This is a genomic window from Falsiroseomonas sp. CW058, assembly GCF_050563535.1.
Lineage (GTDB): Bacteria > Pseudomonadota > Alphaproteobacteria > Acetobacterales > Acetobacteraceae > Falsiroseomonas.
Genome location: NZ_JBNXUO010000003.1, coordinates 54380 through 276599, shown reverse-complemented (window position 1 = coordinate 276599; position 222220 = coordinate 54380). Strand labels below are relative to the sequence as shown.

Sequence of the window (222220 nt, the reverse complement as noted above, 5' to 3'; positions counted from 1 at the left end):
CTCCGCGTGGTGGCAGGGGCGGCGCGGCGGCGCGTCGTCGGATGATGCACCGCGGCCGCGCTTGGCGCGGCCGCCATGGCGGTGCATAGGGGCGCCAACCCTTCAGGAGTATCGCCGAATGAAGCCGCAAGAGATCGCCCGCGTGCAGGCCTATCTGCGCCGGCTGCTCGGGTCGGACCGCATCCAGGTCCTGGCGCCGGCACGGTCCGGCCTGACGGTCGAGGTGGCGGTGGAAGGCGAGGTGATCGGCACCGTGCATCGCGACGACGAGGAAGGGGAGGTGTCCTACGCCGTCACCCTGACGGTGCTGGAGGAGGACCTGCCGCCGATGGACGCCGCCCCGCCCGCCGCCGCGCGCCGCCCGGGGCGATAGGGAAGCCGCGGCGGTTCGCCGCTGCCGTTCCCTGCCGCGTCCCGCGCCTGGCCGGCGACGTCGCGGGCAGTCTGCTCCACCGCCTCGCGCACCTCGCGCGCCACCTGGCCCAGCGCCTCGGCACCGCGCTGGGGCGTCAGGCCGCTCTCGTCGATCTGGCCGCGCACCCGGCCATAGACCTCGCTCGCGGCTTCCTGCACATGCGCCAGCTGCTCGCCGGCGGCGGCCTTCGCCTGCTGGTAGCCCTGCTCCGCCAGGTCGGCGACGCGGCTGGCAACCTGGTCGCGAGTCTCGCCCATCAGGCGGTCCTCGGCCTCGCTGCCCGGCAGCACCGCGCCGAGCGCGGCGCCGATGATGAGGCCGATGCCCCCCGCCACCAGCGGCTGGCGCTGCATCAGTCCACCCAGGCCGCCACCGAGGCCGGAGACGCTCTCATACCCCGACTCCGCCCAGTACGAAGCCCGGCGCGAGACGTCGGACGCGGTGCTTCCCGCGGTCTCCGTCACGCTCTGCCAGGCCTCGGCCACGGCCGAGCCGGCGCGGCTTGCCGCATCCGCCACCGTGTTGCGCGCGGTGGAGAGGGCCTCGCCGGCCTGGCTGGCCGCCCCCGCCACGCTGTCGCGCAGCGCGCCCGCCGCATCGCCGGCGCCTTCCCGCAGCGACGCCGCGACCCCGGACGCGCGCTGGCCGAGCGACGGGCCCGAGGAGGAGGAGGAGTAGGAGCCATGCAGCCCGTTCCCCTCGCCGCCATGGCCCATCCCCATGTGGGAGGAGGACGTCCCCATGCCGGTGGAGGTGCGGCGCGGTGCGGGCGGCAGGCCTGCGGCGCGATAGCCGTCCTGCCGGCCGCCCGACATCATCAGCCAGCCGATGCCGGCACCGATCAGCAGGATCGGCAGCGGGTTGTCGCGCACGGTGCGGCCGAGATTGGCGACGAATTCCTGCCCGCCGGAGCCGCGGACATAATCCATCGCCTGTTCGAGCATCTGGCCGGGGGAGACCCGGTCCTTCAGCTCCTCGATCGTGCCGGTCAGCCGCGCGCGCGTGCCTTCCACTTCCCGCTCGATCTCCGCGGCGCTCTTGTAGCCCGGGTCGGTCGCGCTCATCGTACCTGCTCCTTCGCCACCTGGGCATCGCGCGACAGCTGGTGCGCGGTGCGTTCGGGCATGAGGTTGGACATCTTCAGCTTGGCCAGCGCGCCCTTCAGCAGCAGGTAGCCGCCGAGGGCCGCGATCAGGCCGGTGATCAGGTATCCCCAGCCCGGGGCCAGGTCGAACAGCCGGATCAGCAAGGCCGCCAGCGCATGCAGCAGCATGATGAGCGCGCCGAGCAGCAGCACGCCGCCGATCGCGAGCCCCGGCAGCGCCGCCGTCGTCTCGTTCACCTTCTCGCCCATCTCGGCGCGGGCGAGCTGGATTTCCTTGCGGAACAGCGTCGAGAGCTGGTTGACGAGGTCGCCGAACAGTTCGGGAAGGGAGCGTCCGTAATCGCTGGGCATCGTCCCGCTCCCTCAGCCCACGTCGCCGGGCCGGCCGCCCGAGCCGAAGGGGGCCTGGCTCGGCGACTGCATCGCGGCGGCACCGCCGAGCGAGGCGGAGGCGAGCGTCGCGGGGCGCGAGGTGCCGTTCTCGTCCTGCACCCAGCCCGGCGCCCCGGTGGCGGCGCCATGCGTCTGCGCGCCGCCCGAGGAGGAGCCGCCCATGCCCGAGCTGCCCATGCCCGAGCTGCCCATGCCGGTCCCGCCCATGCTGCCGCCCGCATAAGACGTGCCCTGGCTGCTGGCCGGCACCGCGTCGTAGTCGCCGTAGCCGCCATACTCATTGTAGTCGTGCCGCCCGCCGTACTCGTCATGGCGGTGCGGGTTGGACGCGCGGGCGAAGCGCGCCAGCGCGAAGCCGGCGAGCACGGCGGCGCCGAAGAAGGCCAGCGGCTGGCGACGCGCGAAATCCTGCACGCCCTGGATCAGGTCGCCCGGGCTGCTCTCACGCAGGCTGCGGGCCATGCCGTCGATCGTGCCGGCCGCGTCATGCACGATGCTGGCGAGCTGGGGCGTCGCGCCTTCCAGCTCCTCCGCGGCGCGGTGGACGGCGCGCGCGAGGCCCTCGGCCTGTTCGGCGGTGCTGCGCTTGCCCTGCTCGGCGATGCCTTCGGCGCGCGCCTGCACGGCCTGCACCACTTCCGCGCCCTGCTGCTTCAGGGTTTGCGCGGCGGCGGTGGCTTCCTGCGCGACGGTGCTGGCGGCCTGCGCGGCGGCGGCACGAGCCTCGGCGGCGGCGGCGCGGAGATCCTCGCCCGGGCTGCGCGTGGCGGACTGGCCGGTATCGGGCGGCTGGGTGGAATGGGAAGTCTGGAAGGGATCGCTCATGGCGCTGCTCCTGAAAGGGGGCGGGCGTGACGGCAATGACAACGACGCTTGCAGCCATGCGTTCCGGGGGCGTGCTTCCTGGCCTCTGATGCGTTAGGGGCAGGCCATGCCCTTCCCCGACCTTCCCGCGCCGCTTGCGGCGGCGCTTGCCGAACGCGGCTATGCCGAGCCGACGGCCGTGCAGTCCTCCGTGCTCGAACCCTCGACGAATGGCCGGGATCTGCTGGTCTCGGCGCAGACCGGGTCCGGAAAGACCGTGGCCTTCGGCCTAGCCATCGCGCCGGAGGTGCTGGCCGCGGGCCGCGGCAACCAGCCGCGCGCGCTGGTGGTGGCGCCGACGCGCGAACTCGCGCTCCAGGTGCGGGAGGAACTCGGCTGGCTCTATGCCGGCGCGCAATGTCGCGTGATCGCCTGCGTCGGCGGCACCGACATGCGGGCCGACCGGCGTGCGCTGGCGGCCGGTGCGGAGATCGTGGTCGGCACGCCCGGCCGCCTGCGGGACCACCTGGAACGCGGCGTGCTCGACCTCACCGCGCTGCGCGCCGCCGTGCTCGACGAGGCGGACGAGATGCTGGACATGGGCTTCCGGGACGACCTGGAAGCCATCCTGGAGGCCGCGCCCGAGGCGCGGCGCACGCTTCTGTTCTCGGCGACAGTCCCGCGCGAGATCGAGGCGCTGGCGAAGTCGTACCAGAAGGAGGCGCTGCGCATCGCCGCGACGGCGGAAGGCGGGCGGCATGCCGACATCACCTATCGCGCCATGGCCGTCGGCCCGCGGGAGGTGGAGGCCGCGGTCGTCAACGCGCTCCGCTGGTTCGAGGCGCGGGGCGCGCTGGTATTCTGCAACACCCGCGAACAGGTCGCGCGCCTGCATGGCAGCCTCGTCGAACGCGGCTTCGCCGCCGTCTCCCTGTCGGGCGAGCTGACGCAGGCCGAACGGAACCGCGCGTTGCAGGCGTTGCGCGACGGGCGGGCGCGGGTCTGCGTCGCGACGGATGTTGCGGCCCGCGGCATCGACCTGCCCGATCTCGGCCTGGTGCTGCATGCCGAGATCCCGCGCGACCGCGACACGCTGCTGCATCGCTCCGGCCGGACCGGGCGGGCGGGGAAGAAGGGCACTGCGGTGCTGATGGTGCCGCACAACCGCCGCCGCGTGGTGGAACGCCTGCTGCAGCAGATGCGCCTGGCGGTGGAATGGGGCACCGCCCCGACCGCCGACGAGATCCGCGCCCGCGACAACGAACGCCTGGCCGTGCAGGCGCGCGAGGCCGCCGATGTGGAAACCGACGAGGACGATGCGGCGCTGGCCCGCGCGTTGCTGGCGGACCGACCGGCCGAGGCGGTGGCCGCCGCCCTGGTCCGCGCCCTGCGCGCGCCGCTGCCGGCACCGGAGGAGATCGCCGACGAACCCGCGCCCCCGCCGCCCCGCCCGCGCGGCGGGGAGGGGGAGGGGGTGTGGTTCGTCCTCTCGGTCGGCCGCCATTCCGGCGCCGATCCGCGCTGGCTGCTGCCCTTCATCTGCCGCCGCGGCCACCTGACCCGGCGCGAGGTCGGCCGCATCGAGGTGGGCGACCGCGAGACGCGGGTGGAGATCGCCCCCTGGGCGGCCGAGCATTTCGCCCGGGTGTCGCAGAAGCCGCTGGAGGGGGAGGACGACCGGATTCGGATCGAGCCGCTGGGCCGCCCCGCCGGCTTCGCGCCGCGCCGCGGCCCGCCGCGTGGCCCCGGCGGCCCGCCTCGGGGGCCACGCCCACCGCGGCGCTGACCGGGCGGGCCGGTTCCGCCGCGCTTGTCGCGGGCCGGCGCGGTGTGGCACCTTCCACACCATGCCGAGGCTGAATGACGGCGCCCCGGACAAGACCCGGCGCCACCAGCGCATCCTTGCCGCGCTGGCCACCGACCCGACCGTCCGCATCTCCGCCCTTGCGGCGCAGTTCGGCGTCTCGGCGGAGACGGTGCGGCGCGACGTGGAGGAGTTGTCTCGCCTCGGCGCGGTGCGGCGGACCTATGGCGGGGCCAGCGTCGTGGCGGCCGGGCAGCAGCCCGAACTCTCCTCGCGCGAGAGGATGGCGGTGGCGGAACGCGCGCGCATCGGCGCCGCCGCGGCCGCGATGGTGCAGCCGGGCGATGTCGTGATGCTCGACGCCGGCAGCACCACCGGCCACATGGCCCGCGCCTTGGCCATGCGGGGCATCCGGGCGACGGTGCTGACCAACAGCCTGCCCGCCGCGCAGGCGCTGTCCGCCGCGCCGGGCGGCGCGATCCGCGTCATCCTGTGCCCGGGCGACGTCAGCGCGGCGGAACAGGGCGTCTACGGGCCGGAGACGGCGGCCTTCCTGGAACGCTTCCATGCCGACCTCGCCTTCGTCGGCGCCAGCGGCCTGACGCCCGAGGGCCCCTGCGACGTGGAGACGCGTGCCGTCTGGGTGAAGCGCGCCATGCTCGCCCGCGCCGGGCGCCGCCTGCTGCTGGTGGACCACGAGAAGTTCGGCCGCGCGGTGCTGGAACGGGTCTGCCCGCTGGAGGACCTGACCGGCCTGGTGACCGACTCCGCGCCGACGGGACGTCTGGCGGAGGTGCTGGCGAGGGCGGGGGTCGATCTCACCCTCGCGCAGGGCTGATGGACCGGGACGGGGTCGATGCGCTATGTGACATTCCACACCCGTCGCCCGACCTTCCACAACGGATCGCCATGACCGCGCCCCGCGCCGCCACCCCGAAGCCGCTCGCCGAGGCCGGCGCCGCCGCGCTCGGCGCCGTGGACTGGCTGCTGGCCGATATCGACGACACCATCACCACCCATGGCCGCCTGACCGCCGCCGCCTATGGGGCGATGGAGCGGCTGGACGCCGCCGGGGTGAAGGTGGTGCCCGTCACCGGCCGCCCGGCCGGCTGGTGCGACCTGATCGCGCGGCTCTGGCCGGTCGCGGCGGTGGTCGGGGAAAACGGCGCGCTCTGGTACGCCCACGACCCCGCCGCGCGCCGGATGCGCCGCCACTACGTCCAGCCGCCCGAGGTGCTGGCCGCGTCCCAGGCGCGCCTGAAGGCGCTGGCGGCCGAGGCGATGCGCGCCGCGCCGGGGGCCGCGCTGGCGGCCGACCAGCCCTTCCGCATCTTCGACGTGGCGGTGGATTTCCGCGAGGATGTCGGCCCGCTGGACGACGCCGCGCCGGAGGCGATCGCGCGCGTCTTCCGCGACGGCGGGGCGGAGGCCAAGGTGTCCTCCATCCACGTCAATGCCTGGATCGGCGAATGGGACAAGCGCGCGGGGGTGCAGCACCTGTTCGCGACGCTGTGGCAGCCGCTCGACCAGGTCCTGCCCCGCGTGGCCTTCATCGGCGACAGCCCGAACGACGCGCCGATGTTCGCGCGCGTGCCGCTTTCGGTCGGCGTTGCCAACATCCGCCCGTTCCTGTCCGCTATCGCCGCGCCGCCCGCCTTCGTCACCCGGGGCGAGGGCGGGGCGGGCTTCGTCGAATTCGCAGAAGCCGTGCTCCAGGCACGGCGTCAGAAGGAGGAACCACGCCGATGATCCGCAGGATGCTGCCCGCCGCAGGCTTCGCCGCCGCGCTGATGGCCGCCATGCCATGGTCGGGCGCCGCGGCGCAGGGCGCGCCTTGCGCCTTCCGCGGCTCGCTCGACGATGCCTATTGCGACGCCGACCGGGACATGACGGCGGATCCGCCCGCCGATGCCGCGCGGCAGCGCGACCCTTCCGTGCTCGTCTTCGCCTATACCCCGGTCGAGGACCCGGCGCTCTACGCGCAGCAGTTCCGCCCCCTGCTCGACCATCTCGGCCAGTGCACCGGCAAGCGGGTGGTCTATTTCCAGGTGACGTCGAACGCCGCGCAGGTGGAGGCGATGCGGTCGGGGCGGCTGCACATCGCCGGCTTCTCCACCGGCCCGACCGCCTTCGCGGTGAACCTCGCCGGCGCCGTGCCCTTCGCGGTGAAGGGCAACGCGGAGCAGTACGAGAGCTACCGCGTGGTGACGCTGGTGCGCGCCGACAGCCCCTTCCAGACGCTGGCCGACCTGAAGGGCCGCCGCGTGGCGCACACCTCCGCCACGTCGAACTCCGGCAACCTGGCGCCGCGCGCCTTCTTCCCCGCGCAGGGCCTGACGCCGGACACCGATTACCGCGTGATCTATTCCGGCGGGCACGACCGTAGCGTCATGGGCGTGAACGCGGGTGACTACGACGCCGCGCCCGTCGCCTCCGACGTCTACAACCGCATGGTCGCGCGCGGGCAGGTGCGGCGGGAGAACTTCCGCGTCATCTGGCAGTCCGACCCGTTCCCGACCAGCAGCTTCGCGCTGGCCCACGACCTGCGGCCGGAACTCGCCCAGCGCATCCGGCAGTGCTTCTACGACTTCCGCTTCCCCGAGGCGATGAGCCGCGACCTCGGCGGCAATGACCGCTTCTGGCCCGCCACTTACGCCCGGGACTGGGCGCCGGTGCGCGCGGTGGCGGATGCGGTGAACGCCCCCTACAACCGCGCCGCCTTCGACGCGGAGAGCCGGCGCGAGCTGGAAGCCGAACAGCGCCGCCGCCAGCAGCAGCAGGCTCCGGCGGCTGCGCCGGCGCCGGCGCCCGCCCAGCCCCGCCAGCCATGAGCGCCGCCGCGCAGCGCGGGCTCGCGATCCGCGGCCTGGTCAAGGAATACGTGCCCGGCAGGCCCGTGCTGCGCGGCATCGACCTCGACGTGGCGGCCACCGGCATCACCGCCGTGATTGGCCCGTCGGGAACCGGCAAGTCCACGCTGATCCGCTGCATCAACCGCCTGGTGGAGCCCACGGCCGGCGAGATCACGCTCGACGGCGCGAGGCTCACCGGCATCCGCGGCGCGCAGCTGCGCCTGGCGCGGCGCCGAATCGGCATGGTGTTCCAGGAATACAACCTGGTTGAGCGCCTGACGGTGATGGAGAACGTGCTCTCCGGCCGGCTGGGCTACGTCCCGCTCTGGCGCGCCTGGCTGCGGAAATACCCCGCCGGGGACGTGGCCGCGGCCTTCGACCTGCTCGACGCCGTCGGCCTGCCGGACCACGCGACGCGCCGCGCCGATGCGCTGTCCGGCGGGCAGCGGCAGCGCGTCGGCATCGCGCGCGCGCTGATGCAGCGCCCGGCGCTGCTGCTGGCGGACGAGCCGACCAGCTCGCTCGACCCCAAGACGGCGGTGGAGATCATGGAGCTGCTGGCCCGCCTGACCGGCGCGGCGGGGGTCCCCGTGATCGTCAACATCCACAATGTCGAGCTCGCGAAGCGCTTCGCGCAGCGGATCGTCGGGATGGAAGGCGGGCAGGTCATCTTCGACGGCCCGCCGGAGGCGCTGGAGCCCGCGCATCTGCGCCGCATCTACGGCGGCGAGGACTGGCTGTGACCGCGGCCGCCGCGCGCGACGCCTTCCGGCCGAACTGGGCGGCCCGGGGTGGCTTCGTCGCGCTCGCGCTCTACTCCGCCTATGCGGCGACGCAGCTCGACATCACCTGGGCGCGGCTCCTCGTCGGCTTCGGGGAGGCGGGCCGCTTCCTCGCGCGGATGGTCCCGCCCAACTTCGAGCGGTGGGAACTGCTGCTGGAAGGGATGCTGGAGAGCCTGCAGATCGCGGTGCTGTCCACGGTGCTGGGCATCCTCGTCTCCCTGCCGCTCGGGTTGCTGGCGGCGCGCAACCTGACGCCGCTCTGGGTCAACGCGCCGGTCCGCGGCCTGGTCGCGGTCTGCCGCAGCCTGCACTACGTGATCGTGGCCATCCTGTTCGTGAAGGCGATCGGCTTCGGCGCGCTGGCCGGCATCGCGGCGCTGACCATCGCGTCGATGGGTTTCGTCGCCAAGCTCTTCGCCGAGGCGGTGGAGGAGATCTCGATGAAGCAGGTGGAGGCGATCCGCGCGACCGGCGCCGGGCCGGGCGCCGTCCTGCTGTACGGCGTGCTGCCGCAGGTGGCGTCGCGCTTCGTCGGCTTCTCGCTCTACCAGCTCGACAGCAACCTGCGGAACTCCACCCTCGTCGGCATCGTGGGCGCGGGCGGGATCGGGGGCACGCTGTTCGCGGCCTTCAAGCGCTTCGACTACGATTTCGTCTGCGCCATCCTGCTGACCATCATCGCGCTGATCTTCGTGGCCGAGCTGGTGTCCGGCCGCATCCGGGCGGCGCTGCGATGAGCGCGGTGGTCCAGGGCCCGATGGCGCCCGTCGCCCGCGAATGGCGCCGCCGCACGCCGGGGGAGGCGATCGGCCGCTGGCTGGTCTGGCTCGCCACCGTCGCCGCCGTGGTCTGGGCGGTCCGCAGCATCGACATCATCCCCGAATTCCTGGCGGACGCGCCGGAACAGATGGCGGACCTGCTGGTGCGGATGTGGCCGCCCGACCTCGGCCACTACTACCCCTCGGTCCATGCGGCGCTGGTCGAGACGCTGCACATCGCAACCCTGGGCACGCTGATGTCGCTCATCCTCGCGGTGCCGGTGGCGCTGCTGGCGGCGCGCAACATCTGCCGCATCCCTGCGCTCAACCTCGCCGCTCAGCTCATCCTCGTTTCCTCGCGCAGCGTGAACTCGCTGGTCTGGGCGCTGATCTTCGTGGCGGTCTTCGGCCCCGGGCCGGCGGCGGGCACCTTCGCCATCGCCTTCCGGTCCATCGGCTTCGTCGGCAAGCTCCTGGCCGAGGCGCTGGAGGAGACGAATGCCGGCCCGCTGGAGGCGCTGCGCTCCGCCGGCGCGCCCTGGGGGCACGTCATGCTCAAGGGCGTCTGGCCGCAGGTGCAGCCGGCCTTCTGGGGCATCGCGCTGTTCCGCTGGGACATCAATGTCCGCGAATCCGCCGTGCTCGGCCTGGTCGGCGCGGGCGGCATCGGCGTGGTGCTGGATGACGCCATCAACTTCTTCCAATGGGACCGCGTGGCGACGGTGCTGCTCGCGATCCTCGCCGTCGTCGTGGTGGCGGAGATCGTGGTCACCCGCATCCGGGCGCGGCTGATCTGAGACATGCAGGAATTCGACATCCTCGTCGTCGGCGGCGGCATCAACGGGGCGGGCATCGCGCGCGACGCCGCGGGACGCGGCATGCGCGTGTGCCTGGCGGAACGCGGCGACCTCGCCGGCGCCACCTCCTCCTCCTCCTCCAAGCTCATCCATGGCGGGCTGCGCTACCTGGAGCAGTACGAGTTCCGCCTTGTGAGGGAGGCTCTGGCCGAGCGGGAGGTGATGCTGCGCATCGCCGCCCACATCGTCTGGCCGATGCGCTTCGTCCTGCCGCACCGGCCGGAGATGCGGCCGCGCTGGATGATCCGCGCCGGCCTGTTCCTCTACGACAACCTTGCCCGCCGCGTCAGCCTGCCGCCGACCGAGGCGCTGGACTTCCGCCGCCACGCCTATGGCGCGCCGCTGAAGGAAGGCATCACCGCGGGCTTCGCCTATTCGGATTGCTGGGTGGAGGATGCGCGCCTCGTCATCGGCAATGCACGGGACGCGGCGGCGCGCGGCGCCGAGATCCGCGTGCGGACCAGCTTCGCGGGCGCGGTCCGCGACGCGGGAGGCTGGACCTGCACGCTGCGCGACGCGGACGGCAACGACAGCACCATCCGCGCCCGCGCCCTGGTCAACGCCGCCGGCCCCTGGGTGACGGCGGCGCAGGGCGCGGCGCATGCGAAGGCCACCGGGTCGGTCCGGCTGGTGCGCGGCAGCCACATCGTCCTGCCGGCGCTCTACCAGGGCGACCAGGCCTACATCCTGCAGAACGACGACCGGCGCGTGGTGTTCGTCATCCCCTACCAGGGGCGCTTCTCCCTCGTCGGCACCACCGACGTCCCGCATGAGGGCGACGCCGCGACCGCGCATTGCACGGAGGCCGAGGCGGCGTATCTCTGCGCCGCCGTCTCCGCGCAGTTCCGGCGCCCCGTCACGCCCGCCGACATCGTCTGGTCCTATGCGGGCGTGCGGCCGCTCTACGATGACGGCGCGGACAACCCCTCGGCCATCACGCGCGACTACGTGCTGAAGCTGGACGCGGAAGGCGGCGCGCCGGTGCTGACGATCTACGGCGGCAAGATCACCACCTATCGACGCCTGGCGGAGGAGGCGGTGGGCAAGGTCGGCGCCGCGCTCGGCCGCGCCGGCACGCCCTGGACCGCGGCCGCGGCGCTGCCGGGCGGCGACCTCGGCGGCCGCAGCCTCGCCGCCTTCGAGGAGGAGATGGGCCGCGCCCATCCCTGGCTGCCCCCGGCCTGGCTGCCCCGCCTGGTGCGCACGCATGGCGCTGAACTGCCGGCGCTGCTGGACGGCGCGACGCGCCCCGAGGATCTCGGCCACCATTTCGGCGCGGGCCTGACGGAGCGCGAGGTGCAGCGCCTGGTGGATGCGGAATGGGCGCGCACGGCCGACGACATCCTCTGGCGCCGCACCAAGCTCGGCCTGCATATCGACGCCGCCGGCCAGGCGGCCCTGCGGGAGCGCATGGGCGCGGCCTGACCGCGGGCGGGCATCACGGGGCCCCTTCACGCGGCGCGGTGCGGCGTGCCACGCTGCCGCGCACGGACCCGCGCCCGAAGCGCGGGCCGAATCGTGGGAGGGTTCCGTCCATGTCCGTCCGCCCGACGCGCCGAGGCCTGCTGGCAGGCGGCGCCGCGCTCCTCGCCGCGCCGAACCTCGCCAGCGCCCAGGGGGCCGCGCGCACGCTGCGCTTCGGCCATGTCCACCCGCCGGAAGGCGAGGTGACGCGCGGCATCGCCCGCGCCGCGGAGGTGCTGCGCGAACGCACGGGCGGCCGGCTGCGGATGGACAACTTCCCTTCCTCCCAGCTCGGCGCGGAGCGCGAGATGCTGACCCAGGTGCAGCAGGGCACGCTCGACCTCTGCATCACCGGCCCGGGCGTGCTGGGCAGCTGGGTCCGCGCCATCTCCATCCTGGAAGCGCCCTTCCTGGCGAGCGACTTCGCCCAGGTGCTGCGGATGATGAACCACCCCGCCATCCAGGGCGCCTTCCGCCAGCTGGCCGACCAGCGCGGGATGCGCCCGCTGGAGCCCTGGTACTACGGCACCCGCCACATGACGACGCGCGACCGCCCGATCCGCGTGCCGGAGGACATGCGCGGCCTGAAGATGCGCGTGCCGCAGGCGCCGCTGTTCGTGGACATGATGCGCATCCTCGGCGCCGCGCCCACGCCGATGTCGCTGGGCGAGGTGTATCTCTCGCTCCAGACCGGCGTGATCGACGGGCAGGAAAACCCGCTTCCGACGATCGAGGCGAACAAGTTCACCGAGGTGCAGCGCTTCATCAACCTGACCGGCCACATCCTGGTCCCGCTGCTGCCGGTGCTGTCCACCGCCACCTTCAACGCGCTGGCCGAGGCCGACCGCGAACATGTCCGCGTCGCCCTGCGCGAGGGCGCGGCGGTGTCCGACCGGCTGGTGAGCGAGGGCGAGCAGAACCTGCGGACCACCATGGCCGCGCGCGGCACGCAGTTCGTGGAGAGCGACCGCGCGGCCTTCCGCCGCGCCCTCGCGCCGCTCTACGAGCGCTACGAGGAGGCCTGGGGCCGCGGCGTCTTCGCGCAGCTGCAGGCGATGTAGCGTGCGGCTCCCGCGGATCGAGGAGGGGCTGAGCATCCTCCTCGGCGTGCTGCTGTTCGCCACGGTGCTGTGGCAGGTCTTCACGCGTTACGTGCTGAACGACCCGTCGGGGATGAGCGAGGAGCTGGCGCGCTACCTCTATGTCGGCGTGGTGTTCTTCGGCGCCTCGGCCGCGGTGGCGGACCGCAGCCATGTCGGCATCCCCTTCCTGGTGGAGAAGCTGCCGCCGCTGCCGCGGCTGGCGGCGGCGCTGCTGGTGCAGGCGCTGGTGCTGGCCTTCTGCCTCGGCATGGTGTGGTGGGGCTGGCGCGCGGCGGGGATGGTGTGGGACCTGCCGAGCGAGGCGATGGAGATCCCGACCGGCCTCGTGCTCGGCATCGTGCCGGTGTCCTGCGCCTTCATGGCGCTGCGCGTCGTCGCCGCGATGGCGGAGGACATCGCCGCCTTCCGCCGGGGCGGGGCGGTGGAGATGGCGCAAGGGCGGGACTTCTGATGATCGGCTTCTTCGGCGCCTGGCTCGGCCTCGTCATCCTCGCAATGCCGGTCGCCTTCGCGCTCGGCGTCGTCGCGCTCGGCTTCCTGGTGATCGAGGGGGCGCCGGTGATCGGCGCGCCGCAGCGGCTGATGGCGGGGGTCGACAGCTTCACCCTGCTGGCCGTGCCCTTCTTCATCCTGGCCGGCAACCTGATGAACACGTCTGGCGTGACAGACCGCATCTACAACTTCGCCAACGCCTTCGTCGGCCATTTCCGCGGCGGGCTCGGCCATGTGAACGTCGTGGGCTCGGTCATCTTCTCCGGCATGTCGGGCAGCGCGGTGGCGGATGCGGGCGGGCTCGGCGCGCTCGAGATCAAGGCGATGACGAAGGAAGGCTACCCGCGCGACTTCGCCGGCGCCCTGACCGCGGCAAGCTGCGTGGTGGGCCCGATCATCCCGCCTTCCATCCCGCTGGTGCTCTATGCCGTCATCGCCAATGTCTCGGTCGGGCGGCTGTTCCTCGGCGGCATCCTGCCGGGCATCGTCATCGGGCTCTGCCTGATGGCGTGGGTGTGGTGGGTGGCGGGCCGGGCGGGATTCCCGCGCGGGCGGCGGCATTCCTGGGCGGAACGCGGACGCGCCGCGGCGCACGCCTTCCTGCCGCTGCTGACGCCCGCCATCATCCTGGGCGGCATGTTCGCCGGCATCTTCACCGCGACCGAGGCCGCGGCGGTGGCCGCGCTCTATGCGCTGATTCTCGGCACCGTGGTCTACCGCGAGCTCGGCTGGCGGGACCTGCTGAAGGTGTTCCGGGACAGCATGAACACGACCGCGGTGGTCGGCTTCATCGTCGCCGCGGCGACGCTGTTCAACTGGGTGCTGGCGCGGGAGAGGGTGCCGCAGCAGGTGGCGGAACTGCTTCTCGGCGTCACCGACGACCCGCTGCTGATGCTGCTGCTGATCAACCTGCTGCTTCTGTTCCTCGGCATGTTCATGGAGGCGCTGGCGATCATGGTGCTGACCGTGCCGGTGCTGATGCCGGTGATCGCCGCGCTGGGGATCGACCCGGTGCATTTCGGGCTGGTGCTGACGCTGAACCTGATGATCGGGCTGCTGACGCCGCCGATGGGCATCGGCCTGTTCGTGGTGGCGAAGGTCGGCGGCATCCCGCTCCAGCAGCTGATCCGCGCGGTGCTTCCCTTCTTCGTGCCGCTGGTCGGCGCGCTGGTGCTGATCACCGTATTCCCGCAGATCACGCTGTTCCTGCCCGACCTCGTCTTCGGGAAACGCTGACGCGGACCTCCCCCTCCCCGTTGCGGCGGGAAGGGGAGGGCGGCGTTCTAGGCCGACGGGTAGCGTTCGACGAAGCCTTCCCCGCCCGGCTCCATCTCGAGCCCGGCGGCGAAGGCCGGGCGCTTCCACCACGGCATGGCGTGTTCGCGCACCGCGGCGTTGATGCGGTGCATGTAGCCGACGCCGCCTTCCGCCAGCGCCGCCTCGAAGCGCGCCTGGTCGGGCCAGGCCTTGAACGCCTCCCACCAGATCGCGCGCCCGGCCAGGTAGCCGCTGGCGCCGGCGCGGAAGGCATAGGTCAGCACGCGGCGGAAGGGCTCCATCCCCGCGCCGGCCGACAGCATCACCCAGGGCCGGTCGAGCAGCGAGTCGATGCGGCCGAACCAGGCCTGGGTGTCGGCCACCGCGCTGCTCTCCTCCTCGGGCGCTGGCACGGTCGCGGCGGCGATCGGGGTTTCCAACTTGAAGATGTCGATGCCGTATTCCGGCTTCGCGAATTCGCGCACCGTCTCGATCACCAGTTCCGGCCGCTTCGCCGGGTCCTCCACATAGGCGCCCGCCCCGGCCGGGTCCTGGTCCAGCGGATAGACCAGCGGCTCCAGCAGGAAGGCGATCTCCTGCTCGCGGCAGGCGCGCCCGACCATGCGCACGAAGTCCTGCTGCGCGGCATTCACCTCGGCCGGCGCGTCGGGCCGGTAGAACAGCATCAGCTTCACGCCGTCGGCGCCGAGCCGCTTGATGTGCGCGGGCGTCCAGCCGGGATAGGTGGCGGTGATGCGCCCGCCGCCCGCCCGCGTCTCGAACTCGAAGCGTTCCAGCGTGACCAGCAGCCCCTTCGCCGGGTCCAGCAGCCGGTGGGCATGGGGCAGGGCATAGCCGGGGTCGAGCAGCATGGCGCTCGCATGCGGCTGCAGGTGCTTCAGCAGGGTGGCTTTCACCTGGCCGATCCGCTCCCACGTCACCGCCTCCTCTCCCATCACCTCGCGGATGCGGTTGCGGATCGGCGGGCGCTGGTCCACCGCCACCATGCGGAAGAAACCCTCCGCGTCGGAAAGGCGCGTCAGCGCCCGCAGCTTGCCCGGCGCGAGTGCCATGGCGGTTCTCCCTCGATTCGTCTCGTGATGCAGGAACTGCCCCGGATGCCGGGGCCTAGGCCTGCCAGGTGAGTTCCGCCAGCGCGATTCCGGCCTCGCCCTGCACGGCGTAGAGCAGCCAGGTCCGGCCATCCTCCTCGAACACCGCGGGGTCGCGGAGCTGCCGGACAGGCAGGTTGATGGAGCTGCGCCAGGACGGGGCATTCGGCAGCGCGCCGCCTTCCCATTCCTCCTCCGGCCGCAGCAGCACCGCCTCGCCCTCCGCGCGCCAGTCGCGCCAGTCGCCGTCCAGCCGCACGGTGCTGTGCAGGATGCTCTCCGGCGCGTCGGTCACCCGCGTCCAGAAGACATGCAGCACGCCGTCGCGCACCAGCAGGGCGGTGTGGCGCTGCAGCCCGTCGGGGAACAGCACGGGCCCGCGCTCGAACCCCGTCAGCCCGTCGGCGGAGCGGAACAGGATGCCCGGCATGGCGAGCGCGTAGCTGGCGCCGCCATGGCGGAAGACGCGGAAGTAGGAGGGACCGAGCAGTTCGGGCATCGCGCGGAAGCGCAGCCCGTCCGCGGACAGCGCGACGCGCGTGCGCTGCGTGTTCCAGGCGCAGAGGCCGTGGAAATACATCACGATGCGCCTCCCGGCATCGTCCACATGGACGTCCGGCGAGGCGATGTGCGGCGCCGAGGCGTCCTCCTCCGGGTCGGGCAGCCCGGGCGTGCCGGGGGGCGCGCGGCCGGGCAGCACATCGCCTTGCGCCGCCTCCGCCGGGCGGGGCGGCGGCGCCGTGAGGAACAGGCTGTCGCGCAGGTCGAGGCTGCCTGGCGGGTGCACGCGCCACGGCCCTTCCACCGCATCGGCATGGGCAAGCCGGATGTAGCTGCCCTTGTGGTCCGCGAAATACAGGTAGTAGCGTCCCAGCGGGTCCGGCACCCAGTCCGGCACGCGGATCAGCGAGGGGCCCTGGATGTTGTGGCCCATCCGCGCATCCATGCCCGGCGTGACGATCGGCCCGACCCGCCGCACCTTCCAGCCCGCACCCATCAGTCCTGCTCCAGCCCGATCGCCGCGACGAGGCGGCCGAGTTCCGCATGCTGCCGCCGCAGCGTGGCGCGCAGCTCCTCCGGCCCCGCCCGCAGCGGCTCCGCCCCGCCCGGCATCCGCGCCGCGAAGGCGGGGTCGCCCACCACCTCCGCCATGTCCTGCGCGCAGCGTGCGACGATCTCCGCCGGCAGCCCGCGCGGCCCGTAGAGGCCCTGCCAGGCATTCAGCAGTTCGAGCCCCGGCGCGGCTTCGGCCAGGGTCGGCACGTCGGGGATTGATGGGTTGCGGACCGGTCCGTTCCAGGCAAGCGCCCGCAGCGCGCCGCCCTGCACATGCGGCAGCGTCACGCTGGCCGCATCCATCGTCAGCTGCACGCGCCCGGCCAGCAGGTCCGCCACCCCCGCGCCGCTGGTGCGGTAGGGGACGTGCTGCGCCGGGAAGTCCAGCACGCGGCGCATCTGCTCCACCGCCAGGTGGGGCACCGTGCCGTTGCCGGCGGAGTAGTAGGCCAGCGGATCGCCCGCCGGGCGCGCCCGCGCATGGGCCACCAGCTCCGTCACGCTGCGCACCGGCAGCGCAGGATGGACCACGATGGCCGAACGCGAGACGCTCGCCCCCGCGATCGGCACGATGTCCTCCAGCGGTTCATAGGTCCGCGCGCGCATCATGTGCGGGATGATCGCGAGGGCCGCGACCGCGATGAAGCCCAGCACGGTGCCATCCGCCGGCGCGCGCGCGATCTGCGCGACGCCGAGTGCCCCGCCCGCGCCGGGCTGGTTGTCCACCACGACCCGCTGCCCCCAGCGGCGCGACAGCTCCTCCGCCACCAGGCGCGCCACCTGGTCGGCCACGTTGCCGGGCCCGTAGGGCGTGACCAGCCGCACCGGCCGCGCCGGCTGCCAGCCCTGCGCCCGGGCCCCGCCCGCCGCCAGTGCCGCCGCGCCGAGGCCGAGAACGCCACGCCGCGGCCAGCCCGAGGATGTCATCGCGCGTCCTCCCATGCCCCGCCGCGAAGCTTCCACCCGCCCCGCGCCGCCCGCAAGGCCGGCCGGGGCCTTCACGGTGGCAGGTCCGGGCGCTTCTCGATCGCGGCGGCGAGGGCGGCGGCCATCGCCGACGCCGCGCCCGGCAGGCGCCGCCCCCGCCGGGCCACCAGCACCAGCCTGCCGCTGTTGAGGTTCCGGTCGGCCAGCGGCACGAAGATGACCCGGCCCGTCGCCCGGTGCAGGGCGAGCACGCGCGGCGACATGATGCTGACCGCCCGCCCCCCCGCCACGATCGCGGCGATCAGGTGGGTCGAGTTGGTCTCCAGCACGGAATGCAGCTCCACGCGCGCGGCGCCGCAGGCCGCATCCACCAGCTGCCGCACGCGGCCCAGGCGTGTCGGCATGATGACCGGATAAGGCGCCACGTCCTTCAGCGACAGGTCGGCACGCCCCGCAAGCGGATGGGTCGGCGCCACCACCGCCATGATGGGCTCCACGGCCGAGGCGAGAACCTCGGCATCCGGGTCCGCGGCCGGGTTGAAGGCGACGCCGAGATGGCAGCGCCTCTCCCGCACGTCCAGCATCACCGATTCGCTGCCCTCGACCCCGATGTCGAGCGTCACGGCGGGATGCGCGGCCTGGAACTCCGCCACCACGCCCGGCAGTTCCGCCGCGCCGAAGCTCGCCACGCAGCGCAGCACCACATGGCCGCGGCGGATGCCGCGCAACGCGTCGAGCCCGGCGCGCAGCCGCTCGTCCTGCAGCAGCGCCTCCCGCCCGTGCTCCAGCAGGATCTCCCCGGCCGGGGTGAGCGCGACGCCGCGCGCCCCGCGCTCCAGCAGGGGAAGGCCCAGCTCCTCCTCCAGCAGCTGGATGCGGCGGCTGACGGCGGACTGGGCGAGGCGAAGCCGGTTCGCCGCTTCCCGCATCGAGCCGGACTGCGCGACCGCGAGGAAGCAGCGGAGGCCCGGTGGCAGCATGTCCGATCCTTCCGTTGCGGCGCCGGTGATGCCGGATCGGCATCGCCGCAAGCCAGATTTTCGACTTGTTGGATCGGCGTCAAGCGTGTCCAAGTGGCAACAATCAGGGTTGGGGAAGGCCATGATCATCGAGGGCGTGCCATTCCAGGTGGCCGACTGGAGCGGCTGGCCGGAGACGCGCCACGCCGGCGAGACGGGCTTCGCGCTGTGGCGCACGCTGGAAGCGGGGAACATCCGCGTACGCATGGTGACCTATTCGCCCGGCTACCAGGCCGACCACTGGTGTTCCCGCGGCCATGTCCTGCTGGTGCTGGAAGGCGAACTCGTCACCGAGCTGTCCGACGGCCGCGTCTTCCAAATGACGGCCGGCTGCTCCTACCAGGTCGCCGAGGGCGCCGAGCCGCATCGCAGCCGGACCACCAGCGGCGCGCGGCTGTTCATCGTCGACTGACCGGCCGATGCCCGACGCCCGCTGCCCAGCCCCGATCGTCCGGCAAGCCGCCGGCGCGCGCGCCTGACCATGGCGGGCGCGCTGGCGGGCATCCGCGTGGTCGATCTCTCGACCCATCTGTCGGGCCCCTACTGCACGATGCTGCTGGGCGACATGGGCGCCGATGTCGTGAAGGTCGAATGGCCGGGCGGGGACGAGGCGCGCGCCCTTCCGCCCTTCGTCGATGGCCGCAGCCTTCCCTTCGACCTGTGGAACCGCAACAAGCGGAGCATCGTGCTCGACGCGCAGGACGAGGCGGACCGCACGACCTTCCGGGCGCTGCTGGCGGGCGCCGATGTGGTGGTGGAGAACGGCCGCCCCGGCATGCTCGCCCGCATGGGCTTACCGTGGGAAGCGATGCACGCGGCGCATCCGCGGCTGATCCTCGCCTCCATCTCCGGCTACGGGCGGGCCGGCCCGCTGGCGGGGCAGGGCGCCTGCGACGTGGTGGCGCAGGGGCTGTCGGGCCTGATGGCGGCGGATGCCGATGGGCAGGGCGCGCCCCGGCCCTTGCCGGTGCCGGTCTGCGACCTGGTGGCGGGCATGCAATGCTGCATCGGCATCCTCGGCGCGCTCGCGGCCCGAGGGGCCGGCGCCGGGGGGCAGCGGGTCGAGGCGTCGCTCCTCTCGGCCGGGCTGTCGCTCGGCATCCGGGAAGCGGCGCATCTGCTCGCGCCCGGCGGCGCGGCGGAGGAGCCTGTCCGGGCAGGCCGCGGCGATGCGCCCGCCTTCTGCGTCCGCGCCGCCGACGGGTGGATGACGGTCTGCGCCGCGCGGCCGCAGGCCTGGGGCGCGCTCTGCGGCATCCTCGATTCGCTGGAGTTGCTGGAGGATGCCCGCTTCGCGACGGATGCCGACCGGACGGCGAACGGGGTGGCGCTGCTGGAATTGCTGGCACCGCGCTTCGCCCCGCGCCCGCGCGCGGAATGGCTGGCGCTGTTCGAGGCCGCGGGAATCCCCGCCGGCCCGGTGCTGTCGCAACGCGACGCCCTGGCGCAGGCGCAGGGCGCCGGGACCGGCATCGTGGCGGACCTGCCGGGCACCCCGGGCCCCCGACCGATGCTTGCGACCCCCTTCGGGCTTTCCGCCACCCCGCCGTCGATCCGCCGCCCCGCCCCGGCGCTGGGCGAGCATGGGGCGGAGATCCGGGCGGAGCTGATGGACGGCCGCGCGGGCCGGGCCTAGCCTTCACCGCCGCGCCGGAAGGCCGGCCGCCGGTGGCGCAGCGGAGGGACAGGGGCCATGCAGGGGCGCAACGCCGGGATCGACGACGCCCTGGCCGAGGCACGCGACAGCTATGCGCGCCGCCGCCCGCTGAGCCTGGCCCGCCACCTGGAAGCGACCGAGGTGATGCCCGGCGGCAATACGCGCAGCGTGCTGTTCCACGGTCCCTTTCCCTTCACCGCGACCCGAGGCGAGGGCTGCCGCGTCTGGGACGCCGACGGCCATGCCTATGTCAGCATGGTCGGCGAATACACCGCCGGCCTGTTCGGCCATTCGCATCCCGCGATCCGCGCCGCCGTGCTGCGCGCTCTCGACACCGGGGTGAACCTGACGGCGCACAACGTCTTCGAAGCGTGCTTCGCCCGCCTGGTGCGCGACCGCTTCCCCTCGCTCGAGCTGCTGCGCTTCACCAATTCGGGGACGGAGGCGAACCTGCTCGCTCTCGCGGCCGCCACCATCGCGACGGGGCGCAGGACCATCCTCGGCTTCCAGGGCGGCTACCATGGCGGGCTGATGACCTTCGCGGGCGGCGGCAACCCGGTGAACGTGCCGCACCGCGTCGTCCTCGCCCCCTACAACGACGCCGGGGCGGCGGCACGGCTGGCGCGGGACCACGCGGGCGACCTCGCCGCCATCATCCTGGAGCCGATGCTGGGCGGCGGCGGCTGCATCCCGGCCGGGGACGCCTTCCTGCGCTCCCTCCGCGCCCTGGCCGACGAGACCGGGGCGGTGCTTGTCTTCGACGAGGTGATGACCAGCCGCCTCGCGCCCGGCGGGCTGCAGCAGGCCACCGGCGTGACGCCGGACCTGACGACGCTGGGCAAGTATGTCGGCGGCGGGATGTCCTTCGGCGCCTTCGGCGGCCGCGCCGACATCATGTCGATCTTCGACCCGCGACGCAGCGATGCGGTGCCGCATGCGGGCACCTTCAACAACAACACCCTCACCATGTCCGCCGGCATCGCGGCGCTGGGCGAGGTCTACACGCCGGAGGTCGCGGTGGCGCACAATGCCCGCGGCGATGCCTTGCGCGGGGCGCTGGCCGGCGCCGCGGCCGCGCGCGGCCTGCCCGTGCAGGTCACCGGGCGCGGCAGCATGATGGCCTTCCACTTCGCCGTGGCGCCGCCGCGGGACGCGGCGGAAGCGGCCGCGGGCAGCCAGAAGCTGAAGGAATTGCTGTTCCTCGACCTGCTGGAGCGCGGCTGGTACGTCGCGCGGCGCGGCATGGTCGCGCTGTCGCTGGCGGTGGGGGAGGAGGAATGCGCAGGCTTCCGCGCCGCGGTCGAGGAGTTCCTCGACCTCCGCGCGCCGCTGATCCGCGCGGAGGTCGGGGCCGGCTGACGCGGGCGCGCTACTTCTGCGCCTGGAGATAGGCGATGAGGTCGGCGAGCTGCTGCGGGTTGCGGATGCCCGCGAAGCTCATCGACCCGCCCGGCACCACCGACTTCGGATCGGCGAGGTAGGCGCGCAGGTTCTCCTCCGTCCAGGTCAGGCCGGCGGCCGCGCGTTCGCGCATCGGGTTGGAATAGCGGAAGCCCTGCACCGCGCCGGCCGCGCGATCCGCAACGCCGTGCAGGTTGGGGCCGACGCCGCTGCGCCCGCCCGCGTCGATGGTGTGGCAGGCGCGGCACTGGTTGAAGACGCGCTGCCCCGCGGCGGCATCCTGCGCCTGGGCGGCGAAGGGGGACAGGGCAAGGCCCAGCATGGCGGGCAGCAGGACGCGACGCAGCATGGTCGATGGGTCTCCCGGACAGGTCGTCGATACCCAACCGGCTTAGGGCCCTGCCGGCGGGACGGCAAGGCCCGCGCGCTCAGCCCGCCGCCGCGCCCCAGGCCGCGCCGTGCAGGAACTCCGCCTGGGCGCGGCGCGTGCGCGGCTGCACCTCGCGCGCCGCGAGCGCCTCGGGCAGGAGGGAGGCCGGGCCCGGATGGCCCACCGCGATGCAGCTGGCCGGCTCGTGGTCGGCGGGCACGCCGAGTTCGGCGCGCGCCCGTTCCACGTCGAAGCCGCGCATCTGGTGCGCCGCAAGCCCCATCGCCGTCGCCTGCAGGCACAGCTGCGTCGCCGCCGCCCCGAGGTCGTACATCGCCACCGCGTTCGGGTTGCCGTTGGCAAGGAAGCGCGTGCGGAAGACGCACACCACCAGCATCGCCGCGCGCTGCGCCCAGCCCTGGTTGTTCGGCGTCAGCAGCCCGAGCAGCCGCGCGAACCCGTCCGGGTCCGCGTCGCGCCGCGCCGCCAGGAAATGCCAGGGCTGGTCGTTGTTGCAGGACGCCGCCCAGCGCGCCGCCTCGAACAGGCTCGCGGCCTCGGCCGCGGTGATCGGCGCGCCGGTGAAGCTGCGCGGGCTCCAGCGGGCGCGCAGCAGGTCGTGGATCGGATGGTCCGCCGGGGCGGCGCGGTCGGTCATGTCGGTCACTGTCTCTCCATTCGCGTGCGTTCGATCACCTCGGCCCAGCGGCCGATCTCGGCATGGACCGTGGTGCGCGTCTCGGCCGGCGTCCCGGGCTCGCGCGGGCTGAGCCCGAGATCGGCGAGGCGGGCGCGCAGTTCCTGGTTGGCGACGAGCCCGCGCGCCACCTCCGTGATGCGCTCCACCACCGAAGGCGGCGTGCGCGCCGGGGCGCCGATGGCGTACCAGGTCTCGACGTCGAAGGGCACGCCGAGCGCCTCCGCCACCGTCGGCACGTCGGGCAGCAGCGCCGAGCGGCGGGGCGAGGTGATGGCCAGCGCCCGGACCTCGCCGGAGCGGAGCTGGCCGAGCACGGCGGACGCGGTTTCCGACACCACCTGCACCTCGCCGTTGCGGAGCGCGACGATCGCGGCCGGCGTGCCGCGGTAGGGGACGTGCATCAGGCGGAAGCCCCCCGCCGCCTGGACCGCTTCCGCCACGAAATGCTGCGTGGAGCCGACGCCCACGGTCGCGACGTTCAGCGCCTCCGGCCGCGCCTGCGCCTGGCGCACCAGATCGGCCATGTCGCGCGGCCCGTCCGGGCCCGCCAGCAGCACGAGCCCGATGGAGGCCAGCATGGCCACCGGCTCGATGTCGGCGCGGGGGTCGTAGGGCAGGCGCCGGTAGAGCGCGGCGGAGACGGCGAAGCCGTTGTTCAGCATCATCAGCGTGTGCCCGTCCGTCGCGCGGGCCAGCGCCTCGGCCGCCAACGTGCCGCCGGCGCCGGGGCGGTTCTCGACGATCACCGGCTGGCCGAAGGCGGCCGCCATCTGCGGCGCGACGAGCCGGGCCAGGATGTCCGTGGTGCCGCCCGCCGCGAAGCCCTGGAGGAAGCGCACCGGCCGGTCCGGCCAGGCCGGCCGCGCCTGGGCGAGCGCGGGCAGGGGCAGCAGCGCAGCCCCGGCGAGGCCGAGCGCGGTGCGGCGGCGCAGCAACTGGGTCATGGCGGACGTCTCCTGGCGCGGGGCTTCGCCCTGCAATCGTTTGCCCGGCGACCTCTACGTCACGCCGCGGCGGCGTCAAGCCGCCCTTGCCCGCGGCGGCGGCGCTTGTTACCCGCCGCGCAGCAACCGCCCGGAGCCCCCATGTCCGATACCGACCTCCTCCGCCGCCTCCAGGTCGCCGAACTCGTGCAGAACTGGGCGGTCTGGCGCGACGCCGGGGACTGGGACCGCTTCGCCACCTGCTGGCACGAGGAGGGGCGGATGATGGCCACCTGGTGCCAGGCGCCCTGGCGGGACTTCATCGCGGCGTCGAAGGCCGGCTGGGCGCGGGGCGTGTCCATCCTGCACTTCCTCGGCGGCTGGTCGGTGGACCTCGCCGGCCGCCGCGCCGTGGCGCAGACGAAGATGACCATCAGCCAGCGGGCGGAGGTGCATGGCGTGCTGGTCGACGTGGTCTGCACTGGCCGCTTCCACGACTTCATCGAGGAGCGGGACGGGCCCGCGGGACGGAAATGGGGAATCGTGCTGCGCCAGCCGATCTACGAGAAGGACCGCATGGACCCGGTGGACCCGGCGGCGAAGCTTGCGCTCGACCCCGCGCTGCTGGCGCGCTTCCCGGAAGGCTACCGCCACCTCGCCTATCTCCAGACGCAGATCGGCTACGCCGTGAAGACCGACATGCCCGGCCTGAAGGGCGAGAGGGTGGAGGCGCTCTACGCCGCCGGCCGGCGCTGGCTGGCCGGCGAGGCGCATGGGTGGGAGGAGTGACGCGGCGCGGCGGGTGCGTGTAGCGTCGCGCCGATGAACGCCCCGATCCTCGAAATCCGTGGCCTGACGCGTCGCTTCGGCGGCGTCGTCGCGCTCGACGGGCTCGACCTGTCGGTGCGGCGCGGCAGCGTCACGGCGCTGATCGGGCCGAACGGCGCGGGCAAGTCCACCGCCTTCCAGTGCATCTCCGGCGTCATCCGCCCCGATGCGGGCCGCGTCACCTTCGACGGGGCGGACATCACCGGCGCCAGGCCGGACCGCATCACGCGGGCGGGGCTGGTGCGCAGCTTCCAGATCGCGCGCGGCATCCCGCGGCTGACGGTGCTGGAGAACCTGCTGCTCTACGGCCCCGCCCAGCCGGGCGAATCGGTCGGGCTCGCGATGCTGAACGCCGCCGCCGCCCGCCGGCGGGAGGAGGAGTTGCGCGCCCGCGCGGTGGCCATCGCGGCGCGCCTCAACCTCTCCCGCGTGCTGGACAACCAGGCGGCCGCGCTCTCGGGCGGGCAGAAGAAGCTGATGGAGATCGGGCGCGCGCTGATGGCGGAGCCGAAGCTGCTGCTGCTCGACGAACCGGTGGCCGGGGTGAACCCGACCCTGTCGGCCGAGATCGCGGGCCACATCGCGCATTTGCGCGACGAAGGCATGGCGGTGCTGGTGGTGGAGCACCACATGGATTTCGTCGCCTCGCTCTGCGACCCGGTGGTGGTGATGGCGGAAGGCCGCTTCCTGACCCAGGGCAGCTTCGCCGAGGTGGCGGAAGACCCGCGCGTGCAGGAAGCCTATATGGGGCGCCGCGCCCATGCATGACGCCCCGCTGCTGCAGGTGGACGGCATCGTCGGCGGCTACGGCGCGGCGGACGAGATCCTGAAGGGCATCGACCTCGCCCTCGCGCCGCGGCGCATGGCGGCGATCGTCGGGCCGAATGGCGCGGGCAAGTCCACGCTGCTGAAGGCGATCGCCGGGCTGCTGAAGCCGAAATCGGGGCGCATCCTGCTCGACGGCGGCGTCATCACCGGCCTGCCGCCGCGCGGCATCGCGGCGCGCGGCATCGCCTTCGTCCCGCAGGAGGCGAACATCTTCCCCTCCCTCACCGTGCGGGAGAACCTGGAGATGGGCGGCTACCTCGAGCCGCGCGGGAAGGTGGCGGCGCGCGTCGATGCGCTGATGGCGCGCTTCCCCATCCTGGCGGAGAAGCGCCGCCGCGCCGCGCGCACCCTTTCCGGCGGGCAGCGCCAGATCCTGGCCATGGCGATGGCGCTGATGGTCGAGCCCCGGCTGCTGCTGCTGGACGAACCCTCCGCCGGCCTGTCGCCCAAGGCGGCCGAATCGCTGTTCGACGGCATCGCCGCCATCCACGCGGAGGGCACCGCCATCCTGATGGTCGAGCAGAACGCGCTGGAGGCTCTGGCCATCGCCGAGGAGGGGATCGTCCTGGTCGATGGCCGCGTCGCCCGCACCGGGCAGGCCGCGGCCCTTGCGGCCGACGCGGATGTGCGCCGCCTGTTCCTGGGCGGCTAGGCTCGGCTAGACTGACCGCCTCGGGAGACGGGAGACAGGACCATGCACCAGTTCAGCACCGGCCGCCGCGCGGCCCTGCTCGGCTCCGCCGGCGCGCTGGCCGGCTTCGCCATCGGCGGCCGTGCCTTCGCCCAGGGCGCGCCCGTCACCTTCGGCGCGCTGCCGCCGCTGACCGGCGCGGGCGGCCCCTACGGCCCCGCCATGCTGCGCGCGATCCAGCAGGTGGTTGAGGAGGCGAACGCCGCCGGCGGCATCCGCGGCCGCCAGGTCCGCGTGGTGGCGGAGGACGACCAGACCAACCCCGATGCCGGCGTGCGCGGCGCGCGCAAGCTGATCGACGTGGACCGCGTCTCCGCCCTCATGGGCACCTGGGCCAGCGCCGTGACCACCGCTGTCGCGCCGCTCTGCTGGGAGAACCGGATCCCGCTGTTCACCGTCTCCGGCGCGGATTCCATCACGCTGCTGCCGCACCAGGGCTACATCTTCCGCACCCAGCCCAACAGCCGCCTCCAGATCGAGACCGCCTGCCGCTGGCTGCTGTCCAAGGGCGCGCGCCGCGTCTTCCACCTGGCCGCCCAGAGCCCCTTCGCGCAGTCCAGCCAGGAGGTGATGGTGGACCGCCTGCGCGCCGGCGGCGGCGCCGTGACGGGCTTCATCATCTACGAACGCGACAAGACCGCCTTCCGGTCCGAGGTGGACCAGATCATGCGCTCGCGTTCCGACACCATCATGCTGAACGGCTACCTGCCGGACGTCACCATCCTGCTGCGAGAGCTGTTCCGCGCGGGCTTCGACGGCCGCAAGTTCACCTTCGCCTATGCCGCGAACCAGAACACCTTCCAGTCCCTGCCGAACGAGGTGACGAACGGTCTCATCACCTTCCAGCCGAGCCCGGACGTGGACAGCGGCGCCTTCAAGCGGCTGCAGACGCGCTTCGGCAATGTCGAGGTCGATCCCTATTCGGCGCAGACGCATGACCACGCCGCGCTCGCCATCCTCGCCGCCGCGGCGGCGGGCGACGCCGGCGGCACCGCCATCCGCGACAATGTCCGCCGCATCAGCCAGGGCGAGGGCGAGAAGGTGGACAACGTGACGGACGGGCTGCGCGCGCTCGCCGCGGGCCGCCCCATCAACTTCGAGGGCGCCTCCGGCCCCGTCGAGTTCGAGGAACGCGGCGACATCCGCGGCACCAAGTTCCGCTTCGAGGTAGCCGAGAACGGGCGCTTCCGCGTCCTTGAAATCGCGTGATCGAGGACTGGCGCGACCTCGCCCAGGTCCTGCTCAACGGCGTGATGGCGGGCAGCGTGCTGATGCTGCCCGCCATCGGCTTCAACTGCATCTTCGCCGTGCTGCGCTACCCGAACTTCGCCATCGCGGGCTACGCCACCATCGGCGCCTTCGCGGGCTGGGTGGCCAACACGCAATGGGGCATGCCTGCGGGCCTCGCCCTGCTGGCCGCCTTCCTGGTGGCCGGCGCGGCGGGGCTTCTGGCGGAGGAGACGGCGCTGAAGCCGCTGCGCCCCGCTGGGCCGCTGACGGTCGCCATCGCTTCCGTCGCGCTGACGCTGCTGGTGGAGAACATCGTCCGCTTCTTCTTCGGCAACGACCTGAAGGGCTACGACCTGCCGATCCTGCGCGACTGGCGCTTCGACGGCATCCGCGTGAACCCGCAGCAGCTGACCAACACCGGCTACGCCATCGCCGCCGCGGCGGCGCTGTTCCTGCTGCTGGCCTTCACGCGGCTGGGCCGCGCGATGCGCGCGGTGGCGGACAACCCGGTGCTGGCCGACATCAAGGGCGTGGACCCGGACCGCATCGCCCGCGTCGCGGTGTTCATCGGCGCGGGCCTCGCCGGCTTCGGGGGGATGCTGATCGGGCTCGACACCTCGATCGACCCGCTGACGGGCTTCCGCGTCGTGCTGTCGGTCTTCGCGGCGGCGGTGGTCGGCGGGCTCGGCTCCATCCCCGGCGCCGCGCTCGGCGCCATGGTGGTCGGGGTGGGGGAGGAGATGGCGGGCGTGGTGCTGGAGCCTGCCTACCGCACCGTCACCGCCTTCCTGGCAATCCTGGTCGTGCTGATGTTCCGCCCGCAGGGGCTGCTGGGGGGGAAGGGCTGAATGGACGCCTATCTCGTCTCCATGCTCGTCTTCGCGGGCGTCTACGCGCTGATGGCGCTGGGGCTGAACGTCATCTGGGGCCTGGCGGGGATGGTCAATCTCGGCCTGGTCGGGTTCTTCGGCGTCGGCGCCTATGCCTCCGCGCTGCTGACGACGAAGCTGTTCTGGCCCATGCCGCTCGGCTGGGCGGCGGCGGCCGTGGTGGCGGCGGCGGCGGGCGGCGCGATGGCGCTGATCGTCGCGCGGCTGCGGGGCGACTACCTGGCGATCGTCACGCTCGGCTTCGCCGAGGTGATGCGCCTGGTCGCGAGCAACGAGGTGTGGCTGACCAACGGCACGGACGGCATCAGCGGAATCCCCGGCCCCTGGCGCGGCCTGGTGACGCCGCAGCAGTTCAACCTCATCTTCCTCGGCATCGTCTGGGCGGCGGTGGTGGTCGGCTTCGCGCTGTTCGGCCGCCTGTCGCATTCCCCCTTCGGCCGCGTGCTGCGCGCCGTGCGGGAGGATGAGGATGTGGCCGCGGTGGCCGGCAAGCCGGTGCTGTGGTTCAAGATCCGCGCCTTCTGCCTCGGCGCCGCGATCATCGGCCTCTCGGGTGCGCTCTACGCGCACTACAACGCCTATTTCGCGCCCGACAACATGCTGCCGCTGATCACCATCTACATCGTCCTCGCGCTCACCGCGGGCGGCGTCGGTTCCATGCGCGGCGCCGTGCTCGGCGCGCTGCTGGTCCTGCTGCTGCTGGAAGGCACGCGCTTCCTGACCGGCGCGGTCCCCGGCGTGACGCCGGTGCAGAAGGCCGCCCTGCGCGAGGGCACGATCGCCCTCTCCCTCATCCTGCTGCTGCGCTTCCGGCCGCAGGGCCTCATCCCCGAACGCACCAGAACCAGGGCAACGCCATGACCCGTCCCGACCCCACGCCGCACATCGCCTCCGTCGTCGCCGCCGCGGCGGATGGCGGGCAGCCCGGCCCGCTGTTCTCCGCGCTCGACGCGGCGATGGGGCACGCGATCGGCCACCGGCTGTTCACCATCCTGGTCGTCCATCCCGGCGCGAACGAGAGCCAGCGCTACTATTCCAACATGCCGAAGGAATACCCGGTGGGCGGCCGCAAGCCGATCAACCAGACCCACTGGTTCCAGCGCGTGCTCGGCGCCGGGCAGTGCTACATCGGCCGCAGCTACGCCGACATCCAGGACGTCTTCTTCGACCACGAGCTGATCCGCAGCCTGGGCTGCGAGAGCGTGCTGAACGTCCCCGTCCGCTGGGACGGCCGCAGCCTCGGCACCATCAACCTGCTGCACCACGCGAACTACTACACCGAGTCCGATGTCGCGGTGGCCGAGACCTTCGCGGCGCTGGCCGCGCCGGGGCTGATGAAGGTGATCGCGGAGGGTTAGCCGGGCGATCCGCCGGGGAGGGACGGCGTCCCTCCCCGGCGGATCGCGCGTCTCACGCCGGCTCCTTCTCCCGCGCCTCCATCATGCGCCGGAAGGCCGGGCGGGCGTGGCAGGCGGCAAGCCAGGCCTTCACGCGCGGCGCGCCCTCGAACAGTTCCGGCGCGGGCATGGCGTAGCGGATCACCTCGGCGACATTCACGTCGGCCACGGTGAAGCGCCCGCCCACCAGCCAGCCCGTCGCCGCCAGCGCGCCGTCCAGCACCGCGAAGGGCGCGCGCAGCGCCGCCACGGCCGCATCCGCCTTCGCCGCGTCGCGTTCCGCCGGCGGCTTTCCGGCGCGGTTGAACAGGATCTCGATGGTGTGGGGCTCCGCCTCCGTCGCGGCCCAGAGCGTCCACATGCCCATCAGCCCGTCCTCGGCCACATCCGCAGGGCCGAAGGGGCCGCCGTATCGCTTCGCGATGTAGAGGTTGATCGCCAGCGACTCGTGCAGCACCAGCCCGTCATCCTCCATTGCGGGGATGTGGCCGTTCGGGTTCAGCGCCAGGAAGGCCGGCGAACGGGTGTGGACCGGCGCGTCCGGCGCGCCCGGATCCGCCAGGCGATAGGCCTGGATGACCGGGACGTGCCGGAACGGCATCCCGATCTCCTCCAGCAGCCAGATGTTGCGCGATGCGCGCGAACGGCAGCAGCCATGGATGGTCAGCACCTCGTCATTCCCTCCCGAACGGGTCGTCGATCGATGGCGCGGGCGGCGTCAGCCATTCCGCGCCGGTCTCGGTCACCACGATATGGTCTTCCAGCCGGATGCCGAACTCGCCGTAGATGGCGATGGTCGGCTCGATGCTGCCGGTGTTGCCGATGGCGAGCGGCGCGCGGTTGTTGCCCACGAAATAAGGCGCCTCGTGCACGTCCATCCCGATGCCGTGCCCGGTGCGGTGCGGCAGGCCCGGCACCTTGTAGCCCGGGCCGAAGCCTGTGCCGGTCACCACGCCGCGGCAGGCATCGTCGATGCCGCCGCAGGGCGCCCCCGGCCGCGCCGCCGCGAAGCCCGCTGCCTGGGCGCGCTTCGTCAGGTCCCAGATCTCCCGCTGGCGCGGACTCGGCTCGCCGAAGACGTAGCTGCGCGTGATGTCGGACATGTAGCCGTGCAGCGGCGCCCCCACATCCACCAGCACCACGTCGCCCTCCTTCAGCGTCTGGGGATAGGGCACGCCATGCGGATAGGCGGTTGGTTCGCCGAACAGCACGATGGAGAAGGCGGGGCCGGCATCGAAGCCCGCCCTGCGATGCGCGGCGGCGAGGAACTCCGTCACCTCCTCCGTCGTCACGCCGGGCCGCAGCGCCCGCGCCGCCGCGGCCTGGATGCCGAGCGTCATCGCCATCGCCTGGCGCAGGATCGCCACCTCATGCTCCGTCTTGCGCTCCCTCAGATGGGAGGTGACGGGGCCGGAGGCGACGAAACGGTGGTTCGGCAGCGCCGCGCGCATCCCCTCCGCCACGAAGACGCGGGCCATGTCGTCCAGCGCCACGGTGCCGCCGGGGATGTCGGCCTCGCGCAGCATCCCGGCGAACAGGGCGTAGGGGTCCTCGTCCTCCTCCCAGCCGCGCACCTCGCCGGGAAGGGCCAGCATGGTCTTCAGCTTCTCCACCTCGAAGGCGGGCGCAAGGTAGGAGAGGGGGCCGCGCACCGGCAGCACCGCGCCGACTGGGCGCTCGCTCTGGCCGTGCTTCAGGCCGCACAGCCAGGCCAGGTTGGTCGTGCCGTCCAGCCACAGCGCGGCGATGCCGAGTTCGGCCATCCGCGCCTGCGCGCGCGCCACCCGGCGGGCATGTTCCTCCGCGCCGATCGGCGGCACCGCATCCCGCCCGTTCGGGATGCGCGCAAGTTCCGTCGCGAAATCCGATCCGCCGACGCCGATGGTCATGCCGTCCCTCCTTCCGGTCCAGGCACCTGCATGCCACGTCGCGCGGCGGCCGTCAGCGCCGCCTCAGCCCTCCAGCTCCTCGCGCAGCATCTCGAGCCGCAGCCACTCGTCCTCCGCCGCGTCGCGTTCGGCCATCTTCTTGCCGAGCAGGCTGCTGCGCGCGGCGAAGCCCGCCGGGTCTCGCGCGTAGAGCGCGGGATCGCCGAGCTGCCCCTGCAGGGCCGCGATCTCCCGCCCCAGCTGGGCGATGCGGGCGGGCAGCGTCTCCAGCGCGTGCCTGTCCTTGAAGGACATCCTCGGCTTCGCGGCCGGCCGCGGCGCCTCGGCCCCGCCGCGCGTGGCTGCGGGGGCGGGCGCCGCCTGCGCCGGCGCGGCCTTCGCCTCCACCCCGCGGCCGCGCTGCGCGACCATGTCGGAATAGCCGCCGGCATAGTCCTGCCAGCGACCGTCGCCTTCCCAGGCGATCACGTTGGTGGCGACGCGGTCCAGGAAATCGCGGTCGTGGCTGACGACGATGACCGTGCCCGCATAGTCGCCGAGCAGTTCCTGCAACAGGTCAAGCGTCTCGAGGTCGAGGTCGTTGGTCGGCTCGTCCAGCACCAGCAGGTTGGACGGCGTGGCGAGGGCGCGCGCCAGCATCAGCCGCCCGCGTTCCCCGCCCGACAGCATGCCCACCGGCGTGCGCGCCTGTTCCGCCACGAACAGGAAGTCCTTCATGTAGCCGACGACATGCTTCTTCTCCCCGCCGACCTGCACGATGTCGCCCGACCCGCCGGTCAGCGCCGATTGCAGCGTCGCGTCCGGGTCCAGCTGTTCGCGCTTCTGGTCCAGCGTGACCATCTGGAGGTTGGCGCCCAGCCGCACCGTGCCGGAATCCGGCGCCAGCACTCCGGTCAGCAGGTTCAGCAGGGTGGTCTTGCCGGCGCCGTTCGGCCCGACGATGCCCACGCGGTCGCCGCGCAGGATGCGGGTGGAGAAGTCTCGCACCACCGGCGGCGCATCGCCATGGGCCTTGGCGATGCCTTCCGCCGCCACCACGAGCGTGCCGGAGGCATCGCCCTCGGCCGCCGCCATCCGCACGCTGCCCTGCGCGCCGACGCGTTCCTTCCGGCGCTTCCGCAGGTCCTGCAGCCCGGCCAGGCGCTTGACGTTGCGCTTGCGCCGCGCGGTGACGCCGTAGCGCAGCCAGTGTTCCTCCCGCACGATCTTCCGGGCCAGCTTGTGGGCCTCGGTCTCCTCCTCCTCCAGCACGCGGTCGCGCCATTCCTCGAAATGCGCGAAGCCCTGTTCCAGCCGCCGCGTCGTGCCGCGGTCCAGCCAGACCATCGCGCGCGACAGGCGCTGGAGGAAGCGGCGGTCGTGGCTGATCGTCACCAGCGCGCTGCGAAGCTGCGCCAGTTCCCCTTCCAGCCATTCGATCGCGGGCAGGTCCAGATGGTTGGTCGGCTCGTCCAGCAGCAGGATGTCGGGGCGCGGCGCCAGCGCGCGCGCCAGCGCCGCGCGCCGCGCCTCGCCCCCCGAAAGCCGGCCCGGCGCCTCGTCCCCGGTCAGGCCGAGGCCTTCCAGCAGCAGCCGCGCGCGGTGCGGGTCGTCGCCCGGGCCGAGCCCGGCCGCCACATAGTCGCCGGTCGTCGCATGGCCACCCAGGTCCGGCTCCTGCGGGAGGTAGCGGACCGTCGCCCCGGGCTGGAGGAAGCGGGTGCCTGCATCGGCGTCGAGCAGCCCCGCCGCGATCTTCAGCAGCGTCGACTTGCCCGACCCGTTGCGCCCGACCAGCGCCAGCCGCTCCCCCGGCCCGACCATGATCTCCGCCCCGTCCAGCAGTTGCGTGGAACCCAGGCGCAGGCGGATGTCGCGGAGATGCAGCAGCGGGGGAGGGGCCATGGGCGGGGGATGGGGGCAGGCCCGCCCCGCGTCAAGCAGGCGGGGTTGATCCCTGCGGCCCGCCGGTGTCCGATGCCGGCCCGCCCGCGCAAGGACCCCCGGATGCCGCGCCGACTGCCACCCGCATCGCCCGGCGTCGCGCCGTGAGCCAGGCCGCGGCCGCGCCCGATCCCGCCACCACCTATGGCGCGCATGCCAATCCGGACCTGCTGTCGCGCATCCCGCTCGATGCCCGCGCGGTGCTCGACGTGGGCTGCGGCGCCGGCGCGCTGGGCGGCGCCTTCCGCCGGCGCAACCCGGCGGCGCGGCTGATCGGGATCGAGCCGGACCCCGCACTCGCCGCCCATGCCCGCGGCCACTACGCCGAGGTCCACGGCACCGACATCGAGACGGTGCCGCCGCCGGTCGCGGAAGGCAGCCTCGACGCCATCGTCTTCGGCGACGTGCTGGAACACCTGCGCGACCCCTGGGCGGTGCTGGCGCGCGACATCCGCCTGCTGTCTGACCGGGGCGTGCTGCTGGTCTGCATCCCCAACCTCGAACACTGGTCCTTCGCCCACCGCCTGCTGTGCGGCGACTGGCGCTATGAACGCATGGGGCTGTTCGACCGCACGCATCTGCGCTGGTTCACGCGCGCGACGATGCACGATGCGCTGCGCGCCGCGGGCTATGTCCCGCTGGAAGTGGCGCCCCGGATCTTCGGGCGCGACAAGGCCGAGGCATTCGCGAAGGCGATGGCGCCGGGCTTCGCCGCGCTCGGCATCGACATGGCGGAATGGTCGCGCCGCGCGCTGCCGCTGCAATATGTGTGGCGCGCCGCGCGGGTCCGCCCGGACCCGCTGCTGCTGGTCGGCCGCACCCTGCCCGGGGAAGCCGAGGCCGCGCGCGCCCGCATCCTGGACCCGCTGGCCGCGCTCGCGACCCGTCCGGGGATCGGCACCGTGGCCGGGCCGCAGGCGGCGCCGCCGGCCGGGGCCGGGGACACGCCGCGCCTCGTCATCCTCCAGCGCCGGGGCCTCGACGGGGCGGAGGCGCTCTCGGAGCTTCGCGCGCTTCGACGCTCGGGCGCGGTGATCGTACAGGAGAGCGACATCGACCCCGCCCGCCTGCCGCCCGACGCCTTCCGCCGCGTCCATGCCGTGCAGGTCGCGACCGCGGCGCAGGCGGCCGCGGTGCGGGCGCTTAATCCGGAGGTCGCGGTCTTCGCCTATGCCCAGCTGGAAGGGCCGGACGGCCCTCTCCTGGCCGACCAGTTGGGCGCGCGGCTCGCCTGGTACCGCGGGCTCTGGGACCGCCGTGCGGAGCTCGATGCCGCGCTGCTGGCTCGGGCGCCGGACCTGGCGTGACGGTGGCGCACGCTCAGCGCCCCCACTCCCACTCCATCGACACGCCCACGCGTTCCCCCGCCTCGCGGTCGCCGGTCTCGGCCTCCAGCCGCAGCCGCGGCGTCAGGTCCACCCGGACGCCGACGCGGGAGGAGCCGGGCTCGGTGCCCTGGCGCACGCCGAGATAGACCCCGTCCGCCACGTAGCGCCCCGCTTCCAGCGTCGCGCCGCTCCGCTCCTCAGCGGAGGTGCGGCGATTGGCGCCCTCCCCGCCGCCGCCGACCGCCAGGCGGTCCAGCCCGATGGTCTGCCGCACGCGGTCGAGCAGCCCCGTCGCGCCGCCGCCCGGCAGGCCTGTCGCCCCGGCCACGGCCTGGGCGACCTGCGCAATCTCGAAGGGCGACAGGTCGCGCAGCGGGCGGTCGAACAGTAGCCGGGCCAGGATCTCGTCCTGCGGCAGTTCCGGGGTGGAGCTGAAGGTGATCTGCGGCGCGGTGGGCGAGCCCGTGACCTCCACCCGCACCGTCACCGCCCCAGCGCGGCTGGATGCGCGGAAATCAAGCTCCGGCAGCAGCCCGCCCTGGAAATCGAGCCGCCCGCGGTCGAAGGCGAGCCGCCGGCCGATCACCGCGAGGTCGCCGCGGCGCAGCTCCAGCTCCCCGTTGATCTCGGGTGCGTCCACGCGGCCGCCGATGGCCAGTTCGCCGCCCAGCTCGGCATCGAGCCCGCGGCCCCGCACGAAGACGTTGCGCGGTGCCTGCACCTGGATGGCCAGCGCGATGGGCGCGCTGCCGCCACCCCCGGCCGGGCGCTGGCGGAGCTGCGTCGGCCGCGGCGCGCGGCCGGGCGGTGCGCCGCGCTCGGTCACCTCGCCGAGCGTGCGGACCGAGGCGGGAAGCTGGTCCGGCACGCGGATCTCCGCCCGCCGGATGCGGATGGGCCCCGACAGCGTCGCGCCGGTCCCGAGCAGCCCGGCCAGCCGCAGCTCCGCATCCAGCGTGGCGCGCAGGATGTCGGAGGCGACCGGCTGCGCGCCCTGCGCCGTCAGCACCAGGTCGAGCGGGAGGTACTGCGTCATCGGCTCGATCGTGCCGCCGAGGCCGAGCCGCCCGCCGCCGGGGGTCCGCCCGGCGATGTCGGCGCGCAGCCGCGACCCGTCCGGCCGCAGCGTGCCCGCCAGCTCCGTCACCGCCACGCCGAGCAGCGGGTTGCGGTAGCTGCCGCCGGTCAGCCGCGCCTCGCCCCCCAGCACCGGCGCATCGGCGGGGCCGCTGGTCCGCAGGTTCAGCGCCAGCCGCCCGGTCACGCGGTCGCCCCCCGCGGCCAGCAGGGTCGAGGTCAGGGAGGCGAGGTCGATGGTGCCCTCCAGAGTGCCGTCCAGCGGCTGCGACGCGCCGGGCCCCTGCGGCATCCGCGCGGTCGCGTTCAGCCGCAGCGCGGCGCCGAGCCGCGCCTCGGCATTGCCCGCCACCGCGCCATCCCCGCTGCGGCGGATCTCGGCGCGCAGCTCGCCGGCAGGCAGGCCGCGCCCCCAGGGCGCGCCGGCGCGCAGCCCGGTGCCGCGCAGCGTGGCCGCGACCTCCGGCGCCGCGACGGGCCCGGTGATCCGCGCCTCCCCGCTCACCGTTCCGGCCGGCGCGATGTCCGGCAGCAGCGCGGCGATCCCCGCCAGGTTGAAGGGCGCGAGCTGCGCCCGGATATCCGCCCGGTCCGGCCCCCAGCGTCCTTCTGCGCGCAGGCTGCCGCCGCGGGGCAGGGCGAGCGTCGCCGCCCCGATCTCGACCCCGCCGCCGGCCGCCAGCGTGATGCGCGCCGGCGCCGAGAGCCGCACCGTCTCGCCCTGCGCCGTCGCGCGCAGCGCGGCGAGGTCGAGCCGCCTCCCGCCCGCAGCCTCGGCGAGGCGCCCGCGGGCCTCGGCCTCGACCCCCTGGGCGCGGCCGGCGAGGGTCCAGTCGAAGCCGGCCGGCGTGCCCTCTACCGTCGCGGCGATGCGCTCGGCCGTCACGCCGCCCGCGCGAAGCTCCGGCGCCTCCAGCCGCGCCTCGATCCCTTGCGCGCCGTCGCGGGGCGCAAGCCGGGCCTCCAGCCGCAGCCTGCCGCCAAGCGCCTGGCCGGCCAGCGGCGCGAAGGGGGCGAGGTCCGGGACGGCGAGGGTCGCCGTGCCGTCGAACAGCGGCGGGTCCGGCCGCAGCCTGCCCGCGGCTGTCAGGCGCGCGGGGCCGAAGCTGGCCTCCGCCGCCTCCAGCCGAAGCCAGCCATCCGCGTCGGGGCCGCCGCGCAGGTCGAGGCCGATCGGCAGGTCCTGGAAGCGACCCGCCGCACGGGCCTCCACCGCCGGGGCCGTCGCCGGCGCGGCGATGCGGGCCGACAGCGACAGCCCTTCCAGCACGCGCCCCGCCACCTCCAGCCGGTCGGAGGCGGCATCGAGCGTGACCGTCGGGTCCGCGGCGGCGCCGGCCGCCGTGCCGCGCAGCCGCAGCCCCCCCGACAGGCCCAGCGCAGCCCCCTCCACCGCCGCGACCGCGGCGCGGAAGGTGAGGTCGAGCGTCGCGCCCACCCGCCCCTGCGCCTCGGCCTCGATCGCCTGGCCGGTCAGGGTCAGCGCCTCGATCCGGTCCGGCGCCACGGCGCGCAGCCGCAGGCGCGGCGCCGGGCCGAGCAGGGCGGCGAGTGGCGCGACGGCGGATCGGAAGCCGGTGACGCCGAGATCGAGCGCGACGGCCGGTGCGGCGAGCGCGCCGGTGACCTCGGCCGCGGCCTCGAACGCCTCCCAGCCCAGCGCCTCGCCCGGCAGCAAGCCGGCGAAGACGGCGGAAGGCCGCAGCGTGGCGCGGAGCCGCAATGCCGTGGAACCGCCGCCGGGGTCGAGCCGCCCGGACGCCTCCACCACCCCCGCCGCACCGGCCAGGCGAAGCTCCCGCAGGTCGAAAGTGCCATCCGGCCGGCCATCGGCGTCGAGCCGCAGGTCGAACGGCCCTGCAAGCCGCCCGGCCGGCCCCGCCACGAGGCCGGAGGCATCGGCCCGCCCGTCCACCGTCAGCCCGACCCGGCGCGCATCCGGCGCGCGCAGCGTGCCGCGCAGGTCGAGCCCGAGGCCCTCTCCCGCCGCGGCGCGCAGCGTCAGCGCGGCCCCGCTGGCGGGGCCGTCCAGCACCAGGTCCAGTTCCGGCGCGCGGCCGGCCAGGCCGAGCAGCCGGGCAACCGGCCCGCCGGCCTCGCCACGCAGCGTCGCGCGGGCGGCCAGCCGCCCGGTGGCGGGGCGCAGGTTGGCCTCCACCCCCAGCACGCTGCCGCCATCCTGGGTCGCCGCATCGACCGCCAGCGTCAGCCCGCCCGCGTCCAGCGCCGCGCGCCCTTCGGCCCGCAGCACCGCGGCGGCGCCGGCCAGCGCCTCGCCGAGTTCGATCCGCGCAACCTCCAGCCGGTCGAGCCGCAGCGCGACGGGAAGCTGCGGCAGGTCCGGCAGCAGCGGCCCGGGTTCGGACGGGGCGGGCGGGTCCGCGCCCAGCGGGGCGCGATGGACCGCCACGCGGCGCGCCGTCAGCGCCTCCACCCGCAATTCCCGCCGCAGCAGGGCGCGGGGGTCCCAGGCGAGCCTCGCCCCCTCCACCTCCAGCCAGACCCCCGCCTCGTCGCGCAGCGTCAGCCGGGCGATGCCGAGCCGGCCGGGCAGGGGGCCTTCCAGCCCTTCCAGCGCCAGGCCAGGAACCTGCGCCGCCGCCAGCCGCGCCAGCGCCGCGCGCCCACCCTCGCTGTTCGCCCAGATCAGCCCCCCGCCGAGCGCGAGCAGCGGCAGCGCGACCAGCGCCAGCAGCGCGCCCAGCAGCCAGCGCCAGGCGCGGCGGCGGCGCGGGGGCTCAGAAGGCCTGTCCGAGCCCGACATAGATGCCATAGGCGGAATCGCCCGACTGCTTGTCGAGCGGGATGGCGACGTCGAGCCGCACCGGCCCGATCGCGGTGGCGTAGCGCAGCCCGACCCCGGCGCCGATGCGGACATCGGCGAAGCCCGGCGTCTCCGACCCGCCGACCGAGCCGGCATCGAGGAAGGCGACCATGCCGAAGGGCCCACTGACGCGCTGGCGCAGCTCGACCGAGCCCTCCACCAGCGACGAGCCGCCGAGCGGGCGGTTGCGCGCGTCCCGCGGGCCGATCTGCTGGTAGCCGTAGCCGCGCACCGACCCGCCGCCGCCGGCATAGAACCGCTTGTCGAGCGGCACGTCCCGCGTCGCGCCGACCAGGCTGCCCACGGTCCCGCGCAGCGCGATCACCGTCCCGCCTTCGCCGGTGATGTCGAAATAGGTCCGCAGGCTGCCCAGCGCGCGGACGAAGCCGCCGCCTTCCGCGATGTCGGCATAGGGCGTGACGGCGAGGTTGGCGCGGATGCCGCGCCGCGCGTCCAGCAGGTTGTCGGTGCTGTCGTAGCGGATCCCCGTGACGAAACCCGCCAGGGTGAAGGGGGAGAGGTTGCCGTCGCGCCCGATGCGTCCCGTCTCGAAGGTGGGGCCGCCCTGGACGATCCAGTTCTGGCCCACCGGATGCTCCAGCAGCACCGAGGCGACGACCGCGTCCCGGTCATAGGCCTCCAGCCTTTCGCGCAGCGCCGCGGCTTCCGCGACCAGGGTCGTACGGCCGTCGAACAATCCGGGCCGGCGCAGATTGGCGCCGAGGCGATAGTTCAGGTCCTCCGTCCCGCCGCCGGCGCCGAGGCGCGACACCTCCGCCTCCACCCGCAGCGTCTCGGCGTTGCCGAACAGGTTGCGCCGCTCGTAGTAGACGCGCCCGGTCGGGCCGTAATTCGTCTCGTAGGCCAGGTTGAAGCCCGCGGCGTTGCGCGGGCGGTCGGTCAGCGCGAAGGTCACGGGCAGGTGCCCCGCCTCGTCCAGCCGCCGCGCGGCGCGCACGCGCACCGCGTCGAAGGCGCCGAGCTGCTGCACCTCCCGCCGGGTGCGGTCCAACGCGGCGGGGCTGTAGGGCTGCCCGGCGAGGCGGCCGGTCACCCGTTCGATCAGCGCGCGGTTGACCTGCGTGTCCCCCTCGATCCCCGGCCGCGCGAAGCTCGCGACGGGGCCGGGAGCGAGGATCCAGGTGACGTCCATCGCCTGCGCCTCATGGTCGACCAGCACTTCGCGGTCCACCACGGCGGCCAGCGGGTGGCCGGCCTCGCGCAGGCGGTCCACCAGCGCGGCCTCGGCATCCAGCACCGGCGCGGCGCGGGCGGGCTCCCCGGCGCGGAGGCCGGGCGGGGGCGGCAGCGCGGCGACGGCCGGTGCCCCGGCCGGCGCCTCGGCCCGCAGCGCCACCCGCCGCAGGGCGTAGCGCGGGCCCGGGATGACGCGGACCTCGACCGGCACCTCGCCCGGCGGCAGCGCCTGCAGGCGCTCGGCCAGTCCCGGCGCCTCCACCGGCTCGCCGGCGATGCGCATCTCCACACGGCCGCCCCAGTAGCCCTCAGAGTGCAGCACCTCCTCCAGCAGCCGCGGCTCGGCGCGGGCGCGGGAGAGAAGGCCGAAGGCGTCCACCGGCGCCTCCCCGGCCAGCCGCCTGAGGCGCGAGGCCTCGGCCAGCGCCGAGTCGAGCGCCGCCTCGCCGGTCGGCACGAAGATCGTCGCATAGGGCAGCACCCGCTCCTCCTGCGCCTGGGCTGGCTGGAGGAGGAGGGTTGCGACCAGGAGGGGGAGGAGCGCGCGAATCTTTCCCACGACGGATGACAAGAGCCGGCGGCGGCAATGGTTGCCACGGCCAGGGATGGAGCCGAAGGCCCGGAGGGGCTAAGTGTTGTGGCATGGATCCGACCCTCGCCGCGACCCTCACCTCCTGGCGCCGCCACCTCCATGCCCATCCCGGCCTGACCCTGCGGGAAGGCGAGACCGCCGCCTTCGTCACGGCGCGGCTGCGGGAGATGGGGGTGACCGAGGTGGCGGAGGGTGTCGGCGGGCACGGCGTGGTGGCCACGCTGAAGCGCGGCGACAGCAACCGCAGCGTCGGCCTGCGCGGGGACATGGACGCGCTGCCCATCCAGGAAATGAATGAGGGCCTGCCCCACCGGTCCACCATCCCCGGCGTGATGCATGCCTGCGGGCATGACGGCCACACCACCGCGCTGCTCGGCGCGGCGCGGCTGCTGCTGGAGGACAAGGGCTGGACCGGCACCGTCCATCTCGTCTTCCAGCCGGCCGAGGAAGGTGGCGGCGGCGCGCGGTCCATGCTGGCCGACGGCCTGTTCCGCCGCTTCCCGATGGAACGCATCTTCGGCTGGCACAACTGGCCCGGCCTGCCCGCCGGCACCATCGGCGTGCATGACCGCGCGGTCATGGCTGCAGGCTGCCGGTTCGAGGTCGCCTTCGACGGCCACGCAGCCCATGCCGCGCTGCCGCATCTCGGACGCGACCCGATGGTGGCGGCGGGGCACTGCATCGTCGCGCTGCAGACCGTGGTGGCCCGCAACCTCGACCCGATGACGGGCGGCGTGGTCAGCCTCACGGTGATCGAGGGCGGGGAGGCGCAGAACCAGATCCCGGCCCGCGTCGTCATCAAGGGCAGCGCCCGCTGGATCGACGACGAGACCGGCCGCGCCATCCACGAGGGCATCCACCGCATCGCGCAGGGCATCGCCGCCACCTTCGGCGTGCAGGCGGCCGTCGGCTGGAAGCAGGGGGTCGAGGTCACCGCCAACAGCCCGGCCGAACGCGACCTGGCGGCCGCGGCGGCGAAGGCGGTGTCCGACACGCGCGAACACGTCACCCCCGCGATGACCGGGGAGGATTTCTCCTGGTTCCTGAAGGAGGTGCCCGGCGCCTTCGTCTGGATCGGCAACGGCCCGGCCGAGGCCGGGCGCGAGTTGCACAACCCCGGCTACGACTTCAACGACGACATCCTGCCGGTCGCGAGCGGCTGGCTGGCCGAGGTGGCGAAGCGGGCGCTCTCCGCCGGGTAGCGCGGGCGCGCCTCACGCCAGGACGCGGCCGAGCCACCCGCCCCCGCCCGCCGCCGCGCGCCGCGCCGCGGCGACATGGTTCAGCGACCGCAGGAAGCCATGCGCGGTGCCGGGGAAGACCTCCTGCTCGACCGTGACGCCCGCGGCGCGCAGCCTGTCGCCCATCGCCAGGTTCTCGGATGCCAGCACGTCGAGCTCGGCGATGTGCAGCAGCACCGGCGGCAGGCCGCGCAGGTCGGCCCGCAGCGGGCTGGCCAGCGGGTTCAGCCGGTCCGCGGCGCGCGGCAGGTAGCAGTCGAGGTAGAAGCGCATCTTCTCCCGCGTCAGGAAATAGCCCTCGGCGAATTCGCGGTAGCTCGGCGTATCGAGGTCGGCGTCGAAGACGCCGTAGTTCAGCAGCAGGCCGCGCAACCGCAGCGCGGGGTCGGTCTCCCGCAACAGCAGCGCGACGCCCATCGCCAGGTTGGCGCCGGCGCTGTCGCCGCCGACCACGATGCGCGCGGGGTCGAGGCCCCATTCCGCGCCGTGCCGCGCCACCCAGCGCACCACCGCCGCGCATTCCTCGAGCGCGACGGGGAAGGGGGCCTCCGGGCTCAGCGCGTAGTCCGGGCCGATCACCGCGCAGCGGCCGCCCGCGGCGTATTCGCGCATCAGGCGGTCATGCGTGTCGATGCTGTTCCAGACGAAGCCGCCGCCATGGATGTAGACCAGCACCGGCAGGCCGGGCGCCTCCGTCGGCCGATGCAGGCGGCACAGCAGGCGCCGCCCGCGGACCGGCAGCCAGCGATCCGCGCTGGCGGCCATGGCCGGCCCGCCGGCCGAGAGCGGGACGTTCAATCTTTCCGTGACCTCCCGCGCGGCATCGAGCGGCAGGGAGAGGCTGACGGGCGGCAGCTTCGCGCCTTCCGCCTCCATCAGCGACTGGAAGGCCAGCATCTCGGGGTCCCAGCGGGGGTCCTGGGCGGGCATCGGGCAGACTCCGGTGGTGCCCCCGTATCGGACGGCGCCCGGCCACGGCCGGCAACCCCCCGGCCCCGATCGGGTTGCAGAGGGCGACCCTCCCCCTCATGCTGCGGCGCACCATGCCCCCTGTGATGACCCTTGGCAGTCCCGGCCGCAAGCGCGAGGAGGCGCTGTACCGCCCGCGCCACGTCGTGCTGGTGGCCGACCCCGCCCTGCACATGTCGGGGCTGCTGGCCCGCAACCTCACTTCGGCGGGCTTCAAGGGGCGGCTTTCCATCGTCGGCATGGCGGCGGAGGGGATGGAACAGGCGGAGGGGCTGGATCGCCTGCCCGCGCCGCCCGACCTCGGCATCGTCGCGCTCGCACCGGAGCGGGTCGAGGCGGCGATGATGGCGCTCGGCGCCGCGGGGTGCCCGGCGGCGGTGGTCCCGGCGGCCTCGCCCGACCTCGGGGCGATCGCGCAGCGCAGCGGCGTGCGTGCCCTGGGGCAGGGCAGCTTCGGCATCTGCGTGCCGGCCATCGGGCTGAACGCATCGCTGTCGCATCTCGCGCCCCGGCGGGGGCGGCTGGCGCTGGTCAGCCAGTCCTCGGCGCTGGCGCGCGCGGTGCTGGACTGGGCAGAGAGCGAGGCCGTCGGGTTCAGCCATGTCATCGGCATCGGCGGCAATGCCGATCTCGGCTTCGCCCATGCGCTCGACTGGCTCTCGCGCGATCCGGGGACGGGGGCGATCCTGCTCGACATCCGGCGTATCAAGAACCGGCGGCTGTTCATCTCCGCCGCGCGGGCCGCCGCGCGGTCCCGACCCGTCGTCGCGATCCGGGCGGGGGGGCTGCTGCAGGACCCGTCGGGCATCGCGGACGCGGTGATGGACGCGGCGCTGCGGCGGGCGGGGGTGCTGCGGGTCAGTGGCCTCGACGACCTGCTCTCGGCCGCCGAGACGCTGGCGCGGGTGAAGCTGTCGCCGCGCGGCGGGGCGGGGGACCGCATCGCGGTGGTGGCGAATTCGACCGGGCTCGGCCACCTGGCGGCGGATGCGGTGCTGGCGGGCGGGGCGCGGCTGGCCGAGTTGCCGGCGGAGGCGCTGGCGAGCCTGGCGGTGGCGCTGCCCGCCAATTGGCGCGGGCGCAACCCCGTCATCCTCGGGCCCCTCGCCGGGACCGCGCTGGGCGAGGCCGCGGCCGCGCTGGCCGCGGTGCCGGAGGTGGACACCGTGGTGGCCGTGCATGCGCCGGTGGGCGGCGAGACGCCGGCGATGGTGGCGGCCGGGCTGGGTGCTGCGGCGAAGGCCACGCGGGCGGCGCCGGTGCTGGTCTGCTGGGCGGGCCAGGCCACCGCGGGCGTGCAGCGCCACGCGCTGGCGAATGCGAACCTGGCGGTCTTCCCGACGCCCGAGGCCGCGGTGCGGGGCGCGATGCATCTGTGGCACGACCGGCAGAACCGGGCCGCGGCGGCGGAACTGCCGGGGCGGGAGGTGGTGTCCGTCGCGCCCGATCGCGCCTCGGTCGCCGCGCTGTTCGCGCGCGTGCGCGCCGAGGGGCGGCTGACCCTGTCGGAGGACGAGGCGCTTGCGGTGCTGGCGGCCTATGGGATGCCGGTCGTCGAATGGCGCGCCGCCGCCGATGCCAGCGGGGCGGTGGCCGCGGCGGCGCGGCTGGGCTTCCCGGTGGTGCTGAAGCTGCGCAGCGCCGAGATCGCGCACAAGACGGAGGTCGGCGGCGTCGCGCTCGGCCTGCGCAGCACCATCGCGGTGCGGGAAGCGGCGGAGGCGATGGCGGCGCGGCTGCAGACGCTCCGCCCCGGGGCGCGGCTGTCGGGCTTCCTGGTGCAGCGCCAGGCGGCGCGGGCCGAGGAGCTGCGGCTGCAGCTGGGCGACGACGCGATGTTCGGCCCCTTCATCCGATTCGGCCTGGGCGGGACCGCGGCCGACCTGCTGGGCGATGCCGGCTTCGACCTGCCGCCGCTGAACCATGCGCTCGCGCACGGGCTGATCGCGCGGACGCGGGCGGCGAAGCTGCTGGCCGGCTTCCGGGACCATCCACCCGCCGACATGGACGCGGTGGCCGAGGCGCTGGTGCGGCTGTCGCAGATCGCGGTGGACTTCCCCGAGGTCGCGACGCTCGGCGTCAATCCGCTCTTCGCCTATGCCGATGGCGTGCTGGCCGCGGATGCGACGCTGACGCTGCGCCCGGCGGGGGAGCGCACGACGCTCGCCGTCCCGCCCTATCCCGAGGAATGGGTTGCGCCCTGGGTCGCGAAGTCCGGCGAGGCGCTAACCATCCGCCCGATCCGCCCCGAGGATGCCGCGGCGCATGGCGAGCTGTTCCGCCGCCTGACGCCGGAGGACATCCGGTGGCGCTTCTTCAGCCAGATCCGCGAACTCCCGCGCGAGCAGATCGCGCGGATGACGCAGATCGACTACGACCGGGAGATGGCCTTCGTCGCCGCGCGCCCCCGCCCCGACGGGGCGGAGGACCTGCTGGGCGTCGCGCGGCTGATCCGTGAGGGCGCGGGCGAGAGCGGCGAATTCGCCGTGGTGGTGGACCGCCAGATGAAGGGCCAGGGCCTCGGCAGCCACCTGATGCGGCGCCTGTTCGAATGGGCGAAGGCGGCCGGGATGGTGCGCATCGAAGGCCAGGTGCTTGCGGACAACGCGCCGATGCTGGCCTTCGTGAAGGCCCTCGGCTTCGAACTGCACCGAAGCCCGGAGGACGAGGAGGTGTACGAGGCCGTCCGCGCGGTGTAACCCGCCGAGGGGAGGGGAGAGGGGAGGGATGGGGGCGGACCCGGGCGAATGCGCCGGACAGGCCTTGACGGCAGCCCCCCCGCGCGGAAGGGATGCCGCCATGCTCGACAAGACCTTCGACCCCGCCGCCGTGGAGCCCCGTCTGTACGAGGGCTGGGAAAGCTCCGGCGCCTTCGCCTGCGACCCGGCCTCCCCGGCGCAGCCCTTCACCATCATGATCCCGCCGCCCAACGTCACGGGCAGCCTGCATATCGGCCACGCGCTGACCATGTCGGTCCAGGACATGCTGACGCGCTGGCGGCGGATGCAGGGGCGCGACGCGCTGTGGCAGCCGGGCACCGACCATGCCGGCATCGCCACCCAGATGGTGGTGGAACGCCTGCTGGCCGGCCAGGGGCAGGACCGCCGCGCGATGGGGCGGGACGCCTTCCTGAAGCATGTGTGGGAGTGGAAGGCGCAGTCCGGCGGGACGATCACCCGGCAGCTGCGCCGGCTCGGCGCCAGCCTCGACTGGCCGCGCGAACGCTTCACCATGGATGCCGGCCTGTCGAAGGCGGTGGCGGAGGTGTTCGTCACGCTCCATTCGCAGGGGCTGCTGTACCGCGACCGGCGGCTGGTGAACTGGGACCCGGTGTTCCAGACCGCCATCTCCGACCTGGAGGTGGAGAGCCGGGAGGTGAAGGGAAATCTCTGGCACCTGAAATACCCCGTGGAGGGCGAGCCGGGGCGCTTCCTGGTGGTGGCGACGACCCGGCCGGAGACGATGCTGGGCGACACCGCGGTCGCGGTCCACCCCGACGACGACCGCTACCGCGACCTGGTGGGCCGGCACGTCGTGCTGCCGCTGACGGGGCGCCGCATCCCCGTGGTGGCGGACGAGTATTCCGACCCGGAGAAGGGCACGGGCGCGGTGAAGATCACCCCCGCCCACGACTTCAACGACTTCGAGGTGGCGCGCCGGCACGGGCTGGCGATGCCGTCGGTGCTGGATGCCGATGCGAAGGTGACGCTGGCCGAGATCGGCGCGGCGCTGTCCGAGGATGGCGGCGACCCCGCCTTCGTCCGCGGTCTCGACGGGCAGGACCGCTTCGCGGCGCGCAAGGCGATCGTGGCGCGGCTGGAGGAGATGGGCCTGGTCGACAGGATCGAGCCGCACACCCACCAGGTCCCGCATGGCGACCGCAGCGGCGTGCCGATCGAGCCGCGGCTGACCTTGCAGTGGTACGTGGATGCGAAGACGCTGGCGCAGCCGGCGGTCAAGGCGGTGGAAACCGGCCAGACCGTCTTCGTGCCGCGCCAGTGGGAGAACACCTTCTTCGCCTGGATGCGCGACATCCAGCCCTGGTGCGTGTCCCGCCAGCTGTGGTGGGGCCACCAGATCCCGGCCTGGTACGCGCCGGACGGCGAGGTCTTCGTGGCCCGCACCGAGGAGGAGGCGCAGGCGGCCGCGCGGGCGAAGTTCGGCCGGGACGTGCCGCTGGCGCGCGACCCCGATGTGCTCGACACCTGGTTCAGCAGCGCGCTCTGGCCCTTCAGCACGCTCGGCTGGCCGGAGAGGACGCCGGAGCTTGCCAAATACTACCCCGGCAGCGTGCTGGTGACGGGCTTCGACATCATCTTCTTCTGGGTCGCCCGCATGATGATGATGGGCATCCACTTCATGGGCGAGGTGCCCTTCCGCCACGTCTACATCCACGGCCTGGTCCGCGACGAGAAGGGCCAGAAGATGTCGAAGTCCAAGGGGAACGTGATGGACCCCCTGGAACTGATCGAGGCCTATGGCGCGGATGCGCTGCGCTTCACCATCGCCTCCCTCACCGGGCCGGGGCGGGACGTGAAGCTCGGCCGCAAGAAGGTCGAGGACTACCGCAGCTTCGGCACCAAGATCTGGAACGCGGCCCGCTTTCTGGAGATGAACGGCATCGCCGCCGATGCCGGCTTCGATCCGGCGAAGGCGGCCTCGCCGCTCGCGCGCTGGGTGCTGGATGCCGCGAACCGCGCCGTGGCGGACTGCACGGCCGCCCTGGAAGCCTACCGCTTCGACGAATACGCTGCCGGTGCCTACCGCTTCGTCTGGGGCACCTACTGCGACTGGTTCATCGAATTCGCCAAGCCCGTGCTGAACGGCCCGGATGGCGCGGAGAAGGCCGAGGTGAAGGGCGCCGCGCAGCATGTCTTCGGCACCATCCTGAAGCTGCTGCACCCCGCCATGCCCTTCATGACGGAGGAGTTGTGGCACCGCTTCGGCTACGGCCCCGAATGCAGCCTGATCCGCGCCCCCTGGCCCGAGGCCGCGCCGGTGGCGGAGGCCGAGGCGGCGCGGGCGGAACTCGACTGGGTGGTGAAGCTGATCGGCGAGGTGCGGGGCGCGCGGGCCGAGATGAACGTGCCGCCCTCCGTCACCGTGCCGCTGCTCCTGCAGGGCGCCTCCGCCGCCACGATGGAGCGCGCGGCACGCTGGATCGAGGCGATCCGCCGCCTTGGCCGCGCAACGGAGGTGCGGGCGCTGGACGGTGCCGCGCCGAAGGGCGTAGCGCAGGTGGTGGTGGAGGAAGCGACCGTCATGCTGCCGCTGGCCGAGGTGATCGACCTCGGTGCGGAACGCGCGCGGCTCGCGAAGTCCCGCGGCGCGGCGGAAGGCGAGGCGAGGAAGCTCTCCGCCAAGCTCGGCAACGCCGATTTCGTCTCCCGCGCCGCCGAGGAGGTGGTGGAGGAGACGCGGGAGAGGCTGGCCGCGGCGCAGGCCGAGATGGCGCGGCTCGACGCCGCGCTGGCACGGATCGCGGGCTGAGCGGCCATGGATGGCGGCACGCTCCGGCTGCTGGTCGCCATCCTGCTGTTCTCGGCCCCGGTGGTGCTGGCGGCGGAGATGCTGCCGAGGCGCATCGTCGCCGGCCGCCGCCTGACCCGCCCGCAGGCACAGGCCGCGGGCGCCGTGGTGGGGCTGGTGCTGGGGGTGGGGTTCCTGCTGGCGGCGGGGTAGGGGCGCTACGCCGCGAACAGGTCCTCGACCCCGACCGTGATGCCGGGCGGGTCGAGGGTGAGCGAGCCGCCCGGCAGCATTCGCGTGGCGATGGCGCCGTCCTCGTCCCGCCGGTGATGGATGACCAGCCGCCGGGCGAGATGGACCACCAGATAGTGCCGCACCGAGGCGATGCGGAAGTAGTCGGCGAGCTTCGTCGTCAGGTCCACGCGGCTGTTCGAAGGCGAGGTGACCTCGACGAGGATCGTCGGATTGCTGACCACGACCTCGTTCGCGGCCGGCGGCGCACCGCAGATGACCGTCACATCCGGCTCATAAGCGGTGTCATCATCGACCCGCACCATCGCCCCGTCCGGCAACGCCTCGCAAGGGAGGCCGGCTGACCGGATAGCCTGGCGCAAGGCGGTGTAAGCGTTGCCCTTGGCGCGCAGGTGCTGGACGCGCTCCGGCGCCATCGCCACGACCTCGCCGGCCAGCAGTTCGAAGCGGCCGGAGGGCTGGGCCTCGGCCCAGGGGATGAATTCGACGACCGTCAACGGCAGCGTGGGGAAAATGATCCGTTCAGCCATGCGCCTTCCGATCTGGGCAGCCCCGCCAGCCTACGCCAGCCGCCCCCCTACCCCGCAAGGCCGTGATGTGGCAGGCAGGGGGCGAGCCTGGCCAGCCCCGCATGGGTCCGGGGCGCAGGGGCCGGGCAGGGGACGCGGGCGAACATGACCAAGTGGGACAAGTCGAAGCTGCCGAGCCGCCACACCACGGTGGGGCCGGAGCGCGCGCCGCATCGCAGCTACTACTACGCGATGGGCCTGACGAAGGAGGAGATCGAGCAGCCCTTCGTCGGCGTCGCCACCTGCTGGAACGAGGCCGCACCCTGCAACATCGCCCTCTCGCGCCAGGCGCAGTCGGTGAAGGTGGGCGTCAAGGAAGCCGGCGCCACGCCGCGCGAATTCACCACCATCACGGTGACCGACGGCATCGCCATGGGCCACCAGTCCATGAAGGCGTCGCTCGCCTCGCGCGATGTCATCGCGGACAGCGTCGAGCTGACGATGCGCGGCCACTGCTATGATGCGATGGTCGGCCTCGGCGGCTGCGACAAGACGCTGCCCGGCCTGATGATGGCGATGGTCCGGCTCAACGTGCCGTCGGTGTTCATGTATGGCGGCTCCATCATGCCGGGCCGGCACCGCGGGCGGGACGTGACGGTGCTCGACGTCTTCGAGGCGGTCGGCCAGCACGCCGCCGGCAACATGTCCGACGAGGAGCTGCAGGAGCTCGAGGAGCATGCCTGCCCCGGTGCCGGCGCCTGCGGCGGGCAGTTCACCGCCAACACCATGGCCTGCATCTCCGAGGTGATCGGCCTCGCGTTGCCCGGCTCCGCCGGTGCGCCGGCGCCGGACCAGAGCCGCGACTACTGGGCGGTGCAGTCGGGCAAGGCGGTGGTGGAGCTGATCCGCCGCCAGCTTCGCCCGCGCGACATCGTCACGAAGGATGCGCTGTTCAACGCCGCCGCCATCGTCGGCGCCACGGGCGGCTCCACCAATGCCGCGCTGCACCTGCCGGCCATCGCGCATGAGGCGGGGATCAGGTTCGACATCCACGACGTCGCGGAGATCATGCGCGCGACGCCGCACATCGCCGACCTGAAGCCGGGCGGAAAGTATGTCGCGCTCGATGTCTTCAACGTCGGGGGCGTGCCGGTCATCATCAAGGCGCTGCTCGAAGGCGGGTATCTCCGGGGCGACGCCATCACGGTCACCGGCCGGTCGCTGGCGGAGAACCACCGCGAGGTGATCGTGCCGAAGGACCAGGACGTGGTGCGCCCGACCTCCGACCCCGTCTCGCCCATCGGCGGCGTGGTGTCGCTGAAGGGCAGCCTCGCGCCCGAGGGCGCGATCGTGAAGATCGCGGGCATGAAGGCGCTGCGATTCGAGGGCACGGCGCTGTGCTTCGACTGCGAGGAGGACGCTTTCAAGGCGGTGGAGATGCGCGCCTACAAGCCGGGCGACGTCATCATCATCCGCTACGAGGGGCCGAAGGGCGGGCCGGGGATGCGGGAGATGCTGTCCACCACCTCGGCGATCTACGGGCAGGGGATGGGCGACAAGGTCGCGCTCATCACCGACGGGCGCTTCAGCGGCGCGACGCGCGGCTTCTGCATCGGCCATGTCGGGCCGGAAGCGGCGGTCGGCGGGCCCATCGCGCTGCTGCGGAACGGCGACCGCATCGTCATCGACGCGGAGGCGGGCACGATCGACGTGCTGGTCGAGGAGGCCGAGATGGCGAAGCGCCGCGCCGAATGGACGCCGCGGAAGACGCAATACACCTCCGGCGCGCTGTGGAAATACGCCCAGACCGTGGGCCCCGCCGCGCAGGGCGCGGTGACCCATCCCGGCGCCGCGGAGGAAAGCCACGTCTACGCCGACCAGTGACCCGACGGCCGAGGCGGAGGGGTGGCATGCGGCACTCGGGCCGGATGCCGCGCGCCCCTTCGCCGACTGGCCGGACATCGCCGTCCCGCTGTCCGGCCCGGGCGCCTACACCGTGTGGGACGGTGCGGCGCGGTTCCTCTATGCCGGGATCGCGGGCGCCGGGGAGGGTGCGGCCGGGCTGCGCAGCCGCCTCGGTTCCCATGCCGGCGGCCGGCGGTCCGGCGACCAGTTCTGCATCTACGTGGCCGACCGGCTGGTGATGCCGAACCTGTCCGCCGAGGCGCTGCAGGCGATCGGGCGCGGTGCCCTGTCCTTCGATGCGCTGCTGCGCGACGCGATCCGCGGGGGCATGCTCTACGCGGCCCTGCCCTGCGCGTCCGGCGAGGCCGCGCGCCGGATCGAGGCGGCGCTGAAGGCCGGCGACTGGCCGCATGGCCCGCCCCTGCTGAACCCGGCATCGCCTGCCGCGCCGCCGCAGGGGGGCGGGCGGCCGCCGGGTGCCTTGCCACGGCGGCGCCCCATACGCCTCTGACTTGCCCCGATCCCGCCCTTCCGGCGGCATCTGCGGGGTGTTTCCTGCCTCATAGCGGCGGCCAACATCCCCGCCGCGCGGGAGACCCCGCCATGCGACGCCTTCGAAGCCTTCTCCTGCTGCTGCCGCTCGCGCTCGGCTCCGGCGCCGCGCTGGCCGGCGACATCACCCCGGTGCGCGACCACCGCGGCGGTTACGGGTATGGCTACGGCTACGGATACGGCCATGGCGGCCGCCACTACGCGCCGCCCCCCCGGCACTGGGGACCGTCGCCGGTCTACCGCCCCTACTACCCGCCGCCCCGCCACCACTGGCGCGACCATCGCGGCTGGGGCCCGCCCCGCCACCATTGGCACGACCGCCGCTGGTGACGTGGTGGTGAGCGGAGGGCGCCCGGCGCCTTCCGGCCACGCCGCCCGGGCTGCGGGCGCGTTCACCCCGAAGCTGTCCGGCGGCAATCCAGCCGCCGGGTCCTGGAGGCATCCCGCGATGCGTGTCCGGCCGATCCTGCTGCTGCTGGCGGCGCTGCCGCTCGGCGGCTGCGTGGTGGCGGCGGATGTCGGCCCGCCGGTCTATGGCGGCGTCTACGTGGCCCCGCCTGCCTATTACAGCCCGCCCCCGCCGGCTTGGCGCCCCTATCCGCGGCCCTATCGCCACTGGGGACCTCCGCGGGGCTACTACGGCCCGCCGGGGCATTGGCGCCGCTGGTAGGCGCCGTCAGCCGTCGAGTTCGATGACGACCGGGGTATGGTCGGACGGGCTTTCCTCCGCCCGTGGGGCCACGTCCACCTCCGCCCCCGCAAGACGCTCGGCCAGTTCCGCGCTGAGCAGGGCGTGGTCGATCCGCAGCCCGGCATTGCGCTCGAAGGCCGGGCCGTAGTCCCAGTAGGTATAGACCCTCTCACCCGGATGGAGCGCGCGGAGCGCGTCGGTGAGGCCGAGATTCTCGATCGCGCGGTAGGCAGCCCGGCTTTCCGGGCGCACCAGCGCATCGGTCGCCGGCAGCGCGCCGGGCGCGAGGTCGAGCGCGGTCGGGCAGACATTGAAGTCGCCCAGCACCGCGAAGGGCGCGAAGGAGTCGAGCCGCGCCGCCGCCACTGCCCGCAGGCGCCCCATCCAGGACAGCTTGTAGGCATAGCCATCCTCGCCGCCGGAATTGCCGTTCGGCAGGTAGATGCCCGCCGCGTGCAGGCCGGCGGCCCGCACCTCGATGTAGCGGGCCTGGGCATCCGCCTCGTCGCCGGGCAGCGAATCGGTCACCACCTCGAAGGGGATGCGGCCGAGAACGGCCACGCCGTTGCGCCCGCCCGGCTGCCCCACCGCATGAACCCGGTAGCCCGTGCCCTCGAATTCGAGGGCCGGGAACTCCTCCGTCCGGCACTTCAGCTCCTGAAGGAACAGCAGGTCGGGCTGGCGCCGCTCCAGGAAGCGGCGGACATGCCCGGCGCGCCGGCGCACCGAGTTCACGTTGAAGGTGGCGAGGCGGATCATGCGGGCGGCACAGTGCCCGCCCGCCGCGCGGCGATCAACCGACCGAGAAGCTCGTCCCGCATCCGCAGGAGCTGACGGCCTGCGGGTTGCGGACCGCAAAATGGGCGCCGATCAGCTCCTCCGCCCAGTCCAGCTCGGCGCCGGCCAGCAGTTCCAGGCTGACCGGGTCCACGAAGACGCGGCCCGGCCCGGCTTCCACCACCAGATCGTCCGGGGCGGGCGCGTCCTCCAGCCCGAACTTGTACTGGAAGCCGGAACAGCCGCCGGCATCGACGGCCAGGCGTAGCCCGCCGCCGGGCTTGCCCTCGCGTTCGGCGATCTCGGCCACCTGCGCGCCGGCGCGGGGGGTGACGCGGAAGGGAATCTGGCTGACCTGGTCCATGGCCGTCACAAGATAGGGGGGCGCGGCGGCGCTTTCCACCGTCATGGCCCGGTGGTAGGGCGATGCCCATGGACCCGATGCGGCTGCCGGACGGGCTCGCCCCCTGGGCGGTGCGGGCGTCCTCCTCCCGCGGGCGGCTGCATGCCGAGCCCGGCGGCGGCGCGCGCTCGCCCTTCCAGCGGGACCGCGACCGCGTCATCCACTCCACCGCCTTCCGGCGGCTGCAGTACAAGACGCAGGTCTTCGTCTACCATGAGGGCGACCATTTCCGGACCCGTTTGACCCACAGCCTGGAAGTCGCGCAGATCGCGCGCTCCATCGCCCGCGAACTGGCGCTGGAGGAGGACCTGGCGGAGGCGCTGGCGCTGGCGCACGACCTCGGCCACCCGCCCTTCGGCCATGGGGGGGAGGATGCGCTGGACGCGATGATGAAGCCGCATGGCGGCTTCGACCACAACGCGCAGTCGCTGAAGGCCGTGACCCTGCTGGAGACGCGCTACGCCGGCTTCGACGGGTTGAACCTCACCTGGGAGACGCTGGAGGGCCTGGCCAAGCACAACGGCCCGCTGCGCCGCCCCGCCCCCTACATCGCCGAATACGACCGGCTGCACCCGCTGGAACTCTCCACCCATGCGAGCGCGGAGGCGCAGGTGGCGGCGCTGGCCGACGACATCGCCTACAACAACCACGACCTCGATGACGGCGTGCGCGCCGGCCTGTTCACGCTGGAGGAGGCCACGGCGCTGCCGCTGGTGGGCGAGGCCCATGAGGCCGCGCGGCGCGCCAACCCCGACCTGCCGCGCGACCGCGCGACCGGGGAGGTGGTGCGCCGCGTCATCAACGCCATGGTGAACGACACGGTGGCCGAGGCGCGGCGCCGCATCGCCGCGCTCGGCCCCCGTTCCGCCGACGACATCCGCGCGCATGACCGCCCGGTGGTGGCGTTCAGCGATGCGATGATGGAGGCGAACAACGAACTGCGCGCCTTCCTGTTCCAGCGCATGTACCGCCACTGGCGCGTCAACCGCACGACGCAGAAATGCAAGCGGGCGCTCCAGATGATGTTCAGCCTGCTGCATGGCGAGCCGCGCCAGCTTCCCCCCTGGTGGCAGGCCCGTGCGGGGGAGGCCGGCAGCACCGCCGCCGCCCGCGCGGTCTGTGACTACCTGGCCGGCATGACGGACCGCTTCGCTCTCGAGGAGCACAGGCGGATGACCGACCCGACCATCCCGGGCTGAGGCCCGAATCCCCGTTTCCCTGGAAGACACGACATGACCGCCCCGTCCGACCTTTTCGCCGTCATGCGCGCGCATGTCGTCGCCGCGCTCCGCGCCATCCTGCCCGACCTGCCGGAGGAGGCGACGGCGCGCGTGCTGGTCGAGCCTCCGCGGGAAGCCGCGCATGGCGACATGGCGACGAATGCCGCGATGGTGGTGGCGAAGCTGGCCCGGATGCCGCCCCCCAAGCTTGCTGCCCAGCTGGCCGAACGGCTGGCCGCGCTGCCGATGGTGGAAGGCGCGGCGCCGGCGGGGCCGGGCTTCGTCAACCTCAAGCTGCGCGACGCCTTCCTGCGGGACCTGCTGCCGGTGGTGCTGCGCACGGGCGAGGCCTATGGCGACAGCGGCCTGGGGCAGGGGGTGCGGGTGAACGTGGAATACGTCTCCGCCAACCCGACCGGCCCGATGCATGTCGGCCATTGCCGCGGCGCCGTGGTGGGCGACGCGCTGGCGCTGCTGCTGCGCAAGGCGGGCTTCGACGTGACGCGGGAATACTACGTCAACGACGCCGGCGCGCAGGTGCTCGCCCTCGCCTATGCAGCCTATTGGCGCTACCTCCAGGCGCTCGGCACGACGATGACCGAGGAGGACTACGCGCAGTCCATCCCCGGCGGGCTGCAGTACCGGGGCGAGTACCTGATCCCCGTCGGCGCGGCGCTGCGCCAGATCTTCAAGGACAGCCTGGCGGAGCCGGGGGCGATGCCGGCGGGCGCGTCCCACTGGCTCGACACCGTGCGGGACTTCACCGTCACCGCCATGATGTCCGCCATCCGGGAGGACCTCGTCGCGCTCGGCGTGCGGCACGATGTCTTCGTGAGCGAGCGGGAGGTGGTGGCCGAGGGCTGGCTCGGGAAGGCGGAAGCCGCGCTGGCCGCGAAGGACCTGATCTACCGCGGCGTGCTGGAGCCGCCCAAGGGCAAGACGCCGGAGGACTGGGAGCCGCGGGAGCAGACGCTGTTCCGCGCGACGCGGTTCGGCGACGACGTGGACCGGCCGCTGCGCAAGTCCGACGGCTCCGGCACCTATTTCGCGAATGACGTGGCCAACCACCTGGCGAAGATCGAACGCGGATTTCCCCAGCTGGTGCAGGTCTGGGGCGCGGATCACGGCGGCTATGTGAAGCGGATGCAGGCCGCGGTCGCGGCACTGTCGGACCGGCAGGTCACGCTCGACGTCGTGCTGACGCAGATCGTGCATGTGATGAAGAACGGCGAGCCGGTGCGGATGAGCAAGCGCGCCGGCACCTATGTGACGCTGCGCGACCTGATCGACGAGGTGGGGCGCGACGCCGTGCGCTTCACCATGCTGACGCGCAAGGCAGACGCGCAGATGGAATTCGACCTCGACAAGGTGGTGGAGCAGTCGCGCGACAACCCGGTCTTCTACGTCCAGTACGCCCATGCCCGCTGCCGCAGCGTGCTCCGCAAGGCCGGCGACCCGACCCTGGCGGAGTTGGCAGGGGCGCCGCTCGACCTGCTGGCGGACACGGCCGAGCTGGCCCTGATCCGGCGCATGGCCGGCTGGCCGCGCACCGTGGAAGCTGCGGCGATGGCGCGGGAGCCGCACCGAATCGCGTTTTTTCTCCAAGACTTGGCCGCCGACTTTCATGTATTATGGAACAAGGGGGATGCGGACACGACGCTGCGGTTCATCCGTCCGGATGACCCGGCGGCGACGCGGGCGCGGCTTGCGCTCGTCGCCGCCACGGCGGTGGTGCTGCGATCCGGCCTCGCGGTGATGGGGGTGGACCCCGTCGAGGAGATGCGATGACCGGGATGCGATTCGAGCGATGAGCGACGCGGTGGTCCCGAGCTACCGCGTCCACCGGGAAGCCTCCCGCATGCCGTGGCGGATGCTGGCGGCAGCCGGGGGAATCGTGGCGGTGGCGGCCGCGGGCGCGGCCGGCTGGTGGGCGGTGGGCAAGATCGGTGCCCGCAGCGTGCCGGTGATCGAGGCCGACCCTAGGCCCTTCAAGGTGCGCCCCGCCGATGCGGGCGGCCTGCGCGTGCCGAACCAGAACGAACTCGTCCTGGAACGCGCCGGCCAGCGCCCGCAGACCCCGGCGCAGGCCGGCCGGCCGGCCACGCTCGCCCCGCCTGCCGAGACCCCGAACATCGACGGGCTGCGCGCCGCCGTCGCCCCGCCACCCGCACCGCGCCCGGCACCGCCGCCCCAGGCCGCCGCACCCGCCCCGGCCGCGGCGCCGCCCGCCCAGGTTGCGGCGCCGCAACCGGCCGCACCTGCCGCGCAGCCCGCCGCCGCGCCGGCCGCGCGCCCGGTCCCGACCACCGGGCGGGTCCAGGTGCAGCTCGGCGCCCTCGGCAGCGAGGAAGCGGCCCGCGCCGAATGGGACCGCCTCTCGCGCCGTGCGCCGGAGCTGTTCCAGGGCCGCCAGCCCGTCGTCATGCGGCTGGAGCGCGAGGGGCAGGCGCCGTTGTTCCGCCTCCGCACCTCGGGCCTGCCCGACCAGGACGCGGCCGCGCAGTTCTGCGAGCAGGTGCGCGCCCGCGGCGGCGCCTGCGTGCCGGTCCGGTGAGCCGTCCGGCGATGGCCGCCGCGCGGCCCATGGGGGATTGAGGCGCATGGCAGCCCCTCCGCTCGCCGCCGTGGTCGGCGTATCAGGCACCGCCCTGACCGCGGAGGAGGCGGCGCTGTTCCGGCGCTGCCGTCCGCTCGGCGCCATCCTGTTCCGCCGCAATGTCGAAAGCCCCGCGCAGCTCTGCGCGCTGACCGCCGCGCTGCGGGAGGAACTGGGCGGGGACGCGCCCATCCTGGTGGACCAGGAAGGCGGCCGGGTCGCCCGGCTGCGCCCGCCCCATTGGGCCGAGCACCCGGTCCCCGCCGCCTTCGAAGGGTTGGATTCCGTGGCAGCGGAGGCGAATGCCGCCCTTCTCGGCACCGCCTGCGCGGAAGCGGGGCTCGACGTGGTCTGCGCGCCGCTGCTCGATCTGCGCCTGCCCGGGGCGCATGAGGTGATCGGCGACCGCGCCTTCTCCGCCGCCCCGGCCGAGGTGGCGCGGCTGGGCGCGGCCTGGGTGCGCGGCCTGCACGCGGCGGGCTGCATCCCGGTGATCAAGCACATCCCCGGCCATGGCCGGGCGCTGGTCGACAGCCATGAGAGCCTGCCGCGCGTCGAGGCCGGGGCGGCGGAACTGGCGGCGGACATCGCGCCGTTCCGCGACCTCGCGGCATCCGGTGCCTGGGCGATGACGGCGCATATCCTCTATGCCGCCTGGGACGCATCCCGCCCCGCGACCCTGTCGCCCACCGTGATCGGCGAGGTGATCCGGGGCGAGATCGGCTTCGATGGAGTGCTGGTGTCCGACGACCTGGCGATGGGGGCGGTGGCAGGGCTGGGCGGGGACCTGGCCGGCGCCGCGATCTCGGCGGGGTGCGACCTGGTGCTGCACTGCACCGGCCGGATCGAGGAGACGGCCGCGGTGCTGGGCGCCTGCCCGGTCCTGTCGGACCGCGCGGCAGGGAGGGTGGCTGCGGCGCGGGCGGCGATGCTGGCGGCGCGGCGGCGACTCGACCCGGGTGCCCTCCTCGCGCTGCGGGAGTCCGCGCTGGCGGCGACCGCGTGAGGGCCGGGCGGGGCCTCGCCCTGCGGCGTGGGAGGGGGTAAGGGCGGGCGATGACAGCGCCCTTCCTGGCCGAGATCGCCGCCGTCGCCATCGCCGCGATCCTCGCCATCACCCTGCACGAGGCCGCGCATGGCTATGCGGCGCGGGCGCTCGGCGACGACACGGCGGCGCGGCTCGGCCGCGTCAGCCTCAACCCGCTGCGGCATGTGGACCCGGTGGGGACGCTGCTGCTGCCTGGGCTGCTGCTGGCGAGCCAGTTGCTGACGATGGGGCGGGTGGAGGCGATGTTCGGCTGGGCCAAGCCGGTGCCGGTGGATATCTGGCGGCTGCGGAATCCGCGCTGGGGGATGGTGCTGGTGGCGGCCGCGGGGCCGGCGGTCAACTTCGCCCTTGCCTGGGCCTTCGGCCTCTCGGCCCATGGGGTGATCGCATCGGTCGATTCGCTGCCTGGGGGCTGGGCGGAATGGCTGCTGCGCCTGGCGGCCCTGAGCATGTCTTTCAACGTCCTGCTGGCGTGCTTCAACCTGCTGCCGATCCCGCCGCTCGACGGCGGGCGCATCCTGGTCGGCGTCCTGCCGGCGCCGGCGGCGCGGCTGGTAGCGCGCACCGAACGCTTCGGGCTGCTGCTGGTGATCGGCCTCATCTTCCTCGTGCCCTACGTCATTCCGGGCGCCGATCCGCTCGGCTGGCTCCAGCGCGAGGTGGCGGCGCCGATCGTGCGGCTGATGTTCCTCCTCTCCGGCCATGGGGGCTGACCGATGACCGAGCCGGTGCTGCACCTGCGGCTGGACGGCTACGAGGGGCCGCTCGACCTGCTGCTGGAACTGTCGCGCAGCCAGAAGGTCGATCTCGGCCGCATCTCCATCGTCGCGCTGGTGGACCAGTACCTGGCGGTGATCGAGCAGGCGCGCGGCCTGCGGCTGGAAATCCAGGCGGACTGGCTGGTCACCGCCGCCTGGCTCGCCTGGCTGAAGTCCCGCCTGCTGCTGCCGAGGGAGGAGACGGCGGCCGACGACCCGGAGGCACTGGCCGAACGCCTGACCGACCGCCTGGCCGAGCTGGAGCGGATGCGCGCCGGCGCCGCCTGGCTTGCCGCGCGCCCGCAGCTTGGCCGCGACGTCTTCCCCCGCGGCGCGCCGGAAAGCCTGAGGGTGGAGGACCGTTCGGGCCTGCGCGCCGACCTTCCCGCGCTGTGCCAGGCCTATGTCGCGGCGCGGCGGCGGGCCCTGGCGCGGCGGCCCTACCGGCCGAAGCCCCGCCGGCTCTGGACCGTGCAGGACGCGATCGGGCGGATGCAGCGGGCGCTGGGGGAGATGCCGAGCTGGGCGGTGCTGCAACGCTTCCTGCCGGAGGGCGAGGTGCTGGGCGCGCTCGATGCCGTGGAACGCCGCGCGGCCCTTGCCAGCACGCTCGTCGCGGGGTTGGAGATGGCGCGGGGCGGTGCGCTGGAACTGCGGCAGGACCGGGCCTTCGGCCCCATCCTGCTGCGCCGCGGCGAAGCCCGCGAGGAGCTTCCGGATGCCCGCGTCGCCTGAACCGCCCGACACGGGGGAGCCGGAGGAGGGCGCCGCGCCGCCCGCCAAGGCGGCGGAGGTGACGCCGGAGGCGCTCCGCATCGCCGAGGCGCTGCTGTTTGCCTCCGACCGGCCGGTGCAGCCCGCGCGGCTTCAGGCGGTGCTGCCGCAGGGGCAGGAGGCTGCGGCGGTGCTCGCGGCGCTGGGTGGCCACCTGGTGGGCCGCGGCGTGGTGCTGGCCGAGGTCGCGGGCGGGGTCGCGCTGCGCACCGCGCCCGACCTGGCGCCCGCGCTGACGCGGGTGGTGGAGGTGCCGCGCCGCCTGCCCCGCGCGGCGATGGAGGCGCTGGCCGTGATCGCCTGGCACCAGCCCGTGACCCGCGCCGAGATCGAGGAGATACGCGGCGCCGGCCTGTCGCAGGCGACGCTCGAATCGCTGCTGGAACAGGGGCTGGTCGCGCCGAAGGGCCACCGGGAGGTGCCGGGCCGACCCACGCTTTGGGGCACCACGCCGCGCTTCCTGGAGCAGTTCGGCCTCGCCTCGCTGCGCGACCTGCCGAAGCGGGAGGAGCTGGTGAGCGCGGAGGCCGCGGCGCCGCTGCTCTCCGCCATGGAGGCGCCGGCCGAGTCGGAGAGTGACGGGGCCGCGGAGGCCGACCCGCCGCCCCCCGACGCGCCGCCGGGGGCACGGGAAAGTTGAGCATCCGCTTCGAAGCGATCCGCCATGCCTATCCCGAACGGGGCGAGGTGCTGCGCGGGCTGGACCTGGATGTCGGCGCGGGGGAGATCCTGTGCCTGCTCGGCCCCTCGGGCTGCGGCAAGACCACGCTGCTGCGGCTGGCGGCGGGGCTGGAGCCGCTGCAGCACGGGCGCATCACGCTGGGCGGGGCGCTGATCGCGGAGCCGGGGCGGGAGACGCCGCCAGAGGGGCGCGGCGTCGGCTTCGTCTTCCAGGACTACGCGCTGTTCCCGCACCTGACGGTGGAGGAGAACGTGGCCTTCGGCCTGCGCATGGTGCCGCGGGGGCAGCGCAAGTGGCGGATCATGGATGCGCTGGCCCGCGTCGGGCTCGAAGCCTACGCGACCGCCTGGCCGCACATGCTGTCCGGCGGGCAGCAGCAGCGCGTGGCGCTGGCCCGCGCGCTGGCGCCGCGCCCGGCGGTGCTGCTGCTGGACGAGGCCTTCGCCAGCCTCGACGCCCGGCTGCGGGAACAGGTGCGCGACGACACGCTGCATGTCCTCCAGGCCGCGGGGATCGCCACGCTGATCGTCACCCACGATGCGGAGGAGGCGATGTTCATGGCCGACCGCATCGCGCTGATGAATCTCGGCCGCATCGAGCAGCTCGGCACGCCGGCCGAGCTCTACCTCTCCCCCGCCTCGCGCTTCGTCGCGACCTTCCTGGGCGAGGTGAACCGCCTGCCGGCGCGGCTCGCGGCGGGGCGGGTGGAGACGCCGATCGGCCCCGTCGCCCTCGGCAACCGCAGCCCGGGACCGGGGCTGGCGGCCGAGGAGGGCGCCCCGGCCGAGGTGCTGCTGCGCCCCGAGGGCCTGCGCGTGCTGGACGCCGGCGCGCCGGGCGCGACGCCGGCCGAGGTGGAAGCCTGCCGGCTGCTGGGGGCGACCACCCTCGTCCACCTGGCGGTGGCGGATGGGCAGGGGGGTCTGCTGCACCTCCATGCCCGCCTGCCGCCGGGCACCTGGCTGACGCGGGGGGAGAGGGTCGGGGTCGCGATGGATACCGAACGGGCCTTCGTATTCCCGCCGGACGCTCCCTAGATACGGCTTGTCGGGCGGCGCGCATTGGCGGCGCGCGGCGATCCTGCTAACGGAAGCGCCCCGCATCCCGGATCGGCGTCCGGGGCTGGGGAAGGGGACACATGCTCGGTCTGGACTGGTCGGAGCTTGCGTTGATCGCGGTGGTCGCGGTGGTCGTCATCGGCCCCAAGGACCTGCCCGACGCCGTGCGCGGCATCGCCAAGGGCATCCAGAAGCTGCGCCGCATGGCCGGCGAATTCCAGGGCCATGTGGACGAGGTGGTGCGCGAGGCCAAGCTCGAGGATGTGCGGAACCAGATCAACGAGATCCGCAGCTTCGACTTCCGCAGCGTGGTCGAGAAGGAGATCGACAAGGATGGGTCGATCCGCAAGACCTTCGCCGAGGATCCGATCGGCAACCCGCTGAAGGATGCCTGGGACGCGAAGCCTGCCACCGGCGCCGCGGTGACGCCGCCGCCCGCGGGTGACGCCATCGGGGCCGCGCCGCCTCCGCCGCCCGCCGCGCCGGCCTTCATCCCGCCCGGCACGCTTCCGCCGCTGCCCGTGGCAAGCCCGCCGCCCCCGGCCGCCGAGGCGCCGCCGCCGCCCGCCTTCGTCCCGCCGCCGGCCGCGACCCCGCCGGCGCCGCCCGCCGGCACCAAGATCTGACCAGCCGAGTGCCATTGGGGGCCGCCGCCGTGCCGCGTGACGAGAACGACACGATCGACGACAAGCCGATGCCGCTGATCGAGCACCTGATGGAGCTGCGCACGCGGCTTCTCTGGTCGATCGGCGCCTTCATCATCGCCTTCGCGGTCTGCTACTACTTCTCGCGCCAGATCTACGGCTTCCTCGCCGCCCCGCTGGCCGACATCCTGCATTCGCAAAGCGGGCAGGAGCGGCGGATGATCTTCACCGCGCTCTACGAGGCCTTCTTCACCTACCTGAAGGTCGCCTTCTTCGGCGCCACCTTCTTCAGCTTCCCGATGTGGGCGACGCAGCTCTGGCTGTTCATCGCGCCGGGGCTGTACCGAAGCGAGAAGCGGGCCATCACGCCCTTCCTCGTCGCCTCGCCCTTCCTGTTCGTCGCGGGGGCGGCGCTGGCCTACTACTTCATCTTCCCGCTCGCCTGGAAGTTCTTCATCAGCTTCGAGACGCCGTCGGACGGCACCACGGTGGCCATCCAGCTGGAGGCGAAGGTCAGCGAATACCTCTCGCTCGTCATGCACATGATCCTGGCCTTCGGCATCGCCTTCCAGCTGCCGGTGCTGCTGACGCTGATGGCGCGGGTCGGCATCGTCAGCGTGGAGACGCTGAAGAAGGGCCGGCGCTACGCCATCGTCATCATGTTCGTGGTGGCCGCGGTCATCACGCCGCCCGACATCATCAGCCAGATCGGCCTCGCGATCCCGCTGATCCTGCTCTACGAGATCTCCATCATCACCGCGTCCTGGATGCTCCGCGGGCAGAAGAAGGAAGGGCAGCAGGGAAGCTGAGGAGCCGGCGACTTCCGGCGCCGCCGGGCGTTGGACGGAAGTTGCGGGAATCGGATATCCTCCCTCCATGACGTCCTTCGGCTTCATGACCGGGCCTCCTGGCTTTCCTGCCGGACGGGACGTGAGTCCGCCGCCGGACCAGGACGACCCCTTCGAGATGGCCAACCTGCACCCGCGTTCGACCGGGCTTCCCATGACCGTGTGGGTTTCGCCGCGCGGCAATGCGCGCCACGATGCGCGGGTGAAGGTGTCCCGGCAGGGTGGCGACCGCATGGTGATCGAGGACGCGGCCGTGGTCGCGATCCGGCCGGAGCCGACGCTTCTCGCAGGCCATCTCGACCCGCAGGACCTGGGCGCCGTTCGTGCCTGGATCCTGCTGAACCAGGCGGCCCTCATCGCCTATTGGGATGGCGAGCTGGACACGGTCGAGCTGGTCATGAGGCTGCAAAGGGTCTGACGCCCGGCCGCGCTTGACGGCCCGCGAAACCTTCCCTAGCCCCGCCCGCGAGCTATTCGGACAGGGCTGCATCCATATGCACGACATCAGGGCGCTGCGCGCCGATCCGGCCGGTTTCGACGCGGCGCTGGCGCGGCGCGGCATGGCGCCGGCGGCGGCCGAGGCGCTGCGCCTCGACGACCTGCGGGTCGAGGCGGTGCGCGTCACCCAGGCTGCCCAGACCACCCGCAACGAACTCTCCCGCCGCATCGGCGCCGCGATGAAGGCCGGCGACACGGCGGAGGCGGAGCGGCTGAAAGCCGAGGTCAAGGCGGCGATGGACGCTGCGGCCGCCGCGACCCCGGACGCGCATGAGGCGGCGCGCGACAGCTTCCTCGCCACCCTGCCCAACATGCTGGATGCCGAGGTGCCGGACGGCCGGGACGAGACGGCCAATGTCGTGCAGCATGTCCACGGCAAGCCGAAGGCGTTCGACTTCGCGCCGCGGCAGCATTTCGAGATCGGCGAGTCGCTCGGCCTCATGGATTTCGCGGTCGCCGCCAAGCTGGCCGGCAGCCGCTTCACCGTCCTGCGCGGCGCGCTGGCGCGGCTGGAACGCGCGCTCGGCCAGTGGATGCTGGACCTGCACACCGGGGAACACGGCTACACCGAATGCGCCGTGCCGCTGCTGGTGAACGACGCGACGATGCATGGCACCGGCCAGTTGCCGAAATTCGGCGAGGACCTGTTCCGCACCACCGATGGCCGCTGGCTGATCCCGACCGCCGAGGTGCCGCTGACCAACTTCGCACGCGGCGCGATTCTCGACGCGGCTGCCCTGCCGATCCGGCTGACCGCACTGACCCCCTGCTTCCGCAGCGAGGCGGGGTCCGCCGGGCGGGACACGCGCGGCATGCTGCGGCAGCACCAGTTCGCGAAGGTGGAGTTGGTCTCCATCACCGCGCCGTCGCAATCCGCCGACGAGCATGAGCGGATGACGCGCTGCGCGGAGCGGGTGTTGACCGAACTCGGCCTCGCCTGGCGCCGCGTGCTGCTGTGCAGCGGCGACACCGGCTTCGGCGCCGCGAAGACCTATGACCTGGAGGTGTGGCTGCCCGGCCAGGGCGCCTGGCGCGAGATCTCCTCCTGCTCCAACTGCCGGGACTTCCAGGGGCGGCGGATGGACGCGCGATTCAAGGCGGCGGGCGCGAAGGGGACCGACTTCGTCCACACGCTCAATGGCAGCGGTGTCGCGGTGGGACGTGCCCTGATCGCGGTGCTGGAGACCCACCAGGAAGCCGATGGTTCGGTGACCGTGCCGGAGGTCCTGAGGCCCTGGATGGGCGGCATGTCCCGCATCGGGGCGGCCGGCTGAGGCCCGCCGGGCAGAGAGGGGCGCCCGCGACGGGCGCCCCTGCCGTCAGGCCAGCGGCGCCGGGGTCGGGCCCGCAAGGATCGCATCGGCGCGCATCAGCAGCACGCCGAGCACGAAGCTGAAGCCGAGGGTCGCCATCGGCCGGCCGATCATCCAGCCGACCAAGGCGAGCGCCGTGACGAGAGCCATCGAGACCCAGAGATGGCGCTCGGCCAGGCCCCAGGCGAGACCGATCGGCGCGAGCGCCGCGGAGAACAGGCTTTTCACCGGGATTTCCTTCATGGACGGGGCGGGGGCCCCTTCGCCCCGGTGCGGGGCGCACGGACGCGCGCGGCAGCAACCTGCGCAGGCCGCTCGCCGGGATGCAACATATTCCGCGTGGGGCTGCCGGCGAAAGGGAGCAACCCGGAGCCCGCTACCCGCTGCGGGCCGGCGCATGTCCCGGGCCCGGCTCGTCGCCGGCACCCGGGCGTCGCGGGCTACATGTTCTCCGCGTGCGTGCCCTGCTCCGCCGGGCGGTCGCGTTCGCCAAGCCACATCATCACATAGGAACCGAAGGACACCAGCGCGCAGGCCCAGAGATCGTGCCCAGTGAGGTCGGCCCCGAGGCCCGCGGCGAAGCTGATGGCGATGGCGAGCCAGGGATGCGCATGGGCCTGGCGGAACAACATCGCGAAGGGGGCGAGCGTCAGGTTCGTGATGGCGGTCATGGGGATTTCCTTGTGCCGTCACGCTGCCCGGACCCGATGCCGGACATGGCGTGGCACGCGGGCCCATGGCTCACGAATTCGCGAGGCGATGCAAGCGGCGCAGTTGTTTGCGACCGCGAATTCATCCAGCCGTCAGGCCGCCGGCAAGGAAGCCGGCCGCCCGCCTGCTTCAGGCAGCGATGCGCACGCCGAGGCGCCCCGCCATCTCCTGCACGAATTGCCAGGCGACACGGCCCGACCGTCCGCCGCGCGTCACGCTCCATTCCACGGCGGCGCGCCGCAGCTCCTCCGCCCCGATCGGAAGGTCGAAATGGGCGGCATAGCCCTCGATCATCGCGAAGAAGGTGTCCTGGTCGCAGTTGTGGAAGCCGATCCAGAGCCCGAAGCGGTCCGACAGGGAGACCTTCTCCTCCACCGCCTCGCCGGGGTTAATGGAGGTGCTGCGCTCGTTCTCGATCATGTCGCGCGGCATCAGGTGGCGGCGGTTCGAGGTGGCGTAGAACAGGACGTTGGGCGGCCTTCCCTCGATCCCGCCGTCGAGCACCGACTTCAACGCCTTGTAGTCCGCGTCCTCGCGCTCGAAGGACAGGTCGTCGCAGAAGACCAGGCAGCGGCGGTCCTCCGCCCGGAGGATGTTCAGCAGATCCGGCAGGGTGCGGATGTCCTCGCGGTGGATCTCGATGAGGGCGAGGCTGCCGGGCGCCTCGGCGTTGGCTTCGGCATGGGCGGCCTTCACCAGCGACGACTTGCCCATGCCCCGCGCGCCCCAGAGCATCGCGTTGTTGGCCGGCAGGCCGCGCGCGAAGCGCAGCGTGTTCTCGAGCAGGATGGCCTTCTGCCGCTCCACCCCCTGCAGCAGCACCATCTCCACCGCCGAGACCCTGCGCACGGGCGCCAGCCGCGGCGCCGGCAGCGGGTGCCAGACGAAGGCGTCCGCGGCGCCGAGATCGGGCTTCGGCGGCACGGGCGGGGCCAGCCGCTCCAGCGCCTCGGCGATGCGGGTCAGCATGGGCAGCAGGGCATGGGCGTCGGTCAAGGCCGTGGGTCCGGGGGATATATTGACGGGAAGGGGCCGACAGTTAGGTTGCGCGCCGCGCCCCTGGCAACCCCGCCGGGCAGGACGGAAGCCGGACCGACCTCATCATGTTCATCTCTCCCGCCTATGCCCAGGATGCCGCAGGCGGCACCGGGGCGGTGATCATGCAGCTGCTGCCGCTGCTGCTGATCTTCGCGGTGTTCTACTTCCTGCTGATCCGCCCGCAGCAGAAGAAGATGAAGGACCACCGCGCCATGCTCCAGGCGCTGAAGCGCAACGACAAGGTCATCACCGCAGGCGGCATCGTCGCCACCGTGACCAAGGTGCGCGACGACAGCGACGAGGTGGAGGTGGAGATCGCGCCGGGCGTGCGCGTCACCGTCGTGCGCGGCACGATCGGCAGCGTGGTGAAGCCGCCCGAGGCGGCGAACGACGCGGCGAAGGCCTGACCACCCGCGGCACCGCCCGTGCCGGCCGTGTCGCCACGGCCGGCACGGGCGCCCGCCTTCAGGCGGCCTGGCCGGACTTCAGCCCGCCCTGCTGGAGGAGGCTGTCCACCACGTCCCAATCGACGAGCTTGTTCAGGAAGTTGTCGAGGTAGTTCGGGCGCACGTTGCGGAAGTCCAGGTAGTAGGCGTGTTCCCACACGTCGCAGCCGAGGATCGGCGTGCCCTCGCCGGTCGAGATCGGGTTGGCGCCGTTCGGGGTCTTGGTGACGGCGAGCTTGCCGTCCGCCTTGACGATCAGCCAGGCCCAGCCGGAGCCGAACTGCGTCACGCCCGCCTGCTTGAACGCGTCCTTGAAGGCCTGCAGGCCGCCCAGGTCGCTGTCGATCTTCGCGGCCAGCGCCGCCGGCAGCCTGTCCCCGCCGCCCTTCGGCGACATCACCTGCCAGAACAGCAGGTGGTTCCAGTGCTGGCCGGCCTGGTTCAGCACGGGCAGGCCGTCGGCGCCCTGCCGTCCGGCATCGGCCACGATCTGCTCCAGCGTCTTGCCGGCGAGGCCCTTGGATTCGACCAGGCCGTTCAGCGCCGTGACATAGGCGTTGTGGTGCTTGCCGTGGTGGAGTTCGAGCGTCTCCTGGCACATGCCCTGGCCCGCGAGGGCATTGGTGGAATAGGGAAGGGGCGGCAGGCTGAAGGGCATGGATCTCTCCCGTTTGGCAGTTCGTTGCCGCGGTTGACCTAGGACCGGCGGCAGGGGGCGTCAACCGCGCAGCGGTGCTTGCGCCTGGCGCGCCGGGCGGTCATCTGCCGGGGGATGCCAGACGCCCCCGACGCCCAGCCCGACCTTGCCGGATTCGTGCGCCGGCACGACCCGGACCGCTTCCTCTGCACCCTGTTCGCGCCCGCGCCGCGGCGGCCGGCGCTGTTCGCGCTGCTCGCCTACAACCACGAGATCGCCCGCGCCCGAGAGGCGGCGACGAACCCCATCGCGGCCCTGATCCGCCTGCAATGGTGGCGCGAGGCGGTGGAGGAGGCCGCCGAGGGCAGGCCGGCGCGGCGGCACGAGGTGGCGGGGCCGCTGCATGCCGCCCTTGCCTCCGGCGCGCTCGACCCGCGGGACCTGCTGGCCCTGGCCGATGCGCGGGAGATGGAGATGGAGGAAGGCGGCATGCCGACGCGCGGCGCCTTCGGCGCCTATCTCCGCGCCACCGCGGGCGGCCTGGCGACGGCGATGGGCCGCGCGCTCGGCGTCGAGGGGGCCGCGCTGCCGGCGTTGCAGCGCATCGGCGCCTGCTACGGGCTGGCGGGGGTGCTGCGCAGCCTTCCCGCCCATGCCGCACAGGGGCGCTGCCTGCTGCCGCGCGATGCGCTGGAGGAAGCCGGGCTGTCGGCCGAGGCGGTGGTGACGGAGCCAGCCCGCGCCGCGCCGCTCCGCCGCGCGCTGGCCGAGGAGGGGGGCGCGATGCTGCGGGCGGCGCTGGAGGTGGTGCTGCCGCGGGCCGCACTCCCGGTCGCGCTGTCCGCGGTGCTGGCCCGGCGCGACCTGGCGCGGCTGGCGGCGGGGCGGGAAGTGCCTGCGCCGCGCGGCCTTGGCGACCGCCTGGCGGTCACCTGGGCGGGGCTGCGCGGGCGCGTCTGACCATGCCATCCTGCCGCGAAACGGGAGGACCAGCACCATGATGCCGAAGCGCCGCCACCTTTTCCTCGCCAGCCTCGCCCTGCCGGCCGGGGCGTGGGCGCAGGTCGCGACCTCCGCCGCCGGGATGCCGCCCATCTATGCCGCGGGCGCGGTCAAGCACGCGGTCGAGGAACTGCGGGAGGGGCTGCGCGCGGCGGGGCGGCCGGTGCCGGATGCGCTCTACGACACGGTCGGCGCGCTGCGCGACCGCATCCTGGGTGGCGACCGCCCGGCCGTGACGCTGCTTTCGGCCGAGGCCGTCGCGGTGATCGCGGCGCGGGGGATCGTGCCGGCGGACGGCATCGCGGAGGTCGGGCGCACCGGGGTCGGGCTCGCCGCGCCGGCGGGCCGGGCGGCGCCGGACATCGCGACGCCGGAGGCCTTCCGCGCGGCGCTGCTGGCCGCCGACAGCATCGCCTTCGCCGATCCGGCGCGCGGCGCGACAGCGGGGCGGCACGTCCAGGCGGTGCTGGAGCGCATGGGCCTGCTCGACCAGCTTCGGCCGAAGCTGCGCCTGGTGCCCTTCGGGGTGGAGGGCATCAACATGATCGCCCGCGGCGAGGTGGCGCTGGCCTTCAGCCAGGCGACCGAGATCATCGACCGGCCGGGCGTGCAGCTTGTGGGCCTGCTGCCCGATGCGCTGCAGCTCTGGACCGTCTACCGCGCTGCCGTGATCCGGGATGGGGAGGAGGCGCGGGCGCTGATGGCGCTGTTCGGCTCGGACGCTGCGCGGGCTGCCTTCGCGAAGATCGGCTTCCGGCCGGCCTGAGGGCCGCCGCCCCCGCATAGCGCAGGGGCGGCGGTGGTCACAGGATGAAGTCCGCGGCCCGCAGGGCGAAGGTGCCGGCCAGCTCGATCTCCGCATCCACGGTGCCGTCGCCCGAGAAGGAGGACGTGCCGGCGGCGTCCATCTGCAGGATCGTCCGCCCGTCCGCGACCGTGTAGCGCAGCTGCGGCGGGCCCGCGGCCCCGGCCGTGCCGGTGAACTCCGCCGTGCCGATGAAGCGAAACGTGTCATCCACCGAGAAGGCGCGCCGCCCGAACCGGAGCGCGGCCGACAGGTCGATCACGTCCTCGCCCTGCTGGAAATCGAGGATCACATCCCGCTCCCCCGGACCGATGCCGGTGCCGAGCCGCGTCTGGAAGGCGGCGCTGGGTGAGAAGGGGGCGAGCGAAACGCCGACCCCGAAGGCGAAGGCATCCGCGCCTGCATTGCCCGTGAAGACGTCGCCAAAGGCCAGCGTTTCCTGGAGGCGGTCGGGACCGCCGGTCCCGGTCAGCGCCACCGGCGCGGGCGGGGGCGGGACGGTGAAGGTCGCGACCTGCCGGACGCCGTTGGCGAACAGCTCCGCGCTGCTGCCGGGAAGGGCTTCGCCGTTCAGCGCGGCGCCCTCCACATAGAGGTTGCGGTCGGCATCGGCCGACCCGCCCCAGGCATCGTTGAGGAATTCCACCGTCACGCTGTGCTCGCCCGGCGCGAAGTCGCGCGAGATGTAGATCGTGTCGTAGCTGCCGTCGCGTCGTTCGGAACTCGCGGACAGGGGCGCGTCGAAGACCGGAACGCCATCCACCCGCACCACGTATTCGGCATTGCCGAGCCAGTCGTCCTGGCTGATCCGCAGCAGCAGCGTGCTGGCGCCGAGCCCGATGCCGCGGCCCGTGGACAGGGCCTCGCTGAAGCTCGCGACCTCCTGCGGGCCGGAGGTGAAAAGCGCGCGGGGCGTGTCGAACAGGGACTGGCCTTCGAAGCTGGCGCCCTCGACATAGAGGTTGCGGTCGGCCTCGGGGCCGCCGCCCCAGGCATCGTTGAGGAAGTCCACCGTCACCCGGTGGGCGCCCGGCGCGAAATCGCCGAGGACCGTGACCGTGTCGGCCTGGCCGAGGGAGCGCAGGGCCCCCGCCGTAAGCACGCCGCCGACCTGCACGCCGTCGATGCTGACGGTGTAGCGGGCATCGCCCTCGAAGGCGTCCTGGCTGATGCGGAGCACCACGGCATCGGGGCCGGAGCCGATGGTGACCTGCTGCGGCGGCCGGGGCCCTGCGCCGAAGGCGATGTCCTGCGCGCCGTCGGTGTAGAGCGCGAGCGCGGCGCCGGGGACCTCCACGCCGTTGTAGGACACCCCCTCGACATAGAGGTTGCGGTCCGCGCCGGCCGATCCGCTCCATGCGTCGTTCAGGAACTCCACCGTCAGCCGATGCGGGCCCGGGCCGAAATCGCCCCGCACGGTGATGCTGTCCTGCTGGCCGAACTGGCGTTCCGCACCCGCGGTCAGGATGCCATCGACCCGCACGCCGTCGACGCTGAGGGTGTATCTCGCATCGCCGCGCCAGTCATCCTGGCTCATCCGCAGCAGGATCGCGTCCGGGCCGGTGCCGATGGTCCGGGTCACGGGCACGGCATCGCGGAAGGTACCGATCACGCGGGTTCCCGCAGTGTAGAGCGTGACGCTGTCGTCGAGGAGGGGGCGGCCCTCGAAGCTTGCGCCCTCGACATGGAGGTTGCGGTCCGCGCCTGCCGATCCCCCCCAGGCATCGTTGAGGAAGGTGACTGCCACCTCATGCACCCCCGGCCCGAAATTTCCGGCCACCGTCACCGTGTCCGTCTCGCCGAGGGAGCGGAGCGCACCGGCAGGGAGCACGTCGCCCACCTGGCGGCCGTCGATGCTGACAGTGTAGCGGGCATCGCCGCGGTAGGCGTCCTGGCTGATCGCTAGCAGCACCTCATCCGGGCCGGAGCCAAGCCTCTGGTTCAATCGCATCCCCGCCTCCCCAAACTCGTCTTCTTTCCGTGCCAGGCGGGCCTCCCCGGGCAGGCATCGGCGTCAGGCCACGCGGCCGCGCGGGCGACGAGCACAGAACGAAGCCGGCGCCCATTCCGTTCCCGGGGCGGGATGCGGGCCTGCCGCGGCTCCAGGTTGCTGACGCGCCTTCCCGCCGGCTGCTAGGCTGGGGCATGGCTGCCAACGACTCGGAATTCATCGGCCCTGCGCGAGAGCGGAACCGGGACTTCGCGCGCGGCTGGAACGGCACGCCGGGGACGCTGCCCCGGGGCGGGATCACCTGGCCCGAGGAGGTGAAGATCCGCAAGGGCACGGTGCTGATCCGGATCGGCCATTCGCGTGACGACCGGGGCAACCCCATCCCCGACTGGGTCAACCTCACCTCGCCCTGGTGGATGGAGAGCGGGACCTTCCTCGAAATCGCCGCGCGGGGGGAGGATGCGGGCACCGGCATCGAGCAGATGGTGCGGATGAAGCTGGCCCTGACGCCGGATTTCGGCGTGGCCGACACGCTGTTCTGGGTGATCACGCGCGACAGGCTGCGGGCGTGGAACGGGCGGGCGCGGCCGGTGATGGAGGACCCCGACCCGAAGGTGCGGGAGAAGCAGGGGCGGCCCATGGCCTGGCTAGGCGGCTACGAGGTCGCGCAGAACTTCATCCCCGGCCTGCGCGACTTCGCGAAGTGGTGCCCGACCCAGCTCGCGCTCGACGCCTTCGGCGTGCTGCCGAAGATGCCGATCGGCGCCTACGCCACCATCCGCAAGGGCGGGTTCGGGCTGGTGAAGTGGCCCTGGCCAGGGTGAGCCATGCCGGCGGGCACCCCGCCCGCCGCGATCAGGCCCGCCTGCACTTCCGCACCGGCTCCGCCGCCACCACAGCGCCGTCCCGCGCCAGGATCGGGGCGAGGAACCGCCCGGTATGGCTTTCCGCCACCGCGGCCACCTCCTCCGGCGTGCCGGCGGCGACGATCCGCCCGCCGCCCTCGCCGCCTTCGGGGCCGAGGTCGAGGATCCAGTCCGCGGTCTTGATGACCTCCAGGTTGTGCTCGATCACCACCACCGTGTTGCCCTGCGCCACCAGCGCGTGCAGCACCTCGAGCAGCTTGCGCACATCCTCGAAGTGCAGCCCCGTCGTCGGCTCGTCGAGGATGTAGAGCGTGCGGCCGGTGGCGCGGCGCGACAATTCCTTCGAAAGCTTGATGCGCTGCGCCTCGCCGCCGCTCAGCGTCGTCGCCTGCTGGCCGAGATGGATGTAGCCGAGGCCGACATCGCGCAGCACCACGAGCTTGTCGCGGATGGCGGGCACGGCGGAGAAGAACTCCACCCCCTCGTCCACCGTCATGTCGAGCACGTCGGCGATGGACTTGCCGCGGAACTTCACCTCCAGCGTCTCGCGGTTGTAGCGCTTGCCCTTGCAGGTGTCGCAGGTGACGTAGACGTCGGGCAGGAAGTGCATCTCGATCTTCAGCACGCCGTCGCCGCAGCAAGCCTCGCAGCGGCCGCCCTTGACGTTGAAGCTGAAGCGGCCAGGGGCGTAGCCGCGCGCGCGGCTGTCCGGCAATTCGCTGAACCAGTCGCGGATGGGCGCGAAAAGCCCGGTGTAGGTCGCGGGGTTGGAGCGCGGGGTGCGGCCGATCGGCGACTGGTCGATGTCGATGATCTTGTCGAGATGCTCCAGCCCCTCGATCCGCTCATGCGTGGCGGGCACCTGGCCGCTGCCCATCAGGCGGCGGGACGCGGCCTTGTAGAGCGTCTCGATCACCAGCGTGGACTTGCCGCCGCCCGACACGCCGGCGACGCAGCAGAAGGTGCCGAGCGGGATCTCCGCGCTGACGTCCTTGAGGTTGTTCCCCCGCGCGCCGACGACGCGCAGCAGGCGCTTCGGGTCCGGCGGCCGGCGCCGGTCCGGCATCGGGATGCGGCGCGCGCCCGACAGGTACTGGCCGGTGATGCTGTCCGGGTGCTGCTCCACCTCGGCCGGCGTGCCCTGGGCGATCACCCGGCCGCCGCCCTTGCCGGCGGCGGGACCGATGTCGATCAGGTGGTCGGCGCTGCGGATCGCATCCTCGTCATGCTCCACCACCAGCACGGTGTTGCCGATGTCGCGCAGGCGCCGCAGCGTGGCGAGCAGGCGTTCGTTGTCGCGCTGGTGCAGCCCGATCGAGGGCTCGTCCAGCACGTAGAGCACGCCGGTCAGCCCGCTGCCGATCTGCGAGGCGAGCCTGATGCGCTGCGATTCCCCGCCGGACAGCGTGGCGGAGGACCGGCCGAGCGAGAGGTAGTCGAGCCCCACATCCACCAGGAACTGCAGCCGCTCCTCGATCTCGCGCAGGATGCGGCGCGCGATCTCGGCGCGCTGGGGCGTCAGCGTCGCCATCACCCCCGCGAACCAGTCCCGCGCCTTGCGGATGGACAGGGCGTTGACCTCGCCGATGTGGCGCGAGGCGACCTTCACGGAGAGGGATTCGGGCTTCAGCCGATGGCCGAGGCAGGCCGGGCAGGGGCGGTCGGCCTGGTAGCGCGACAGGTCCTCCCGCACCCAGGGATTGTCCGTCTCGCGGTAGCGGCGTTCGAGGTTGGGGATCACGCCCTCGAAGGACTTCTTCACGTCGTAGGCGCGCAGCCCGTCCTTGTATTTCAGCGTCACCACCTCGGCGCCCGTGCCGTGCAGGACCACCTGGCGGAAGGGCTTCGGCAGCTCGGCCCAGGGGGTGGTCATCGCCACCTTGAAGTGCCGCGCCAGGCTTTCCAGCGTCTGGTCGTAATAGGGCGAGGAAGCGCCGGCCCAGGGCTGGACCGCGCCATCCTTCAGCGACTTGCCATCATCGGGTACGACAAGCATCGGGTCGAAGAAGCTCTGGCTGCCGAGCCCGTCGCAGGTCGGGCAGGCGCCCTGCGGGCTGTTGAAGCTGAACAGCCGCGGCTCGATCTCCTCGATGGTGAAGCCGGAGACAGGGCACGCGAATTTCTGGCTGAAGACCGTGCGTTCGCCGCCATCGGCGTTCTCGGCGTAGGCGACGCCCTCGGCAAGGCCGAGCGCCGTCTCGAGGCTGTCGGCGATGCGGGATTGCGAGCCGTCGCGCACCACGATGCGGTCCACCACCACCTCGATGTCGTGCTTCAGCTTCTTGCTGAGCTCCGGCGCCTCGCTGATCTGGTAGAGCGTGCCATCCACCTTCACGCGCTCGAATCCGCGGCGCTGGTATTCGGCGAACTCCTTCTTGAACTCGCCCTTCTTCCCCTTCGCCACGGGGGCGAGCAGCAGCAGGCGCGTGCCTTCCGGCATGGCCATGATGCGGTCCACCATCTGGCTGACCGTCTGCGCCTCGATCGGCAGGCCTGTGGCGGGGGAATAGGGCACGCCGACGCGCGCCCAGAGCAGGCGCATGTAGTCGTGGATCTCGGTCACCGTGCCGACGGTGGAGCGCGGGTTGTGGCTGGTGGTCTTCTGCTCGATGGAGATGGCCGGCGACAGGCCCTCGATGCTGTCCACGTCCGGCTTCTGCATGAGCTGCAGGAATTGCCGCGCATAGGCGCTGAGGCTCTCGACATAGCGGCGCTGGCCCTCGGCGTAGATGGTGTCGAAGGCGAGCGACGACTTGCCGCTGCCCGACAGGCCGGTGACCACCGTCAGCGTGTCGCGCGGGATGTCGAGGTCGACGTTCTTGAGGTTGTGTTCCCGCGCGCCGCGGATGCGGATCAAGCCGGTCATGGGTCACCGATGCCGATGCAGCGGCGCCGTGCCCGGCCGGACGGCCCGGAACGACGTTCGCATTGTGTTCTGGGGGGTTCTACACCATATAGATGGGGCGGAAAGGGGATTCGGCAGGGGTCCCCGGCGCGGCCGGCACGCATGGCTGGCCTGCTTCGAGCCGGGCGGGTACATTCCGCCCGACAGATCAAGGGATGCGGCGCCATGGCCGGTGTGAACAAGGTGATCCTCGTCGGCCGGCTCGGCCGCGACCCGGAAGTGCGGAATTTCCAGAATGGCGGCCGGGTGGTGAACCTGCGACTTGCGACCTCCGAACGCTACAAGGACCGCGAGGGCAACATGCAGGAGCGGACCGAGTGGCATTCGGTCGCGATCTTCAACGAGAAGCTGGGCGAGATCGCGGAGAAATACCTGCGGAAGGGGTCCGAGGTCTATCTCGAAGGCCAGCTCGAGACCCGGAAGTGGCAGGACCAGTCCGGCCAGGACCGCTACACGACGGAGATCGTGCTGCGCCAGTATCGCGGGGAGATCGCGCTGCTCGGCGGCCGCGGCACGGGTGGCGAGATGGGCGGCGACCCGGGCGAGGGCGGCGGGAGCAGCTATGGCGGCGGGGGCGGTGGACGTTCCGGCGGCGGGCGCCCGGGAAGCTGGGAACCACAGGGCAATGGCGGTGGCGGTGGCCGTTCTTCGGGCGGCGGCCGCGCGCCGGCCAAGGCGGACCTCGACGACGACATCCCGTTCTGAGGCGCCCGGAGGGCGGCATGCCGGCCGCGGCTGGCGCGTTTGTGCGCGGGGCCGCGCGCGCCTATATTGCAGCGCAGGGAAGGGGGAATGGCCGTGTCCGCGGTGCCGGGGCATGGCCCCCCGATCCCCGCCGACCGGGGCGGGGCCGTGCGTGGCCTCCCGGCGCCCCGCCTGAAGCGAACTGCCCGCCCCGGTCCGATGCCGGGGACGCGATGAGGACCACGAGTTGAGCGACACCGCCCCGCCTGGCGACCCGAACGGCGCCGCCCCGCCGCCCTCCGACATCGCGCCTGTCGCGCTCGAGGAGGAGATGCGGCGGTCCTATCTCGACTATGCCATGTCGGTGATCGTCAGCCGCGCCCTGCCCGATGCGCGGGACGGGCTGAAGCCGGTCCATCGCCGCATCCTGTTCGCGATGAACGAGAACGGCTTCACGCCGGACAAGCCGCACCGCAAGTCGGCCCGCGTGGTGGGCGACGTGATGGGTAAGTACCACCCGCACGGCGACTCGGCGATCTACGACGCCATGGTGCGGATGGCGCAGCCCTTCTCCATGCGTATCCCGCTGATCGACGGGCAGGGCAATTTCGGCAGCATGGACGGCGACCCCGCCGCGGCCATGCGCTACACGGAGGCGCGGCTGGCCCGCGCCGCGGGCGCGCTGCTGGAGGGAATCGACGAGGACACGGTCGACTTCTCCCCCAACTACGACGAATCGGCCGAGGAGCCGAAGGTCCTTCCCGCCGCCTTCCCGAACCTGCTGGTCAACGGCGCGGGCGGCATCGCGGTGGGCATGGCGACCAACATCCCCACCCACAACCCGGGCGAGGTGATCGACGCGACGCTGAAGCTGATCGCGGAACCGGACACCAGCCTCGAAGACCTGATGCGGATCATCCCCGGGCCGGACTTCCCGACCGGCGGCCTGATCCTCGGTCGCGCCGGCATCCGATCCGCCTTCGAGACAGGGCGCGGGTCCATCCCGTTGCGCGCGAAGGCCGCCATCGAGGAGATGCGCGGCGGGCGGTCGATGATCGTCGTGACGGAGATCCCCTACCAGGTGAACAAGGCGACGCTGATCGAGAAGATCGCGGAGCTGGTGCGCGCCAAGGCGATCGAGGGCATCTCCGACCTCCGCGACGAGAGCGACCGCGACGGGCTGCGCATCGCGATCGAGCTGAAGAAGGACGCGACGCCGGAAGTGGTGCTGAACCACCTCTACCGCTACACGCAGCTGCAGACCTCCTTCGGCGTGAACTTCGTCGCCCTCGACGAGGGGCGGCCGCGCACGATGGGCCTGCGCGACGCGCTGATGGCCTTCATCCGCTTCCGCGACGAGGTGATCCAGCGGCGTTCGCGCTTCCGGCTGGGCAAGGCGCGCGACCGCGGCCACCAGCTGATCGGGCTCGCCATCGCGGTGGCCAACATCGACGAGGTGATCGCGCTGATCCGCAGCTCGCCGGACGCCAATGCGGCCCGCGCGGGGCTGATGGCGCGGGACTGGCCGGCGGCCGATGTGGGCACGCTGCTCGCGCTGGTGGACGACCACCGGAACACCGTGTCGGCCGACGGCACCGTGCGCTTCACCGAGGAACAGGCGAACGGCATCCTCGCGCTCCGCCTCCAGCGCCTGACCGGGCTGGAGCGGGAGAAGATCAACGCCGAACTCGGCGAGGTCGGCGCCACCATCCGCGCCCTCCTCGAAATCCTCGGCTCCCCCATCCGCCGCAGGGAGGTGATGGTGGAGGAGCTGCTGGCGGTGCGCGCGCAGCTCGCCAGCCCGCGCATGACGGAGATCGTCGACGGCGTCGCCGACCAGGACGACGAGAGCCTGATCGAGCCGGGCACGATGATCGTGACGCTGACGCGCGACGGCTACGTCAAGCGCACCGGGCTCGACCTGTTCCGCGCGCAGCACCGCGGCGGGCGCGGCCGCACCGGCGCCGCCACGCGGGAGGACGACATCGTCGTCCGCAGCTTCGTCGCGCACACCCACCAGTGGGTGCTGTTCTTCACCAGCCGCGGCATGGCCTTCCGCGAGAAGATCTGGCAGCTGCCCGAAGGCGGCGCGACGGGCCGCGGGCGGTCGCTGCGCCAGGTGCTGCAGCTGCAGCAGGACGAGACGGTGACTGCGGTGCTGCCCCTGCCGCAGGACGAAAGCCTGTGGGAGAACCTGCACCTGGTCTTCGCGACCGCGCAGGGCAATGTCCGGCGCAACAAGCTGTCGGACTTCCGCAATGTCCGCGCCACCGGCCTCATCGCCATGAAGCTCGAGGAGGGCGACAGCCTCATCGGCGTCGCCACCTGCCGCGAGGGCGACGACATCCTTCTGGCCACCTGCAAGGGCCGCTGCATCCGCTTCCAGGCGGAGGAGGAGACGCTGCGCGTCTTCGCCGGACGCGCCTCGGACGGCGTGCGCGGCATCCGCCTGCAGCCGGGCGACACCGTCATCTCCCTCACCATCCTGCGCCATGTGCCGGCGACGGTGGAAGAACGCGCGGCCTACCTGAAGGCCGCCGCGCAGAAGCGGCGCCTGAGCGGCGAGGAGCCGGCCGAGGCCAACGGCGACGCGGCGGGGCAGCCGATCGAGGAGCTGGAGGAGGTGGGGGAGGTCGTGAGCCTCAGCCCCGAACGCTTCGCCGAGCTGGAGGAGGCGGAGGAGTTCCTGCTGGCCGTGACGGAGAAGGGCTTCGGCAAGCGCACCTCGGCCTACGAATACCGCCTGACCGGGCGGGGCGGGCAGGGGATCCGCGCCATCGGCTTCGATGACCGCGCGAAGTGGCGCACAGGGCGCGAAGTGGTGGCGACCTTCGCGATCCGCACGGGGGACGACATCCTGCTCGTCACCGATGGCGGCAAGCTGATCCGCACGCGGTCCGACCAGGTGCGGGTCACGGGCCGCACCGCGATGGGCGTGCGCTTGGCACGGCCGGATGGGGACGAGCGCGTCACCTCCTGCTTCCCGGTGATGGAGGAGGAGCCGGCGGCGAACGGCACGGCCGAGGCCGCCGGAGTGGGATCGACGGAGCCAGATGCGCATGCCTAGCCCGAAGACGGGGCTCTACCCCGGCACCTTCGACCCGGTGACCAACGGCCATCTGGACGTCATCGCGCGCGCGGCGCGGCTGGTGGACCGCCTGGTGGTCGGCGTGGCGATCAACGCCGGCAAGGGCCCGCTCTTCCCGCTCGAGGAACGGGTGGAGCTGGTGCGGGCCGAGACCGACCGCATCGCCGCCCGCACCGGCTGCGACGTGGTGGTGCGCCCCTTCACCGGCCTGCTGGTGGGTTTCGCGCGGGAGGTCGGCGCGCAGATGATCCTGCGCGGCCTGCGGGCCGTGACGGATTTCGACTACGAATTCCAGATGACCGGGATGAACCACCGCCTCGACCCCGAGATCGAGACCGTCTTCCTGATGGCGAGCGAGACGAACCAGTTCATCTCCTCGCGTTTCGTCAAGGAGATCGCGCAGCTCGGTGGCGACATCTCCTCCTTCGTGCCGCCGCTGACCCTCGACCGCACGCTTGCGCGCGTGCAGAGCCGCAAGGACGCCGCCGAATGACCGCACCGATCCCCCGCCGCGCGCTGGTCGCCGCCGGGCTCGCCCTTCCGCTTGCCGCCCGCGGCGCCCTGGCGCAGACGGATCCGGAGAACACGCTGCTGATGGAGCTGAAGGACGGTCGCGTCACCATCCAGCTCCTCCCCGACCTCGCGCCCCGCCATGTCGAGCGGATCAAGCTGCTGACGCGCCGCGGCTTCTACAACGGAACGCCCTTCCACCGCGTGATCGAGGGCTTCATGGCCCAGGGCGGCGACCCCACCGGCCGCGGCACCGGCGGGTCCGACCTGCCGGACCTGCCCGCCGAATTCACCCCGCCGGCCCGCGCGCGCTTCGTCCGCGGGGTCTGCGGGATGGCGCGGACCAGCAACCCGAACAGCGCCAACAGCCAGTTCTTCATCATGTTCGCGCCGGCGCCGAGCCTGGACGGCCAGTACACCATCTGGGGCCGCGTGGTCGCCGGCATGGAGGCGGTGGACAGGATCAAGCGCGGCAGCGGGCAGAACGGCATCGTGCAGGACCCCGACCGCCTGCGCCGCATGGTGGTGGCGGCCGACGCCTGACCCCCCATCGCTTGCGCTGCACGACCTTGCATGTGACACCGACCGAAAGCGATCCAGGATCCCCCCGATGAGCGACACGACGCCCGCCCCCGAGAACACGCTGCTGCTGGAACTGAAGGACGGCACGGTGACGATCGAGCTGCTGCCGGACCTGGCGCCGCAGCATGTGGAGCGCATCCGCACCCTCGCCGAGCGCGGCTTCTATGACGGCACGCCCTTCCACCGCGTGATCGAGGGCTTCATGGCCCAGGGCGGCGACCCGACCGGGACGGGCACCGGCGGGTCCGACCTGCCGGACCTGCCCGCCGAATTCACCCCGCCGGGGAAGGCGCGCTTCGTGCGTGGCACCTGCGGCATGGCGCGGACGAACAACCCGAACAGCGCCAACAGCCAGTTCTTCATCATGTTCGCGCCGGCGCCGAGCCTGGACGGCCAGTACACCATCTGGGGCCGCGTGGCCGCCGGCATGGAGGTGGTGGACAAGATCAAGCGCGGCCAGGGCCCGAACGGGATGGTGCGCGAGCCCGACCGCGTGAAGTCCCTCCGCCCCGGCACGGCCGCCCCGGCTTCTGGGGTTGACAGCACCCCGGCCGCCGACGCCTAACCGCGCCGTCCGGGTGCCGCATGGCGCCCGGATCGCGGGAGCCCGTAGCTCAGCCGGTAGAGCACGTGACTTTTAATCATGGGGTCGTGGGTTCGAGTCCCACCGGGCTCACCATCAATATCCGCCCCTGCGCGGTCGCACGGGGCCGTCCGGCGCCGGCCGCGGCATGGGCGCGGCGCAGGCCGAGGAGAATTCCATGTCCGACGACCTGACCGGCGTCTTCGACAAGATCTACCGCGACAACCACTGGAAGAATCGCGAAAGCCGCAGCGGCGGCGGCTCGACCCTGCACTACACGGTCAACCTGCGCCACCAGCTGCCCTTCTTCGCGCGCCGCTTCGGCATCAAGACCTTCTTCGATGCGCCCTGCGGCGACCTGAACTGGATGCGGAAGGTCGAGTTCAAGCCAGGGATCAGCTACATCGGCGGCGACGTGTCGAGCGAGGTCATCGCGCGGCTGGAGGAGGAGAAGCCGATCCCGGACGGGCGGTACCTCCATTTCGACATCACCCGCGATCCGTTCCCCGACGCCGATGTGTGGTTCTGCCGGGACTGCTGGTTCCACCTGCCCCTGGCGGACATCCTGAAGGCGCTGGAGAATTTCTGCCGGTCCGGCGTGCGGTACCTGTTCACCACGACGCACCTGAACATCAGCGGGTTTCGCAACAAGGACATGGCAGCGGGCGGGTTCCGCCTGATCGACCTGTTCTCGGAACCCTTCATGTTCCCGCCCCAGGTCGCGTTCCGCATCGCCGACTACATCTTCCCCTTCCCCCCGCGTGAGATGTGCGTCTGGACGCGCGAGGAGATCGCGGCGCTGCTGCCGGATCTGCGCCGCAAGATCGCCGGCGCCTGACCGCCGGCGCGCCGGGCGCTACGCCGCCGGCACGTAGAGCGTCACCCGGCTGCCGCGGCCGGGTGCGCTGTCGGCGCGTATGGCGCCGCCCGCCGCCCGGACGAAGGCCGCCGCCATCGCCACGCCCAGCCCGGTGCCCTGGCCTTCCGGCTTGGTGGTGAAGAAGGCTTCCCCGAAGCGGCGCAGCGTCGCGGCGTCCATGCCGATCCCGTCATCCTCCACCATCACGCGCAGATAGGCGGCGGCCGGAAGCGAGAGCGAGGCCGCCTGGTCCGCAGGCAGGGCGACGCGTTCGGCGGCGATCCGCACCTCTCCCCCTCGCGGCATCGCGTCGCGGGAATTGGCGGCGAGGTTGATCAGCGCGGTCTCGAGCTCCGCGGGGTCGAAGCCGCGGCCGAACAGGTCCGGCGGCACGTCGCAGCGCACGCGGATGCCGGCTCCGAGCGTGGCGTTGAGCAGGATGGACAATTCCCTCAGCCGGGCGCTGACCGCGACGCGCCCATGCGACCCGCCGGCGGCGGCGCCGCTGCGCCGGGTCTGGTCGAGCATCCGGCGGGACAGGGCGGCCGCGCGTTCGGCGTGGCGGGCCAGGTGTTCCCCGATCACCCGCACCCGGTCCGGGTTTCCGGCATGCTTGCCGAGGAGATGCGCGGCGGCGAGGACGGATTGCGTGATGTTGCCGAAATCATGTGCGAGCCCGCCCGACAGCAGCCCGAGCGTCGCCTGCCGTTCGGCCCTGCGCGACCTTGCATCGGCCTCCGCCCGCGCGAAAAGGGCGCGTTCCGTCTGCAGCACCAGCGCCCCGAGCAGCAGCATCCCCCCGACCGCGCCGGCAAGCGGCGCGACCATGCGCCGCAGCCAGTCCTGGCGCAGGGCTTCCGGCGCGAGGCCGTAGGCGACCGCAACGCCGAGCCCCGGGACGTGGCGCAGCGCGGTCAGGCGCTGCTGCCCGTCGCCCGAAAGGCGGCTCCACTCCACCGCCGGCGGTCCGTCGCGCAGGCGGCGCAGCGCGGCGGCCGAGGCTTCCGGCAGCCGCGCGCCCTCGGCCGGCTGCGGCGGCGGCACGGCGGCGAGCACGGCCCCGTCCACCCGCAGGAGCATCACCGAATCGCCCGGCGTCTCGCGGATGCCGGCGTAGAAGGCCTGCAGGTCGCTCGACGGCAGGGTGGCGACGACATTGCCCCCGTCCCCGTTGCCATCCGCGCCGCGGCGCTGCCGGGCGACCGGGAAGCCGAGGAAGCCAGAGGGGCGTGTCACCACCACCTCGCCGATGAAGGGTGCCTCCCTCAGGCCCGAGCCTGCGGGGTGGGCGCGCACATAGTCGCGCATCGACAGGTCGACCTGCGCGCCCGGCATGGGGGCGATGCTGGACATCGCGAGCCGCCCGCCCGGATCGACGAAGGCGATCCCCCCGGCGAGGGTCGAGGAGGTGTCGAGCATCACGAGGAAGTCGTAGAGGTCGCGGCTGGTGCGGATATCCTGCCAGGAGAGGCCGCCGGCGCGGAACTCGGCCGCCGCGATGGCCAGGTCCTTGCCGCCGATGATGCTGCGCGCGTGTTCGCGCAGCATCTCCGCCGCGCGTTCCACCCGCACCGTGGCCGATTGCAGCACCAGCTGCCAGGTCCCCATCCCCGCCAGGACGAGGGCGATGAGCGGCAGCACGACCGCGGCGAGCCGCAGGGCCAGCAGGGGCCGACGGGGCGGTCGCGGTGGCGCTGCCGGTGCAGGCGGGGGCGTCGACGCAGGCGCGCTCACGCGTGCCCCCGCGCCCTCGAACCCCGCCATGCCGTCGGCCATCGTCACGCTACCTTCACCCGATTCCGGCCCCATCATGCGCCGCCAGTCGTTGCCACGTCCCTTCCGGTTCCCGAAGCCGTCGTTCAACTCGGCTTGATGTGTGTCGCCCCGAGGTCCACCCGGCCGGCTGGCGAGGGCCCGTCCGGCGCGCTAGACCGCGCGGGTGCAGAGCCCCGCCGCCCGCCTCGCCGTCATCATCCCCGTCTACAACGAGGCGGCCAATGTCGCGCCCATGGTCGCGCGGCTCGATGCCGCGCTGGCGGGGCTGGACTGGGAAGCGGTCTTCGTCGACGACGACAGCCCGGACGGCACGGCGGCCGCGGCGCGGGAGATCGCGGGGCGCGACCCGCGGGTGCGCTGCCTGCGGCGGATCGGCCGGCGCGGGCTGGCCTCGGCCTGCGTCGAGGGGTTCCTGTCCGTCTCGGCACCCTTCGTGGCGGTGATCGACGGCGACCTGCAGCATGACGAGACGATCCTGCCCGCGATGCTGGCGGCGGTGGAGGGGGGCGCCGACATCGCAGTCGGCAGCCGGCATGTGGCGGGCGGCGCGGCGGCGGGCGGCTTCTCGGCGGCGCGGGGGGCGCTGTCGGAAGGCGGGGCGCGGCTGGCCCGGGCGCTGCTGCCGACCCCGGTCGCGGACCCGATGAGCGGCTTCTTCCTGCTGCGCCGCGCCTTGGTGGAGGAGGTCGCGCCCCGGCTGGCCGCGCGCGGCTTCAAGATCCTGCTCGACATCCTCCTCTCCGCCCGCCGGCCGCTCCGCGTGGCGGAGATCCCCTATGCCTTCCGCGCCCGAGAACAGGGGGAAAGCAAGCTCGACGCGACCGTGCTGCTGGAATTCGCGGGGCTGCTGCTGGACAAGGCGACGGGCGGGGCGGTGCCGCTGCGCTTCGTGGCCTTCGCGGCGGTCGGCGGCCTGGGCGTGCTGGTGCACATGGCGGCTCTCGGTGCGCTGGTGGGGTGGCTCGGCCTCGGCTTCGCCGCGGCGCAATGGGCGGCGACCTTCGTCGCCATGACGGCGAACTTCATCCTCAACAACCGCATCACCTACCGCGACGCGCGGCTGCGGGGTGCGCGGCTGTGGCGGGGGCTGGCGCTGTTCTACCTGGTCTGCGGGATCGGGGCGGCGGCCAATGTCGGCATCGCGAGCGTGCTGGTGCAGGACGGCGTGCTGGCCTGGGGGCTGGCGGGCGCGGCCGGGGCCCTGATCACCGTCGTGTGGAACTACGCCGTCTCCTCCACCCTGGTGTGGCGCACGCGATGAGGGGCTGGGCCCTGGCGCTGGCCGGCCTCACCACGTTGCGGCTGGTGGTGGCGGGCGTCGTGCCGCTGGCGCCGGACGAGGCCTATTACCGGGTCTGGTCGCGGGTGATCCAGGCCGGCTACCTCGACCATCCGCCGATGGTCGCGCTGTTCATCCGCGCGGGCACGCTGCTGGCCGGGGAGGGGACGTTCGGCATCCGGCTGATGGGGCCGCTCGGCCTCGCGGTCGCGTCGGTGCTGCTGGCGCGCGCGGCGGACGCGCTGTTCCCGGACCGGCGGCCGGGGATCTGGGCGGCGGTGCTGTTCAACGCCACCCTGCTGGTCGGGGTCGGCGGCATCCTGGCCACGCCGGATACGCCGCTGCTGGTGTTCTGGGTCGCGGCGCTTTGGGCGCTTGCGCGGCTGCACGCCACGGGCGACGGGCGGTGGTGGCTGGCCTTCGGGCTGCTGGCGGGGCTCGCGCTGCTGTCGAAATACACCGCCGTGCTGCTGGGCGCGGGGGCGGTCGCCTGGCTGCTGGCCAGCCGGCCGGCCTGGCGCTGGTGGCGGGACTGGCGGCTCCATGCCGGCGGGGCGCTCGCCGCGCTGGTCTTCTTGCCGGTGGTGCTGTGGAACGCGGCCCATGGCTGGGCGTCCTTCGCGAAGCAGGGCGGCCGCGCCGGCACGGACGAGGCCGGGTTCACGCTCCGCTTCCTGGGCGAGCTGGTGGCCGGGCAGGCGGGGTTGGCGACGCCGGGGGTCTTCGTGCTCTGCGTCGCGGGGGGCGGGGTGGCGGCCATGGCCTGGGCGCGCCGCGGCGATGCGGCGGCGGCGCTGCTGGCGGCGATGGTGCTGCCCGGCGCGGCGCTGTTCCTGTGGCAGGCGACCGGCAGCCGCGTGCAGGGCAACTGGCCCGCCATCCTCTATCCCGCCGCCTGCATCGCGGCGGCGGCCTACTGCCCGCCGAGCCTGTTGCGCTGGCGCCGACCGGCGGCGGCGCTCGGCCTTGCGCTCGCGCTCGGCGCCTATGTCCAGGCGGCCTTCGCGCCGCTGCCGCTGTCCCGTCGGCAGGACCCGACTCTCGCGCGCCTCGGCGGCTGGGACGAATTCGCGGCGCAGGTGGAACGGGAACGCCGGCGCATCGGCGCGGCATTCGTCGCGGCGGAGGAATACGGCCTCGCCTCCCAGCTTGCGCTGCGGCTGCCTGCGGGCGTGCCGGTGGTGGCGCTGCACCACCGCTGGGCGCTGTTCGACCTGCCCCGCCCCGCGCCGGGCGCCGCCGGCCTGCTGGTGCAGAGCGAACGGCGCGACAGCGCGCCGGACTGGCCGGGCGCCGAGCCGCTCCTGCCGGCCGAGGGACCGCTCCGCCGCAGCCGGCGGGGGATCGAGGCGGAACGCTACCGCGCCTTCCGCGTCGCCACCGTGCCGGACCTGCCACCTGCCGCGGTGCTGCCGCGTCCTTGACGCGGCGGTGCGGCGCCCGATCCTGTAGAGTCGACCGACCCGGATGAGGGAGACCGCCATGTCCATCCACCGCAGGCGCGGCTGGGAGATCCCCGAGAGCCAGGCGACGCCGGAGCATCTGGTGCTGAACCGCCGGGCGCTGATGGCCGCGGCGGGCGCGGGCGCCATGCTCGCCCCCGGCGCGGCGCGGGCGCAGTTCTGGCGCCGCGGGGAGCCGCAGGACCCCTGGGCGCGGCTGCCCGCCGACCTGCCCGACCTGCCGGCCGCGATGCGCAACCCGCGCTACCGCCCCGAACGGGCGATCAGCGCCGAGCGCGAGCCCGTCACCTTCAACAACTTCTACGAATTCGGCAGCGACAAGGGCATCTGGACGCTCGCGCAGCGGATGCCGATGCGGCCCTGGACGGTCAAGGTCGACGGCATGGTGGAGCAGCCGGGCGAATTCGACGTGGACGACCTGATCCGCCGCATCGGGCTGGAGGAGCGCGTCTACCGCCTGCGCTGCGTCGAGGCCTGGGCGATGACGGTGCCCTGGACCGGCTTCGAGCTGTCGAAGCTGCTCGCGCTCGTCCGGCCGCAGGGCGGCGCGCGGTATGTCCGCTTCGAGACGGCGCAGGTCGCGCCGCACATGGTCGGCCTGCGGCAGAGCTGGTACCCCTGGCCGCATGTGGAGGGCTGCACGATCGAGGAGGCCGCGAACGAGCTGGCCTTCATGCCTGTCGGCCTGTTCGGCCGGCCGCTGCCGCCGCAGAATGGCGGCCCGTTCCGCGTGGTGTTCCCGTGGAAATACGGCTTCAAGTCCGGCAAGTCGATCAGCCGCATCACGCTGACCGACCAGCGCCCGAAAAGCTTCTGGGAGACGCTGCAGGGCAGCGAATACGGCTTCTGGGCCAATGTGAACCCCGAGGTGCCGCATCCGCGCTGGAGCCAGGCGACCGAACGCCTGATCGGCAGCAACGAACGCGTGCCGACGCGGCTGTTCAACGGCTATGGCGAATTCGTCGCGGGGCTCTACACGGGCCTGCAGAACGAACGGCTCTGGGCGTGAGGGTCGCGGGGCTGCTGCTGGTCGCGCTGGCGGTGGGGCTGGGGCTGTGGTTCGGCTTCGGCACGCCGCTGGGCGGCGTCGTGTTCCAGCTGCACCCCCCGCTGCTCAACACGGTGCAGGCGGGCATCCAGCGCAACCTCTCGCCCGCGCTGTGGAACGACGTGATCCAGCCGCTGCTGGTCCTGCCGAACGGGGTGGTGCCGGCCGTGCTGGGCGTGCTGCTGCTGCTGCCCGGGCTGCTGCGCCGGCGCCGCCATGGCTGACCGCCCCCTCGCCCTGCTGGTGGAGGACACCGCCTCCCTCGCGGCCGTCTACGCCGAGTACCTGCGCGGCGCGGGGCTGGAGGCGCGGCACGCCCGCGGCGTGGAGGAGGCGCTGGCGATGGCGGCGGAACGCCCGCCCGACTGCGTGCTGCTCGACCTGCGGCTGCCTGATGGCGACGGGCTGACGGTGCTTCGCACGCTGAAGCGCGGCGACGGCGACCTGCCGGTGGTGGTGATGACCGCGAATGGCAGCGTCTCCAAGGCGGTGGAGGCGATGCGGGCGGGAGCGACGGACTTCCTCGTGAAGCCGTTCACCGGCGAGCGCCTGGCGGTGACGCTGGCCAATGCGCTGGAACGCGCGCAGCTCCGCCGCGAGGTGCGGGACCTTGCGGCCGCGCGGCCGCGCAGCGCCTTCCAGGGCTTCATCGGCGCCGCGCCGGCGATGCAGGCGGTCTACCGCACGCTGGAGACGGCGGCGGCGTCGCGCGCCACCGTCTTCATCACCGGGGAGAGCGGCACCGGCAAGGAACTGGCGGCGGAGGCGGTGCATCGCCTTTCGCCGCGCCGCGCCGGGCCCTTCATCGCGATCAACTGCGCCGCCATCCCGAAGGAGCTGATCGAGAGCGAGATCTTCGGCCATGTGCGCGGCGCCTTCACCGGCGCGGTCGCGGACCGCGTCGGCGCGGCGCAGGCGGCGGATGGCGGCACGCTGTTCCTCGACGAGCTGTGCGAGATGGACCTGGGGCTGCAGGGCAAGCTGCTGCGCTTCATCCAGACCGGCACCTTCCAGCCGGTGGGCAGCACGGCGCTGCGGCGCACCGATGCGCGCTTCGTCTGCGCCACCAACCGCGACCCGATGGAGGAGGTGCGCGCCGGACGCTTCCGCGAGGACCTTTACTACCGCCTGCACGTCGTGCCCGTCGCGCTGCCGCCGCTGCGCGACCGGGGCGAGGACGTGGTCGCCATCGCCGAGGCGCTGCTGGCGCGGAGCAATGCGGAGGAGGGCAAGCGTTTCCGCGGCTTCGCCGAGGATGCGAAGGCCGCGCTGCGGGCGCATCGCTGGCCCGGCAACGTGCGGGAGCTGGAGAATGCCGTGCGCACCGCCATCGTGCTGCATGATGCGGAGGAGGTGACCGCCGCGATGCTGCCCGTGCCGCTGCGGGCCGCGCCGCCCGCGCCGCCCCGCCGTGGCGCGCCGGCCGCCGACCCCGCGCGGGAGATCCGGCCGCTCGCCGAGATCGAGCGGGACGCGATCGAGCGCGCGGTGGAGATCTGCGGCGGCAACATCCCGAAGGCCGCCGCCCATCTCGGCATCAGCCCCTCCACGCTGTACCGCAAGCGCGCCGCCTGGGGCACCGCGGCGGAATAGGGCAGGGGCGGAGCCCCGGCGAGATCCCGCCTGCCGTGCCGGCCGCTACGCCTGCGGCAGCCACATGGCGGCCGTGGTGCCGCGTCCCGGCAGGCTGTCGAAGCGCAGCGCGCCGCCGGCCCGCGCGCAGAAGCCGCGCACGGTGGCAAGGCCGAGCCCGGTGCCGATGCCCGGCGGCTTGGTGCTGAAGAAGGGCTCCGCGATGCGGGCCAGCGTCACCGCATCCATCCCCTCGCCGGAGTCGGCGACGGCCGCGACCACGTAGCGGCCGGGCTTGAGCCCCGCTTCTTCCAGCGGCTCGGCCAGCTGTTCGACCCAGGCGGAGATGGTCACCGTGCCGCCGCGCGGCATCGCATCGCGCGCATTGGCGGCAAGGTTGATGACCGCGGCCGCGAAGCCCGCGCGGTCGCCGCGGGCGGGCGGCAGGCCGGGAGGCACGACCGCCTGCACGCGCCAGCCGCTGCCGAGAGTCCGGCCCAGCAGCTCGGCCAGTTCGCGCAGCGCCGTGCCGACTTCGAGCGTCGCCTCCGCCTCCTCCTGCTCCGCCTGGCCGCGGGCGAAGGCGACCATGGCATCCACCAGCCGCCGCCCGCGTTCCGCCGCATCGCCGAGCAGCGCGGCGCAGCGCCGGATCTCGGCCGGGTCCTCCGCCCGGCGCTCCATCAGCCGCGCGCCGCTGCGGACCGCCTGCACCAGGTTCTTCACGTCATGCGCGAGCCCGGCCGCGAGCAGCCCGATGGCAGCGGCCCGCCCGGCGCGCGCCAGCTGCGCCTCGGCCTCCGCGCGGCTCAGCGCCTCGGCATGCTGCAGCTTCGCGCCGCGCACCGCGAGCGCGGTGATGCCGAGCAGCAGCGCCGCCGCGCCGAGTCCCCCCGCGAAGGGCGCCACCATGCGGTGCCGCCAGGTCGCATGCAGCGCATCCGAACTCAGCCCGTACAGCACGACGACAGGCCATTCGCCGGCCTCCCGCACGGCATAGAGCCGGGGACGGCCATCGAAGGGGGATCGCAGCTCGACCACCGGCGCGCCCGCGTCCCGCGGGCCGGTGAGGAGCTGGGCGAAGGCGGCGCGGGCGCGGTCCTCCTGCCCCGACGGCACGGGCGGGTGGCGGGCCAGGACGGCGCCGTCGGTGCGCAGCAGCGCCACCACGTCGTTCGGCGTTTCCGCCACGGCGGCGTAGAATTCCTCGAACGGCGTCGGCGTGAAGGAGGAGACGACGATGCCCGGCGCCCCGCCCGAAGGGGCGGGCAGGCTCGTGCGGGCGACGGGGAAGATGCGCCAGCCCATCGGCCGGCTCTCCACCACCTCGCCCACCGCGCGCGCTGCGCTGCCGGCACGGAGCGCCCGGACATAGTCGCGGTCGCCCAGATCCACCGGCCGGGCGGGGAATTCGAAGGAGGCGACGGCAGGGCGGTCCTGGTCGTCGGTGACGAGCACGCCGCTGACCACGGGCGCCCCGGCGGCGGACAGGTCGGACAGCATCAGATGCGCCGCGCGGCTGCCGCGCAGCGCATCCCATTCCTGCCCCGCCGTCGCGCGGGCGGCGGCCGACAGAATGGCTTCCTGCGTGCCGAGGGCGCGCAGCGCATGCTGGCGCAGCATTTCCGCCGTGCGGTCGATCCGCGCCTCGGCTTCCGTCCGCACGTCCTGCCACGACATGATCCCGGCGCCCATCACGCCGATCAGCGGCACCAGCACGGCCGCGGCCCAGAGAAGGGCGAAGCCGCGCCCCGCGCCCTGTGGCGCCATGCGGAGGTGCGAAGGCTCCGGTGGAGTCGTGATGTGCATTCGCCGACCGGTTTGGGCCGGGTGGAGTTCAATGTATACTAAAGTTATCGCGCGCGACGCTCAGACGGGAAACCCGGGGAGCCTCCGCGCTTCCTCGATCACCCGCAGCGCCTCGGGCGAGAGCCCATGGCGCGGGAGGTCGGCGGGGGTGGTCCAGGCGGCCTCCGTCACGTCGTCGCCGGGCCGCGGCTCGCCCGCCACCCAGGCCGCGGCGTAGTCGATGATCGTGTAGTGGAAACGCGGGCGGGCCGGATCGTCGCCGGGCGTGATCGCGTCCACCACGGCGAGGAGGCGGAGCGGGCCCACCTCGATCCCCGTCTCCTCCCGCAGCTCGCGCCGCGCGGCCTGCTCGGCGGCCTCGCCGAGGCGCTGCGCCCCCCCCGGCAGCGACCATTCGCCGAGCCGCGGCGGGCGGCCGCGGCGCACCAGCAGCACGCTGTCGCCGCGGAAGGCGACGACCCCGATCCCCACCCAGGGCCGGTCCGGGAATTCGCGGCGGTTCCGGGCGGCAGGTTCGGTCATTGGGCCGGCTGGGCGGGCGGCGCGGGCTCGGCCTGGCGTTCCTGCCGCAGCAGGTCGGCAAGGCGGGGGACGAAGGCCTTCTCCTTCCACTGCCCGACCTGGTAGGCCCAGCCGCGCCAGCGCGCCGCGAGCCGCGCGGCCTCCTCGTCGCCCTCGGCGGCCATGCGGACCCAGAGATCCTCGCCCTCCCGGTGGGCGGTGACGGAGATGCGGAGGTTGTCGGTCAGGGTGAAGCGTCCCTCGCCCAGGCCTTCGCCGGGGATCTCGGCCTCCCGCCGGACATCGAGGAAGGTCAGGAACTCGAAGGCGCGCGCCACCTCGTCGAGGCTGATGTCGTCGGTCGGCGGGGCGCCGGCCGGCTCCACCACCGCCAGCGTGCCGTCCGGGTCGGGGCCGCGCCGCAGCAGCAGCGGGGGCTCGCCCGCCCGCATCACCGCGACCTCCCGCACGCGTTCGCGCGGGATGTTGGCGATGTCGCGGTCGATCCAGAGATTGGGGTCGCTGTCGAGCGGCAGCCGCCCCTCGGCCAGCCAGGCCTGGTTCTCGCCCGGGCGGCGGACATAGACGCTTTCCGGGACGTTGCCCTGCACGCGCATCCGCCGCCGGCCGACCACCAGTTCCGCGATGGGCGCGCCATTCGCATCCAGCACGCGGAGGAGGGAGGAGGTGGCGCCCGGCCGCGCCGGGTCCTCCACGCCGAGGCGTTCCAGCATCTCGGGGTTGGCGGTGCGCGGCTCCGCCAGGCGCAGCTCGGTCAGGCCGACCAGCACTTCGCGCACGCGCTCGGGGCGGACCGGGTGGTCCGCCTTGGCGGGCAGCACCCAGCGGTCGCCCGCGCGGCTGACCGTCAGCGTGCCGTCGTGGCGCGCGACCTCGATCCGCGCCGCCCCCGCCAACCGGGGCGCGAGGCCGGGGAAGGCGAGCGGCGTCGTGGAGGGAGGCGGCGGCTCCGCCGTGTCGGGCGTCAGCAGGATGGCGGCGCCGACGGTGCCCGCGGCGGCGCCGCCGAGAAGCAGCAGGGTGCGGCGGTTCATGCCCGCGCCTCCGCACGCCGGCGCGCCCTGACCCAGCCGAGGCCGATGGCGAAGAAGGTCAGCAGCAGCGGCACGAGCGCGATGTTCAGCACCCTCAGCCGCGTCTCCAGCCCCTCGATGTCGCGGCGCAGTTCCAGCTGCACCTGGCGCAGCTCGCCGCGGGTGCGGCGGATCTCCTCCCGCGCGCGGTCGATCTCGGCGCGCTGCTCGGGGGTGATGACGGCATTGGCCGGCGCGCGGTCCCCGCCGGTACCGCCCGGTCCCTGGCGGAGTTCGCGCAGGCGCCGCTCGGTCGCCTCAAGGCGCTCCTGCAGGCCGCGCTCGGTCTGGCGGTACTGCGCCTCCGCGTCGCGGCGGATCGCCTCCACCATCTCGAAGGGGCGGAGCGATTCCCCGCGGGAGCGGAGCGAGACCAGCGCCTCGCCCCCCGCCATGCTGTCGGCGAGGTTGATGAGGAAGGCGCCGTTGTCGCTGAGCGGCGTCGTCACCTGCTGGCCGAAGAAGTCCTGCACGCGGACCCAGAAGCGGTCCTCCAGGATGTCGGCATCGTTGGCGACGACGAGGTTGGCCGGGCCTTCGCTGCGGGCGCGGTGGGCGGGGAAGTCGGCCGGGCGTTCCGTGCCCTCGGCCGGCGCGGGCGCGGCGGGGAAGGCGGAGGAGAGCTGGCCGCGGATGCGCGCGGCGATCACGCGCCCGCCCCCGTCGGGTTGGAAATTCGCCAGCAGCCGCGCCGGGTTCGGCTCCTGCCGGACGGCGGCGGCATCGACGAGCTGCGTGCGGTCGGAGGTGGTGAGCAGGGGGACGAACTCGATCGCCGCGCCGTCCCGCCGGCGGACCTCGCCGGCGGAGGCGACGGTGACCTGCTGCAGCTCGGCCGTCGCCACCTCGCTGCGGTTCAGGCCGGCGGCGGGGATGTTGAACCAGGCGAGATAGGCCACCGCCTGCATCCGGTCCCGCGGGTCGGAGGAGCGGACGCGCCAGGCGTCGCGGATGTCGAGCACGACCTTGTCGGACGGCGCCTCGATCCCCCAGGCGTCGAACAGGCGCGCGAGGGAGGAGGAGGTGTCGGCCGGCGGCCGGCCGCCCGGCGCGGGACGGGACGCCTGGCTTTCGCTGTGCGGGTCCGTCATGGCGATCAGCCGGCCGCCGCGCATGACGAACTGGTCGATGGCGTAGAGCGTCTGGTCGGACAGGTTCTGCGCATGCGCCACCAGCAGCACCTGCACGTCGGCGTCGATCGCCTGCGCATCGGCGGCGATGTCGCGCAGCGTGTAGAACTGGCGCAGCTGGTTCATCGCGACGAAGGGCTGCCCGGCGCCGGGCTGGCGCATCATCATCGCCCGCGGGTCGCCGTTCAGCGGCAGCGAGGAGATGACGCCCATCACCGGCCGGCGCGGGTTCGACAGTTCCCACACCATGCGCGTCAGGTCGTATTCCAGGAAGCGTTCGCGGTCGGGCTGGAGGAAGGGGATCGTCCGCTCGTCGTCGAACAGGTTCACGCCGGCCAGGCCGAAATAGACCTGCTCGCCCGACTGGTCGACCGGCACGCCCTGGAGGCCGAGCGCCTGGGCGCGGTCCTCCGTCTCGCTGAAGGGCTCGGGGTCAAAGAATTCCAGCCGCAAGCGGCCGCGGCTGACGGCGGCATATTCCTCAAGCATGGCGCGCACACGCTCGGCATAGGCGCCGTAGACGGGGATCGTGGCGCCGAGCTTGCGGGAATAGAAGATGCGGAGCGTGATCGGGTCCTGCAACCCGGCCAGGACCTGCCGCGTGCCGTCGGACAGGGTGTAGAGCCGGTTCTCCGTCAGGTCGAGCCGCGCGCGGGTCAGCACCCGGTCGGCCAGCATGTTGACGCCGATGGCCAGCACGGCGGCCAGCGCCAACGCGATGGAGGCCGACAGGCCGCGCTTGCCGCGCGCGACCGGGGCGGGGGCTTCGGTGGTCGTGGCCATGGTTCAGTCCGCCTTCCTCTGGTCGACCGCGACGGTGTTGGCGAAGAGGAAGAAGCCGATGAAGGTGGCGAAGAAGACGATGTCGCGCGCGGTGATCACCCCGCGCGAGAAGCCGCCGAGCCGGTCGGTGACGCTGACGGCACGCGCGATGTCCACCAGCTGCGGGATGCGCTTCGACAGGAATTCCGTCACCACCGGGCTGCCCGCGGCGGTGACGAGGAAGCAGGCGGCGACCGCCAGGACGAAGGCGATGACCTGGTTCTTGGTCATGGCGGAAATCGCGGCGCCCAGCGCCAGGAAGCACCCCGCCACCAGCACGCAGCCCAGGTAGCCGGTCAGGATGACGCCGTTGTCCGGGTTGCCCAGGACGTTGACCGTGACCACCAGCGGGAAGGTCAGCGCCAGCGCGATGGCGCAGAAGGCCCAGGCCGCGAGGAACTTGCCGACCACAGCCTGCCACTGCGCGATGGGCAGCGTCAGCAGCAGCTCGATCGTGCCGAGGCGCCTCTCCTCCGCCCAGAGCCGCATGGTGAGCGCGGGGACGAGGAACAGGAACAGCCAGGGGACGAAGGTGAAGAAGGGCTGCAGGTCCGCCTGCCCGCGGGCGAAGAAGTTGCCCAGCGTGAAGGTCAGCGCACCCGCCATGACCAGGAAGATCACGATGAACACATAGGCGACAGGCGTAGCGAAATACCCGCCGAGCTCGCGCCGGAAGACGGTCAGCACGCCACCCATCACGCGGCCTCCGGCAGGGTAAGGGCGCGGAAGACGTGTTCCAGCCCCGGCCCCCGCGCCTCCAGCTCGGCCGGCGTCGCATCGGCCACGATGCGGCCGCGCGAGATGATGACGGCGCGGGTGCAGACGGCCGAGACCTCCTCGAGGATGTGGGTCGAGATCACGATGGCCTTGTCCTGCGCCATGCCGCGGATGAGGTTGCGGACCTCGTGCTTCTGGTTGGGGTCGAGCCCGTCCGTCGGCTCGTCCAGCACCAGGACGGGCGGGTCGTGCAGCAGGGCCGCGGCAAGGCCGACGCGGCGCTTGAAGCCCTTCGACAGCGTCTCCACCGGCTGCAGCCGCACGCCTTCCAGCTGCGTCAGCCCCATCGCATGCGCCACCCGGCCGTCCAGCGCGGCGCCGCGGAAGCCGCGCGCGCGGGCGCAGAAGCCGAGGAAGCCGGTCACCGTCATCTCCGGGTAGGTCGGCGCGCCTTCCGGCAGGAAGCCGAGATGGCGCCGCGCGGCCACCGGCTTCTCCACCACGTCGTCGCCGCAGATGCGCGCGGTGCCGGCGGTGGGCGTCATGAAGCCGGCCAGCATCCGCATGGTGGTGGACTTGCCCGCCCCGTTCGGCCCGAGGAAGCCAAGAACCTCCCCGCGCGAGACGGTGAAGGACACGTCGTCCACGGCCGTGAAGGCGCCGAAGCGCTTCGTGAGGCGCTCGATCTCGATCAGCGCGGTCAAGGTGAAGGCCCCCGGAATTCCCGGGAGAGGCGATTAAGGAGGCGGGGGGGCGGATGCAAGCCCCCGCGGCGCCCTGCCGCGGCGGTCACCCCGCGTCGAGCCGGGCCAGCGTCGGGTCATGGTCGAACAGGGCGAGAAGCGCCAGCGCCGCACGCCCGCGTTCGCCCGCCAGGTCCGGGTCCCGGTCGAGCAGGAGCTGGGCGTCGCGATGGGCGATGTTGATCAGCCGCGCATATTCCTCCGGCTCCTCCTGCGGGTCGAGCAGGCGTGCGCCGGGCTGGCCGGACTGGCGGGCGCCGAGTGCATCGCCACCGCCGCGGGTCAGCAGGTCCTCCTCGGCGATGCGGAAGCCGTCCTCGGTGTCGCGCAGGACCAGCAGGCGGCGCTTCTCGCCTTCCGATAGCCCCTCGGAATGGACCAGCAGGCAGGAGGACGGCTTCGATCCGCGCCCGACCCGCCCGCGCAGCTGGTGCAGGGCGGCGAGGCCGAAGCGTTCGGCCTGCTCGATCAGCATGATCGTCGCCTCCGGCACGTCGACGCCCACCTCCACCACCGTCGTCGCGACCAGGAGCTGGGTGCGGCCGGCGGCGAAATCGGCCAGCGCGGCCTCCCGCACCGCCAGGTCCTGCAACCCGTGCGCCATGCCGACCTTGCCGGGGAAGCGCATCGCGAGTTCGGCGTAGCGGTCCTCGGCCGCCACGCTGTCATCCGATTCGCCGCCGGAGATGGCGCGGACCACCCAGTAGGCGCGCTCCCCGCGGGCCAGCGCCTCGCCCAGGCGGTCGATCACCTCGGGCAGGCGTTCCTGGCTGGCGATGCGGGTGGCGATGGGCTGGCGGCCGGCGGGCTTTCCCTCCAGGCGGCTGACCGCCATCTCGCCCCATTGCGTCAGCAGCAGGGTGCGGGGGATGGGGGTGGCGGTCATCACCAGCATGTCCGCGTCGCGGCCCTTGGCGGCAAGCATCAGGCGCTGGTGGACGCCGAAGCGGTGCTGTTCGTCCACCACGGCAAGGCCGAGGTCGCGGAAGGCGACGCCTTCCTGGAACAGCGCATGGGTGCCCACCACGACCTGCACCGCGCCGCTGGCCAGCCCCGCCAGCACGCGCTTGCGCTCAGCCCCCTTCACGCTGCCGGTCAGCAGCTCGACCCGCACGCCGGCCGGCAGGCAGAGCTTCGCGAGCGTCCGCAGGTGCTGTCGCGCCAGCAGCTCGGTCGGTGCCATCAGCGCGGCCTGCGCGCCCGATTCGACGGCGCGCAGCATCGCCATCACCGCCACCAGCGTCTTGCCCGAACCGACATCGCCCTGCACCAGGCGCAGCATCCGGCGCGGGGCAGCCATGTCGCCGCCGATCTCGGCCAGCGCCCCGGCCTGGCCTTGGGTCATGGGGTGGCCGAAGGCGGCCAGCGCCTTCGCCTGCAATTCCCCGGTGCCGGGCAGGGCGCGGCCGGGGCGGTTCCGCTGGCGGCGGCGGACCAGCGCGGTGGCGACCTGGCCTGCCAGCAGCTCGTCATAGGCGAGCCGGCGGCGCGGCAGCTGGGGCAGCGGGCCGGAGGGGCGTTGCAGGGCGCGGATCGCCTCGTGGAAAGCGGGCCAGCCCTCGCGCTTCAGCAGCGCGGCGTCGGCCCATTCGGGCAGCGGCGTCAGGCGTTCCAACGCCGCGGCCATGGCGGCGTTGAGCCGCTTCGGCGTCAGGTCGCGCACCAGCGGCCAGACCGGCTCCACCAGCGGCAGGGCCGATTCGCGCTCGGCGCTCATCGGGTTGAGCATCGCCCAGCCGCGCGAGCCCTCCGCCAGCACCCGCCCGGCCAGGAAGCGGAACGATCCTGGTGGCAGCAGCTTCTGGATCCAGGGCAGGCGGCCATTCATGTAGCGGATGGTCAGCGGCCAGCCGCCTGCGGTCGCCTTCACCTCCACATAGGGCCGGCCGGTGGAGCGGGCGCGGGCCGCGCGGAGCGACTTCACCTCCACCTCCAGCACGCAGTCCTGGTCGAGCGGCGCCTCCTCCGGGCTCGCCACCCTCCGGCGGATGACCACCCGTTCCGGCAGGTGCAGCAGCAGGTCGAGCACGCGGCTGCCGTCCGTCGCGTCCCTCAGCAGGGCGGCCAGGGTCGGGCCCACCCCTTCGAGGCTGTCGAAGGGCGCGAGCAACCCGGCGAGGGCCGGCGCGTCCTGGGTGGCGAGGTCGCGCATCATGCCCCGGCCCGGGGCTGGGCTGACAGGATTCCCATGCGGCTCTATATGCCAGCCCCAACCGCAGTTGCCGACATGCCCGACGCAGCCGAACCGACCCTCGACCCCCGCCGCCGCCGCCTGCGCTACCGCGCCTGGCACCGGGGCACGAAGGAAGCCGACCTGATCATCGGCGCCTTCGTGGACCGCCACATCGCCGCCTTCGACGAAGCGGAACTGGACGAGCTGGAAGCCGTGCTGGAACTGTCCGACGTGGACCTGGCCGACTGGATCAGCGGCCGCCGCCCCGTGCCGGTGGAACTCCGCACCCCGATGCTGACCCGCATCCTGGACGGGGCCGGGCGCTGATGGCCGACATCACGGTCCATGGCGCGCCGGAGGGCTTCGACGCCCTGCTGCTCGCCCGGCGCCGTGCGGAGGCGGCGGGCGCCGTGGTGCATGTCTGCCGCGACGATGCGCGGATGGCGCGGATGGCCGATGCGCTCGGCTTCTTCGCGCCGGGGGTGGAGGTGCTGCGCTTCCCCGCCTGGGACTGCCTGCCCTATGACCGCGTCTCCCCCAACCCTGAGATCGTGGCGGAGCGCGTCGCCACGCTGACGCGCCTGGCGGAGCCGGCGGCCGCGCCGCGCATCCTGCTGACCACGGTGAATGCCCTGGTGCAGAAGGTGCCGCCGCGCGCCGCCTTCGCGGGCGCGACGCTGGCGCTGCGCAAGGGCGGCCGGCAGGACCCGTTGAAGCTGGCGGAATTCCTGGAGGCGAACGGCTACCACCGCACCGGCACGGTGATGGAGCATGGCGAATACGCGATGCGCGGCGGCATCGTGGACCTGTTCCCGGCGGGCGAGGGCGACCCCGTGCGGCTCGACCTGTTCGGCGACGAGATCGAGACGATCCGGCGCTTCGACACCGCCACGCAGCGCAGCGGCGAGGCTTTGCAGGCCCTGGTGCTGCGCCCGGTGGGGGAGATGTTCCTCGACCCCGCCAGCATCAGCCGCTTCCGCACCGCCTATCGCGACCTGTTCGGCAATGCGGCGGGGGACGACCCGCTCTACGTGTCGGTCAGCGCCGGCCGCAGGCATCCGGGGATGGAGCACTGGGCGGGGCTGTTCCACGACGCGATGGAGACGTTGCTCGACCATCTCGGCGACCAGGTCTCGGTCTCCTTCGACTACCAGTCGGAGGACGCGCTGGCGGTGCGGATGGAGATGATCGCCGACCACTACGAGGCGCGGCGGATGCCCGCGCGGGAAGGCGAGACGCCGTACCGCCCCGCGCCGCCGGACCGGCTGTACCTCGACCTCGATGCCTGGGAAGGGATGCTGGAGCCCGCGCAGGTCTTCCGCTTCTCCCCCTTCAACGCGCCGGAATCGCAGGGCGCGGTGGATGCGGGCGGCCGCGCGGGGCGGCTGTTCACCGATGTGCGCGCGGAAGGCCGCAACGTCTTCGCCGCCTATGGCGAGCACGCGCAGGCGCTGGCGCGGCGCGGGATGCGGCCGGTGCTGGCCGCCTGGACGCGGGGTTCGCGCGAGAGGCTGGCGAACCTGCTGCGGGAGAACGACGTCGCCTGCGAGACGGTGGACGACTTCGCGGGCGTGCAGCGCCTGCCGCAGGGCGTGGTCGCGCTGGCCGTCATCGGCGTGGAACGCGGCTTCGTCTCCGACGGCATCGCGCTGGTGGGCGAGCAGGACCTGCTGGGCGAGCGCATCGCGCGGCCGCCGCGGCGGCGCAAGCGCGCCGACCAGTTCATCGCCGACGCGACCGAGATGGCGGAGGGCGACCTGGTGGTGCACCAGGACCACGGCATCGGCCGCTACGACGGGCTTGCCACCATCGACGTGAACGGCGCGCCGCATGAATGCCTGCGGCTGATCTACGACGGCGGCGACAAGCTGTTCCTGCCGGTCGAGAACATCGAGGTGCTGTCCCGCTTCGGCTCGGACCAGGCGGGCGTCGCGCTCGACAAGCTCGGCGGGTCGTCCTGGCAGGCGCGCAAGGCCAAGGCGAAGTCGCGCATCGCCGACATGGCGGCGGCGCTGATCCGGGTGGCGGCGGAACGGCGGATGAAGGACGCGGTGTCCGCCATCCCGCCGGAGGGCGCGTGGGACGAGTTCTGCGCCCGCTTCCCCTTCGCCGAGACCGAGGACCAGCAGCGCGCCATCGCCGACGTGCTGGAGGACCTGTCCGCCGGACGGCCGATGGACCGGCTGGTCTGCGGCGATGTCGGCTTCGGCAAGACGGAAGTCGCGCTGCGCGCCGCCTTCTGCGTGGCCATGTCGGGGTCGCAGGTGGCGGTCGTGGTGCCGACCACGCTGCTGTCCCGCCAGCACGCCCGCACCTTCACCGCCCGCTTCGAGGGGCTGCCCGTGAAGGTCGCCCAGCTGTCCCGCATGGTCACCGCGAAGGAAGCCCAGGCGGTGCGGGAAGGGCTGAAGTCCGGCGACATCAACATCGTCGTCGGCACCCACGCGCTGCTGGCCAAGGCGGTGGAATTCGCCGACCTCGGCCTCGTCATCGTGGACGAGGAGCAGCATTTCGGCGTCGCGCACAAGGAACGGCTGAAGCAGTTCAAGGCCGATGTGCATGTGCTGACGCTGACCGCGACGCCGATCCCCCGCACGCTCCAGCTTGCGCTGACCGGCGTGCGGGAGATGAGCGTGATCGCGACGCCGCCGGTGGACCGGCTCGCGGTCCGCACCTTCATCATGCCCTGGGACGGCGTGGTGATCCGGGAGGCGATCCAGCGCGAACGCTTCCGCGGCGGGCAGGTCTTCTGCGTGGTCCCCCGGCTGGAGGACCTGCCGAAGGTGCGCGAGCGCCTGGCGGAGATCGTGCCGGAAGCACGCGTGGCCGACGCCCACGGCCGGCTTGCGCCCACCGAGCTCGAGCGCGTGATGACGGAGTTCGGCGACCAGAAATACGACATCCTGCTGTCCACCAACATCGTGGAGAGCGGGCTCGACATGCCGGCGGTGAACACGCTGCTGATCCACCGCGCGGACATGTTCGGCCTGGCGCAGCTGTACCAGCTGCGCGGGCGCGTCGGGCGCGGCAAGCAGCGGGGCTATGCCTACCTCACCTGGCCGCAGACCCACCGGCTGAGCGCGGCTGCCGAGAAGCGGCTGGAAGTGATGCAGACGCTCGACAACCTCGGCGCCGGCTTCACGCTCGCCTCCCACGACCTCGACATCCGCGGCGCGGGCAACCTGCTGGGCGACGAGCAGAGTGGCCACATCCGCGAGGTCGGCATCGAGCTGTACCAGCAGATGCTGGAGGATGCGGTTTCCGACCTGCGGGCGGGCGCGGGGCGCGACAAGGCCGAGGAGGACAGCCGGGACTGGACGCCGCAGATCAATCTCGGCCTGCCGGTCATGCTGCCCGAGGCCTATGTCCGCGACCTTCCCGTGCGGCTCGGCCTCTACCGCCGCATCGGCGCCCTCCAGACGGAAGCCGAGATCGAGGCCATGGCCGCCGAACTCGCCGACCGCTTCGGGCCGCTGCCGGCCGAGGCGGAGACGCTGCTGCAGGTGGTGTGGCTGAAGGCGCTCTGCCGGCAGGTGGGGGCGGAGAAGCTGGATGTCGGCCCGAAGGGCATCGTCCTTGCCTTCCGGGGCAACCGCTTCGCGAACCCGGCCGGGCTGATCCAGTGGGTGGCGGGGCAGGGGGGGGCGGTGAAGCTGCGGCCGGACCACAAGCTCGCCCTCGCGCAGGAGATGCCCTACGAGGCGCGGATGCGGGAGGCGCGGCGCCTGCTGACGGCGCTGTCCGAGGTCGTGCAGGGCCGCGTGCCGGCCGCGCCGAAGCAGGCGGCCCCGCCGCCGAAGCCGGCCGCCCCCGCGCAGAAGCCCGCCGCCCCCAAGAAGAACGTGTTCGGGCGGCCCGCCATCCCGCCCGCGCCGAAGGGGGCCGCGACCCGGCCCATCCCGCTGCCGGGCCGCTGGAAACGCTGACCGGTCGATTCATGGGTCTGTTACGCGGACCGGGCAGCATGGGGCGCATCACCGGCAGGGAGGCGCGCCATGTCGCACGGCTTGCACTACGGCTACCAGGTCTTCGACGCCCATCTGGGCTCCGTCGTCCGCCCCGGGGAGGAGGTGATGTTCCTCGCCGACCGGTCGGGCGCCATGCGGCCGATCAACATCGGGGAGAGGACGTACCGCATCTTCGGGCCCAAGGGCGCGATCGTGAACTGGATGGTGGCGCATGGCACGCAGCGGGTGCGCGTCGGCCGCGGCTTCGCCGGCGCGCACCACCTGGCGCTGACGCTGCACCGCCCGCAGAAGACCTGGCACGAGATGGTGTCGGGCGTCACCGGCAGCGTCGCCGGCGCCTTCATGCCCGCTGGCGCCTTCGAGCACGCGCACAGCGCGATGGAGATGCTGCACGCAGCGCATGAGGTGCATGGCGGCGCGGGCGACATGCTGGGCGGGCGGGAGGTGCGGGCACCCGCCGCGGGGGCGGAGCCGAAGCACTACCTGCTGCCGGGGATGACCGCGCCGAAGATCCTCGACATCTCCCTCGGCGTGTCCCGCACCGAGAAGGAGGCCTGCATCAAATGGGCCGAGACCGGCCAGGGGGAGCTGACCTTCTCCCAGATCGCGGCCTGGATGTTCGGCAGCTGAGGGTCAGCCCTCGACCACGGCGACGTCTAACAGGCGTTCCAGCACCTCCGGCTCCTGCGCGCCGGCGATGGCGTGGCGGCCCTGCACGACGAAGCAGGGCACGCCATTGATGCCAAGGCGGTGGGCGCGGAGGTTGTCGGCATGCACCGCCTCCGCCTCCTGCGGCCCGGCCAGCGCGCGGCGGGTGGCCAGCGGGTCCATGCCGAGCGCGGCCGCGATGGAGCCGAGGGCGGCGTGGTCGCCGATGTCCTGGCCGTCGCAGAAATAGGCATCGAACAGCGCATCCACCGCTTCGTCGGCCAGGCCCTGCCGGGCGGCCATGCGCACCAGGCGATGCGCGTCGAGGGAGGGGGGAATCCGGCGGATCTGCTCGAACCGGAAGGCCACGCCCTCGGCCCGGCCAAGTTCGGCGATGGTGGCATGCAGCCGCCGGGCGCGTTCCTCCCCGCCGAACTTGCGGGTCATGTAGTCCTGCCGCGGCACGCCACCCGGGGCGATGTCCGGGTTCAGCAGGAAAGGGCGCCAGCTGATGTCGGCCGCCACGTCCGGGCGCGCGCGCAGCGTGCGCTGCAGGCGGCGGGTGCCGAGGAAGCACCAGGGGCAGACGAGGTCGAAGACCACCTCGATCTGCAGCCGGGCGCGGGGCGGGGCAAGGACGTTCACGCCCGTGAACCTAGCACCACCACCGCCTGCGATGCACCCCGGTCACGACGTCGCGTACGGGGTCCGGGGCGGGGGGCATGGGGTGCCTCGGCTTCGCGAGGGGATGCGGGCGGCGCGGGGTTGCGCGCGCGCCGCCTACCAGGTCGGAAGCGGGTCGTAGGGCTTGATGGTCGGCGCCGGCCGCCATTCGGCATGGACGGCATAGCCCACGCCCGCGGTGGCGAGCAGGACCGCCACCGCCGCATAGAGCAGCAGCCACCGACCCCGGGACGGGCGCGGCGCCTCATGGTTCGACATCGACTCCATGGGCGGAGAATGCCGCCGGCCCGAGCCGAAGTCTACTGAAGGTTGTGTCAGAATCGCCAATGCCCGAATTGCGTGCATTTGACCGGGCGCGCGACCTTCCCATGACGGATAGCAGGCACGGGGCATCCTGTCGCCCCGGGGCAGACGCCACCAACCGGGAAACGCACGCGCTCGTATCGAGTTGAAGGCCGGACGCCATCGGGCGGCGGATCGGGAAGGGCGTGCAGGATGGCGCGGTTGCTGTGGACCACCGGTGTTCTGCTCGTCACGCTCGGCCTCGCCGCGCGGGCCTTCGGCTGGGATGCGCTGCTCTGGCTGCCCGAAGCCGCGATGCGGGCCGTGGAGGCGGACCCGGCGACCTACGGCCTCGTCGCCCTCGGGCTGGTGCTGATGGTGCTGGCCTGGCTGATCCGTCGCTGGCGGGGGCAGGGGTGAGCGACCGCCGCAGCGGGACGCCACCCATTCCCCGACGCGGAGTGGGCCGGCGTTTCCCGCCACGCCCCCCCGAGGAACTGGCGGACAGGGTGGGATTCGAACCCACGGTGGGCTTGCACCCACGGCGGTTTTCAAGACCGCTGCCTTAAACCACTCGGCCACCTGTCCAGGGCTGGCGCGCAGGGCGCGGCCGGGTGGACCATGCCGGGGCCGGCTGCCCGGGTCCAGAGCGGATCGTGCCGGCGCAGACGTGACGGCGCGTGCCGCCGCGGCTGGTGGACCGCGCCGGCCGGCCCGTGCCAGATGGGGCATCATGCGCGCAACCCACATGCTGCTGCTGGCGGCCTGCCTGCTTCATTTGTCCGGCGCGACCGGCCATGCTCAGGCCCCGGCGGGGCCGCTCGGCGGGTGGAACCTCACGCTCTCCTACGAGAACGACACGCTCGGCGGCACCGATCGCTACTACACCTCGGGCCTCCAGATCGCCGCGCGTTCGCCGACCAGCGAGCCGCCCGGCCTGCTGCGTTGGCTGGACGACCGGCTCGACGCCTGGGGGTGGGGCGGCGATGTGCGCTGGGGCTTCGGCCTCGGCCACCAGATCTATACGCCGCGCGACACGCTGACCCCGCGCCCCGATCCGCGCGACCGCCCCTATGCCTCCTTCCTCTACGGCGCGCTGGTGCTCCAGCGGCAGGAGAGGGACGCGCTGAACACATTCGAATTCCAGCTCGGCGTGGTCGGTCCCTCGGCGCTTGGCGAATTCGTGCAGAACAACATCCACGACCTCATCAAGGACTACTCGGCCAATGGCTGGGACCGGCAGCTGAAGGACGAGCCGGCCGTGAACCTGGTGTTCGAGCGCATCCACCGCCTGCCGCCTGCGCGGCTCGGGCGGCTGGAGGCGGACCTGCTGCCGGCGGTCACGCTCAGCCTCGGCAATGTCGCGACCTATGCCGGCGCCGGGGTGACGCTGCGGCTGGGGCAGGGGCTGGATGCGGATTTCGGCCCGCCGCGCATCCGGCCCGCCCTGGTGGGATCGGCCTTCGTGGACCCGCCCACGGCGGGGCGCGACTTCGGCTGGTATGTCTTCGCCGGGGCGCAGGGCCGCGCGGTGGCGCGCGACATCTTCCTCGACGGCAACAGCTTCCGCGACGGAACGCCCTCGGTCGACCGGCGGCCCCTCCTCGGCGACCTGTCGGCCGGGCTGGTGGTGCATTGGCGGGGGCTGCGGCTCGCCTACAGCCAGGTCTTCCGCTCCGAGGAGTTCTACGGCCAGCGCGGCGGCGCGCAGAGCTTCGGCTCGCTCGGCCTCACCGCACGGTTCTGACGTTCCGCCAAGCGGCGCCGCGTTGCCGACGCGGCCCCGGCTGTGGCATCCAGCGCGGCATGTCCCTGACCCGGCGACTCGCCCTTTCCGCTGTCCTGGCCGGCCTGGCCAGCCCGTCCCAGGCCGCGACCCAGAGCTTCGAGGCCTTCCTGGAAGGCCTGCGCGCCGAGGCGCGGCGCGCCGGCATCTCGTCCGCGACGCTGTCGCGCGCGCTGTCCGGCATCCGTCCCAGCGACCGCGTGCTGGAACTCGATCGCCGCCAGCCGGAATTCACCCAGACCTGGGAACAGTACCGCGACGCGCGCCTGTCCCAGACGCGGATCGACGCCGGCCGTCGCGCCTTCGCCGACAACCGCGCGACGCTGGAGGCGGTGCAGGCGCGCTTCCGCGTCAGCCCGCGCGTCATCGTGGCGATCTGGGGGCTGGAGACCAACTACGGCGGCTTCACCGGCAACTTCAACGTCATCGAGGCCCTGGCGACGCTGGCCTGGGACGGCCGGCGGGCCGACTACTTCCGCCGCGAGCTGCTCGCGGCGCTCCGCATCCTCGATGCCGGGCATGTCGCGCCGGACCGCATGCGGGGAAGCTGGGCGGGCGCGATGGGCCATCCGCAATTCATGCCGTCCAACTTCGACCGGCTTGCGGTGGACATGGACGGCGACGGCCGCCGCGACATCTGGGAAAGCCGGGCCGACGCGCTCGGCTCCATCGCCAACTACCTCGCCCGGTCCGGCTGGCGGGAGGAGGAGCTGTGGGGGCGGGAAGTGGCGCTGCCGGCCGGCTTCGACCCGAACGACGCCCGGCGGGAGAACACGCGCCCGTTGCGCGACTGGGCCAGGATGGGCGTGCGCAGGCCGGATGGAGGCGCGCTGCCCGTCGCCGACGTGGAAGCCGCCATCCTGCTGCCGGGCGGCGCGGGGGGGCAGGCCTTCGCGGTCTATCCGAACTTCAACGTCATCCGCCGCTACAACCCGTCGAACTTCTACGCGCTTGCCGTCGGGATGCTGTCCGACCGGGTCGCGTGAGGGGGGGCTGGCCGACCGGGCGGCGCGCCCTCGGCGCGCTGGCGCTGGCTGCGCTCGCGGGCTGCGCGCGCACGCCGCCGCTGCCGCAGGCCCAGCCGCGGGTGGTGGTGGGGGAGCCGTACCAGATGGGCGGCGTCTGGTCCTACCCGCGGGAGGATTTCGGGCTGGTGCAGACCGGCCTCGGCGCGGTCGCCACCGACCAGCGCGCCGGCCGCCGCACCGCGAATGGCGAGATCCACGACCCTGCCGCGCTGATGGCGGCGCACCGCACGCTGCAATTGCCCGCCATCCTGCGCGTGACCAACCTGGAGACGGGGCTGGAGCTCGACCTCCGCGTGAATGACCGCGGGCCGCAGAACCCCGGCCGGGTGCTGGAGGTGTCGCGCCGCGCGGCGGAGCTGCTGGGCCTCCGCCCCGGCGCGGCGGCGCAGATCCGGATCGCGGTCCAGGCCGAGGCGAGCCGCGCGCTTGCCGCCGGGCTGCCGCAGCCCGAAGCGCAGGCCCTGCAGGTTGCGGCCGCACCGGTGGGCGCGGTCGGGCGCGAGGACCTGGCCCCGCCCCCCGGCGCCAGCCAGGCCGCCCGACTGCGCGAGGCGCGGCCCCTGCCGGGCGCCCGGGCCGAGGTCGTGGCCGCGGGCAGTGCCGCCGCACCGCCGGACCGCCTGCCGGAACGCGTCACCCGCACCGCCCCCGCGCCCGGGCGGCTGTATGTGGAGGCCGCAAGCTTTTCCCGCCGCGACCTGGCGGAACGGCAGGCGGCGCGCATCGGCGGGCGGGTGGATGCGATCGGCCCACGCAACCGGCAGACCTTCCGGGTTCGGATCGGGCCGCTGAATTCGGTGGCGGAGGCCGACAGGGCGCTTGAGGGAAGCCTCCGCGCCGGCGTATCCGACGCACGGATCATCGTTGACTGAGGGAGTCCGGGACACCGGGCGCCGCCGGGGTGCCCGGCGGGGGCCGGGCCCCGGCTGGACCACCGAAGGGGGACCATCGCCATGCGCCGTCGAGACCTGATGGCCGCCGCTGCCGGCGTCACCCTCGTCGCGGGGGACGCCGCCGCGCAGCAGCGCCCCGCGCAGCCGCCCGCCCAGCGCCAGCCGCGCCAGCCCGCGCCGCCGCCCTCCACCCCGGCCAGTTCGCCGCTCGGCCCGGTGGACACGCTGGCGCGGCAGGTGATCCTGATCGATTTCGACACCGGCGCGGTGCTGCTGGAGAAGAACCCGGACGAACGGATGCCGCCGTCCTCCATGTCGAAGCTGATGACGATGTACGTCGTCTTCGAGATGCTGAAGCAGGGCCGGCTGCGGCTGGACCAGATGCTGCCGGTCAGCGAACGCGCCTGGCGCATGGGCGGCAGCAAGATGTTCGTCCAGATCGGCACGCAGGTCAGCGTGGAGAACCTGGCCCGCGGCGTCATCGTGCAGTCGGGCAACGACGCCTGCATCGTGCTGGCCGAGGGGATCAGCGGCAGCGAACAGCAATTCGCCGAATTGATGAACGAGACGGGGCGCCGGATCGGCCTGCGGAACAGCAACTTCCGCAACGCGACCGGCTGGCCCGACCCCGAGCACCGCATGACGGCGCGCGACCTGGCGACGCTGGCCCGGCGCATCGTCGCCGACCATCCCGAATACTACCGCTTCTACAACGAGCGCAGCTTCCGCTGGAACGACATCACGCAGGAGAACCGCAACCCGACGCTGGCGCGGGTGCCGGGCGCCGACGGCCTGAAGACCGGGCACACGGAGGAAGCCGGCTACGGCCTGACCGCCAGCGCGATCCGCGGCGGGCGCCGGCTGATCCTTGTGGTGAACGGCCTGCCCTCCATGCGCGTCCGCGCGGAGGAGAGCGAGCGGCTGATGGAATGGGGCTTCCGCGAATTCGACAACGTGGTGATCTTCCGCGCCGCCGACACGGTGGAGGAAGTGCCCGTCTACCTCGGCGACCGCGCCACGGTGCCGCTCGTCTCGGGCCGTGACCTGGTGCTGACGCTGCCGCGGCAGTGGCGCCGCAACCTCCAGGCGCGCGTCCGCTACGAGGCGCCGGTGCCGGCGCCGATCAGCAAGGGGCAGGAGATCGGGCGCCTGCTCGTCTCCGGCCAGGGCGTGCCGGAGATGGAGGTGCCGCTGATCGCGGGGGCGGATGTGGACCGTCTCGGCCTGCTGCCGCGTATCCCGGCGGTGATCGGGCGCTGGTTCGGGTCGTGAGCCGCGCTTGAGCCGGGGCCGCTTCATCACCTTCGAAGGCGGAGAGGGCGGGGGGAAATCGACCCAGGCCCGGCGGCTCGCCGCGCATCTCTGCGAACTCGGCCTGCCGGTTCTGCTGACGCGCGAGCCCGGCGGCTCCGCCGGGGCGGAGAGCATCCGCACCCTTCTGCTAGGCGGCCGCGGCTTCGACCCGGTGGCCGAGGCGATGCTGATGTTTGCCGCCCGGCGGGACCACCTGGTGGCCAGCATCCGGCCGGCGCTGGGCGCGGGCATGTGGGTGGTCTGCGACCGCTTCGCCGATTCGACCCGCGCCTACCAGTGCCACGGCCAGGGCGTGCCGGAGGAGGCGTATCGGCGTCTCGCCGACCTCGCGCTCGAAGGGCTGGCGCCGGACCTGACGCTGGTGCTGGACCTGCCGCCCGCGACCGGGATGGCCCGTGCCGCAGGGCGCGGCCTGGCGGCTGACCGGTATGAGCGGCTGGACGCCGGCTTCCACGCCCGGGTCCGGACCGGCTTCCTCGCTATCGCCGCCGCCGAACCCGGACGCTGCGCGGTGATCGACGCGGCGGCGGAGGAGGAGGCGGTGGCTGCCGCCGTGCGGGAGGCGGTCGCCCGCCGCCTCGGGCCCGCCTGATGGCGCGCGCGCCGAAGGCGGTGGTGGTCGAGGAGGACGAGGACCGGGCGGTCCGCGCCAACCCCGACCTGCACGGGCACGCGGCCGCCGCGGCCACGCTGGAAGCCGCGGCCCGGTCGGGCCGTCTGCCCCATGCCTGGCTGCTGGCGGGGCCGCCGGGGATCGGGAAGGCGACGCTCGCCTACCGCTTCGCGCGCTGGCTGCTTTCCGACGGCGCGGCGCGGCCGCCGGGGCCGGCGCCGCTGCATCTCGACCCCGGCGAGCCGACCTTCCGGCGCATCGCGGCCGGCGCGCATGCCGATCTGCGGGTGCTGCGGCCGACCGCCGAGGGCGGGGTGAAGCGCGTGATCCGCGTGGAGGAGGTGCGCGCGGCGCTGCGTTTCATGGCGATGACGCCGGCCGAGGGGGGCTGGCGCGTCGTGCTGGTGGACGGGGCCGAGCTGCTGCGGACCGAGGCGGCGAACGCGCTGCTGAAGACGCTGGAGGAACCGCCGCCGCGCAGCGTGCTGCTGCTGACCTCTGCCGCGCCGGACCGGCTGCTCGTCACCATCCGCAGCCGCTGCCGCCGGCTGGACCTGGCGCCGCTTGCCGCGGCCGAGACGGCACGGGTGCTGGACACCCTGCTGCCGGCCTTGCCCGCGGCCGAACGGCAGACCCTGGCCCGGCTGGCGGAAGGCTCGCCGGGCCGGGCGGTGCAGTTGGCGGAAGACGAGGGGCTCGCCTTGCAGCAACTGGTCGAGGGCGTGCTGGAGGGGTTGCCGGCAGGAGACCGCCGCCGCTGGCACCAGCTGGCCGAGACCGTCGCCGCCAAGCGCGACGGGTCGTCCTTCGTCACCTTCGTCGCGCTGCTGCGGCGCGCCATCTCGGGCGCGGTGCGGCATGCGGCGCGGGGCGGGGAGGGGGCTGCGCCCGGCTGGCTCGCGATCCGTCCGCTTGCCGAGTGGTCCACCCTGTGGGATAGCCTCGGCCGCCTTGCCGCCGAGACGGATGCGCTCAGCCTGGACCGCAAGCAGGCGGTGCTCACGATGCTCGGCTGGCTCACCCCGCCGCGGCGCTGAGGGCGCCGGGGCCGACCGGAAGACATCCCGTGACTGGCGACGCCGAACAGCGGCCCTGCTTCATCACCACCCCGATCTACTACGTGAACGACCGGCCCCATATCGGGCATGCCTACACCTCGCTGGCTGCCGACGTGCTGGCGCGGTGGCGGCGGCTGGAGGGGCGCCCGGTCTTCTTCCTGACCGGCACCGACGAGCACGGCCAGAAGGTGGAGAAGGCGGCGCGTGACGCGGGGATGGACCCGCAAGCCTTCTGCGACCAGGTCAGCCGCCATTTCCGCGACCTGACGGCCACCATGGCCCTGTCGGTCGACGACTTCATCCGCACCACGGAGCCGCGCCACAAGGTCGCCTGCGCCGCGCTGTGGGACGAGCTGGTCCGGCGGGGCGAGATCTACCTTGGCGACTACGAGGGCTGGTACGCGGTGCGCGACGAAGCCTTCTACGGCCCGGACGAGCTGACCGAGCGGGACGGCGTGAAATACGCGCCGAGCGGCGCACCGGTGGAGTGGGTGAGGGAGCCGTCCTACTTCTTCCGTCTCTCGGCCTGGGGCGAGCGGCTGCTGGCCTTCTACGAGGCGAATCCGGACTTCATCCTGCCCGCAGGGCGGCGGAATGAGGTGATCGCCTTCGTAAAGTCGGGGCTGGGCGACCTGTCCGTCTCCCGCACCTCCTTCCGCTGGGGGGTTCCGGTGCCGGGCGACGATGCGCATGTGATGTATGTGTGGCTGGATGCGCTGACGAACTACATCACCGCCGCCGGCTATCCCACTGATTCTGCAAGATTTGCGACCTGGTGGCCGGCCGAGCTCCACTTCGTCGGCAAGGACATCCTGCGCTTCCACGCGATCTACTGGCCGGCCTTCCTGATGGCGGCCGGCCTGGCGCCGCCGGGGCGCGTCTTCGCGCATGGCTGGTGGACGAATGAGGGGCAGAAGATCTCGAAGTCGCTGGGCAACGTGATCGACCCGGTGCGGCTGGTGGAGGAGTTCGGCCTGGACCCGGTGCGCTACTTCCTGCTGCGGGAAGTGCCCTTCGGCCAGGACGGCGATTTCAGCCGCGCCGCGCTGGTCGCGCGCAACAACGGGGAATTGGCGAACGCGCTCGGCAACCTCGCGAACCGCACCCTGTCGCTGATCCAGCGGAACTGCGACGCGACCCTGCCCGGACCGGCGGTGCGCGGCGCCTCCGACGCGACGCTCGGCGCGCTGGTGGACGGGCTGGCGGCGACGGTGGGCGGGCATCTCGAGCGCCAGGAATTCCACCTGGCGCTCGACGTCGTGCTGGCCGCGGTGCGGGAAGCCAATGGCTATGTCACGGTCGAGCAGCCCTGGGCGCTGAAGAAGACGGACCCGGTCCGCATGGCCGCCGTGCTGCGCATCTTGCATGACGCGCTGCGTGCCTTCGCCACCGTGTTGCAGCCCTTCATGCCGGGCAGCATGGCGAAGCTGCTGGACCAGCTCGGCGTGCCGGAGGAGGCGAGGGGGCTCGGCGCGCTCGCCACCCCGCTGCCGGGCGGCCTGGCGCTGCCGCCGCCCGAACCGCTGTTCCGGAAGATCGAGGCGCCGGCCGCGTGAGCACCTACATCGTCGATTCCCATTGCCACCTGGACCATTTCCAGGCGGGCGAGGAGCAGGATGCGGTGGTGGCCCGCGCGGCGGCGGCGGGCATCGGGCGGATGGTGACGATCGGCACGAGGTTAGGCGAACAGGCGGCGACGGTTCGCGCCATCGCCGACCGCCACGCGCAGGTCTTCGCCACCGTCGGCATCCACCCCCACAATGCCGGCGAACGAGACGCACCGACGGTCGCGGAATTGCTGCGGGAGGCAGACCATCCCAAGGTGATCGGGCTCGGCGAGTCGGGGCTCGACTACTTCTACGACAAGGCGCCGCGCCCGGCGCAGGCGGAGGGCTTCCGTGCCCATATCGCCGCCGCGCGCGAATCCCGCCTGCCGCTGGTGGTGCATGCGCGCGACGCCGACGAGGACATCGCCGCGATCCTGGAGGATGAGCATGCGAAGGGCGACTTCCCCTTCGTGCTGCATTGCTTCTCCTCGGGCGCCGAACTGGCGCGTAGGGCGGTGGCGATCGGGGGGTATGTCTCCTTCTCAGGGATGCTGACCTTCCCGAAATCGGACGCGATCCGCGCCATCGCGGCGGAACTGCCGGCGGAGCGGCTGCTGGTGGAGACGGACAGCCCCTACCTCGCCCCCGTGCCCTTGCGGGGAAAGCGGTGCGAGCCCGCCTATGTGGCGCATACCGCGGCAAGGCTGGCCGAGGCCCGCGGCCTCGGCATGGCGGCGCTGGCGGAGCTGACGACGGCGAATTTTCACCGTCTGTTCCAGCGGTCCCGATGATCCCAGCGGCCGAAGCCGGGCCGCGGGCGCCGGGCCTGACCGTGACCCTGCTGGGCTGCGGCGGCAGCGGCGGCGTGCCCCTGCTGGGCGGCCCGGGCGGACGCGGCGACTGGGGCGCCTGCGACCCGGCGGAGCCGCGCAACCGCCGCACCCGCAGCGCGGCGCTGGTGGAGAGCGGCGGGCGACGGCTGCTGGTGGATGCGGGGCCGGACCTGCGGGCGCAGATGCTGGCCAACGGAATCGACCAGGTGGAGGCGGTGGCGATCACGCATACCCATGCCGACCACATCATGGGGCTCGACGACCTTCGCATGGTCAACCGGATCCGGGGAACGGCAATCGAGCTGTTCGGCACCTATGTCACGCTCGCCGAGCTGAAGGGGCGCTTCGAATACGCATTCCGCCCGCCGACCCCGCCCGGCTTCTACCGCCCGGCGCTCGCCCCCCGCGCCGTGGCGCCGGGGGAGGTGGTGCCCATGGCGGGCCTGCCGGTCAGGGTGCTGCGGCAGGACCACAAGGTGATGGAGACGCTGGGCTTCCGCATCGGCAGCTTCGCCTATTGCACCGACGTGGTGGCATTCCCCGAGGAGAGCCTGGCGGCGCTCCAGGGACTCGACACCTGGGTGGTCGGCTGCTTTCAGCGCCGGCCGCACCCGGTCCACGCCCATGTGGCGCAGGTCCTGGACTGGGTGGCCCGCCTGAGGCCGCGGCGGACCGTGCTGACCCATATGGGCAACGACATGGACTGTGCCTGGCTGCGCGCGAACCTGCCGCCCGGGGTGGAGCCGGGCGCCGACGGGATGGTGCTGGAGGTTCCGGCCGCCTGAGCAGGCGTCCGGCCAGGCCGCGGTTTCCCCCGGCTTTTCCACACCCCGATATTTTCCATAATATATCTTATGCGATATCTACGGCTGTGGATGACCGGTGTCGATGGCGTGCCGCGGTGCATCGCGTCGCCCGCCCGCCCTGCTTGCCGAAGTCGCCGCCGCGCGGGAGACCGGGTCCGCAAGATCAGGAGCTTCCCGATGCCCGACCCCGCGACCGCGCTGAACCGCCTGCTGGACATCATGGCCCGGCTGCGGGCGCCGGATGGCTGCGCCTGGGACCAGGCGCAGGACTTCGCGACAATCGCGCCCTACACGGTCGAGGAAGCCTACGAGGTCGCCGACGCGATCGCCCGCGGCCCGGACTTCGCCGCCTTGCTGGACGAGCTGGGCGACCTGCTGTTCCAGGTGGTCTACCACGCGCAGATGGCGGCCGAACTGGGTCATTTCGGCTTCGCCGAGGTCGCGCAGGCCATCTCCGCCAAGATGATCCGCCGCCATCCCCATGTCTTCGGCGAGGCGGAGCAGCGCAGCGCCGAGGGCCAGGTCGCCGCCTGGGAGGTCCAGAAGGCCGCCGAGCGGGCGGCGCGGGCGGAAGCGGGCGTGCTGGCCGGCATCCCCCTCAACCTCCCTGCCCTGACCCGCGCCAACAAGCTCGCCCGCCGGGCCGCCCGCGTCGGCTTCGACTGGCCGGATGCCGGCGCCGTGCTCGACAAGCTGGAGGAGGAGGCGGCGGAGCTGCGGGCGGAGCTGCCCGGCCAGGACAAGGCGCGGCAGGCGGATGAGCTGGGCGACCTTCTTTTCGTGGTCGTGAACCTGGCCCGCAAGCTGGACCTGGACCCCGAGGCCTGCCTGCGGGCCGCCAACACAAAGTTCGAGCGGCGCTTCGGCGCTGTGGAGGCGGCACTCGCCGCCGAGGGCCGCGCACCGGGCGATGCCACGCTCGGGGAGATGGAGGCCGCGTGGCAGGCGGCGAAGGCTGGCGAGGCAGGCTGACGCCGAGGTTGTAAATCGAATTTACAACTTAGGACCTGAGGGCTGCTTCCTGTAGTAGCACTACATCCCACTGTCGTAGTGCTGCTTCCCGCTGGGGGCCTGTGGGGAAAAACGGGAACATATCGCCTGGACGCGGCGCAGCCGGCGCGAACCCCCTTCCCGTCTTCCTGCCCTCCATGCAGCCAGGCCCACCGCGGCCGCGTTGGGCTCTCAGCTTGTCGGCGAACCCTCGGACAGCGCCGTAACGGTCCCCGCCGGCACGGATCGCCGCGCGGGCAGCGGGATCCAGTCCCGTTCGTCCCCCGGCACCGGCGCGCCAAAGCGGTCGCGCGCCCAGTCGGCCTTGGCCTGCTCGATCCGCTCGCGGGAGGAGGAGACGAAGTTCCAGTAGAGGAAGCGCGGCCCGTCCATCGCGGCCCCGCCCAACAGCAGCAGCCGCGCGCCGAGCGGACCCGCGGTCAGCGCCAAGCGGTCCCCGGCACGGAACACCAGCATCTGGCCCGGGCCGAAGCGGTCTCCGGCGACGTCCACCTCGCCCTCCAGCACATAGGCCGCGCGCTCCTCATGCCCATCGGGCAGCGGCAGGGCGGCGCCCGGGGCGAGCGCCGCATCCGCGTAGAACAGGTCGGACCCGGCCGCGACGGGCGCCCGCTCGCCCCAGCCGGTGCCGGCGATCAGCCGCAGCCGCAGCCCGGTTTCCTGGACCACCGGCAAGCTCGCCGCGGGGTGGTGGGCGAAGCCGGGCGCCGTCTCCTCCTCCGCGCGCGGCAGGGCGACCCAGGACTGGATGCCGAACAGCCGGTGCGGCGCGGCGCGGCGTTCCGGTGCCGTGCGCTCGGAATGGACGATGCCGCGGCCCGCGGTCATCCAGTTCACGTCGCCCGGCGCGATCGGCTGCCGGGTGCCGAGGCTGTCGCGGTGCAGGATCTCGCCCCGGAACAGGTAAGTCACCGTGGCCAGGCCGATATGCGGGTGCGGCCGCACATCGAGGCCGCGGCCGGCGAGGAACTCGCCCGGGCCCATCTGGTCGAAGAAGATGAAGGGCCCGACCATCTGCCGCCCGGTGGCGGGCAGTGCGCGGCGCACCTCGAAGCCGCCGATGTCGTGGACGCGCGGCAGCAGCACCGTCTCGATGCCGGGCGGCAGCGGATCGGTCGGGTCGGCGGCATTCATCGGGCGCTCTCCTTTGGGTGGCCAACAGGAGATGGGAGGGCCGGCGCAGGCCGCGAATCACGCCGGGCGATCGGCCTCATCCAAAGGGCGGATGACGCTGCCGCCGGCCGGCCGGTCAGGCGGCGGGATAGGCGATCGCCACCACCTCGACCTCCTCGGCCCCGGCCGGGGTCCGCAGCTTCCGCGTGTCCCCCACGCGGGCGCCGAGCAGCGCGCGGGCGACGGGCGCCACCCAGGAGATGCGGCCGGCCTCGGCATCGGCCTCGTCCACGCCGACAATGGTCACCGTCACCTCGGCATCGTCGGACAGGCGCGCATAGGTGACGGTCGCACCGAAGAACACCTGGTCGCGCCTCGCCTGGGCGGCCGGGTCCACCACCTGCACGCGTTCCAGGCGCTTGTGCAGGAAGCGCACCCGGCGGTCGATCTCGCGCAGGCGGCGCTTGCCGTACTGGTAGTCGGCATTCTCGGACCGGTCGCCGAGCGCGGCGGCCCAGGACACCACCTCCACCACCTTCGGTCGCTCCTCGTCCCAGAGCCGGCGGAGTTCCGCCCGCAGCGCCGCGGCGCCGGCGGGTGTCATGTAGAAGGGGGTGCCGGGCGGCAGGCCGGGCGGGCCTTCGTCATCCTCCTCGTCTTCGGCGGGGCTCGGCACGGGGGTTGGCGGCTCAATCCTCGCCGAGCAGGGCGGCGCGGGCGGCCTCCCAGCTGGCGCGGTCGGGGGCGCAGAGCAGCCCGCCGCCGGTCTGGTGCCCGGCCTCATAGGGGCTGCCGTCGAAGCGCGCGGCATGGCCGCCGGCCTCGCGGTGGATCAGCCAGCCCGGCGCGTGGTCCCAGGGCATCAGCTTGTTGTAGACCAGCAGATGCGCGTGGCCGCCGGCCGCCAGGCGGTATTCGTGCGCGGCGCAGCGGTAGTTCACGGTCGCCGCCAGCCGCGGCAGGCGCGAGGCGACGCGCGACTTCAGCGGCTCCGGCATCCACCCCCAGGACACGGCGCCCACCATGCGGGCGACCGGGGCCGGCGGCGCGACGCGCAGGTCGCCGATGCGGCGGCCCTCCGCATCCTCCACCCAGGCCCCCTGCCCGCGCAGCGCCACGGCGGTGTCGTCGCCGAGCGGGTCGTGGATCCAGCCCGCCACCACCTCGCCCCGCACGAAGGCTGCGGCCATGCAGCCGAACAGCGGCACGCCGGCCGCGAAATTCGCCGTGCCGTCCACAGGGTCCACCACGAAGGCGAGGTCCGCGCCTGCGATGCGCGAGAGCAGCGAGGCATCGGCGGCCGTCCCCTCCTCCCCCACCACCACGCAGCCGGGAAAGATGCGGCGAAGGCCGGCCTCGATCACCCGCTCGGCCGCCTCATCGGCTTCCGTGACCAGGTCGAGCGGGCCGGACTTGACCCGCACCGCCGCGGGCGCGAGCCGGCGGAAGCGGGGCATGATCTCGGCCCGCGCGGCATCGCGCAGCAGCGCCGCCACCTCGCCCACCGCCCGCGCGTCGAGCCGGTTCACGCGCCGCGCTGCGCGTAGCGCGCCCGGTCGGCGCGGGAGAGGCGGACCGTCAGCCGGATCGCGTCCTCCGAATCCTCGCGCCGGACCACCTCGCCATGCTCGTAGAGCCAGGCGAGGGTGGCGCCGTCGCTGGTGGGGACGCTGACCTCCATCGTCTCCATCCCCGCCGCCAGGCGTTCGTCCAGCACGGCGCGGAGCCGGTCGAGCCCGGCGCCGGTCAGCGCGGAGGCGGCGATGGCGCCCGGGATCTCCGGCACCGCATCCACCCCGCCCATCAGGTCGGCCTTGTTCAGCACCTCCACCACGCGGGCCGGCCAGCCCTCGTCGAGGGCGGCGTCGGGGCCCTCGGCCATGTCGGTCAGCACGCCGAGCACGTCGGCGCGCTGGGCTGCGCTGTCGGGATGGGCGGCGTCGCGGACATGGAGGATGATGTCGGCCGCCGCCACCTCCTCCAGCGTGGCGCGGAAGGCCTCGACCAGCTGCGTCGGCAACTCGCTGATGAAGCCCACCGTGTCGGAGAGGATCACGGTGCGGCCGCTCGGCAGCTTGATGGCGCGCATCGTGGGATCGAGCGTGGCGAAGAGCTGGTCCTGCGCATAGACGCCCGCGCCTGTCAGCGCGTTGAACAGCGTGGACTTGCCGGCATTGGTGTAGCCGACCAGCGCGACCACCGGGTAGGGCACGCGTTCGCGCGCCTTGCGGTGCAGGCCGCGGGTGCGGCGCACCTGCTCCAGCTCCTTCTTCAGCTTGACGATCCGCTCGCCGATCAGGCGGCGGTCGATCTCGATCTGGGACTCGCCGGGACCGCCGAGGAAGCCGAAGCCGCCGCGCTGGCGTTCCAGGTGGGTCCAGGACCGCACCAGGCGTGTGCGCTGGTATTCCAGGTGCGCGAGTTCGACCTGCAGCGTGCCTTCCTTCGTGCGCGCGCGTTCCCCGAAGATCTCGAGGATGAGGCCGGTGCGGTCGATGACCTTGGCGCCCCAGGCGCGTTCAAGGTTGCGCTGCTGCACCGGCGACAGCGCGGCATCGACCACCACGACCGCCACACCGTGGCGGTCGCAAGCTTCCTTCACCATTGCGACCTGGCCTTCGCCGAGCAGCGTGGAGGGCCGGGTGCTGCGCAGCGGGTGGATCCCGGTATGGACCACCGTGAGGCCGATCGAGGCCGTCAGGCCGACCGCCTCGGCCAGCCGCGCCTCGGCCGCGCGGTGGGCCGCGCCCTCCCCGCGGACGGAGTGGCGTTCATGCGGCAGGATGACCGCCGCGCGGGTCGGGCCGGGCTCGGTCGGGCGGGGGCCGCCCGCGGCCTCAGTCTCCGCGGCCAACCGGGTTCACCTCGCGCCCAAGGGTCAGGCGGCCTTCGCGGGACGGCGCCGCGCCTTCGGCCGGCGCCGCGCCGGCGGCGCCCGCCGTGCCCTGCGCGCCGGCCTGGGCCGTCGCGTCGAACAGCATGATCGGGGCGCCCGGCATCACCGTGCTGATCGCGTGCTTGTAGACAAGCTGGGTGTGCCCGTCCCGGCGCAACAGGACGGAAAAGTTGTCGAACCAGGTGATGATGCCCTGCAGCTTCACGCCGTTGACCAGGAAGATCGTCACCGGCGTCTTCGACTTGCGGACATGGTTCAGGAAGACGTCCTGAACGTTCTGGGACTTCTCGGCGGCCACGGAGGGTGGATCCTTCTTGTTGGTGGCCTGCTCGGGCATCGCCCGCAGGGCCGAATGCCTCACCTTCTCCCAGGCGCAGGCGATCTGGCAAGTGACGCGAGTGCATGGCAGAGCGCGGTCGCGCTTCCGAACGCGGCATCCGGCGCTGCGTTCGCCGCCCCGCCGTCATGGGCCGCGTCCCCCAGCAGCACGGCCCGGCACCCCGCCGCCCGCGCCGCCTGCATGTCGAGCGCCGTGTCGCCCACATACCAGACATCCGGGCCGGGCGGGACGCCGCAGGCGGCCAGCGCCAGCAGGATCGGCGCCGCATCCGGCTTGTCCGCCGCCGCATCGCCCGCGCCGACCAGCGTGGCGAAGAAGGGGCCCCAGCCGAGATGCGCCGCCTCCGCGCGCAGCAGCGCGCCCCCCTTGTTAGAGACGACACCCTGCGGCCCGCAGAGCGCCGCCGCTTCCAGCGCCGCCCGCGCGCCCGGCATGGGCGACAGCACGCCGAGGTGGCAGGCGCGCACCTCGGCGTAGAAGATGTCCCGCGCCCTTTCCCACTCCGCGCCGAACATGCCGGGGAAGGTGTCCCGCAGCGACCCGCGGACGCGCGCCAGCACCTCCGCGCGGTCCCATTCCGGCATGCCGAAGGCACGGAAGGTCGCGTTCAGCCCGCGCTCGATCGCCGCCCAGCCATCGACCAGGGTGTTGTCCCAGTCCCAGAGCACGCAGCGGGGGGCGGCAAGGTCGCTCACGCCGCGTTCTTCTGCGCGCCCTTGACGTGGCGGGCGAAGATGTCGAACAGCCGCCGGACCACCGGCCCCACCTGCCCGTCCCCCACCGGCGCGCCGTCGATGCGGATGATCGGCTTCACGAAGGAGGTGGCGGAGGTGATGAAGGCCTCCCGCGCGCGGCGCATCTCGTCCAGCGTGAAGGCGCGCTCGTCATAGGCGATGCCGGCCTGGCGCAACTCCGCCATCAGCGCGCCGCGGGTGCAGCCGGGCAGGATCACCTGGTCCAGGTGGCGGGTGCGGATCGCCCCCTGCTCATCGACGATCCAGAAGGTGGTGGCGGCGCCTTCCGTCACCATCCCCGTCGCCTCGTCGTAGAGGATCGCCTCGATCGCGCCGCGTTCCTTCGCGGCCTGGCGCGCCAGGCAGTTCGGCAGCAGGTTGACGGACTTGATGTCGCGCCGCGCCCAGCGAAGGTCCGGCAGGGTGATGCAGGACGCGGCCCAGCGGTCCACGTCGGTCGGATAGGGCGCGATGCGCCGGACGGTGACGACCAGCGCCGGCGGCACCGGCTTCGCCGGGAAGGCGTGGTCGCGCCGCGCGACGCCGCGCGTGACCTGCATGTAGAGCAGGCCTTCCGTCACCCGGTTCCTCGCCGCCACCTCCCGCAGCACCACCGACAACGCGGCGCGCGACATCGGCATGGGCAGCCGGATCTCCCGCAGGCTGCGCTCGAGCCGGGCGAGGTGCAGGTCCTCGTCGACGTAGCGGCCGTCATGCAGGTGGACGACCTCGTAGATGCCGTCGCCGAACTGGTAGCCGCGGTCCTCGATGTTCACCGAGGCCTCGGACTGGGGAAGGTAGCGGCCGTTGACATAGGCGATGCGGGACATCGGGGCGTGCCTGTTGGCGGTGGAGGGGTGGGCGGATGTTGGCCCCGGCCCCACCCCTTCCGGCAAGGGGGGGGGCGGGGCGCGGCGGCCCGCGGCGGTCAGCCCTGTGGCGCGGCCGGCGCGGGGGCACGGTCCTCGGCATGGACGCCGAGGAACTTCAGCTTCCGGTGCAGCGCGCTGCGCTCCATGCCCACGAAGGCGGCGGTGCGGCTGATGTTGCCGCCGAAGCGCAGCAGCTGGGCTTCGAGGTACTGGCGCTCGAACAGCTCCCGCGCCTCGCGCAGCGGCAGGGTCATGATCTCGCTCGACCGGTCGAGCTTGAGGACGGCGGGGGCCGCGGCGCCCACCTGGGGGGGCAGCATGTCGGGGCGGATCGGCTCCCTCGCATCGCCCGGCGCCATGATCAGCAGCCAGTCGATGAGGTTCCGCAGTTCCCGCACGTTGCCGGGCCATTCATAGGCCTGCATGGCCGCCAGCGCGTCCTCGCTCAGCTCCCGCGGGGCCATGCCGGAGGTCTCGCCGGACCGCGCCATGAAGTGCCGCGCCAGCGCCGGGATGTCCTCGCGCCGTTCCCGCAGCGGGGGGATGCGCAGCGGCACGACGGCAAGACGGTAGTACAGGTCCTCCCGGAAGCGGCCGGCCGCGATCTCCCCCTGTAGGTCGCGGCTGGTGGTGGCGATCACCCGCACATCCACCTGCACGCGCTGCGCGCCGCCCATGCGGACGAAGCCCTGTTCCTGGAGCGCGCGGACGATCTTGCCCTGCGTCTCCATCGGCATGTCCGCCACCTCGTCCAGCAGCAGCGTCCCGCCATGGGCGCGTTCCAGCACGCCCGCGCGGCGGGGCTGGCCGGTCGGGTCGGCGCCTGCCTCCACGCCGAACAGCTCCTCCTCGAAGCGGGCCGGCGCCAGGGTCGCGCAGTTCAGGGCGACGAAGGGGCCGTCGGCGCGGCGCGAGCGCGCGTGCAGCATCCGCGCCGCCACTTCCTTGCCCGCCCCCGCCGGCCCGGTGATGAGCACGCGCGAGCCCGTGGGCGCCACCCGCTCGATCGCCGCGCGGAGCTGCGCGAGGGGGGCGGAGACGCCGACCAGCTCGGTCTCGGCGCCCGCGCGCAGGCGCAGCTCGCTGTTCTCCCGCTGGAGGCGTGCGGCTTCCAGCGCGCGCGCCACCACCAGCAGCATCCGGTCGGACTTGAAGGGCTTCTCGATGAAGTCGTAGGCGCCCTGCTGGATCGCCTGCACCGCCGTCTCGATCGTGCCGTGGCCGGAGATCATCACGCAGGGGACGCGGGGTTCCTCCTGGTGGAGGGCGGCGAGGATGCCGAGCCCGTCGAGCTTCGAGTTCTGCAACCAGATGTCGAGGATCACCAGCGAAGGCCGGCGCAGCCGGAAGGCAGCCAGCGCCTGGTCCGAATTGGCCGCCTGGCGTGTCCCGTAGCCCTCATCCGCCAGGATGCCCTCGATCAGGGCGCGGATGTCCGGCTCGTCGTCGACGATCAGGATGTCATGCGCCATGGCCGACCCGTCCCAAGCCCATCTCCTCACGCCGGGGCGCCGCGCCCCCTTCGACGGGGGGCAGGATCAGCACGGCCCGTGCCCCGCGGCCATCCCCCCGGTCCTCCAGGACGAGCCGTCCGCCATGGTCCTCCATGATCTTCTTGACGATGGCAAGGCCAAGCCCGGTCCCTTTCGCCTTGTGCGTGACATAGGGCTCGGTCAGGCGGGCCCTTTCCTCCCCCTCCGGAAGGCCGATCCCGTCATCCTCCACCACCACCGCCCAGCCCTCGGCGGCGGGCTCCAGCCGGAGGGCGATGCGGCCCTGCTCGCCCTCGGCGCGGGGCACCGCGGCGCAGGCATCGGCGGCGTTCTGCAGCAGGTTTGTCAGCGCCTGGCCGATCAGCCGGCGGTCCACGGGGACCACCGGCGCGGGGTCGGGGATCGCCGTCTCGTAGCGGATCTCGGGATGCGCCGCGGTCTGCAGCACCAGCGCCTCCCGAAGGACCACGCCCAGGTTCTCGGGCCGGATCACCGGCTGGGGCATCCGAGCGAAGGCGGAGAACTCATCGACCATCCGCCCGATGTCGCCGACCTGGCGGACGATCGTGTCGGTCAGCGAGCGGAAGGTGTCGGGGTCGCTCGCGATCTCCTTCAGGTATTTCCGCTTCAGACGCTCGGCCGAGAGCTGGATCGGGGTCAGCGGGTTCTTGATCTCATGCGCGATGCGGCGCGCCACGTCGGCCCAGGCGGCCTTGCGCTGGGCGGATTGCAGCTCGGTGATGTCGTCGAAGGTCAGCACGAAGCCGGTTACGCTGCCGCTGCGCGTCTCGGCGCCGATGCGGGCGATCAGGGTGCGGCGGCGCGCGGGCGGCCCGATCGGGATCTCCGCCATGCGGGGCCGTTCGGGCTGTTCGGCCGCGTCCTGCACCAGGGCGGCGAATTCCGGCACCACCTTCGCCAGCGGCAGGCCGATGCCGGCGTCGAGGTCGATCTCCAGCAGCTCGCTCGCGCTGCGGTTGGGCAGGTTGATCCGGCCCGCGGCGTCGAGGCCGATCACCCCGGCCGAGACGCCGGCCAGCACGGTTTCCGTGAAGCGCCGCCGCTCGTCGATCTGGCGGTATGCCTCCATCAGCTCGCCGCGCTGGGCGGAGAGCTGGTTGGTCATGCGGTTGAAGGCGCGCGACAGGGTGGCAAGCTCGTCGTCCTGCGTCCCCTCCTCCACCCGGGTCGAGAGGTCGCCGCCGCGGACCCGTTCCGCCGCTGTGATGAGCCGGCTGATCGGCCGCGCCATCTGGTTGGCGAAGGTCAGCCCGACCGACACGGCGGCCAGCAGCACGAGCAGCGCCGCGCAGGCGAAGATGAGCGCGAAAGTCACCTGCAGGCTGCCGCGGTTGCGGTCCTGCTGTTCGTATTCGAGGAAGGCGAGCTCCGTCCGGCGCATGTGCTCCAGCACGCCGGCATCGAGGGGGCGGCCGATCAGCAGCGCGAGCCCGGGCGGGCTGTCCACGTTGGCCAGGGCGCGGACGCGCGCATCCGTCTCGCTCGGGATCACCGCGACGTCGCCGTTGCGCACCAGCTCCACCGCCCAGGCGGGCGGGGGTTCTATGGCGCCGCCGGCGAGGAAGCCGGCCTGGGCGACGAGGCGGCCCGTCGCCGGCTCGAACACCACCGCCTCCGTCAGGCCGCGGATCGAGGACTGGGTGACCAGCAGGCGCTCGAACGCGTCCGGGTTCTCGGGCAGGTAGAGCTGCGCGGCGCGGGTCAGGTCGGCGGCCATGGCCAGGGCATCGACCCGGATCTCGTCGCGGTGCTGGTCGAGCCATGCGCGGGAGGCGACCAGCGAGGCTTCGAGCGTGGTACGCACGCGGTCGCTGAACCAGGCCTGGATGCCGAGGTTGAAGAACACCGCCGAGAAGGCGCCGACCGTCAGCGCCGGCACCACGGCGACGCCGCCGAACAGCAGCACCAGCCGCACATGCAGCCGCGCCCCGGCGCTGCCGCGCCGCCGTTCCGCCCAGACCCGCACCAGCCGCGCGGCGAGCGAGGCGCCGAGCAGCACCAGCACGCAGGCATTGGCCAGCACGACGGCCACGATCTGCCCCGGCCGGGTGGGTCCGAAGGGCGACCCGCCGGCGAGCAGGACGAAGGTGGCCAGCCCGAGCAGCACGGCCGTGAGGGCGAGGCCGAGCGTGGCGACGCGCCCGAACAGGATGTCGGCGAGGCGGCGCTTCCCGGTGGCGGTCATGGGCGGGCGCATGGGGAAGGCGTCCCCGCCCGCCGCTGCTTCGCCAGCATGGGAAGGGGTCGGGTGGGGGGCATGTCAGCCGCGGCGCGCATCGGGCGCCGGGGGTAGCACTATGGCAGGCCGCGCACCACCGGCAGGTCCAGCTCCCGCAGCTTCTTCCGCAGCGTGTTCCGGTTCAGCCCCAGCATCGCCGCGGCCTTGATCTGGTTGCCGCGGGTGGCCGACAGCGCAAGCCGCAGCAGCGGCCGCTCCACCTCGGCCAGCACGCGGTCATAGAGGTCGCGGATCGGCATGCCGTCCCTGTGTGCGGCCATGAAGCCGCCGAGGTGCCGTTCCACCGCCTGTTCCAGCGTCTCCGGCGCGCGGGGGCCTTCCTCCGCCGGGGCCGCGGCCTCGGCCAGTTCGGCGGCCACCGCATCCTCTCCGATGATCTCCTGCGGGTAGAGCGCGGCCATGCGCCGCATGAGGTTCTCTAGCTCCCGTGCATTGCCGGGCCAGGGATGCTGGCGCAGCCGGTCCATCGCGCCGGGGTCGAGCTGCTTCGCGGGCAGGCCGGCGGCGCGCGCGCGTTCCAGGAAGTGCCGCGCCAGCAGCGGGATGTCCTCCAGCCGCTCGCGCAGCGGCGGCAGGCGGATGGGGACGACGTTCAGGCGGTAGAACAGGTCCTCGCGGAACATCCCGCCGCGGATCGCCTGGCGCAGGTCGCGATGGGTGGCGGCGACGATGCGGACATTGGCCTTGATGGGCTGGCGGCCGCCGACGGTCGTGAATTCGCCTTCCTGCAGAACGCGCAGCAGGCGCGTCTGGGCCTCGGGCGGCATGTCGCCGATCTCGTCGAGGAACAGCGTGCCGCCGGCCGCCTGCTCGAACCGGCCGACGCCGCGGTTCAGCGCGCCGGTGAAGGCGCCGCGCTCATGCCCGAACAGCTCGCTCTCGATCAGCTCGCGCGGGATGGCGGCCATGTTGATGGCCACGAAAGGGCCACCGCGGCGGCGGCCGTAGTCGTGCAGCGCGCGCGCCACCAGTTCCTTGCCGGTGCCCGACTCGCCGGTGATCATCACCGTCAGGTCGGTGGTCGTGAGCCGCGCGACCGTCCGGTAGATCTCCTGCATCGCCGGGCTGCGGCCGACCAGCGGCAGGCGCTCCTCCTGCTCCTCGCCCTCGGCCGCGGCGGCGAGGTTGGGGGCGGCGAGCGCGCGGCCGACCACGGCCAGCAGCTCCTTCAGGTCGAAGGGCTTCGGCAGGTAGTCGAAGGCGCCGCGCTGCGTCGCCTTCAGCGCGGTGGAGAAGGTGGACTGCGCCGACATCACCACCACCCGCAGGTCCGGCCGCACGCGCCGGATGCGGGGCACGAGGTCGAGCCCGTTCTCGTCCGGCATCACCACGTCGGTGATGACCAGGTCCCCCTCCCCGTCCTCCACCCAGCGCCAGAGCGTGGCGGCGGAGGAGGTGGCGCGGACATGGTAGCCCGACCGGCCGAGCGCCTGGCTCAGCACGGTGCGGATCGCGCGGTCGTCGTCGGCGATCAGGATGGTGCGCGTGGTGGCGGAGGCGGGGGCGGCGGCGACATCGCTCATGCGGCGGCTCCGTTGTCCGCGCGCCGCGGGGGCTGCGGGAGGGAGAGGCGGAAGATCGTGCGGCCCGGGCGGCTGTCGCATTCGATCAGCCCCCCCTGGTCGGCGACCAGTTTCGCGACGAGCGCGAGGCCGAGCCCCTGCCCGCCCCGCTTGGTGGTGACGAAGGGCTCGAACAGGGTGGCGCGGATAGCCTCGGGGATGCCGGGGCCGTTGTCGCGCACCACCACCTGCAACGGCAGGTGCACGCGTTCGAGGGAGCCGGGGACGGCGATGCGCACCCCGTGGTGGTAGGAGGTGGAGAGCAGGATCTCGCCCTCCCGCGGGTCCACCGCCTCGGCCGCGTTCTTCACCAGGTTCAGCAGGACCTGCACGAGCTGGTCGCGGTTGCCCCAGACCGGCGGCAGCGACGGGTCGTAGTCCTGGACGATGCGCAGATGCGCCGCGAAGCCGGACAGCGCGATGCGGCGCACATGGTCCAGCACCTCGTGGATGTTCACCTCCCCCCGGTCGATCGGGCGGTCGGAGAACATGTCCATCCGCTCCACCAGCTTGCGGATGCGGTCCACCTCGTCCTGGATGAGCTGGCAAAGCTCCCGGTCGCCCTCGCTCGCGCCCTGTTCCAGCAGCTGCGCCGCGCCGCGGATGCCCGACAGCGGGTTCTTCACCTCATGCGCCAGCATCTCCGCCATGGCGGAGGCGCCGCGCGCGGCGCCGCGGAAGTTCAGCTGCCGGTCCAGCATCTGCGCGGTCGAGCCGTCCTGCAGCGTCACCACGACCCCGCCGGGCAGTTCGGGCAGCGGCGCGCCCTGGACCGACACGCCGGTGCGGTGCAAGCGGGGGCTTTCGAGCGCGAGGTCGTGGTCGGCCACGGGCGCGTCATGCGCGCGGACCTGCGCGAGCAGGCCGAACACGCGGTTGTCGGGCGGCAGCAGGTCGCGCAGCGAATGGGCCCGCAGCGATCCCGCGGAGAGCTGGAAGAAGATCTCCGCCGCCGGGTTGGCGAAGCGGAAGCGGTCCTCGGCGTCGAGCACGACGGCCGGCAGCGGCAGGGCCGCGAGCATCGCCGCCGCATCCGGGGTCACGGCCGCCAGCGGGGCCGGCGGTGGCGCGGCGGGGGGCGCCGATGCGCGGGGGGCGAGGCTGCGGAGCTTCACGCCGCCAGCTTCCCGTCCCCGCCATCCTCGTCCCGCGCGGCGCGGCCGGGCATCACGCCGCGTTCGACCAGGGGTTCGTAGAAGCGGCGGATATGGGCCTCCACCGCCTCGGCTGAGTCGAGGCGGTTGACCTCGGCGCGGAACTCGGCCGATCCGGGCAGGCCCTTCGAATACCAGGCCACATGCTTGCGGGCGAGCCGGACGCCCGGGTCGCGCCCGTGATGGTCCAGCATGGCCCGGTAGTGGGACAGCAGCGTCGCAAGCTGGTCGGCCAGCGGCGGGTCCTCCGGCAGGATGCCGGTGGCGAGGTAGTCCGCCACCTGCTTCGGCAGCCAGGGCCGCCCGTAGCAGCCGCGGCCGATCATCACGCCATCCGCGCCGGACCGGCGCAGCGCCTCGGCCGCGTCCTCCGGGCCCAGGATGTCGCCGTTGACGATGACGGGGATCGACACCGCCGCCTTCACGCCGGCGACGAAGGCCCAGTCGGCGGTGCCGGTGTAGAACATCTGCCGCGTGCGGCCATGGACCGTGACCATGCGGATCCCGCATTCCTCGGCGATCCTCGCCAGCCGCGGGGCATTCAGGCTGGCATGGTCCCAGCCCATCCGCATCTTCAGCGTGACGGGGACGGAGACGGCCTTCACCGTGGCTTCCAGGATGCGGGCGGCCTGGACCTCATCCCGCATCAGGGCGGAGCCGGCGGACTGGCCGACGGCCACCTTCTTCACCGGGCAGCCGAAATTGATGTCGACGATCGCCGCGCCGCGGTCGGCGACCAGGCGCGCGGCCTCCGCCATCACCACCGGGTCGCAGCCGGCGAGCTGGACGGAGGAAGGCGCCCCGAAGCCGTCGACCTCGGCCATCTTCAGGGTCGTCCGGTTCTCCCGCACCATCGCGTTGGATGCGATCATCTCCGACACGACGAGGCCGGTGCCCTGCGCGCGCGCCAGACGCCGGAAGGGCAGGTCCGTGACGCCCGACATCGGGGCGAGGATGACGGGCGTGTCGATCACCGTCCCGCCGAGATCGATCGGGCGGAGGCGGGGCGGCATTGCAAGGGCGGCGGTCATGCTCATGATTTGGGCAAATTAGCCGCAGTGCGGCGACCCGGCAACAGCCGAAAAGGGTTCAACGGGACACCTGCCGCTTTTCACGGCAGGTGCCTGCCCCCAAGCCTGCCCGCATCGGCGAGCCGACCGCCGCCAGGGGCCACGCGGGCGGGCTGCAGGCCTCCCGCGCAGGGTACAGGCAGGCTAGCCTGGGTGGATGAGGATCACCGCCCTGCTGGTGGCCGCGGGGCGGGGCAGCCGCTTCGGGGCCGAGACGCCGAAGCAATACCTGCCGCTGCTCGGCCGCCCCGTGCTGCGCCACGCCGCCGAGGCGCTGCTGCGCGAGGGCGGGGTCGCCGATGTCCTGCCCGTGGTCGCGCCGGGGGAGGAAGCGGCGGTGGCCGCCATGCTCGCCGGGTTGCCCATCCACGCCCCCGTCGCCGGCGGCGCGACCCGCCAGGAGAGCGTGCGGGCCGGGCTCGAGGCGCTGGCGGCGGACCCGCCCGACCTCGTGCTGGTGCATGACGGCGCGCGGCCGGTGGTGCCGGCCGGCACGGTCCCGGCCTTGCTCGCCGCGCTCGCCCTGCACCCCGGCGCCATCCCGGCCCAGCCGGTGAGCGACACGCTGAAACGCGGCGAGGGCGGGCTGATCGCGGCGACGGTGCCGCGCGCCGGCCTGTACCGCGCGCAGACCCCGCAGGGTTTCCGCTTCGCACCGCTCCTGGCCGCGCACCGCGCCGCGACGGGCGAGGCGACCGACGACGCGCAGCTGCTGGAAGCGGCGGGACTTCCCGTCGCGCTGGTGCCGGGCGGCGAATCCAACCTGAAGATCACTTGGCCCGAGGACCTGGCCAGGGTGGAGGCCATGATGCTCGCCCGCATGATCCCGCGCACCGGCACGGGCTTCGACGTCCACCGCCTGGTGGAGGGCCGGCCGATGGTGCTCTGCGGGGTGGTCGTGCCCTTCCCCCTCGGGCTCGACGGGCATTCGGATGCCGATGTCGGCATCCATGCGCTCTGCGATGCCATCTACGGGGCGCTGGCCGAGGGCGATATCGGCCGCTGGTTCCCGCCGAGCGAGGCGGAGTGGAAGGACGCCGACAGCGCCCGCTTCCTCCGCCACGCCGCGGGGCGCGTCGCCGCGCGGGGCGGGATGCTGGCCAATGCCGATGTGACGTTGATCTGCGAAAGGCCGAAGATCACCCCCCATGCGCCGGCCATGCGGGACCGTCTGGCGGCGTTGCTGGACGTGCCGGTCGACCGCGTGTCCGTGAAGGCGACGACGACGGAAAGGCTGGGCTTTCCGGGCCGTGGGGAGGGGATCGCAGCGCAGGCGGCCGTTTCGGTGCTGCTGCCTTCCTGAGCAGGGCTTGGAACGCGAAGCAACATGCTTCGCAAAATGGGAATCGCGCGGAGTGCCTGTCCTTTCCGACCGGCCGTCGCTGCGTCGAGGCATGGGCGAACAGCCAGGACCGCCGAAAAAGAAGAGGGCCGGTCCTTGCGGACCGGCCCCGAGGCAAGGTTGAGGAAGGCTAAGCTGCCAGGGACGGGATATCCCGTCGCTTGACGGAATCCTACTGAGCAAGCCTCATGCCAAACGCCGCGGCCCCTACCCGACCCGCTCCAGGATGGAGCAGTAGTTGGCCACCGCCGCGCCGCCCATGTTGAACACGCCCGCCACATCGGCCCGCGGTAGTTGCATCTCCCCCGCCGTGCCGGTCAGCTGCATGGCCGTCATGGCATGCATCGACACCCCGGTCGCGCCGATCGGGTGGCCCTTCGACTTCAGCCCGCCCGAGGGGTTCACCGGCAGCCGCCCGTCCTTCGCGGTCCAGCCCTCCAGCGCCGCCCTCGCCCCCTGCCCTTCGGGCGTGAGGCCCATCGCCTCGTATTCGATGAGCTCGGCGATGGTGAAGCAGTCATGCGTCTCGACGAAGGACAGGTCCGCGAGCGAAAGCCGCGCCTCGGCCAGCGCCCGGCTCCAGGCGGCGCGCGCGCCCTCGAAGCGGGTGATGTCGCGCCCGGCGATGGGCATGGAATCGGTCGCCTGCGCCGCCGCCCGGAAGCGCACCGCCCTGCCGCCCCGCGCCACCATGCCGCGGGCCGTCTCCTCGTCGGTCAGGATCAGCGCCGCGGCGCCGTCCGAAACCAGGGAGCAGTCGGTGCGCTTCAGCGGCCGCGCGACGAAGGGGTTCCGCTCGCTCTCCGCGCGGCAGAAGTCGAAGCCCAGGTCCTTGCGCATCTGGGCATAGGGGTTCGCCACGCCGTTGCGGTGGTTCTTCGCCGCGATCGCCGCCAGCGCATCGGACTGGTCGCCATGGCGCTGGAAATAGGCCTCCGCGATGCGGCCGAAAACGCCGGCGAAGCCCGCCGGGATCTCCCCTTCCGTCTTGCGGTAGGATGCGCTGAGCAGGATCTCGCCGATGCGCGGGTTCGGGGTCGCGGTCATCTTCTCCGCGCCCACCACGAGCGCGAAGCGCCCGCGCCGGGCGGCGAGGAAGTCGATCGCGCCATGGATGGCGGCCGAGCCGGTGGCGCAGGCGTTCTCGTAGCGCGTCGTCGGCTTGAAGCGCAGCTCCGGCACGGTCTGCAGCAGGAGGGAGGCGAAGAAGTCCTGGTCGCTGAAGCCGCCGTTGAAGACGCCGACGAAGGCGGCATCGACCTCATCCGCCTCGATCCCCGCATCCTCGATCGCGGCACGGGCGACGCGGCCGAACAGGCTCTCGATGTCCGGGTCCTCGAGCTTGCCGAAGGGCGTGTGGGCCCAGCCGACGATGCAGGCGGTCATGGCGTGCGTCCTTCCTGGTCGGGGTGCAGATGGGGCGGGTCAGCCCGGGGACCAAGCGGGCCGGCGGCGGGCCTTGAAGCTTGCGATGCCCTCCGCCGCCTCCGCGCTCGCGGCGCGGCGGGCGAAGGCCTCGGCCCCGGCCGCCGCGTAGTCGGGCGGCACCGTGGCGCCGAGCGCGGCGATCAGCCCCTTGGTCTCGGCCAGCGCGCCGGGCGCGCCTTCCAGGATGTCGGCGATCGTCGCGGCGAGCAGCGCGTCGAAGCTCGTGCCGTCCTCGGCCAGCGCATGCACCAGGCCGATCCGCAGCGCCTCCTGCGCGTCGGCCACCTGGCCCTGGAGCGACATGCGCGCCGCGTGGCTGCGGCCCATGCGGCGCGCCAGCCAGGGCAGGATCTGCGCCGGCACCAGGCCGCGCCGGACCTCGGGCGCGCAGAAGCGGGCATTCGGCGCGGCGATGGCGATGTCGGCGGCGCAGACGAAGCCGAGCCCGCCGGCGAAGGCGCTGCCCTCCACCGCCGCGATCACCACCTGCGGCAGGTCCGCGATGGCCTGGAAGCGCGCGCCGGTGCGGCGGTTGCGGGCCTGCTGCTTCGCCAGCTTCTCCTCCGGCGTCTCGGGCGCGCCCACCTCGGTCAGGTCGAGCCCGGCGCAGAAATGCCCGCCCGCGCCGGAGATGACGAGGATGCGCGCGCTCGCGTCGCCGCGCAGTTCGCCGAGCAGGTCGTCGAGCCGCGCGACCATCGCCTCGCTCATCGCGTTGCGGCGCTGCGGGCGGTTCAGGATGGCGCGCACCACGGCGCCGTCGCGCTGCACGAGGAGGGGGTTGTCGTCGCTCACGATCCGGTATCCGTGCCAGGATGGGGGCCGGGACGCCACGATGGCGGCCGCCCGCCCCCCCGCCCCGGAAGGGTCCGATGCGCGGCAGGGGGCGTCAAGCGGGCGGGGTGCCCCGCCCCCCGGGCGCGGCGGCGGTCAGACCCGTTCGCGGCTGGCGGCGCGCAGGGCCTCGACCTCGGCGCGCAGGCCGGCGATCTCGGCGCGCAGCGCGCCGATCTGCTCGCCCACCGGGTCCTCGTCCACGCCGCGCAGGCCGTAGCCGATGCCCGCATCGTCGCAGGGCTGGCTTCCCTTCGGCGGGCGGGCGGGGATGCCGACCACGGTGCAGCCCGGTGCCACCGCGTTCACCACCACCGCATTCGCGCCGATCCGCGCGCCGCGCCCGATGCGGATGGGGCCGAGCACCTGCGCCCCCGCGCCGATCGTCACATGGTCCTCGATCGTCGGGTGGCGCTTGCCCGGCTGGCCGCTGAGGCCGCCGAGCGTGACGCCGTGGTAGATCAGCACGTCGTCGCCGATCTCCGCAGTCTCGCCGATCACCACGCCCATCCCGTGGTCGATGAACAGCCGCCGCCCGATCCGCGCGCCGGGGTGGATCTCGATCCCCGTCAGCATCCGCGCGACATGCGACGACAGCCGCCCGAGCGCGTGCAGCCCGAGCCCCCACAGCGCATGCGACAGGCGGTGCCACAGCACCGCATGCAGCCCGGCATAGCAGAAGATCGCCTCCGCCCAGCCCGGCCGCGCGGGATCGCGGGAGCGGATGGCGCGCGCGAGTTCGAGCAGTTCCATCGGGCCTACTCCAGCCAGGACGGCACCGGCAGCCCGCGTTCCCGCAGGAAGGCCGGGTTGAACAGCTTGGACTGGTAGCGCGCCGCGCCGTCGCACAGCACGGTGACGACCGTGTGGCCGGGCCCGAGGTCGCGCGCCACGCGGATGGCGGCCGCGACGTTCAGCCCGGCGCTGCCGCCGACCGAGATGCCCTCGTGCAGTTGCAGGTCGAAGACCTGTTCCAGCGCCTCGGGGTCCAGCACGCGGACGGCGTCGTCGATCAGGTCGCGCGCCTGCGCCAGGTTCCCCGGCGCGCGGGCCGCCTGGCCGATGCCCTCGGTGATGGAGCCGCCCTCGGCCTTCACGGTCCCGGTCTTCACCCAGTCATGCAGGCCGCTGCCACCCGGGTCGGCCAGCACGATCCGCACATCCCGCCGCCGCGCCTTCAGCGCGCGCGCGACGCCCGCCAGCGTGCCGCCGGTGCCGCAGGCGCAGGTGAAGGCGTCGATCCGCCCGCCTGTCTGGTCCCAGATCTCGGGGCCCGTCGTCGCCTCATGCGCCGCGGCATTGGCGAGGTTGTCGAACTGGTTGGCCCAGACCGCGCCCGTCTCCTCCGCGATCCGGCGCGACACATGGACGTAGTTGCCCGGATCGCTGAACGGCTTCGCCTGCACCAGCCGCAGGTCGGCGCCGATCATCCGCAGGTAGTCGAGCTTCTCCCTCGCCTGCGTCTCCGGCACGACGATCACGCTGCGCCAGCCCATCGCGTTGGCGGCGAGCGCGATGCCGATGCCGGTGTTGCCCGCCGTGCCCTCCACGACCGTCCCCGGCCGGCCCGGCACCAGCAGCCCCCGCGCGACCGCATCCTGGAGGATGCCGAGCGCCGCGCGGTCCTTCACGCTGCCGCCGGGGTTCATGAATTCCGCCTTGCCGAGGATCTCGCAGCCGGTGGCGGCGGAAGCGCGCCTGAGGCGGATCAGCGGCGTGCGGCCGACCGCGCCCCAGAAGCCATCCGAGATGGAAGTCGTCAGGGGCGCGTCCATGGCGCTACTTCACCTCCACCCAGCGCAGGTACGGGCGGTCCGCCTGCCAGCCCTGCGGGAACAGGGTCTTCGCCTGCTCGTCCGGGATCGAGGGCGGGATGATCGCGCGGCCGCCCGGGCGCCAGTTCACCGGGGTCGCGACCTTCGCCCGGTCGGTGAGCTGGAGGCTGTCGATCACGCGCAGCACCTCGTCGAAGTTGCGCCCGGTGCTCGGCGGGTAGACCAGGAACAGCCGGATCTTCCGGTTCGGGTCGATGACGAAGACGGTGCGCACCGTGATCGACGGGTCGGCCTCCGGATGGACCATGCCGTACAGCTCCGCGACCTTGCGGTCGGGGTCGGCGATCATCGGAAAGTTCACCGCATGGCCCTGCGTCTCCGCGATGTCCGCCTCCCAGCGGCCATGCGCGTCGAGAGGATCGACGCTGAGGCCGATGACCTTCACGTTCCGCCTGTCGAATTCCGGCTTCAGCCGCGCCGTCTCGCCGAGTTCCGTGGTGCAGACCGGGGTGAAGTCCTTCGGATGGCTGAACAGGACGCCCCAGGACGTGCCGAGCCATTCGTGGAAGCGGATGCGGCCCTGGGTGGTCTCCGCCTCGAAATCGGGGGCGACCTGGCCGAGCTGGATGGTCATGCGTTGAACCCTTCCTCTGCGCGGGTGCGTCTCCCGCCAGCCCGAGATAAGGGGATTTTCCGGCGCCGTTCCACCCGCGCGGCGGCGCCGTTCCAGCCGTGCGGGGGATCGTGCATGCTTCGCGCGCATGGCCGCGCCGCTTGCGTTCCGCGGCCGCCAGGAAGCGGAGAGGAAGATGGCAGCCGGCACGCCGACGGAGGGAAGGATTTTCGCCGAGCAGAATATCGTCTGGCTCTACACCGACCATCTGGACCGCCTCGCCGCCTTCTACCGGGACGTGCTGCAACTGCCTCAGGTGCTGGACCAGGGCGTCTGCCGGGTGTTCCAGGTCAGCCCCACCGGCTTCCTCGGCGTCTGCGACAAGCCAGGGCGGCCGCGCGGGACGAAGGGCATGATGTTCACCTTCCTCGTCGAGGATGTGGAGGCGGCATACGAGCACCTCAGGGCGCGCGGCGTCGCCTTCGACGGGCCGCCCGACAGGACCGCGGGCGGCACCGTCCATTCCTGCTTCTTCACCGACCCGGAGGGCTACCGGCTGGAGATCCAGGAATTCACCGACCCTGCCTGGCCCTACCCGCCCGGCCGCGGCCCGAGGCGGCTATGACACCCGGCGCCGCAATGGCCGAGCGGCTTGCGCGGATCGCGCTGTCGCATGTCGGGCGGGAATGGCCGCAGAAGCTGGACCACGTCCTCGAGGGCCCGGAGGACCTGAAGCGCCCGGCCGAGCTTCACCCCGCCTTCCATGGCAGCTTCGACTGGCATTCCTGCGTCCACGCGCATTGGCTGCTGGCGCGGCTGCTGCGGCTGGAGCCCAACCTGCCCTGCGCGCCGGACATCGCCGCGCGCTTCGACCTGGCCTTCACCGCGGCCAACATCGCCGCCGAGCGCGCGTACCTTGCGCGTCCCGCCTCGCGCGGGTTCGAACGGCCCTATGGCTGGGCATGGCTGCTGAAGCTCCATGCCGGGATCGGGCCGCCCTGGGATGCCGCGCTGGCGCCCCTCGCACGGGACTTCGCGGACCGCTTCGCCGCCCACCTGCCGCGCGCCGACTACCCGGTGCGCCACGGGCTGCACGGCAACACCGCCTTCGCCCTGATCCTTGCGGCGGACTGGGCAGGGCGGCGCGACCCGGCGCTGATGGCGCTCCTGCGCGCGACCGCGCTGCGCTGGTACGCGGCGGATGCCGACGCGCAATGCTGGGAGCCGAGCGGCGAGGACTTCCTCTCCCCTGCCCTGACCGAGGCGCTCTGCATGGCGCGGCTGCTGCCGGGCGCGGCCTTCCTGCCCTGGCTCGGCCGCTTCCTGCCGCGCATCGCGGCGGGCAAGCCGGCGGCGCTGTTCACGCCCGCCGTCGTGGCGGACCGCACGGACGGGCGCATCGCGCATCTGGACGGGCTGAACCTGTCACGGGCCTGGTGCTGGCGGGGGCTGGCGGCGCGCCTGGACGCGGGCGACCCGCGCCGGCCCCGGATGGAGGCCGCGGCGGAGGCGCACCTGGCGGCCGCGCTGCCGCATCTCGACGCGCACTACATGGGGTCGCACTGGCTGGCCAGCTTCGCCCTGCTGGCCCTGGAGGGGGGCGGCTGACCGCCCGGCGGGGAATGGCACGCCCGGAGGGATTCGAACCCCCGACCTACGGAGTAGAAATCCGACGCTCTATCCAGCTGAGCTACGGGCGCCTGGCCGGTGGTGGACGGCTCGCCACCCCGTCGCCGGGGAGGAGAAGGCGGGTCAGTGGCTCCAGTTCTCGGAGCGGTTGAAGCGGAAATTGTCGGAATAGGACTTGGGCTTCACCTCGGCCCGCGCCGGGGGCGGGACCTCGACCTCATAGGGCCAGCCCTGCGCCTCGGCATAGGCCACCGCCGCCTCGGCGGAGGGGAAGCGCAGCCGGACCTGGGCGCGCATGTCGCCCGACCCGAACCAGCCGGTCAGCGGGTCGATCCGCTTCGGCTCGCCCGGTTCGAACTGGAGAACCCAGTCATCGGTGCGGGACCGCCCCGACTGCATGGCGGATTTCGGGGTCCTGTAGATGCGTGCGGTCTGCGTCTCGCGCGGCATGGGGGCCTGACTTTCCTCAACACGAATCGGGGCGGCGGGATTCGAACCCACGGCCTCCTGTACCCAAAACAGGCGCGCTACCAGGCTGCGCCACACCCCGACACGGGGCGGAACCTAGGCGGGGCGCCCGGCCACGGCAAGCGCGGGCCGGCCGGCGGCGCCGATTCAGGGCGCCGTGCCGAAGATGCGGTGCAGCACGCGGTCGCCCACCCGGATGTCGAGCCGTTCCGCGATGCCCGCACGCAGTTCCAGCGTGGCGCGCACCGGCCCGCGGCTCTCGATCGGGGTCAGGGAATGGGGGACGGTGCGTTCCGCGATGCGGTGGATGCGCCCGTCGGCGGCGATGAACAGCATGTCGAGCGGCGCGATGGTGTTGCGCATCCACATGCTGCTCTCCCGCGGGGCGCCCCAGTCGAACAGCATCCCCTCATTCGCCGGCACGTCGGGGCGGAACATCAGGCCGATCATCTGGTGCTCGGGGCTGACCGCCATCTCCACCTCGAACTCGTGGCGGCGCCCGTCCCGGCCGACCACCGCCAGCCGTTCCGTCGGCAGCCGCGGCTGCGGCCTGTCCACCCCGGGCTGGGCGAGGGCGGGCGCGGCGGCGAGGGCGCCGAGGACGGAGAGGAGGCGGCGGCGATGGGTCATGGGGCGAAGGATGCCATGGCACCGACCGGGTCCGGAAGGTCGCGCAGGGTCAGCGCCGCAAGCTCCCGGATCTCTGCGCGCACGGGGCCGGGGCGGGGTGCGTCCGCGATGGTGGTGAACCAGTGCGCCGGCGGGTCGCGCCCGGCGGCGCGCGACCAGGCGAGGCCGCGCAGCACCGCCTCGGCCGCCGCGGGGATGCGGGGCGGGATCGGGTGGCCGTTCAGCACCGCCCAGACCCCCGCCCAGCAGCGCGCGACCGACCAGGGGTTGTAGCCCCCTCCCCCCGTCACGATCAGCCGGGGCGAGAGCGGCAGCAGCGCCGCCGCCACCGCCCGGTGCGAGGCGTTGGTGAGCGCGAGCCGCGACAGCGGGTCCTCCTCCACCGCATCCGCCCCGCATTGCAGCATGACCGCCTGCGGCCGCAGGTGGCGGACCAGCGGCAGGATGGCGTGGCGCAGCAGCCAGTCCATCTCGCCGTCGTGAAAGCCCTCGGGCACGGGCAGGTTGCGGGCATGGCCGCCGGCGCGGTCGGTGGCGCGGCCGGTATGGGGCCAGCGCCCGGCCTCGTGGATCGACACGGTGAAGACCCGCGGGTCGTCGTGGAAGGCAAGTTCCACGCCGTCGCCGTGATGGGCGTCGATGTCGAGATACAGGATGTTGTCCAGCCCGTCGTCCAGCCAGCGCAGCAGGCCCAGCACGGCGTCGTTCAGGTAGCAGAAGCCGCTCGCCCGGTCCGGCATGCCATGGTGGGTGCCGCCGCCGGGCACATGCACCACCCCGCCCCCGGCGGTCAGCCGCGCCGCCAGCAGCGTCCCGCCCGCACCGGTGGCGGGGCGGCGGAAGACCTCCCGGTACACCGGGTTGCCATGCGCGCCGATGTGGTGGCGCGCCCGCGTCTCGGCCGCGACGGCGCCCTCCGCCTCGGCGCGCATCAGGGCGGCGACGTAGTCCGGCGTGTGGAAGCGCGTGAGGTCCGCAGGCGTGGCGCGGGGGCTGTCGATGTACTGCCCCGGCGCCACCCAGCCCATCGCCCGGATCAGGTCGAGCGTGGTGGAGACGCGTGGGATGGCCAGCGGATGCTTCGGGCCGTAGGTCGAGCCGCGGTAGATCTCGGAGCCGATGAGGAAGGGGCGCGTCACGCCCCCCGAGATGCCACCCGGCGGGCCACTTGCAAGTGCGCCGCGCCCGCCGCATAGACGCGGCACACATCGGGGGGAGCCCATCGGGGGCTGAGAGGCGGGGGGAACCCTGCGACCCCACGAACCTGATCCGGGTCATGCCGGCGAAGGGAACGGTGTCCGCCTTGGCCTCGCCCGGAATCCGCATCCTGCTGCCGCTCGGCCTCGCGCTTGGCGGGCGCCCCGTCCTCGGGCCGCTCGACCTCGCGGTGGAGGGGGGGTGCATCACGGCGCTGCTCGGTCCTTCCGGGTCGGGCAAGTCCACGCTGGTCCGGCTGGCCGCGGGGCTGATGGCGCTGCCGCAAGGTGCCGCGGTCACCGCCTCGGACGGGCTTCCCCTGCCGGGCCGCACCGCCTGGATGGCGCAGCAGGACCTGCTGGTGCCGTGGCGCGACGCGATCGGCAACGTCACGCTGGGCGCGCATCTGCGTGGCGTGGCGCCGGACCTCGGCCGTGCCCGGGACCTGCTGGGGCGGGTCGGCCTTGCGGCGGCGGACCATGCGAAGCCCCCTGCCGCCCTGTCGGGCGGGATGCGCCAGCGCGTCGCCCTGGCCCGCACCCTGATGGAGGACCGCCCCGTCGTGCTGATGGACGAGCCCTTCAGCGCGGTGGATGCACCGACCCGGCACCGCCTGCAGGACCTGGCGGCCCGGCTGCTGGCAGGGCGAACCGTGCTGCTCGTCACCCACGACCCGCTGGAGGCGCTGCGGCTTGCCGACCGCATCCTGGTGCTGTCCGGCACGCCGGCGGTGCCGGTGGCGCAGCCGGTGCCTGCCGGCCCGCCGCCGCGGCCGGCGCGGGATGCGGCGCTGCTGGCCGCGCAGGGGCTGCTGCTGGAACGCCTGGCCGGCGCGGTGCCGGACGTGATCCCCGCCGGCGGGGCCGGGGCATGATGCGCGGCCTCCTCGCCGCGGCCGGGCTGGTCGCGCTGTGGCAGGGCTTCGTCTGGGTGACCGGCGTGCCGCCCTTCCTCCTGCCCTCCCCCGCGCGCGTGGCCGCGGCGCTGGCGGCGCGGTGGGACGTCATCGCCGGCCATGCGCTGGTGACGGGGGCGGAGATCCTGCTCGGCCTCGCGCTCGGCGCGCTGCTGGGGGGGGCGATGGCGCTGACGCTTGCGGCCTGGCGGGGCGGGCGGCGCTGGCTGCTGCCGCTGCTGCTGATCAGCCAGGCGGTGCCGGTCTTCGCCATCGCGCCGCTGCTGACGCTCTGGCTCGGCTTCGGCATCGCGAGCAAGGTGGCGATGGCGACGCTCATCATCTTCTTCCCCGTCGCGACCGCCTTCTATGACGGGCTGCGCCGCACGGAGCCCGGCTGGATCGACCTGGCGCGGACCATGGGCGCGTCCCGCGCGGCGCTGCTGTGGCGGCTGCGGGTGCCGGCGGCGCTGCCGGCCCTGGCCTCCGGCCTGCGGGTCGCGGCGGCGGTCGCGCCGATCGGCGCCGTGGTGGGGGAATGGGTCGGGGCCTCGGCCGGGCTCGGCTACCTCATGCTGCACGCCAACGGCCGCAGCCAGACCGACGTGATGTTCGCCGCCCTGTTCGTGCTGGCGCTGATGGCGCTGGCGCTGTGGTTCGCCGTGGACCGGATGCTGCGACGCGCCATCCCGTGGCAGCCCGATTCCCTTCTCTCGCCGGAGACCGACCGATGACGACCCGCCGCGCGGCGCTTGCCGCCGCCCTCCTCGCCGTGCCCGCCATCGCCCGCGCCCAGGCGGCGCGGGACCAGGTGACGCTGCTGCTCGACTGGTTCCTGAACCCCGACCACGCGCCGATCATCGTGGCGCAGGAACGCGGCGACTTCGCGCGCGCCGGGCTCGATGTGCGGATCGTGGCGCCGGCGGACCCGAACGACCCGCCGCGGCTGGTGGCGGCGCGGCGCGGCGATGTGGGGGTGTTCTACCAGAAGAACCTGCATCTGGCGGTGGACCAGGGGCTGCCGCTGGCGCGCATCGGCACGCTGGTGGCCACCCCGCTGGCGACCCTGACCGTGCTGCGGGACGGGCCGATCCGCAGCCTGTCGGACCTGCGGGGCCGGCGCGTCGGCTTTTCCGTCGCGGGGTTCGAGGAGGCGATCATGGGGGCGATGCTGGAAAGCGTCGGCCTCGGCCTGTCCGACATCCGGCTGGTCAACGTGAACTTCGCCCTGTCCTCGGCGCTCATGTCCGGGCAGGTCGACGCCATCGTCGGCGGCTACCGCAACTTCGAGCTGCACCAGCTCGACATCGAAGGGCGCCCGGGGCGCGCCTTCTACCCCGAACAGCACGGCCTGCCCGCCTATGACGAGCTGATCTACATCGCCCATCGCGACCGCGCCCGCGACCCGGTCCTGCGCCGCTTCATCGACGCGACCGAGGCCGCGACCCATTTCCTGGCCAACAACCCCGAGGAATCGTGGCGCATGTTCATCGCCGGCCCGCGGCGGGAGCTCGACAACGAGCTGAACCGCCGCGCCTGGGGCAGCACGATGGGGCGCTTCTCGCTGTCGCCCGGCGCGCTGGACCGCAACCGCTACGAGCGCATGGCGCGCTTCCTGGCCGACCGCCGCCTGATCCGCGCCGTGCCCCCGCTCGACAGCTACGCGGTGGAACTGCCCGCGCGGTGATAGGCTGGCGCGATGGATGACCCGACCCCCCGTATGCTGGTGGACGCCGATGCCTGCCCCGTGCGGGAGGAGGTGCTGCGCGTCGCCGGCCGCCTCGGCTTCGGGGTGGTCTTCGTCACCAACGGGTCCCGCCCCATCCGCCCGCCGGGCGTGCCCTGGGCGCGGGTGGTGGTGGTGACGGAAGGCGCCGACAAGGCCGATGACTGGATCGCGGACGAGGCGCGGCCGGTGGATGTCTGCCTGACGGCCGACATCCCGCTGGCCGCGCGCTGCCTGGCGAAGGGCGCCTTCGCGCTGAACTTCAAGGGCCATCCCTGGACCGAGAACAACATCGGCAGCGCGCTCGCCGGGCGCGAGGTGGCGCGCCACCTGCGGGAGATGGGGATGGGCGGTGGCCCGCCGCCGATGGCGGGTGCCGACAAGTCGCGCTTCCTGAACGCGCTCGACGCGATGGCGCAGGCGGCGCTGCGGCGCGCGCGGGGCGGATAGGCGCGGAGGGGCTCGCCCCTCCCCGCGGCGACGGGGAAGGGCGCGGCGCCTCAGCCCTGCGGCATGCCTTCGGGCACGACCGTCCTGACCAGGCTGGCATCCAGCGATTCGTAGGCGTGGTAGCCGATCGTCTCGTAGAGCTGCGCGCGGGTCTGCATGCGGTCCAGCATCTGCTGCGTGCCGCCGCTCTCCCGGATCGAGATGTAGAGCTCCTCCATCGCGCGGTTGGCGACGCGCAGGTGGCTGACGGGCCAGATGACCATGGCGTAGCCCAGTTCCTGGAACTCGGTCGCGGTCAGGAAGGGCGTGCGGCCGAATTCGGTCATGTTGGCCAGCAGCTTCACGCCCGGCATGCGGCGCGCGAATTCCGCGAACATCTCGCGCGAGTGCAGCGCCTCGGGGAAGATCGCGTCGGCACCGGCTTCCAGGTACAGCTTCGCGCGGTCCACGGCGGCGTCCATGCCCTCGGACGCCACGGCGTCGGTGCGGGCGATGACGTAGAGGTTCTTCCGCGCCTTCCGCGCGGCCGCCACCTTCGCCGCCATGTCGCGCCCGTCGGCCAGCTTCTTGTCGTTCAGGTGGCCGCACTTCTTCGGCAGCAGCTGGTCCTCCAGGTGGACGGCGCCGGCGCCCGCCTCCTCGAAGACGCGGACCATGTGCATGACGTTCAGCGCCTCGCCATAGCCGGTGTCGCCGTCCACCAGCATCGGCAGCCCCGCCGCGCGCGCCACCTGGCGGACGTAGAAGGCGACCTCGTCCACCGTGATCATGCCGAGGTCGGGCAGGCCCATCGTCGCGCTCATCGCCGCGCCGGACATGTAGAGCGCCTCGAACCCCTGCTTCTTCGCGAGCAGGGCGGCGATGCCGGTATGGGCGCCCGGCATCTGCAGGATGGCGGGGCGGTCCAGCATGGCGCGGAAGCGCACGCCCGCGGGGGCGTCGGGCAGGTCGGAACCAATCACATAGGGCATGGCAGCCTCGCTTCGCTCAACGGAAGAACAGGAAGGTGACCAGGACGAAAAGCGGGATCAGCACGATGCCCGCCCAGGCCATGTAGCCGAAGAAGGAGGGCATGCGCTCCCCGTTCTCCTCCACGATGGCCTTGACCATGAAGTTCGGCGCGTTGCCGATGTAGCTGTTGGCGCCCATGAAGACCGCCCCGCAGGAGATGGCGGCGAGCACCAGCGCGCCGTCGGTCATCAGCTTCGCCGCATCGCCGCCGGCAAGCTCGAAGAAGACGATGTAGGTCGGCGCGTTGTCGAGGAAGGACGACAGCACCCCCGACAGCCAGAAATACACCCACGGCACCGGCGCGCCGTTCGCGTCCGAGGTCAGCGCCACCAGCCCCGCCGCCGCGCCGTCCCGCCCGGCGCCGAGGATGGCCAGCACCGGCGCCATGCAGATGAAGATCGCGGCGAAGAGCTTCGCCACCTCCAGGATCGCGCCCCAGGCGAAGCCGTTCGCCTCCCGCAGGGCGGCCGGCGTTGCCTTGACCGAGGCGAGGGTGATCGCGCCGAACAGCAGGATGCCGAGGGCGCGTTCCGTCGCCATCTCCTGCCCGAGGATCGAGAGGGTGCCGAGCTTCACGTACCCCATGGCGATCACGACGGCGACGATGGCGCCGACCAGCCAGACATTGACCCATCCCTCGATCGAGAGCGGCTCCGGCCGTTCGGAGGCCGGCACCACCGGCTTCTCCCGCGCCCAGGCGATGGTGTCGAGCACCCAGTAGAGCGCGAGAAGGATGACCACGCAGGTCAGGAACTCGCCGAACAGGTGGGTGGTCGGCCAGAAGAAGGACACGCCGCGCAGGAAGCCGAGATACAGCGGCGGGTCGCCAACCGGCGTCAGGCTGCCGCCGATATTGGCGACGAGGAAGATGAAGAAGACGAAGGTGTGGGTCTTGGTCCGGCGGAAGGAATTGGCGCGCAGCACCGGGCGGATCAGCACCATCGCGGCGCCGGTCGTGCCCATCAGGCTGGCCAGCACGGTGCCGAGGGCGAGCAGCGCGGTGTTCACCGCCGGCGTGCCGATCAGCCGCCCGCGCAGCAGCACCCCCCCGCCCGCGGTGTAGAGCGCGGCGAGCAGCGCGATGAAGGGCACGTATTCCAGCACCATCACATGCGCGAACTGCCACCAGGCCGCGCCCGGCCCGTAGGCCAGCGCGAAGGGCACGAGGAACAGCGCGGCCCAGCCGGCCGCGATCTTGCCGTAGTGGTGGTGCCACAGATGCCCGGCGAACAGCGGCATCAGCGCGATGGACAGCAGGATGCCGACGAAGGGCACGGACCAGGCGAGCGACAGCTGCGCCCCCGGGACGCCACCCGCCGCCCACGCCGCACCCGGCGCCAGCAGCAGCGCCGCGCATCCCGCCGCGGCCAGCACGCCCCCGACCCGCATCGTCCCTCCGGCTTCGATCGTCCCGTCCCCTGCCCTTACCCTCTCCGCCCGGCGCCGTCACGATGGCGCCCCCCGCCCTTTCCGGCCGGCGCCCCAGGGCTTAGGGTCCGCGCCGAAGGAACGGGAGTCGTGGCAAGATGGAAATGACCGGCGAGCGCCGCATCAACGCCCCGCGCGAGGCTGTCTGGGCGGCGCTGAACGACCCCGCCGTGCTGCAGGCCGCCATCCCCGGCTGCGAGAGCGTGGAGCGCACGGCGGAGGACCAGTTCCAGGCCAGGGTCGCGCTCAAGCTCGGCCCCATGTCGGCGCGCTTCGGCGGCAAGGTCACGCTGACCAACATCAACCCGCCGGTGTCCTACACCATCACCGGGGAAGGCCAGGGCGGCGCCATGGGCTTCGCCAAGGGCGGCGCCGATGTGGCGCTGGAGGAAGTCGGGCCGGCCGAGACGCTGCTGCGCTACCACGTCAAGGCGCAGGTCGGCGGCAAGATGGCGCAGCTCGGCGCCCGGCTGATCGACAGCACGGCCAAGTCCATGTCCGACCAGTTCTTCGACCGCTTCGCCGCGCAGCTTGCGCCGCCCGCCGGCGTTGAGGGGGCTTCCGCAACCGAAGGAGCCCCCTCCCCCATGGCCCGCACCGTCAGCGTCAGCGAACCCACCCCCGGCCCGAACCCCGCCCCGCAATCCGGCACCGACACCGAATACATGGCCGACCGCCACGCCCCCGGCCCGGTCACGCAGCACAATGCGGAGGGGATGTCCCCCGGCGGCCCGGTCCACCGGCCGAACCCGCGCGCCATCCCGATGGGCGGGCCGCTGCGGCTGCTGACCCAGGACTTCATGGGCCTGCCGATCCAGTTCTGGCTCGGCGCCGGCGCCATGGTGGTGATCCTGCTGCTGCTGTTCGTGGTGGGCTGAGCGCGTGGGCCTGCCGGCAGACGTCCCCGCGACGCAGCGCCTGCTGGCGGAAGGCGGCTATGTCGCCGACCGCCAGCTTTCCACCACGGTCCACCTGGCGCTGCGCATGGGCCGCCCGCTGTTCCTGGAAGGGGAGCCCGGCACCGGCAAGACCGAGATCGCGAAGGTCCTTGCCGCCCGCCTGCCGCGCCGGCTGGTGCGGCTGCAATGCTATGACGGGATGGACCTCGCCTCCGCCGCCTATGAATGGAACCACGCCCGCCAGCTGATGGCGATCCGGCTGGCGGAGGCATCCGGCGCGGCGGGCGACCGCGCGGCGCTGGAACGCGGCATCTACGACCGCCGCTTCCTGCAGTCCCGCCCCCTGCTCGACGCGCTGGAGGGCGAGCCGGCCGTCCTGCTGATCGATGAGCTGGACCGCGCCGACGAACCCTTCGAGGCCTTCCTGCTGGAGATCCTGGCCGACTTCCAGCTCTCCATCCCCGAACTCGGCACGGTGAAGGCAGTGGTGCCGCCGGTGGTGGTCATCACCTCCAACCGCACGCGGGAAGTGCATGACGCGATCCGTCGGCGCTGCCTGTACCACTGGGTGGACTACCCCGACGCCGCGCGCGAACGCGCCATCCTGAAGATCCGCGCGCCGCAGGTGGCCGAGAGGCTGTCGGCGCAGGTGGTCGCCTTCGTCCAGGCCGTGCGCGGCGCCGACACCTTCAAGCCCCCCGGTGTCGCCGAGACGATCGACTGGGCCGCCGCCCTCGCCGCGCTCGACGCCCGCGAACTGGAACCCGCGCTGGTGGACGAGACGCTGGGCGCGCTGCTGAAATACCAGGACGACATCGCCCGGATCCGCGGGGCGGAAGCCGCGCGGCTGGTGGCGGACGCGAAGCAGGCGGCCGCGTGACGATGGTGCGGGGCCGCCACGGCGGGGGACGGGGCGCGGCTTCCGCCCGCGCGCGGCACCGGCCATGATCCCGCCGAAAGCCGCCCTCCTCCCCGCCTCCTCCGCCTCCTCCGGCGCCTTCGCGGCCAACCTCCTCGCCTTCGGGCGGCTGCTGCGGCGCGCGGGCGTCCCCGTCGGGCCGTCCGAGATCCTGGCCGGCCTCGCCGCGCTGCAATCAGTCGACCTCGGCAGCCGGGCGGAGGCGCATGCCGCGCTGCGCGCCACGATGGTCCACCGGCACGAGCATTTCCTGCTGTTCGACCAGGCCTTCGCCCTGTTCTGGCGCGACCCGGAAGCCGGGCGCCACGCCGCCGCGATGGCGCTGATGGACGGCTTCAAGGACCAGGTGAAGCCGCCACCGGCCGCCCGCCGCATGGCCGAGGCGATGCAGGGCGACCGCCCGCCCCCGAAGCCGCCCGAGGAGAAGCCAGACGACCGCATCGACATGACCTTCACGGTCAGCGAGCGCGAGCGGCTGCAGGCGATGGACTTCGAGGCGATGTCGGCGGCCGAGATCGCGCAGGCGAAGCAGGAGATACGGAAGCTCGTCCTGCCGCTGGATGCGCGCCCCACGCGCCGCTTCCGCGCCGACCCCGCCGGCCCCGGCACCGACCTGCGCGCCACGCTCAGGGACAGCCTGCGGACGGGAGGCGAGGTGCTGGACCTCGCGCGGCGGCGCCGTGTGGTGCGGCCGCCGCCGCTCGTCGCGCTCTGCGACATCTCGGGCAGCATGGCGCGCTACGCGCAGGTGCTGGTGCATTTCCTCCATGCGCTGACCAATGACCGGGACCGGGTGCACGCCTTCCTGTTCGGCACGCGGCTGACCAACGTGACGCGCCAGCTGAAGCACCGCGATGCGGAGGTCGCGTTCGAGATGGTGGGCCGTGCCGTGCCGGACTGGTCGGGAGGCACGCGCATCGGGGAAAGCCTGGAGAAGTTCAACCGGCTCTGGGCGCGGCGCGTGCTGGGCCAGGGCGCGGTGGTGCTGCTGATCACCGACGGGCTGGACCGCGAAGGGGCGCGCGGCCTGGCGGAAGCCACCGACCGCCTGCGCAGGTCCTGCCGGCGGCTGATCTGGCTGAACCCGCTGTTGCGTTACGCGGGCTTCCAGCCAAAATCCCAGGGCATCCGCGCGATGCTGCCGCATGTCGACGAGTTCCGGCCGGTGCACAACCTGGCCAGCCTGAAGGAGCTGGTGGCCGTGCTGTCCGACCCGCGCGGAACCCAGGTGAGGAGGGCGGCATGAACACCCCGGAAGCGGAGGATATCCTCGCCGTCGCCGCCGGCTGGCGCGCGGCGGGCGAGGAGGTGGCCCTCGCGACGGTCGTGGAGACCTGGGGGTCCTCGCCGCGGCCCGCGGGGTCGCGCCTCGCGGTCACGGCGGGCGGGCGGCTCGCCGGCAGCGTATCGGGCGGCTGCATCGAGGGCGCGGTCGCGGATGCCGCGAAGCAGGTGATGGGGACGGGCACGCCGCAACTCCTGGACTTCGGCATCAGCGACGAGCGCGCCTGGGAAGTCGGGCTGGCCTGCGGCGGCAAGCTCAAGGTCTTCGTGGAGAAGCTCGGGTGACGCCGGAGACCCTGCGGCGCCTGGTCGCCGCGCGCGACGCGAAGCGGCCCGTGGCGCTGCTGACCCGCCTGCCCGACGGCGCGCAGCACCTGTTCCCGGACGACACGCTGCCCCCCGCGCTGGCGGCGGAGGCGGCGGCCGCGCTGGCGGCGGATGCCGCGCGCAGCGTGGAAGGGGACGGCGCGACCTGGTTCATCCATCCCCACAACCCGCCGCTCCGCATGATCGTGGTGGGCGCGGTCCACATCGCACAGGCGCTGGTGCCGATGGCCGCGACGCTGGGCTTCGCGGTGACCGTGGTCGACCCGCGCCGCGCCTTCGCGACCGAGGAGAGGCTGGGCGGGCGCGTCGCCATCTCGACCGACTGGCCGGATGAGGCGCTGGCGGCGCTCGCGCCCGATGCGCGCACCGCGGTGGTCACGCTGACGCATGACCCGAAGCTCGACGATCCCGCGCTCGAGGTCGCGCTGCGCAGCCAGGCCTTCTATGTCGGCTCGCTCGGCAGCCGCCGCACCCATGCGAAGCGCGTGGCGCGGCTTGCCGCGGCCGGGCTGACGGAAGCCGAGATCGGCCGCATCCGGGCGCCCGTCGGGCTCGACATCGGCGCGGTGACGGCGGGCGAGATCGCGGTGTCGATCCTGGCGCAGGTGGTGCAGGCACGGAGGCAAGGCGCATGATCTTCGGCCCCACCCCGCTCGAGGAGGCGCGCGGCGCCGTCCTCGCGCACACCGTCCGCCTGCCCGGGCGGGTCATCAAGAAGGGCACGGTGCTCGACGAGGCCGCGCTCGCGGCCCTGCGCGATGCCGGCCGTCGGGAGGTGGTGGCCGCGCGCATGGAGGCGGGCGACGTGCCCGAGGACGAGGCCGCCGACCGCGTGGCGGATGCGCTGATGGCGCCGCTCGTCGCGCGGTCCCGCGCCGCGACCGGGCGCGTGAACCTGTTCGCCGAGAGCGCGGGGCTGTTCACCGTCGACGCCTCCCTCGTCGACCGCATCAACGAGGTGGACGAGAGCATCACCGTCGCGACCCTGCCGAACCGCAGCGTCGTCGCGCCGAAGGAGATGCTGGCGACGATCAAGGTGATCCCCTTCGCCGTCCCCGGCCGCATCCTCGCGGTGATCGAGGCGATGGCCCGCGGCCGCGGCGCGCTGGCGCTGCATCCCTTCAGGCCGCTGAAGGTCGGGCTGGTGCTGACCGAGCTGCCCGGCGTGAAGGAAAGCGTCATGGAGGGCGCGGTCGAGGCGACCGAGGCGCGGATCAAGGGGCTGCTCGGCACCATGCTGCCGGTGGAGCGCGTGCGCCACGAGGAGGGGCCGGCGGCCGAGGCGCTGGCCCGGCTGAAGCGCGCGGGCGCCGACCTGCTGCTGGTGGCCGGCGCTTCCGCCGTGGTGGACCGGCGCGACGTCGGCCCGGCCGCCATCGTGCGCGCGGGCGGCACGATCGAGCATTTCGGCATGCCGGTCGATCCCGGCAACCTCATCTGCCTCGGCCGCGTCGGGGAGGTTCCGGCGCTGGTCCTGCCCGGCTGCGCGCGCAGCCCGAAGCTCAACGGCTTCGACTGGGTGCTGCAGCGCATCTTCGCCGGCCAGCGCGTGAACGCGCGGGACGTGATGGGGATGGGCGTCGGCGGGCTTCTGAAGGAGATCGAGGTGCGCCCCCTGCCCCGCGCAGATGCGCCGCGCACGCCGCCGCCTTCCGCCGCGCCGCGGCGCGCGCGGCGGGTCTGCGCGCTGGTTCTGGCGGCCGGGCGGTCCCGCCGCATGGCGCCGCTGAACAAGCTGCTGGTGCCGGACCAGCGCGGCCTGCCGATGATCCTGCGCGTGGTGGACAACGTGCTGGCGTCCCACGCCTCTCCCGTGATCGTCGTCACGGGGCATGAGCGGGAGCGGATCGAGGAGGCGCTGGCGGGGCGGCCGGTGCTGCTTGCCCATGCGGATGGCTATGCGGAGGGCCTGTCGGCCTCGCTGAAGGCGGGGCTCGCCGCGGTCCCGCCCGATGCGGAAGGCGTGCTGATCTGCCTCGGCGACATGCCGCTGGTCTCCGCGGCGACGATCGACCGCCTGCTGGCCGCCTTCGACCCGGAGGAGGGCCGCGCCATCGTGCAGCCCACCTTCCGGGGCAAGCAGGGCAACCCGATGCTGTGGTCGCGCGAATTCCTGCCGGAGATGCTGAAGATCACCGGCGATGTCGGCGCGCGCCACCTGGCGGGCAAGCACGCCGAGCGCCTGGTCGAGGTCGAGATGGCCGACGACGCGGTGCTGCGGGACTTCGACACGACCGAGAGCCTCAAGGGCCAGGACGCGCGGAAGTAGCCCGCGCGCCCTACCCCAGCGCCGCCTGCACCCAGCGCGCGGCCGAAAGGACCTCGGCATCGCGGCCGACGAGGGCGACGAGCTGCACCCCCATCGGCAGCCCCTTCGGCCCCCGCCCCGCCGGGATGGTGACGTTCGGCCCCCGGATCGTGGTCCAGAGCAGGTTGAAGGTGGCGTCCCCCGTGTGGTGCAGCCCCTCCGGGGCCTCGCCCGGGGCGGAGGGCGTCAGGAGGGCGTCGAGCCCGGCCATGGCCGGCGCGATGGCCTCGATCGCCGCATGCTGCGCGAGCCGCGCCTCGCGCAGCTTCGCCACCGGGAAACCCGCGGCCCAGTCGAGCCGGTCGAGCAGCGCGGCGGAGAGCTGCGGCCGCGCCTCGGCGTATTCCCAGGCGAGGCCCTGCAGCGTCTCCATCCCCATCAGCCAGGGGTGCAGCGCGGCGGCGTCCAGCAGGGGCTGCGGCAGGACGAAGTCCACCACCTCGGCCCCCGCCCGCCGCGCGGCATCGGCCACCCCGTGCAGCAGCGCCGCCATCTCCGGCGTCGCGTCCCCCGGCGCGTGGCCGAGCGTGAGGCCGAGCCGCGGCGGACGGTCCCGCTTCGCCTCCGGGTCGCCATGGGCACGGCCGGTCATCGCGCCCATCGCGAAGGCGCAGTCCGCGACGCTGCGGGCCATGATGCCGATGGTGTCGAGGCTTTCCGAACAGACCTTCATGCCGCCGCGATGGAAGGTCCCGTAGCTCGGCTTGAAGCCGACCACGCCGCAATAGGAGGCCGGGCGCACGATGCTGCCCGCGGTCTGGGTGCCGAAGGCGAGCGGCAGCAGGCCAGCCGCCACCGCCGCGGCCGAACCGGAGGAGGATCCGCCCGGCGTGTGGCCCGGATGGTGCGGGTTGGTGGTCAGGCCGGGATGGCGGGTCGCGAATTCGGTCGTGACCGTCTTGCCCATGATCACGCCGCCCGCGCCCTTCGCCGCCGCGACGGCGGCCGAATCGCCGCGCGGGCGATGCCCCGCGTAGATGGGGGAGCCGTGCTGCGTCGGCATGTCGGCGGTGTCGAGCACGTCCTTCACGCCGAAGGGAATGCCATGCAGCGGCCCCGGCCTGGCGCGCCCCGCGTTGCGCCGCGCCAGGGCGGGGTCGAGGTGGACGAAGGCGCGCAGCGTGGCGTCGCGTTCCGCGGCGCGGGCCAGGCAGGCCTCCATCAGTTCGGCGGCGGACAGCCGCCCGGCGGCGATCGCCGCGGCGGCCTCGGTGGCGGTCATGCGGTTCGGGTCCATGGGGGGAGTGTGCCGCCGGCCGGGCTGGTTGCGAAGCCGGTCGCAGGCTGGCGGCCGCGGAGGCCCGGTCCCACATTGCCCTGATGCCCGCCGAGACGATCCAGGTGGCCGAGGACGCGTCCGGCGCCCTTGCCTACGCCATCCCCTGCGCGCCCGAGGCGCTGCCCGCCGTGCCCCCCGCCGCGCTGCTCGCGGCATGGGAGGCCGCGCGCGCGGGTGCGCGGGCGGGCAACTGGGGCCCGCCGCGGCACCTGCTGTTCCGCCGCGACGACGGCAGCGCCACGCGGCTGGCCATCGCGGACCGCGATGCCCGCGCCTGGGCCGAGGCGGTGGACCGCGGGGCCGACCTGTCCACCCTCGCGGGCCTCGCGCTCTGCCTGCGGCTGCTGGCGCTGGTGGACGGGCTGGCGCGGCACGGATGGCTCGCCGGGATGTTCGACGTGACGGCGGAGGGGATCGACCTGCACCCCGCGCTGCTGCGCGCCGCGGCGGCCATGCCGCTCGATTCCGGGGCGAGGTTCGACGCGGAGGCGCTTTGCCGGCTATTGTCGCGCGGATTGACGGCTCGGGCCCGTGCCTGAGCCCCCACAGCGCCCGGACCGACCCGCCATGCCCCGCCTTGCCGCCTGCTTCGCCCTGCTCCTGCTCGGGGCCTGCACCAACCCGGTGAACACCGGATTCAGCGGCTTTTCCGGCTTCGGCGCGCAGGCCAGCCCGCCGCCGCCCGTCGCGGCGCGGGGCGAGAGGGACCCGCGGCTCGATGCCTGCCGGGACCAGGCGACCCGCGCGGTGCAGTGGCGCGACCGCGGGCAGTTGATGCGGACGGATGAGACCGAGAGCGGACGCGGCACCACCACGGTCGCCCCCTTCAGCCGCACCGAGTCGGACCGCATGGGCGCGCAGATGGAACGCGACCGGCTGATCGCCGAATGCATGCGCAACGCCAACCCGGTGGCGCCGCAGGCCCTGGCCCAGCCGGCGGCGGCGGGGGGCGCAGGGCGGCGCTGACCGGGCCGGGGGATGGCCTCCTTCGGGGCGCTCGGCCGGGCGCTGTCGCATCGTGACAGCCGGATCTTCTTCGGCGGCTCCATGGTGGCCTGGACGGGCCTCTGGATGCAGCGCATCGCCGTCTCCTGGCTCGCCTGGGAACTGACGGGCAGCGCCTTCTGGGTGGGCGTCGTCGCCTTCTGCGACCTGGCGCCCGCCGTCTTCGTCAGCCCGGTCGCGGGCGCGGTGGCGGACCGGGTGGACCGGGTGCGCCTGGCCACCTGGACGCAGATCGCCATCGCCTGCCAGGCCGCGGCGGTCGCGGGCATCACCGCCTCGGGCCACATGACCATCGGCATCCTGCTGGTGCTGGAAGTGCTGAGCGGCGTCGCCGGGTCCTTCGCGCAGCCGGCGCGGCAGACGCTGATGCCGGGAATCGTGCCGCGCAGCGACCTGCCCGCGGCGGTGGCCGCGAATTCGCTGGTCTTCGCGGTGGCGCGCTTCGTCGGGCCGGCGCTGGCCGGGCCGATCATCGCGGTGTTCGGCGTGGTGCCGGCCATCGCGGCCAATGCCGTCGGCTACCTGGTGGCGGGGCTTTCGGTGCTGCTGCTGCGGGTGGATGCGCGGGAACGCCGCGGCCATGCGGCTTCCGCCAGCCTCGGTGGCGAGGTGGTGGAGGGGCTGCGCTACGCCTGGCGGCACCCGGGCCTCGGCCCGTTGCTGCTGTATGCCGCGCTCGGCGCCATCCTGCTGCGCGGCGTGCAGGAGGTGCTGCCCCCGTTCGTCGAGCGGCTGTTCGGCCGCGGGGTGGAGAGCCTGGCGGTGCTGACCGCCTGCTTCGGCGTCGGCGCCCTGGCGGGCGGGCTGTGGGTGGCCAGCCGCGGGCGGCTGGAGGGGACCACCCGCATCGCGGTGCTGGCGGCGCTGGTGCAGGCCGCCGCCACGGCCGGCTTCGTGGCGACCCCCTGGTTCGCCGTCGGCATGGTCTGCGCGGCGCTGATCGGCGCCACCGCGTCGATGCACGGGATCAGTGCCCAGACCCTGATCCAGAGCGCGGCGGAGCCGGCGTTGCGGGGGCGGATGCTCAGCACCTGGGGCCTGATCACCCGCGCCTGCCCTGCCCTCGGCGCCCTCGCGCTCGGTGCCACGGGGGAGGCATTCGGGCTGCGGCTTCCGACCCTGCTGGCGGGTGTGCTGTTCCTGGGCGTCTTCGCCTGGGGCTGGGGAAAGCTGCGGCGGATGGAGGAGGAGCTGGAAGGTTCCTCCTCCACCGCCGCGAATCGATGATGGGGGATGGCGCGATGCTGGGTGCGGCGATCGTCGGGATGGGCCGCTGGGGACGGACCCTGGTGGACAGCGTGCAGGGACGGAACGGGGTGGGGATCCGCTTCGTCGCCGGCTGCACCGGCACACCGGACAAGGCGCGCGACTACGCGGCGGAGAAGGGCATCCGGCTGCATGACGATTACCGCGCCGTGCTGGCGGACCCGCAGGTCCGGGCGGTGGTGCTGGCCACGCCCCATGCCCAGCATGCCGAACAGGTCATCCAGGCTGCGAAGGCCGGCCGGCATGTCTTTGTGGAGAAACCCTTCACGTTGGGCAAGGCAAGCGCCGAGGTGGCCGTCGAGGCCTGCCGTGAGGCGGGGGTGGTCCTGGCGCTCGGCCACAACCGGCGCTTCCTGCCGGCCGTGGCGGAGATGAAGGCGATGCTGTCCGGGGGGCGGCTCGGCACGCTGCTGCATGTCGAAGGCGCATTCAACGGGCCCGGCGCGCTGGGCTACAAGCCCGGCATGTGGCGCGCCGACCGGGCGGAAAGCCCGCTTGGCGGGATGGGCGGCATGGGCATCCACATGATCGACATGATCATCAACCTCGCTGGCCATTTCCAGTGGGTTGCGGTGCAGAGCCACGCCCGCGTCTCAACGACGATCGACGACACGACCGCCATGCTGGCGCAACTCGGCAACGGCGCGACGGTCACCTTCTCCACCCTCGCCCTCGCCCCGCGCCTGTGGCGCGTGGCGCTGTTCGGGACGGAGGGGATGCTGGAGCTGAACGGGCATGAGCGCCTGTCCTTCACGCCGCGCGAGGGCGAGGGTTGGACAAGGGACTACCCGAAGACCGACATCGAAGCCGCTGAACTTGAAGCATTCGCCTCCGCCGTCGCCGGCGGGCCCGCCTATCCCTTGCCGGTCGGGGACGCGATCCACGGCGTCGCCGTCTTCGAGGCGATGATCGGGGCCGCCACATCCGGCAGCCGCTACGCGGTGGCGTAAGGCGCCACCCATGCCGACCGCACGCCGCCGCCTGCTCGCCTGCCTCCCCGTCGCGCTCCTGCCCGGCCCTGCCGCCGCCTTCCGCCAGGAGGAGGCGGAGGCGGTCGTGGCGCGGGACTATCGCGGCGCCTGCCCCGGCCCCGGCCTGCAAGGGGCAGCCCCGCCGGTCCCCGTGGACCCTGCCCTGCCGTCTCTCCCGGCCGGCAGCGCGGCGGTGCGCTGTCCCTTCTGTGGCTGCGCGGTGACCGGGGCCGCGGACCATGGCGAGGCGCCCCGGCCCGCGCGGGACGGCTGAGCGCGGGAGGATGGGCATGGCGCCGCAGGCCCGTCTTGTGGCCTCCGGGCCCCTCCCCTAGAAGCGCGCGTCCGCAACGGAGGCACGCATGTCCAAGATCACCCGCCAGGGCAGCAACCAGATCCTGTCGAGCTCGGTCGAGTACCACAACTTCGTCTACCTCGCCGGCATGACCGCGGATGACCTGAGCCAGGACATCACCGGCCAGACCCGCCAGGTGCTCGCCAAGATCACGGCCGCGCTCGAATCCAACGGCACCGACCATACGCGGCTGCTGCAGGCGCAGATCTGGCTGAAGGACATCCGCGACCGCGACGCGATGAACAAGGTGTGGATCGAATGGCTGGGCGACGCAGGCCGTCCGGTTCGTGCCTGCGTGGAGGCCAACATGGCCGATCCGCGTCACCTGGTGGAGATCATGGTGACGGCCTGCCGCTGATCCGCGACCGGTTTCATCACACCGGCGGGATGGTCCATTCCGCGGCCGCATGACGGCCATGCAACGGCGCGGGACTCCTCGCGCCGTTCGTGTTTCAGGTGTTGCATCTGTGTCGCAACACTGTGTCGTGAAGCAGGGCCGAACTTCACTTTAGGAAGATCGACCGCATACGGGTCCGCTTCCACAGCCCGCCCGGACGAATCACGCCGGATTACGCCGTGTAACGCCGCGGCGGGTTGCCCCTACCCCCCACCCCCGGATACCGCAGCAGGGCACGGTCGCGAGGCCGTGTTGGGCGAGGCAGAACGGGGGGCTATCGATGCGGGCAAAAGGCACGCTTGCGCTTGTCTGCGTTCTTGTCGGCGCGACGGCGCTGATGCCGTCGGCCGAGGCCGCGGACCGCAGTTCCAGACAGGTGACGAAGCAGGCGCGCCCCGGACAGCCCGTTGTCCAGGCCCGGCCTGCCGCCGCGCCGGTGCGCAGCGTCGCGAAGCCGAACCAGCCGCAGGCCCGCCAGGCCGCTGCGGCGGCGCCGGTGGCACGCATGGCAGCCAGCCAGGCGGCCCGCCCTCAGGCCCCGGCCGTGACCCGCGTGGCGATGCCTGCGGGCCAGCGCGGCCATGGCAGCAGGATCGCGCCGCAGGAGCCTGCACGCGCGGCCGCCGCCATGCCGGCGGTGATGCGCAGCGCCCATGCCTCGGGCCATGGCACGCCGATCCTGCCGGTCTCCGTCACCTCCGGCCTGTCCTGCGTGCCCTTCGCCCGCATGGCGACCGGCATGGCCATCAGCGGCGACGCGCATGTCTGGTGGTACAACGCCGCTGGCGTCTACGCCCGCGGCCAGACGCCGGAACGCGGCTCCGTCCTGGCCTTCGCCGGCACCGGTGGCATGTCGCGCGGGCATGTCGCGGTGGTCAGCCGCGTGGTGAACAGCCGCACGATCGAGGTCGACCACGCCAACTGGGGCGGCCCGGGCCTGCGGCGGGGCCAGGTGCTACGCGGGGCCTTGGTGGTGGACGTGTCCGACCGCAACGACTGGACCGCCGTCCGCCACCAGGTCGGCTTCGACCGCGACAGCTTCGGCCGCACCTACGCGACCCATGGCTTCATCTACAACCGCTCGGCCACCGATGGCCGCACCATCATGGTGCGCGGCCAGCCGATGGAGGAGGTCGCGGAGGCGACCTCGCCGCACACGGCGCAGCACATGCGGCTGACCGCGCAGCTGTTCGGCAACTGAACCGGCCCCGCCCCGGCGGGGGCAGGGCCGGCGCCGCCTCAGCGCCGGGGCGGCACTTCGGAGAAGAGCACCTGCGCCGGCACGCGGGAGCCCCGGTCGTAATGGCCGACCCAGATGTCGTACTGCCCCGACTGCGGCGTGTTCAGCACCACGCCGGCATTGGTGCCCTCGAAGTCGTCGTTGCACAGCCACCGGCCATTCGGCAGGTTGATGACGAGCGTCACATCCGCCCGTGACCGCGCGGCGATGTAGAGCGGCAGGCCGCCAGCCTGGTAGTTCAGCCGCACATCCGGCGCATTGGCGATCGAGCCGACGCAACTCGCTCCCCCCAGGCGCTCGGCCGGAAGCTGCCCGCCGGCCGTGACATTCACGGAATAGGGGTCAGGGGCGAAGTTGGCGCGCAGGTTCACCGTGCCGAAGGACGGGTTCCGGTTGAAGTCCTGCGCCACGGCTGCGCCGGCCAGCAGCGTCGCCATGGCGCCAGCCGCCATCAAGATCCTGGAATGCATCGCGCTCTCCTCACGTTTTCGTGCGCGCGCCAGCTTAGGGACTGGCGCAACGATGCTGCAAGAGCGGTTACACCCCTGGTTGGGACGGCAGCCCGCCAGCCGGCCGAGGGTCATGTCCCGCCTGCCCGCTTGGAGTCCGGCCCTGCCCGCACCAAGCTTCCCTCCCATGGTCAGGGAGGAGGCGATGCACGAACACCGGCGCGACGGGGCGGAACGGCTGATGCTGCCCGCAGGCGAGGCCGCGATCGGCGAGATCCCGAACAATCCGCGCCTGCCGGTCCTGCTGCACCGCGGCGCCGTGGCCGCCGGCGATGCCGCGGCGGCCGAGGCACTGTTCGCCCGCAACGGCTGGCCGCCCGCGTGGCGGAACGGCATCTACGACTACCCCCACTACCACCCCGACGCGCATGAGGCGCTCGCCGTCATCTGCGGCGAGGTGCGGGTGCGGCTGGGGGGCGAGGCCGGGGTGGTCGTGGCGCTGAAGGCCGGCGACGTGGTGGTGCTGCCCGCCGGCACCGGGCACCAGAACCTTGGCCAGACGGACGACCTGCTGGTGGTGGGCGCCTACCCGCCCGGCGCCGAGCCGGAGGAGTTCACCGGCCTGCCGGGCCAGCGGGCGGAGGCGCTGTCGAGCATCCCCATCACCCCCGACCCGCCATCGGACCCGGTGACGGGCGGCCCCTACCCGCTGGCGTGATCCATCGGGCCGAAGCGGCCCGCCATCACCCCGCGGTCAGCACGATGCGCCCGGTGACCTTGCCGGCGCGCAGGCGCTGCAAGGCGGAGTCGGCTGCCGCCAGCGGCTCCCGCGTGATCGGGATGCCCGGCAGGCGGCCGCTCTGGCCGAGCGCGACGAGGGCCCGTAGCTCCTTCGGGTTGCCCACATAGCTCCCCTGCACAGTCACCGCCTTCATCGCCATGACGGGCAGCGGCACCGTCAGCTCCCCACCGAACAGGCCGACCTGCACCAGCCTGCCGCCCTTCGCCAGCGCGTCGAAGGCGAAGCGCGCGGTCTCGGTCCCGTTCACCAGGTCGATCACCGCCATCACCGGCCCGCCGCACAGGTCGAGGAGGCGCCGGGTCACGTCGCCCATCGAGGCGTCGAGCGTGTCGCTCGCCCCCGCCTCCCGCGCCGCGGCCAGCTTCCCCGCGCCGAGATCGACCGAGACGATGCGGCGATGGCCGAGCGCCTTCAACACGCTGATCGCCTGCAGGCCGAGCCCGCCCGCGCCGACCAGCACGATCGCCTCGTCGGGCGCGAGGGGCATGACCTTGTTGATCGCGGAATAGACGGTGATGCCCGAACAGGCATAGGTCGCGGCAAGCGCGTGGTCGATGTTGCCGGGGTCCACCAGGTGCCGCGGCTCCGGCACCAGCACATGGGTTGCGTAGCCGCCATGCTGGAAGATGCCGATGGCGCGGCCCTGCGCGCACATGTTGTCCTCCTCCGCCCGGCAACGGGCGCAGCGGCCGCAGCCGACCCAGGGGAAGACGATGCGCGTCTGGCCGACCGCCAGCCCATGTCCTTCGGCATCCGGTCCCCATTTCAGGACACGTCCCACCGTCTCGTGCCCCATCGCGAGCGGCAGCTTCACGCCGCGATCGCTCAGCAGCATCTTCCCCCGGCTGCCTAGGTCGTATTCGCCTTCCCAGATATGCAGGTCGGAATGGCAGACGCCGGCATGGGTCACCTCCAGCAGCACCTGGCTGCCGGTCGGCTCCGGCGTCGGAAGCTCGATCTCCTGGAGCGGCTTGCGCGTCTCCACCACGGCCCAGGCGCGCATCGTGCAGTCCTTCCCGACGTTCCGTCGCGCATCGAAGGCGGCGCGGGCGGTCGGGTCAAGCCGCGCGGCCGGAAACCTCCCGCCGCGCTGGCGTTCGGACCTGCTGGACGAAGGAGACCTGTCATGTCGGACGTGCTGTCGCGGATTCTCAACGGCGTGCTGGGCGGCGGTGCCGGCGGCGGGATGATGGGCGGCGGGGGTTCATCCCCGCTCGGCACCCCGCGCCTGCCGGGGGACGAGGCCGGGCGCTCGGGCGGCATGTTCGGCGGCGGGGTGGCGCCGGGCGGCGGGCTGGGCGGCCTCAGCGGTGCGCTGGGCGGCGGGATGGGCGGCGGCCTGGGCGGCATCCTGGGCGGGTTGCTCGGCGGCGCGGGAAGGTCGCCGATGGGCGGTACGCTCGGCGGGCTGGCGGGCGGGCTCGGCGGGGTGAAGGGCATGGCCCTGATGGCCCTGCTCGCCTACATGATGCGCGGCCGGGGCGGCGCGTCGGGCCTGTCCTCGCTGACCGACCACCTCCGCGGCTCCGGCCTCGGGCCGCAGGTGGACAGCTGGATCGGCCCCGGCCGCAACGAGGATGTGCGGCCCGAGGAACTGGCCCGCGCCATCCCGCCCGAGATGCTGGACGAGGTGCAGCAGCATACCGGCATGGGCCGCGACGAGATCCTCTCGCAGCTCAGCCGCGGCCTGCCGGGGATGGTGGATCGCCTGACGCCGCAGGGCCGCCTGCCCGAACGCGACGACGAGCTGAACGACCATGACGAGGGCGACCTGCTGAGCGGCTTCGGCATCGGCCCGACCCGCCGGACCTGAACCCGCCCGGCCGCGCGCGCGGCGGCGGCCCGGCCCGCACGGCGATCCCGCGTCTTGCGCGGGATCAAAGCGGGCGGGGCGCGCCTGCCCTCCTAATCCGGCCGCCATTGCAGGGGACAGGATCATGGCCGAGACGATGCGGGCCGCGGTGTTCGTGAAGCCCGGGAAGATCGAGCTGCAGGAGAAGAAGCTGCCCGAGGTCGGGCCGCAGGATGCGCTGCTGAAGATCACCACCACCACGATCTGCGGCACCGATGTTCACATCCTGAAGGGCGAGTATCCCGTCGCGCCCGGCCTGACCGTGGGGCATGAGCCGGTGGGCGTGATCCATCGCCTCGGCAGCGGCGTGCGCGGCCTGCGCGAGGGCCAGCGGGCCATCGCGGGCGCCATCACGCCGAGCGGCTGGTCGAATGCATGCCTCTGCGGCTGCGGCGCGCAGGACGGCGCGGGGACGCGGCATGGCTGGAAGGCCATCGGTGGCTGGAAGTTCGGCAACACCATCGATGGCTGCCAGGCCGACTACGTTCTGGTGCCGGACGCCATGGCGAACCTCGCCCCGGTGCCGGACGGGCTGACCGACGAGCAGGTGCTGATGTGCCCGGACATCATGTCCACCGGCTTCAGCGGCGCGGAAAGCGGCGAGGTGCGGATCGGCGATGCCGTCGCGGTCTTCGCACAGGGTCCGATCGGGCTCTGCGCGACGGCGGGGGCGAAGCTGAAGGGCGCCTCCACCATTATCGCGGTGGACCGCGTGCCGGAGCGGCTTGCGATGGCGCGGCGGCTCGGCGCCGACCACGTCGTGGACTTCAGCCAGGAGGACCCGGTCGAGGCGGTGATGCGGATCACCGATGGCCGCGGCGTCGATGTCTCGATCGAGGCGCTCGGCACCCAGGCCACCTTCGAGGCCGCGCTGCGCGTGCTGCGGCCGGGCGGCACCCTGTCCTCGCTCGGCGTCTATTCGGGCGACCTGACCATCCCGCTCGGCGCCTTCGCGGCGGGGCTCGGCGACCTGAAGATCGTCACCACCCTTTGCCCCGGCGGGAAGGAAAGGATGCGGCGGCTGATGGAGGTCATCGCCTCGGGCCGGGTCGATCTCGGCCCGCTGGTGACGCACCGCTTCACCCTCGACCGGATCGAGGAGGCGTATGACCTGTTCAGCCACCAGCGCGACGGCGTGATGAAGGTGGCGATCACGCCCTGATCCCGGCCCGCGCCGGTCAGTCCGGCCGGATGCCGTTCTCCCGCACCACGCGGCCCCAGGTGGCGATCTGGGCCGACAGGAAGGGGCGGAACGCCGCCTCGCCCTGCGGGTCGAGGTCGATGCCGAGGCCGATGACCCGCGCGCGGATCTCCGGCTGGTCGAGCGCGGCGCGGATGGCGCCTTCCATGCGCGCCTTGACCGGCGCGGGCAGGTTGGCGGGGCCGAGGAAGCCCCAGAAGGCACGCGCATCCAGCCCCGGCGCGGCAAGCTCGGCCAGGGTCGGCAGGTCGGGCATGGAGGGGGAGCGCGCCGCGCCGGTCTGCGCGATGGGGATCAGCGCGCCGCTGTCGATATGGGCGCCGATGGCCGGGCGGGTGGCGATGGGCAGGTCCACCTCCCCCGCGACGGCCGCCACCGCCAGCGGGCCGCCGCCCCGATAGGGGACGTGGACGAGTTGCAGCCCGGTCGCGCGGCCGAGCAGCGCCATGGTGAGATGCGCGAGCGACCCGTTGCCGATGGTGCCGAAGGTGACCGTGTCCGGCCGGGCGCGGGCGGCCGCCGCAACCTCGGCGAAGCTGCGCCAGGGGCGCGTGCGGTGGACCGTCAGCACCATCGGCGCGGTGCCGAACAGCAGCAGCGGCGTCAGGTCGCGTTCGGTGTCGAAGCCGATATTCGGGATCAGCGCCGGGTTCACCGCATGGGTGTCGAAGACCAGGACCCAGGTGTTGCCGTCCGGCGTGCTGCGCGCCACCGCCGCCGTGCCGAGCGCGCCGGAGGCGCCGGTGCGGTTCTCCACCACGATCGGCACGCCGAGTTGCTGTTGCAGCGCCGGCTGCAGCAGCCGCGACAGCGCATCGGTGGACCCGCCTGGCGGGAAGGGCACGACGATGCGGATCGGCCCCGCGGGCCAGGCCGGCTGCGCGATGGCGGGCGCCGCCAGCATGGCCGCGGCGGTGCCGAGCAGCCCCCGGCGTGTGATGCGCTGCATTCCCGTCCCTCCCTGTCTTTCCGCCAGACTGGCCGGCGCCCGCTGTGGGCGCAATGGCCGCGCCGGCCGTCGCAAATTGTCCGGCGAGGCTGCCCGGAGGTCGCCGCCGGTGCCAGGGTTGCACAACCCCTGATTGCGGAAGCCTTCACCCGATGTCCTCGCCCGTGCCCGGTGCGCTGCGCGCCATCAATCTTCCCTACCGGCCCGGCATCGTCTGGGTGGGAAGCGACAGCGGGGACTCGATCAGCGGCGGCAGCGGCGGCGACTCGCTCTCCGGCGCCGGGGGCGATGACCGGCTGTTCGGCAACCGCGGCGATGACCTGCTGGAGGGCGGGGCCGGCGGCGACACGCTGTGGGGCGGCGACGGCAACGACACGCTGCTGGGCGGGGATGGCGACGATTCCCTCCTCGGCTCGGCGGGCGGCGACCTGCTGGAGGGCGGCGCCGGGGACGACACGCTGCTGGGCGACGACGGCACCGAATCCGCCAACACCCTGTCCGGCGGCGAGGGCGACGACCTGCTGACGGCCGCGACGCCTGATTACGGCGGCGCCCCGCTCCGCACCGCCTTCGGCGGCGGCGGCGACGACACCATCGCGGGCGCCGCGGCGCAGGACCGGATCCTGGCCGGGGATGGCGACGACCTTGCCGAAGGACGCGGCGGTGACGACCGGATCTCCGGCTGGTTCGGCGACGACACGCTGCGCGGGGAGGACGGCGCCGACCGGCTATGGGGCGATGGCGGGCAGGACCTGCTGGAGGGCGGCGCGGGCGCCGATTCCCTTTGGGGCGGTCTCGGCAACGACCTGCTGCGGGGCGGCGCCGGCGACGACTGGATCGCGGGCGGGGATGGCGGCGACACGCTGGAAGGCGGCGCGGGCGCGGATGTCTTCGCCATCCGGTCGCTCTGGCCCAGCCGCGACGTCATCGCGGATTTCTCGGCGGCGGAGGGCGACCGCGTCGACCCCGGCGCCCTCGCCGCGGGATGGGAGATGGAACTCGTGCAGGTTTCCGCCACGCGCGTCGCACTGCGCGTGACGTCGCCCACCGATCCCGGCTCGCACTGGACCGCCCTGGTCTTCGAGAACACGACGCTGGCGGCGCTGGGCAACGACTGGCTGCTGGGATAGCCCATGATCCGCGCTGATTGCAGCGCGGATCATGGGCCAGGCTTTTGTCTTGCCGCGTGATTCACGCCCCCGGCCGTTCCAGCCTGCGGCGACCACGCTTTGGCGTCTGACCCGCCCGCCCCCGGTCAGCCCCGCCGCGCCTGGCCGCCCTGCCCCGGACCGGCCTTGGCGCGCATCAGCGCGGTGCGGATGTCGCCTTCGAGCTTGGCGAGTTCCTCCGCTGCGCGCGCGCGCTGCCCGCGGGCCTCGTCCGCGATGCGCAGGCTGTCCTCGATGGTGGCGACCAGCGCGGCATTCGCCTTCTGCACGGCTTCCAGGTCGAAGACGCCGCGTTCCAGCTCGGTCCGCGCTTCCAGGTTGCCGCGGCGCAGCGTCTCGGCATTGGCGGTCAGCAGGCGGTTGGTCAGGTCGGTCGCCTGCTTCACGGCGCCGCCTGCCTCCCGCATCCGGTGGATCGCCAGCGCCTGGGCAAGCTGCTGGCGCCACAGGGGGACGGTGTTGGCCAGGACCGAGTGGATCTTGGACGACAGCGCCTTGTCGTTCTCCTGGATCAGACGGATCGAGGGCAGCGCCTGCATTGCCACCTGCCGCGTCAGGCGCAGGTCGTGGACGCGGCGCTCCAGCTCGTCCCGCGCGCCGCGCAAGTCGCGCAGGCGCTGCGGCGCCATGTCGTCATGCGGGTTCTCGGCGACGGTCCTCTCCATCGCCGGGATCAGCTCCGCCTCGGTCCGGCGCAGCACCACCTCGCCGGCCGCGATGTGGTCGCCGAGCGCGTGGAACCACTCCAGCGTCGCGCCGTAGAGCCGCTCCAGCCGCTCCACATCCTCAAGCAGCCGCGTGCGGTGGGTGTCCAGCCGGTCGCCGATCTTCTCGATCTGGCCCTTCACGGAATCATACTTGTTGATGATCCCGCTGATCTCGTGCCCCGCCTTGGTGAACATGCGGGCGAGGAAGCCCGGCCGCTCGTCCAGCTTCGAGACGTCGAAGCCGCGCAGCGCGGTGAGCAGGGAGGAGAGCGTGCGCCCGGCCTCGCCCGTCTCCTGGTTGCGGGCGCCTTCCAGCATGGCGTCCGCCGCGGCCTGGGCCTGGCTCTGCGTCTGCTGGCCGAAGCGCAGGATGGAGCCGACATCGGACAGGTCGATCTGCTGCGCCAGGCTGTCGATCGCCGCCTGGTGTTCCGGCGTCAGCTCCGCCGTGCCGCGCGGCTGGGCCACGGGCAGGGCGCGTTCGGACACCGGGGCGGGCGACGGGTTCGGCGCCGGCGCCTCCGCCGCCTGCCGGGTCGGCGCGCCCTCGTCGCCGAAGGTGATGCGGATCTGGTCGCTCACGCGTAGCCCTCCTGGCGCAGCCGCTCGGACAGCACCTTCACCTGGATGTCGAGCGCGGCGCTCTCCTCCGCGCGCAGCCTGTCGCGCAGCTCGTCCGCCGCCGATTGCAGGTCTTCGAGGAGCTTCGGCAGGCCGGGCGGAGGCTCCGCCCCTGCCTGCAGCCGCTCCGCGATCCGCTCCAGCCCGTCGAGATGCACGACGAGGAAGCGCCTGGCCTCGGTCAGGCGTTCCGGCCGCGCCGCGAGATCGTCGAGCACGCCGGCCATCGCGCCGGAGACGCCGACCAGCCGGGGCTCCCCGGCGATGCGGGCCAGCCGGGTGCGCGCCTCCTCCAGCGGGCCGGGCGGCGGCGGGGGCGGCGCGGGCTCGGTCTCGACCACCGCGCCGTCATAGAGCAGGCGCGTGCCGAGCCAGCCGCCCGCGCCGAGCAGCACGGCGATCAGCGGGCCGGTCGCGGCGCCGAGGCCGGCCACGAGGCCTGTCGCGACGCCGACCATCGCCGCGGCGCGCTGCGTGTCGCCCCGGCCGCCGCGCCGCAGCGTGCGGACCCCGAGGAACGTCAGCCCCATGCCGAGCCCTGCCGCGGCCACGCCCTTCGCGTCGCCGGTCGAGACCTCCCAGATCGCGTCGAAGAACAGCGGCCAGGTGAACAGCGGCAGCAGCAGGCCGCGCGTGCCGGCGCGGACCCGCCCGAAGCCCTGCTCCAGCCTGGCACGGGCATCGCGCAGCGCATCCGGCGGCGGGCCGGCTCCCCAGGGGCGTTCGGCCATCAGCGGATCATCGCCAGGAAGCTGGCGAGCCAGAGCGTGAGCGTGAGCATCCCGAGCCCGGCCGCGCGCCGCGCCGGCGCGGGCAGGAGGTCGAGCAGCGGGCGGCGGGCGACGGGGCGGCGTTCCATGATGCCCCTCAGATCGCCCTTCCGGGTGGCGCCATCAAGGCCGGATCGCGGCCGGGGCGGCCATGATCCACGCCGGCCGATGGCGGCCGCCACTCGGGTTCCGGCAACACTCCCCGTGCAGGATCGGGCGGCGGGTCGGGGCGAAAACGCAACGAGGTCGCATCTGTCCTGCTGCACCGCCGTCGAAGGCGTGCGACAACGGGCGGGAACTCCACCCTGGCGTGAAAGGATGCGTCGTGATTTCGCCTTTCAGTCGGCGCACTCTCACGCGGGCCATGCTGGGCGGAATGGCGGCCGCCCTGCCCCGCCGCAGCGGCGCGCAGCCCGCGCCGCTTCAGTTCGGCGTGATGCCGAATGTCAGCACCCGCATCCTCCTCGCCCAGTACCAGCACTTCCGGGCCTTCCTGGAATCCGAGTCGGGGCGGGCGGTGGAGGTGGTGACCGCGCCCGGCCTGCAGCCCTTCCACCAGCGCACCCTCGCAGGTGCCTACGGCGTCGTCGTCACGGCCGCCAATCTCGCGCGGGTCGCACAGCTGGATGCGGGGATGCGGCCGGTCGCCATCTATGAGCCACGTATCCCCGGGCTGCTGGTCGCCAGGCGGGACCGCGTGCCGGCGGACCTCGGCGCATTGCGGGGCCGGCAGGTGGCGATGACCAACCCCCAGTCGCTGGTCGCGCTGCGCTTCGTGCGATGGCTTGCGGTCAATGCCGGCCTGCAGGTGGGGCGCGACGTCATGGCGCTGCACGCCCGCAACGAGGACAGCCTGGTGCAGCTGCTGACCGGCCCCGACACCCCGCTGGCCGTGATGAGCCGGGGGGAGCTGAACGCCATCCGCCCCGACCTGCGCGAGACGCTGGTGGTCTGGCGCGAGTTCGAGCAGGTGCCCGGCTTCGTGGTGCTGCTGCACCCGGACCTGCCCGCGGCCGAGGCCGCCCGGCTGGAAGCCGCGCTGGCGCGCTTCCCGCGCAGCGAGGCGGGCGCAGCCTTCTTCGCCGCGACCGGCTTCCGCGACATCCGGCCGATCGCGCCGGCGGAGATGGAGGAGATCGATCCCGTGGTCGCCGAGACCCGCGCGCTGCTCGGCCAGCCCTGATCGCGGCGCGCGGATGTTCCACCGGCTGCCGATCCGCATCAAGCTGTTCGCCCTCGCGGCCGCCGCGCTCGTCGTCCTTGCGGGCGGGCTGACGCTGCTGTTCGACCAGATGCTGCTGCGCGCGCTCGGCGCGCAGCTGGACCACCAGGCCGCCGCGGCGCGCCCCATCCTGCAAGCCGCGCTGGCCGCCCCGGCGGCGGAACGCGACTATGCGACGGTCGAGGCCGTGCTGCGGGAGAGCGTGGCCTCCGGCAGCTTCGCCCACATGGTCCTTCTCGATGCCCGCGGCGAGCCGGTTGCACAGGCCGGCTGGCCGGCCGGGCGCGACGGACTGCCCCTGCCCCGGCCGGGCCCGGTCCGCATGCCGGATGGGGAGGAACGGCTGCTCCACGCCGTGCCGCTCTCGCTGGCCGGCCAGCCGCTCGGCACCGTGCTGTTCGGCCTGTCCCGCGCACCGGTGGAACAGGCCCACCAGGAACTGCTCCGCCGCAGCCTCGTCGTCGCGCTGATCGCGCTGGCGCTGCTGGTGCCGGCCGTGGAGATCGGCTCCCGCTGGCTGTTCCGCCCGCTGCGGCGCCTCCAGCGCGCGGCGGAGGCGCTGGGCGAGGACCGGTATGAGGATTCGCTCAGCCTCCTCCGCCACGAGGCGTTGCGGCGGGGTGGCGGCGATGTCGCGCGGCTCTCCGCGGCCTTCGTCGCAATGGCGGATGCCCTCCAGGCGCGCCTCCAGGCGCTTGCCGCGAGCGAGACGGCGCAGCGCGCGCTGCTGGAGGAGGCGCGCCTGCGGGAGACGCAGCTGCGCATCGCCAAGGAACGCGCCGAGGTGGCGATGCGCGCGAAAAGCGAGTTCCTGGCCAATATCAGCCACGAGGTCCGCACCCCGCTGAACGGCATCCTCGGCATGGCGCAGATGCTGGCCGATTCCAAGCTGTCCGAGGCCGACCGCGAGGCGGTGGGCGTGATCGTCGATTCGGGGCGGCTGCTGCTGGCGGTCATCAACGACATCCTCGACCTCTCCCGCCTGGAGGCCGGGCGGCTCGAGCTTGCGCCGGAGCGAGTGGACCTGCGGTCGGTGCTGGGGATGCCGCTTGCGCCGATCGCGGCGGAGGCGAGGCGCAAGGGGCTGGAATGGCGGGTGGAACTGGCGCCCGACCTCCCGCGCGACGTGATGGCCGACCGCACGCGGGTGGCGCAGCTGATGCTAAACCTGGCGGGCAACGCGCTGAAGTTCACCGAGCGGGGCAGCATCGCCGTCGCGGCGCGCTGGGTCCCGGGCCCGGCTGGCGGGCGCCTGCGGGTCGAGGTGCAGGACACCGGGATCGGCATCGCGCCGGAAGCCGCGGGCCGGCTGTTCCAGCGGTTCAGCCAGGCCGACGCCTCGTCCCGGCGGCGCCACCGGGGCAGCGGCCTCGGCCTCGCGATCGCGAGCCAGCTTGCGGAGCTGATGGGCGGGCGCATCGGCTTCGAGAGCGAGCCCGGCCGCGGTAGCCTGTTCTGGTTCGAGGTCGCGCTGATGCCGGTGCCGTCGGAGACGGAGGCCGAAACGGGTGCCGCCGCGCCGCCACGCGGCATCCGCGTGCTGGTCGCGGAGGAGATGCCTTCCATGCGGTCCGCCGCCAACGCCTTCCTCCGCCGCCTCGGCCACGAGGTCGAGGCGGTGGGAGAGGTTGAGGGGCTGTTCGACCTGCTGCGCCGCGACAGGTTCGACGCCCTCCTGCTCGACACCGAGATGCCGGGCGGCGGACCCGACCTGCTGCGGCGCATCCGCGGGCTGCCGGACGGCGCGGGGGCGCTGCCGGTGCTGGCCTTCTCCGGCGCGGCGGATGCGCCGGACCGCGCGCGGTTCCGCGCCGCCGGCTTCGCGGGGGTGGTGCCGAAGCCCTTCCGCCCGCATGACCTCCACGCCGCGCTCCAGCAGGCGATGGCGGAACGGGTGTGACGCGCGGCGCCCCGCCCCTCAGCGACGGTCGGAGCGTGGGTCGAGCGCGTCGCGCAGCCCGTCGCCCACCAGGTTGAAGGCGAGCACGACGACGAAGATCGCGAGCCCCGGCGCGACGGCGAGCCAGGGCGCGCTGTCCAGGAAACGCTGCGCGCTGTTCAGCATCGACCCCCAGCTCGGCGCCGGCGGCTGCTGGCCGAGGCCGAGGAAGCTCAGCGACGCTTCGGCGATGATCGCCTCGGCGATCGCCAACGTGCCCTGCACCAGCAGCGGGGGGACGATGTTCGGCAGGACATGCAGCAGCGCCGACCGCCAGGGCGGGTTGCCGAGCGCGCGCGACGCCTCGAACCAATCCGTCGCCTTCGCCTCCAGCGCCATGCCGCGGGCGAGCCGGACGAAGACCGGGCTCGCGGTGACCGCGATGGCGATCATCGCATTCTCGAGCGCGGGGCCGAGGAAGGCCGCGAGCGCGATCGCCAGGATCAGGAAGGGGACCGACAGCATGGCATCGGCGATGCGGGAGATCAGCGCATCCACCCAGCCGCCCGCGAGGCCGGCGAGAAGCCCGATCGGCACGCCGATGGCGATCGCGCCGACCACCGAGACGACGCCCGCCATCAGCGACGCGCGGGCGCCCCAGATCAGGCGCGACAGCACGTCGCGCCCGTTCTCGTCCGTGCCGAAGGGGAAGTCGAGCGAGGGCGGCTTGCGGATGCGCGACCAGCTTGTCGCGATGGGGTCATGGGGCGCGATCCAGGGCGCCAGCAGCGCGATGGCCACGAAGGCCAGCACCACCACCAGGCCGAGGACGGCAAGCCGGTGGCGCAGGAAGCGGCGCAGCGCGCGGCGGCCAGGGCTTTCGCCGCGTTCCGCCACGGCGGGGGCGGTGGTCGTGCTCATGCCGCGCGGAGCCTCGGGTTGATCGCCATGTAGAGCAGGTCCGCGACGAGGGAGAGCGTCACGAAGATCAGTGCGGTGGCCAGCACCACGCCCTGCACCACCGGGTAGTCGCGGTTGAAGACGGCATCCACCACCAGCTTGCCGAAGCCGGGGATGGTGAAGATCTGCTCGGTCAGCACCGCGCCGGCCAGCAGGCGCCCGAACTCGATGGTGCCGAGCGTGACGACGGGCACGAGCGCGTTGCGGAGCGCGTGCTTCCAGACCACCACCTTCTCCGTCAGGCCCTTGGCGCGGGCGGTGCGGACATAGTCCTGCGACAGCGCCGTCAGCATCGCCGCCCGCGTGTGGCGCATCAGCACGGACGCCACCCCGGTGCCCAGCACGAAGGCCGGCATGATGGTGGTGGCGAGCGACTGCACCGGGTCCTCCCACAGCGGCACGTAGCCCGAAGGCGGGAGCCAGCCCAGCTGCACGCTGAACAGCAGGATCATCATGATGCCGAGCCAGAAGTTCGGCATGGAGATGCCGAACAGCGCGATGCCGTTCGCCGCCCAGTCCGCCGGCCGGTCGCGGTTGGTGGCGGAGAGGATGCCGGCCGGCACGCCGATCAGCACGGCGATGACGAAGGCCATGGAGGCGAGCTGGGCGGTGACGGGCAGCTTCTCGAGGATGAGCTGCCCGACCGGCATGCGGATGCGCCAGGAGAAGCCGAAGTCGCCCTGCACCACGTTGCCGATCCAGTACAGGTACTGCTCCCAGATCGGGCGGTCGAGGCGCAGTTCCTCCCGGATCTGCTGCAGCACCACGGGGTCGCCGCGTTCCTCCCCCGCCAGGATCAGCGCGGGGTCGCCGGGCATCAGCTGCTGCAGCCCGAAGATCAGGAAGGACAGGATCAGCAGGGTCGGGATGATCTGCCCGAGCCGGCGGAGGAGGAAGGCGATCATGCGCGGTGCCCGGTCACCGCCCCGCCCCTTCGGGAGGACGCGCGGACGGAGCGGGGGGGCGCGGGCGGCACCGGCATCACTGGACCCGCAGGTCCTGCAGGCGGATCAGCCCGTCCGGCACGGCGCGGAAGCCCTGCAGGCGGGCCGTGTGCGCCACGATGTTCTTGCGGTGCCACAGATACATCCGGTGGCGGTCCTGCCGCAGGCTGACCTGCCACATCCGTTCATACATGGAGAGGCGGCGGGCGGCGTCCGTCTCGACGCGCGCCTGGTTCAGCAGGCTGTCCACCTCTGCGTTGCTGTACTTGCCGTCGTTCTGCGGGCCCTGGCTGTGGATGAAGGTCCAGGTGTTGCCGTCGGGGTCGGCGCGGCCGGACCAGGCCAGCAGGTAGGTCTCGAAGTCGCCCCGCGTCGCGGCCTGGAGGGAGGAGGCGAATTCCATCGCGTTGATCCGCAGCTCGAACCCGGCTTCGCGGACCATCGCCTGGATCACCTCGGCCGCCTGGCGGAGGTCGGGGTTGTTCGGGACCGTCATCTCCACCTGGACCGGCGTGCGGACCCCGGCTTCCGCCAGCAGCTGCCGCGCGCGGGCGACGTTGCGCGGCTCCGGCTGGATGGAGCGGACATGGAAGGGGTTGGAGGGGGGCACGGCCTGGGCGGTCGGGCTGTACTGGCCCTCATAGACGACCTGGTTGATCGCCGTGCGGTCGATCGCCAGCTCGAAGGCTTCGCGCACACGCGGGTTCTGGCCGAATGGCGTCTGCGCGCGGGCGCCATTGCCGACATTGTAGGTGATGCCCTGGTAGCCGAGCTCGTCGGAGACGCTGACCCGCAGGCGGGTGTTGCGCTGCACCTGCCGCAGGTCATCCGGCTCGATCGTCTGCACCAGTTCCAGCGCGCCGGATTGCAGGTTGGCCAGCCGCACGGTGTTGTCCGGGATGGGCAGGTAGGTGACGCGGTTCAGGTGGACGCGCCCGGCATCCCAGTATTCGGGGAAGCGTTCCAGCACGATGCGGTCCTGCGCCACGCGCTCCACGAAGCGCATCGGCCCGGCGCAGACGGGCCGGTTGCCGAAGTTGCGGCCCGCGGCTTCCGCCGCGCGGGGGCTGACGATCATGCCGGCGCGGTCAGTCAGCTGGCTGACGAAGGGCGCGAAGGGTTCGCGCAGGCGGATGCGGACGGTCTGTGGGTCCACCACCTCCACCGACTGCATCGAGTTGATCTCGCCGCGGCGGAAGCTGCCCTGCATCGTCAGGTGGCGGTTCAGGGAATAGGCGACGGCGTCCGCCGTCATCGGGTCGCCGTCATGGAAGCGCACGCCGGGCCGCAGCGTGACCAGCAGGCTCTGCGGATCCTCCCAGCGATGGGCGGTGGCGAGCTGGGGGACGATCTCCAGCCTCTCGTTGATGTCGAACAGCTTGTCGCAGAGCCCGGCGAAGACGATGCGGCCGACGAAGGTGCGCGCCAGGGTCGGGTCGAGGATGTCCGGGTCCTCCCGCAGGCCGATGCGGAAATTCGCCGGCGTCTGCGCGGCGGCCGGAAGGGCGGCGACGGCCGCGAGGCCGAGGCAGGCGGCCGCGATGGTCCTGCGGATCATGTCGATGCTCCCGTGACGTGTCGTGCGCTGGGTCGGTCGGTGAAGAAGGCCTGCAGGCGCCGCAGGCGGTCGCCCCCGGCATCGTGCTCGGCGGCCGCGGGGGCGGGCGGCAGGCGGTGCTGGAAGTGGCAGGCGGCGCGGTGGGCGTCGCCTTCCATCGGGGGCGCCTGCTCGGCGCAGACCGCCTCGGCGAAGGGGCAGCGGGTGCGGAAGCGGCAGCCCGATGGCGGGTCGATCGGGCTCGGGATGTCGCCCTCCAGCAGCGCCGGGCGGCCGCCCCCCTGCCCCGGCACGGCTGCGAGCAGCGCGCGGGTGTAGGGGTGGCGCGGGGCGCGGAACACCTCCTCCGTCGCGCCCTCCTCGACGATGCGGCCGAGATACATCACCGCCACCCGGTCCGCGATGTGGCGCACCACGCCGAGGTCGTGGCTGATGAGCACGAAGGTCAGGCCGAGGTCGCCGATCAGGTCCGACAGCAGGTTCACCACCTGCGCCTGCACCGAGACGTCGAGCGCGCTGACAGGCTCGTCCCCGATCACCAGCTTCGGGCGGCTGGCGAGTGCGCGGGCGATGGCGATGCGCTGGCGCTGGCCGCCGCTGAACTCGTGCGGCCAGCGCCGCGCCTGTTCCGGCCGCAGCCCGACGCGGGCGAGCAGGCGCGCCACCTCGTCGCGTTCCTCGTGCCGCGGGACGATGCCGTGCAGGCGCAGCGGCTCCGCCACCGCCTGTTCCACCGTCATCCGGGGATCGAGGCTGGCGAAGGGGTCCTGGAAGATGATCTGCATGTCCCGCCGACGCAGCCGCAGCGCGCCCGGCGACAGCGCGCGCAGGTCCTGCCCCATGAAGCGGATGGTGCCCGAATCGGGCTCGATGAGGCGAAGCGCGAGCCGGCCGAGCGTGGACTTGCCGCAGCCGCTCTCGCCCACGATGGCCAGCACCGAGCCTTCCGGCACCGAGAGCGACACGCCATCCACCGCGCGCACCGCACCGCGGGCCCGGCCGAGCGCATCGCGCACGGGGAAGCTGCGGACGACGTCGCGGAGTTCCAGCAGCGGCGCGCTCATGCCGCGTTCTCCAGCAGGGTGTCGAGCGGCGCGCGCCAGCAGGCGGCGCGGTGGCCGGGCAGCACCTCGGCCAACGGCGGCTGGGCAGCGCAGCGGTCGATCGCGAAGGGGCAGCGGGGCGAGAAGCGGCAGCCGCGCGGCGGGTCCAGCAGGTCCGGCACGGTCCCCTCGATGCTGGCCAGACGCTCCGCCCCGCCTTCCAGGCGCGGAGCGGCGCCGAGCAGGCCGATCGTGTAGGGATGCTGGGCGCGCGCGAAGACATCGGCCGCACGGCCGCGTTCGGCGACCCGGCCGGCATACATCACCACCACCTCGTCCGCATGGTCCGCGACCACGCCGAGGTCGTGGGTGATGAGGACCACGGCCGTCCCCGTCTCCCGCTTCATCTCGTCGATCAGCGCCAGGATCTGGGCCTGCACCGTCACGTCGAGCGCGGTCGTCGGCTCATCCGCGATCAGCAGGCGCGGGCGGCAGGCCAGCGCCATCGCGATCATCACGCGCTGGCGCATCCCGCCCGAGAGCTGGTGCGGATACTGCCGCGCGCGGCGCGCGGCATCGGGGATGCGGACCCGGCCCAGCATCTCCACCGCGCGGTCGAAGGCGGCGGCGGGCGACAGGGCCTGGTGCAGGCGCAGCGCCTCCGCAACCTGTTCCCCGGCGGTGAAGGCGGGGTTCAGGCTGGTCATCGGCTCCTGGAAGATCATCGCCATCTCCCCGCCGCGCTTCAGCCGCCAATCCTCCTGATCGAGGGTCGACAACTCACGCCCCGCGAGGCGGATGGAACCGGTGATCTGCGCGCCCGGCGGCAGCAGCCCCATCACCGCCAGCGCGGTCACCGACTTGCCGCAGCCGCTTTCGCCCACCACGGCCAGGGTCTTCCCCGCCTCGACCGCGAGGGAGACGCCGTCCACCGGGCGCAGCCGGCCGCGGTCGGTGGGGAAGCTGACGCCGAGGTCCCGGACCTCGAGGATGGGATCGGCCATCACGCCTCCTCGGCCGTGGCCGCGGCGATGGCGGCATTGATGACGGCGCGGTCGAACACGCCCGGATGGTCGCGCCCCGGCAGGAAGCGGCGGAAATGCCGCAGGTAGCCGCGCCAGACCGCATGCAGCCGCCGTAGTTCCGCAAGCGGGTCCGAGTGGTCGTCCACCCGCAGGTCGAGATCCGGGTAAGGATCGGCCGAGGCGACACGGATGGCGGCGGATTGCCGGCCGCGCCTGTCGCCGCCCGCCGCCTCCCCCGCCTCCATCGCGCCGAGCAGGCGTTCGGCCAGCGGCAGGCCGGCGGCGGCGAGGAAGGCGTCCCGCGTCGCCTCCACCACCCCCGGGCCGGCCAGCATGTTGCCGGCGACCGAGACATCCGGCCCCGCGACATGGCCGGCCCATTCCACGCAGCCGCCGCCCGTGTGCTGGGCGATCCGGCCATCGGCCGAGAGGAGATGCACCTGGCGGACGGCCGCGCCGGCATCTGCCGCGACCAGGGCGGCAAGCGCCGGGGCCGGGTCCTCCCCGCCACGCAGCCGGGCCAGCGAGTCGGGTGCGAGGAAGGGGTTCACCAGCGCCTGCGTCGCCGCCGCGCCGACCCCGCCTTCGACGAGCGGGCAGAGTGCGCCGGCCGCGAGGAAGCGGGACGCCACCGCAACCCCGATCTCGCCCGTCGCCGGGTCACGCGCCAGGATGGACCATGTCATGGCCGCAGAACTGCCACGTCCGTGGGTTCTTGCAAGCCATGCCCGCGCGGTTTCGCGGTGGCGCGCCGTCCCGCCTGCCCAGGCGGCAGGCAGGACGGGCGGATCAGAGCTTCACCTTCAGCAGATTCCCGATCTCGCCCACGATGCCGCGGCGGAAGGCGAGGACGGCGGCGATGAAGATGACGCCCTGGATCACCAGCACCCAGGCGCCGAATTCCGCCAGGTAGGTCTGCATGGTGACGATCACCGCCGCGCCGACCACCGGCCCGAACACCGTGCCGAGGCCTCCGACCAGGCTCATCAGCACCACCTCGCCCGACATGGTCCAGAGCACGTCGGTCAGCGTCGCGATCCGCATGGCCAGCGCCTTCGCGCCTCCCGCCAGGCCGGCGATGCCGGCCGAGAGGACGAAGGCCATCAGCTTGTAGTCGTCCGTCCGGTAGCCGAGCGAGGTGGCGCGGGGCTCGTTGTCCCGGATGGCCTTCAGCACCTGGCCGAAGGGCGAATGGACGATGCGGTGGATCAGCAGGAAGCCGCCGAGGAACACCGCCGCGACCACCCAATACATCGCGAAGTCGGAATTGAGGTCGACGATCCCGAACAGGTGGCCCCGCGGGATGGCCTGGATCCCATCCTCGCCGCCGGTGAAGGGCGCCTGGACGCAGAAGAAATAGACCATCTGCGCGAGCGCGAGGGTGATCATGGCGAAGTAGATGCCGGTGCGCCGGATGGCCAGCCAGCCGAAGGGCAGGCCGAGCGCGGCGCCGACCGCGCCGCCCATGAGGATCGCGACCTCCGGCGTCACGCCCCAGGCCTTCGACGCATAGCCGCTGACATAGGCGCCCATGCCGAAATAGGCGGCATGGCCGAAGCTGAGCAGCCCGACATAGCCGATCAGCAGGTTGAAGGCGCAGGCGAACAGCGCGAAGCACAGCAGCTTCATCAGGAAGAAGGGGTAGACGACGAAGGGGCTCGCCACCACGACCACGACCAGCGCCAGGAAGGCGGCGGCCTGCGGGCGGGTGAAGCCGAAGAAGACGTCCCTGTCGGCGGACGGGCTGCCGGACGGGGCGCCGGAAGGGGCGGTCGTGGCGATGCTGCCCTCGGCCATGGTCAGGCCCTCCCGAACAGGCCGGCCGGCCGCGTCAGCAGCACGACCGCCATGATGACGAAGACGACCGTCTGCGAGGCCTCCGGGTAGAACACCTCGGTGATGCCCTGCACGAGGCCGAGCATGAAGCCCGTGACGATCGAGCCCGCGATGGAGCCCATCCCGCCGATCACCACCACCGCGAACACGGTGATGATGAAGTTGGCCCCCATCGCGGGGCTGACCGAGTAGATCGGCGCCGCCAGCACCCCCGCGAACCCCGCCAGCGCGACCCCCGCGCCATAGGTCAGCGTCATCATCAGGGGCACGTTGATGCCGAAGGCCTGCACAAGCTGCGGCCGTTCGGTGGCGGCGCGGAGATAGCTGCCGACCTTCGTCTTCTCGATCACCAGCCAGGTGGCCAGGCACATCGCGGTGGCGGCGACCAGCACCCAGACGCGGTAGCCCGGCAGGAAGAAGTCGCCGAGTTCGAGGTCGAGCGCCGCGAATTCCCGCGGCGGCGCGTAGCGCTGGCCGGAGGAGCCGAAGTTGTTCCGCAGCACCCCCTCGATCACCAGCGCGCAGCCGAAGGTCAGCAGGAGGCCGTAGAGGTGGTCGATCCTGTACAATCGGGCGATCATGGTCCGTTCCATGACCACGCCGAGCGCGCCGACGATGAGCGGCGCCAGCAGCAGCGCGGGCCAGTAGCCGATCCCGGCCCAGCTCAGCAGCATCCAGGCCACGAAGGCGCCCAGCGTGAACTGCGCGCCATGCGCGAAGTTGATGACGTTGAGCATGCCGAAGATCACGGCGAGGCCGAGCGAGAGCAGCGCGTAGAAGGCGCCGTTGATCACGCCCAGGATGACCTGCGGCATGGCCAGTTGGACTTCGAACAGCAGGTCTTCCAGCACGTCGCGCTCGCCCCGTTCTCGTGGTCGCGCGGCCCCGGGGGAGGTCCGTTCCCCCGGGGCCGGTTCAGGTCACGTCAGGAACGGACCAGGCTGCACCCGCCCTCGGTGATCGGGCGCCAGGCCTCGTTCGCCGGGATGGTGGAGATCAGCTTGTAGTAGTCCCACGGGCCGCGGCTTTCGGCCGGGGTCTTCACCTCGAACAGGTAGGCGGGGTGGATCTTGCGGCCATCGGGGCGGATGGTGCCCTCGCCGAAGGCGTCGTCGCTGGTCGGCATCGCCTTCATGCGGTTCGCCGCTTCCGCGCCGCTGGCCTTGGCGGCCGCCACGCCCATCTCGGCCACCGCCTTCAGGTAGTGCAGGACGCCCGAATAGCAGCCCGCCTGCACCATCGACGGGCGGAGGTTGCCCGGCATCTGGCCGAGCCGCTGCGTGAAGGCGCGGGTGCGGTCGTTCAGGTCCCAGTAGAAGCTCTCCGTCACCACCAGGCCCTGCGCCACTTCGAGGCCGAGGGAGTGGATGTCGGTCACGAAGACCAGCAGCCCCGCCAGCTTGGTGCCGCCGCGGGTGATGCGGAATTCGGCCGCCTGCTTGATGGAGTTGATCGTGTCTCCGCCGGCATTCGCCAGGCCGATGACGCGGGCGCGCGACCGCTGCGCCTGCTGAAGGAAGGAGGAGAAGTCCGTGGTGCCCGGGAATGGCGTGCGCACGCCGCCCAGCACGCGCCCGCCGGCCGCGTTGATGAAGGCCGTGGTGTCGCGTTCCAGCGCGTGGCCGAAGGCGTAGTCGGCGGTGATGAAGAACCAGGTGTTGCCGCCCGCCGCCACCATCGCGCCGCCGGTGCCCTTGCCCAGCATGTAGGTGTCGTAGGTCCAGTGGATCGTGTTGGGCGAGCAGGCGCTTCCCGTCAGGTCCGAGGTCGCGGCGCCCGAGTTGATGAAGAGCTTGTTCTTCTCCCGCGTGATGGTGCTGACGGCGAGCGCGACGGAGGAGGTCGGAACGTCCACGATCACGTCGACGCCGGCCTGGTCGTACCACTGCCGCGCGACGGTGGAGCCGACATCGGGCCGGTTCTGGTGGTCCGCCTGGACGACTTCCACGTTGATGCCGCGCTGGGTGATGCCGCTCTCGCGCACCGCCATCTGCACGGCATGGGTGGAGCCGGGGCCGGAGATGTCGCGGTAGAGGCCGGACTGGTCGTTCAGCACGCCGATGCGGATGGTGTTCGCGGCCTGCGCGCGGGCGCTGCGCCAGGGCAGGCCACCGAGCGCGGGCAGCGCCGCGGCGCCGGCGAGGAGTGAGCGGCGGTCGATGGTCATTCTTGCGGTCTCCCTAAGGGTTGGCTCTTTCCCGCGGCGTTCAGACGCCGAGGTAGTCGTGCAGCCGGTCCATGCTGGCGGCCAGTTCGCCGTTCGGCACCATGTCCACCACGCGGCCGTGTTCCATGACGTAGTGCCGGTCCGCCACCGTCTGCGCGAAGCGGAAGTTCTGCTCGACCAGCAGCACGGTGAAGCCGCGCTGCTTGATGCTGCGGATCATGGCGCCGATCTGCTGCACGATCACCGGGGCGAGCCCCTCCGACGGCTCGTCCAGCAGCAGCAGCCGCGCGCCGGTGCGCAGGATGCGGGCGATGGCGAGCATCTGCTGCTCGCCGCCCGAAAGCTTCGTGCCCTGGCTGCGCGCGCGTTCCTTCAGGTTCGGGAACAGGGTGTGGATCTCCTGCACCGAAAGCCCGCCGGGCGCGATCACCGGCGGCAGCATCAGGTTCTCCGTCACGTCGAGCGAGGCGAAGATGCCGCGCTCCTCCGGGCAATAGGCGATGCCGGCGCGCGCGATCAGGTCGGGGCGCAGCCCGATCGTCTCCCGCCCCTCGAAGCGGATCGAGCCGGTGCGCCGGCCGGTCAGCCCCATGATGGCGCGCAGCGTCGTCGTCTTGCCCGCGCCGTTGCGGCCGAGCAGCGTCACCACCTCCCCCGGGCGGATGTCGAAGCCGACGCCGTGCAGGATGTGGCTTTCGCCGTACCAGGCCTCGAGGTCGCGGATCTCCAGCATCGCGGCGCCCTGCGCCGCCGCCGCCCGCGCCTCGGTCATCGCCTCAGCCATGCGCCTCGCCCCCCGAGATGCCCGGATCGGTGCCGAGATAGGCGGCCCTGACCTCGGGGTTGCGGCTCACCTCGGCATAGCTTCCCTCGGCCAGCACGCGGCCGCGGGTCAGCACCGTGATGGTGTCGCAGAGCCCCGACACCACGGTCAGGTTGTGTTCCACCAGCAGCACCGTCCGCCCCTGCGCCACGCGCTGCACCAGCGCCATGATGCGCCCGACATCCTCATGCGTCATGCCCGCCGTCGGCTCGTCCAGCAGCATCATCACGGGATCGAGGGCGAGCGTCGTCGCGATCTCCAGCGCGCGCTTGCGGCCATAGGGCAGCTCGCCCGCATTGATGCGGGCGTAGTCGGTCAGCCCGACATCCTCCAGCAGCGCGAGCGCCCTGTCGTCATAGCCCCGCAGCAGCGATTCCGACCGCCAGAAGTCGAAGGACCCGCCCCGCGCGCGCTGCAGCGCAAGGCGCACATTCTCCAGCACCGTCAGGTGTGGGAAGACCGCCGAGATCTGGAAGGACCGCACCAGGCCCAGCCGCGCCACCTCCGCCGGCATCAGCTTCGTGATGTCCCGCCCGTCGTAGAGGATGGTGCCGCGCGTCGGCGGCAGGAACTTGGTCAGCAGGTTGAAGCAGGTGGTCTTGCCGGCGCCGTTCGGTCCGATCAGCCCATGGATGCTGCCGCGGCGGACCCGCAGCGCGACGTCGGACACCGCGACGAAGCCGCGGAATTCCTTCGTAAGCCCCTCGGTCGCGAGGATCGTGTCTGACACCCCCGGACGCCTCCCCAGAACTCTTTCCCTGTCGCAACCTTGCCGGTCGCAGGCGGTTCTGCTGCCGCCGCATGCCCGTCATGCCGCACGCACATTCATGTATGCGTTGGCGCCGCGACGCAAGGCCGGCGCGCCACCTTCCCGCGCGCCCCGCGCCACGGCCGCGCCCCGCCGCCATCACGCCCCGGTGTGGCGCGCCTCAGCGGTCGAGACGGACGGTGCGGATCGCCTCGGCCACCACCGGCGCGGCTTCCCGGCGGGTCATGCCGGGGCGCAGCGAGGGATGGTAGAGCAGCCGCAGGAAGCGCCCGTCCTGCGGCGTCAGGTCCACATGCGGCAGGGTGTCGTTGAAGATCGTCGCCGGGACCGAATCGTCGCGCCCAGGCAGGCCGAGCACGGCCGAGAGCTGCGCGACGATGCAGCGCCAGATGGTGGCCGGCTGGTGGCCCGCCCCGATCGCCACCACCGCGGCATCCGGCAGGTTGCGCGCGGCATCGGCGAAGGCGGTGAAGCGAAGGCAGGGCCGGCCCGGCAGCCCCGCGCGGATGGCCGCGGCCAGCGCGGCGCGGTCGAAGCGCGGGTCGAGCCGCGCCGGCAGCGCCGCCGCGGGGTCGGCCGCGATCGCCACGACCAGGTTCGCCGGTTCCCCGGGCCGCGCCATGTCGATGCTGTGGCGCGTCATCCAGCCGAGCTGCGCGGCGTGCCAGGCAACCCAGCGGCGGTAGCCCAGCGCGGGCGGGTCGGCCACGACCTCGATCCGCACCGCGCCCTCCCACCGGGCCAGGCGCGCCAGCGGCGGGCCGGCGAAGGCGATGCGGAGGAAGTTGGCCGCGACCTCGGCATCGGGCGGGCCTTCGGCCGGCGCGGCGCGGCGCATCCCCCGCAGGGCGGCGCGCGCCGCGGCCTCGGCCTCGGCCCGGCGCATTCCGGGGTGGATCGACGGATGGTGCAGCAGGCGGATCAGCCAGCGGTCCTGGCCGGTCAGGTCGATGCAGGGGCTGTGGTCGTTGAAGATGGACCATGGCACGCCGTCGTCGTCGCCGAGCAGGCCGAGCAGCTGGGACAGCTCCTCGACGATGCCGGCCCAGATCGTGGCCGGCTCGTCCCGCGTCGGCACGACGACCAGGCCGAACGGGATCTCCGGCGCGCCATCCGCGGGAAGGCCGGGTACCAGCCAGGCCAGCGTCTCCGGCGTGACGCCCGCCAGCAGGCGCTCCAGCGCCGCCGTGTCGGCGAAGACGCGGCGCAGCACACCCCATGGCCCGGGGGCGCGCAACGCCGCCACCGGGTCGGGGGAGAGCACCATCAGCACGTTGGCGCCGCCGCCTTCCGCCAGGCCGACCGGCCGGCCCGTGAGCGCCGCGAGGTCGGCGGCGTGGCGCGCCACCCAGGGCGCGTAGCGGCCCGCATCCTCGCCGGCCAGCGCGATCCGCATCGGCATGCGGAAGCGCAGCAGCCGGTCGCGCGGGGGAGAGCCGGTCTGCGCATCGCCCCCGAGGGCGATCGCCGCGAAGGCGCGCGCAAGCTCGGCGTCGCCCGGGTTGAAGAAGGCGGCGGCGGGGATGGAAGCGGCATCCGTGGCGCCCAGCGCCGCGCCGTCCCGCCCCGCGGCCGCCAGCGCCGCCGCGAGCAGCGCGCGGCGCGGCGCCTTCACCCCTGCGCCTCGGCCCGGTCGAGCCACGCCTCGAGCGGGGCGGCGATGCGGTCCCAGTCGGCCGCGACCTCGCGGTGGACCGCGATGTCGAGGGCGTTCAGCTCCTCCATCCGCGCGCGCACAGCGGGCTCGGCGAGCCGCGCCATCACCCGCGCGCGTTCCTCTGCCGCGTCCTCGTTCACGCGGATCCGCGCCTGCGGCCGCATCTGCCGCCCGATCAGCGCGGTCAGCGCGCGGAAGCCGAGCTCGTGGCGTTCCTGGAGACCGACGAAGGCATAGCGGGTGCGCAGGTGGCGCAGCACGGCGGCGGCGTCGCCCGCGGCCACCATCGGCGCCGGCGCCAGGTGCCGCGCCGCCCTGTTGCGCTGGCCCGGCAGTTCCAGGAAGGCGTCGAAGTCGGGGATGCGTGCCTTCACCTCGGCCGCCAGCGGGTGCATCGCCGAACGCTGGTAGAGATAATCCGAGACGAGCCGGGCGGCGGGCTCGCGCAGCACGGTGAACAACCTCGTCGCGGGTTCCTCCGCCAGCACCGCCTCGACATGGCGCCAGGCGACGTGGCCCGAGGCGAAGCGCGCCGGCGGGCCGCTGCGGCGGGCGGCGAGGAAGGCTTCGGTCGCCGCGTCGAAGCGGACCAGCGCATGGGTGCGGCGGTCGGCGTGGTCGATGTGGATGCTGCAATAGGGTTGCAGCATCGTGGCGATGTCGGCGGTGAGCGAACTGCCGGCCGTCTTCGGCACATGCACGAACAGCCAGAGCGGCGGCGGCGGCGCGGGGGCGAGCCAGGCGGCAATGTCGCCCGAGAGGAGCAGCCCGGCGGTCACGGCGCCGCCGCCCGGCCGAACGCGACACGCGCGTCGGGCAGCAGGATGGCGGCGACCCCCGCCCCGGCGAGGGCCCCGCGCAGATGGGCCCCGACTTCGCGGGAGAGAAGCAGCGCCGGCGGCACGCCCGGCCTTCAGCCGCCGAGCAGCCGGCGCAGATGCGCCAGCACCACCTCCGCCGCCTCCTCCGGCGTGCGGCCGAGGGTGGCGAGGCGGAGTTCCGGCGACTCGGGCGCCTCGTAGGGGCTGCTGACGCCGGTGAAGTTCTGGATCGCGCCGCGCCGCGCCTTGGCGTAGAGCCCCTTCGGGTCACGCCGCATGCATTCCTCGATCGGCGTGTCCACGAAGACCTCGATGAACTCGCCCTTCCCCATCATCTCCCGCACCATCCGGCGCTCGGCGCGGAAGGGCGAGATGAAGGAGCACAGCACGATCAGCCCGGCATCGAGGAACAGCTTCGCCACTTCCCCCACGCGCCGGATGTTCTCCACCCGGTCGGCATCGGTGAAGCCGAGGTCGCGGTTCAGGCCGTGGCGCAGGTTGTCGCCGTCCAGCGTGTAGGTGTGCCGCCCCTCGCGGTGCAGCGCCTGCTCGACCAGCTTCGCCACCGTGGACTTGCCGGACCCCGAGAGGCCGGTGAACCACAGCACCAGCGGCACCTGGTGGTCGAGCGCGGCGCGCGCCCGCTTGTCCACCAGGAACTCCTCGGCATGGATGTTGGTGGCGCGGCGCAGCGGGAAGGCGATCATCCCCGCGCCGGCGGTGCGGTTGGTGAAGCGGTCCACCAGGACGAAGGCGCCGGTCTGCCGGTTCTCGGCATAGGCGTCCATCGGCACGCGCTGCGCGCAGGACAGGTTGCAGACCGCGATCTCGTTGAGGTCGAGCCGCTTGGCCGGCTGCTGTTCCAGCGTGTTGACGTCCACGCGGTGCTTGATCTGCGTGACGGAGGCGGTGGTCCAGAAGTTGCCGATCCGCATGAGGTACTGCCGCCCGGGCAGCATCGGCTCCTCGTCCATCCACAGCAGGTGGGCGGCGAACTGGTCCGCCACCTCCGGCCGGTCGGCGAGCGGGGCGAGCACGTCGCCGCGCGCGACATCCACCTCGTCGGCGAGGCAGAGCGTCACCGCCTCCCCCGCCGCCGCGCGGTCCTGGTCGCCGTCGGGGCCGAGGATGCGGGACAGCCGGCTCTGCCGGCCCGACGCCGCCACCACCACCGCATCGCCCACCGCGATGCGGCCGCTGGCCACCGTGCCGGAGAAGCCGCGGAAATCCTGGTTCGGGCGGTTCACCCACTGCACGGGGAAGCGGAACGGCTTGTCCTCCGCCCCGTGGTCCACGTCCACCGCCTCCATGTGCGCCAGCAGCGTCGGCCCGCGATACCAGGGCGTGTTGCCGGACCGCACGGTGACGTTGTCGCCGAAGCGGGCCGAGACCGGCACCGGCACCAGCGTGGTGAAGCCGAGGCCGGAGGCGAAGGTCGCCCAATCGCCCACGATGCGGTCGAAGGTCGCCTCGTCGAAATTCACCAGGTCGATCTTGTTCACCGCGAGCACGACATGGCGGATGCCGAGCAGCGAGCAGATGAAGGTGTGCCGCTTGGTCTGCGTCAGCACGCCCTTGCGCGCGTCGCACAGGATGACGGCGAGGTCGGAATTGGACGCGCCGGTGGCCATGTTGCGCGTGTACTGCTCGTGCCCCGGCGTGTCGGCGACGATGAAGCTGCGCCGCGGCGTCGCGAAGAAGCGGTAGGCGACGTCGATGGTGATGCCCTGCTGGCGCTCCGCCTCCAGCCCGTCCACCAGCAGCGCCAGGTCGATCTCCTCGCCCAGCGTGCCGTGCTTGCGGCTGTCCTTCGCGATGGAGGCGAGCGTGTCCTCCATGATGAGCCGCGAGTCGTACAGCAGCCGCCCGATCAGGGACGACTTGCCGTCATCCACCGACCCGCAGGTGAGGAAGCGCAGCAGGCTGCGGGACGAGGCCTCTCCGGCGCGGTCGGGGGCGGGCGTGTGGGTGTCCATCGCGGGCCGTCTCACTCCATCTCGGCCCGGCGGGCCTGCGCCGCGGCGCCGCAGGCCGGCGACGCCGTTCCAGGGCGGTCACGGGGGTAGGACCCCGCCTGGCGGCAGGCTATCACATGATCGGGCTCGGCGTCGCAAGATGGGCGGATGGGCCATCCCCTTCCCCGGTCACGGACCCGCCGCCGACGATGCCCGATCCCGCCAGCCTGCTTCCGCACCTCGTCGCCATCGCGGCCGAGGCCGGGGCCCGCATCATCGCCATCCGGCAGCGCCCGCACGCGGTGGCCGGGAAGGCCGACGGCAGCCCCGTGACCGAGGCCGACCTGGCGGCGGAGGCGGTGATCGCCGCAGGGCTCGCGCAGGTCGCGCCCGGCATCCCCGTGGTGTCGGAGGAGGATGCGCACCGGCCCGCGCCGCCGGGCGACGGCGCCTTCCTGCTGGTGGACCCGCTGGACGGCACGCGCGAATTCCTCGGCCAATCCGGCGAGTTCACGGTGAACATCGCCCTGATCGAGGGCGGGCGCCCGGTCTGCGGAGTGGTCTACGCCCCTGCCCTGTCGCGCATCTGGCGCGGCGCGGTCGGGCATGGGGCGGAACATGCCGTGCTGCCGCCGGGCGCGGATGCCGGCGCGGCGGCGTGGACGCCGAGCCTCGCCCGCCCCCGCCCCGACGAGGGCTGGACGGCGGTGGCGAGCCGTTCCCACCTCGATGCGGAAACGCGGGACTTCCTGGCGCGGCTGCCGGTGGCGGAAAGCCGCTCGATCGGCTCCTCGCTGAAGTTCTGCCTCGTCGCGGACGGGGAGGCCGATGTCTATCCGCGCTTCGGCCCGACCTGCGAATGGGACACCGCGGCGGGGCAGGCGGTGCTGGAGGCGGCGGGCGGGCGCGTGACCCGGCCGGACGGCGCGCCGTTCCTCTACGGCAAGGCCGCACAGGGCTACCGCAACGGCCCCTTCGTCGCCTGGGGGCGGGAGCCCGGGCGTTGACACCCCGGGGCAAAGCCTCTTGAGAGAGGGCCGCTGCGGCATGCCGGAGGCAGGACGTGTTCGTCTTCGTGGATGAAACCCTGCAGCTGGGGCTGGACTGCGCCGCCGCGCTGCCATCCCGCCGCATGGCGGTCTATGGCTGGGCGGTGACGCCGCGCGGGGCGGAGACGGGGCTGTCCGTCTCCGCGGGCGCCGCCGGCGACTGCGCGATCGAGCATGTGAGCTTCCATCCCGCCCCCGCGGCGGTGCAGGTCGATCCCCGGCGTGCGGTGGCGAACGGCTTCACCCTCGTCGTCGCGACGCCCGATGCGGCGCCCGAGGTCACGCTCGCCCTTGCGGCCGGCGGCGCGGTGCTGCGCGCGGACCTGCGCGACCCGGCCATCGGAAGCGACCTTGCGAAGGCCACGGCGGCGCGCGACGGGCGGGCGAATGCGGCGCTGCTGCGCGCGGCGGCCGAGGACCGGGCGCTCGCGCCGCTGCTCGGCCATGGGCACCGCCCCTTCGGCGCCTTCGCGGACTGGATGGCCGCCCTGCCGGTGCTGCGCGGGCGCGCCGAACACGCCCCCTTCGCCGAGGTCGAGGCGCTGGCCGCCCCCTCGGGCGAGGTGCTGGCGGTGCTGCGCGCCGGCGGGCCGCTTCCGGCCGAGGCGGAGGCCTCGATCGTGCCGCTCGGCTCGCCCCGCGGCCGGGACGGCGCGCTGGACCTGCCCCTGGCGCTGCCGGTCGCGGACCGCCACGCCGCGCGCCTGCCGCAGGCGCTGGTGGCCTATGCCCGCATCGCGCCGGGCTGGGCCGACCGGCTGGGCGGGGTGGAGCTGCTGGTGGAGGCGCGGCTGCGCGGGGAGGAACGGGGCTGGCTGCGCATCCGCCCCGCCGCCGCCACCGTGCCGGACCTGCTGGACGCCCCCGCCCGCGCCGCCGCGCAGGCCGGCGCCGCGACGCCGGGGCTCGACCTGCTGCGCCACCTGCTGGCCCGGCGGGAAGCCGCCTTCGCGCTCACCCTCGCCGCGCTGGCCGCGCCGCCCGGCGCCGGGCGCGCGCCGCGCCTCCTCCTCGTCCTCGGCATCGACGACCCGGCGGCTGTGCGGATGTTCCAGGTCACCGCGGCCGAGTTCGAGCGGCGCTGCGACACGCTGCTGCTGCTGGGCGAGGCGGCGGAGGAGGCGGCCGAGGTCTTCGCCCGCCGCGGCCGGGTGGCGGCGCTTGCCGGTGCGGCCGCGATGGGCGCCGTGCAGGAAGCCGCCGGCCGCGGCGGCCTCGTGGCGGTGGACGCCGCCGTCTTCGCGCAGTCCGTCGCGGCGGACCGCGCGGCCGAGGCCTTCGCCGATGTCCTCCCGGCCGGTGAGGTCGCGCGGCTCCTGGCGCTGCACGCCGTGGCGGGCTGCGCGCCGGCGCTCTCGGACAGCCTGGCGCGGTTGCTGCGGTCGCGGCGGCCCGGGCCCGGCGGGGCCGGATTCGCCCCAATCCCGCGCGCCTGGAGCGGCCGGGCGGCGGCGGAGCTGGTGGGCACCCATCTCGAACGGCTCTGGGCCGCGGGCGCCGCGCCCGGCGCACGCCCCGCGGAGCGCCCGCTTCATGTCTGACACCGCCCGCCGTTCCATCTGCATCCTCGCCCATTCCCACCCCGACTTCTCGAAGGGTGGGGGGGAGCTGGCGGCGCACCGGGAATTCCATGCGCTGCGCGCCGCCGGGCGGCGGGCGGTCTATGTCGGCGCCTGCGAAGTCGGTACGCAATACGCCGCCACCCGCCCGATCGAGACGGTGCTGCCGCACGGCCCGGACGAATACGTCTATTCCTTCGCGGGCATGGCGGGGGACCGCCTGGGCTGGGACGACCCGCAGCAGCGCCGCGCGCTGGTGGAGTTCCTCGCCGGGCTCGGCAGCGATGTCTACCACCTGCACCACGTCTGGCGCGTCGGGGTGGACCTGATCGCGGAGCTGATGGAGGCGCGGCCGAACGCGACCTTCGTGATGACGATGCACGAGATGCTGGCGATCTGCCTGAACCACGGCCAGATGGTGCGCACGCGGTCGCGCGAGCTGTGCCGGCGGGAATCGCCGCTGCGCTGCCTGTCCTGCTTCCCCGACCAGTCGCTGGAACGCTTCGCCTTCCGCAAGGCCGCGCTGATTTCCGTCCTGCGCCGCTTCGACGCCGTGCTGTACCCGAGCGAGTTCATCCGCGCCCGCTACGAGGAATGGGGGCTGACGGGCCCGCACGCCGCGGTGGTCGAGAACTACCTGGGGGACGAGGCACTGTCCCTGCCCCGCGCGGCGGGCGATTCGGCGCGGCTCGCGCCCCGCTTCGGCTTCTTCGGCACGCCCGGCGCCCACAAGGGGCTGGACGTGCTGCTGCGCGCCCTTCCCCTGGCCCTGCGCGAGAGCCCGGCCATCACGCTGAGCGTCTTCGGCTGCGAGCGGGAGGATGCGGTGCGGCTCTTCCCGGGGATCGACCGCGTGATCGATGCGGCGGGGCAGAACCTCGCCTTCCTCGGCCGCTACGACGCGGCCGATGCGGTGGAGCTGATGCGGTCGGTGGGCTGGGTGGTGGTGCCGTCGATCTGGTGGGAGAACTCGCCCGTGGTGATCCAGGAAGCCCGGCGCGCCGGCACGCCGCTGCTGGTTTCCGACATCGGCGGCATGGCGGAGAAGGTGGAGCACGGGGTGGACGGGCTGCACTTCCGCCGCGGCTCGCCCGTGGACCTGGCGCGCGCGCTGGTCGATGCCGCGCAGCCGGAGCTGCATGGCCGCATCGCCGCGTCGCAGCGGGACGTTCCGGGGCGCGACGCCTTCCTCGCCGCCCTCGATGCCGCCTTCGCGCCGCGCGGCGCCGCTGCCTGACGCGCGCCGGGATGGAGCGGATCGCCATCGTCATGTCGCATGCCAGCCGCTCCATGGGCGGCGCGGTGCGCGACGTGCACCTCGCGGCCGGCTTCCGCGCGCGGGGGGTGGATGCGCGGCTGTACCGCATCCATGCGGGCACGGAGGTCGAGGAGGACAGGATGCTCGGCGTCCCGCTGACCTTCTGCCCCAGCGACAACCCGGACGAGATCCCGCACCGCCAGACCTCCGCCGCGCTGCGGGCCGCGGTGGCGGCCTTCGCGCCGGACGCCGTGCTGTACAAGGGCCTCGGCTACCGGGTGAACGCCGACCTCCAGGCCGGCCTGCCGGAGCGCGTGCGCATCGGCCTCGTCGTCGGCGGGGCGGTGCAGGATCCGCTGCTGCCGCGCGCGTCGCTCGTGCTCGGCGAGTACCGGGAACAGCTGGCGCGCTGCTTCCTGCCGCTGTGGCGGGCGGGGCGCGCGCTGGTCCTGCCGAAGCATGTCGACCTGGCGCTGGCCGGCAGCGGCGTGCCGCCGGAAGCGCCGGAATTCGACATCGTGAATGTTGGCACCTTCGCCGAGCCGCGGAAGAACCAGGCGGCGCTGCTGCCGCTGGCGGAACGCCACAGCGTCGCCTTCGTGGGCGCCGGGCCGCTGCTGGCGGCGCAGCGGCGCCAGACCCGCGGGCGCCACAAGGCGCATTACCTGGGCCGGCTGCCGCATCCGGAGGTGTTCGGCGTGCTGCGGCGGTCGGCGATCATGGTCCATGCCTCCACCATGGATGGCCTGCCGCGCGCGACGGTGGAGGCGATGGCCTGCGGCCTGCCGGTGGTGGCCCTGCATGCGACCATCGATGGCGGCATTCCCCCCACCGCGGGGCTTCTGGTGTCGCCCGAGGGGCTGCGCCCGGCGGCGGAGCTGCTGCTGGCCGACCCGGCGCTGCGGCTGCGGATGGGCCGGGCGGCGCGGCGGCATGTGGAGACGCATCACGGCCCGCGGGCGATCGACGCCGCCGCGGAGCGCGCGCTGGGCGTGCTCCGCGGCGGTTGACCGGAGCCTCGGCTGGGGCGCCGGGGTTCAGGCCGCACGCATGGTCTGCAGCGCCTGGTCCAGCGCCGCCTTCAGCGCGGTGCCCTGGCGCGCCACGTCGCCGGTGGCGTCGCGCAGGCCGACCAGGGCCTGCGTCGTCTCCTCGACACCGGCGGTGACGCGGGAGACGCTGGCCGAGACGTCGTTGGTGCCCTGCGCGGCCTCGCCCACGCTGCGGGCGATCTCCTGCGTGGCGGCGCCCTGTTCCTCGACCGCGGCGGCGATGGCGGCGGCGATCTGGTCCACCTCCTCGACACGGGTGCCGATGGTGCGGATCGCCTCCACCGCCTGTTCGGTGGCGCCCTGGATCTCGCCGATCTGGCGGCCGATCTCCTCCGTCGCCTTGGCGGTCTGGGCGGCGAGCTGCTTCACCTCGCCGGCGACCACCGCGAAGCCCTTGCCGGCATCGCCGGCGCGCGCGGCCTCGATGGTGGCGTTGAGGGCGAGCAGGTTGGTCTGGCCGGCGATGTCGGAGATCAGCTTCACCACGTCGCCGATGCGGGCGGCGGATTCCGACAGGCCGCGCACCGTCGCGTCCGTCCGGCGGCTGTCCTCCACCGCGCGCCGCGCCATGTTGGCCGCCTGGCCGACCTGGCGCGTGATCTCGCCGATGGCGGAGTTCATCTCCTCCGCCGCCGCGGCGACCGTCTGCACATTGGCGCTGGCCTGCGTCGCGCCGGCGGCGACGGAGGCCGCCTGTTCCGCCGTGCGGCGCGCCGTGCCGTCCAGGCTTTCGGCCGTGGCCTGCAGCTCCGTCGCGGAGGCCGCGAGGGCGCGCACCACGCCGCCCATCGCGGCTTCCACCCCATCGGCCGAGGCGAGAGCCGCGGCGCGGCGTTCGGCCTCGGCACGTTCCCGCGCGGCCGTCGCCTCGGCTTCCAGCGCGCGGGCGCGGCGCGCCGTCTCGCGCAGGACCTCCAGCGAACGGGCGAGGCTGCCGGCCTCGTCGCGGCGCTGCGTGCCGGGCACCGGCTCGTCCAGCTCGCCGGCCGCGATGCGGGCGGTGGCGGCGCCGAGGGCGCCGACCGGGCGCGCCGTGCCGAACAGCAGCAGCCAGGCGGAAAGCGCGCCGGCCAGCACCAGCCCCGCACCGAGCAGCGCGGAGATGGTCCAGGTCGCCGCGGCGACATCGGCGCGCGCATTCGCGCTCTCCGCCTCGGCCTCGTCCACGGCCAGGTTGGTCATGCGCACGAGTTCGTCGCGCAGCGCCTCATAGGGGGGGATGAAGCGTTCCCGCATAATTGAGCGGGCGCGATCCTGCCCGCCATTCGGGTCACGCGCCGCATCCAGCGCGGCCCCGGCATGGCCGGAGACCTCGCGGAACTTTGCCTCGACCTGGGTGAGTTCGGCCGCCTTGCGCGGCAGGCGCTGCCGCGCCTCCGTCAGGCGCTGGTTGAAGGTCCGCACCGCGGCATCGCGCTGCTGGGCCACCAGCGCCAGCTGCGCCGGGTCCTGCGCGGCGAGGATGGCGCGATAGGTCAGGGCGGCGAATTCGCTGGTGTTGCGGTTCATCCGCGCCAGGGCGAGCGTTCCCGGCATCATCTCCTCGACCACCTTCTCGAAGTCGTCGGCGATGCGCTGCTTCGTGCTGAGCGCGACCACGCCGACGATGACGGCCGCGGTGGCCAGCGCGCCGAGCGCGATCAGGATCTTCGCGAGGATGCCGAGATTGGCGGCCGGGTTGAATCCGGACCGGGGTTGCGGTGGTGTGGTCGTCGCGGACATTCGGGCGTCTCCGGCTCAGGGCGCGCCGCGCGCACCAACCGCCGAAGTGGCGGCCGGTGCCACGGCCGGCACCGCTTGTGCCCGGATGGCCTTAAGGTCGCGTATATGACGGTATCGGAAAGAACCTTGCGCCGGGTGCTGCGCCCGGTCCCTCAGGCGCCGTCCCGCTCCGCCGCGCGGCGCTGCGCGAGGTCGAAGGGTAGCTGGAAAGCGATCTCGTCCCGTCCCCAGTACTGCCGCAGCGAATTGCGCAGCGCGTCGGGGCCGAGCGCGACGCGCCGCCCGTCCCGTGGCGTCACCGCCACCAGCGGCGCCAGCAGGTCGCGCCAGAAATCGGCGGACAGCCAGGCATCGACCACGCTGGCATGCATCCCCGGCGCCAGCGCGTCGCGGGTCGGCGCGACCTGGAAGGGGGGCGTGCCGAGGAACAGGCCCTCCTTCCCGAAGAACCGCGCCTCCGCCACCACCGAGGAGGAGACACCCACCACCCGCTGCACGCTGTCCTGGGCGAGGAGGATGTAGACATTCTCCGCCGCTTCGCGGATGCGGCGCAGCGGCAGGCCAATGTCGTGCAGGCCGAAGCCGTCCGGGTTGTAGGGATGCGGCTTGAACAGCACCGGCCCGTCCCGCCCGATCGCGGCATGCAGCGGGCGGGCGAAATCCCGCAGGTCCACCAGCCGGCCATCGGCGATCAGCGCGCGGTCCACCCGCGTCTGGCCGATCACCAGGCAGCGTTCCGTGACCGGGCGCGTGGGTGGCATCTTGATGGCGGTCGCCGCCATCAGGTCGGCCCATGGCTCGAACAGGTGGTCCTCGGCGTGGTGGCGGCGCAGCGCGTCCAGCACCTCCGGGTGGTCCGTCTGCACGGCGAACAGCACGTCCGGCCCGAAGCGGACGGGGTGGATGTTGAGGTCGATCCACGGGATGCCGAGCCGCGTCAGCAGCCGCTTCTGCAGCCCCGCCAGTTCGAACCCGATCACCGCCGCCGCGCCGTCGAAGGACGCGGCCAGCAGCGCCGCCGCGTCCCGCGGCAGGTCCGGCGCGTCGAACAGCGCCGCCCAGCCCTCGATATCCGGCGCGACCCCGGCGAGTTCGTAGAACAGCCGCGTGTCGAAGCCGCCGCCCCAGGTGAGCGGGACGACGTCGAGCCCGGTCGCGGCCGAGACGGGCCGGCGCAGCAGCCGGTGCAGCCAGAGAATGTTGCCGTCCTGCGCCGGGCGGAAGGCATCGTCCTGCGGCCGCAGCACGTCGCCGGTGAGGAGGATGCGCGTCACGCCCGCTCGATGCGCGCCCAGGCGAGGCCGAGGCCGAGCCGGCGGGTGTCGCGGCGCGGCCCGGTCGCCGGGTCCTCGTGCTGCGCGCCGTGCAGCAGCAGCGTCACGCGCGCGCCGGCGGGCATGGGAGGCAGCGTCGCGCGCGCCTCGAAGATGCCGGTCGTGCCGTCGTTCCCGACCGTCGCGAAGGACAGCGGCACGCCATCGAGGAACCAGTCCTGGCCCGAGAGGTCGAGCGGGACGCCGAAGGGGGAACGCAGCGCAAGCGTCAGCACGACGTCGCCGCCCCCCAGCGCCGGCAGCAGCAGCGTGGCGCAGCGCGCACCGCCCGACCAGCGGAGCGAGCCGCCTTCCGTCCGCTCCGCCGCGAACCAGCCGAAACCGAGGAAGGCGTCATCCCCGGCCTCCACCGCCGCAGGCCCGGCTTCCGGCGGGGCGACCCCGCCTGCCGCGGCGGCCAGGCGGGCGGCGGGGATGGTGCGGAGGGGGTCGATCCGCAGCCGCTCCTCGCGCGACAGCGCGGCGGCGGCCTGCGCCTGGGCCAGCGCATCGACCCGCGCGGACAGCCGCGCGACCTCCTCGACCAGGTGTTCGCCAAGCAGCCGCGCCCCCGGCTCCAGCCCCGCCAGGATGGGCGCCGCGGCTTCCCGCAGCCGGATGGCGTGGCGGCGTTCCAGCGCGGCATCGAGCAGCGCGTCCGCGCGGTCCGGCGAGAGGTCGAGGAAGGGGTGCGTCACGCCCGCCTTCCTAGCGCCGCGGCCGGCGGCATCACAACTCCTGCACCTCGGCGACGCCGGGCAGCACCTTCATGGCCTGCATCAGCCGGGGCGAGACGTTGAAGCCGCCGGGCAGCGCGATCTCCACCTCCTGCCCCGGGCCGGTGACGGGGACGACGACGACCTTGCTGCGGCCCTTGCCCTCCCGCAGCAGCACCTCGCGGATGTGGCCGATGGCGTCGGTCCGCTCGAGCCACAGCTTGACGCCGCCCGCCAGGTTCGCCGCCGCCTTGTCCAGCGGCTCCACATCCTGCGCGGTCAGGCGGACGGTGTCGCCGTCCAGCCGGACCTCGGTGGTGACGACCAGGGCCGCGCCTTCGGTCAGCTGGTCACCGGCGCGGACCAGCGTCTCGCTGAAGAAGGTGATCTCGAAGCTGCCCTGCGCGTCGGAGAAGCGGACCCAGGCCATCCTGTTGCCGGTCTTGGTGCGGCCGGACTTCACGGCGACCACGGTGCCGGCCAGCTTCATCCGCGCCGCCCCCGCCCGTGCCTTGTCCGCCATCTGCGCCGAGGAGACGACGCCGAGCTTCTGGAGAGCCTTGCGGTAGGTGTCGAGCGGGTGGGCCGAAAGGTGAAAACCCACCGCTTCCGCCTCGTAGGACAGCTTCTCCAGCATCGGCCAGTCCTGCGCCTCGGGCAGGCGCAGCGGGGGGGGCGCGGTCTCGGCGCCGAACATGTCCCGCGTCGGGCTCGCGCGGCGCTCGGCGGCTTCCTGCGCCGCGCGCAGCACGGCCTCGACCCCGGCCAGCATCCGCGCGCGGTTGCCTTCCAGGCTGTCGAAGGCGCCGGCCTTGGCCAGGTTCTCCAGCGCCATCTTGTTCAGCAGCTTCGGGTCGACGCGGCCCGCCATGTCCGAGAGCGACCGGAAGGGTCCAGCCGCGTCGCGCGCCGCGACCAGGTCCTTCATCGCGCCGAGGCCCACGCGCTTCACGGCGGCGAGCGCGAAGCGGATGGCGATGCTGCCGTCGTCGCGCGTCTCCAGCACGAATTCCGCGCCGGAGCGGTTCACGTCCGGCGGCAGCACCGCGATGCCGAGGCGCGAGGCCTCCTGCATGTGCCCCGCCAGCTTGTCGGTGTTGCCGAGGTCGAGCGACATGGAGGCGGCGAGGAAGGCGACGGGGTGGTTCGCCTTGAGGTAGGCCGTCTGGTAGCTGACCAGCGCATAGGCGGCGGCGTGGGACTTGTTGAAGCCGTATTCGGCGAACTTCTCCATCAGGTCGAAGATCTCGCCGGCCTTCGCCTCCGGCACGCCGTTCTTCACGGCGCCCTCGACGAAGATCTTCCGCTGCGCCTCCATCTCGGAGCGGATCTTCTTGCCCATGGCGCGCCGCAGCAGGTCCGCGCCGCCCAGGCTGTAGCCCGCCAGTTCCTGCGCGATCTGCATCACCTGCTCCTGGTAGACCAGGATGCCGTAGGTCTCGCCCACGATGTGCATGATGGCGGGGTGCGGCGGCTCCCACGGCTCGCCGTGCTTGCGCTGGCAATAGGCGGGGATGTTGGCCATCGGGCCGGGGCGGTAGAGCGAGACGGCGGCGATCAGGTCCTCCAGCCGGTCGGGGCGCATCATGCGCAGGCAGTCGCGCATCCCCTGGCCTTCGAACTGAAACACCCCGGCCGCATCGCCCCTCGCCAGCATCTGGTAGGTCTTCGCATCGTCGAGCGGGATCTTCGCCAGGTCGATCGCCACCCCCTGGCTGGCCAGCAGCTGCACCGCGCGCTGCAGCACCGTCAGCGTCTTGAGGCCGAGGAAGTCGAACTTCACCAGCGACGCCTGCTCGACATACTTCATCGAATACTGGGTGATGAGCATGTCGCTGCGCGGGTCGCGGTAGAGCGGCACGATGTCCAGCAGCGGCTTGCGCCCGATGACCACGCCCGCGGCATGGGTGGAGGCGTTGCGGTACAGCCCCTCGATCTGCTGCGCCACTTCCAGCAGGCGGCTCACCTGCTCGTCGTTGTCGCGCATCTCCTGCAGCTTCGGTTCGCCCTCGATCGCCTGGGCGAGCGTCACAGGCTTGGCGGGGTTGAAGGGGATGAGGCTGGCAATGCGGTCCACCTGGCCGTAGGGCAGGCCCATCACGCGCCCCACGTCGCGCACCGCCGCCTTGGCCTGGAGCTTGCCGAAGGTGATGATCTGCGCCACGCGATCGGCGCCGTATTCGCCCACCACGTAGCGGATCACCTCGTCGCGCCGGTCCTGGCAGAAGTCGATGTCGAAGTCCGGCATGGACACGCGTTCGGGGTTCAGGAACCGCTCGAACAGCAGGCCGAAGCGCATCGGGTCGAGGTCGGTGATCAGCAGCGCCCAGGCCGCCACCGACCCCGCGCCCGACCCGCGGCCGGGCCCGACGGGGATGTCGTGCGCCTTCGCCCACTGGATGAAGTCCGCGACGATCAGGAAGTAGCCCGAGAAGCCCATCTTCTCGATGACCGAAAGCTCATAGGCGAGGCGTTCCCGGTACTTGGCCCGCTCCGCCGCCGGCGTGCCCTGCGCGTCGAGCCGGGATTCGAGGCCGGAGCGCGCCATGTCCGCCACCGTCTCCGCCTCGGTCATGCCGGGCGTGACCTTGGGGCAGATCGGCAGTTCCGGCTTGCGGCCTTCCGCCATCACCGCGCAGCGGCGCGCGACGGCGAGCGTGTTGTCGCACGCATCCGGAAGGTCGGCGAACAGCTCCCGCATCACCCGGGCGGGCTTGAACCAGTGTTCCGCCGTCACGCGCCGGCGGTCGGGCTCGGCGATCACCCGGCCTTCCGCGATGCAGAGCAGCGCGTCATGCGCCGCATGCATCGAGGCCTCGGCGAAATAGACATCGTTGGCGGCGACGATGGGCAGCCCGGCCCCGTCCGCGAGGGCGAGCAGCGCGGGTTCGATCGCGCGTTCCACGGGCAGGCCGTGGCGGTGCAGCTCCACCACCAGGTCGTCGGGGCCGAATGCCTCCCGCAGCTGCGCCAGCAGCCGCGCCGCGGCGTCGCGCCGCCCTTCCGCCAGCATCCGCCCGAGCGGCCCGAGCGTGCCGCCCGTCAACAGGATGAGGCCGGAGGAATGCGCCGCCAGCGTCTCGACCGAGATGCAGGGCTGGCCGGAGGGATCGCTGCCGAGGAAGCCCGCGGAGGACAGGCGCTGGAGGTTGTCGAGCCCGGTCGCATTCTTCGCCAGCGCCACCACCGGGTCGGGTCGGTTGCGCTGGTGCTCCGGGCCGCGGCCCGGCTCCTCCGTCGCGGCGCGGCCAAGCCAGTACTGGCAGCCGATGATCGGCTGCACCCCCTTCCCCGTCGCCGCCTGGCTGAATTCCAGGGCGCCGAACAGGTTCGCCGTGTCGGTCAGCGCCACCGCCGGCATCCCGTCCTTGGCGGCGAGCGCGACGAGCTTGTCGGCCTTGATCGCGCCTTCCGACAGCGAATAGGCGGAATGGGCGTGGAGATGGATGAAGGAGGGCGCGGTCATGTCCGACCAGTCTACCATGGGCGGCACCCGATCGGGGAAGGATGCTGCTGCGGGGGCGGCACGCCGGTGCTTCCGGCGACGCCCCCGCCGCCTATCCCGGTACCACCATCCCGTCCCGCAGCGTGACGATACGGTCCATCCGCGCCGCAAGCTCCGGATTGTGGGTGGCGATCAGCGCGGCAAGCCCATGCCCGCGCACGGCGTCCAGCAATTCCTGGAAGACCCGGTCCGAGGTCGCGACATCGAGGTTCCCGGTCGGCTCATCCGCCAGCAGCACCCGCGGGCGGTTGGCCAGCGCGCGCGCGATCGCGACGCGCTGCTGTTCGCCGCCCGAGAGCTTGCCGGGGCGGTGCCCCTCCCGCCCCCCGAGGCCGAAGGCGCGAAGCAGCTCCATCCCCCGCGCATCGGCCTCCGCCCGCGCGATGCCGGCCGCCATCTGCGGCAGCGCGATGTTCTCGAGCGCGGTGAATTCCGGCAGCAGGTGGTGGAACTGGTAGACGAAGCCGATGGTGCCGCGGCGGATCGCGGTGCGCTGGTCGTCGTTCAGCGTGCCGGCGGCGCGGCCCTCCACGAAGACCTCGCCGGCATCCGGCCGCTCCAGCAGGCCCGCCAGGTGCAGCAGCGTGGACTTGCCGGTGCCGGACGGTGCGACGAGGGCCACGATCTCGCCCGCCCGCAGCGTCAGCGCCGCGCCGCGCAGGATGGGCAGCTCGCCGGCTTCCGTGCGGAACCGGCGCTCCACCCCGCGGAGTTCGAGGGGCGGCGCGTCACTCATTGCGGAGCGCCTCCACCGGGTCGGTCCGCGCGGCGCGCCAGCTCGGGTAGATCGTGGCCAGCAGCGACAGGCCGAGGCCCATTCCCACCACCTGCGCCACTTCCTTCGGGTCCACCACGGCGGGCAGGCGCGACAGGAAGTAGACTTCCGGGCTGAAGAGCTGCGTGCCCGACAGCGCCTGGATCAGCTGCCGGATGGATTCGATGTTCCAGCAGAAGACGATGCCGATCCCGAAGCCGATCAGCGTCCCCGCAACCCCCACGGAGGCGCCGCAGAGGAGGAAGATGCGCAGGATCGCGCCGCGCGTCGCGCCCATGGTCCGCAGCACCGCGATGTCCCGCCCCTTGTCCTTCACCAGCATGATAAGGGAGGAGACGATGTTGAAGGCGGCCACCAGGATGATGAGCGTCAGGATCAGGAACATCACGTTCCGCTCCACCTGGACGGCGGCGAAGAAGCTGGAATTGGCGTCCTGCCAGTCCAGGATGCGCACCGGAGTCTCGCCCATCGCGCCGCGGATCGCGTTGGAGACGCGGCGCACCTCGGTCGGGTCCTGGACGAAGACCTCCACCTGCGTCGCGGCGTCGCCGGTCTGGAAAAAGACCTGCGCGGCGGGCATCGGCAGGAAGACGAAGCTGCTGTCGTATTCGTGCATCCCCACTTCGAACAGCGCCACGACGTTGTAGGCCCGCACTCGCGGCACCGTGCCGAACACCGTCGTGCGCCCCTGCGGGGAGACGAGCGTGATGCGGTCCCCCACCGTGATGCGCAACCGCTGCGCAAGGCGGGTGCCGATGACGATCGCATCCTCTCCCGCGAAGCGGTCGAGCGAGCCGGCGCGGATGTTCTGCGCAACCAGGCCGCGGGCGCGGAAATCCTCCGGCCTCACCCCGCGCGCGAGCCCGCCCGAGGCGCCGCCCTGCTCGCTCGTCAGCAGCACCTGGCCTTCGACGATCGGCGTCGCGCTGACCACGCCGGGCAGGCCGCGGATGCGCCCTGCCACGGCGTCGTAGTCGGTGATGTTGCGCTCGATCCCGTAGACGCCGAGATGGCCGTTGAGGCCGAGGATGCGGCCCAGCAGTTCCTGCCGGAAGCCGTTCATCACGCTCATCACGATGATCAGAGTCGCCACGCCGAGCGCGATGCCGACGAGGGAGAAGATCGCGATGACCGAGACGAAGCGTTCCCCCTTGCGCGCGCGCAGGTAGCGGAAGGCGACGGCCCGCTCGAAGGCGTCGAACATCGCTATCCCTTCGCAGCCTCGCTCAGCAGCTCGAGCACGACGCCGCCGCCGAGCCCGCCGAGCCCGCCCACCACCGCCGTCAGCCAGAGCGACTGGCCAAGGCCGAGCGCCTCCAGCCCCGTCGCGCCGGCCAGCAGCAGCACGACAACCACCATCGCCAGAACCATGTGACCCATGTCAGCCCCTGATCTTCCCGAGTGCGTCCTCGGGCGAGACCTCGTGCCGTTCCCCGGTCTGGCGGCGCTTCAGCTCCACCTTGTTGGCAGCCGCGCCGCGTGGGCCGACGATGACCTGCCAGGGATGCCCCATCAGGTCCGCGTCCGCGAACTTCACGCCGGCGCGATCGGCCCGGTCGTCATAGACCGCATCGGCGCCGAGCGCCGCATAGATTTTGTCGCAGAGCGCATCGCAGGCGCCGTCGCCAGGCTTCAGGTTCAGCACGGCGGCACGGAAGGGGGCCACCGCGTCGGGCCACCTGATCCCGGCCTCGTCGTGGTTCGCCTCGATGATCGCGCCGACCAGGCGGGAGACGCCGATGCCGTAGCTGCCCATCTCCGGCACCACCGCCTGCCCGTCAGCGCCCTGCACGGACAGGCCCATCGGCGCGGAATACTTGGTGCCGAAATAGAAGATGTGCCCCACCTCGATCCCGCGGGCGGACACGCGCTCGGCCTCCGGCAGCTTTTCCCAGGCCAGCGGTTCGTGCATCTCGTCGGTCGCGGCGTAGTGGGAGGTCCAGGCCTCCACCAGCGGCTTCAGGTCGCCGTCATAGTCGGGCGCCTCGGCCAGCGGGTCCATGTCCAGCAGGGTGCGGCTGACGAAGACCTGGCTCTCGCCGGTCTCGGCCAGGATGATGAATTCATGGGAGAGGTTGCCGCCGATGGGGCCGGTGTCGGCGCGCATCGGAATGGCCTTCAGCCCCATCCGAGCGAAGGTGCGGAGATAGGCGAGGAACATCTGCCGGTAGGAATGTTCGGCGCCTTCCTTCGTCAGGTCGAAGGAATAGGCATCCTTCATCAGGAATTCCCGCCCGCGCATCACGCCGAAGCGGGGGCGCACCTCGTCACGGAACTTCCACTGGATGTGGTACAGGTTGCGCGGCAGGTCGCGGTAGCTTTTCGCGTAGCTGCGGAAGATGTCGGTCACCATCTCCTCATTGGTGGGGCCGAACAGCATGTCCCGCTCATGCCGGTCCTTCAGGCGCAGCATCTCCGGCCCGTAGGCATCGTAGCGGCCGGACTGGCGCCAGAGCTCGGCCGACTGGATGGTCGGCATCAGGATTTCCTGCGCGCCGGCGCGGTCCTGCTCCTCCCGGACGATCTGGCCGACCTTCTGCAGCGCCCGCAGGCCCATCGGCAGCCAGGCATAGATGCCGGCGGAGGTCTGCCGGACGAGCCCCGCGCGCAGCATCAGGCGGTGCGAGACGATCTGCGCCTCGGCGGGGGTTTCCTTGAGGGTCGGCAGGAAGGCACGGGAGAGGCGCAAGATGATGGCTCCGGGCGGGCGGGAGAGGTGCGCGAACCTAGTGTTCCGCGCCGTTTCGCGCCAGCCGCACCGGGCCGGAGTTGGATGGCTGCTGCATCTGCTGCACCGCAGCAAGAAAATGACCCAAGCTGACAGACGCAAGAAATGTTCGCGCCCGGATCACGCTTCGGTGTTCACAAATTCCTTTGCAAACGGTTGCGGCCCCGCTAAACGAAAAGAGGGCCGCACCCGTGAGGGTGCAGCCCGAGTTTAGGGAGGAAACGCCAGTCACACGGCAGAGAGAGGATCAACCTCTCCCTGGACCGAATGTGGCGCTGGGGGGGAACGCGGCACAACCGAAAACGCCGCACCCGGAAGCCAAAAAACCGGCTTCCAGACTTGGTTTGCACAGTTTCGAGGCGGCACCCGCGGGGAGGCGGGTTTGCCGCCTCAGTTTTGTGCACGCCCCGGCAGCGGCGACGAGATGCCCGGCCCCTGATAGGCCCACCAGCCGTCCCGGAACGAAACCCAGCCGCTCTCGACAACCGCATAGACGCCAAGCCACAGGACTCCGGCGAGCAGCGTCGTCCCGATCACCTTGCGGCCGAGCAGCGGACGCGTCGGCGCGCCGCGCCAGCCCCCGGCCTCGGGATCGGCCTCCTCCACCGGGCGCGTGCCGATCGGCAGCACGCAGAAAAGCGCCGTCCACCAGATCAGCAGGTAGACGACGATGCCGGTGAACAAGTCCATCTCGGTCGGTGTCCCTGGAAACCGTTGAAAGCGGCCACGGGGCGGCGGATGCCGCCCCGGCCGCGGCCGCGCCCCCCGGCGCGGCGGTCAGACGCGCAGCAGGTGGACTTCCACCGTCGGCCGCTTGCGCAGCCGCCGGCCGAGCGCCCTGCGCACCGCGCTCCGCGCCGCTTCGCGCAGCGGGCCGTCCTCCCGCTTGGTCGGACCGGGAAGGTCGCCCACGGCGCGGGCGAGGTCGGCCGCGATCTGCGCCGATTCCTCCCCCGCCCCGTCGAACAGCCCCGGCGCCGCGATCTGCGGCTGGCCCAGCACCCGGCCGGACCCGTCCACGGCCAGCGAGGCGACGACGATGCCGTTGAACAGCATCTTCTTCCGCGCCGCCAGCACGTCGCCGTCCAGCGGCAGCAGCCGGTCGGCATCGACCGCGAGCCGCCCGACGGGCACCGCCTCCACGATGTCGGGCTTGCCGGGCGCCAGCCGCAGCACGTCCCCGTCCTCGATCACATAGGCGATGGCGCCGAGGCTCTCGGCGAGGTTCGCGTGCTCGTTCATGTGCCGCCATTCGCCATGCACGGGCACGGCGTATTTCGGCTTCACGAGCTGGTACAGGCGCTTCAGCTCGTCCCGCGCCGGATGGCCCGAGACATGGACCATGTGGTCGTCGGCCGTCATCACCTCGACGCCCGCGCGGCTGAGCTCGTCCTGCACGCGCAGGATCGCACGCTCGTTCCCCGGGATCATGCGGGAGGAGAAGATGACCGTGTCCCCTTCCCCGAGCGAGATGTGCGGGTGGGTGTCGGCCGCGATCTTCGCCATCGCGCTCCGCGCCTCGCCCTGGCTGCCGGTGCAGATGACGAGGAGCTTCGAGTCGGGCACGTCCTCCGCCTCCTCCTCCGAAAGGAAGGGGGGCGTGTCGGACAGGTAGCCGCATTCGCGGGCCGCGGCCTCGGCGTTGCGGAGGCTGCGGCCGAACAGCGCCACTTCCCGCCCCGCGGCGCGGGCGGCCTTGGCGATGCTCTCGACGCGGGCGAGGTTGGTCGCGAAGCAGGTGACGGCGATGCGTCCCTTCAGCCCCTTGATGAGGGCCGCGAGGTTGCGCCGCACCTCCGCCTCGCTGCCCGAATGGCCTTCGACCAGCGCGTTGGTGCTGTCGCAGACCATCGCCAGCACCCCTTCCTCGCCGAGTCGCGCGAAGGCGGCCTCGTCCGTCGGGGGTCCGATCAGTGGCTGGGGGTCCAGCTTCCAGTCGCCGGTGTGCAGCACGGTGCCGTATTTCGTGCGGATGGCCAGCGCCTGGGCTTCCGGCACGGAATGCGCCACGCGCAGGAATTCAAGGTCGTAGCCGCCCACCCGCCAGCGCCCGCCGGGGGGATGGGTGACGATCTCCACTTGGTTCAGGATGCCCGCTTCGCCCAGCTTGCGGCGCAGCACGGCCGACACGAAGGGGGAGGCATGGATCGGGCAGCGCAACTGCGGCCAGAGATGGGCGACGGCGCCCACATGGTCCTCATGCGCATGGGTGATCACCAGGGCCGAGAGGCGGTCGCGCCGGGCAACCAGCCAGGCCGGGTCCGGCACCATCACATCCACTTCCGGATGCTCGGGGCCCCCGAAGCCGAGGCCGCAATCCACCGCCAGCAATTCCCCATCGCAACGGTAGACGTTGAGGTTGAGTCCGATCTCCCCCGTCCCGCCGAGCGGGATGAAGGCCAGGTCTCCGGTCATTCTTCTTCCAGTTCCATACAGTCGACAGGCAGGTCCAGCGATCAGCGGCCGCGCGATCCTGCCTAGACCTCGTCGCGGCGCAGCGTTCTCGTGAAGATGGGGGCTGGATTGCGCGACGCCAACAGGCGCAGCCCATCCAGCGTCGTGTCCTGGTCGGTCGTTTCGATGATGGTGGTGCCCTCGGCGAAGAGCGGGGCGAGGCCGCCGGTCGCGATCACCTTCAGGTGGCCGCCCGCCTCCCCTTCCTGCTCGGCGCGGATGCGCCCGACGATGCCCTCGATCAGGCCGACATAGCCCCAGTAGATGCCGGACTGCATGGCCGCCACCGTGTTCCGCCCGACCACCGCCTGGGGGCGGCCGATGCCGATGCGGGGCAGGCGCGCGGCCGCGCGGTGCAGCGCCTCGATCGAGAGGTTGATGCCCGGCGCGATGACCCCGCCCAGATAGGCGCCGTCCTTCGCGACCACGTCGAAGGTGGTCGCGGTGCCGAAATCGATCACCACCAGCGGCCCCTGGTAGCGGTGATGGGCCGCGAGCGCGTTCAGCAGGCGGTCGGCGCCGACCTCGTGCGGCGCCTCCACCCGTATGGCGAAGCCCCAGTCCAGATGCGCCCGCGCGATCAGCGGCTCGCAGGAGAACCATTCGCGGCAGAGCCGGCGGAGGTTGTACAGCGCCGCCGGCACCACCGTGCCGATGACGCAGCGGTCGATGTCGCCGACCTTCAGCCCCGAATGCTGCAGCAGCGTCAGCAGCCACACCGCATATTCGTCGCTGGTCCGTTCGGCATCCGTGCGGATCCGCCACCGGCCGCGCCATTCCGCGCCGTCATGCACGGCGAAGACGACATTGGTGTTCCCCGCATCGACCGCGAGCAGCATGGCCCTTCAACGTCCTCCCGTCTCGCCGGTGGCGAAGGGCCGCGGCCCGCTGCCGTCATCCAGCAGCAGGCTGCCATCCTCCGCCAGGCCGGCATAGGCACCCGCGGCGGACCGCGCCCCCCAGCGCAGCGTCAGCGGCGCGCCCCGGTCCGGGCCGCGGCGCATCCAGGCTTCGCGTATGGCCGCGAACGGCGCCATGCGCCAGAGGTCGACGGCGCGCAGCACCGCCGCCGCGGCTGCTTCCGGCGAGACGGCTTGCGGGCCGAGGCTGGCGACCGCCCTGCCCTCGACCTCCGGCGCGGTGCGGAGGTTGGCGCCGAAGCCGATCACCACCCAGTCGATCCGCCCCGTCGCGTCGGGGGCGATGTCGGTCAGCATCCCCGCAAGCTTCCCCTGCCCCAGCAGCAGGTCGTTCGGCCATTTCAGGCGGATCGCCGCCGGGTCGGGCAGAAAGGTGCCGAGCGCCTCGGCCAGCGCGACGCCGGCCAGCAGCCCCCATTGCGCGGCGGCCCGCATCGGGCCGCCCGGGCGCAGCAGGACGGAGAGATGGAGATTGCCCGCCGGGCTTTCCCAGCCGCGGGCTTCGCGCCCCCGGCCCGCGGTCTGCCGGTGCGCCAGCACCGCCAGCCCCTCGGGCTCTCCCGCCGCCGCCAGGCGCAAGACCAGGTCCTGCGTCGAAGGCAGCGCGGGCTCGACCCGCAGCCGCCATCCCGGCGGGACGGACGGCATCCGCCGCGTCAGCCCGCCAGGGCCGCCACCGCGACCTGTGCCGCGGCGATCAGCGGCGCCGGGAACAGGAAGAAGAACAGCGTCAGCAGGCCGGAGGCGGCCATCACCACCGTCAGGCTCGCCGGCCGCGCATCCAGCGCGCCCGCCGACGCGTCGAAATACATGACCTTCACGATCCGCAGGTAGTAGTAGCTGGCCACCACGCTGGTCAGGATGCCGATCACCGCCAGTGTCCAGAAGCCCGCCTGCACGGCTGCGAGGAAGACGTAGAGCTTGCCGAAGAAGCCGGCGAGCGGCGGGATGCCCGCCATCGAGAACATGAAGACCGCCATCCACAGCGCCATGCCAGGGTCGGTGCGGCCGAGCCCGGCGAGGTCCTCGATCCCCTCCACCGCGCGGCCGCCGCGGCGCATCGCGACCAGCACCGCGAAGGTGCCGAGGTTCATCACGACGTAAATCGCCATGTAGACCAGCACGCCGCGGTAGCCCGTGTCGTTCACGACGGCCAGGCCCATGAGCGCGTAGCCGACATGGCCGATCGAGGAATAGGCCATCAGGCGCTTGATGTTGGTCTGCCCGATGGCAGCGAAGCCGCCGAGGATCATGGAGCCGGCCGAGACGAGCCAGATCACCTGGCCCCACTGCGCAGAGAGGTCGCCGAATGGCCCGGTCAGCACGCGCATCAGCAGCGCGATGGCGGCCATCTTCGGCGCGGTGGCGAAGAAGGCCGTCACCGGCGTCGGCGCGCCCTCGTACACGTCGGGCGTCCACATGTGGAAGGGCACGGCGGAGACCTTGAAGGCGAGCCCGGCCATCACGAAGACCAGCCCCACCACCAGCCCGGTGCCGACCGTCCCGCCCGAGAGCGCATCCGCCAGCCGGTCGAAGTTGGTGGTGCCGGCGAAGCCGTAGACCAGCGACGCGCCGTAGAGCAGCAGGCCCGAGGCGAGCGCGCCCAGCACGAAATACTTCAGCCCCGCCTCGGCGCTGCGCGGGTTGTCGCGGTCGAAGGCGGCGATGACGTAGAGCGAGAGCGAGAGGAGCTCGAGCCCCATGTAGAGCGTCATCAGGTCGTTGGCCGAGACCATGACCATCATGCCGAGCGTCGCGAACAGCACGAGCACCGGGAATTCGAACCGGCCGATGCCTGCGCGCTCGTTGAAGTCGAGCGCGAGGGTGAGGCCGAGTGCGGCGCCGGCCAGGATCAGCAGCTTGGCGAAGCGCGCGAAGGCGTCGGACACGTACTGGCCGAGGAAGGCCGTGCCCTCCGCCTGGCCGAGCACCAGTGCTGCGGTCAGCACCAGCGCGCCGATCACCGCCATGGAGACGGGGAAGAAGGTCTCCTTCCTCGGGATGACGCCGCCGAGCAGGATGGCCAGCCCGGCGCAGCCCAGCACGATCTCCGGCAGGGCGAGGGTCCAGTTCATCGGCGTCACATCCCCGCCAGGCGCGCGGCGCCGAGCGCGGCTTCGTGCCGCGCCACCATCGCCGAGACCGTGGCCTCGAAGAAGTTCAGGAAGGAGGAGGGATAGATGCCCATCCACAGCGTCAGCAGGATCAGCGGCGCGAAGACGGCATACTCGCGCGGGCTGAGGTCGAGCAGCGCGCGCAGGTCGTCGCGCGTGATCTTCCCGAAGGCGACGCGGCGGTAGAGGTACAGCATGTAGGCCGCGCCGAGGATCATGCCCATCGCCGCGCCGAGTGCGACCCAGGGGTTCACCTTGAAGGCGCCGACGATCACCAGCAGCTCGCCCGGGAAGCCCGCCGTGCCGGGCAGCGCGACGGAGGCCATGGTGAACAGCATCAGGACCAGCGCATAGGCCGGCATGATCTTCGCGACCCCGCCGTAGCGCAGGATCTCCCGCGAGTGGACGCGGTCGTAGAGCACGCCGACGCAGAGGAACAGCGCGCCCGACACGATGCCGTGCGACAGCATGGTGAACAGCGCGCCCGAGATGCCCTGCTGCGTGAAGGTGAAGATGCCGAGCGTGACGATGCCCATATGGGCGACCGACGAATAGGCGATCAGCTTCTTCATGTCCTCCTGCGCCAGCGCGACGAGGGAGGTGTAGACGACCGCGATGACCGACAGCGCGAAGATCAGCGGCGCGAAGTCGGCCGAGGCCTGCGGCAGCATGGGCACGCTGAAGCGCAGGAAGCCGTAGGCCCCCATCTTCAGCAGCACGCCAGCCAGGATGACCGACCCCGCAGTCGGCGCCTCCACATGCGCGTCCGGCAGCCAGGTGTGCACCGGCCACATCGGCACCTTCACCGCGAAGGAGACGAGGAAGGCGAGGAACAGCCAGAACTGCATCCGCGGCGGGAAATCGGTGTCGAGCAGCGTCGGGATGTCGGTGGTGGCGGCGTGGTACCAGACCGCCAGGATGGCCAGCAGCATCAGCAGGCTGCCCGCCAGCGTGTAGAGGAAGAACTTGAACGCGGCATAGACCCGCCGTCCGCCGCCCCAGACGCCGATGATGAGGAACATCGGGATCAGCACGGCTTCGAAGAAGATGTAGAACAGCACGAAATCCAGCGCGCAGAACATGCCGACCATCATGCTTTCCAGCACGAGGAAGGCGACCATGTATTCGCGCACGCGGGTCTGCACGCTTTCCCAGGACGCCAGGATGCAGATCGGCGTCAGAAGGGTCGAGAGCAGGACGAACAGCACCGAGATGCCGTCCACGCCCATGTGGTAGCCCACTCCGTATTCGGGCAGCCATTCCGCACGCTCGACGAACTGGAACTCGGCCGAGGCACCGTCGAAGCGCACCCAGAGCACGAGCGAGATCGCCAGCGTGATGAGGCTGGTCCAGAGCGCCGCCCAACGGGCATTGGAAGCCACCGTGGCGTCGTCGCCGCGGATCGACATGATGATCGCCGCCCCCGCCAGCGGCAGGAAGGTGACGAGGGAGAGGACCGGGAAGCCGGCGGCGTTCATCGGGGCACCCCGAACAGCATGAGACTGACGAAAAGGACGAGGCCGATGATCATCGCGAAGGCGTAGTTGGCCACGCGCCCGGTCTGGATGCGGCCGGCGCCGCGCGCCGCCTGCACGACCGCGCCGGCGGCGCCGTTCGGCACGCCGTCGATGATCCGCGCGTCGCCCGTCTTCCACAGCACGCGCGCGAGCGCGCGGGCCGGGCGGACGAAGACCGCGTCATACAGCTCGTCGAAATACCACTTGTTCAGCAGGAACAGGTAGACGCCGCGGAAGGACGCAGCGAGCCGCGCGGGGATGCCCGGCGCGAACATGTAGAACACGTAGGCGAGCAGGATGCCCGCGACGCCCGCGACCGTCGGCGCAAGCGGAACCCAGGCCGGCACCTCATGCGCGTGGTGCAGGACGTGGTTGTGCTCGGCGTTGTGGATCGAGCCGTTCCAGAACAGCTCCTGCTCATGCCCGACGAAGAACGGGTAGAAGATGTAGCCCGCCAGCACGGCGCCGACCGACAGGACCAGCAACGGCACCAGCATCACCCAGGGGCTCTCGTGCACATGCTCCATCACGTGGTGGTCGGCGCGCGGCGCGCCGTGGAAGGTGAGGATCAGCAGGCGCCAGGAATAGAAGGCGGTCAGGAAGGCCGCCAGCAGGCCCATGGCGAAGGCATACATGCCGACCCCGCTATGCGCCGCATAGGCCACTTCCAGCACCATGTCCTTCGAGTAGTAGCCCGCGAAGAAGGGCACGCCCGCCAGCGCCAGGCTGCCGATCCACATCACCGCGTAGGTGACCGGGATCTTCGTCCAGATCCCGCCCATCCTGCGGATGTCCTGCTCGTCCGACATCGCGTGGATCACGCTGCCCGCGCCGAGGAACAGCAGCGCCTTGAAGAAGGCATGCGTGAACAGGTGGAACATGGCCGCCTGGTACACGCCCACGCCGGCCGCGAAGAACATGTAGCCGAGCTGCGAGCAGGTGGAATAGGCGATGATCCGCTTGATGTCGTTCTGCACGCAGCCGATCGTCGCCGCGAAGATCGCGGTCGAGGCGCCGACGACGGTGACGACCGCCAGCGCGGTCGGCGCGTATTCCATCAGCGGCGACATGCGCGCCATCAGGAACACGCCCGCCGTCACCATCGTCGCGGCATGGATCAGCGCGGAGACGGGCGTCGGCCCCTCCATCGCGTCCGGCAGCCAGGTGTGGAGGCCGAGCTGCGCCGACTTGCCGCAGGCGCCGAGGAACAGCAGCACGCCGATGACCTCGAGCGCGGGGAGGCCCAGGAACCGCACCCGGCTCGCCGCCTCCACCCCCGCGAAGATCGTCTCGAACTCGACCGACTGGAAGGTCCAGAAGGTCAGCGCCATGCCGAGCATGAAGAACACGTCGCCGACGCGGTTGACGATGAAGGCCTTCATCGCCGCGCGGTTCGCGCTGTCCTTCTCGTACCAGTAGCCGATCAGCAGGTAGCTCGCGAGGCCGACGCCTTCCCAGCCGAAGAACAGTTGCACCAGGTTGTCCGCCGTCACCAGCATGAGCATCATGAAGGTGAACAGCGACAGATAGGCGAAGAAGCGCGGGATCGTCGCGTCATGCGACATGTAGCCGACGCTGTACATGTGGATCAGCGTCGAGATGAAAGTGACCATCGCGACCATCACGACGCTCAGCGTGTCGTAGCGGAGCGCCCAGCTCACCTCGAAGCCGCCCACGTCGATGAAGGTCAGGATGGGCACGACGCCCGGCGCATGGCCGAGCGCGACTTCGGCGAAGGCGCCGATGCCGCAGGCCGCGGCCAGCGCCATGCAGGCCACGGTCACCCACTGCGAGGCCCGGTCGCCGAGCCAGCGGCCCAGGAACCCCGCCAGGCAGGCGCCCAGCAGGGGAAAGAAGACGGCGCCGACATACATCAGCTCAGCCCTTCAGGGTGGACACGTCTTCCACCTCGATCGTGCCGCGGTTGCGGAAGTAGATGACCAGGATGGCGAGGCCGATGGCGGCTTCCGCCGCCGCGACGGTCAGGATCAGCATGGCGAAGACCTGGCCCGTCAGGTCGCCGAGCCGCGCCGAGAAGGCGACGAGGTTCAGGTTCACCGACAGCAGGATCAGCTCGACCGACATCAGGATGACGATGACGTTCTTCCGGTTCAGGAAGATGCCGAGGATGCCGAGCGTGAACAGGATTGCGCCCACCACCAGGTAGTGCGCGAGGCCGACGGCCATCATCAGTGGTGCCCCCCGTGGCCGGCCCCGTGGCCGGCATGGTGTTCCACCTGCTTCGGCTTCGCCCCGGGCAGCGCCTCGGCCGGCGGGCGCTCGATCCCGATCTGGCCGAGCCCTGCGCCGAGCGGAACCTTGCGGAGGTTGACGCTGCCGGCGCGGGCCACCTGCCTCGCGATGTCCTGCCGGCGCGTCGTCGCTTTGCCGCGCAGCGTCAGCACGATGGCGCCGATCATCGCGACCAGCAGGATCAGGCCGGCCAGCTGGAACAGCAGGATGTGGTCCGTGTAGACGATCCGGCCCAGCGCGCGCGTGTTGTCGACGCCGGCTGGCGCGGGATTGAGCCGCAGCCCCGCCGCATCGTCGGCGAAGCTCCAGGTTGCGAAGACCAGCACCAGTTCCAGCAGCAGCACCGCGCCGACCGCGGCACCGACCGGCGCATAGCGCTGGAAGCCCTGCCGCAGCGCCGCGAAGTCGATGTCGAGCATCATCACGACGAACAGGAACAGCACCGCGACCGCGCCCACATAGACGATGACCAGGATCATCGCCAGGAACTCGGCCCCCGCGATGAGGAACAGGGCGGCGGCGTTGAAGAAGCAGAGGATCAGGAACAGCACGCTGTGGACGGGGTTGCGGCTGGTCACGACCATGGCCGCGCTGCCGATCAGCACGGCTGCGAACAGGTAAAAGGCGGCTGCGGCGATCATGGCGCCCCCCGCTGCTTGGTCTGGCTCATCGGGTCCGTCTCAGCGATAGGGGGCGTCGAGTTCGAGGCGCTTGGCCAGCACCGCTTCCCAGCGGTCGCCGTTATCGAGGAGGCGCTCCTTCTGGTAGATCAGCTCCTCCCGCGTCTCGGTCGCGAATTCGAGGTTCGGCCCCTCGACGATGGCGTCCACCGGGCAGGCCTCCTCGCACATGCCGCAGTAGATGCACTTCGTCATGTCGATGTCGTAGCGCGTGGTGCGGCGGCTGCCGTCCTCGCGCGGTTCGGCCTCGATGGTGATGGCCTGGGCGGGGCAGATCGCCTCGCACAGCTTGCAGGCGATGCACCGCTCCTCCCCGTTCGGGTAGCGGCGCAACCCGTGTTCCCCCTTGAAGCGGGGGCTCAGCGGCGCCTTCTCGTGCGGGTAGCTGATGGTCGCCTTGGGCTTGAAGACGTAGCTCAGCGTCAGCGCCATGCCCGAGACGATCTCGGCCAGGAGGAAGCTGCGCGCGAAGCGGTCGAGGGTGGCCATGTGGTGCTCCTTCCCGTCAAGCCGCGCCGGGCAGCCAGCCGAACAGCTTCAGCGCCGCGGCGGTCAGCACGAGCCAGACGAGGGTGAACGGCAGGAAGACCTTCCAGCCCAGCCGCATCAGCTGGTCGTAGCGATAGCGCGGGAAGGTGGCGCGCACCCAGACGAAGACGAACAGGCAGAAGCAGATCTTGAAGATGAACCAAAGCGGCCCGGGGATCCAGGTGAAGGGCTCCATCATGATCGGCGGATACCAGCCGCCGAGGAACAGGATGGTGATGAGTGCGCTCATCAGGATCATGTTCGCGTATTCGCCGAGGAAGAACAGCGCGAAGGACATCGAGCTGTATTCGACGAAGAAGCCCGCCACCAGCTCGCTCTCGCCCTCCGGCAGGTCGAAGGGGGCGCGATTGGTCTCGGCAAGCGCGCTGATGAACATGATGACGAACATCGGGAAGAGCGGGACGATGAACCACATGCCCGCCTGCGCGCGCACGATCTCCGTCAGGTTCAGCGAGCCGACGCAGAGCAGCACGGTGACGATGACGAAGCCCATCGAGACCTCGTAGCTCACCATCTGCGCCGCGCTGCGCAGCGCGCCGAGGAAGGCATATTTCGAGTTCGAGGCCCAGCCCGCGATGATGATCCCGTAGACGCCGAGCGAGCTGATCGCGAACAGGTAGAGGATGCCGACATTGATGTCGGCGATGGCCCAGCCGTCATTCACCGGGATGACCGCCCAGGCGAGCATCGCCAGCATGAAGGTGATCATCGGCGCCATGATGAACAGCACGCGGCTGGCCCCGGCGGGGATGATCGTCTCCTTCATCAGCATCTTCAGCGCATCCGCGAAGGGCTGCAGGAGGCCGAAGGGGCCGACCACGTTCGGCCCCTTCCGCAGCTGCATCGCGGCCAGGATCTTGCGCTCCGCCCAGGTGAGGTAGGCGACCCCCAGCAGCAGCGGCACGAGCAGCGCCATCGCCTGCGCGACAGTCAGCGCCAGGTGCCCGACGGGGGTGGCGAGGAAGGCGTCCATCGTCAGCTCACTCCGCCGCCTGAAGGGCGGGCACTTCGCCGTAGATGCGCGCGCATTCCGCCATCACGTCGGATGCGCGCGCGATCGCGTCGGCCAGGTGGTACTGCGCGATCGGCAGCGCGAAGGGCGCGTCCGACAGCGCTGAGGCGTCGCCCGCCGGCCCGGTCGCGTCGCCGCAGCCGGCGCGGGCGAAGGGTTCGCCCAGTTGCGGCGCATGCGCCACCATCGCGGCGCGAAGCTGCGGCAGGTCGTCGAAGGGAAGGCGGATGCCGAGCCCCTCGCCCGCCGCGCGGATGATGCGCCAGTCCTCGCGCGCGTCGCCGGGCGCGTGCACCGCAAGCCAGGCGCGCTGGGCCCGGCCCTCGGTGTTCACGTAGGTCGCATCCTTCTCGGTGTAGGCGGCGCCGGGCAGGATCACGTCCGCCCGCGCCGCCGCGCGGTCGCCGTGGTGGCCCTGGTAGATCACGAAGGTGGAAGCCGGGATCGCGGAGGTGTCGAAGCCGTCCGCGCCGAGCAGCCACAGCGCGTCCACGCCGCCGGCCAGCATGCCGCCAAGGTCCCTGCCCCCCTGCCCCGGCAGGAAGCCGAGTTCGAGCGCGCCGACCTGGCCGCCGAAATGGTGCAGCATGTTGAAACCGTGCCAGTCCGGCCGCAGCGCATCCGCCTGCCGCGCAATCTCCCACGCCGCGGCCAGCACGGCCGCGCCGTCGGGCCGCGCGATCGCGCCGCGGCCGAGGATGACCATCGGCTTCGTCGCCTCACGCAGCACGCGCGCGAAATGGTGCGTGCCCTCCATCAGCGTGCGCAGCGCCGCCGGTCCCTCGCCGATATGCTGGTGCGGGTAGGTCAGGTCCACGCCCGCCGGGCCGATGCGCCCGATTGGGAAACGGCCCAGCGTCCAGCGCCTGCGGATGCGCGCGTTGATGACAGGAGCCTCGGTCCGCGGGTTGCTGCCGATGACCAGCAGCGCATCCGCCTCGTCGATGCCGGCGATGGTGGAGTTGAACAGGAAGAAGTCTCGCTTGCTGCCGTCGATCGCGGCGCCATCCTGGCGGCAGTCGAGATTCGGCGAGCCGAGCGCGCCCATGAGAGACTTCAGCGCGAAGACGCTCTCGGCATCCACCAGGTCACCGGCCACCGCGCCGATGCGGTCCCCGCGCAGGCCGCGCAGCTTCGCCGCGATGGCGCGGAAGGCCTCGGGCCAGCTTGCGGCCTTCAGCTTGCCGTCGACGCGCAGCCAGGGCCGGTCCAGCCGCCGGCGCTTCAGCCCGTCGAAGGAGAAGCGGCCGCGGTCGGCCATCCACTCCTCGTTCACGTCGTCATTGATGCGGGGCAGGATGCGCAGCACCTCCGGCCCGCGGTTGTCGACGCGGATGTTGGTGCCCGTCGCGTCCTGCACGTCGATGCTGTCGGTCTTCCGCAGCTCCCACGGGCGGGAGACATAGGCGTAGGGCCGGCTGGTCAGCGCGCCGACGGGGCAGATGTCGATGAGGTTGCCGCTGAGTTCGCTCGTCAGCGCCTTCTCGACATAGGTGCCGATCTCCATCGCCTCGCCGCGGCCGGTCGCGCCCATCTCCGGCACGCCCGCCACCTCGGCCGCGAAGCGGACGCAGCGCGTGCACTGGATGCAGCGGTTCATCACCGTCTTGATCAGCGGCCCGACATACTTGTCCTTCACCGCGCGCTTGGGCTCCGCGTAGCGGCTGTGGTCGTGGCCGTAGGCGACCGCCTGGTCCTGCAGGTCGCATTCCCCGCCCTGGTCGCAGATCGGGCAGTCGAGCGGGTGGTTGATGAGCAGGAATTCCATCACGCCGCGGCGCGCGTTGCGAACCAGCGGGCTGTCGGTCTTCACCGCCATGCCGTCCGCCACCGGATAGGCGCAGGAGGCGACGGGCTTCGGCGCCTTCTCCACCTCCACCAGGCACATCCGGCAGTTGCCGGCGACCGACAGGCGCTCATGGTAGCAGAAGCGCGGGATCTCCTTCCCCGCGGCCTCGCAGGCCTGCAGCACCGTCGCGCCGTTCGGGACCTCGACCTCGATCCCGTCGACCGTGACCTTCGCCATCACGCCACCTTCCTGTAGGCCGCGAGCAGCGCCTCGACGGCGATGCCGTCGATCGTCATGCCCACCAGGCCCGAACCCGTGATCGCCACGCCGCTGAGGTCGCAGGCGCGGAATGCCGCGCCGGCCAGCGTGGCCCCTTCGAACACCGCGCCGCCGAGGTTGCTGCCCTCGATGCGGCTTCCGGTCAGCGTCGTGCCCCTGATCGTGCTGCCGGCCGCGTTGCAGCCCGCGATCACGATGGGGCCCGCCCTGCCGGTGATCTCCGTGACCATCCCCGTCACTCCGCCGCCAGCGGCACGGCGCGCGGCGCGCGCGCGGCCTTGTAGGCGGCGATGCGCTGTTCCATCACCGGGCGGAAATGGCGGATGAGCCCCTGCACGGGCCAGACGCCGCCATCGGCCAGCGCGCAGATCGTGTGCCCCTCGATGCGGCGCGTCACCTCCTCCAGCAGGTCGATCTCCTCGACCTCCGCGCGGCCTTCCACCATGCGCTCCATCATGCGGCTGACCCAGCCCATGCCTTCCCGGCAGGGCGTGCACTGACCGCAGCTCTCATGCTTGTAGAACTTCGACAGGCGCGCGATCGCGCGGACGATGTCGGTGGACTTGTCCATCACGATGACGCCCGCGGTGCCGAGGCCCGTCTTGTGCTCCCTCAGCGCATCGAAATCCATCAGCACGTCGTCGCAGACGCTCTTCGGGATGAGCGGGGTGGAGGACCCGCCGGGGATGACGCAGAGCAGGTTGTCCCATCCGCCGCGCACGCCGCCCGCATGGCGCTCGATCAGCTCGCGCAGCGGGATCGACATCTCCTCCTCCACGTTGCACGGCTTGTTCACGTGCCCCTGGATGCAGAAGATCTTCGTGCCCGAGTTCTTCGGCCGCCCGAAGCCCGCGAACCAGGCCGCGCCGCGCCGCAGGATGGTCGGCACCACCGCGATCGTCTCGACGTTGTTCACCGTGGTCGGGCAGCCATAGAGCCCGACGGCGGCCGGGAATGGCGGCTTCAGCCGCGGCATGCCCTTCTTGCCCTCCAGGCTCTCGATCAGCGCCGTTTCCTCGCCGCAGATATAGGCGCCTGCGCCGCGATGGACGTAGAGGTCGAAGTCCCAACCCGAGCCCGCGGCGTTGCGGCCGAGCAGGCCGGCGTCATACGCCTCCTCGATCGCCGCTTCGAGCACGCGGCTCTCGTTGTAGTACTCGCCGCGGATGTAGATGTACCCGGCATGCGCGCCCATCGCGAAGCCCGCGATCAGGCAGCCCTCGATCAGGGTCTGCGGATCGTGGCGGATGATGTCGCGGTCCTTGCAGGTGCCGGGCTCGGACTCGTCGGCGTTCACCACCAGGTAGTGCGGCCGCTCGCTCGCCTGCTTCGGCATGAAGGACCACTTCATGCCGGTCGGGAAGCCCGCGCCGCCGCGGCCGCGCAGGCCCGAGGCCTTCATCTCCTCGATGATCGCGTCGCGCCCGCGCGCGAGGATCGCGCCCGTGCCGTCCCACGCGCCGCGCCGCTGCGCGGCCGCGAGCCGCCAGTCATGCACGCCGTAGAGGTTGGTGAAGATGCGGTCCTTGTCGGAAAGCGCCATGGCCCTATTCCCCCGCCACGCCGGTCAGCGTCAGCGGCCCGCCTTCCGGCGCGCTGGTCTGGCGCCCGGTGGTGGAGCCGGGCTGCGGCCGTTCGCCGCGCCGCAGCGCCTCGATCAGCGCGACCGTGCGGTCGTAGTCGAGATCCTCGTAGTAGTCGTCGTCCACCTGCAGCACCGGCGCGTTCACGCAGGCGCCGAGGCACTCGACCTCGGTCAGGGTGAACATGCCGTCGGCGCTGGTCTGGCCCACCTTCACCTGCGCCGCGTCGTGGCAGGCGCGCAGCACCTCGTCCGACCCGCGCAGCATGCAGGGCGTGGTGCCGCAGAGCTGCAGGTGGACCCGCCCGATCGGGCGGGTGTTGAACATGAAGTAGAAAGTCGCGACCTCGTAGACGCGGATCGGCGGCATCGACAGTCGCCCCGCGATCACGTCCATCGCCACCTTCGGCACCCAGGCGCTGCCGGTCTGCCGCCCCATCTGCTTCTGCGCGACATAGAGCAACGGGATCACCGCGCTGGCCTGCTTCCCGGCCGGGTACCGCGCGACGATCCGTTCGATCTGCGCCTCGCTCTCCGCGTCGAAGGCGAAATGCGCGGGCTGTTCCGGATGCTGCTGGTCGGCCGCATGCGTGGCGCCCCAGCCGCCACCCGGCGACTGCACGCCGTCGTCCCGTGCGTCCCCGCTCACCGGTCGATCTCCCCGAAGACGATATCGAGGCTGCCGATGATGGCGACCGCGTCCGCCAGCATGTGCCCCTTGGACAGCACCTCCATCGCCTGGAGATGCGCGAAGCCCGGCGCGCGGATCTTGGCGCGGTACGGGCGGTTGGTGCCGTCGGCCACGAGGTAGAGGCCGAATTCGCCCTTCGGCGCCTCGGTCACCGTGTAGGTGGCGCCGGCCGGCACGTGGTAGCCCTCGGTGTAGAGCTTGAAGTGGTGGATCAGGCTTTCCATCGACCGCTTCATCGCCCCGCGGGTCGGCGGCACGATCTTGTTGTCCGCGATCTTCACGGGGCCGGGGCGGATGGCGGCCAGGCACTGCTCGATCATGCGCAGGCTCTGCCGCATCTCCTGCATGCGCACCAAGTAGCGGTCGTAGCAGTCGCCATGCACGCCGACGGGGATGTCGAAGTCCAGCCGGTCGTACATCTCGTAGGGCTGCGACTTCCGCAGGTCCCACGCGCAGCCCGAGGCGCGCAGGCAGGGCCCGCTGAAGCCCCAGGCCATCGCCTGTTCGGCCGTCATGACGCCGATGTCGACGGTGCGCTGCTTGAAGATCCGGTTCTGCGTCAGCAGCCCTTCGAGGTCGTCGAGGAATTTCGGGAACTGCCGGCACCAGGCGCCGATCCGGTCCTCGAGCCCCGCCGGCAGGTCACGGGAGACGCCGCCGGCGCGGAAGTAGTTGACGTGGTAGTGGCTGCCGCCTGCCTGCTCGTAGAATTCCAGCAGGTATTCGCGCTGCTCGAACCCCCAGAGGGAGGGCGTGATGGCGCCGACGTCGAGAGCGTAGGTCGTGATGTTGAGCAGGTGGTTCAGGATGCGCGTGATCTCGGCGAACATCGTCCGGATCCAGCGCGCGCGCTCCGGGATGTCACGCTCGATGCCGAGCAGCTTCTCCACAGCGAGCACGTAGCTGTGCTCCATGCACATGGGAGAGACGTAGTCGAGGCGGTCCATGTAGGGCATCGCCTGGAGATACGTCTTGTGCTCCATCAGCTTCTCGGTGCCGCGGTGCAGCAGGCCGATATGCGGGTCGGCACGTTCCACCACCTCGCCCTTCATCTCGAGGATGAGGCGCAGCACGCCGTGCGCCGCAGGGTGCTGCGGGCCGAAGTTGATGGTGTGCGAATCGAGTTCCAACACGCGCCTCGCCACGGTCTCGCCGGTGGCGGAGGCGAAGGCTGCGGGGTCGGAGGCGGCCGCGAGCGGGCCGGCCTCGGACGCCATGGACGAACTGCCGCTCATCGCGGGCTCCCGGGGGATTGCTCGATCTGTCCGCGCTCGGCGCGGGTGAGGTGCACCTTCTCGTCGCCGGGCAGCGTGGTCATGCCTTCCCAGGGCGAGAGGAAGTCGAAGTTGCGGAAGTCCTGCGTGAGCGACACGGGTTCGTAGACCACCTGCTTCCGCGTCTCGTCGTAGCGGACCTCGACATGGCCGGTCAGCGGGAAGTCCTTGCGCAGTGGATGGCCTTCGAAGCCGTAGTCGGTCAGCAGGCGCCGCAGGTCGGACTGGCCCTCGAACAGGATGCCGTACATGTCCCAGGCCTCGCGCTCGTACCAGGTGGCGTTCGGCCAGATGCCGGACAGCGTCGGCACCGGCGTCGCGGCATCGGTGCGGACGACGACGCGGATGCGGCGGTTATGCGACAGGCTCAGCAGGTTGTAGACCACGTCGAAACGCTGCGGGCGTTCGGGCCAGTCCACGCCGCAGATGTCCATGCACTGCTCGTAGCCATAGGCGTCGCGCAGCAGCAGCATCAGCGGCGGCAGCATCTCGCGCCGGGCATGGAGGACGAGCTCCTGCCCGCGCTCGACCACGGCATCCTCGATGGCGGGGCCGGCGGCCTGCGCGATCTCGGCGCCGAGCTCGGCCAGGGGGTTCGGGGGCGCGTCAGCCACGGAGGATGGTTCCCGTCCTGCGGATCTTCTTCTGCAGCTGCAGGATGCCGTAGACCAGCGCCTCCGCCGTGGGCGGGCAGCCGGGCACATAGACATCCACGGGCACGATGCGGTCGCAGCCCCGCACCACCGAATAGCTGTAGTGGTAGTAGCCGCCACCGTTGGCGCAGCTGCCCATGCTGATGACCCAGCGCGGCTCGCTCATCTGGTCGTAGACCTTGCGCAGCGCGGGGGCCATCTTGTTGGTCAGCGTGCCCGCCACGATCATCACGTCCGACTGCCGCGGGCTGCCGCGCGGGATGATGCCGAAGCGATCGAGGTCGTAGCGCGCCATGTAGGCGTGGATCATCGGCACCGCGCAGCAGGCCAGCCCGAAGGTCATCGGCCACAGGCTGCCCGTGCGGGCCCAGTTCACCACCTTGTCGAGGTTGGCGACGACGAAGCCCTTCTCCTCGACCTCGCCGGTGATGCCCTTGATCACCGCGTCCTGCGCCGGTCCGGGAGGCAGGGCCTCCCGGTTCCACGCGATGGATTCGCTGTTCGTACCGCTCATTCCGTTCTCCGGGCGCTCATCGCGCCGCGTCTGCCAGGACGCGCTGCCGCGCGTCATTCCCAGTCCAGCGCGCCCTTCCGCCACTCATAGACGAAGCCGACGGTCAGCACGCCGAGGAAGCCCATCATCGACATGAAGCCCAGCCACCCGATCTCGCCGAGCGCGATGGCCCAGGGGAACAGGAATGCGACTTCCAGGTCGAAGATGATGAAAAGGATGGCGACCAGGTAGAATCGCACATCGAAGCGCCGCCGCGTGTCGTCGAACGGCTCGAAGCCGCATTCATAGGCCGACAGCTTCTCGGGGTTCGGCTTCTGCCGCGCGGCGAGCAGCGCACCGCCCACCATCGCGCTTGCGATGCCGGCCGCGATCCCGAGGAAGACCAGGATCGGGAAATACTCTGCCAGCAGCGGCTGGGTCATGATGCCTCGGCTGTCCTTCACCTTGCGTAGGCCGGGGGGTTCTTGCGTCCCGTCCGGCCGCCATGCTGCGCCAATGAGGGGCGCCCCGCGTTGTTCCCGCAGGTCCCCGTCCATGCCGCACCGCAGCGTGGCCGGACATTAGCCCCCTCGCGCGCGGTCCGCCATAGGGGCGGCGCACCTCGAATCAAGGGAGATCGGAACCGGGGAACAGATGCGCCCGCGGGCCCGGAACGTCCAGGCCACGGCGGCGCATCGGTATAGAACGAATTAGGGGAAAGACTGTCGCGTGGCGCGAGTGACGGGGCTCGAACCCGCGACCTCCGGCGTGACAGGCCGGCGCTCTAACCAACTGAGCTACACCCGCCCGCGACAGTGGGCGGGTGATACGGGCGGGCGGCGGAGGTGTCAAGCGGAGGGGGCGGAGGATTGCGCGGCAGGATGAAGATCGCTGTGGATGAACATCCGGGAGGTCGGTGCAACGCGAAGGTCGGCCTGCATGGCGCGGCACGGGGCCGCCACCATGCGCCGGTCCAGAAGGAGGGATGGCGGGAATGGGCGCTGACGGATTCGAACCGCCGGCATCCTGTGTGTAAGACAGGCGCTCTACCGCTGAGCTAAGCGCCCCGCCCGGGCACCTGCCCTACGGCGTCCGCCGCGCGGCGCCAAGCCCCGGCGGGGCCTGGAATCGAAAAGGGCCGGCCCTTGCGGGCCGGCCCCTTCCACAGTCCCGGACGGGACGAAGCTCAGTTCACGGAGTCCTTCAGGCCCTTGCCAGCCTTGAAGCGGACGGTCGTGGTCGCAGGGATCTTGATCTCCTCGCCCGTGCGCGGATTGCGGCCCTTGCCGGCCTTGCGACGCGAGGTGGAGAAGGTGCCGAAGCCGACGAGGCGGACCTCCTGCTTCTTCTTCAGCGACTTGGTGATCGCCTCGAACACGGCGTCGAGCACGTCGCCGGCCTTCGCCTTCGGAAGGTCGCCCGCTTCGGCGACAACGGCGACCAGATCCTGCTTGTTCATGTGGACCCCCCTTCAGGTCTCGGCGCCGCGTGTCCCGCTGCGCGCATGCTGCATGTGAGACGCGGCGGCACTGAAGACGAATCGCCGTCGCATCGGGACGCACACTAGGAGCGCGCTTCCGCACACGTCAACGTCAGCACGGCCGCTTCCTGGCGGATAACCGCCATTTCCGAAGGGGTTGCGGCAGAAACCCCACGGCCGCCGCCGCGTCGCGGCCGCTGCTGCGCGGAAAGCCTTGAAAAGAAAGGGGGCGCCCGACCCTAGGTCAGGGCGCCCCCGGTAGCGAACGCGGATGCGCGGCCGGTCAGTGCGGACGGACGGCTGCCCCATCCCCCGCCGCGCCGGTCGCCGCGGCGGGCGGCGCCTCGGGCGGTTCCTCCCAGACGATGGGTTCCGGCGCGCGGGCCAGCGCCTTGCCGATCACCTCGTCCACATGGCTGACGGGGATGATGGTCAGCCCCTTCTTCACGTTGTCCGGGATCTCGGCCAGGTCCTTCTCATTGTCCTTCGGGATGAACACCGTGGTGGTGCCGCTCCGCAGCGCCGCCAGCAGCTTCTCCTTCAGGCCGCCGATCGGCAGCACGCGCCCGCGCAGCGTGATCTCGCCCGTCATCGCGACATCCTTGCGCACCGGGATGCCGGTGAGCACGGAGACGATGCTGGTCGCCATCGCGATGCCCGCGGAAGGCCCGTCCTTCGGCGTCGCCCCTTCCGGGACGTGGACGTGGATGTCCCGCTTCTCGAACAGCGTGGGCTTCAGGCCGAACTGCGGCGCGCGGGACCGGACGTAGCTCATCGCCGCGCTCACGCTTTCCTGCATGACGTCGCCGAGCTTGCCGGTGGTCTTGGTGTTGCCCTTGCCGGGCACCACCACGCTCTCGATCGTCAGGATCTCGCCGCCCACCTCGGTCCAGGCAAGGCCGGTGACGACCCCCACCATGTCCTCGGACTCCGCCTCGCCGAAGCGGAATTTCCGGACGCCGGCGAACTTGTCCAGGTTCTTCACCGTCACCTGGATCTTCTTCGCCTTCTTCGAGACGATCTCCTTCACCGCCTTGCGGGCGATGCCGGCAAGCTCCCGCTCGAGGTTGCGCACCCCGGCCTCGCGCGTGTGGTAGCGCACCAGGTCGCGCAGCGCGTCCTCGCTGATCGTCCACTCGCCCGTCTTGATGCCGTTGGCCTCGCTGACCTTCGGGATCAGGTGCCGCTTGGCGATCTCCACCTTCTCATCCTCGGTGTAGCCGGGGATGCGGATGATCTCCATGCGGTCGAGCAGCGGCTGCGGCATGCGGAGGCTGTTCGCTGTCGTCACGAACATCACGTCCGACAGGTCGTAGTCCACTTCGAGGTAGTGGTCGTTGAAGGTCCCGTTCTGCTCCGGGTCCAGCACCTCCAGCAGCGCCGAGGACGGGTCGCCGCGCCAGTCGGCGCCGAGCTTGTCGATCTCGTCGAGGAGGAACAGCGGGTTGGAGGATTTCGCCTTCTTCATCCCCTGCACGACCTTGCCCGGCATGGAGCCGATATAGGTCCGCCGGTGGCCGCGCACCTCCGCCTCGTCCCGCACGCCGCCGAGCGACATGCGCACGAAGTTCCGCCCCGTCGCCTTCGCGATGGACTTGCCGAGCGAGGTCTTGCCCACGCCGGGGGGGCCGACCAGGCACAGGATCGGGCCGCGGATCTTCGAGCTGCGGCTTTGCACCGCCAGGTATTCGAGGATGCGTTCCTTGATCTTCTCGAGCCCGTAGTGGTCGGCGTCGAGGACCTTCTCCGCCGCGACCACGTCGTTGCGGATCTTGGTCTTCTTCTTCCAGGGGATCGACAGCATCCAGTCGAGGTAGTTGCGCACCACCGTCGCCTCGGCGCTCATCGGCGACATGGTCTTGAGCTTCTTCAGCTCGCCCAGTGCCTTCTCGCGCGCTTCCTTGCTGAACTTCGTCGCCTTGATCTTGGCCTCGAGCTCGGCGGTCTCGTCCTTGCCGTCCTCGCCCTCGCCCAGCTCCTTCTGGATGGCCTTCAGCTGCTCGTTCAGGTAGTACTCGCGCTGCGTCTTCTCCATCTGCCGCTTCACGCGGTTGCGGATGCGCTTCTCGACCTGCAGGACGCCGATCTCGGATTCCATGTGCGCGAAGACGCGCTCGAGCCGCGCGCCGACGCCCGGGGTCTCCAGCAGTTCCTGCTTCTCGCCGATCTTCAGGTTGAGGTGGGCCGCCACCGTGTCGGCCAGCTTCGACGGGTCGTCGATCTGGTTGACCGAGACCAGCACCTCGGGTGCGATCTTCTTGTTCAGCTTGATGTACTGCTCGAACTGGGCGACGACCGTGCGGGCCAGCGCCTCCAGCTCGCGCGTCTCGGGCGCGTCCTCGTCGAGGGGGCCGGAGAAGGCCTCGAAATACGGGTCGGTGCCCTTGTAGGCGGCGATCCTCGACCGCTTGCCGCCTTCGACCAGCACCTTCACCGTGCCGTCCGGCAGCTTCAGCAGCTGCAGCACGGTCGAGACGGTGCCGACCATGTACATGTCGTCGATGCCGGGGTCGTCCTGCTGCGCGTTCTTCTGCGCGACCAGCAGGATCTGCTTGTCGTCGCGCATGACCGCTTCCAGCGCGCGCACGGATTTCTCGCGCCCGACGAACAGCGGCACGATCATGTGTGGGAAGACGACGATGTCACGCAGCGGCAGCACCGGGAGGAGCTCGCCGCGGACCGGTTCGGTGGGATTGGCCGCCATTAGGACCTCGCTGAGGACGATCGGCCCGGGGCCGCCCCCGGGATGGCCCTTGTGAGGCTCCCGGTTGTCGGCACGGCCCCGGCGCCACGGGGATGACGTTCAGATGGCCCCCCCGCCGCCCCGGCGCAAGCACGGCCGGGGCGCATGGCCGCCCGGCGCGGGGCGGTGGGGAGGGACCTTGAAACCACTCAGCCCGCGGACTGCTCCGCCGGCCTTTCGCCGTAGATGAAAAGGGGGCTGGCGCGGCCTTCCGCAACCTCGCGGTTGACCACCACCTCCTCCACATCCTCCAGCCCCGGCAGGTCGAACATCGTGCCGAGCAGGATGCTCTCCATGATGGAGCGCAGGCCGCGCGCGCCGGTCTTGCGCTGGATGGCGCGGGTGGCGACCGACTTCATCGCATCCTCGGTGAAGGTGAGCTTGGCCCCCTCCATCTCGAACAGGCGCTGGTACTGCTTGACCAGGGCGTTCTTGGGCTTGGTCAGGATCTCGATCAGCGCCTTCTCGTCGAGGTCCTCGAGGGTGGCGACCACCGGCAGGCGCCCGATGAATTCGGGGATGAGGCCGAACTTCAGCAGGTCCTCGGGCTCCACCTCGCGCAGGATGGCGCCGGTGCGGCGCTCGTCGGGACCGCGCACCTCGGAGCCGAAGCCGATGCCCGAGCCCTTGCCGCGGGCTGCGATGATCTTCTCGAGGCCCGCGAAGGCGCCGCCGCAGATGAACAGGATGTTGGTCGTGTCCACCTGCAGGAATTCCTGCTGAGGGTGCTTGCGCCCGCCTTGCGGCGGCACGGAGGCGACGGTGCCCTCCATGATCTTCAGCAGGGCCTGCTGCACGCCCTCCCCGCTCACGTCGCGGGTGATGGAGGGGTTGTCGGACTTGCGGCTGATCTTGTCGACCTCGTCGATGTAGACGATGCCGCGCTGCGCCCGTTCCACGTTGTAGTCGGCCGATTGCAGCAGCTTCAGGATGATGTTCTCGACATCCTCGCCGACATAGCCCGCTTCGGTCAGCGTCGTCGCGTCGGCCATGGTGAAGGGCACGTCGAGGATGCGGGCGAGGGTCTGGGCAAGCAGCGTCTTGCCCGACCCGGTCGGCCCGACGAGCATGATGTTGCTCTTCGCGATCTCGACCTCGCCGGACTTCCCGCCATGGGCGAGCCGCTTGTAGTGGTTGTGCACCGCCACCGACAGAACGCGCTTCGCGTGGTCCTGGCCGATGACGTAGTCGTCGAGGACCTTGCAGATCTCGCGCGGCGTCGGCACGCCGTCGCGGGACTTCACGAGGTGCGTCTTGTGCTCCTCGCGGATAATGTCCATGCACAGCTCGACGCATTCGTCGCAGATGAACACGGTCGGCCCGGCGATGAGCTTCCGGACCTCGTGCTGCGACTTGCCGCAGAACGAGCAATACAAGGTGTTCTTCGAGTCGCCGGACTTGCTCATGCGTGCTCCAGAGGCCAGACCCCGCCTGCGGGGAGGGTGGCGGCGCAGGGCGCCCGCCCCCCGGCAGGAAGGTCGGCCACAGCTGACTGTAGCCCCCGCGCAACGCGGGGGAAAGCGGAACCGCCACATGGCCCGCCCCTGCAACAGCCCGTGAAGCGGTGCTGGCGCATGGGCGTGCCGGGGGCGGCCGTGGCCGGGCTCAGGCCTTCACCGCCTCGACGGGCGGCAGGGGGCGCTGTTCCACGACCTGGTCGACGATGCCGAAATCCCGGGCTTCCTCGGCCGACATGTAGGTGTCGCGCTCGAGCTTGTTCTGGATTTCCTCGATGGGCTGACCCGTGTGGCGCACATAGATCTGGTTCAGCCGCTCCCGCGTTTTCAGGATCTCGCGCGCCTGGATCTCGATGTCCGTCGCCTGGCCCTGGGCGCCGCCCGAGGGCTGGTGGACCATGATCCGGCTGTTCGGCAGGGCGAAGCGCTTGTCCTTCGCACCGGCGCACAGCAGCAGGCTGCCCATCGACGCCGCCATGCCCATGCAGACCGTGCTGACCGGCGAACGGATATACTGCATCGTGTCGTAGATCGCGAGGCCGGCGGTGACCACGCCGCCCGGGCTGTTGATGTAGAAGGCGATGTCCTTGTTCGGATTTTCGCTTTCCAGGAACAGCAGCTGCGCGCAGAGCAGGCTCGCCACCTGGTCGTACACCGCCCCGGTCAGGAAGATGATCCGTTCCTTCAGCAGGCGTGAATAGATGTCGAAGGCACGCTCGCCCCGCGCGGTCTGCTCGATGACCATGGGGACGAGGGTGTTGTTGTAGATCTCGACCGGATCGCGGTCACGCATGGTGGTCCCTTTCATGCCCTGCCCGGGGGCGGGCGGCAGCC

At 72.6% G+C, this 222220-nt stretch carries 212 protein-coding genes, 6 tRNA genes and 1 riboswitch (1 of these 219 only partly in view); of the genes, 104 read left to right on the top strand and 114 right to left on the bottom strand.

All coding sequences use genetic code 11. The features are described from left to right. Window positions 1-45: the final stretch of a glycosyltransferase family 2 protein gene (locus ACK8OX_RS04725; RefSeq protein WP_430662764.1), read on the top strand. The gene continues 906 nt to the left of window position 1, outside the view; 45 of the gene's 951 nt are visible here — the last part of the coding sequence; its start codon lies off the left edge, out of view; the stop codon is at window positions 43-45. A gap of 73 nt (window positions 46-118) precedes the next feature. Beyond that, the gene (locus tag ACK8OX_RS04720) at window positions 119-373 is read left to right on the top strand and encodes a DUF3126 family protein (protein WP_430662763.1); all 255 of its coding nucleotides are present in this window, start codon (window positions 119-121) and stop codon (window positions 371-373) included. On the opposite strand, the gene ACK8OX_RS04715 is transcribed toward ACK8OX_RS04720, so the two are convergent. From ACK8OX_RS04715 to ACK8OX_RS04705, 3 genes are read right to left on the bottom strand one after another with little or no spacing between them, the layout of a single operon-like run. Then, on the bottom strand, window positions 286-1479 hold the full coding sequence (locus tag ACK8OX_RS04715) for a DUF3618 domain-containing protein (protein ID WP_430662762.1): 1194 nt from the start codon (window positions 1477-1479) through the stop codon (window positions 286-288). The genes ACK8OX_RS04720 and ACK8OX_RS04715 overlap by 88 nt on opposite strands. Then, a complete protein-coding gene (locus ACK8OX_RS04710; protein WP_430662761.1) occupies window positions 1476-1871 on the bottom strand; it encodes a phage holin family protein in 396 nt (131 codons plus the stop codon). The genes ACK8OX_RS04715 and ACK8OX_RS04710 overlap by 4 nt, the downstream gene beginning before the upstream one ends. A 12-nt stretch (window positions 1872-1883) precedes the next feature. After that, window positions 1884-2738 carry a hypothetical protein gene (locus tag ACK8OX_RS04705; protein ID WP_430662760.1) on the bottom strand — a complete coding sequence of 285 codons (855 nt, stop codon included), beginning with the start codon at window positions 2736-2738 and terminating at the stop codon, window positions 1884-1886. 106 nt (window positions 2739-2844) lie between these two features. On the opposite strand from ACK8OX_RS04705, the gene ACK8OX_RS04700 reads away from it, so the two are divergent. The 11 genes from ACK8OX_RS04700 (at window position 2845) to ACK8OX_RS04650 (ending at window position 14068) form a co-directional block, all read left to right on the top strand. Next, complete coding sequence (locus tag ACK8OX_RS04700; RefSeq protein WP_430662759.1) at window positions 2845-4503, top strand: DEAD/DEAH box helicase; 1659 nt, start codon at window positions 2845-2847, stop codon at window positions 4501-4503. Window positions 4504-4564: 61 nt separating this feature from the next. After that, window positions 4565-5359, top strand: a complete 795-nt coding sequence (locus ACK8OX_RS04695) for a DeoR/GlpR family DNA-binding transcription regulator (RefSeq protein ID WP_430662758.1) — start codon at window positions 4565-4567, stop codon at window positions 5357-5359. 71 nt (window positions 5360-5430) lie between these two features. After that, the gene (locus ACK8OX_RS04690) at window positions 5431-6270 is read left to right on the top strand and encodes an HAD-IIB family hydrolase (protein ID WP_430662757.1); all 840 of its coding nucleotides are present in this window, start codon (window positions 5431-5433) and stop codon (window positions 6268-6270) included. Next, a complete protein-coding gene (gene phnD, locus ACK8OX_RS04685; protein WP_430662756.1) occupies window positions 6267-7352 on the top strand; it encodes a phosphate/phosphite/phosphonate ABC transporter substrate-binding protein in 1086 nt (361 codons plus the stop codon). The genes ACK8OX_RS04690 and phnD overlap by 4 nt, the downstream gene beginning before the upstream one ends. Then, window positions 7349-8116, top strand: coding sequence for a phosphonate ABC transporter ATP-binding protein (phnC, locus tag ACK8OX_RS04680; RefSeq protein ID WP_430662755.1), 768 nt, complete (start codon window positions 7349-7351; stop codon window positions 8114-8116). The genes phnD and phnC overlap by 4 nt, the downstream gene beginning before the upstream one ends. After that, window positions 8113-8895 carry a phosphonate ABC transporter, permease protein PhnE gene (phnE, locus tag ACK8OX_RS04675; protein ID WP_430662754.1) on the top strand — a complete coding sequence of 261 codons (783 nt, stop codon included), beginning with the start codon at window positions 8113-8115 and terminating at the stop codon, window positions 8893-8895. The genes phnC and phnE (ACK8OX_RS04675) overlap by 4 nt, the downstream gene beginning before the upstream one ends. Further along, window positions 8892-9713, top strand: coding sequence for a phosphonate ABC transporter, permease protein PhnE (phnE, locus tag ACK8OX_RS04670; protein WP_430662753.1), 822 nt, complete (start codon window positions 8892-8894; stop codon window positions 9711-9713). The genes phnE (ACK8OX_RS04675) and phnE (ACK8OX_RS04670) overlap by 4 nt, the downstream gene beginning before the upstream one ends. Before the next feature lie 3 nt (window positions 9714-9716). Further along, complete coding sequence (gene glpD / locus ACK8OX_RS04665) at window positions 9717-11198, top strand: glycerol-3-phosphate dehydrogenase (protein WP_430662752.1); 1482 nt, start codon at window positions 9717-9719, stop codon at window positions 11196-11198. Between the two features lie 110 nt (window positions 11199-11308). Then, entirely contained in the window at window positions 11309-12298 is a 990-nt protein-coding gene (locus tag ACK8OX_RS04660) for a DctP family TRAP transporter solute-binding subunit (RefSeq protein ID WP_430662751.1), read from the top strand. A 1-nt stretch (window position 12299) separates the two neighbouring features. Beyond that, entirely contained in the window at window positions 12300-12791 is a 492-nt protein-coding gene (locus tag ACK8OX_RS04655) for a TRAP transporter small permease (protein ID WP_430662750.1), read from the top strand. After that, window positions 12791-14068 (top strand): TRAP transporter large permease, encoded by a 1278-nt coding sequence (locus ACK8OX_RS04650; protein ID WP_430662749.1) that lies wholly within the window; start codon window positions 12791-12793, stop codon window positions 14066-14068. The genes ACK8OX_RS04655 and ACK8OX_RS04650 overlap by 1 nt, the downstream gene beginning before the upstream one ends. A gap of 47 nt (window positions 14069-14115) precedes the next feature. On the opposite strand, the gene ACK8OX_RS04645 is transcribed toward ACK8OX_RS04650, so the two are convergent. The 4 genes from ACK8OX_RS04645 to ACK8OX_RS04630 form a co-directional block, all read right to left on the bottom strand. Next, window positions 14116-15162: a tagatose 1,6-diphosphate aldolase gene (locus tag ACK8OX_RS04645; RefSeq protein WP_430662748.1), complete on the bottom strand. Its 1047-nt coding sequence runs from the start codon at window positions 15160-15162 to the stop codon at window positions 14116-14118. A 55-nt stretch (window positions 15163-15217) separates the two neighbouring features. Beyond that, window positions 15218-16198, bottom strand: a complete 981-nt coding sequence (locus ACK8OX_RS04640; protein ID WP_430662747.1) for a hypothetical protein — start codon at window positions 16196-16198, stop codon at window positions 15218-15220. Next, on the bottom strand, window positions 16198-17184 hold the full coding sequence (locus ACK8OX_RS04635) for a Bug family tripartite tricarboxylate transporter substrate binding protein (protein WP_430662746.1): 987 nt from the start codon (window positions 17182-17184) through the stop codon (window positions 16198-16200). The genes ACK8OX_RS04640 and ACK8OX_RS04635 overlap by 1 nt, the downstream gene beginning before the upstream one ends. A 71-nt stretch (window positions 17185-17255) precedes the next feature. Beyond that, window positions 17256-18164, bottom strand: a complete 909-nt coding sequence (locus tag ACK8OX_RS04630) for a LysR family transcriptional regulator (protein ID WP_430662745.1) — start codon at window positions 18162-18164, stop codon at window positions 17256-17258. 121 nt (window positions 18165-18285) lie between these two features. Here ACK8OX_RS04630 and ACK8OX_RS04625 point away from each other — a divergent pair, with 121 nt between their 5' ends. The 3 genes from ACK8OX_RS04625 to ACK8OX_RS04615 all read left to right on the top strand — a co-directional run bounded on the left by ACK8OX_RS04625 (window position 18286) and on the right by ACK8OX_RS04615 (window position 21219). Beyond that, entirely contained in the window at window positions 18286-18615 is a 330-nt protein-coding gene (locus ACK8OX_RS04625) for a DHCW motif cupin fold protein (RefSeq protein ID WP_430662744.1), read from the top strand. A 69-nt stretch (window positions 18616-18684) separates the two neighbouring features. Then, complete coding sequence (locus ACK8OX_RS04620) at window positions 18685-19839, top strand: CaiB/BaiF CoA transferase family protein (RefSeq protein ID WP_430662743.1); 1155 nt, start codon at window positions 18685-18687, stop codon at window positions 19837-19839. 57 nt (window positions 19840-19896) lie between these two features. Continuing rightward, a complete protein-coding gene (locus tag ACK8OX_RS04615; protein WP_430662742.1) occupies window positions 19897-21219 on the top strand; it encodes an aminotransferase class III-fold pyridoxal phosphate-dependent enzyme in 1323 nt (440 codons plus the stop codon). Between the two features lie 10 nt (window positions 21220-21229). On the opposite strand, the gene ACK8OX_RS04610 is transcribed toward ACK8OX_RS04615, so the two are convergent. The 3 genes from ACK8OX_RS04610 to ACK8OX_RS04600 all read right to left on the bottom strand — a co-directional run bounded on the left by ACK8OX_RS04610 (window position 21230) and on the right by ACK8OX_RS04600 (window position 23275). Next, on the bottom strand, window positions 21230-21610 hold the full coding sequence (locus ACK8OX_RS04610; protein ID WP_430662741.1) for a c-type cytochrome: 381 nt from the start codon (window positions 21608-21610) through the stop codon (window positions 21230-21232). Between the two features lie 79 nt (window positions 21611-21689). Beyond that, window positions 21690-22289: a nitroreductase family protein gene (locus tag ACK8OX_RS04605; RefSeq protein ID WP_430662815.1), complete on the bottom strand. Its 600-nt coding sequence runs from the start codon at window positions 22287-22289 to the stop codon at window positions 21690-21692. 5 nt (window positions 22290-22294) lie between these two features. Next, window positions 22295-23275, bottom strand: a complete 981-nt coding sequence (locus tag ACK8OX_RS04600; RefSeq protein ID WP_430662740.1) for a tripartite tricarboxylate transporter substrate-binding protein — start codon at window positions 23273-23275, stop codon at window positions 22295-22297. A gap of 141 nt (window positions 23276-23416) precedes the next feature. On the opposite strand from ACK8OX_RS04600, the gene ACK8OX_RS04595 reads away from it, so the two are divergent. From ACK8OX_RS04595 to ACK8OX_RS04565, 7 genes are read left to right on the top strand one after another with little or no spacing between them, the layout of a single operon-like run. Beyond that, entirely contained in the window at window positions 23417-24043 is a 627-nt protein-coding gene (locus tag ACK8OX_RS04595; RefSeq protein WP_430662739.1) for a nuclear transport factor 2 family protein, read from the top strand. A 33-nt stretch (window positions 24044-24076) separates the two neighbouring features. Next, window positions 24077-24850 carry an ABC transporter ATP-binding protein gene (locus ACK8OX_RS04590; protein WP_430662738.1) on the top strand — a complete coding sequence of 258 codons (774 nt, stop codon included), beginning with the start codon at window positions 24077-24079 and terminating at the stop codon, window positions 24848-24850. Beyond that, window positions 24843-25562: an ABC transporter ATP-binding protein gene (locus ACK8OX_RS04585; protein WP_430662737.1), complete on the top strand. Its 720-nt coding sequence runs from the start codon at window positions 24843-24845 to the stop codon at window positions 25560-25562. Before ACK8OX_RS04590 ends, ACK8OX_RS04585 begins: the two co-directional genes overlap by 8 nt. A gap of 42 nt (window positions 25563-25604) precedes the next feature. Then, window positions 25605-26810: an ABC transporter substrate-binding protein gene (locus ACK8OX_RS04580; RefSeq protein ID WP_430662736.1), complete on the top strand. Its 1206-nt coding sequence runs from the start codon at window positions 25605-25607 to the stop codon at window positions 26808-26810. After that, complete coding sequence (locus ACK8OX_RS04575) at window positions 26807-27679, top strand: branched-chain amino acid ABC transporter permease (protein ID WP_430662735.1); 873 nt, start codon at window positions 26807-26809, stop codon at window positions 27677-27679. The genes ACK8OX_RS04580 and ACK8OX_RS04575 overlap by 4 nt, the downstream gene beginning before the upstream one ends. Then, window positions 27680-28582 carry a branched-chain amino acid ABC transporter permease gene (locus tag ACK8OX_RS04570; protein ID WP_430662734.1) on the top strand — a complete coding sequence of 301 codons (903 nt, stop codon included), beginning with the start codon at window positions 27680-27682 and terminating at the stop codon, window positions 28580-28582. Next, window positions 28579-29079 (top strand): GAF domain-containing protein, encoded by a 501-nt coding sequence (locus ACK8OX_RS04565; RefSeq protein ID WP_430662733.1) that lies wholly within the window; start codon window positions 28579-28581, stop codon window positions 29077-29079. Before ACK8OX_RS04570 ends, ACK8OX_RS04565 begins: the two co-directional genes overlap by 4 nt. A 52-nt stretch (window positions 29080-29131) precedes the next feature. Here ACK8OX_RS04565 and ACK8OX_RS04560 read toward each other — a convergent pair whose 3' ends face one another. The 3 genes from ACK8OX_RS04560 to ACK8OX_RS04550 form a co-directional block, all read right to left on the bottom strand. Continuing rightward, window positions 29132-29788: a glutathione S-transferase family protein gene (locus ACK8OX_RS04560; protein WP_430662732.1), complete on the bottom strand. Its 657-nt coding sequence runs from the start codon at window positions 29786-29788 to the stop codon at window positions 29132-29134. Window positions 29789-29792: 4 nt separating this feature from the next. Continuing rightward, window positions 29793-31007 (bottom strand): M24 family metallopeptidase, encoded by a 1215-nt coding sequence (locus ACK8OX_RS04555; RefSeq protein ID WP_430662731.1) that lies wholly within the window; start codon window positions 31005-31007, stop codon window positions 29793-29795. A gap of 63 nt (window positions 31008-31070) precedes the next feature. Further along, the gene (locus tag ACK8OX_RS04550; protein WP_430662730.1) at window positions 31071-32891 is read right to left on the bottom strand and encodes an ABC-F family ATP-binding cassette domain-containing protein; all 1821 of its coding nucleotides are present in this window, start codon (window positions 32889-32891) and stop codon (window positions 31071-31073) included. A gap of 143 nt (window positions 32892-33034) precedes the next feature. Here ACK8OX_RS04550 and ACK8OX_RS04545 point away from each other — a divergent pair, with 143 nt between their 5' ends. Further along, window positions 33035-34237 (top strand): class I SAM-dependent methyltransferase, encoded by a 1203-nt coding sequence (locus ACK8OX_RS04545; RefSeq protein ID WP_430662729.1) that lies wholly within the window; start codon window positions 33035-33037, stop codon window positions 34235-34237. Window positions 34238-34250: 13 nt separating this feature from the next. Here the strand turns inward: ACK8OX_RS04545 and ACK8OX_RS04540 are convergent, their stop codons facing one another. Beyond that, window positions 34251-38099 (bottom strand): translocation/assembly module TamB domain-containing protein, encoded by a 3849-nt coding sequence (locus tag ACK8OX_RS04540; protein WP_430662728.1) that lies wholly within the window; start codon window positions 38097-38099, stop codon window positions 34251-34253. Then, on the bottom strand, window positions 38074-39915 hold the full coding sequence (locus ACK8OX_RS04535) for an autotransporter assembly complex protein TamA (protein ID WP_430662727.1): 1842 nt from the start codon (window positions 39913-39915) through the stop codon (window positions 38074-38076). The genes ACK8OX_RS04540 and ACK8OX_RS04535 overlap by 26 nt, the downstream gene beginning before the upstream one ends. A gap of 83 nt (window positions 39916-39998) precedes the next feature. Between ACK8OX_RS04535 and ACK8OX_RS04530 the strand changes: the two genes are divergently transcribed. Continuing rightward, window positions 39999-41150, top strand: a complete 1152-nt coding sequence (locus tag ACK8OX_RS04530; RefSeq protein ID WP_430662726.1) for an amidohydrolase — start codon at window positions 39999-40001, stop codon at window positions 41148-41150. A 12-nt stretch (window positions 41151-41162) separates the two neighbouring features. On the opposite strand, the gene ACK8OX_RS04525 is transcribed toward ACK8OX_RS04530, so the two are convergent. Further along, window positions 41163-42119: an alpha/beta hydrolase gene (locus ACK8OX_RS04525; protein WP_430662725.1), complete on the bottom strand. Its 957-nt coding sequence runs from the start codon at window positions 42117-42119 to the stop codon at window positions 41163-41165. Between the two features lie 125 nt (window positions 42120-42244). On the opposite strand from ACK8OX_RS04525, the gene ACK8OX_RS04520 reads away from it, so the two are divergent. The 3 genes from ACK8OX_RS04520 (at window position 42245) to ACK8OX_RS04510 (ending at window position 47840) form a co-directional block, all read left to right on the top strand. Then, on the top strand, window positions 42245-44857 hold the full coding sequence (locus ACK8OX_RS04520; RefSeq protein ID WP_430662724.1) for a GNAT family N-acetyltransferase: 2613 nt from the start codon (window positions 42245-42247) through the stop codon (window positions 44855-44857). 100 nt (window positions 44858-44957) lie between these two features. Beyond that, entirely contained in the window at window positions 44958-47648 is a 2691-nt protein-coding gene (locus tag ACK8OX_RS04515; RefSeq protein ID WP_430662723.1) for a valine--tRNA ligase, read from the top strand. 6 nt (window positions 47649-47654) lie between these two features. Beyond that, window positions 47655-47840: a hypothetical protein gene (locus ACK8OX_RS04510; protein WP_430662722.1), complete on the top strand. Its 186-nt coding sequence runs from the start codon at window positions 47655-47657 to the stop codon at window positions 47838-47840. Window positions 47841-47845: 5 nt separating this feature from the next. Here ACK8OX_RS04510 and ACK8OX_RS04505 read toward each other — a convergent pair whose 3' ends face one another. Then, the gene (locus ACK8OX_RS04505) at window positions 47846-48409 is read right to left on the bottom strand and encodes a Uma2 family endonuclease (RefSeq protein WP_430662721.1); all 564 of its coding nucleotides are present in this window, start codon (window positions 48407-48409) and stop codon (window positions 47846-47848) included. Between the two features lie 144 nt (window positions 48410-48553). On the opposite strand from ACK8OX_RS04505, the gene ilvD reads away from it, so the two are divergent. The 4 genes from ilvD (at window position 48554) to ACK8OX_RS04485 (ending at window position 51515) form a co-directional block, all read left to right on the top strand. Further along, complete coding sequence (gene ilvD, locus ACK8OX_RS04500) at window positions 48554-50272, top strand: dihydroxy-acid dehydratase (RefSeq protein WP_430662720.1); 1719 nt, start codon at window positions 48554-48556, stop codon at window positions 50270-50272. A 112-nt stretch (window positions 50273-50384) separates the two neighbouring features. Next, a complete protein-coding gene (locus ACK8OX_RS04495; RefSeq protein ID WP_430662719.1) occupies window positions 50385-50804 on the top strand; it encodes a hypothetical protein in 420 nt (139 codons plus the stop codon). A 92-nt stretch (window positions 50805-50896) separates the two neighbouring features. Continuing rightward, window positions 50897-51175 carry a hypothetical protein gene (locus ACK8OX_RS04490; protein WP_430662718.1) on the top strand — a complete coding sequence of 93 codons (279 nt, stop codon included), beginning with the start codon at window positions 50897-50899 and terminating at the stop codon, window positions 51173-51175. 118 nt (window positions 51176-51293) lie between these two features. Continuing rightward, entirely contained in the window at window positions 51294-51515 is a 222-nt protein-coding gene (locus tag ACK8OX_RS04485; protein ID WP_430662717.1) for a hypothetical protein, read from the top strand. A gap of 6 nt (window positions 51516-51521) precedes the next feature. On the opposite strand, the gene xth is transcribed toward ACK8OX_RS04485, so the two are convergent. Beyond that, the gene (gene xth, locus ACK8OX_RS04480) at window positions 51522-52292 is read right to left on the bottom strand and encodes an exodeoxyribonuclease III (RefSeq protein ID WP_430662814.1); all 771 of its coding nucleotides are present in this window, start codon (window positions 52290-52292) and stop codon (window positions 51522-51524) included. A gap of 37 nt (window positions 52293-52329) precedes the next feature. Next, the gene (locus ACK8OX_RS04475) at window positions 52330-52677 is read right to left on the bottom strand and encodes a HesB/IscA family protein (protein WP_430662813.1); all 348 of its coding nucleotides are present in this window, start codon (window positions 52675-52677) and stop codon (window positions 52330-52332) included. Between the two features lie 77 nt (window positions 52678-52754). Here ACK8OX_RS04475 and ACK8OX_RS04470 point away from each other — a divergent pair, with 77 nt between their 5' ends. The 12 genes from ACK8OX_RS04470 (at window position 52755) to serS (ending at window position 64116) form a co-directional block, all read left to right on the top strand. Continuing rightward, entirely contained in the window at window positions 52755-53915 is a 1161-nt protein-coding gene (locus ACK8OX_RS04470) for a deoxyguanosinetriphosphate triphosphohydrolase (RefSeq protein ID WP_430662812.1), read from the top strand. A gap of 33 nt (window positions 53916-53948) precedes the next feature. Further along, entirely contained in the window at window positions 53949-55724 is a 1776-nt protein-coding gene (gene argS, locus ACK8OX_RS04465) for an arginine--tRNA ligase (protein WP_430662716.1), read from the top strand. Window positions 55725-55743: 19 nt separating this feature from the next. Beyond that, complete coding sequence (locus ACK8OX_RS04460; RefSeq protein ID WP_430662715.1) at window positions 55744-56490, top strand: SPOR domain-containing protein; 747 nt, start codon at window positions 55744-55746, stop codon at window positions 56488-56490. Between the two features lie 46 nt (window positions 56491-56536). Next, the gene (gene nagZ, locus ACK8OX_RS04455; RefSeq protein ID WP_430662714.1) at window positions 56537-57538 is read left to right on the top strand and encodes a beta-N-acetylhexosaminidase; all 1002 of its coding nucleotides are present in this window, start codon (window positions 56537-56539) and stop codon (window positions 57536-57538) included. Window positions 57539-57588: 50 nt separating this feature from the next. Next, window positions 57589-58293, top strand: coding sequence for a site-2 protease family protein (locus ACK8OX_RS04450; RefSeq protein WP_430662713.1), 705 nt, complete (start codon window positions 57589-57591; stop codon window positions 58291-58293). A 3-nt stretch (window positions 58294-58296) separates the two neighbouring features. Continuing rightward, window positions 58297-59073, top strand: a complete 777-nt coding sequence (locus tag ACK8OX_RS04445) for a segregation and condensation protein A (protein ID WP_430662712.1) — start codon at window positions 58297-58299, stop codon at window positions 59071-59073. Further along, window positions 59057-59752, top strand: a complete 696-nt coding sequence (gene scpB, locus ACK8OX_RS04440) for an SMC-Scp complex subunit ScpB (protein WP_430662711.1) — start codon at window positions 59057-59059, stop codon at window positions 59750-59752. Before ACK8OX_RS04445 ends, scpB begins: the two co-directional genes overlap by 17 nt. Further along, the gene (locus ACK8OX_RS04435) at window positions 59749-60831 is read left to right on the top strand and encodes an ABC transporter ATP-binding protein (RefSeq protein ID WP_430662710.1); all 1083 of its coding nucleotides are present in this window, start codon (window positions 59749-59751) and stop codon (window positions 60829-60831) included. The genes scpB and ACK8OX_RS04435 overlap by 4 nt, the downstream gene beginning before the upstream one ends. A gap of 101 nt (window positions 60832-60932) precedes the next feature. Then, window positions 60933-61478, top strand: coding sequence for a Sec-independent protein translocase protein TatB (tatB, locus tag ACK8OX_RS04430; RefSeq protein WP_430662709.1), 546 nt, complete (start codon window positions 60933-60935; stop codon window positions 61476-61478). 29 nt (window positions 61479-61507) lie between these two features. Further along, window positions 61508-62305 (top strand): twin-arginine translocase subunit TatC, encoded by a 798-nt coding sequence (gene tatC, locus ACK8OX_RS04425; RefSeq protein WP_430662708.1) that lies wholly within the window; start codon window positions 61508-61510, stop codon window positions 62303-62305. 67 nt (window positions 62306-62372) lie between these two features. Then, window positions 62373-62762 (top strand): DUF4160 domain-containing protein, encoded by a 390-nt coding sequence (locus ACK8OX_RS04420; protein WP_430662707.1) that lies wholly within the window; start codon window positions 62373-62375, stop codon window positions 62760-62762. Window positions 62763-62838: 76 nt separating this feature from the next. After that, window positions 62839-64116, top strand: coding sequence for a serine--tRNA ligase (gene serS / locus ACK8OX_RS04415; RefSeq protein WP_430662706.1), 1278 nt, complete (start codon window positions 62839-62841; stop codon window positions 64114-64116). 45 nt (window positions 64117-64161) lie between these two features. Here serS and ACK8OX_RS04410 read toward each other — a convergent pair whose 3' ends face one another. The 3 genes from ACK8OX_RS04410 to ACK8OX_RS04400 all read right to left on the bottom strand — a co-directional run bounded on the left by ACK8OX_RS04410 (window position 64162) and on the right by ACK8OX_RS04400 (window position 65835). Then, the gene (locus tag ACK8OX_RS04410; RefSeq protein ID WP_430662705.1) at window positions 64162-64383 is read right to left on the bottom strand and encodes a hypothetical protein; all 222 of its coding nucleotides are present in this window, start codon (window positions 64381-64383) and stop codon (window positions 64162-64164) included. Between the two features lie 212 nt (window positions 64384-64595). Continuing rightward, window positions 64596-64826, bottom strand: coding sequence for a hypothetical protein (locus ACK8OX_RS04405; RefSeq protein WP_430662704.1), 231 nt, complete (start codon window positions 64824-64826; stop codon window positions 64596-64598). Window positions 64827-64995: 169 nt separating this feature from the next. Beyond that, window positions 64996-65835 (bottom strand): ATP-binding protein, encoded by an 840-nt coding sequence (locus ACK8OX_RS04400; RefSeq protein WP_430662811.1) that lies wholly within the window; start codon window positions 65833-65835, stop codon window positions 64996-64998. Between the two features lie 134 nt (window positions 65836-65969). Here ACK8OX_RS04400 and yajC point away from each other — a divergent pair, with 134 nt between their 5' ends. Continuing rightward, a complete protein-coding gene (gene yajC, locus ACK8OX_RS04395) occupies window positions 65970-66311 on the top strand; it encodes a preprotein translocase subunit YajC (RefSeq protein ID WP_430662703.1) in 342 nt (113 codons plus the stop codon). A gap of 58 nt (window positions 66312-66369) precedes the next feature. Here the strand turns inward: yajC and ACK8OX_RS04390 are convergent, their stop codons facing one another. Next, entirely contained in the window at window positions 66370-67008 is a 639-nt protein-coding gene (locus ACK8OX_RS04390) for a superoxide dismutase (RefSeq protein WP_430662702.1), read from the bottom strand. A 114-nt stretch (window positions 67009-67122) separates the two neighbouring features. Here ACK8OX_RS04390 and ACK8OX_RS04385 point away from each other — a divergent pair, with 114 nt between their 5' ends. Then, window positions 67123-67947: a squalene/phytoene synthase family protein gene (locus tag ACK8OX_RS04385; RefSeq protein WP_430662701.1), complete on the top strand. Its 825-nt coding sequence runs from the start codon at window positions 67123-67125 to the stop codon at window positions 67945-67947. Between the two features lie 37 nt (window positions 67948-67984). Beyond that, a complete protein-coding gene (locus ACK8OX_RS04380) occupies window positions 67985-68755 on the top strand; it encodes a molybdate ABC transporter substrate-binding protein (RefSeq protein WP_430662700.1) in 771 nt (256 codons plus the stop codon). 37 nt (window positions 68756-68792) lie between these two features. On the opposite strand, the gene ACK8OX_RS04375 is transcribed toward ACK8OX_RS04380, so the two are convergent. Then, entirely contained in the window at window positions 68793-70739 is a 1947-nt protein-coding gene (locus tag ACK8OX_RS04375; RefSeq protein WP_430662699.1) for a carbohydrate-binding domain-containing protein, read from the bottom strand. A gap of 200 nt (window positions 70740-70939) precedes the next feature. Between ACK8OX_RS04375 and ACK8OX_RS04370 the strand changes: the two genes are divergently transcribed. Beyond that, the gene (locus tag ACK8OX_RS04370) at window positions 70940-71569 is read left to right on the top strand and encodes a hypothetical protein (RefSeq protein ID WP_430662698.1); all 630 of its coding nucleotides are present in this window, start codon (window positions 70940-70942) and stop codon (window positions 71567-71569) included. 31 nt (window positions 71570-71600) lie between these two features. Here the strand turns inward: ACK8OX_RS04370 and uvrA are convergent, their stop codons facing one another. After that, on the bottom strand, window positions 71601-74477 hold the full coding sequence (gene uvrA, locus ACK8OX_RS04365; protein WP_430662697.1) for an excinuclease ABC subunit UvrA: 2877 nt from the start codon (window positions 74475-74477) through the stop codon (window positions 71601-71603). A gap of 204 nt (window positions 74478-74681) precedes the next feature. Between uvrA and ssb the strand changes: the two genes are divergently transcribed. The 7 genes from ssb (at window position 74682) to ACK8OX_RS04330 (ending at window position 80801) form a co-directional block, all read left to right on the top strand. Then, window positions 74682-75221: a single-stranded DNA-binding protein gene (gene ssb / locus ACK8OX_RS04360; RefSeq protein WP_430662696.1), complete on the top strand. Its 540-nt coding sequence runs from the start codon at window positions 74682-74684 to the stop codon at window positions 75219-75221. Window positions 75222-75531: 310 nt separating this feature from the next. After that, window positions 75532-78267, top strand: coding sequence for a DNA gyrase subunit A (gene gyrA, locus ACK8OX_RS04355; RefSeq protein WP_430662810.1), 2736 nt, complete (start codon window positions 75532-75534; stop codon window positions 78265-78267). Beyond that, window positions 78260-78781, top strand: a complete 522-nt coding sequence (gene coaD / locus ACK8OX_RS04350; protein WP_430662695.1) for a pantetheine-phosphate adenylyltransferase — start codon at window positions 78260-78262, stop codon at window positions 78779-78781. The genes gyrA and coaD overlap by 8 nt, the downstream gene beginning before the upstream one ends. Window positions 78782-78882: 101 nt before the next feature. Beyond that, a complete protein-coding gene (locus tag ACK8OX_RS04345; protein ID WP_430662809.1) occupies window positions 78883-79341 on the top strand; it encodes a peptidylprolyl isomerase in 459 nt (152 codons plus the stop codon). Between the two features lie 67 nt (window positions 79342-79408). Continuing rightward, window positions 79409-79945 carry a peptidylprolyl isomerase gene (locus ACK8OX_RS04340; RefSeq protein ID WP_430662694.1) on the top strand — a complete coding sequence of 179 codons (537 nt, stop codon included), beginning with the start codon at window positions 79409-79411 and terminating at the stop codon, window positions 79943-79945. Between the two features lie 38 nt (window positions 79946-79983). Further along, a tRNA-Lys gene (locus tag ACK8OX_RS04335) sits at window positions 79984-80059 on the top strand. 82 nt (window positions 80060-80141) lie between these two features. Then, window positions 80142-80801, top strand: coding sequence for a class I SAM-dependent methyltransferase (locus ACK8OX_RS04330; RefSeq protein ID WP_430662693.1), 660 nt, complete (start codon window positions 80142-80144; stop codon window positions 80799-80801). An 18-nt stretch (window positions 80802-80819) separates the two neighbouring features. Here ACK8OX_RS04330 and ACK8OX_RS04325 read toward each other — a convergent pair whose 3' ends face one another. After that, window positions 80820-82463, bottom strand: a complete 1644-nt coding sequence (locus tag ACK8OX_RS04325) for an ATP-binding protein (protein WP_430662692.1) — start codon at window positions 82461-82463, stop codon at window positions 80820-80822. Window positions 82464-82761: 298 nt separating this feature from the next. Between ACK8OX_RS04325 and ACK8OX_RS04320 the strand changes: the two genes are divergently transcribed. Genes ACK8OX_RS04320 through ACK8OX_RS04300 form a run of 5 tightly spaced genes read left to right on the top strand, consistent with a single transcriptional unit; the run spans window position 82762 to window position 87981 of the window. After that, window positions 82762-83859, top strand: coding sequence for a glycosyltransferase (locus ACK8OX_RS04320; RefSeq protein ID WP_430662691.1), 1098 nt, complete (start codon window positions 82762-82764; stop codon window positions 83857-83859). Next, window positions 83856-85301: a glycosyltransferase family 39 protein gene (locus ACK8OX_RS04315; protein ID WP_430662690.1), complete on the top strand. Its 1446-nt coding sequence runs from the start codon at window positions 83856-83858 to the stop codon at window positions 85299-85301. The genes ACK8OX_RS04320 and ACK8OX_RS04315 overlap by 4 nt, the downstream gene beginning before the upstream one ends. Window positions 85302-85359: 58 nt before the next feature. Beyond that, entirely contained in the window at window positions 85360-86349 is a 990-nt protein-coding gene (msrP, locus tag ACK8OX_RS04310; RefSeq protein ID WP_430662689.1) for a protein-methionine-sulfoxide reductase catalytic subunit MsrP, read from the top strand. Beyond that, window positions 86346-86612 carry a hypothetical protein gene (locus tag ACK8OX_RS04305; protein WP_430662688.1) on the top strand — a complete coding sequence of 89 codons (267 nt, stop codon included), beginning with the start codon at window positions 86346-86348 and terminating at the stop codon, window positions 86610-86612. Before msrP ends, ACK8OX_RS04305 begins: the two co-directional genes overlap by 4 nt. Continuing rightward, window positions 86605-87981, top strand: coding sequence for a sigma-54-dependent transcriptional regulator (locus tag ACK8OX_RS04300; protein ID WP_430662687.1), 1377 nt, complete (start codon window positions 86605-86607; stop codon window positions 87979-87981). Before ACK8OX_RS04305 ends, ACK8OX_RS04300 begins: the two co-directional genes overlap by 8 nt. A 45-nt stretch (window positions 87982-88026) precedes the next feature. On the opposite strand, the gene ACK8OX_RS04295 is transcribed toward ACK8OX_RS04300, so the two are convergent. The 7 genes from ACK8OX_RS04295 to recG form a co-directional block, all read right to left on the bottom strand. After that, window positions 88027-89730 carry an ATP-binding protein gene (locus ACK8OX_RS04295; protein WP_430662686.1) on the bottom strand — a complete coding sequence of 568 codons (1704 nt, stop codon included), beginning with the start codon at window positions 89728-89730 and terminating at the stop codon, window positions 88027-88029. A 99-nt stretch (window positions 89731-89829) separates the two neighbouring features. After that, a complete protein-coding gene (locus ACK8OX_RS04290; protein WP_430662685.1) occupies window positions 89830-90291 on the bottom strand; it encodes an NUDIX hydrolase in 462 nt (153 codons plus the stop codon). Next, a complete protein-coding gene (locus tag ACK8OX_RS04285; RefSeq protein ID WP_430662684.1) occupies window positions 90288-91325 on the bottom strand; it encodes a DUF4340 domain-containing protein in 1038 nt (345 codons plus the stop codon). Before ACK8OX_RS04285 ends, ACK8OX_RS04290 begins: the two co-directional genes overlap by 4 nt. Continuing rightward, window positions 91322-93277, bottom strand: a complete 1956-nt coding sequence (locus ACK8OX_RS04280) for a GldG family protein (RefSeq protein ID WP_430662683.1) — start codon at window positions 93275-93277, stop codon at window positions 91322-91324. Before ACK8OX_RS04280 ends, ACK8OX_RS04285 begins: the two co-directional genes overlap by 4 nt. Before the next feature lie 3 nt (window positions 93278-93280). Further along, window positions 93281-94012: an ABC transporter permease subunit gene (locus ACK8OX_RS04275; protein ID WP_430662682.1), complete on the bottom strand. Its 732-nt coding sequence runs from the start codon at window positions 94010-94012 to the stop codon at window positions 93281-93283. Then, a complete protein-coding gene (locus ACK8OX_RS04270; protein WP_430662681.1) occupies window positions 94012-94737 on the bottom strand; it encodes an ABC transporter ATP-binding protein in 726 nt (241 codons plus the stop codon). Before ACK8OX_RS04270 ends, ACK8OX_RS04275 begins: the two co-directional genes overlap by 1 nt. Window positions 94738-94822: 85 nt before the next feature. Next, window positions 94823-96931 (bottom strand): ATP-dependent DNA helicase RecG, encoded by a 2109-nt coding sequence (recG, locus tag ACK8OX_RS04265; protein WP_430662680.1) that lies wholly within the window; start codon window positions 96929-96931, stop codon window positions 94823-94825. A gap of 72 nt (window positions 96932-97003) precedes the next feature. On the opposite strand from recG, the gene ACK8OX_RS04260 reads away from it, so the two are divergent. From ACK8OX_RS04260 to ACK8OX_RS04250, 3 genes are all read left to right on the top strand, one after another. Further along, window positions 97004-97276, top strand: coding sequence for a succinate dehydrogenase assembly factor 2 (locus ACK8OX_RS04260; protein ID WP_430662679.1), 273 nt, complete (start codon window positions 97004-97006; stop codon window positions 97274-97276). After that, window positions 97276-100875 (top strand): transcription-repair coupling factor, encoded by a 3600-nt coding sequence (mfd, locus tag ACK8OX_RS04255; protein ID WP_430662678.1) that lies wholly within the window; start codon window positions 97276-97278, stop codon window positions 100873-100875. The genes ACK8OX_RS04260 and mfd overlap by 1 nt, the downstream gene beginning before the upstream one ends. 69 nt (window positions 100876-100944) lie before the next feature. Next, window positions 100945-101547, top strand: coding sequence for a hypothetical protein (locus ACK8OX_RS04250; protein ID WP_430662677.1), 603 nt, complete (start codon window positions 100945-100947; stop codon window positions 101545-101547). Between the two features lie 3 nt (window positions 101548-101550). Here ACK8OX_RS04250 and ACK8OX_RS04245 read toward each other — a convergent pair whose 3' ends face one another. Together ACK8OX_RS04245 and ACK8OX_RS04240 are read right to left on the bottom strand one after the other, a co-directional pair. Then, complete coding sequence (locus tag ACK8OX_RS04245) at window positions 101551-102210, bottom strand: DsbA family oxidoreductase (protein WP_430662676.1); 660 nt, start codon at window positions 102208-102210, stop codon at window positions 101551-101553. 135 nt (window positions 102211-102345) lie between these two features. Then, entirely contained in the window at window positions 102346-102516 is a 171-nt protein-coding gene (locus tag ACK8OX_RS04240; protein ID WP_430662675.1) for a hypothetical protein, read from the bottom strand. 228 nt (window positions 102517-102744) lie between these two features. Here ACK8OX_RS04240 and ACK8OX_RS04235 point away from each other — a divergent pair, with 228 nt between their 5' ends. Beyond that, complete coding sequence (locus ACK8OX_RS04235) at window positions 102745-102951, top strand: hypothetical protein (RefSeq protein WP_430662674.1); 207 nt, start codon at window positions 102745-102747, stop codon at window positions 102949-102951. Window positions 102952-103029: 78 nt separating this feature from the next. Here ACK8OX_RS04235 and ACK8OX_RS04230 read toward each other — a convergent pair. Beyond that, window positions 103030-103119 (bottom strand) — tRNA-Ser (locus ACK8OX_RS04230). Window positions 103120-103264: 145 nt separating this feature from the next. Here ACK8OX_RS04230 and ACK8OX_RS04225 point away from each other — a divergent pair. The 10 genes from ACK8OX_RS04225 to mazG all read left to right on the top strand — a co-directional run bounded on the left by ACK8OX_RS04225 (window position 103265) and on the right by mazG (window position 113381). Then, window positions 103265-104278, top strand: coding sequence for a lipid A deacylase LpxR family protein (locus ACK8OX_RS04225; RefSeq protein WP_430662673.1), 1014 nt, complete (start codon window positions 103265-103267; stop codon window positions 104276-104278). Between the two features lie 59 nt (window positions 104279-104337). After that, window positions 104338-105303: a lytic murein transglycosylase gene (locus ACK8OX_RS04220; RefSeq protein WP_430662672.1), complete on the top strand. Its 966-nt coding sequence runs from the start codon at window positions 104338-104340 to the stop codon at window positions 105301-105303. Then, the gene (locus ACK8OX_RS04215) at window positions 105300-106217 is read left to right on the top strand and encodes an RlpA-like double-psi beta-barrel domain-containing protein (protein WP_430662671.1); all 918 of its coding nucleotides are present in this window, start codon (window positions 105300-105302) and stop codon (window positions 106215-106217) included. The genes ACK8OX_RS04220 and ACK8OX_RS04215 overlap by 4 nt, the downstream gene beginning before the upstream one ends. 81 nt (window positions 106218-106298) lie before the next feature. Then, entirely contained in the window at window positions 106299-107510 is a 1212-nt protein-coding gene (locus tag ACK8OX_RS04210; protein ID WP_430662670.1) for a D-alanyl-D-alanine carboxypeptidase family protein, read from the top strand. A 7-nt stretch (window positions 107511-107517) separates the two neighbouring features. After that, complete coding sequence (tmk, locus tag ACK8OX_RS04205; protein ID WP_430662669.1) at window positions 107518-108144, top strand: dTMP kinase; 627 nt, start codon at window positions 107518-107520, stop codon at window positions 108142-108144. Next, window positions 108144-109202 (top strand): DNA polymerase III subunit delta', encoded by a 1059-nt coding sequence (locus ACK8OX_RS04200; RefSeq protein WP_430662668.1) that lies wholly within the window; start codon window positions 108144-108146, stop codon window positions 109200-109202. Before tmk ends, ACK8OX_RS04200 begins: the two co-directional genes overlap by 1 nt. Before the next feature lie 29 nt (window positions 109203-109231). Then, window positions 109232-110779 (top strand): methionine--tRNA ligase, encoded by a 1548-nt coding sequence (metG, locus tag ACK8OX_RS04195; protein WP_430662667.1) that lies wholly within the window; start codon window positions 109232-109234, stop codon window positions 110777-110779. After that, window positions 110776-111561, top strand: a complete 786-nt coding sequence (locus ACK8OX_RS04190; protein ID WP_430662666.1) for a TatD family hydrolase — start codon at window positions 110776-110778, stop codon at window positions 111559-111561. The genes metG and ACK8OX_RS04190 overlap by 4 nt, the downstream gene beginning before the upstream one ends. Beyond that, a complete protein-coding gene (locus tag ACK8OX_RS04185; RefSeq protein ID WP_430662665.1) occupies window positions 111558-112388 on the top strand; it encodes an MBL fold metallo-hydrolase in 831 nt (276 codons plus the stop codon). Before ACK8OX_RS04190 ends, ACK8OX_RS04185 begins: the two co-directional genes overlap by 4 nt. 198 nt (window positions 112389-112586) lie before the next feature. Next, window positions 112587-113381, top strand: coding sequence for a nucleoside triphosphate pyrophosphohydrolase (gene mazG, locus ACK8OX_RS04180; protein WP_430662664.1), 795 nt, complete (start codon window positions 112587-112589; stop codon window positions 113379-113381). Window positions 113382-113591: 210 nt separating this feature from the next. Here mazG and ACK8OX_RS04175 read toward each other — a convergent pair whose 3' ends face one another. The 12 genes from ACK8OX_RS04175 to dusB form a co-directional block, all read right to left on the bottom strand. Next, on the bottom strand, window positions 113592-114554 hold the full coding sequence (locus ACK8OX_RS04175; RefSeq protein WP_430662663.1) for a pirin family protein: 963 nt from the start codon (window positions 114552-114554) through the stop codon (window positions 113592-113594). A gap of 115 nt (window positions 114555-114669) precedes the next feature. Then, window positions 114670-115137 carry a transcription elongation factor GreB gene (greB, locus tag ACK8OX_RS04170; RefSeq protein ID WP_430662808.1) on the bottom strand — a complete coding sequence of 156 codons (468 nt, stop codon included), beginning with the start codon at window positions 115135-115137 and terminating at the stop codon, window positions 114670-114672. A gap of 85 nt (window positions 115138-115222) precedes the next feature. Continuing rightward, on the bottom strand, window positions 115223-116062 hold the full coding sequence (locus ACK8OX_RS04165) for an inositol monophosphatase family protein (protein WP_430662662.1): 840 nt from the start codon (window positions 116060-116062) through the stop codon (window positions 115223-115225). Then, window positions 116059-117387, bottom strand: coding sequence for a GTPase HflX (gene hflX / locus ACK8OX_RS04160; protein ID WP_430662661.1), 1329 nt, complete (start codon window positions 117385-117387; stop codon window positions 116059-116061). The genes ACK8OX_RS04165 and hflX overlap by 4 nt, the downstream gene beginning before the upstream one ends. Beyond that, window positions 117371-117727 (bottom strand): RNA chaperone Hfq, encoded by a 357-nt coding sequence (gene hfq / locus ACK8OX_RS04155; protein ID WP_430662807.1) that lies wholly within the window; start codon window positions 117725-117727, stop codon window positions 117371-117373. The genes hflX and hfq overlap by 17 nt, the downstream gene beginning before the upstream one ends. A 59-nt stretch (window positions 117728-117786) precedes the next feature. Beyond that, window positions 117787-118464, bottom strand: a complete 678-nt coding sequence (locus ACK8OX_RS04150) for an HAD family hydrolase (protein ID WP_430662660.1) — start codon at window positions 118462-118464, stop codon at window positions 117787-117789. Beyond that, entirely contained in the window at window positions 118461-119333 is an 873-nt protein-coding gene (locus ACK8OX_RS04145) for a D-amino-acid transaminase (protein WP_430662659.1), read from the bottom strand. Before ACK8OX_RS04145 ends, ACK8OX_RS04150 begins: the two co-directional genes overlap by 4 nt. 98 nt (window positions 119334-119431) lie before the next feature. Continuing rightward, complete coding sequence (locus ACK8OX_RS04140) at window positions 119432-120847, bottom strand: sigma-54-dependent transcriptional regulator (RefSeq protein ID WP_430662658.1); 1416 nt, start codon at window positions 120845-120847, stop codon at window positions 119432-119434. Beyond that, window positions 120837-123074, bottom strand: a complete 2238-nt coding sequence (locus tag ACK8OX_RS04135; RefSeq protein WP_430662657.1) for an ATP-binding protein — start codon at window positions 123072-123074, stop codon at window positions 120837-120839. The genes ACK8OX_RS04140 and ACK8OX_RS04135 overlap by 11 nt, the downstream gene beginning before the upstream one ends. A gap of 110 nt (window positions 123075-123184) precedes the next feature. After that, window positions 123185-124651, bottom strand: coding sequence for a nitrogen regulation protein NR(I) (gene ntrC / locus ACK8OX_RS04130; RefSeq protein ID WP_430662656.1), 1467 nt, complete (start codon window positions 124649-124651; stop codon window positions 123185-123187). Then, the gene (locus ACK8OX_RS04125) at window positions 124648-125712 is read right to left on the bottom strand and encodes a two-component system sensor histidine kinase NtrB (protein WP_430662806.1); all 1065 of its coding nucleotides are present in this window, start codon (window positions 125710-125712) and stop codon (window positions 124648-124650) included. Before ACK8OX_RS04125 ends, ntrC begins: the two co-directional genes overlap by 4 nt. An 89-nt stretch (window positions 125713-125801) precedes the next feature. Then, window positions 125802-126881 (bottom strand): tRNA dihydrouridine synthase DusB, encoded by a 1080-nt coding sequence (dusB, locus tag ACK8OX_RS04120; protein ID WP_430662655.1) that lies wholly within the window; start codon window positions 126879-126881, stop codon window positions 125802-125804. Between the two features lie 190 nt (window positions 126882-127071). Between dusB and ACK8OX_RS04115 the strand changes: the two genes are divergently transcribed. Then, entirely contained in the window at window positions 127072-128217 is a 1146-nt protein-coding gene (locus tag ACK8OX_RS04115; RefSeq protein ID WP_430662654.1) for a bifunctional 2-C-methyl-D-erythritol 4-phosphate cytidylyltransferase/2-C-methyl-D-erythritol 2,4-cyclodiphosphate synthase, read from the top strand. A 246-nt stretch (window positions 128218-128463) separates the two neighbouring features. Here the strand turns inward: ACK8OX_RS04115 and ACK8OX_RS04110 are convergent, their stop codons facing one another. The 5 genes from ACK8OX_RS04110 to ACK8OX_RS04090 all read right to left on the bottom strand — a co-directional run bounded on the left by ACK8OX_RS04110 (window position 128464) and on the right by ACK8OX_RS04090 (window position 132927). After that, a complete protein-coding gene (locus tag ACK8OX_RS04110) occupies window positions 128464-129642 on the bottom strand; it encodes an acetyl-CoA acetyltransferase (RefSeq protein WP_430662653.1) in 1179 nt (392 codons plus the stop codon). Between the two features lie 39 nt (window positions 129643-129681). After that, a complete protein-coding gene (locus tag ACK8OX_RS04105) occupies window positions 129682-130479 on the bottom strand; it encodes an enoyl-CoA hydratase/isomerase family protein (protein ID WP_430662652.1) in 798 nt (265 codons plus the stop codon). A gap of 135 nt (window positions 130480-130614) precedes the next feature. Continuing rightward, window positions 130615-131271 (bottom strand): serine O-acetyltransferase, encoded by a 657-nt coding sequence (cysE, locus tag ACK8OX_RS04100; RefSeq protein ID WP_430662651.1) that lies wholly within the window; start codon window positions 131269-131271, stop codon window positions 130615-130617. Window positions 131272-131276: 5 nt separating this feature from the next. Further along, window positions 131277-132293 carry a cysteine synthase A gene (locus ACK8OX_RS04095; protein WP_430662650.1) on the bottom strand — a complete coding sequence of 339 codons (1017 nt, stop codon included), beginning with the start codon at window positions 132291-132293 and terminating at the stop codon, window positions 131277-131279. 4 nt (window positions 132294-132297) lie between these two features. Continuing rightward, window positions 132298-132927 (bottom strand): peroxiredoxin, encoded by a 630-nt coding sequence (locus ACK8OX_RS04090; RefSeq protein ID WP_430662649.1) that lies wholly within the window; start codon window positions 132925-132927, stop codon window positions 132298-132300. A gap of 127 nt (window positions 132928-133054) precedes the next feature. Here ACK8OX_RS04090 and ACK8OX_RS04085 point away from each other — a divergent pair, with 127 nt between their 5' ends. After that, a complete protein-coding gene (locus tag ACK8OX_RS04085) occupies window positions 133055-133531 on the top strand; it encodes a VOC family protein (RefSeq protein ID WP_430662648.1) in 477 nt (158 codons plus the stop codon). Between the two features lie 14 nt (window positions 133532-133545). Continuing rightward, entirely contained in the window at window positions 133546-134514 is a 969-nt protein-coding gene (locus tag ACK8OX_RS04080) for a DUF2891 domain-containing protein (RefSeq protein WP_430662647.1), read from the top strand. Between the two features lie 15 nt (window positions 134515-134529). On the opposite strand, the gene ACK8OX_RS04075 is transcribed toward ACK8OX_RS04080, so the two are convergent. The 5 genes from ACK8OX_RS04075 to ACK8OX_RS04055 form a co-directional block, all read right to left on the bottom strand. Continuing rightward, window positions 134530-134606 (bottom strand) — tRNA-Arg (locus ACK8OX_RS04075). Window positions 134607-134658: 52 nt separating this feature from the next. Then, window positions 134659-134985, bottom strand: coding sequence for an ETC complex I subunit (locus ACK8OX_RS04070; protein WP_430662646.1), 327 nt, complete (start codon window positions 134983-134985; stop codon window positions 134659-134661). Window positions 134986-135011: 26 nt separating this feature from the next. Next, a tRNA-Pro gene (locus ACK8OX_RS04065) sits at window positions 135012-135085 on the bottom strand. 65 nt (window positions 135086-135150) lie between these two features. Next, the gene (locus tag ACK8OX_RS04060; protein WP_430662645.1) at window positions 135151-135633 is read right to left on the bottom strand and encodes a DUF192 domain-containing protein; all 483 of its coding nucleotides are present in this window, start codon (window positions 135631-135633) and stop codon (window positions 135151-135153) included. Next, window positions 135630-136772: an acetoin utilization protein AcuC gene (locus tag ACK8OX_RS04055; protein ID WP_430662644.1), complete on the bottom strand. Its 1143-nt coding sequence runs from the start codon at window positions 136770-136772 to the stop codon at window positions 135630-135632. Before ACK8OX_RS04055 ends, ACK8OX_RS04060 begins: the two co-directional genes overlap by 4 nt. Window positions 136773-136834: 62 nt before the next feature. Then, a riboswitch (TPP riboswitch) is annotated at window positions 136835-136942 on the top strand. On the opposite strand from ACK8OX_RS04055, the gene ACK8OX_RS04050 reads away from it, so the two are divergent. The 4 genes from ACK8OX_RS04050 to ACK8OX_RS04035 all read left to right on the top strand — a co-directional run bounded on the left by ACK8OX_RS04050 (window position 136928) and on the right by ACK8OX_RS04035 (window position 139901). Continuing rightward, the gene (locus tag ACK8OX_RS04050) at window positions 136928-137704 is read left to right on the top strand and encodes an ABC transporter ATP-binding protein (protein WP_430662643.1); all 777 of its coding nucleotides are present in this window, start codon (window positions 136928-136930) and stop codon (window positions 137702-137704) included. It overlaps the preceding riboswitch by 15 nt. Beyond that, a complete protein-coding gene (locus ACK8OX_RS04045) occupies window positions 137704-138459 on the top strand; it encodes an ABC transporter permease (protein ID WP_430662805.1) in 756 nt (251 codons plus the stop codon). Before ACK8OX_RS04050 ends, ACK8OX_RS04045 begins: the two co-directional genes overlap by 1 nt. Beyond that, window positions 138456-139412, top strand: coding sequence for an ABC transporter substrate-binding protein (locus ACK8OX_RS04040; RefSeq protein WP_430662642.1), 957 nt, complete (start codon window positions 138456-138458; stop codon window positions 139410-139412). The genes ACK8OX_RS04045 and ACK8OX_RS04040 overlap by 4 nt, the downstream gene beginning before the upstream one ends. 12 nt (window positions 139413-139424) lie before the next feature. Continuing rightward, window positions 139425-139901, top strand: a complete 477-nt coding sequence (locus tag ACK8OX_RS04035; RefSeq protein ID WP_430662641.1) for a YaiI/YqxD family protein — start codon at window positions 139425-139427, stop codon at window positions 139899-139901. A 50-nt stretch (window positions 139902-139951) separates the two neighbouring features. Here the strand turns inward: ACK8OX_RS04035 and prpB are convergent, their stop codons facing one another. Together prpB and ACK8OX_RS04025 are read right to left on the bottom strand one after the other, a co-directional pair. Next, on the bottom strand, window positions 139952-140872 hold the full coding sequence (gene prpB / locus ACK8OX_RS04030; RefSeq protein ID WP_430662640.1) for a methylisocitrate lyase: 921 nt from the start codon (window positions 140870-140872) through the stop codon (window positions 139952-139954). Window positions 140873-140888: 16 nt separating this feature from the next. After that, window positions 140889-142301 carry a sodium:proton antiporter gene (locus ACK8OX_RS04025; RefSeq protein WP_430662639.1) on the bottom strand — a complete coding sequence of 471 codons (1413 nt, stop codon included), beginning with the start codon at window positions 142299-142301 and terminating at the stop codon, window positions 140889-140891. 137 nt (window positions 142302-142438) lie between these two features. On the opposite strand from ACK8OX_RS04025, the gene ACK8OX_RS04020 reads away from it, so the two are divergent. The 6 genes from ACK8OX_RS04020 (at window position 142439) to ACK8OX_RS03995 (ending at window position 148038) form a co-directional block, all read left to right on the top strand. Then, on the top strand, window positions 142439-143218 hold the full coding sequence (locus tag ACK8OX_RS04020; RefSeq protein WP_430662638.1) for an SRPBCC family protein: 780 nt from the start codon (window positions 142439-142441) through the stop codon (window positions 143216-143218). A 4-nt stretch (window positions 143219-143222) separates the two neighbouring features. After that, complete coding sequence (locus ACK8OX_RS04015; protein ID WP_430662637.1) at window positions 143223-144119, top strand: AAA family ATPase; 897 nt, start codon at window positions 143223-143225, stop codon at window positions 144117-144119. A gap of 64 nt (window positions 144120-144183) precedes the next feature. Then, the gene (locus tag ACK8OX_RS04010; protein WP_430662636.1) at window positions 144184-145404 is read left to right on the top strand and encodes a vWA domain-containing protein; all 1221 of its coding nucleotides are present in this window, start codon (window positions 144184-144186) and stop codon (window positions 145402-145404) included. Then, window positions 145401-145727, top strand: a complete 327-nt coding sequence (locus ACK8OX_RS04005; protein WP_430662635.1) for an XdhC family protein — start codon at window positions 145401-145403, stop codon at window positions 145725-145727. The genes ACK8OX_RS04010 and ACK8OX_RS04005 overlap by 4 nt, the downstream gene beginning before the upstream one ends. Then, window positions 145724-146404: an XdhC family protein gene (locus tag ACK8OX_RS04000; RefSeq protein WP_430662634.1), complete on the top strand. Its 681-nt coding sequence runs from the start codon at window positions 145724-145726 to the stop codon at window positions 146402-146404. The genes ACK8OX_RS04005 and ACK8OX_RS04000 overlap by 4 nt, the downstream gene beginning before the upstream one ends. Then, complete coding sequence (locus tag ACK8OX_RS03995; protein WP_430662633.1) at window positions 146401-148038, top strand: NTP transferase domain-containing protein; 1638 nt, start codon at window positions 146401-146403, stop codon at window positions 148036-148038. Before ACK8OX_RS04000 ends, ACK8OX_RS03995 begins: the two co-directional genes overlap by 4 nt. Window positions 148039-148048: 10 nt before the next feature. Here the strand turns inward: ACK8OX_RS03995 and ACK8OX_RS03990 are convergent, their stop codons facing one another. Then, window positions 148049-149314: an amidase gene (locus tag ACK8OX_RS03990; protein ID WP_430662632.1), complete on the bottom strand. Its 1266-nt coding sequence runs from the start codon at window positions 149312-149314 to the stop codon at window positions 148049-148051. Between the two features lie 83 nt (window positions 149315-149397). On the opposite strand from ACK8OX_RS03990, the gene ACK8OX_RS03985 reads away from it, so the two are divergent. From ACK8OX_RS03985 to ACK8OX_RS03955, 7 genes are all read left to right on the top strand, one after another. Further along, the gene (locus ACK8OX_RS03985) at window positions 149398-149895 is read left to right on the top strand and encodes a hypothetical protein (RefSeq protein WP_430662631.1); all 498 of its coding nucleotides are present in this window, start codon (window positions 149398-149400) and stop codon (window positions 149893-149895) included. Window positions 149896-149923: 28 nt separating this feature from the next. Next, window positions 149924-150322: a hypothetical protein gene (locus ACK8OX_RS03980; protein WP_430662630.1), complete on the top strand. Its 399-nt coding sequence runs from the start codon at window positions 149924-149926 to the stop codon at window positions 150320-150322. Between the two features lie 12 nt (window positions 150323-150334). Beyond that, entirely contained in the window at window positions 150335-151588 is a 1254-nt protein-coding gene (locus ACK8OX_RS03975) for an MFS transporter (RefSeq protein WP_430662629.1), read from the top strand. Window positions 151589-151602: 14 nt separating this feature from the next. After that, on the top strand, window positions 151603-152577 hold the full coding sequence (locus tag ACK8OX_RS03970; RefSeq protein WP_430662628.1) for a Gfo/Idh/MocA family protein: 975 nt from the start codon (window positions 151603-151605) through the stop codon (window positions 152575-152577). A 10-nt stretch (window positions 152578-152587) separates the two neighbouring features. Then, entirely contained in the window at window positions 152588-152872 is a 285-nt protein-coding gene (locus tag ACK8OX_RS03965) for a hypothetical protein (protein ID WP_430662627.1), read from the top strand. 88 nt (window positions 152873-152960) lie between these two features. Further along, complete coding sequence (locus ACK8OX_RS03960; protein ID WP_430662626.1) at window positions 152961-153311, top strand: RidA family protein; 351 nt, start codon at window positions 152961-152963, stop codon at window positions 153309-153311. 319 nt (window positions 153312-153630) lie between these two features. Continuing rightward, entirely contained in the window at window positions 153631-154551 is a 921-nt protein-coding gene (locus ACK8OX_RS03955; protein ID WP_430662625.1) for a CHAP domain-containing protein, read from the top strand. Window positions 154552-154589: 38 nt separating this feature from the next. Here the strand turns inward: ACK8OX_RS03955 and ACK8OX_RS03950 are convergent, their stop codons facing one another. After that, a complete protein-coding gene (locus ACK8OX_RS03950; RefSeq protein WP_430662624.1) occupies window positions 154590-155060 on the bottom strand; it encodes a hypothetical protein in 471 nt (156 codons plus the stop codon). Window positions 155061-155226: 166 nt separating this feature from the next. Between ACK8OX_RS03950 and ACK8OX_RS03945 the strand changes: the two genes are divergently transcribed. Continuing rightward, window positions 155227-155757, top strand: coding sequence for a cupin domain-containing protein (locus tag ACK8OX_RS03945; RefSeq protein WP_430662623.1), 531 nt, complete (start codon window positions 155227-155229; stop codon window positions 155755-155757). 25 nt (window positions 155758-155782) lie between these two features. Here ACK8OX_RS03945 and ACK8OX_RS03940 read toward each other — a convergent pair whose 3' ends face one another. Next, the gene (locus ACK8OX_RS03940; RefSeq protein ID WP_430662622.1) at window positions 155783-156844 is read right to left on the bottom strand and encodes an alcohol dehydrogenase; all 1062 of its coding nucleotides are present in this window, start codon (window positions 156842-156844) and stop codon (window positions 155783-155785) included. A gap of 123 nt (window positions 156845-156967) precedes the next feature. On the opposite strand from ACK8OX_RS03940, the gene ACK8OX_RS03935 reads away from it, so the two are divergent. Both ACK8OX_RS03935 and ACK8OX_RS03930 read left to right on the top strand, forming a co-directional pair. Then, on the top strand, window positions 156968-157654 hold the full coding sequence (locus tag ACK8OX_RS03935) for a YidB family protein (RefSeq protein ID WP_430662621.1): 687 nt from the start codon (window positions 156968-156970) through the stop codon (window positions 157652-157654). Between the two features lie 124 nt (window positions 157655-157778). Beyond that, window positions 157779-158855, top strand: coding sequence for an NAD(P)-dependent alcohol dehydrogenase (locus ACK8OX_RS03930; RefSeq protein WP_430662620.1), 1077 nt, complete (start codon window positions 157779-157781; stop codon window positions 158853-158855). Window positions 158856-158871: 16 nt separating this feature from the next. On the opposite strand, the gene ACK8OX_RS03925 is transcribed toward ACK8OX_RS03930, so the two are convergent. Continuing rightward, on the bottom strand, window positions 158872-159843 hold the full coding sequence (locus tag ACK8OX_RS03925; RefSeq protein WP_430662619.1) for a tripartite tricarboxylate transporter substrate-binding protein: 972 nt from the start codon (window positions 159841-159843) through the stop codon (window positions 158872-158874). 152 nt (window positions 159844-159995) lie between these two features. Between ACK8OX_RS03925 and ACK8OX_RS03920 the strand changes: the two genes are divergently transcribed. Beyond that, window positions 159996-160973 (top strand): calcium-binding protein, encoded by a 978-nt coding sequence (locus ACK8OX_RS03920; protein ID WP_430662618.1) that lies wholly within the window; start codon window positions 159996-159998, stop codon window positions 160971-160973. 125 nt (window positions 160974-161098) lie between these two features. Here the strand turns inward: ACK8OX_RS03920 and ACK8OX_RS03915 are convergent, their stop codons facing one another. From ACK8OX_RS03915 to ACK8OX_RS03905, 3 genes are read right to left on the bottom strand one after another with little or no spacing between them, the layout of a single operon-like run. Beyond that, on the bottom strand, window positions 161099-162301 hold the full coding sequence (locus ACK8OX_RS03915; protein ID WP_430662617.1) for a toxic anion resistance protein: 1203 nt from the start codon (window positions 162299-162301) through the stop codon (window positions 161099-161101). Continuing rightward, on the bottom strand, window positions 162298-163071 hold the full coding sequence (locus ACK8OX_RS03910) for a hypothetical protein (protein ID WP_430662616.1): 774 nt from the start codon (window positions 163069-163071) through the stop codon (window positions 162298-162300). Before ACK8OX_RS03910 ends, ACK8OX_RS03915 begins: the two co-directional genes overlap by 4 nt. Continuing rightward, the gene (locus ACK8OX_RS03905) at window positions 163071-163199 is read right to left on the bottom strand and encodes a hypothetical protein (protein ID WP_430662615.1); all 129 of its coding nucleotides are present in this window, start codon (window positions 163197-163199) and stop codon (window positions 163071-163073) included. The genes ACK8OX_RS03910 and ACK8OX_RS03905 overlap by 1 nt, the downstream gene beginning before the upstream one ends. A 287-nt stretch (window positions 163200-163486) precedes the next feature. On the opposite strand from ACK8OX_RS03905, the gene ACK8OX_RS03900 reads away from it, so the two are divergent. Together ACK8OX_RS03900 and ACK8OX_RS03895 are read left to right on the top strand one after the other, a co-directional pair. Further along, window positions 163487-164293, top strand: coding sequence for a PhnD/SsuA/transferrin family substrate-binding protein (locus ACK8OX_RS03900; RefSeq protein ID WP_430662614.1), 807 nt, complete (start codon window positions 163487-163489; stop codon window positions 164291-164293). 13 nt (window positions 164294-164306) lie between these two features. Further along, entirely contained in the window at window positions 164307-166232 is a 1926-nt protein-coding gene (locus tag ACK8OX_RS03895) for an ATP-binding protein (protein ID WP_430662613.1), read from the top strand. A gap of 18 nt (window positions 166233-166250) precedes the next feature. Here ACK8OX_RS03895 and ACK8OX_RS03890 read toward each other — a convergent pair whose 3' ends face one another. The 14 genes from ACK8OX_RS03890 to cysN form a co-directional block, all read right to left on the bottom strand. Next, complete coding sequence (locus ACK8OX_RS03890) at window positions 166251-167132, bottom strand: ABC transporter permease (RefSeq protein WP_430662612.1); 882 nt, start codon at window positions 167130-167132, stop codon at window positions 166251-166253. Further along, a complete protein-coding gene (locus tag ACK8OX_RS03885; RefSeq protein ID WP_430662611.1) occupies window positions 167129-168076 on the bottom strand; it encodes an ABC transporter permease in 948 nt (315 codons plus the stop codon). The genes ACK8OX_RS03890 and ACK8OX_RS03885 overlap by 4 nt, the downstream gene beginning before the upstream one ends. A gap of 76 nt (window positions 168077-168152) precedes the next feature. Beyond that, on the bottom strand, window positions 168153-169673 hold the full coding sequence (locus ACK8OX_RS03880; RefSeq protein ID WP_430662610.1) for an ABC transporter substrate-binding protein: 1521 nt from the start codon (window positions 169671-169673) through the stop codon (window positions 168153-168155). Then, the gene (locus tag ACK8OX_RS03875) at window positions 169670-170737 is read right to left on the bottom strand and encodes an ABC transporter ATP-binding protein (RefSeq protein WP_430662609.1); all 1068 of its coding nucleotides are present in this window, start codon (window positions 170735-170737) and stop codon (window positions 169670-169672) included. Before ACK8OX_RS03875 ends, ACK8OX_RS03880 begins: the two co-directional genes overlap by 4 nt. Then, a complete protein-coding gene (locus tag ACK8OX_RS03870; protein WP_430662608.1) occupies window positions 170734-171720 on the bottom strand; it encodes an ABC transporter ATP-binding protein in 987 nt (328 codons plus the stop codon). The genes ACK8OX_RS03875 and ACK8OX_RS03870 overlap by 4 nt, the downstream gene beginning before the upstream one ends. Further along, window positions 171720-172427 (bottom strand): DUF1028 domain-containing protein, encoded by a 708-nt coding sequence (locus ACK8OX_RS03865; RefSeq protein ID WP_430662607.1) that lies wholly within the window; start codon window positions 172425-172427, stop codon window positions 171720-171722. The genes ACK8OX_RS03870 and ACK8OX_RS03865 overlap by 1 nt, the downstream gene beginning before the upstream one ends. 103 nt (window positions 172428-172530) lie before the next feature. Further along, complete coding sequence (locus tag ACK8OX_RS03860; RefSeq protein ID WP_430662606.1) at window positions 172531-173538, bottom strand: branched-chain amino acid ABC transporter permease; 1008 nt, start codon at window positions 173536-173538, stop codon at window positions 172531-172533. Window positions 173539-173540: 2 nt separating this feature from the next. Further along, on the bottom strand, window positions 173541-174428 hold the full coding sequence (locus tag ACK8OX_RS03855) for a branched-chain amino acid ABC transporter permease (protein ID WP_430662605.1): 888 nt from the start codon (window positions 174426-174428) through the stop codon (window positions 173541-173543). A 74-nt stretch (window positions 174429-174502) separates the two neighbouring features. After that, window positions 174503-175744: an ABC transporter substrate-binding protein gene (locus ACK8OX_RS03850; protein WP_430662604.1), complete on the bottom strand. Its 1242-nt coding sequence runs from the start codon at window positions 175742-175744 to the stop codon at window positions 174503-174505. 40 nt (window positions 175745-175784) lie between these two features. Then, window positions 175785-176477 carry an ABC transporter ATP-binding protein gene (locus ACK8OX_RS03845; protein WP_430662804.1) on the bottom strand — a complete coding sequence of 231 codons (693 nt, stop codon included), beginning with the start codon at window positions 176475-176477 and terminating at the stop codon, window positions 175785-175787. Between the two features lie 43 nt (window positions 176478-176520). Then, window positions 176521-177297 (bottom strand): ABC transporter ATP-binding protein, encoded by a 777-nt coding sequence (locus tag ACK8OX_RS03840; protein WP_430662603.1) that lies wholly within the window; start codon window positions 177295-177297, stop codon window positions 176521-176523. Window positions 177298-177496: 199 nt separating this feature from the next. Then, the gene (locus tag ACK8OX_RS03835) at window positions 177497-178951 is read right to left on the bottom strand and encodes a DUF2927 domain-containing protein (protein WP_430662602.1); all 1455 of its coding nucleotides are present in this window, start codon (window positions 178949-178951) and stop codon (window positions 177497-177499) included. Then, window positions 178948-179772 (bottom strand): sulfotransferase family 2 domain-containing protein, encoded by an 825-nt coding sequence (locus ACK8OX_RS03830; RefSeq protein ID WP_430662601.1) that lies wholly within the window; start codon window positions 179770-179772, stop codon window positions 178948-178950. Before ACK8OX_RS03830 ends, ACK8OX_RS03835 begins: the two co-directional genes overlap by 4 nt. A gap of 134 nt (window positions 179773-179906) precedes the next feature. Continuing rightward, window positions 179907-181790, bottom strand: coding sequence for a sulfate adenylyltransferase subunit CysN (gene cysN / locus ACK8OX_RS03825; protein WP_430662600.1), 1884 nt, complete (start codon window positions 181788-181790; stop codon window positions 179907-179909). 188 nt (window positions 181791-181978) lie between these two features. Here cysN and cysQ point away from each other — a divergent pair, with 188 nt between their 5' ends. The 4 genes from cysQ (at window position 181979) to ACK8OX_RS03805 (ending at window position 186645) form a co-directional block, all read left to right on the top strand. After that, complete coding sequence (gene cysQ / locus ACK8OX_RS03820) at window positions 181979-182776, top strand: 3'(2'),5'-bisphosphate nucleotidase CysQ (RefSeq protein ID WP_430662599.1); 798 nt, start codon at window positions 181979-181981, stop codon at window positions 182774-182776. Window positions 182777-182844: 68 nt separating this feature from the next. Next, complete coding sequence (locus ACK8OX_RS03815; protein WP_430662598.1) at window positions 182845-184359, top strand: hypothetical protein; 1515 nt, start codon at window positions 182845-182847, stop codon at window positions 184357-184359. Next, the gene (locus ACK8OX_RS03810; RefSeq protein ID WP_430662597.1) at window positions 184352-185614 is read left to right on the top strand and encodes a glycosyltransferase; all 1263 of its coding nucleotides are present in this window, start codon (window positions 184352-184354) and stop codon (window positions 185612-185614) included. The genes ACK8OX_RS03815 and ACK8OX_RS03810 overlap by 8 nt, the downstream gene beginning before the upstream one ends. A gap of 11 nt (window positions 185615-185625) precedes the next feature. After that, on the top strand, window positions 185626-186645 hold the full coding sequence (locus ACK8OX_RS03805) for a glycosyltransferase family 4 protein (protein WP_430662596.1): 1020 nt from the start codon (window positions 185626-185628) through the stop codon (window positions 186643-186645). Between the two features lie 27 nt (window positions 186646-186672). Here ACK8OX_RS03805 and ACK8OX_RS03800 read toward each other — a convergent pair whose 3' ends face one another. From ACK8OX_RS03800 to clpP, 33 genes are all read right to left on the bottom strand, one after another. After that, entirely contained in the window at window positions 186673-188409 is a 1737-nt protein-coding gene (locus ACK8OX_RS03800; RefSeq protein WP_430662595.1) for a methyl-accepting chemotaxis protein, read from the bottom strand. A 152-nt stretch (window positions 188410-188561) separates the two neighbouring features. Next, entirely contained in the window at window positions 188562-189683 is a 1122-nt protein-coding gene (locus tag ACK8OX_RS03795; protein WP_430662594.1) for a hypothetical protein, read from the bottom strand. Continuing rightward, complete coding sequence (locus tag ACK8OX_RS03790) at window positions 189680-190420, bottom strand: hypothetical protein (protein ID WP_430662593.1); 741 nt, start codon at window positions 190418-190420, stop codon at window positions 189680-189682. The genes ACK8OX_RS03795 and ACK8OX_RS03790 overlap by 4 nt, the downstream gene beginning before the upstream one ends. Before the next feature lie 31 nt (window positions 190421-190451). Continuing rightward, window positions 190452-193904 (bottom strand): DNA polymerase III subunit alpha, encoded by a 3453-nt coding sequence (gene dnaE, locus ACK8OX_RS03785; protein WP_430662592.1) that lies wholly within the window; start codon window positions 193902-193904, stop codon window positions 190452-190454. Window positions 193905-193995: 91 nt separating this feature from the next. Continuing rightward, window positions 193996-194679 carry an ABC transporter ATP-binding protein gene (locus ACK8OX_RS03780; RefSeq protein ID WP_430662591.1) on the bottom strand — a complete coding sequence of 228 codons (684 nt, stop codon included), beginning with the start codon at window positions 194677-194679 and terminating at the stop codon, window positions 193996-193998. Next, window positions 194672-195922, bottom strand: a complete 1251-nt coding sequence (locus tag ACK8OX_RS03775; RefSeq protein WP_430662590.1) for a lipoprotein-releasing ABC transporter permease subunit — start codon at window positions 195920-195922, stop codon at window positions 194672-194674. Before ACK8OX_RS03775 ends, ACK8OX_RS03780 begins: the two co-directional genes overlap by 8 nt. 2 nt (window positions 195923-195924) lie before the next feature. Next, window positions 195925-196098, bottom strand: a complete 174-nt coding sequence (locus ACK8OX_RS03770) for a hypothetical protein (protein ID WP_430662589.1) — start codon at window positions 196096-196098, stop codon at window positions 195925-195927. A 1-nt stretch (window position 196099) separates the two neighbouring features. Further along, window positions 196100-197407: a proline--tRNA ligase gene (proS, locus tag ACK8OX_RS03765; protein WP_430662588.1), complete on the bottom strand. Its 1308-nt coding sequence runs from the start codon at window positions 197405-197407 to the stop codon at window positions 196100-196102. 429 nt (window positions 197408-197836) lie between these two features. Next, complete coding sequence (locus ACK8OX_RS03760; protein WP_430662587.1) at window positions 197837-198136, bottom strand: DUF1467 family protein; 300 nt, start codon at window positions 198134-198136, stop codon at window positions 197837-197839. An 87-nt stretch (window positions 198137-198223) separates the two neighbouring features. After that, window positions 198224-199861 carry a ribonuclease J gene (locus tag ACK8OX_RS03755; RefSeq protein ID WP_430662586.1) on the bottom strand — a complete coding sequence of 546 codons (1638 nt, stop codon included), beginning with the start codon at window positions 199859-199861 and terminating at the stop codon, window positions 198224-198226. A 62-nt stretch (window positions 199862-199923) separates the two neighbouring features. Next, a complete protein-coding gene (locus tag ACK8OX_RS03750; RefSeq protein WP_430662585.1) occupies window positions 199924-200739 on the bottom strand; it encodes a type III pantothenate kinase in 816 nt (271 codons plus the stop codon). Between the two features lie 6 nt (window positions 200740-200745). Next, window positions 200746-201468 (bottom strand): biotin--[acetyl-CoA-carboxylase] ligase, encoded by a 723-nt coding sequence (locus ACK8OX_RS03745; protein WP_430662584.1) that lies wholly within the window; start codon window positions 201466-201468, stop codon window positions 200746-200748. Window positions 201469-201476: 8 nt separating this feature from the next. After that, window positions 201477-202895, bottom strand: coding sequence for an NADH-quinone oxidoreductase subunit NuoN (gene nuoN / locus ACK8OX_RS03740; RefSeq protein WP_430662583.1), 1419 nt, complete (start codon window positions 202893-202895; stop codon window positions 201477-201479). Between the two features lie 5 nt (window positions 202896-202900). Further along, window positions 202901-204412 (bottom strand): NADH-quinone oxidoreductase subunit M, encoded by a 1512-nt coding sequence (locus tag ACK8OX_RS03735; protein ID WP_430662582.1) that lies wholly within the window; start codon window positions 204410-204412, stop codon window positions 202901-202903. After that, window positions 204409-206325, bottom strand: a complete 1917-nt coding sequence (nuoL, locus tag ACK8OX_RS03730) for an NADH-quinone oxidoreductase subunit L (protein WP_430662581.1) — start codon at window positions 206323-206325, stop codon at window positions 204409-204411. Before nuoL ends, ACK8OX_RS03735 begins: the two co-directional genes overlap by 4 nt. A gap of 4 nt (window positions 206326-206329) precedes the next feature. Further along, a complete protein-coding gene (gene nuoK / locus ACK8OX_RS03725; RefSeq protein ID WP_430662580.1) occupies window positions 206330-206641 on the bottom strand; it encodes an NADH-quinone oxidoreductase subunit NuoK in 312 nt (103 codons plus the stop codon). After that, window positions 206641-207345, bottom strand: coding sequence for an NADH-quinone oxidoreductase subunit J (locus ACK8OX_RS03720; protein WP_430662579.1), 705 nt, complete (start codon window positions 207343-207345; stop codon window positions 206641-206643). Before ACK8OX_RS03720 ends, nuoK begins: the two co-directional genes overlap by 1 nt. 39 nt (window positions 207346-207384) lie before the next feature. Next, window positions 207385-207873 carry an NADH-quinone oxidoreductase subunit NuoI gene (gene nuoI, locus ACK8OX_RS03715; RefSeq protein ID WP_430662578.1) on the bottom strand — a complete coding sequence of 163 codons (489 nt, stop codon included), beginning with the start codon at window positions 207871-207873 and terminating at the stop codon, window positions 207385-207387. Window positions 207874-207889: 16 nt separating this feature from the next. Then, window positions 207890-208906 carry an NADH-quinone oxidoreductase subunit NuoH gene (nuoH, locus tag ACK8OX_RS03710; RefSeq protein ID WP_430662577.1) on the bottom strand — a complete coding sequence of 339 codons (1017 nt, stop codon included), beginning with the start codon at window positions 208904-208906 and terminating at the stop codon, window positions 207890-207892. A gap of 7 nt (window positions 208907-208913) precedes the next feature. After that, entirely contained in the window at window positions 208914-210971 is a 2058-nt protein-coding gene (nuoG, locus tag ACK8OX_RS03705; RefSeq protein WP_430662576.1) for an NADH-quinone oxidoreductase subunit NuoG, read from the bottom strand. Next, complete coding sequence (locus tag ACK8OX_RS03700) at window positions 210971-211243, bottom strand: pentapeptide repeat-containing protein (protein ID WP_430662575.1); 273 nt, start codon at window positions 211241-211243, stop codon at window positions 210971-210973. The genes nuoG and ACK8OX_RS03700 overlap by 1 nt, the downstream gene beginning before the upstream one ends. A 5-nt stretch (window positions 211244-211248) precedes the next feature. After that, window positions 211249-212556: an NADH-quinone oxidoreductase subunit NuoF gene (nuoF, locus tag ACK8OX_RS03695; protein ID WP_430662574.1), complete on the bottom strand. Its 1308-nt coding sequence runs from the start codon at window positions 212554-212556 to the stop codon at window positions 211249-211251. A gap of 4 nt (window positions 212557-212560) precedes the next feature. Beyond that, window positions 212561-213217, bottom strand: a complete 657-nt coding sequence (locus ACK8OX_RS03690; RefSeq protein WP_430662803.1) for a complex I 24 kDa subunit family protein — start codon at window positions 213215-213217, stop codon at window positions 212561-212563. 23 nt (window positions 213218-213240) lie between these two features. Continuing rightward, window positions 213241-214521 carry an NADH-quinone oxidoreductase subunit D gene (locus ACK8OX_RS03685; protein WP_430662573.1) on the bottom strand — a complete coding sequence of 427 codons (1281 nt, stop codon included), beginning with the start codon at window positions 214519-214521 and terminating at the stop codon, window positions 213241-213243. Further along, window positions 214518-215174, bottom strand: coding sequence for an NADH-quinone oxidoreductase subunit C (locus ACK8OX_RS03680; RefSeq protein ID WP_430662572.1), 657 nt, complete (start codon window positions 215172-215174; stop codon window positions 214518-214520). Before ACK8OX_RS03680 ends, ACK8OX_RS03685 begins: the two co-directional genes overlap by 4 nt. After that, window positions 215167-215727, bottom strand: coding sequence for a NuoB/complex I 20 kDa subunit family protein (locus ACK8OX_RS03675; RefSeq protein WP_430662571.1), 561 nt, complete (start codon window positions 215725-215727; stop codon window positions 215167-215169). Before ACK8OX_RS03675 ends, ACK8OX_RS03680 begins: the two co-directional genes overlap by 8 nt. A gap of 53 nt (window positions 215728-215780) precedes the next feature. Further along, the gene (locus ACK8OX_RS03670) at window positions 215781-216149 is read right to left on the bottom strand and encodes an NADH-quinone oxidoreductase subunit A (protein ID WP_430662570.1); all 369 of its coding nucleotides are present in this window, start codon (window positions 216147-216149) and stop codon (window positions 215781-215783) included. Window positions 216150-216436: 287 nt separating this feature from the next. Then, a tRNA-Asp gene (locus tag ACK8OX_RS03665) sits at window positions 216437-216513 on the bottom strand. A 188-nt stretch (window positions 216514-216701) separates the two neighbouring features. Beyond that, window positions 216702-216773, bottom strand: a tRNA-Val gene (locus ACK8OX_RS03660). A 119-nt stretch (window positions 216774-216892) separates the two neighbouring features. Beyond that, window positions 216893-217165, bottom strand: a complete 273-nt coding sequence (locus tag ACK8OX_RS03655; RefSeq protein WP_430662569.1) for an HU family DNA-binding protein — start codon at window positions 217163-217165, stop codon at window positions 216893-216895. A 304-nt stretch (window positions 217166-217469) separates the two neighbouring features. Continuing rightward, a complete protein-coding gene (gene lon, locus ACK8OX_RS03650) occupies window positions 217470-219890 on the bottom strand; it encodes an endopeptidase La (protein WP_430662568.1) in 2421 nt (806 codons plus the stop codon). Window positions 219891-220078: 188 nt separating this feature from the next. After that, on the bottom strand, window positions 220079-221335 hold the full coding sequence (gene clpX, locus ACK8OX_RS03645) for an ATP-dependent Clp protease ATP-binding subunit ClpX (RefSeq protein WP_430662567.1): 1257 nt from the start codon (window positions 221333-221335) through the stop codon (window positions 220079-220081). 199 nt (window positions 221336-221534) lie between these two features. After that, a complete protein-coding gene (gene clpP, locus ACK8OX_RS03640) occupies window positions 221535-222179 on the bottom strand; it encodes an ATP-dependent Clp endopeptidase proteolytic subunit ClpP (RefSeq protein WP_430662566.1) in 645 nt (214 codons plus the stop codon). Between the last annotated feature and the right edge of the window lie 41 nt (window positions 222180-222220).

Bases quoted from the DNA above. Each gene is read 5' to 3' on its own strand.
- ACK8OX_RS04720 (WP_430662763.1), top strand. From the start codon at position 119: ATGAAGCCGCAAGAGATCGCCCGCGTGCAGGCCTATCTGCGCCGGCTG.
- ACK8OX_RS04715 (WP_430662762.1), bottom strand. From the start codon at position 1,479: ATGAGCGCGACCGACCCGGGCTACAAGAGCGCCGCGGAGATCGAGCGG.
- ACK8OX_RS04710 (WP_430662761.1), bottom strand. From the start codon at position 1,871: ATGCCCAGCGATTACGGACGCTCCCTTCCCGAACTGTTCGGCGACCTC.
- ACK8OX_RS04705 (WP_430662760.1), bottom strand. From the start codon at position 2,738: ATGAGCGATCCCTTCCAGACTTCCCATTCCACCCAGCCGCCCGATACC.
- ACK8OX_RS04700 (WP_430662759.1), top strand. From the start codon at position 2,845: ATGCCCTTCCCCGACCTTCCCGCGCCGCTTGCGGCGGCGCTTGCCGAA.
- ACK8OX_RS04695 (WP_430662758.1), top strand. From the start codon at position 4,565: ATGCCGAGGCTGAATGACGGCGCCCCGGACAAGACCCGGCGCCACCAG.
- ACK8OX_RS04690 (WP_430662757.1), top strand. From the start codon at position 5,431: ATGACCGCGCCCCGCGCCGCCACCCCGAAGCCGCTCGCCGAGGCCGGC.
- phnD (WP_430662756.1), top strand. From the start codon at position 6,267: ATGATCCGCAGGATGCTGCCCGCCGCAGGCTTCGCCGCCGCGCTGATG.
- phnC (WP_430662755.1), top strand. From the start codon at position 7,349: ATGAGCGCCGCCGCGCAGCGCGGGCTCGCGATCCGCGGCCTGGTCAAG.
- phnE (WP_430662753.1), top strand. From the start codon at position 8,892: ATGAGCGCGGTGGTCCAGGGCCCGATGGCGCCCGTCGCCCGCGAATGG.
- glpD (WP_430662752.1), top strand. From the start codon at position 9,717: ATGCAGGAATTCGACATCCTCGTCGTCGGCGGCGGCATCAACGGGGCG.
- ACK8OX_RS04660 (WP_430662751.1), top strand. From the start codon at position 11,309: ATGTCCGTCCGCCCGACGCGCCGAGGCCTGCTGGCAGGCGGCGCCGCG.
- ACK8OX_RS04650 (WP_430662749.1), top strand. From the start codon at position 12,791: ATGATCGGCTTCTTCGGCGCCTGGCTCGGCCTCGTCATCCTCGCAATG.
- ACK8OX_RS04645 (WP_430662748.1), bottom strand. From the start codon at position 15,162: ATGGCACTCGCGCCGGGCAAGCTGCGGGCGCTGACGCGCCTTTCCGAC.
- ACK8OX_RS04640 (WP_430662747.1), bottom strand. From the start codon at position 16,198: ATGGGTGCGGGCTGGAAGGTGCGGCGGGTCGGGCCGATCGTCACGCCG.
- ACK8OX_RS04635 (WP_430662746.1), bottom strand. From the start codon at position 17,184: ATGACATCCTCGGGCTGGCCGCGGCGTGGCGTTCTCGGCCTCGGCGCG.
- ACK8OX_RS04630 (WP_430662745.1), bottom strand. From the start codon at position 18,164: ATGCTGCCACCGGGCCTCCGCTGCTTCCTCGCGGTCGCGCAGTCCGGC.
- ACK8OX_RS04625 (WP_430662744.1), top strand. From the start codon at position 18,286: ATGATCATCGAGGGCGTGCCATTCCAGGTGGCCGACTGGAGCGGCTGG.
- ACK8OX_RS04620 (WP_430662743.1), top strand. From the start codon at position 18,685: ATGGCGGGCGCGCTGGCGGGCATCCGCGTGGTCGATCTCTCGACCCAT.
- ACK8OX_RS04615 (WP_430662742.1), top strand. From the start codon at position 19,897: ATGCAGGGGCGCAACGCCGGGATCGACGACGCCCTGGCCGAGGCACGC.
- ACK8OX_RS04610 (WP_430662741.1), bottom strand. From the start codon at position 21,610: ATGCTGCGTCGCGTCCTGCTGCCCGCCATGCTGGGCCTTGCCCTGTCC.
- ACK8OX_RS04605 (WP_430662815.1), bottom strand. From the start codon at position 22,289: ATGACCGACCGCGCCGCCCCGGCGGACCATCCGATCCACGACCTGCTG.
- ACK8OX_RS04600 (WP_430662740.1), bottom strand. From the start codon at position 23,275: ATGACCCAGTTGCTGCGCCGCCGCACCGCGCTCGGCCTCGCCGGGGCT.
- ACK8OX_RS04595 (WP_430662739.1), top strand. From the start codon at position 23,417: ATGTCCGATACCGACCTCCTCCGCCGCCTCCAGGTCGCCGAACTCGTG.
- ACK8OX_RS04590 (WP_430662738.1), top strand. From the start codon at position 24,077: ATGAACGCCCCGATCCTCGAAATCCGTGGCCTGACGCGTCGCTTCGGC.
- ACK8OX_RS04585 (WP_430662737.1), top strand. From the start codon at position 24,843: ATGCATGACGCCCCGCTGCTGCAGGTGGACGGCATCGTCGGCGGCTAC.
- ACK8OX_RS04580 (WP_430662736.1), top strand. From the start codon at position 25,605: ATGCACCAGTTCAGCACCGGCCGCCGCGCGGCCCTGCTCGGCTCCGCC.
- ACK8OX_RS04570 (WP_430662734.1), top strand. From the start codon at position 27,680: ATGGACGCCTATCTCGTCTCCATGCTCGTCTTCGCGGGCGTCTACGCG.
- ACK8OX_RS04565 (WP_430662733.1), top strand. From the start codon at position 28,579: ATGACCCGTCCCGACCCCACGCCGCACATCGCCTCCGTCGTCGCCGCC.
- ACK8OX_RS04555 (WP_430662731.1), bottom strand. From the start codon at position 31,007: ATGACCATCGGCGTCGGCGGATCGGATTTCGCGACGGAACTTGCGCGC.
- ACK8OX_RS04550 (WP_430662730.1), bottom strand. From the start codon at position 32,891: ATGGCCCCTCCCCCGCTGCTGCATCTCCGCGACATCCGCCTGCGCCTG.
- ACK8OX_RS04540 (WP_430662728.1), bottom strand. From the start codon at position 38,099: ATGTCGGGCTCGGACAGGCCTTCTGAGCCCCCGCGCCGCCGCCGCGCC.
- ACK8OX_RS04530 (WP_430662726.1), top strand. From the start codon at position 39,999: ATGGATCCGACCCTCGCCGCGACCCTCACCTCCTGGCGCCGCCACCTC.
- ACK8OX_RS04525 (WP_430662725.1), bottom strand. From the start codon at position 42,119: ATGCCCGCCCAGGACCCCCGCTGGGACCCCGAGATGCTGGCCTTCCAG.
- ACK8OX_RS04520 (WP_430662724.1), top strand. From the start codon at position 42,245: ATGACCCTTGGCAGTCCCGGCCGCAAGCGCGAGGAGGCGCTGTACCGC.
- ACK8OX_RS04515 (WP_430662723.1), top strand. From the start codon at position 44,958: ATGCTCGACAAGACCTTCGACCCCGCCGCCGTGGAGCCCCGTCTGTAC.
- ACK8OX_RS04510 (WP_430662722.1), top strand. From the start codon at position 47,655: ATGGATGGCGGCACGCTCCGGCTGCTGGTCGCCATCCTGCTGTTCTCG.
- ACK8OX_RS04505 (WP_430662721.1), bottom strand. From the start codon at position 48,409: ATGGCTGAACGGATCATTTTCCCCACGCTGCCGTTGACGGTCGTCGAA.
- ilvD (WP_430662720.1), top strand. From the start codon at position 48,554: ATGACCAAGTGGGACAAGTCGAAGCTGCCGAGCCGCCACACCACGGTG.
- ACK8OX_RS04490 (WP_430662718.1), top strand. From the start codon at position 50,897: ATGCGACGCCTTCGAAGCCTTCTCCTGCTGCTGCCGCTCGCGCTCGGC.
- ACK8OX_RS04485 (WP_430662717.1), top strand. From the start codon at position 51,294: ATGCGTGTCCGGCCGATCCTGCTGCTGCTGGCGGCGCTGCCGCTCGGC.
- ACK8OX_RS04475 (WP_430662813.1), bottom strand. From the start codon at position 52,677: ATGGACCAGGTCAGCCAGATTCCCTTCCGCGTCACCCCCCGCGCCGGC.
- ACK8OX_RS04470 (WP_430662812.1), top strand. From the start codon at position 52,755: ATGCGGCTGCCGGACGGGCTCGCCCCCTGGGCGGTGCGGGCGTCCTCC.
- argS (WP_430662716.1), top strand. From the start codon at position 53,949: ATGACCGCCCCGTCCGACCTTTTCGCCGTCATGCGCGCGCATGTCGTC.
- ACK8OX_RS04460 (WP_430662715.1), top strand. From the start codon at position 55,744: ATGAGCGACGCGGTGGTCCCGAGCTACCGCGTCCACCGGGAAGCCTCC.
- nagZ (WP_430662714.1), top strand. From the start codon at position 56,537: ATGGCAGCCCCTCCGCTCGCCGCCGTGGTCGGCGTATCAGGCACCGCC.
- ACK8OX_RS04450 (WP_430662713.1), top strand. From the start codon at position 57,589: ATGACAGCGCCCTTCCTGGCCGAGATCGCCGCCGTCGCCATCGCCGCG.
- ACK8OX_RS04445 (WP_430662712.1), top strand. From the start codon at position 58,297: ATGACCGAGCCGGTGCTGCACCTGCGGCTGGACGGCTACGAGGGGCCG.
- scpB (WP_430662711.1), top strand. From the start codon at position 59,057: ATGCCCGCGTCGCCTGAACCGCCCGACACGGGGGAGCCGGAGGAGGGC.
- tatB (WP_430662709.1), top strand. From the start codon at position 60,933: ATGCTCGGTCTGGACTGGTCGGAGCTTGCGTTGATCGCGGTGGTCGCG.
- ACK8OX_RS04420 (WP_430662707.1), top strand. From the start codon at position 62,373: ATGACGTCCTTCGGCTTCATGACCGGGCCTCCTGGCTTTCCTGCCGGA.
- serS (WP_430662706.1), top strand. From the start codon at position 62,839: ATGCACGACATCAGGGCGCTGCGCGCCGATCCGGCCGGTTTCGACGCG.
- ACK8OX_RS04405 (WP_430662704.1), bottom strand. From the start codon at position 64,826: ATGACCGCCATCACGAACCTGACGCTCGCCCCCTTCGCGATGTTGTTC.
- ACK8OX_RS04400 (WP_430662811.1), bottom strand. From the start codon at position 65,835: ATGCTGACCCGCATCGCCGAGGCGCTGGAGCGGCTGGCCCCGCCCGTG.
- yajC (WP_430662703.1), top strand. From the start codon at position 65,970: ATGTTCATCTCTCCCGCCTATGCCCAGGATGCCGCAGGCGGCACCGGG.
- ACK8OX_RS04390 (WP_430662702.1), bottom strand. From the start codon at position 67,008: ATGCCCTTCAGCCTGCCGCCCCTTCCCTATTCCACCAATGCCCTCGCG.
- ACK8OX_RS04385 (WP_430662701.1), top strand. From the start codon at position 67,123: ATGCCAGACGCCCCCGACGCCCAGCCCGACCTTGCCGGATTCGTGCGC.
- ACK8OX_RS04380 (WP_430662700.1), top strand. From the start codon at position 67,985: ATGATGCCGAAGCGCCGCCACCTTTTCCTCGCCAGCCTCGCCCTGCCG.
- ACK8OX_RS04370 (WP_430662698.1), top strand. From the start codon at position 70,940: ATGGCTGCCAACGACTCGGAATTCATCGGCCCTGCGCGAGAGCGGAAC.
- uvrA (WP_430662697.1), bottom strand. From the start codon at position 74,477: ATGACCGGCTTGATCCGCATCCGCGGCGCGCGGGAACACAACCTCAAG.
- ssb (WP_430662696.1), top strand. From the start codon at position 74,682: ATGGCCGGTGTGAACAAGGTGATCCTCGTCGGCCGGCTCGGCCGCGAC.
- gyrA (WP_430662810.1), top strand. From the start codon at position 75,532: ATGCGGCGGTCCTATCTCGACTATGCCATGTCGGTGATCGTCAGCCGC.
- coaD (WP_430662695.1), top strand. From the start codon at position 78,260: ATGCCTAGCCCGAAGACGGGGCTCTACCCCGGCACCTTCGACCCGGTG.
- ACK8OX_RS04345 (WP_430662809.1), top strand. From the start codon at position 78,883: ATGGAGCTGAAGGACGGTCGCGTCACCATCCAGCTCCTCCCCGACCTC.
- ACK8OX_RS04340 (WP_430662694.1), top strand. From the start codon at position 79,409: ATGAGCGACACGACGCCCGCCCCCGAGAACACGCTGCTGCTGGAACTG.
- ACK8OX_RS04330 (WP_430662693.1), top strand. From the start codon at position 80,142: ATGTCCGACGACCTGACCGGCGTCTTCGACAAGATCTACCGCGACAAC.
- ACK8OX_RS04315 (WP_430662690.1), top strand. From the start codon at position 83,856: ATGAGGGGCTGGGCCCTGGCGCTGGCCGGCCTCACCACGTTGCGGCTG.
- msrP (WP_430662689.1), top strand. From the start codon at position 85,360: ATGTCCATCCACCGCAGGCGCGGCTGGGAGATCCCCGAGAGCCAGGCG.
- ACK8OX_RS04300 (WP_430662687.1), top strand. From the start codon at position 86,605: ATGGCTGACCGCCCCCTCGCCCTGCTGGTGGAGGACACCGCCTCCCTC.
- ACK8OX_RS04295 (WP_430662686.1), bottom strand. From the start codon at position 89,730: ATGGCGCCACAGGGCGCGGGGCGCGGCTTCGCCCTTCTCTGGGCCGCG.
- ACK8OX_RS04290 (WP_430662685.1), bottom strand. From the start codon at position 90,291: ATGACCGAACCTGCCGCCCGGAACCGCCGCGAATTCCCGGACCGGCCC.
- ACK8OX_RS04285 (WP_430662684.1), bottom strand. From the start codon at position 91,325: ATGAACCGCCGCACCCTGCTGCTTCTCGGCGGCGCCGCCGCGGGCACC.
- ACK8OX_RS04280 (WP_430662683.1), bottom strand. From the start codon at position 93,277: ATGGCCACGACCACCGAAGCCCCCGCCCCGGTCGCGCGCGGCAAGCGC.
- ACK8OX_RS04275 (WP_430662682.1), bottom strand. From the start codon at position 94,012: ATGGGTGGCGTGCTGACCGTCTTCCGGCGCGAGCTCGGCGGGTATTTC.
- recG (WP_430662680.1), bottom strand. From the start codon at position 96,931: ATGATGCGCGACCTCGCCACCCAGGACGCGCCGGCCCTCGCCGGGTTG.
- ACK8OX_RS04260 (WP_430662679.1), top strand. From the start codon at position 97,004: ATGCCCGACGCAGCCGAACCGACCCTCGACCCCCGCCGCCGCCGCCTG.
- mfd (WP_430662678.1), top strand. From the start codon at position 97,276: ATGGCCGACATCACGGTCCATGGCGCGCCGGAGGGCTTCGACGCCCTG.
- ACK8OX_RS04250 (WP_430662677.1), top strand. From the start codon at position 100,945: ATGTCGCACGGCTTGCACTACGGCTACCAGGTCTTCGACGCCCATCTG.
- ACK8OX_RS04240 (WP_430662675.1), bottom strand. From the start codon at position 102,516: ATGGAGTCGATGTCGAACCATGAGGCGCCGCGCCCGTCCCGGGGTCGG.
- ACK8OX_RS04235 (WP_430662674.1), top strand. From the start codon at position 102,745: ATGGCGCGGTTGCTGTGGACCACCGGTGTTCTGCTCGTCACGCTCGGC.
- ACK8OX_RS04225 (WP_430662673.1), top strand. From the start codon at position 103,265: ATGCGCGCAACCCACATGCTGCTGCTGGCGGCCTGCCTGCTTCATTTG.
- ACK8OX_RS04220 (WP_430662672.1), top strand. From the start codon at position 104,338: ATGTCCCTGACCCGGCGACTCGCCCTTTCCGCTGTCCTGGCCGGCCTG.
- ACK8OX_RS04210 (WP_430662670.1), top strand. From the start codon at position 106,299: ATGCGCCGTCGAGACCTGATGGCCGCCGCTGCCGGCGTCACCCTCGTC.
- ACK8OX_RS04200 (WP_430662668.1), top strand. From the start codon at position 108,144: ATGGCGCGCGCGCCGAAGGCGGTGGTGGTCGAGGAGGACGAGGACCGG.
- ACK8OX_RS04185 (WP_430662665.1), top strand. From the start codon at position 111,558: ATGATCCCAGCGGCCGAAGCCGGGCCGCGGGCGCCGGGCCTGACCGTG.
- mazG (WP_430662664.1), top strand. From the start codon at position 112,587: ATGCCCGACCCCGCGACCGCGCTGAACCGCCTGCTGGACATCATGGCC.
- ACK8OX_RS04175 (WP_430662663.1), bottom strand. From the start codon at position 114,554: ATGAATGCCGCCGACCCGACCGATCCGCTGCCGCCCGGCATCGAGACG.
- greB (WP_430662808.1), bottom strand. From the start codon at position 115,137: ATGACACCCGCCGGCGCCGCGGCGCTGCGGGCGGAACTCCGCCGGCTC.
- ACK8OX_RS04145 (WP_430662659.1), bottom strand. From the start codon at position 119,333: ATGTCCCGCATCGCCTATGTCAACGGCCGCTACCTTCCCCAGTCCGAG.
- ACK8OX_RS04140 (WP_430662658.1), bottom strand. From the start codon at position 120,847: ATGGCGCATGACATCCTGATCGTCGACGACGAGCCGGACATCCGCGCC.
- ACK8OX_RS04135 (WP_430662657.1), bottom strand. From the start codon at position 123,074: ATGACCGCCACCGGGAAGCGCCGCCTCGCCGACATCCTGTTCGGGCGC.
- ntrC (WP_430662656.1), bottom strand. From the start codon at position 124,651: ATGAGCGATGTCGCCGCCGCCCCCGCCTCCGCCACCACGCGCACCATC.
- ACK8OX_RS04125 (WP_430662806.1), bottom strand. From the start codon at position 125,712: ATGCTCGCGGCCCTGCCGCTGCCGGCCGTCGTGCTCGACGCCGAGGAC.
- dusB (WP_430662655.1), bottom strand. From the start codon at position 126,881: ATGAGCATGACCGCCGCCCTTGCAATGCCGCCCCGCCTCCGCCCGATC.
- ACK8OX_RS04115 (WP_430662654.1), top strand. From the start codon at position 127,072: ATGAGGATCACCGCCCTGCTGGTGGCCGCGGGGCGGGGCAGCCGCTTC.
- ACK8OX_RS04110 (WP_430662653.1), bottom strand. From the start codon at position 129,642: ATGACCGCCTGCATCGTCGGCTGGGCCCACACGCCCTTCGGCAAGCTC.
- cysE (WP_430662651.1), bottom strand. From the start codon at position 131,271: ATGGAACTGCTCGAACTCGCGCGCGCCATCCGCTCCCGCGATCCCGCG.
- ACK8OX_RS04095 (WP_430662650.1), bottom strand. From the start codon at position 132,293: ATGGACGCGCCCCTGACGACTTCCATCTCGGATGGCTTCTGGGGCGCG.
- ACK8OX_RS04090 (WP_430662649.1), bottom strand. From the start codon at position 132,927: ATGACCATCCAGCTCGGCCAGGTCGCCCCCGATTTCGAGGCGGAGACC.
- ACK8OX_RS04085 (WP_430662648.1), top strand. From the start codon at position 133,055: ATGGCCGCGCCGCTTGCGTTCCGCGGCCGCCAGGAAGCGGAGAGGAAG.
- ACK8OX_RS04080 (WP_430662647.1), top strand. From the start codon at position 133,546: ATGGCCGAGCGGCTTGCGCGGATCGCGCTGTCGCATGTCGGGCGGGAA.
- ACK8OX_RS04070 (WP_430662646.1), bottom strand. From the start codon at position 134,985: ATGCCGCGCGAGACGCAGACCGCACGCATCTACAGGACCCCGAAATCC.
- ACK8OX_RS04060 (WP_430662645.1), bottom strand. From the start codon at position 135,633: ATGACCCATCGCCGCCGCCTCCTCTCCGTCCTCGGCGCCCTCGCCGCC.
- ACK8OX_RS04045 (WP_430662805.1), top strand. From the start codon at position 137,704: ATGCGCGGCCTCCTCGCCGCGGCCGGGCTGGTCGCGCTGTGGCAGGGC.
- ACK8OX_RS04040 (WP_430662642.1), top strand. From the start codon at position 138,456: ATGACGACCCGCCGCGCGGCGCTTGCCGCCGCCCTCCTCGCCGTGCCC.
- ACK8OX_RS04035 (WP_430662641.1), top strand. From the start codon at position 139,425: ATGGATGACCCGACCCCCCGTATGCTGGTGGACGCCGATGCCTGCCCC.
- prpB (WP_430662640.1), bottom strand. From the start codon at position 140,872: ATGCCCTATGTGATTGGTTCCGACCTGCCCGACGCCCCCGCGGGCGTG.
- ACK8OX_RS04025 (WP_430662639.1), bottom strand. From the start codon at position 142,301: ATGCGGGTCGGGGGCGTGCTGGCCGCGGCGGGATGCGCGGCGCTGCTG.
- ACK8OX_RS04020 (WP_430662638.1), top strand. From the start codon at position 142,439: ATGGAAATGACCGGCGAGCGCCGCATCAACGCCCCGCGCGAGGCTGTC.
- ACK8OX_RS04010 (WP_430662636.1), top strand. From the start codon at position 144,184: ATGATCCCGCCGAAAGCCGCCCTCCTCCCCGCCTCCTCCGCCTCCTCC.
- ACK8OX_RS04005 (WP_430662635.1), top strand. From the start codon at position 145,401: ATGAACACCCCGGAAGCGGAGGATATCCTCGCCGTCGCCGCCGGCTGG.
- ACK8OX_RS03995 (WP_430662633.1), top strand. From the start codon at position 146,401: ATGATCTTCGGCCCCACCCCGCTCGAGGAGGCGCGCGGCGCCGTCCTC.
- ACK8OX_RS03990 (WP_430662632.1), bottom strand. From the start codon at position 149,314: ATGGACCCGAACCGCATGACCGCCACCGAGGCCGCCGCGGCGATCGCC.
- ACK8OX_RS03985 (WP_430662631.1), top strand. From the start codon at position 149,398: ATGCCCGCCGAGACGATCCAGGTGGCCGAGGACGCGTCCGGCGCCCTT.
- ACK8OX_RS03980 (WP_430662630.1), top strand. From the start codon at position 149,924: ATGCCCCGCCTTGCCGCCTGCTTCGCCCTGCTCCTGCTCGGGGCCTGC.
- ACK8OX_RS03975 (WP_430662629.1), top strand. From the start codon at position 150,335: ATGGCCTCCTTCGGGGCGCTCGGCCGGGCGCTGTCGCATCGTGACAGC.
- ACK8OX_RS03970 (WP_430662628.1), top strand. From the start codon at position 151,603: ATGCTGGGTGCGGCGATCGTCGGGATGGGCCGCTGGGGACGGACCCTG.
- ACK8OX_RS03965 (WP_430662627.1), top strand. From the start codon at position 152,588: ATGCCGACCGCACGCCGCCGCCTGCTCGCCTGCCTCCCCGTCGCGCTC.
- ACK8OX_RS03960 (WP_430662626.1), top strand. From the start codon at position 152,961: ATGTCCAAGATCACCCGCCAGGGCAGCAACCAGATCCTGTCGAGCTCG.
- ACK8OX_RS03955 (WP_430662625.1), top strand. From the start codon at position 153,631: ATGCGGGCAAAAGGCACGCTTGCGCTTGTCTGCGTTCTTGTCGGCGCG.
- ACK8OX_RS03950 (WP_430662624.1), bottom strand. From the start codon at position 155,060: ATGCATTCCAGGATCTTGATGGCGGCTGGCGCCATGGCGACGCTGCTG.
- ACK8OX_RS03945 (WP_430662623.1), top strand. From the start codon at position 155,227: ATGGTCAGGGAGGAGGCGATGCACGAACACCGGCGCGACGGGGCGGAA.
- ACK8OX_RS03940 (WP_430662622.1), bottom strand. From the start codon at position 156,844: ATGCGCGCCTGGGCCGTGGTGGAGACGCGCAAGCCGCTCCAGGAGATC.
- ACK8OX_RS03935 (WP_430662621.1), top strand. From the start codon at position 156,968: ATGTCGGACGTGCTGTCGCGGATTCTCAACGGCGTGCTGGGCGGCGGT.
- ACK8OX_RS03930 (WP_430662620.1), top strand. From the start codon at position 157,779: ATGGCCGAGACGATGCGGGCCGCGGTGTTCGTGAAGCCCGGGAAGATC.
- ACK8OX_RS03925 (WP_430662619.1), bottom strand. From the start codon at position 159,843: ATGCAGCGCATCACACGCCGGGGGCTGCTCGGCACCGCCGCGGCCATG.
- ACK8OX_RS03920 (WP_430662618.1), top strand. From the start codon at position 159,996: ATGTCCTCGCCCGTGCCCGGTGCGCTGCGCGCCATCAATCTTCCCTAC.
- ACK8OX_RS03910 (WP_430662616.1), bottom strand. From the start codon at position 163,071: ATGGCCGAACGCCCCTGGGGAGCCGGCCCGCCGCCGGATGCGCTGCGC.
- ACK8OX_RS03905 (WP_430662615.1), bottom strand. From the start codon at position 163,199: ATGGAACGCCGCCCCGTCGCCCGCCGCCCGCTGCTCGACCTCCTGCCC.
- ACK8OX_RS03900 (WP_430662614.1), top strand. From the start codon at position 163,487: ATGGCGGCCGCCCTGCCCCGCCGCAGCGGCGCGCAGCCCGCGCCGCTT.
- ACK8OX_RS03895 (WP_430662613.1), top strand. From the start codon at position 164,307: ATGTTCCACCGGCTGCCGATCCGCATCAAGCTGTTCGCCCTCGCGGCC.
- ACK8OX_RS03890 (WP_430662612.1), bottom strand. From the start codon at position 167,132: ATGAGCACGACCACCGCCCCCGCCGTGGCGGAACGCGGCGAAAGCCCT.
- ACK8OX_RS03885 (WP_430662611.1), bottom strand. From the start codon at position 168,076: ATGATCGCCTTCCTCCTCCGCCGGCTCGGGCAGATCATCCCGACCCTG.
- ACK8OX_RS03880 (WP_430662610.1), bottom strand. From the start codon at position 169,673: ATGATCCGCAGGACCATCGCGGCCGCCTGCCTCGGCCTCGCGGCCGTC.
- ACK8OX_RS03875 (WP_430662609.1), bottom strand. From the start codon at position 170,737: ATGAGCGCGCCGCTGCTGGAACTCCGCGACGTCGTCCGCAGCTTCCCC.
- ACK8OX_RS03870 (WP_430662608.1), bottom strand. From the start codon at position 171,720: ATGGCCGATCCCATCCTCGAGGTCCGGGACCTCGGCGTCAGCTTCCCC.
- ACK8OX_RS03865 (WP_430662607.1), bottom strand. From the start codon at position 172,427: ATGACATGGTCCATCCTGGCGCGTGACCCGGCGACGGGCGAGATCGGG.
- ACK8OX_RS03860 (WP_430662606.1), bottom strand. From the start codon at position 173,538: ATGGCCGAGGGCAGCATCGCCACGACCGCCCCTTCCGGCGCCCCGTCC.
- ACK8OX_RS03850 (WP_430662604.1), bottom strand. From the start codon at position 175,744: ATGACCATCGACCGCCGCTCACTCCTCGCCGGCGCCGCGGCGCTGCCC.
- ACK8OX_RS03845 (WP_430662804.1), bottom strand. From the start codon at position 176,477: ATGCTGGAGATCCGCGACCTCGAGGCCTGGTACGGCGAAAGCCACATC.
- cysN (WP_430662600.1), bottom strand. From the start codon at position 181,790: ATGGACACCCACACGCCCGCCCCCGACCGCGCCGGAGAGGCCTCGTCC.
- cysQ (WP_430662599.1), top strand. From the start codon at position 181,979: ATGCCCGATCCCGCCAGCCTGCTTCCGCACCTCGTCGCCATCGCGGCC.
- ACK8OX_RS03810 (WP_430662597.1), top strand. From the start codon at position 184,352: ATGTCTGACACCGCCCGCCGTTCCATCTGCATCCTCGCCCATTCCCAC.
- ACK8OX_RS03805 (WP_430662596.1), top strand. From the start codon at position 185,626: ATGGAGCGGATCGCCATCGTCATGTCGCATGCCAGCCGCTCCATGGGC.
- ACK8OX_RS03800 (WP_430662595.1), bottom strand. From the start codon at position 188,409: ATGTCCGCGACGACCACACCACCGCAACCCCGGTCCGGATTCAACCCG.
- dnaE (WP_430662592.1), bottom strand. From the start codon at position 193,904: ATGACCGCGCCCTCCTTCATCCATCTCCACGCCCATTCCGCCTATTCG.
- ACK8OX_RS03780 (WP_430662591.1), bottom strand. From the start codon at position 194,679: ATGAGTGACGCGCCGCCCCTCGAACTCCGCGGGGTGGAGCGCCGGTTC.
- ACK8OX_RS03775 (WP_430662590.1), bottom strand. From the start codon at position 195,922: ATGTTCGACGCCTTCGAGCGGGCCGTCGCCTTCCGCTACCTGCGCGCG.
- ACK8OX_RS03770 (WP_430662589.1), bottom strand. From the start codon at position 196,098: ATGGGTCACATGGTTCTGGCGATGGTGGTTGTCGTGCTGCTGCTGGCC.
- ACK8OX_RS03760 (WP_430662587.1), bottom strand. From the start codon at position 198,136: ATGGACTTGTTCACCGGCATCGTCGTCTACCTGCTGATCTGGTGGACG.
- ACK8OX_RS03755 (WP_430662586.1), bottom strand. From the start codon at position 199,861: ATGACCGGAGACCTGGCCTTCATCCCGCTCGGCGGGACGGGGGAGATC.
- ACK8OX_RS03750 (WP_430662585.1), bottom strand. From the start codon at position 200,739: ATGCTGCTCGCGGTCGATGCGGGGAACACCAATGTCGTCTTCGCCGTG.
- ACK8OX_RS03745 (WP_430662584.1), bottom strand. From the start codon at position 201,468: ATGCCGTCCGTCCCGCCGGGATGGCGGCTGCGGGTCGAGCCCGCGCTG.
- nuoN (WP_430662583.1), bottom strand. From the start codon at position 202,895: ATGAACTGGACCCTCGCCCTGCCGGAGATCGTGCTGGGCTGCGCCGGG.
- ACK8OX_RS03735 (WP_430662582.1), bottom strand. From the start codon at position 204,412: ATGAACGCCGCCGGCTTCCCGGTCCTCTCCCTCGTCACCTTCCTGCCG.
- nuoL (WP_430662581.1), bottom strand. From the start codon at position 206,325: ATGTATGTCGGCGCCGTCTTCTTTCCCCTGCTGGGCGCCTGCCTGGCG.
- nuoK (WP_430662580.1), bottom strand. From the start codon at position 206,641: ATGATGGCCGTCGGCCTCGCGCACTACCTGGTGGTGGGCGCAATCCTG.
- ACK8OX_RS03720 (WP_430662579.1), bottom strand. From the start codon at position 207,345: ATGATCGCCGCAGCCGCCTTTTACCTGTTCGCAGCCGTGCTGATCGGC.
- nuoI (WP_430662578.1), bottom strand. From the start codon at position 207,873: ATGGCCACCCTCGACCGCTTCGCGCGCAGCTTCCTCCTGGCCGAGATC.
- nuoH (WP_430662577.1), bottom strand. From the start codon at position 208,906: ATGGACGCCTTCCTCGCCACCCCCGTCGGGCACCTGGCGCTGACTGTC.
- nuoG (WP_430662576.1), bottom strand. From the start codon at position 210,971: ATGGCGAAGGTCACGGTCGACGGGATCGAGGTCGAGGTCCCGAACGGC.
- ACK8OX_RS03700 (WP_430662575.1), bottom strand. From the start codon at position 211,243: ATGGTCACGGAGATCACCGGCAGGGCGGGCCCCATCGTGATCGCGGGC.
- nuoF (WP_430662574.1), bottom strand. From the start codon at position 212,556: ATGGCGCTTTCCGACAAGGACCGCATCTTCACCAACCTCTACGGCGTG.
- ACK8OX_RS03685 (WP_430662573.1), bottom strand. From the start codon at position 214,521: ATGAGCGGCAGTTCGTCCATGGCGTCCGAGGCCGGCCCGCTCGCGGCC.
- ACK8OX_RS03675 (WP_430662571.1), bottom strand. From the start codon at position 215,727: ATGAGCGGTACGAACAGCGAATCCATCGCGTGGAACCGGGAGGCCCTG.
- ACK8OX_RS03670 (WP_430662570.1), bottom strand. From the start codon at position 216,149: ATGACCCAGCCGCTGCTGGCAGAGTATTTCCCGATCCTGGTCTTCCTC.
- ACK8OX_RS03655 (WP_430662569.1), bottom strand. From the start codon at position 217,165: ATGAACAAGCAGGATCTGGTCGCCGTTGTCGCCGAAGCGGGCGACCTT.
- lon (WP_430662568.1), bottom strand. From the start codon at position 219,890: ATGGCGGCCAATCCCACCGAACCGGTCCGCGGCGAGCTCCTCCCGGTG.
- clpX (WP_430662567.1), bottom strand. From the start codon at position 221,335: ATGAGCAAGTCCGGCGACTCGAAGAACACCTTGTATTGCTCGTTCTGC.
- clpP (WP_430662566.1), bottom strand. From the start codon at position 222,179: ATGCGTGACCGCGATCCGGTCGAGATCTACAACAACACCCTCGTCCCC.